The following is a 178,984-nucleotide window of genomic DNA, read 5'->3' on the forward strand; positions in this document are numbered from 1 at the left end:
CCAGACTGCCATTCATTGGTTTAATGTATATATGGCCATATTTGGCGAGCATGTTTTCGATGGCGGAATAAGAACTAAACGGCTGTGTTTCAGGTAAATACTCCGAAATTTCCTCGACTTGAAATAAACGATCATAAATATCCATTTTATTAAAAAAGCCTGGATTATACCAAGGAATTAAATATTCTTGTTCAAGTCGTGACTTTACTTCTTTTTGTTGTTTTTGCCGTTCACTTTTTCTATTTGGAAGGCGATCATAGATTACGTTTGGGAAAGGCACTTCAATTGTCTTCCACCCATTTTGTAAATAAAATAAACCTTGTATAGTACCAGAATCCCAATTGATATGCTTCTCTCCAAATACGAAAGGAAGTGCACCGACACTAGTACTTACAGATAAGAGTTTAGAAAAAATAATTGAGCGATCACCGATAGGCCGCATGGGAAATGATGTGAACCCTGACGTGAAAATGCCAACAAGGGGTCCGATTGTTAATGTTTCATCATGTATAAAAATATGAAGAGGGTGCTTGACATAAGGGAAGAAAATATCTTTAGCGAGATCTTCACTGATGGTGATTGCTTGTTTGGAGCTCGGTTGTTGCTTAAATTTAGCATCAATGGTAACTGTACCGAAATTTAATTTGTAAAGGGCAGTATTTAGATTTATATGGTTTGGCAAGAATACACAGCCTTTATAGTCTGAGGTGATATCTATCATAAATGTTTGATTCATCATTCTTTCACTTCCTTTCAGCTAATGCCCGTTGGGATAATAGGTAATCTCCATACTTAAATGGAGAAGTGTAAAGGACATCTGCTAATTGTGGATTTGTTTGTAAGACCAATTTCCTGCCAGGTTTAGAGTTAATATCAAGAATCCAGATGCCACCTTCTTGATCAATTCCGATGTCGATACCTAATTCAAATAGTGTTGAAAAGCATGATTCCATAATTGAGGGAAGAATAATTAATATTTCCTTTAATTCTTCCTGTAAAAACGACTTTTGGCTTTTTGGAATACTATCTAGCCAATGCTCATAGGAAGAGGTTGTTCCACCGGCACTTAAATTAGAAATTATGCCGTTTTCATGACCAGTTCGCATGGCTCTTGCTTGTTCTTGCCATTCACCGTTAGCATCCTTTTGCAGAAAAACGCGTAAATCAAAGGGGCGATTCTGTTCATCAACGAGTAATAAGAATGGTTGGATTAGATATTGATATCTTTTTGTCAGCCTCTCTAACCAAACCGTTGCTTTATGAATGGGAAGCGTTTGTTCAATCTGCTTAGAGCCTTTGTCTGTTTTGATAATCATTGAGTCACCTTTGATTGAGATAACATAAATACCTATACCTTGTGACCCATTTACTGGTTTTAATACGAGTGGTGACTGCTTTTTTAACTGTTTAATGAAAGATTTCGCTGAAGTGAAAGGATCTGATTGCAGTAAATAAGGAGCGAGTCTAGAATGTTTTAGGGCATCATATATTTCGAGCTTATTTGGAAGTCCTTGACCTAAGAATTGGGTCTTACCACTCTTTTTTAACCAATTTGTTATGACTTTGCATTTTTTTGAATGATCATCTTCTTGATAAAAACAACGGTCATATAACAGTTCAGGTAATGGAAAAACCGTAGACTCCCATTGTTCGGTTACTTCATTAAATAGCTCTCCATTTACTTCATTATTGTGTGGTAGGATGTTTTTCGGAATAAAACGAAAGCATTGATAGCCGTGATGTTTAGCTTGTGAAGCAATAGCTGTTATATAGGTCCTTTCACTTGTTTCGTAAAGTGTCATAATACCAAGTGTTTTCATGCTGATTTTTCCTCCTTATTGTTATGTTGAAAAAGCTAAAAAAGTACAATACTCTACAAGTGCTCTTGCAGAAGGTCTGATCTGATTGAATTCACCATCAATTTGCTTAGATGGTTTAGAGTTTGCTTCAATCATCCACAAATGCCCCTCATAATCAACGCCCATATCAATGCCGAGTTCACCATATAGGCCAAATGTTTTTTGATCAATCATCGTGCATAGCTCTATTGAAATTTTTTTCATTAATGCTAATATTTGTATTGCGGTGGTTTTATCAAATAGTGTAGTTAGCAGTGCTAGTGGTTTTCTCATTTCCCCTCCTTGGGCAAGATTAGATACAAATTGTTCTGCATTAGAGATTCGGGCTACAGCAGAGGTAACTTTCCAAATGTTTTGCCTATTTTTATGACAAAGAATGCGAAAGTCAATCGGTCTTTTGTTGAGTTGAATGAGCGGTATGCCTTCTTGGATAATATAGTTACTTGTTCTATGCTCTTTCTCGAATTGCGATATGAAGCTATCAAGATGATGGAATGGGTGGCTTGTTTTTGCCTTTTTCCCTGATGAGTAACCAACGGCGTACATATCTTTATTTTTACGTATGTGAATAATTTGTTTCCCTTGACTTCCATTTACGGGCTTTATGAAGATAGATGGATACTTTTCTATAAAATAAAGTAACTTTTCTTTCGAAAAATCTTCTGTTTCTGGTAAATAGGTACGTAAATGAGTTTCGTCGAATAAGAAATCATATACATCTTTCTTTGATAAAAATTGTTCATTAAAAAAAGGGATGGCATTTTTATATAGCAAATTTTTAAGGTTTGCAAAGCTAGGTGAGCTTTCAATCTTTCTAGAGTGAACGCGGTTATAAATAACATCAGGAAGTGGCAGTAGTTGTTTCTTCCATTCACCCTCGATATTTATATAACCATGGACTTCAGTTTCTTTAATATCTTTGGGATGACAAACATAAGCAATTCCTCCTAAAAGCTCAACAGTTTGATTGATTTCATGGCAAAATTGATGGATGGTGCGAAAATGTGGAGGAGATTGATCTCCCATTTCAAAAAAGTCAGTCATGATAGCAATAATTGGCCCGAGTGACAATACCTTGCTTTGAACAATATAATTAACAAGCATGAGGTGCCCTTCAAATGGTATATTGAAATAATCGAATACAGATTGACTAATGAACAGTTCCTTTTCATCTACTTGACGATAAATGAGGCGAATGGTTAATTGTTTTTGCCCTAATGATAAACGGATATGTTCCTCATTAGAAATTAGTAAATGTTCTGCTAATGCTGGGTTGAGCTCTAGAACCATCTTATTTTCATACGGAAGTACTCTCATTTTAATGTTTGTATATCGTGTCATCATTAATCCCCATTTGCCCGCAAGAAGCGAGTAATTATATAATAAAATCTAGGCGAATGCTGATACGCTATCTTATGAATGGCAAGATAAATTGGTGCGATTGCACAAAGAATTTGGTGAAAGAAGAAAGGTAGAGAGCGGAATGAAAGAAATTTTTACGACCCTACTAATGATGGTTGCTACTGGTGCCATCATTGGAGGAGTTACAAATTATTTAGCTATTAAAATGATATTTAAGCCTTATAGAGCGATTTATATTGGGAAATGGCGTCTTCCTTTTACACCAGGGTTGATTCCTAAACGTAGAGGTGAGATGGCCGAACAAATGGGTAAGCTTGTCATAAATCATTTGTTAACACCAGAAGGGATACAAAAGAAACTACAAAATGAGCGTTTTCAAACAATGCTGACACAATTTGCCGTGGTAGAAGTAGAAAAGAAATTGAATACAGAAAAAACGTTAGAGCATCTGTTGGAACAAATAGATATAAATGAACCTGCAAAAATGGCTGAGGATAAGATTGGTGCGTTTTTAGAGGTGAAATATGAGAATTGGATGCGTACAAATCAAGATGTAGAAATGAAAGAAATCTTGCCACAAAAACTTGTAGGTAAAGTGGAGGAACAGTTGCCTCAACTAAGCAATTGGATTGTGCAATCAGCAAAGAATTATTTCGCAAGTGAAGAAGGAAAAGAAAGTATTCAAAGGATGGCCGATGATTTTGTCCAAAAACGAAGTGGCATGATTAAAAGTATGCTACAAATGTTTTTAGGCAATGTGAAATTAGGGGAAAAACTACAACCTGAAATCGTAAAATTCTTAAATCATCCTGGAACAGATGAGCTTTTAACATCACTCCTTAGAAAAGAATGGCGAAAATTATTAGATAAAAATATTGCTGAGTTTGAAGATAAAATAGGAAGAGATAACCTCCTTCCATTCATAAAGCAGACTGTGTTTCGATTTGTTCAAGTTCATGAAATATTTCAAATGCCAATTAGTCAACTAACAGCAACAATAAGACCTTATATTATTACTGAACTTATCCCGAAAGCAACAGTAGGAATAAGTAAGTTATTAGCTGATAGAATATCTGTTTTAATGGAAAAAATGAAGCTTAATGAAATTGTAAAAGAACAGGTAGACTCATTTTCTGTTGAAAGGTTAGAGCAAATGGTGTTCTCGATTATTAATAAGGAATTAAGAATGATTACATTTCTTGGAGCCTTACTGGGTGGTCTAGTAGGTGTGTTTCAAGGTATTACTGCCATATGGATATTATAAATCCTTATATTTTATAGGTTTTTCCTCGATTTTACTTCCATTGTCTGTTATAGTGGTGGAAGTCTATGAAAAGGAAGTGTTCAATTTGGCAAATAATTTACAAGACGCAGCAATCGAATTAGAAAAAGCAATCCGTGAAAGCAATGAATATCAAAGCTTAAAGGATTCTTATGATAAGGTGAATGCAGATCCATCAGCTAAATCGATGTTTGATAACTTTAGAAATATTCAAATTCAGTTACAACAGAAGCAAATGTCTGGTCAAGAAATTACACAAGAAGAAGTGGATCAAGCGCAAAAAACAGTTGCCCTTGTACAACAACACGAACTGATTTCTAAACTTATGGCCGATGAACAAAAAATGAGTGAAGTTATCACAGACTTAAATAAAACAATCATGAAGCCTCTCGAAGATTTATACGGTGCAGCCGAGTAATTCATGAGTAATAGACTTGGTTCTATTTCATAAAAGCACAACCTTGCTTTCAATAGCAAAGTTGTGCTTTTTTTCGTGCAGGTGTAAAACCTCATGCCTTCTTAAGGATGTGACGGCTTATATACAAATACAAATGTCGCGGAATTTTGATAAAAAAAGATTAAGGAACGGCAGGAAACGTAACTATGTATAAAACGCAAAGAGAACAGACTTCTTTATCTCTATTCTTCCTGTTCTATTTTCTGTTGCGGGTACATAAAAGTGTCATAAGGACAATTTTCATCCAGAATAGGGGGCAAAAAGATGATTTATCGTCTCTTAGCTATAAATATTGATGGTACCCTTCTTCAAAGTAATGGAAGGCTGCATAAATCAACAAAGGAAGCAATCGAATACGTCCAGCAAAAGGGAATTTATGTGACGTTAGTAACAGCAAGAAGTTTTCCATCGGCTAAGAAAGTGGCTAAAGCATTAAAATTAAATTCCATCCTTGTAACATCAGCTGGAGCTTATACAGCGGATAAATTGGAACAACCAATTGAAGTAAAACGCATCAAAAAAGAAGTAACCTTTGATATTGTACGCTTATTAGAAGGATTCCCTTGTCAAATAAGACTTGTGCATGAAAAGTTTTCACTAGCAAATAAGACAAAAACAAATAATAATATCCTCGCTAAAACGGTGTTCTCAACAGGTGATCCTGTTTTTTATTCCCACCAGTTTGTTGAGTCTCTGAGTGAGAATTTGCTAGAAGATCCAGTTAAACCACCAAAAATTGAAATTTACTTTGAAAATACCAATGATCTTATACATGCCAAAAAAGCATTAGATGTCATGTATGATGAGGAAATTGCTATTACCCAACTAAATGACTCTCGTTTAGATATTGTCCCTTATGGTGTATCCAAATGGAATGGTTTACTGAGATTAAGTAAGGAACTTGGTATTGCACCGCAAGAAATTGTAGCCATTGGAGATGGCTATGATGATTTGCAGATGATTGAAGGTGCGGGTTTAGGTGTAGCGATGGGGAATGCCCCTCATGTCTTAAAAAAGCAAGCTGATTGGGTAACAAGAACAAATGATGAACATGGTGTAACATATATGGTAAAAGAGCATTTCCGCAAACAACATCCTATCCAATTTTTAAGGAAAATGAATCTCTTGAAGTAAGGTAGAAGCTCTGAAGGTGGTAGAACGGTTGCTACCTTCAAAGCTTCTTATTCGTATTCCTTAATTTAAGGGGGGGTGGTCTTTTAGCAGCATATGCCAAATATAGCTAACAAACTGATATACTAAAATACAAACGACCTGTGAATGGAGATTGACCCGTAAGGTCTTTTTTTTGTAAACTTAAAGAAGTTTGATCAAGAGAAAGTATAAAGGTGATTAACAATGAATATATCTATTTTAGGTTTGAATGATAACCGTTATATAAGACCATTGCAGTTAATTGGTAATTTATTTTTTGAAGAATGCTCTGTAAAACTTGATAAACATGAGGGTGCAGATGTAGTTATATCTTTCCACTATGAAGTAAGTGAAGAGATTAACATGAGTGTTCAGCTTACTACAAGCGAGGAAGAAGTCTATACCGCTAACTATAGAAAGAATCTTAAGGCGTTTGAGACAGAAAAGGAATTCTTTAATCAATTAAAGTATGCAGCTTCCCATGTGTATTTAACTGTTTTACAAGATTGGACAGGTATTGTGCAGAAATGGGGCATATTAACAGGGATAAGGCCAACAAAGCTTTATCATCGTCATATGATGTCTGGAAGTAGTAAGGAAGATGCTCATCAAGCTTTGAAAAAAGATTATTTGATTTCAGATGAAAAAATTAATCTAATGGAAAAAATCGTTGCACGACAATTAACGGCGATTCCTGACCTTTATGATTTAAAAAAAGAAGTCAGTATCTATATCGGCATTCCCTTTTGCCCAACAAAATGTGCTTATTGTACATTTCCTGCTTATGCAATTGGTGGTAAACAAGGTAGAGTCGATTCCTTCTTAGCTGGGCTGCATTATGAAATCAGACATATGGGAGAATGGTTAAAGGAAAATGACATCAAAGTAACAACCGTATATTATGGTGGAGGTACGCCAACAAGTATTACAGCAGAGGAAATGGACCTTCTATATGAAGAAATGTATGAGTCGTTTCCAGATGTGAGTCACATTCGGGAAATTACGGTCGAGGCAGGTAGACCGGATACGATTACTGCAGATAAGTTAAATGTATTAAAAAAATGGAATATTGATCGTATCAGTATCAATCCACAATCATATACGCAAGAAACGTTAAAAGCGATTGGGAGGCATCATACGGTTGAGGAAACAATCGATAAGTTCCACCTGGCGAGAAGTATGGGTATGAACAATATTAATATGGATTTAATCATTGGCTTACCAAATGAAGGCACAACAGAGTTTGCACACTCATTAAATGAAACAAAGCAATTACTACCCGAGTCACTGACTGTTCATACATTATCTTTTAAAAGAGCTTCTGAAATGACAAAGAACCGGCAGAAATATAAGGTTGCAGATCGTGAAGAAGCAGAAAGAATGATGAATATGGCAGAAGAGTGGACGGCTGAACATCATTATGAGCCCTACTATTTATATCGTCAAAAAAATATTTTAGGAAATTTAGAAAACGTTGGCTATGCGTTACCGAAACAAGAAAGTCTTTACAATATTATGATTATGGAAGAAATGCAAACGATTATCGGAATTGGCTGCGGGGCAGCAAGTAAGTTTATCCATCCTGAAACAGGTAAAATTACTCATTTTGCAAATCCGAAAGACCCTAAATCCTACAATGAAAGTTTTGTTGAATACACGGATAAAAAAATAGCTATGTTAAATGAGCTCTTTAATATTGAGGCAAAGTCTATATAAGCTTAATGTGAGCTGTACCTTGGTTAAAGGTGCAGCTTTTTTGTTTGTGAAAATAGACTAGATTTAATTATGGCAACTTTAATAGAGGATTTTATTAAAAAAACAAGAATGTAATAGGTACAAAAGCGCATAAACATCTATGATAATGTAAACGGTTACTAAAAGGGAGGCGATTGGTGATGAATCATTCTTCTTTGACGATGGCACAGATGATAAAAAGAGCAGAAACGTTTTTCGCAAAAAAAGAGGTTGTATCTAGAACAGCAGGTGGTATTCAAACATTTACGTATAAGGAAATGGCAGAACGAACACGAAGACTTGCTTCAAGTTTACAAAGGCTTGGTATTAAAAGAGGGGAGAAGGTAGGGACATTTGCCTGGAACCATCACCGCCATCTGGAAGCATATTTTGCGATTCCTTGTAGTGGAGCGGTGTTGCATACAATTAATATTAGACTCTCATCTCAGCATATCACCTATATTATTAATCACGCAGAAGATAAAATTCTCCTCATAGATGAAGAGTTAGTTCCATTAATTGAACAATGTAGAGACGAACTTTCCAATGTAAAAGCATTTATCATTATGAGTGACCATAAGGAACCTCCAACTACAACTTTATCTCCAGCATATAATTATGAAAGTCTACTAGAAGAGGCAGATCCCAATTATCAATATCCTGATGATCTAGATGAAAATGACCCGGCAGGGATGTGTTATACATCGGCGACCACCGGAAATCCTAAAGGCGTCATTTACTCTCACCGGGCAATTGTGCTCCATAGCTTAGCATTAGGTTTAGCGGATAGTGTTGGTGTAAGTGAAAAAGATATTGCCCTACCTATCGTCCCGATGTTTCATGTCAATGCATGGGGCTTACCTTTTGCAGGGGTGTGGTTTGGCACAAAATTGATCATGCCTGGGCCTGCATTTACGCCTAAATTAATTGCCGAACTAATAGAAGAATATAAGATTACAATTACTGCAGGTGTACCAACTATTTGGCTTGGATTATTGAAGGAATTGCAAGCGAAAAAATATGATTTAAGTTCTTTAAGAAGCATTCTGTGTGGCGGATCTGCTGCACCAAAAGGCATGATTAGAGTGTTCGAAGAAAAGTATAAGATACCGTTTCTTCATGCTTATGGAATGACAGAAACAAGTCCACTCGCAACTGTCTCCAATCTAAAAAGCTATCAAGAAAATATAGATTTTGAAGAGAAACTGGAGTTAAGAAGCAAGCAAGGATTATTGGTTCCGGGATTAGAAATGAAAGTGATTGACGAAAAAGGGATTGAAGTGGAGTGGGACGGAAAGCAGATGGGCGAGCTCTGCTTAAGAGGTCCGTGGATTGTAACCGAATATTATAATGATGAGCGGACTGCCTCGAGTTTTAAAGATGGCTGGCTTCATACGGGTGATGTTGTCACCATTGATGAAGAAGGACTTTTGAAAATTGTTGATCGCACGAAGGATTTAATAAAAAGTGGTGGAGAGTGGATTTCTTCTGTTGACATAGAAAATGCGCTCATGGCTAATGAAGCCATTTTTGAAGCTGCTGTTATTGGTATTCCGAGTGAAAAGTGGCAAGAGCGTCCATTAGCCTATGTTGTATTACATGAACAATACAAAGGGAAAGTGACTGCTGAAGAAGTGCTTCAGTCATTAAGCGCTCAATTTGCAAAATGGTGGATTCCTGATGATGTCATTTTTATTGATGAAATTCCCAAAACATCTGTAGGGAAATTTTTAAAACGTGATTTACGAGAGAAATATCAAATGGATAAAATTAATCAGTAATTATTTTCAATATGAACAGTCATTCATTTTCTAGTAAAAAAATTCAATTATATTTGGAAAATAAAAAATATTTTATTTATAATAGAGGTATCCAAACTTAAGGAGGAAAATGAATGGCGCTTGATTTTGATACAAAGACCGTTAATTATTCGATTGAGGGAAGAGTAGCGCATGTAGAAATGAACCGGCCAGAGTCATTAAATGCACTAAATGTGGAAATGATTCATGAGCTTGCTGCTGTAATGAAAGAGCTAAGTAATTTAGAAGAAATAGATATCGTTGTTCTGAAAGGGGCGGGTAGAGCATTTTCTTCAGGCGGAGACATTAAAACGATGCTGATGGATGCGAATGAAAACGATTTCCCCGTTGTGATGGATGCGATTAATGAGTTAGTTGTTACATTGTATAGTATGCCTAAAATCACCATTAGCGCAATAAAAGGTGCAGCTGCAGGGCTCGGATTAAGTTTAGCTTTAGCTACCGATTTCATTTATGCTCATAAGGATAGTAAATTAGCGATGAACTTTATTGGTATAGGGTTAATCCCGGACGGTGGTTCCCACTTTTTCCTTGAAAGTAAGTTAGGGCCCGACCAAGCAAAGCACCTCATATGGGAAGGGAAACCGATGACAGCTGAAGAAGCATGGGAGAGAGGACTTGTTCATGAAGTCGTAGGTGATGATCTTGACGAAGCAGTAAATAAAAAAGTGTACCATCTGAGTCATCTTCCAATCCTTGCGATGATTAAAACAAAAAAAATACTGACAGATAAGAATCGCCCATTATTGTTAAAATTATTAGAGCTCGAAAAAAGTGGTCAAGCACAAATGAGGAAAACATCTGATCATAAAGAAGGCATAAACGCTTTTATTGAAAAAAGGCAGCCTCGATTCACAGGGAAATAACAGGAATGAAAGACACGCATGTTTTATCAGAAACATGCGTGTCTTTATTTGATACGTGGTGTATAGTATAACCTGAGGTCTATCGGTGAAATAATATAAGCTTTCCTGCTGGAGATGAGCAACGATGTGTTTTCTCTTCTAATCCTTTTTCTTTCAGGAGGTTTTCTCCGGTCACCTTGGCTTCTTGATCATTTGCTGATTCGAATGATTCATCAAGAATTTTTTCACCAGTTGGTTCGAATGCCGTTAATTTATAAGTTTTCATCATAAAGACTCCTTGTAATGTAGTTGAATATTCCGATATTTAATTATATTTTGGCATAATTCCATCAATCTTGCAAAAAGAAACATACTTATTTAATGAATCTTTTTTAGTTTTATATCGTAAATAAATGAAAGGGAGGGACAGAATTTATATGTCTTTAAAATTAGAAAATGTTACGAAGAAGTTTGGTCAATTTACCGCAGTAGATGATATATCTATAGAAATACCTGAAAAGGAAATGTTTGGTTTTTTAGGAGCGAATGGTGCTGGAAAGACGACTACTTTTCGAATGATTTTAGGGTTAATTGATGCAACCAAAGGAAACATCACTTGGCAAGGTAAACCCATTAATTATTCAGTGAGTGGTCAGATTGGTTATTTACCTGAAGAGCGTGGGTTATATCCAAAATTACAAGTGAGAGAACAACTTGTTTACTTAGCACGGCTAAGAGGGATGGATAAACAATCTGCCTTGAAGGAGTTAGACAACTGGCTTGATCGCTTTAAAGTACCTGATTACAAAACAAAAAAAGTAGAGGAGTTATCAAAAGGGAATCAACAAAAGATACAATTTATATCTAGTATTTTACATAAACCTAAGCTATTGATTCTTGATGAGCCATTTAGTGGGCTAGATCCAGTAAATGTAGAGCTGCTAAAAGACGCAGTTGTAGACTTGAAAAATAGTGGTACATCAATCGTGTTTTCTTCCCACCGTATGGAACATGTTGAGGAGTTATGTGAGCATCTTTGTATCATGCAAAAAGGTAGGCCAGTCGTACATGGTGAATTGAAGGAAATTAAGCGTTCTTATGGAAAAAAAACATTAATCATTCATGGTGATTTTTCAATGGCTTTTTTACAAGACCATCCTGCGGTGAAGAAATTTAAAATGACGACAGAAGGGGTGCATCTGCAAATTGAAAATGAATTGGCAGCGGACGATATACTAAAGGATATTGTTGGCAAAGGATTTATTCGCAAATTTATGCTTGAAGAACCATCTTTAAATGACATCTTTATCGAAAAGGCAGGTGCTTCTTATGAGTAATTTTTGGACAATTCTATGGCATACGTATTGGACAAAAATAAAAACAAAGTCTTTTCTTATTACGACAATTATTACGGCACTTTTATTTGTGCTGTTAGCCAATATTACAACTATTATCGATGCTTTTTCAAATGAAGAAACACCGAAAGTGGCAGTGATAGATGAAACAAACAGTTCCATCCAAGCAATAGAACGTATAGAGGCATATACATCAGAGGAAGTCATATTAGAAAGTGTACAACAGTCAGAAGCTGAAGTGGACGAGAAGGTAATATCTGGGGAATTTACAGGTGCACTTTACTTAACTTCTAACGGTGAAAATCTCATTAGCGGTGAATATAAATCTTTGAGTATAGCTGATACTACTATCTCTAGCTTATTGCAAACAGCTTTGCAGCAAATAAAGACAGAATTAACTGCAGAGAGTATAAATTTATCACCAGAGCAATTGCAAACATTGTATGCACCTGTATCGTTTGAGACGACTGCACTTGAGGAAAATGCCAAGTCTCAAGAAGAATTAAGTCAGGCAAGAGGTCTTGTTTATGTGGTCTTATTTTTAATTTATTTTGCTGTCATCATGTATGCGAGTATGATTGCTAATGAAGTGGCAACTGAAAAGTCATCTAGAATCATGGAAATTCTTATATCAAGTACCCCACCTGTTCAGCAAATGTTTGCTAAGATACTCGGAATCGCTCTCTTGAGTGTGACACAAATGCTGATATTAGGTTCCATTGGTTTTATTGCATTGAGAGAAAGCATGTCTAAGCTTGAAGGTGGCTGGTTCGAAGCGTTTGGGTTTAGCAACTTATCTCTTGGTATATTGGTTTATGCAGCCATCTTTTTCTTATTAGGCTATTTTTTATATGCGACCCTAGCCGCCTTTCTTGGGTCTTTAGTTAGTCGGATTGAGGATGTTCAACAAATGATTATGCCAATGACGATGTTAGTAGTTGTGGGCTTTTTACTCTCAATGTATGGTCTATCTAACCCAGATACAACTTTTATTACTATTGCCTCTTATATTCCTTTTTTCACGCCAATGCTGATGTTCTTAAGAGTAGGAATGCTTTCATTGCCGGTATGGGAACCAATATTAGGCATGGCCGTTCTTATTGTGACAACAATTATTTTGGCGATATTCGGTGCACGAGTGTATCGCGGCGGTGTCTTAATGTATGGTCGCTCATCTTCGTATAAAGATATTAAAAAAGCGATTCAATTAACGAAGAAAGAAAAATAAGTATTTACATTCAAGCTTCTCATACTTGTGTATGGAGAAGCTTTTTTAGCAAAAAAGAATTGATAAATGTAGTAGTGAACATTAATCTGCCGGCTCTGCTAATGTTTATTTATCGGTTCGTAACAACTTTCCCCCTTTATTGAAGAAGAGGCAGTGAAATAAAACAAATTAATGACAAATGTAACTATTTGCTTTTTGCCTTTCTTGACATACTTACACTAACAAGGCGAAAGGGTGTGAGCGGATGATTGCCTCACTAAATGGGATTGTGAAACGTTATGATTCGAAACTAGTGTTGGACTACATTGATTTGGATATAAATGAGGGTCAAATTATTGGTTTACTCGGTCCTAATGGAGCGGGAAAATCAACATTAATTAGATGCCTAACAGGAATGGAGACAGTTAATCAAGGGAATGTTACGTTATTTGGGGATGGAAAAAAACCATTTCAGAATAAAAACAAAGAAAAAATTGGTTTAGTCACGCAGGAAATATCGATTTTTCCAGAATTAACAGCACAGGAGAATGCGAACTTTTTTGCCGGAATTTACGGGTTAAAAGGGGAAATGAGAAAAAGAAGGGTGGCAGAGGCCTTAGCGTTTGTTGGATTAGCAGAACATACAAAGGGAAGGGCACAAAATTTTTCTGGAGGAATGCAAAGGCGGCTGAATATTGCATGTTCCTTAGTTCATGATCCTAAGTTTTTAATTATGGATGAGCCGACGGTGGGGATAGATCCTCAATCGCGAAACCATATTTTGCAAGCTGTAAAGAAATTACAAAGAAACGGAACGACTATTCTATATACAACGCATTATATGGAAGAGGTTGAGGCGATTGCATCAGAGGTTGTGATATTAGATAAAGGGCAAATCATTACAAGAGGAACAGTTCAAGATTTGATTCGAAACATTCAGCATGAAGAGAGAATCAAGGTAGAAGTAAGTCATCCTGAAGAAGTCTCTTTGGAGAGTATTCAGGCACTGCCAGATGTAAAACAAGTCATTAAAGATGGGAATCAAATTTTGGTTGTGTCTTCTGCTAATTCAGGACACCTTGATCGTATTTTAACGATTATAAAAGAGGACTCTGGTGTTGTCGGCATTAATGTAGAAAAAGCAAATTTAGAGGATGTTTTCTTAACTTTGACTGGAAGAACCTTAAGGGATGGAGGTAGTGCATGATGCGTGTCCTAAGAACCATTCCTTATACAGTGATTCGAATGAGTAGAGACTATATTACGCTATTGCTGCTCTTAGTTGTTCCGATTATCCTTATTACCATTTTTTATTTCGTATTAGGAGACTTAAAAAATCAATACGGTGATCCTGCGTTCTATGATACAGCACAGTTAATGACACTCGTGTTTCAATTGTTTGGCGGTTCAATCGTGATTGCCCATATTCAAGATGATTTATTTTCTCCAAGACGGCAACGTTTAATGGTGGCGCCGATTAGCCGACCTTTTTATGCTCTCTCAATCTCATTATGTGGCATGTTATATTCCATTTTTCTGGGTTTTTTGTTATTTCTATTTACAGGAATAGGCTTAAAGGTGGAGTGGGGAAATGGATTTTGGGTAATGTACATCATTGGCTTATTGGCTGTACTATCAAGCCTTGTAAGTTTAATTCTTATTTTTGCAGTAAAGAACTTTAAATTAGCAGAACGGTTAAGTGAAGTATATGGAATTGGATGTATTGTGTTGGCAGGGTTGTTTTTTCCAATTCCTGATTATACGGTTATCACATTCATTAATGAATACCTTAATCCTCTATTGTTAGCTGCTAATGCAATTGGTTATGCACAAAGCAATTTATTTCCTGATGCTTATATTTATATGTTTCGGTTAGGAGTAGGAATTGTAATTACTTTTATTATTGTGTTTGTGCTCGGTAGGAGGAAGATTTAAATGACTGTTTTCCACTTTGTACTGAAGAGAAGTATTGCAAATAAAACAAGTTTGTTGATTCTATTTCTCTTCCCAGTTGTTGCGATCTTTCTGCCATCAGGAGAGTATTGGCCACATCTTCCATACGGATATCAATATTTTGGTATTTTTATTTTGTTTATTAGTTTGAAGCTCTCTGGATTAATTTTAGAAGATAGAATGAGAGGAATTGCTAAAAAGGTATCAATTGCCCCCATCAGTCATTTTAGTTATCTAGCACAAAATTTGCTAGCATATTTTTTCATTTTAATATTACAATGTCTGATTTTAGTTTATGGAGGCGTATTAATTGGGACAGAACTTTACCAGCCCTTTTGGTTACTCATTTTATTTATTACATTTAGTATGGCATCGATTGCCTTTGCACTAATGTGGATTTCATTTTTTCGTAATAAAGAAATATCTATGTTAATTTTTATGTCGATTATCAGTATAATTGCTTTAATCGGTGGCGTCTTGATTCCAATCGAGTTGTTACCTGAATTATTACAAAAAATAGCGATTATTTTGCCGACTTTTTGGCTAGCTTGGGGTATAGACTGGATTGTTTTTGGTGGCGAACTGAAGGAGTTTCTGCTTGTGAATGGAATGCTTATTTTGTATATGTTTTTATTTTTAATTACAGGAAGTGCGAAAAAATTGCATTGATAGCTGAGGAGAGGTGTGCATATGAGAGTGTACGAGCGATATTTCAGATTTGTGATATTTTGGCGAATAGTACAATTACTTATCCTAGCACATCTTTGGCTCACAAGTACTGCTGGCTTTGAGGCAATTGTTTTTATCCTGCTTTTGCTCATTGTTATGAGCATACGTATAAGATTTTCTATACCAAAATGGAGTTTTCTTATTGAAATAGTCCTCTGTATCGTTTTCATTCCATATTTTCCGTTTGCCCTATACGGTTTAGCCATCGCTATTTTCGAAGCAGCAATAGTCGGAAAGTGGTGGTTGGTTTTCCCAATGACGATTTTCATGATTGCTTACTCTGCCTTTGATATGACTTTGATCTGGTATAGTTTACTCACAGTATTAGTCGGAAGCTTCACTTATCAGTCAATGAAAGAACGTAAGCAACTAGAAAAGGCTTTAGACAAGGAAAGAAAAGAAAAGCATGAGCTTGAACAGATCAAAATGGAGCTTTTAGAAGCTTATTTTGAGGTGGAAAAGGCAGCAGAACTGAAGGAGAGAAATCGGATATCAAGAGAACTGCATGACCACCTGGGGCATGATTTAACAGGTGCCCTTCTAGCTATTCAAGCATATGAACAAGTAGAAAATAAAAATCAAGCACACACCCTTCTGGAACAGGTGAAAATCAGGCTTTCAAGGAGTACAACGAGATTAAGAAATACAGTTCATAATCTCACACCAGTTACTTATATAGGTGTTGATAGGTTGCAAAGAATCGTAGTAGATTCAGAGCCATTACTCATAGATTTTCAATATAATGGAAATGTTGAAAATGTATCTTCTCAATCTTGGGTGATGTTGGAAGCATGTCTTAAGGAAGCTATTACAAATGTAAGTAAATATAGTAATGCGACGAAAACGAAAGTTGAACTTGATATTACTGAAACACTTGTAAGGTTGAAAATCCATGATAACGGTACCAATACCCAAAAATCAGTGAACGGAAGTGGACTAAGAAGTTTACAATTAAGGGCAAGAATGTTAAAAGGAAGCTTTACAATTGATCGTCAAAATGGGTACTTGCTCGTATGTGTTTTACCTTTACAGAGAAGGGGGAAGTAGCTATGGATATATTAATTGTGGATGATGATCGTTTAATTTGTCAGAGCTTACAATTACTTCTCGATAAAGAAGAAGATATAAAAATTGTTGGTGTGGTCGAAAATGGAAGTGAAGCGATTTCTTTTTGTGAGAAAGTGCAGCTAGATGTTATTCTAATGGATATCCAAATGCCGGTGTTGAATGGAATTGAAAGTACCAAGGTTATAAAAAGAAACTGGCCACATATTAAAATAATGATGTTGACAACCTTTAAAGACGAAATGAATATTCGGCTTGCTTTAAAAGCAGGTGCTGAGGGCTACATCATAAAATCTAGTAAGATTAAAGATATGGCCAAACAGATTCGTGCAATCGGATCAAATGCGAGGGTTCTTACTCCGGAAGTACTTGATAAACTTGTGCTACAAAATAAGTCAGATGGGTTCTGGGCATTAACCGAAAGGGAGAAAGACGTAATGGAACTTGTGGTGGAAGGTTTATCGAATAAAGAAATATCGAAGCAGCTTTATTTAAGTGAAGGAACCGTACGTAATGTTCTTTCTATTGTTCTTGATAAACTTGAGCTACGCGATCGTACACAACTAGCCATTTACTATTGGCAACGGCAAAAATAGGGTGTCAACTCGAATCTTACACCGCATGTAGAGAAAAGCAGTTGATTATTATCTAAACAAAACCGGGAGATGAGTCCGGTTTTTCTTATGCGATAAAAAACGAATATTTCTTAATAGAATTTAGCAAGTTGATATAAAGGTCAAAACTACCATTATGGTGACGGAGCTGAGTCGTCTAATCCCTTCATTAAAATTGAACATTTTTAATTCTACAATCGACCAAGTAAGAACGTGCATTCGCTTTTGGTTTGCGTTAAAATAAAAGAAAAATGTAAGAGGGATAAAAAATGGAGCCTATCAAATTTATTCATGCTGCAGATTTACATTTAGACAGCCCGATGGTGGGATTAAAAGACTTACCCGACTTCATATTTGAGCGGTTAAAGGAAAGTACATTCCGTTCATTTATTAAGCTCATTGATGTTGCAATAAGTGAAAAAGTTGATTTTGTTATCTTAGCGGGAGATTTATATGATGCAAGTGATCGGAGTATAAAAGCACAAAACATCTTGCGAGAACAGATGTTACGTTTACATAAGGCTAGAATTCGTGCATTTATTGTTCATGGTAACCATGATCATCTAGGTGGAGAGTGGATTAAATTAACGATGCCAGAGAATGTATTTATTTTTGGTGAAATACCAGAAGTAACTAGATTTAAAAAAAACGATACAATTATTCATCTTTATGGCTTTAGTTACAAAGAACGACATGTCGATGAAAGAATGGTTCAGCTTTATCAGAAAGAAGAAGCGGCTGGTTATCATATCGGCATTTTACATGGCAATTTGGAAGGATTAACAGAACACGGGAACTATGCACCGTTTACGATTTCTGACTTGATAGAAAAGCAGTTTGATTATTGGGCCCTTGGTCATATACATAAAAGAGCTGAAATCAATACAGTGCCGCCAATTATTTATCCAGGGAATATACAAGGACGACATAAAAAGGAAACAGGTATAAAGGGTTGTTATTTAATAGAATTACAAGAGCATACTTGCGAGAAGCGATTTATTGAGACAAATGATGTGGTTTGGGATGAAGTGGTCCTTGATTGTAGTTCATTCAATTCTTTTGAGGTTTTATTATCAAATTGTCTCAACTTGTTAGAATCAAAAAGAAGAGAAGGAAAAGCCATTATACTTAAATTAGAATTACAACACTTAAGTATGAGTGAAATAGAAGAAAAGGCCTTTAGGTCAGGTGAATTAATAGAATTTCTCCAAGAAACTGAACGAATACAACAATCCTTCGTTTGGGTAAATGAGTTAAAAGTTAAAAAGCAGTTAGTGTGGGATGAGGAAAGTTTACGAAGTCAGTCACCTTTTTATAAAGAAATGTTAGATCTTGCAAATGAAGAAATAGTACTGAAGGCATTATCCCCATTATATAGGCATAAACAAGCAAGTCGATGGATAGATGAAATATCACAAACAGATCAAAAAGAAATTGTTGCAGATGCAAAGCAATTGTTACTTGAACTATTAGTGGAGGGGGTGAACGAATGAAGCTTAAAGGTATGGAGATCTATGGTTACGGAAAATGGGAAAATATCAAAATTAAACAGTTAAACGATTTTCATTGTTTTTACGGGCAAAATGAAGCGGGTAAATCAACACTGATGTCTTTTATTCATAGTATGTTATTTGGTTTTCCATCTAAAAAAGGAAATGAAAGAAATTATAAACCTAAGAATAGTAGTCAATATGGTGGAAAATTGATTTTCACTTTACCAGATGGTCATGAAGCAATGATTGAGAGAGTAAAGGAAAGAACACCGGATGAAGTGAACGTTGTGCTCAGTTCCGGAAGAAGCGGTGGTTCTACGTTATTAGAGGAATTGCTCCAAGGGATGGACCAACCATTATACCGAGCGATCTTCTCTTTTGACCTGTTTGATATTCAAAATGTGCAATCATTTAGTAAAGAAGATTTAGGGCATTTTTTATTTTCTTCCGCGGTTGTTGGAACAGATGGCATTTTAAAGGCAGAACAATATTTGCAGAAGCAACTCGATTTGCGTTTTAAGCCATCTGGAACAAAGCCAGTTTTAAACAGCGGTTTAAAAGAGCTAAAAAAAGCATATGAAAATCTAAAAAAAGCGGAAAAAACGAATAACCTTTATAAAGAACGAACTGAGAAAAAAGAAGAATTAATTTATAATAACGAACTACTTGAACAAGAAGTGGAACAGTTAGAAGGGATGCTAAGCTCTTTAAGGAAGTGGTTTACGGTTGAGGAAGTATATCTTCATTATTTAAGTTTACTAGATGAAGAAAGTCAATTAGACGTAGATGAATTTCCAATAGATGGGTTAAAGCAATTAGAGGCTATACAACAGAGTAAGGAAGTATTAGAAGACCAAAGAAATGAACTCATCATGAAAAGAAGTACCCTTGACGAAAAATTAATGAATGCAGGATTACAGAAGCAAATACTTGAAAATAGAGCAGAAATCGAAGCTGTTTGCGAACTGAATACTGTCAGAGAGAATCAAGTGCAGACGAAGAATGAATGGCAACTCGAAATAAAAGCTTTGGAGGAAGAATTGCAGCATATGTCAGATAAGCTGCATATGCAAATATCTGACGAAGAGATTTTATCTTTTGATACGAGTATGTTTCAAAAAGAACTTATCTCTAATGTAATGAAGAAAAAGTCGCGGTTGTCCGATAGAAAAGTACAATTGGATGAAGAGTCGGAGACTATAAGAACTGAATTAAATGGATTAGAAAATAAAATAAATGAAAGTAGAAAGAAGTTACTATCAAGAGAAGAGAGAGCAAACATTCTTAAACAAATCACTACTTTTGAGCAAAAGGAAAGTCACCATCAGAGATTAACTGAAATCAATGTCAATATACAATTGCTCACAGAGAAACATAAACAAGCAATTACTAAGGATAAGAGATCCCAAAAAATTGAATATATGAAGATAAGTTCACTTTTATTATTATTTATTTTCATTGGCATATGGGGATTCTTTGAAGCTTCATTCCTCATCCAAGCATTAGCGATTGGTGGAATCTGTATTACTTTTATTAGTTCTTTTTTTAAACAGAAGGCAGTCTACTCTGATGGAATAAAGGATGAATTAGATTTTTTAAGACAACAAAAAGTGGTATTAGAAAAACAAGAGCCCATCGCTGCTAAGGAGCAGGTAGATGAATGGAAGCAGCAAATTGAAAGGGATAAAGAGCAAGAAGCCGAAGTCGCCGAATACGCTCGGCGATTAGATTATGTCAATAGTCAGTATGAAAAAATCATTGCCGCATATGAAGTGTGGGAAGGTGAGATGAGAGAAGTTGATAGTAAGATAGATCTCATTGCCGAGCCATATAGATTAAATAAATCAACTATGAAAAATCAATTACTTGATGCCTTCTTATTGATTGAAGAGATGAAGGGCACGATTAGAAAAAGGAAGATAAAGAAAGCGAAATTGGATGACTTAAGCCAATCTATTACTAATATAGAGGAGAAACTATCTCATTATTTCTCGTTAGTGGTTATCGAACCACGCTCTTATGCTGATGGCGTGATTCAGTTAAAAGATATCATCGATAAAGAAAGAAACAAACTTGCAAACTTTGAAAAAAATAAGGAAATAAGAGAATCAATCCAATCAGATATTACGATTATAGACGAGAAAATAGCAAATAGAGAAAAGCATATTCAATCGTTACTAGAAGAAGCAGGTGTGTCTTCAATCATAGCTTTTAAAGAAAAAGGGATGGCTGCTAAAAGGAAGCAAGCCATTAAAGAAGAGCTACGAACCGAAAAATTAAAGTTAAATATGACAAACTTATCACAAGAGACATTAAATAAATATGTTGAATTAAGACCGACAGAAGAACAAATAAAAGAATACCAAATAAGCATTGATACGAAGAAAGAAAGAATAACCAAGCAACAAGAAATACTACATCATCTTTCTTATGAAATTAAACAATTAGAAGAAGGTGGAATTTATGCTGAACTATTACACAAATACAAACAATTAAAAGCAGAATGGAATGAGTTGGCAAAGGAATGGGCCGTGTATGCAACAGCAAAGAGCTTACTATCTGAAACGGTAAACACCTTTAAAGAAGAAGAATTCCCAAAAATATTAAAGAAAGCTGAGAGGTATTTTTCTGATTTAACATTAGGTCAATATAAGCGGATTTTTTATGATAGCGACAAAGACCATTTATTATTAGAGCATAAGGAAGGGATGTTTTTTGAGCCAAGATCGTTAAGTCAATCAACAGCTGAGCAACTTTATATTAGTTTGCGGTTGAGCTTGGCAGAAATTGTGTTCCATCGGTATCAGCTCCCTTTTATAATTGATGATGGATTTGTGAACTTTGATCATAAAAGACTGGAAGAAGTAATGAGAGTACTAAGAGGTAAAGAGGAGCAGATTATTTTCTTTACTTGTCATAAAGGGATGTTGCAAAGTTTTAACGGGGATGAACTGATTGATTTAAGTGAACTACAAACAGCAACAAGCTTTTAAAAATGAAGGCTTTAAGATAGATATGATATACTTTTACTTAAAGGTAAGACTTAGAGGAGGCAGGTGTAACGATGACTAAAGGAATTGTTTATTACGATACAGGAGAGCAGGTTGAATTGTTCTTACTAATAAAAAATGCTACAAAAGGTGTGGCAAGTAACGGTAAACCTTTTTTAACTTTGATTTTTCAAGATAAAAGTGGGGATATCGAAGCAAAACTTTGGGATGTTTCCGAACAGGATGAAAATAATTACGTGCCAGAAACAATTGTCAAAGTGGCGGGAGATATCTTAAATTATCGTGGACGACAACAGCTACGGATAAGACAGATTCGTACGTCAAATGAAAACGATACGGTAAAGTTAGCAGACTTTTTAGAAACTGCCCCTATTGACGCTGAAGAAATGATGGGGAAAGTCACACAATACATTTTTGAAATGAAAAACCCTAATATTCAAAGAATCACTAGACATTTATTAAAGAAATATCAAGCTGAGTTTCTAGAATATCCTGCAGCGACTAAAAATCATCATGAATTTGTCTCAGGTTTAGCTTATCATGTTGTTTCAATGTTAGATCTCGCTAAAGCGATTGCAAATCTTTACCCTACGTTGGATAAGGATTTATTATATGCAGGTATCATTCTGCATGATTTAGGTAAAGTTACAGAGCTATCTGGTCCTATATCCACAACTTATACAGTAAAAGGAAACTTACTCGGCCATATTTCCATCATGGTAAGTGAGATTGAGACGGCGGCTGAGGAGCTATCAATTCAAGGAGAAGAGGTCGTTATTTTACAGCATATTGTTCTGTCTCACCATGGTAAGGCAGAATGGGGTAGCCCGAAACCGCCTTTAATTAAAGAAGCGGAAATCATTCATTATATTGATAATTTAGATGCGAAAATGAATATGCTTGATCGATCATTATCTAGAGTCAAACCAGGTGAATACACAGAAAGAGTTTTTGCGTTAGATAATCGGGCATTTTATAAGCCGACCTTTCATGAATAACTTAGAAAAGCAAGTATGTGAAATGTAAGAATGTCACATAACTTGCTTTTTTTGCGGTTTACCAGTCGGGTGTATGTGTTCGTGATGGCTATGGAAATGAGAGTAAGGTGAGCAAAATGGTTATGAAAAATTTTTTGCATATTATGGGACGAGCAGACATATTTTCTAATAAGAGAGTAAGGAGGAGTCCAATGATACCTATATGGCTTTACTTTGTGATTGCAGGTATTTTCATTAGCGCATTTATGGCGATTAAGACAGGTAGGGATGAAAGAAAGGCGGAAACTGCTCAAATTGAGCAGGAAGGTGAAGTTTATATGCAAAGGTTAGAATCCGCTAGGGATGACAAACGAGAACAATATGAAAGGCAAGAAGGATAATAAAGGTCGAACCATAGATACGAAAGGAAATATACCCATAAATAGTCTAATGGGTTCGAGACCAAAGAAAAGACCTGGTTATGTCATATAACCAGGTCTTTTATGTTATTGTTCTTCTTTTGCTTCAGCATCATCGGCTTCTGCTTCAGGAGCTTTGAATAACTCTTTAAAATCATTATCTTTTACTTCCACACCTGAATTTTCTAATTCCCTCTGCATTGCTTCTTGAATAATTGTACTGTCGACTTTCGCTACTTTCACTTGATATTCAATTTCTTCTTTCATATCTTCATATGATTCTTTTTCTTTTTTGTCAGTTACTTGAATGATATGGAAACCATGTTGTGACTCAACAGGATCACTAATTTCATCTACTTCTAATGCATAGGCAGCTTCTTCAAATTCTGCAACCATCTGGCCAGCTCCAAACCAACCTAAATCGCCACCATTGGCAGCAGATGCTGTATCAGTTGAATATTCTTCAGCCACTTTTGCAAAGTCTTCGCCATCATCTAATTTCTTTTTCACTTCTTCAGCTGTTTCTTTATCGGCTACAAGAATATGACGCGCTTGGATTTCTGGCTTATAATTCTCATAGTATTCCTTCATTTCTTCTTCGGTAGCTTCAACATCTTTAATTGCCGCTTTTTCTTGCATTAGACCTGTTCTTAACATTTCTTTTAGGTCTTCTTCACTTTCCATACCGTATTGTGCAAGTGCTAATTGGAAGTTAGAACCTAATTGTTCTTTCATTGTATCTACTTGTTCATTAAGTTCATCCTCGGAAACCTCATAATTTTCTGAGAGGACTTTCTCATAAACGAGTTCTTGAAGAACTTGTTCACCATATTGTTCTTTCAAGGCTTGATAAAAGTCTTCTTGTGTAATATTTCCGTTTCCTGTTTCGACTACTACTTCAGAATCTCCTGAACTACAAGCGCTTAAAACTAATACACCTGTTGCAACAGAAAGGGATAAAATCCATTTTTTCATGTTGAACACTCCCACGTTTATTGTTGTATATACACAGTAAATACTATAACACAAATCATTTCCTTAACAAAAATATTTACTACAAAATTAGGTTTATTTAAGAAAATTTTGGGTATTAGACTAACCATTCTGGAGAGTCCAACATAGGATATAAAGAAATTGAAAATGATATTTCGTCCAAAGAAGTTTAGAGAAAATATAAAAAGACGAGATACGCGCCTATTCGCACGACAGAGTGTTTGAATAGTATGTGGTAACAACCTAATAAGGGAGGTGTTATCATGGGTGGAGGATTTGGATACGGCGGAGGCTTCGCTTTAATTGTTGTTCTTTTCATTCTATTAGTCATCGTAGGTGCTGCTTGGTTATAAAAAATAGCGTTATAAGACAATAAAGAAAGAACTTATAACGGACGATAGAAGGGAGGAAAATCCATGTCACACGGCGGTGGAGGATTTGGATACGGTGGAGGTTTCGCTTTACTCGTTGTCCTTTTCATTTTATTAGTAATTATTGGAGCTTCTTGGGTTTGCTAATTAATTCATACCTCAAGCTTTTCCATAGAGAGAAAAAAGCGGCGAAAATCTCGCCGCTTTTTTTACATTTATTTTAAGTAAATGCAATTTCAACAAAGGAAGAAATAAGCAGTATCGTAATTAAAACATTAATTGTTCGATATACTTTAGGTTGTTTCTCCTCTGGGATTTCCTTTTGTAAACATAAGGAAAAAGTAAGTCTGTTAATATTGTATAGAATAAATACAGCAAAAATAATAAAAATGGAGATCATCGATGATTCCCTCCCCTAGTCAATCGTAGTCTATTGTTTTACAATATCAAAAATAATCATAAAAAGATAGTATAAAAGGTTGGAAGAGTGGATTTTATCTAGTTTCCTTGATTTGTATTAATATATTGAGTCCAACCTCATTCTCTTCAATATATGAAAATTTAGGTGTGTTCATTACGATTTTTATATAGATTAAATCACGGCATGATAATCCAATATGCAAAGATAAAAGAATGATGAAAAACGCTCCATATTGTTGAAATGATAACATTAACAACAAAAGTGTTCCATTAATAAATAGTATTGGTGCGATTAAAGCACTTAGATACATCAATTTAGGTACTGGTTCATTGACTTTTAATTGTATCATGGGTACACATTTTGATCGTAATTCCAACGATTTCTTTATATTTTTATTTACCGGCATTAATGGAATATAATGAATCAATTTATGGATAGGATACAATCCAATCAGAAAGAGGGTAAAGATACTTAAACTTTCTGTATTAATCACTGTATCAGGAAACAAATAATTCATTGGTAAATATGTGATAATAAAGACTGTAAATGCCAGTATAGCAGACATGAAGTCCAACCATAATTGTCCATACTGCTTGTTAACATTTATCTCCTTTACACAGCTCATAAACAAAATAATCCCTCGCAGTTCAGCGCTCATGTTTTAAATTCAAACACTACTTTACTCTCCTCTTTAAGAAAAATCAATACCATTTTTTCGATAAAAAAATGATTGTTATATTTCAACATAAAAGTGAAGGGATGTAAGGGTTTTCATTATTTTATTTTATAATCAATGAATATATTGTATTTTATACCAAAATAAAAAAGCGGAGAAGTTTGTTTATAATTCCGCTTTTATCGTACAAAATTATACTAATTCTTTTGTATATTCTTTCTTCTTTAATAGTTTACCATCTTTTTCCTCAAATTCGTTATCAATATTTGAAAATGATTTTTCGAATATTTCCATAAAATCATCTCCGTAAATGTTGCGGATAATGGCCATCACTTCAATGATTTCTGGGAATTTTCCATATAATTCTTTTAAAGGCATCGCACCTGAAAAAACAGAATTTTTATCTGGATGATATGTTTCCATTAATTCTAGAAAAACGCTTTCACCTTTATCCGTTAATTTAATGTAAGTATTCCTTTTATCACTTTCTCTTTTTGAAAATTCAAGATATCCTCTTTCTTCAAGCTTTTTAGAAAAATTAAATGCGGTAGATACATGCATAACGCCAAACTTCGCTACATCAGAAATGGATGCGCCATTTAAATGATAAGCAATCCATAAAATATGGTGTTCATTGATATTTAAGTCATATGGTTTAATCCATTGTTGCCAATCTTTTTCAATAGATTTCCATAAAGCTTTACTCAATTGAGCAACCCTTTGACTGAAAAGCATGGCTTCCTTGATTGAGAAATTCGTTTCTGACATTTCGCTTCACCTACTTTTTTATTATTGTATATTTATTATGCCAATAAAGCAAAAATTAATAAAGATATTAATTTGCATAATTTTTAGATTTTGTTTCTTGTTTTTAGGAGTAATACTTCTGTTAGCATTTGGCATAATCTTAAAGCAAACCATTTTTATAACATAATATATTAGATTTCTTTTTTAAAATAAGAAATCCTTCTTTTTTTCTAAAATAATTAGAGAAAAAAGAAGGATTGTAAAATAGAAGGGTATTTATTCTTTGTCCATTGGATTGGCATGTTTTAATGTTTGTTCTAATTCAGCTATTGATTTTTCAATATTTGCGATTTCTTGTTGTAAGTTTTGCTGATGGGGCAGTATTTCCCTTTTCCATTGTTTAATGGAAGATGATACGTCTTCGGTTAAAGTGGATAGAGCTTCTTTCCCTTCTTCACCTACATGGACGATCTGATTCTTGATATCAGTTAGTTGTTTACCTAATTCTTTTATTTGAATAGAAGCTGATTTTGATTGTACAGTAATATATTTTCGGGTATCTTTACCAGAAGCAGGCGCAGTAAAGAGTGTAGCTGCAGCAGCTGCTACTCCGCCAACGACAAAGCCTAAAAAAAGTGATTTCGCTTTCAATCTAAACTCTCCTCTCAATTTTAATGTCTACGTATATCATACATGAATCCAGTAAAAAGAACATCTATTACCCCTTATATTCCACGCTTAGTAGCTATATTAAACATAAAAAAAACACCTGTAGTCTACTACAGGTGAGGACGTTTATAAATGAATCGCATGTTCATTTAATTTAGTCCTTTTATTAATAGATTTTGTAATTGGGAACAATACTGCCATTAAAACGGCATTTAATAATACGGTTGGTAAGACGCTTGCTGCAAATAACCCGATAAAGGCACCTGGTAGACCTACAATGATGTAAGCAGATGTTAAAAATATAAATCCAGATATCAGTGTGCCAATCGCTGTTAAGACAATAGCGACAATTGATTTAGCGCTGATATTCTTTAACAGTGACAAAAGACCATAAAAGATAAAGGCAGTTATCAGCTTATCAATAATATTAGGAATTTGTCCTCCTGGAAATCCTGTAGTCAAGGCTGAAAGAATACCACTTACAAGTCCAATAAGAACAACGCTTTTGACGTCGGTAAATAATAAAATGCCTAAAAACATCATGACTAACATCATGTCAGGCTTTACACCCATAAAAATCGGTGGAGTTATGGCATGTAGGACAACACCCATTCCTGTCAAAAGGGCAAGGGCCACAATATTTTTACTTTTCATTTTCTCATCTCTCCTCAAGCTAATCTCATTTTGAACTGTATTCTCCTACAATGCACTCATTGCTTGCAGCGAGAACTTTTATTAATTATAACATCACAAATATCATATGAACATATCTATTTTATGGTTAATATTTTTCTTTGAAGTTCTTCATAAATGATACTAAAGCTTCTACATGTTCTAATGGAACAGCGTTATAAATAGATGCTCTACATCCTCCAACAGAGCGATGTCCATTTAACCCAACAAATCCTATTTGTTTCGCCTCTTCAAGGAATTTGGTAGAAAGTTCTTCGCTTTTTAAGTTAAAAGTGACATTCATATGAGATCGGCTCTTCTCATCAGCATGACCAATGTAAAAACCATTGCTATTATCAATCATATTGTATAAGAGGGAAGACTTCTCTTCATTTCTCTTGCTTATTGCCTCTATCCCACCATTTTCTTCTACCCATTCTAAAACTAGAGAGAGAAGGTAAATCGCTAGTGTTGGAGGTGTGTTATATAAAGAGTTATTTTTTGCAAACGTTTCATAGTTTAACATAGTAGGTAGTGCTGGTTGACTTTGGATGAGTTCTTTACGAATAATAACTACTGTTACCCCAGAAGGTCCTAAATTCTTCTGTGCACCTGCATAAATAAGGTCGAATTGCTCTATTTGAAGTGGGCGGGACAAGATATCGCTTGACATATCTGCAATAAGCGGGACTTGTGTATTTGGATATTGGTGCCATTGTGTTCCAAAGATCGTATTATTACTCGTTAGATGAAGATAAGCTGCATCTTCTGACAAATTAATTTCCTCTAGCTCAGGAATGCGATGATAGCCCGTTTCCTTCGTCGAAGCAGCAACATGGGTGGAACCAACCTTTTTGGCTTCTTTTAATGCTTTATCTGACCATGAGCCAGTAAGGATATAGTTTGCAGTCTGATCTGGCTTTAACAAATTCATTGGGATCATAGAAAATTGTAAACTCGCTCCACCTTGTAGAAAAAGAACTTCATAATCATCTGGGATGGATAGGATGTTTCTTAATGAGGCAATAGCTTTGTTATGTACTTTTTCATAATCTTTACTTCTATGGCTTAACTCCATTAAAGCCATACCTGTTCCATTAAAATCTAGCCAAGCTTCTTTTGCTTTTTCTAGGACCGCAAATGGCAAAGTTGCTGGACCTGCATTAAAGTTAAATGCTCGTTTCATGCTTTTCCCTCCATCATTCACAATGTTGTACTATATCGCTGTAGCGAAATAAAGATATCATTATGTTATCAAAAAAAACACATTTGTACAGAATTAATTAAAAAGATTTTGAATTTTTTTAGAAATATTTTAAGTAAGGTTTCTTTTAGGACGATGGTTAAAGGAAAGTGAGATGGAGAGGAGAAAATATATATTTATTGGCTTTTGATTCTTGAGTGTAGATACAACTACATGGAAGGTTGATAGAAATACTTGTGAATAGGTTTTATCAGACACAGATCTTGCTGTGCCTGATAAAAGCTTTATGATAAATGACTATGTATTTGTTGTGACATCATTTGGAGATCTTCAGGCGTATATTCTGAAGTATGTGTTTTCCATACGACACCTAAACCATCACCTTGGCCATATCTAGGAATAAGGTGCATATGATAATGAAAAACCGTTTGGCCAGCAATTTCCCCATTATTATTAATCGTGTTTAATCCATCAGGCTGGAACTCTGCTTTAAGCGCACGACTAATGGCTGGAACAGCTTCAAATACGTGACGGGCTGTTTCTTCATCTAATTCAAAGATATTTTCTTTATGAACCTTTGGAATAATCAACGTATGACCTTTGGTTACTTGACTGATATCTAGAAATGCAACGACATGCTCATTTTCATACACTTTTGCTGATGGGATTTCCCCAGCTACTATTTTACAAAAGATGCAATCACTCATATTCTTTTCATCTCCCTTATGCTTGAATTGACCATATTTTATCATAAAATTAGACAAATCATAAATAAAAGAAGCAGGATTCAATAAGAATCCTGCCGAAATTGAAGGGGAATGCTTCTTGGCTTCTACTCTTGGAAATACTCTTTAACAAACACCTCATTTGACAGTTTTGTTAAATGCATTGAATAACTACCATCACAAACTACTTGTAATTGGTATCTTTAATAAACACCTCATTTAGAAATGATGATTTAAACCACTTTCGGTAAAGCGATTTAAATGTTTAAAAAAAGCTCAATGCGTTTTCATTACATTTGTGCAATAAAAACATCTCCTTTAATAGTTGCATTTGAAGCTACAATCGGTTTGAAAGATTATTGTCTGCCGTAGACACCTCATTCAAGTTCATTCATTAAGATAATGAATGTTGATTTGTATTCCCCTTCATAAAATAGAATGCCCGTAATAAGAAGAGATATGCGTCACCCAAAAAAATAGTTGTTTTCTTTACAATATGGTTTTAATTTACTTACAATAAGAATAACTTTTTACAAGGAAGGTCGATCAAATGACTTTATTAAATATTAAAGAGGTAACAGGTGGTTATACGAGAAATCCCGTATTAAAGGGTATTTCCTTTGATGTCAAACCGAATGAAATTGTAGGATTAATTGGACTGAATGGTGCAGGTAAAAGTACAACAATCAAGCATGTTATTGGTCTTATGGAGCCAAATAAAGGTGAGATAACAATTAATGGGAAAACATTCTTAAGTGACAAAGATGCGTATCGTAGACAATATACCTTTATACCAGAAACGCCTATTTTGTATGATGAATTAACCTTAGATGAACATTTAGAAATGACAGCTATGGCTTATGGACTCGAACGCGAAACCTTAAAAGAAAGAAAAGCGCAGTTACTTAAGGAATTTAGGATGGAAAAGCGCTTAAAATGGTTTCCTGCCCATTTCTCAAAAGGAATGAAACAAAAAGTAATGATTATGTGTGCTTTCCTTGTTCAACCTTCCTTATATATTGTTGATGAACCTTTTGTAGGGCTTGATCCGCTCGGAATTCAATCACTATTGAATTTAATGGAGAAAATGAAGAATACCGGCGCAGGTATCCTGATGTCCACTCACATTTTAGCAACTGCAGAAAGATATTGTGATCGCTTTGTGATCATACATGAAGGTGAAATTAGAGCGAAAGGCACATTAGAAGAGCTAAGGGTACAATTTAATATGGCCGGTGCTACATTAGATGATTTATATATCCAGTTAACAAAGGAAGAAAATTATGAATGATATACAAAGTATCTGGAAGAATCGCTTTGCGAATAGAACAAAGGAACTAAGTCGCTACTTAAAATATATTTTCAATGGCCACATCGTTATTGTAATGGTATTTCTTATTGGTACAGTGGCCTATTATTATCAAGAGTGGCTAAAAACGCTCACTTCGGATTTTCCAGTGGCAGAAATTATGGCCATTCTACTTGGTCTTATCGTTACATATAGCCCGATTTATACATTTTTAGAAGAAGCGGATCGTGTGTTTTTACTGCCATTAGAGAATAAACTAGGTATGTATTTCAAGAAAGCAATTTTAACTAGCTTTTTATTATCCTCCTACTTAATTCTAATTGGCTTGGCCGTGTTAATGCCAATGTATGCAAGTGTAAATCAAGGAGATTTCAGTTCGTTTTTTCCGTTTTTAATTATTTTGTTGTTAGTAAAGGGTGTGAATATGCTTATTCGTTGGCGAGTCCAATATGAGATGGATTATACTACCCATTTAATTGACTCATTTGTTAGATTCGTCATTAATGTTGCGTTGTTATTTTTCATATTTAGCTCAGCACATATTGGGTTCACAATCGCCACTATAGGTATTCTTTTATTACTTTATTTGTATTTTTATCAGAAAACAAAAGGAAAAGGATTAAAATGGGAATTCTTAATTCAATCTGAAGAGAGAAAAATGGCCAAGTTTTATCGAGTGGCAAATATGTTTACAGATGTACCACATTTACGTGATCAAATTAAGCGGAGAAAATGGTTGGACTGGGTGTTACAATCGGTTTCCTATCAGCAGGAAAACACCTTTCATTATTTATACTTAAGAACTTTTCTCCGAACGGGAGATTATCTAGGCATCTTTTTCCGTTTAACAGCCATCGGCGGTGTGTTAATCTATTTTATTAATAATGGAATCGCACAAATTGTTATTGCCATGCTTTTTATCTATCTAACTGGGTTTCAACTCGTACCATTGTGGAGACAACATCAAAATAAATTATGGATAGATTTATACCCAGTCGATGTTAAAATTCGAGAAAATTCATTTAAATGGTTAATTGCTCGTGTACTAATCATTCAAGCCATCATTTATGCGTTACTCATTATGATAAAAGGAAGTTTCTTTGTAGGTTTTGGTGTGCTCGTTTTAAGTGGGTTAGTAGCCGTTGGTTATGCATATCTTTATATGATGAAAACATTGCGTTCTCAATCGTAAGCTGATAGAAGTAATAATTGATAATGGAGTGTGTGATATTATGGGGAGTTATGAGGATGCTGTCTCAAGAGAAGTAAAAGATTGGCTTTATCAAATGCGGAAAAAGTCAAGGTTATGGAAAAGAACATCCAAGCATGCCCAAGATAAATTCAATGGATTAATCCCAGAAAAAGCTCATCACTTGATAACAGATGCTATCAAGCATATGGTAAAAGCTACATTATGGGGGAGTGAATATACAACTAAGAGACCTTCTCATATAGTGGTTACGTTACAGGAACAAGATGAAAAGTTAACAGAGACGTTGATTAAATACAGAAACACGGCTTCCGTTGAAGGAGCAGGAACAGGTGCTGTAGGATTTATAGGTGGGTTAGCAGATTTTCCACTGCTTCTTAGCATAAAAATGAAGTTCCTATTTGAAGCAGCAATGATATATGGTTATGATACTTCAGAATATGAAGAAAGATTATTTTTACTTCATATTTTCCAATTAGCATTTTCAAGTGATGATAAACGGAGAGAAACAATGGATATCATTGAAGATTGGGAAAATAGGAAAGCAGAGCTTGTAGATATGGACTGGCAGGTATTTCAACAAGAATACAGGGACCATATTGACTTAATTAAAATGTTACAAATGATTCCTGGGATTGGTGCTGTAGTTGGTGCCTATGCTAATTTTCATTTATTGGAACAATTAGGGGCGGTCGCTAAAAATGCTTATCGGTTAAGAAGAATCCAACAAAATAACTGAACTAATTGCCACAGATGTTACTTCTGTGGTTTTTTTGTTATAAAAACATATTTCCTGGGGAATTCCGACAAAAAAATTGGCCATGTCGAATGGTGATACACACAACTTTTTCTCCCAAACATATTTTAAAGTAATCCATTAGGGCAGATGCCTAATAAATGGATGAGGGGGGAGAATGACGAACATGGGCGTCGAATTAACAGCAATACATTGGATTTATGTAGTGTTTATCTTATTAATTATTGGATTTATGGTCGCTAGAAGAGATACAACCTTTATTTGTATAGTCGGGATATTCTTAATCGCGATCACAGCAACGAATTCGATTAATTCTTCGATCAGTGGAATTTTTAACAGTTTTATTTTTGCTATTACGGAATTACTACCTACAATATTAGTCATCTCAATTATTGTAGGTATGAGTAAAACATTAACATCAACAGGCATTAATGATGTCATGATTTCACCATTTACAAAACTGATTAAAACACCAACGTTAGCTTATTGGGTAATAGGGATTTTAATGATGGGAATTTCATGGTTCTTTTGGCCGTCCCCGGCAGTTGCTTTAATTGGTGCAGTGTTATTACCAGTTGCTTTAAGAGCAGGTCTACCTGCACTAGCAGTAGCGATGTCAATGAACTTATTTGGTCATGGTATAGCATTATCAGGAGACTTTGTTATTCAAGCTGCTCCTAAACTGACTGCAGACGCAGCAGGGTTACCAGTTGGCGATGTCATCTCAGCAAGTATTCCACTCGTTATTGTTATGGGTGTTGTGACCACCTTAACAGCGTTTTTCTTTATTAAGAGGGATATGAATTCAGGCAAACTTAATATGTCAACTGCTATGACGGAAAGTGCAGATTTACCAACTGATTTACCGCAAGCAAACCTACTTACACCAATACAAAAAAAGATTTTTGCTATTCTTATTCCCGTTTTATTTGTGATTGATGTGGTTGTAATGTTTTTATTCGACCTTCAAGGAGGGGATGCAACCGCTTTAATTGGGGGTACAGCTATTCTCATTTTACTCACGATTACATTATTTTCTCATAGACAAAAAGGCCTCGAAAAAATAACCACTTATTTAGTCGAAGGATTTCAATTCGGGTTTAAAGTATTTGGACCAGTGATTCCAATTGCTGCATTCTTTTATTTGGGAGATGCTGGGTTTCAAGCAATCATCGGAGAGCGGCTTCCTCAACATTCACATGGAATCGTCAACGATTTAGGCGTTGCACTTGCATCTGTTGTACCATTAACTGCACAAGTTGGTGCGATTACATTAACGGTAGTAGGAGCAATAACTGGCTTGGATGGATCAGGTTTTTCAGGAATATCATTGGCTGGATCTATTGGTAGTTTGTTTGGTACAGCGATTGGTGATGGTGCAGCAACATTAACTGCTTTAGGTCAAATTGCAGGAATTTGGGTAGGTGGCGGAGCGTTAATTCCATGGGCAATGATTCCCGTTGCCGCTATATGTAAAGTGGATGTATTTGAGTTAGCGAGGCGTAATTTTCTTCCTGTCGTCATTGGTTTGATTGTGACAACAATTGTAGCGATGTTTTTAATATAGTGATATAAAATTGATAGGGCTGAGGCGAAGTGAAGTAGCCTCAGCCTTTTTATAAACATTCTCGTCGCTGGCGTTTTTTTCTATTACTGTAATTGGCTGATGTTTTTTCAAGTGGGAAGCTTTTATTTATCTGTCGTTTGTATATAATAAAAACTGGTATATGCAGGATCTGATAGTAATTCTTTCTTACTACTTTGTTCTTCCAGTATTTTTTTTGCTATAGGATTTGTACTTTCCCAGTTCTTATATGAAGATTCGGAGTCCCAGGCTGTAATAATTACATAAGTATGACCTTTCATCGGAGTTAAAACCCTAGCTGCTCTAAAACCAATTGTATTTGTAAAGTTTGAAGAGAATTGCTGAAATTTGAATTCGAAAATGGGTTTTCCTTCATCAGTTAAGGGGATATATTGAATAGCAATAAATTTACTTCTATGAAGGTCTCCAGTTGAATCATGGATGTGATAAGATTTTGGTTGTTGAAACTTACTTTTTTTGCTTTCTGTTTCATGTACTAACAGGGTATTCTGACTATTTTGCATGAGAACGATATTCTCATTACTGAATTTTTCCATCAGGGGAAGTAGGAAATTTTTAGTGCCGCTTGTCATATAAAGATTCATTACTTTCACCTCGATTTTAATGATAAAAACGTCAAATTTTCGACATTTGAAGCGGGTACTGTACAATAAACACCGAAAAAAGTTATAGTTAATGTGAACATTTACTAAATAAGAATAATTCTAAGCTTATTTGTATGGAAAATACATAAGGCAAATGAAAGGTGGACTTAATTTAATGACTATAAATGATACATTCCTAAAGGCGGCTCGAGGAGAGAAGACTGATTATGTGCCTGTGTGGTATATGAGACAAGCAGGCAGATCACAGCCAGAATATCGCGCAATTAAGGAAAAATACTCTTTGTTCGAGATTACGCATCAACCTGAATTATGCGCATATGTAACAAGACTTCCTGTAGAACAGTATAACAATGATGCGGCTATTTTGTACAAGGATATCATGTCACCGCTTCCAAGTCTCGGTGTGAAAGTTGACATAAAACCTGGTGTGGGTCCAGTCATTGATGAACCAATTCGTTCGATGCAAGACGTTGAGAGGCTAGGCGAGATACATCCTGAAGAAGATGTTCCATATATTCTAGATACGATTAAGTTATTAACAAAAGAGCAATTAACTGTACCGTTAATTGGTTTTACCGGTGCACCATTCACATTAGCGAGTTATATGATTGAAGGTGGACCTTCTAAAAATTATTATAAGACAAAAGCGTTTATGTATTCAGAACCAAAAGCATGGTTTGCACTTATGGATAAATTAGGTGAAATGGCAATCACATATGTAAAAGCACAAATTAAAGCAGGTGCTAGTGCCATTCAAGTTTTTGATTCTTGGGTTGGTGCATTAAATGTAGAAGATTATCGTATTTATATTAAACCCGTCATGGAAAAAATCTTCTCTAGCTTGAAAGATGAAGGGGTACCACTTATTATGTTCGGTGTTGGCGCGAGTCATTTAGCGAATGAATGGAATGACCTTCCAATTGATGTTGTAGGCCTTGACTGGAGGTTGCCAATTAGTGAAGCAAGGTCAAGGGGTATTTCAAAGACAGTGATGGGGAATTTAGAGCCAGCCTTGTTACTTGCTCCGTGGGAAGTAATTGAGAAAAAGGTCCGTGCTATTCTTGATGAAGGCATGAGTCAACCCGGATATATTTTTAACTTAGGACATGGTGTCTTCCCAGAAGTAAATCCTGAGACATTAAAAAAACTCACATCGTTTATCCACAGTTATTCTAAGGAACAATTTGGGAAATAATAAAAGAAAAAGTAATCATTTTTAAAGAGGTGTAAGAATGAATAAAGAAAAAATTGGTTTGTTAGTAATGGCTTATGGAACACCTTATAAAGAAGAAGATATTGAACGTTACTACACACATATTAGACATGGTAGAACTCCATCGGAAGAGATGTTAGAAGATTTAAAGAGTCGCTATAAAGCGATTGGAGGAATATCGCCATTAGCAAAAATAACTGAGAATCAAGCGCTATCACTTCAAGAACATTTAAATCAGATTCAAGATCAATATGAGTTTAAAGCTTATATCGGTTTAAAGCATATAGAACCATTCGTTGAAGATGCAGTTCAACAAATGCATAATGATGGGATTACTAAAGCTGTCAGTCTTGTTCTTGCACCACATTATTCTACTTTTAGCATCAAATCTTATAATGGACGAGCAGAAGATAAAGCTCAGACGCTTGGTGGTCCAACTATTTACTCAGTTGATAGTTGGTATAAGGAACCGAAATTTATTCAATTTTGGGCAGATGGTGTGAAGAAGCAAATCGCTAAAATGTCAAGTGAAGAAAGAGATCAATATATATTAATTGTCTCTGCACATAGCTTACCAGAAAAAATTAAAGAATATGGTGATCCATATCCTGATCAACTACAAGAAACAGCTGAGTTAATTGCTAAAGAAGCTGGCGTTCGTGAATTTGCTGTCGGTTGGCAAAGCGAAGGAAATACACCTGACCCATGGTTAGGGCCTGATGTGCAGGATTTAACAAGAGATTTACATGCAAAAAAAGGCTATAAAGCATTTATTTATGCACCAGTCGGTTTTGTCGCTGATCATTTAGAAGTCTTATATGATAATGACTATGAATGTAAGGTGGTTACAGATGAAATAGGAGCTGCCTACTATCGTCCAGAAATGCCAAATAGTCATCCAGCGTTTATTGATTCTTTAGCAACAGTTGTCTTAGACAGAATGAAAAATAAGTAATGAGTTGATTGCAACCGCTTTTTTTATTTTCATAAAGGAGCGGTTTCTTTTTTAAGGATTTTTTGACAATATGAACAGTTTGGTCATAGAGAGGGGAGAAGTAAATGGCCGTTGACCGTAAACAATTAATTATTCAAGCTGCCACAAAATCATTTTCTCTTTTTGGCTATAAAGCTACAACAATGGAGCAAGTAGCCAAAATTGCTAATGTAGGAAAAGGGACTATATACACTTTTTTTAAAAATAAAGAAGAATTATTTGATGAAATTATTACGGCACTTATTAGAGAAATGAAAATAGAGGCAGAGCAGGTTTTGTCACCAGATTTATCTTTACAAGAAAATTTACATTTAGCTCTATATCGCATTTTGGAATATAGACTAGAGCATCAATTAACAATTAAGCTGTTCCAAGAGGGAAAAGAAATGGGGACCACTGCAGTTATAGAGATGACGAACAAAATGGAAAGAGAAATCATTTCTTATATAGGAGAAAAGGTAAAAACATTAGGTATTGATAAAGGAGAAATCGAGCCGTGCGACCCTGAATTGACTGCCTTTATTATGTTAAAGTTATACATATCACTCATTTTTGATTGGGAAAGACAGCATGCCCCACTTTCGAAAAGTGAAATCGCTGAGCTTATGGAAAGGTATGTGTTTAAAGGGCTTATAAAATCATGAATGTAGGATGGAATCATCATCAAATCAGCTCGCACATCAAGTGTGGGCTGGTTTTTTTGTTTCTAATAAAGTGATTTTAGATAACAGTTATTTCACTGTGCTTATTTAAAAGGTAAATCTAAGCAGCGCTAAAAAATTGTATAGAATTAGCTCACTCCAGCAAAACCAATCTTCACTCAGCGGGGTAAGAGAGTCCGGACTTAAATAAGTCATTCTGTTTGAATAACAGAAATGAAGCCGAGCAAATAGAGTTTCCAAGTCAGTCAAAATCGGAAATTGGAAATGAGAGCTGAGCAAAGGTGATTTGCGTCTCACTCAGATCAAAAACCAGAAAGAAATGCCAAGCTGAGGTTTTTTGTAACAGTATTTATTCTTTTTACACCTGGATTCAAAAGTCATTCATACTAGAAGGCTTGTTGGAGTAAAACAAAAAGAAGACTTGCTAAGGGGAGCAGGCCTTCTTCTTCCAATGGTTATATATTAAGGGATGGAAACTAGCATTCTATAAATCTGAGACACCTAAACAATGGTCACACTTATTACCGTAACATTCATGTTGCTCTTCGATGGACTTCCCGCATTCAGTACATTGCTTTTGTGGGAGATTCCTAAAGAAATCTAAAATGTTTTGAACCATGGTTGAAGCCTCCTAATCGTTAATTGAATTGTTTTGATATTTATATTGTATTATAACAGATTTATATAGTCAACAGCTGTTTCAATACAAATTAGCAAAAATGAAAAAATGGGCATTATTTAGTATAGTTAGAGATGAATCAAAAGGAGGGAAATGCAATGAAGTTAACGGTTATAGGTGCATGTGGAGGTTATCCAAAAGTGGGAGAAGCAACTGCGGGGTACTTATTAGAGCATGATGATTTTACATTATTAATTGACTGTGGAAGTGCTGTTTTATCCAAAATGCAAGAGATTAAACAACCAGAGGAGTTAGACGCAGTCATACTTTCCCACTACCACCCAGATCATCATGCTGATATAGGTGTACTTCAACATGCCCGTTTAATTCAAGGGTACTTAGGAAAAAAAACAAGTATTTTACCGATTTATGGGCATGATGAAAATGAATATGAATTCCAAAAATTAAATTATAAATATATCTCAGAAGGTGTACCTATTAAAGAGAGCCTACCATTAACAGTTGGCCCCTTTACAATTACTCTTCAACGGACTAACCACCCTGTATTATGCTTTGCGATGCGCATAAAAGTAGATAATAAAGTAATTGTATATACAGGTGATACCTCATATAAAGAAGAGTTAGAAGGGTTTGCTCATGAAGCAGATATACTTCTATGTGAGTGTAATTTTTATGGACATCAAGAAGGTAAAAATGCGGGACATATGAATAGCTATGATGCTGGTCGGTTAGCACAAATAGCTAAAGTGAAGCATCTTCTATTAACCCATTTGCCCCATTATGGTAATATAGAATCGTTAAAGGATGAAGCTTTAACAGAGTACAAAGGACCGATTAGTCTAGCCGCATTTGGCATGACTTTTGAAATTTAAAGGAGTGGTACCATGAAATTTATAGATAATCAAGGAATTACAGATCCTCGCATTAATTTAGCTATTGAAGAATATGCGTTGAAGAATTTAGATATTAATGAATCATATCTATTGTTCTACATAAATAAACCATCTATCATAATTGGTAAAAACCAAAATACGATTGAAGAAATCAATACAGAATACGTTGAAAAAAATGGACTGCATGTGGTGCGCCGTTTATCTGGTGGCGGTGCTGTATACCATGATCTTGGTAATTTAAACTTTAGTTTCATCACAAAGGATGATGGCGAAAGCTTTCATAATTTCTTAAAATTCACTGAACCAGTAATTACTGCTCTAAAAAAGTTAGGTGTAAATGCAGAATTAAGCGGTAGAAATGATTTGACAGTAGATGGGAGAAAGATTTCTGGAAATGCACAGTTCTCTACAAAAGGGAGAATGTTTAGCCATGGAACATTAATGCTCGATTCAGAAATTGAAAATGTTGTCTCTGCACTTAAAGTGAGAAAAGATAAGATTGAATCAAAAGGAATCAAATCTATTCGTAGCCGGGTAGCAAACATCTCTGAATTTTTAACTGAAAAAATTTCTATCGAAGAATTTAGACAGCTAATTTTACATCATATTTTTGAAGGTAGTGAAGTAAGTGAATATCGCCTAACAGAAAAAGACTGGGAAGAAATTCACAAAATCTCAGAACAAAGATATCAAAATTGGGAGTGGAACTATGGCAAGTCACCAAAATTTGATTATGAGCATTCTAAAAGATTCCCAGTGGGTTCTATTGACATTAGACTGAATGTAACAAAAGGACAAATTACTGAATGTAAAATTTACGGTGATTTCTTTGGTGTCGGAGATGTAACCGATATTGAAGAAAAGTTAGAAGGCATCCGCTACGAAAAAAGTGAAATTGAAAAGGCGCTAGCTGGTGTAAATATAAAACATTATTTCGGTAATATCACTATAGAAGACTTTGTAAATTTAGTTTATTAGAGCTGTATCAGTCTGTTTTTACTAAGGCATGAAAGTATTTTCACCGTTTAGGATGAAGAACTTTTATGCTTTTTATTTTATTTATAAAGAAAAAAATAGAGTAGATCTCCGTAGACTACTTGAATCCTGAAATTTCTTTTAATATAATAAATTTAGAAAATTTATATTATAAAAATGAATGACTATTCATTCAGAAAAGAGGGAGAAACTTGAATTTAACAAGTCAGCTTCACAAGATTGCCTTAGAAAATGGGGAAAAAAATGCGTATTATTTTATGGATCAAGCATGTACATACGCAAAGCTCGATGAACAAGTAACAAGGTTTGCATCAGGACTTTCGTCATTAGGTATAAAGGAAGGCGATCATATTGCCTTGCTACTTGGTAATTCGCCGCATTTTGTTATTAGTTTATATGGTGCGTTAAAGCTAGGAGCAAAGGTAATACCGATAAACCCTATCTATACGCCTGAAGAAATTGGCTATATTTTAAAAGATGGCGATGTAAAAGCGGTGATTATGCTTGAGCAATTATTACCATTAGCAGAAAAAATGCATCATTTATTAACAGATATTAAGCATTATATTGTCTGCGAAACCGGTCAAACAAGTGGACTTCCAGCTCTGGGAGATAAGTCGGTATTTCCTAAATTGAAATCGTTTTCAGAGCTTGTTTCCAATGGAGATGTAACATTTGTTGATGCAGATGTTACACCCGATGATGTCGCGATTATACTCTATACATCAGGAACAACAGGCAAACCTAAAGGAGCCATGTTAACTCATCGTAACCTGTATAGTAATGCGAGTGATGTCGCGGACTATTTGCAGATTAATGAACATGACACGGTGATTACAACCTTACCTATGTTTCACGTGTTTTGCTTAACTGTTGCTTTGAATGCACCTCTGATAAGTGGAGCAACAATCTTAATAGACCCTAAATTTAGTCCGAAAGAAATTTTCCGTTTAGCAGAAAAATACAAGCCAACTGTTTTTGCCGGCGTGCCTACAATGTATAATTTTCTTTATCAATATCCTGAAGGCAACCCTGGTGTCTTCCAATCTATGAGATTATGTATTTCTGGAGGTGCTTCACTTCCTGTTGCATTGTTAGAAAATTTTGAGAAGAAATTCAATGTGGTTATTTCTGAAGGCTATGGCTTATCAGAAGCTTCTCCGGTCACATGCTTTAACCCACTAGATCGTCCACGGAAACCGGGGTCGATTGGCACATCTATTATTCATGTTGAAAATAAAGTAGTTAATGAATTAGGAGAAGAGGTCGCTGTAGGTGAAGTAGGGGAGCTTGTTGTGAAAGGCCCTAACGTTATGAAAGGATATTACAAAATGCCTGAAGAAACATCTGCCTGTTTAAAGGAAGATTGGTTATATACAGGTGACTTAGCTAAGAGGGACGAAGAAGGATACTTCTACATTGTTGACCGTAAGAAAGATATGATAATTGTTGGTGGCTATAATGTGTATCCAAGGGAAGTAGAAGAGGTTTTTTATGACCATCCTGACATTGTAGAAGCGGCTGTTTTAGGTGTACCTGATCAGAATACAGGAGAAAAAGTTTTAGCCTATATTGTACCTAAAACTGAAAATTTAACAGAGGCACATTTATTGACTTATTGTAAAGAAAAGTTAGCCAAATACAAAATTCCTTCCTCTATAGAATTTTTAGAAGAATTGCCGAAGAATACAACAGGAAAGATACTGCGACGTGCTCTTAAGAAAAAGGTACTAGAAAATCAGGAAGCATAAGTTAAAAAACATGTTGACAAAAGATTCTAAATATTTTAGAGTAACTATATCAATTAAATAACCACTATCTAGAGAGGTGGAGGGACTGGCCCTACGAAGCCTCGGCAACAGACTTAGCATTGCAAGTACTGTGCCAATTCCAGCAAGCTAGCATTTAGCTTGAAAGATAGGAAGAGAATGAAATATTTATGAGCGTACGTTACCTCTTCCTTTTTGGAAGAGGTTTTTTTATGGCTGATTGGACCACCAAAAGCGATAAACATTCTTAGCACAATTGATAAATACATTATTATGCTTCTTTTGTAGAAGTATTAGAGGAGGTAATGGCAGTATGAGTTATAAAAAACAAATGATATTGAATGCATTTGAAATGACAAGTGCAATGCACAATTCTCATGGGCTATGGAAGCATAAAGATTCCAAACGACATCGTGCCTATAAAGATATTAATTATTGGATGGAATTAGCCAAAACACTCGAGAAGGGAAAATTCGATGCTGTCTTTTTTGCGGATGTATTAGGTGTTTATGATACGTATAAAGAAAGTAAAGAACCTTCAATTAACGATGGATTACAGTTTCCTGTTAATGATGGGGCGTTTGTCATCCCTGCTATGGCAGCAGTGACAGAGCATCTGTCATTTGCATTAACGGTGAGTACAACATATGAGCCACCTTTTGGGCAGGCAAGACGGTTTTCCACATTAGATCATTTGACAAAAGGAAGAGTGGCATGGAATATCGTTACTTCTTATCTTCCTAATGCAGCAAGAAATTTTGGTTTCAAAGATATGATCAAACACGATAAGCGTTATGAAATTGCCGATGAATATATGGATGTCGTTTATAAACTGTGGGAATCAAGCTGGGAAGATGGAGCAGTGATAGAAGATACAGCACAAGGGGTATTAATCGACCGTAAGAAAATCCATGAAATTCACCATAAAGGAGAATATTTTGATGTCGAAGGACCGCATTTAACAGAACCGTCACAACAAAGAACACCTGTTTTATATCAAGCAGGGACTTCTCCTAAAGGACGTGCTTTTGCAGCAAAACATGCAGAATGTGTATTTGTAGGTGGGCCAACACCTGAAAGAGTAAGACATTATACAGAGGATATTCGAAAACAAGCGGAAGAATATGGCAGGAATCCGGAAGATATTAAAATATTCACTTTCCTAACAGTCATCGTAGGTAAGACAACTGAAGAAGCGGAAGAGAAATTTGCTGAATACAACCAATTATGGAGTGCAGATGCAGCGAAAGCACAGTTTGGGGGCGCAAGCGGTTATAATGTTGCGGAATTTACAAAGGATGAGTTAGATAACCCATTTGAATTTAAAGCTACAGAGCATGGGCATTATAAAGCTGCTTCATTAACGAAAGATGCGAAGAAAAGACTATCGATTAAAGAAGCGATTTCAAAATTAGAAGGATTAGATAGAGACAATATAATTGTCGGCAATCCATCAGAAGTAGCAGACCAAATTCAATATCAGTTTGAAGCCTCTGGTGTCGATGGTTTTAATTTAAATCATTTAGTAACGCCAGCAGATTTGGAAGATTTTATTGAGCTTGTTATTCCGATTCTACAAGAACGTGGTTTATATAAAAAGGAATACAAAAAGGGTACGTTAAGAGAAAAGCTTTTTACTCATGGCTCGCCCCTTTTACCGAGTGGTCATCCAGGAAGTAAATATCGTAAAGGTGAAAAGATAAATAATTAAAATAAGAGGTGAAGGGTATGAGAAAAGTTTGGTTATTATTTTTTGTACTGACTTGTTGCACTGTTTTAAGTGCATGTGGGACATCAGGTTCATCCGGCGAAGAAAAGAAAGAGATGGTCTTAGGGGCGACAGTTCCTTATAGTGATATGCTTGAGCAAGGTGTAGCACCACTACTTGAGGAAAAAGGGTACAAAGTAGAAGTAAAGGAATTTAATGATTATGTTCAACCGAATATTGCTTTAGATAGTGGAGATTTGGATGGTAATTTATTTCAACATAAAGTGTACTTAGAGAATTTTAACACTGAAAAAGGGATGGATCTAGTAGATATTATTTCTGTTCCTACAGCTCCAATTGGTATTTATTCAGAAAAATTCAACTCCCTTGAAGAAGTGAAAGATGGCAGCACGATGGCCATTGCTAATGATCCTACAAACTTAGCGAGAGGATTAACAGTTGCGCGTGATGCTGGTTTAATAGAATTGAAAGATGATATAAACCCAGTCAATGCAACAGTAAATGATGTATTATCTAACCCGAAAAATTTGAAATTCCATGAAGTAGATGCAGCCCAACTGCCAAGGTCTCTTGAATCAGTTGATCTTGCTGCTGTTAATGGTAACTTTGCGGTTGCTGCAGGATTAGATTTAACAACAGCCATTTATCGGGATCAAATTCCTGAGGAAATCCAAAATAGGATTGTTGTTCGTAAAGAAGATAAAGACGCCCAAATGGCAAAGGATATCATTGAAGCCATAGAGTCGGAGGAATTTGCAAAAGTAATTGAAGAAAACTTTAAAGGTTTTCATAAGCCAGAATGGATGGGCGAATGAGTAAATCATCTTAATTTTTAAAAAATAATTGACAAATATTGATAAATATTATAGAGTAAATGATATAAAATTTAATATGATTTTTCTTATCCAGAGAGGTGGAGGGACTGGCCCTTTGAAGCCTCGGCAACAGGCAATTTATTGCACTGTGCCAATTCCAGCAAGCTGTTGCTTGAAAGATAAGGAGAGATAAAGAACGGAACTTTAACCTCTTCTTGTCAGAAGAGGTTTTTTATTTTGCATGATTTAATCACCAAGGGATGATCTCCTCTATACAAATGCTGTTTTTAAACTGATTAAACCTATTTGTTAAGTTGGAATTAAAGTTGCTGATTGGACCTCCAAAGGCAGTAGTGCAGCTAGATTTACATCAACGGGAAAAATCGGCAATGGTAGTCAACCATTGTCCACCAAAATGTTGCAATATAAAGGAGGACGAAAAAATGAAAAGAGTAGAATCAACAGTTATACCAGGTGCAGATTCTTTTTATTATGAAGGTGGGGACATTGGTATTCTCCTCATTCATGGCTTTGTTGGAACACCGCAGAGCATTGAGGACTTGGGTGCGGAACTTGCAAATAGGGGTTTTACTGTTCATGCCCCAAGGCTCACGGGACATGGAACAAAAAGCAGAGATTTAGAGTTATATGGTTCTGATGATTGGTTCAATGATGTTGTTACAGCTTATAAGCAATTAAAGGAGAAGTGCAAACAAGTCTATTGTTTAGGTCAATCTATGGGCGGTGCATTAGCGCTGTTGTTAGCTAAGAAATATGGAGAGCTGGATGGACTGATCCTAATTAATACTGCACTGACATTACCAGATTACGAGTATTTAAGATATTACGATGAGAAACACTATATTGACGAAGGTAGCCCAGATATCAAAAATCCGACTATACATGAAATTACTTACGATAATATTCCGGTAAAAGCAGTTCACTCTTTACAAAAGGTAATGAGTGACGCAGGAAAAAGTTTATCTCAAATTCATTGCCCAATATTATGCTTTAAGTCTATCCATGATCATGTTGTACCTCCAGAGAATACAGATCGTATTTTTATCGAAATTCAAACAGATCATAAATGGCTTCGAGTCCTTTACAACTCATATCATGTAGCATCCATGGATTATGATCAGACCAAAATTATTCAGGATACAACAGAATTTCTAGATACGATGAATGAAGAAAAAAAGAACACCGAGTGGGGGGGGAAAGAGGTTGGCTAAGTTTTTACAAAAAGCGATAGCAAAGAGAAAACAAACCTTAATCAACCTTATGCTTACTATAGATGAAATAAAGTTCAAGCGACATGAATTAGAACAGTTAACACTTACAGAAATAGAGGAGCTTGTAAAAAGACTAAAATAAGTCCCATAAAGGAGAATTTTATGGAAAAACACATTGATCAAGATAAAATTCATACCATTCTCACAACATTAAAGGAACTCGAATATGGTTGTGTCACCATTACTGTACACGAAGGGGATATTACCCAAATTGACATTACCGAGAAGAAACGATTTGCTCTGAAAAAGAAACAACAAAATAAAAAATGATGGAATGGAGCAAATGAAAAGGAGTGAGTTACATGCAGTCAACAATTAGTAATCAAGCACCCAATGTAGCTAAAAACCTATCAGGCTGCATGTACTTGAATCTACCTGACTTTCACTTTATTAGATGGTGTTGTCAATCTTTTAATATTAATAAAGGAATCTTCCATACGGTTGAACAATCGCTTTATGACAAAGGGTTGCATTCAATAATTGTTAGGAGACTGTTCGTCATCGCGTTTTTGGATTTTGCCTCGAATCAAATTGAAAATCGAAACAATAAAACGAGAATCAAATTTGGAAAAGGTGGTTTAAGTAAAGCACTTGATGAGTTTTTTATAAAATATGATCACTAAAGGAGAATTAAAAATGACCGCGAAAAGAATGTACCTCAATGCTTTTGATATGAACTGCGCTGGGCATCAATCACCAGGACTATGGACACATAAGGATGATCAATCTTCCACTTATAAAGACATATCATATTGGACACATTTGGCTCAAGTACTTGAAAAGGGACGTTTTGATGCCATTTTCCTGGCAGATGTGCTTGGTACATATGATGTTTATCAAAATTCTAGAGAAGCAGCGGTTAAACAAGGGGTACAGGTGCCAGTTAATGATCCTGCTTTCGTTGTTCCTATAATGGCGCAAGTAACAAAACATTTAGGGTTTGGTCTAACGGTTTCAACTAGTTTTGAACATCCATATGTATTTGCAAGGAGGATGTCCACTCTCGATCATTTAACAAAAGGAAGAATAGGTTGGAATATTGTCACATCTTATTTAAATAGTGCCGCACTAAATATAGGACTAGATCAACAAATCAGCCATGATGAACGTTATGAGATAGCTGATGAATATTTAGATGTCACATATAAACTGTGGGAACAAAGCTGGGAAGACGACGCAGTGGTTTTAGACAAGGAAAAAGGGCTCTATACAGATCCAAGTAAAGTTCACGATATTAACCATGAAGGGAAATATTTTAAGGTGCCAGGTGCACATCTATGTGAACCTTCTCTGCAAAGGACACCGGTTATTTTTCAAGCGGGTGCATCTACAAGAGGGAGAAAGTTTGCTGCTAAACATGCAGAGTTGGTCTTTATAAGTGTGCCCACAAAAGAAGCCGGTAAAGTAATAGTCGATAAAATTAGGGAAGAAGTAAGAGCGGAGGGGAGAGACCCCAGTGAAGTAAAGATTCTCTCTCTCGTCACGCCTATTATCGGTGAAACAGAGGAAGATGCTAGAGTTAAGTATGAGGACTATCAAAACCATGCTAGTTATGAAGGATCATTAGCGTTATTTGGGGGGTGGAGTGGTATCGACTTCTCAGAGTATAAAGCAAATCAACCAATCGAGTACGTTAAAAATGACGCCATTCAGTCAATCGTTGAAACATTTACGAATATAGATTCTACAAAGAGTTGGACGGTCGATGACATTGCCAAATTTGTTGGTGTTGGCGGGATGGGTCAAGTGGCTGTTGGTACAGCACACTCTGTTGCTGATCAATTAGAAGGATGGAAAGAAGAGACAGGAGTTGACGGGTTTAACGTTGCATATGCCGTCACTCCAGGTACATTCGAAGAGTTCGTTGAGCATGTCATTCCAATCCTACAAGATAGGGGGCTCGTAAGAAGAGAGTATGAAGAAGGTACTTTAAGAAAGAATTTATTTGGGTATGACCATTTGCCAGAGCATCATTTTGGTAAAAAATTTAGTAAGTTGACAGTTACAAAATAGGAGGCGTCTGAAGATGACAAATGTTGTAATCATATCGGGAAGCACATCAAACAATTCCCGTTTAAACGGATTAGAGCAAGAAGCGATTGCTTTTTTAAACAAAAAGGGCGTGCCATATGAGCAAATTACAGTAAGGGAGCTACCTGCTGAAGATTTAATTCATGCAAAATTTGATAGCCCAGCAATTATCGCAGCGAATGAAAAAGTAGAAAAATCAGATGCTGTAATTATATTAACACCAGTATTTAAAGCCTCTTATACAGGTGTACTAAAAGCTTATTTGGATTTATTACCTCAAAAAGGCTTCGTTGATAAATCTGTATTACCGCTTGTGATAGGGGGCTCATTCGGACATTTACTTATGATTGATTATGCATTGAAACCAGTTATATCCAGTTTAGGAGCAGAAACAGTCCTTCAGGGTGTATATGTTTTAGATAAAGAGATTGAAAGAACAGAAGATCATCGTTTTATTGTCGAAAATCATGTAAAGGAAAGATTAGATAAAGAATTAAATCGTCTGCATTCTTTATTGTCTATAAAGGAGTTACAACTAAAATAACTGAAAATATATTTTTTGCCGAACAACTCCTGTTTGTTCGGCTCCTTTAATTGTTTAAAAAAACTTTGAGATACAATATTTTTATAAAATTTAGAGTTGTATAATAAATAAGAGAAGATAAATTTTAGCTATTGTTTTGCCACTACTTTTATAGATTGAGGCATAGATTATATTATTATTGAATTTTTTAAAATGGAGGTTGATGATGTGACAATAATGAAATTAAGTGACGGTACAAGTATTTATTTTGAAGATGTAGGTAATGGTGAACCAGTCATTTTTATTCATGGTGTATGGATGAGTGGTCGATTCTTTGAAAAGCAGATAGAATACTTTAAGACTGATTATCGTGTGTTAATACCAGATTTACGAGGACATGGTCAATCAGAAAAAGTCCATCATGGCCATACCATTGCACAGTATGCCGAAGATATTAGACAATTTATCACAAATTTAAAACTAGAGAATGTGACCCTTGTTGGCTGGTCGATGGGGGCATTTGTCATATGGGAGTACTTAAAGTTATTTGGTGATAAACATATTAAATCGACAGTAATCGTAGATGAACTTGCCTCCGATTTTAAATGGCCTGATTTCTCAATAGGCGCCTTTGATATGGAGACTTTAACTAGTTTTATGAGAGAAGTGCAAAGAGACCAAAAAGCCTTTTTAAAAGGTTTCATTCCACTAATGTTTAAAAAAGAATTAAGTCTAAGCGAGCTAGATTGGATGCTTGAAGAAACGACAAGATTACCTGCTTCCGTTGCAAGTGCCATTCTGTTTGATCAATCAGTCGTTGATTATCGTAGCTCTCTACCCGATTACGACATTCCCACACTTCTATGCTTTGGTAAGGAAGAAAAGTTGATACCAGTAGCGGCAGGCAAGCATCTTTTAAATGCTTTACCGAATGCAAAGCTGCATATATTTGAGGAAAGTTGTCATTGCCCTTTTCTAGAGGAAACTGATGTTTTTAACAAAATCGTAGATAACTATATTAAAGGTTTATAAAGAAGGTAACTAGCTTTTCTTCATAGGGAAGGCTAGTTTTTTCCTATGTAATTTTTTAAGGTGAATGGCTTTGTTTTATATTTGAAAGGGTTTTCATGATTTAGTGGCGAATATTGTTATGAATATTTTTAAAAAAAGAAAAGGAGCTAGAGTATGGAACAAATTCAATTAGATATCAACGATTATATTGCTACAATAAAATTAAATCGTCCTGATGCGTTAAACGCATTTAATTATGAAACGTTAATTGAGTTACAACAGCAAGTAGAAAATGTTCGAGCGAACCCAGAGGTGAGAGTAGTTATTTTAACTGGGACTGGCAATCGTGCATTTAGTGTTGGTGCAGACCTAAAAGAAAGAAGAAATCTTACCGATGAGGAAGTAAGGCGAAACCTATATAAAATGGGGGACGTTTTTAATATGATTGCAGAGTTGCCTCAGCCGACGATTGCAGCTATTAATGGTTTTGCGTTTGGTGGCGGTTTAGAGCTTGCTCTATGTTGTGATTTTAGATTTGCGGCGGATGTAGCTAAGGTAGGCTTAACTGAAACAGGTCTAGCTATTATTCCTGGAGCAGGAGGGACGCAGAGGCTTCCTCGCTTAATTGGTGAAACAAAAGCAATGGAATTAATACTAACAGCGAAGAGGTTATCAGCCATAGAAGCACAGCAATACGGTATCGTAAATGAGGTATGTAATGAAGATATATTGTTAGATACAGTCATACAATTTGCGAGTAAAATGCTTAATAATGGCCCAATCGCACTTAAACAAGCAAAGTTTGCTGTTAAACAAGGAATGAATACTGACTTACATACAGGATTACATATTGAAAGAAAAGCTTATGAAGTGTTACTACCAACAAAAGACAGAGTGGAAGCATTACAAGCCTTCGCAGAGAAAAGAAAGCCGAATTTCCAAGGAAACTAACTGTTTAAAAAACCCTTTAACCACTATTTGTTCATTAGTTGTTAAAGGTTTTTTTGTGGAGATAATAACAGCTGTAAAAAAACTAAATATATTTACTTCAGTACCAGAAGGAGAACCTAGCATACACCATATAAAACAATACCTTCATTTTGTTGTAAAGCGCGCAAAAGGAATTTTGTCGCATCACTCACGGAAATGAGAGCTGGGCAAAATCATGCGTAACGCTTTAGACTCGGAATAGGAAAATAAATCTAAGAAAATAGGAAGAAGTATATGGGAAAGTCACAAATAAGATACTTGCTATCTATAAAAGGTGAGTATGTTTTAGCTTAGTAATCAAGTAGATAGTAATGTGCTTCTTGACAAAGTAGGGTAGTATTCATTCGACCAAAATATAGACCAATATTTGGTGTTGAACGAAAGAAGTGAAAAAAATGTTAAATATTTGCGAAAAAACAATTGACTATGATAATCATTATCAACTACAATTACGTTGTAACGGTCATCATCCTAATTACCTAGTCCATAAAGGGGAAGGAGGCATATTATTTTTTTGTATAACGTTGAGAATGATAATCAATTAAATTCCTATGGCTTATTGTATAAGGGTGAAGATAAGTTTTTTTATTTCAATATAATTGAGAATGATAATCAATTATATAGAGGAGGGTATATTTTTGTTAGTCAAAAAGTTTTCGGCTCTACTTTTATCAGTAATTGTATTCTTAGTCATTACTCCAGCCCTACATACGTCAGCTGCACTAACTGATGGTACATATTCTGTGTCGTACTCAGTTATTAAACCAGATAGTGGCTCAGCATCCATGGCAGATGGGTATTTTGCTAAGCCAGCAAAAGTAAAAGTAGAAGGTGGCAAAATAACGGTCCAATTAACAACAACGAGCAGCATGATTAAAGATTTCCAAGTTGAATCAAAAAATGTATCTGTGCTATCAACTAGCGGTGAAAATGAAACAGTTCAGTTTACAGTAAATAGTATTTCTCAACCTGTAAATGCAAAAATTCATGTCGTTGCAGATGCCTCTTATGATCACTGGTATTCTATTAGACTGTCTTTTGATGAAGCGAATGCAAAGTTAATTGAGGCGGCAACGAATAATCAAGAAACAGCACCTGCTTCATCTGGTGGTGAAGAAGATAATAATACCAGCGGACAGAATCAAGAACAAGAAGTTGTAGCTAATCCAGAGACTGGAGACAATGTTCAACTTTATGTTCTACTAGCTATCGGTGCAGCTTTATTTATTTTATTCACTTATCAAAAACAAATGAAAAGGGGTTAAATATGAAACGCTTATTAAGAGTAACAGTTGCACTATTTGTCCTTGCCTTAGCTGTTTTACAAAATGCCTCACCAATAATAGTAAATGCTGCGCAAGATTTAGCAAATGGGAAGTATACCATTAATTATCAAATTTTATATAATGGTCAGCCTAATGCAAGCTGGAATAGCTTTTTTGAAAATCCTGCATCATTAATAGCAAAAGATGGAGCATTAAGCATCACGATAAAAATTAATGGTGCCAACCAAGTAATGCAAAAGATACAAACAGAGTCCAATGGTACCTATCAAGATGCCCAAGTTGTAAGTGAAGACCAGGCCTCAAGAGTATATCAATTTCCTATCGATGGACTGAATCAATCAACAAATGTGAAATTATTCATGTCTTACGGAACCCATACCATTCAACTTTCTTTTGATGAAAATTCAATTACTACAGTTGAATTAGATCAACCTGAAGAACCAAATCCAGAAGAACCAAGCACGGAAGAGCCAGGAACTGAGGAGCCAGGCACAGAAGAGCCGGGAACTGAGGAGCCAGGCACAGAAGGACCGGGAACTGAAGAGCCAGGCACAGAAGGACCGGGAACTGAGGAGCCAGGCACAGAAGAGCCGGGAACTGAGGAGCCAGGCACAGAAGAACCGGGAACTGAAGAGTTAGCAGATGGTCAATATACAATCAATTATCAAGTGTTATATGATGGACAACCAGCACCTGCAAATTGGGCAGGATTTTTCCAAAGCCCAGCGACGTTAACGATTGCAAAGGGTGTTCCTTATATTTCTTTCAACTTAGGGGCAAGTCATGTAATTACTAATCTTCAATCAGAATTAAATGATGTTTTTGAAGATGTAGAAGTAGTAAGTGAGAACGCTGCAGAACAAACAAAACTAGTTAAATTCCAAATACCAGATGTGAACCAATTGACTAATTTACGTATGGTTATGTCTTATGGTAGTACTCATGATGTAGCACTTGAGTATGATGTAGACAGCATCCAACCAATTGGAAATGATCCAGGAACTGAAGAACCTGGAGGAGAGAATCCGGGAACTGAAGAACCAGGCACAGATGAACCAGGTGATAATGAGCCAGTACCAAATGATGATGTGTTAGCAGATGGTGAGTATCCATTACCATTATCTATTCTTGGTGTAGATTCTGATACGGAATCTGCATTTGCGAAATATTTTGCGGATGAAGCTTTACTAACTGTAAATGACGGTGAGTATTCCCTGCAATTTACACAAGTGACGGGGCTTGATACGTTAGGAACAATTGAATTTGATATTGCTGGTGAAAAGGTAGCTTTAGAAGAAATAAGTAGAGACGAAGAAGCTGAAGAACGTGTATTATCAGTTGATATTGAAGCAATCCAAGAAACATATGTAGCTGCTATTGAAGCCATTGGTGCACCACATCTTTATCCTGTTCGATTTGTGTTAGATGTATCGAGCTTGGATGTTGAAATTGACGATGATGGTAATGGTCAAACACCCCCTCCAATCACTCCTGGGGAAGATAAGGGTAGCGGAAGTGGAAATAACAATGATAGTCATTTGCCATTTGACCGTAATGATAATCAAGAACAACCAAAAGATAATCAAAAAAATGTAACCAATGTAAAAACAGGTGATTCATTAAATTATCTTCAAGTAGGCATTTATGCAGCATTACTTCTTTTGTCTGGATTCTATTTATTTAGAAAATACAGATTAAAAGGAATGGGTATGTAAGGAATTTAGTAATAAACTGCTGTTCGCATTTTGAACAGCAGTCCCATTTGGAGGTTTCTTATGAAAAGAATTCAACTAATATTTTACATCATGCTATTATTTTTCATTGCTGGGTGTGCAGGCGGACAGACTGCAGGTGAAGAGAAGGAAGCGAAAGATGAAGGTCAAACAGAAGAGGAAAAAGTAAGAATTGTTGCAACAACTACTGCTATAGCAGAAGTGATGAACGAACTGGAGCTGGATTTAGTCGGAATACCTACCACTTCATTTCCACTACCTGAACGATATCAAGATGTTGTCGAGGTTGGAAATCCTATGAAGCCTGATATGGAGGTCATTAAAACATTAAATGCTGATAAGGTTTTATCAGTGACTACATTAGAATATGACTTGAAGGACTCGTTTGTAAATGCAGGAATTGAAACAGAATTTCTCAACTTTCAAAGTGTAGAAAGTATGATCACAACAATCAAGGAATTAGGAGGTACATATCATCGTGAAGCTCAAGCAGAAGCTCTATCTCAAAACGTTGAAAGTAAAATTGAAGAGATACAAGAAAAAACCGCACAATATCAATCTCCAAAAGTACTAATCTTACTCGGGATTCCTGGAAGCTACTTAGTGGCAACAGAAAACTCTTATGTAGGTAATTTAGTGAAGGTTGCTGGTGGTGAGAACGCAATTACTGGCTTTAACGAAGAATATATATCAGCAAATACAGAGTATTTACATGAAGCAGATGCTGATGTCATTTTGCGATTATCACATGGGATGCCCGATGAAGTAGTTGAAATGTTTAATAGTGAGTTCAAAGACAATAATATTTGGCAACATTTTAATGCAGTTAAAAATAATCGCGTATACGATCTGAGGGAACCTTTATTTGCCACAACCGCTAATTTGAATGTAACAAACGCACTTGATGAGCTTGTAGACATACTATACGTAGATTAAAAGGAAGAAGCTTATGAATAAAAAAAATTTCTATTTTGTAATCGTGACCATTCTTTTGTTAGTAGTGACGGGCTTTTCTGTTTTAAGTGGAAGTGTATCTGTCACGATCAAAGAATTAATAATGGACCTGTTTTATGGAGGAAATGAGGAAGTAGCTGTCATTCGCGATTTACGCTATCCCCGCATTATCGTTGCAATGTTTGCTGGTGCCGCCCTATCAGTAGCGGGTGTTCTGTTTCAATCAGTGATGAGGAATCCATTAGCTGATGCAGGGGTCATTGGGATTTCTGCCGGGGCGAGCTTCTTTTCTTTGTTTGGTATGTTGTTTCTTCCGGGCTTATATATAAGTGGGCCGTTATTTGCTTTCATTGGGGGAAGTATCGCTTGTTTTCTCGTTTATTCTATGAGCTGGAAATCAGGATTAAGTCCTTTACGTATTATCTTAACGGGTATTGCTGTTAGCGCAATGTTTACAGGATTAAGAGAAGCACTCTTAATGATCTGCAGTTATTTCAATATCGCCCTCGGTCCATCTAATAGCTCTACGTTAACAATGAAAACATGGGCAGAGGTTGAAATCATTGTCATGTACGGCATTCTTGGTCTCGTGCTAGCATTCTTAGTCAGTCCATGGTGTAATCTATTGGCATTGCAAGATAAAAAGGCTAAGAATTTAGGTATGAATGTCAATGTCTCAAGAATAATGATATCAGCCATCGCTGTACTTTTAGCTGCAGTTGCAACGTCTGTTGCCGGAGTCATTGTATTTGTTGGCTTACTCGTTCCTCATATTGCTAGGCAATTAATCGGTACGGATCATAAACGATTAATCCCATTTTCTGCTATTGCAGGTGCATTATTAATTTTGACGGCTGATACACTAGGTCGTACGCTAATCGCTCCACTAGAGATACCAGCTTCGACGATTATGGCTGTCATCGGTGGGCCGTTCTTAATATTTCTATTAAGAAAGAGTGATAAAGTTTATGGAATTTAAATCCATCCAATTTTCATACGATAAGGAAAAACAAATATTAAAAGACAATACTGGGGTTTTTCCAGCAGGGAAAATCTCTACCATTATAGGGCCTAACGGGTCCGGTAAATCAACGCTATTATCATTATTAGCAAGAGATGAAAAGTTGACAGCTGGATCGATAATGATCGATGGCAAACAAATACACCACTTTAAAGCAAAGGAGTTCGCAAAGTTAGTAGGAACAGTCTACCAGCAAAATGAAGCGCCGATAGATTTAACAGTAGAGAAGCTCATTGCTTTTGGTAGATTACCATATAAGCGAGCCTTTCAAAAGTTGTCCTTAGAGGATGAGGAAGTCATCGATTGGGCAATTTCATTAACCAAGCTTGAAGACAAACGAGAGCGGCAGTTGAATCAATTATCTGGCGGTGAACGGCAAAGAGTTTGGATAGCGATGGCGTTAGCGCAGAAAACAAAAATGCTTTTCCTTGATGAGCCAACAACGTATTTGGATATGTATTATCAGTTGGAATTATTAGAGCTGATTCAATTACTTAACCGAGAATACGGTTTAACGATTGTGATGGTTCTTCATGATATTAATCAGGCAGTACGCTATTCTGATCAGCTTATTGTCATGTGTGATGGTGAAATTGTTGCATCTGGTCTGCCCCCAGAAATCGTCAACGAATCCTTAATTAAAGATATATATGGCGTAGATGTTTGTGTAGAGCATAATATTCGTACGGGACTGTATTTAGTTCCTTTAGGAACATGACAATGAAAATGCTCAAAACATTAGTTAACCTTTTGGCTATTGGTGTTTTCCTCTATGCTGGTTCACAACTTTTTCTCATTTTTTATGACTATTATGAGAACAGGCAAAACATGAATAATGTGCAAGAGATTTATCGGGCAGATGAACATGAGCCAAATACGCAAACAACGGGATTAAGAGCGCAGTTTGAACCATTAAAAGAATTAAATGAAGATATTATAGGCTGGATTACGGTTGACGATACAGCGATTGATTATCCGATATTACAGACACGGGATAATGACTACTATTTAACAAGAAATTACTTGCGAGAAGAAACTAGAGCTGGAAGTATCTTCATGGATTATCGCAATAATATCAGCGATGAGGAGGATCTTAATACGGTCATATATGGACATCGAATGAAGGATGGTACAATGTTCGCTGGTTTGAAGAAGTATTTGGATTCATCTTTCTTTAATAAGCACCAAGTCATCTATTACGATACGCTTTATCAAGGCTATGATTTGGAAGTTTTCTCTGTTTATCAAACGAAGACTGATTTTTATTATATTGATACAGATTTTTCATCTGACAAAGAATATGGCGACTTTATTCATTCGCTAAAGGAAAAGTCTGTACATGAGACAGATGTGCAAATAACAGGAAATGATAGAATTGTCACCCTTTCAACTTGTGATTACTCTTTAGATCGAACAGAAGGAAGGCTAGTTGTCCATGCGAAGTTAGTAGAAAGGGGATAAAAAGTGATGAGAAAATGGTTAGGCGCTTTTTTGCTTGGCACATCCATTAGTTTAGTAGGCTGTGGTGTACAAGATACAGAACATGCGGTCTCCTCTTCAGTAGAATCGTCATATACAATAGAAGATTTTGCTGGTAGGGAAATCGGTTTTGTTGAGGAGCCGACTAAAATAGCCGCATTAAGCAATGGTGATGTCGATATTATTTATTCATTGGGAGAGAAGGTAGTTGGCAGACCGAATGCCGATACGTGGATTAAAGAAGCCGAGGGAGAACAACAAATTGGCTCCACACATGAAGTTAATTTAGAAAGAATAGCATTACTGAAACCTGACGTAATATTAGCCAATCGAACGTTGAATGAAAAAGATGTACCTTCATTGGAATCATTAGGAGCAGAAGTAATTTTAACAGAAGCTAATTCAATTGAAGACATAATGAATCAAATTTCACTTTATGGATCGATGTTAGATAAAGAAGAAGAGGCGAAGAGTGTAAGGTCAGATCTAGAAACGACGTTAAAAGAGGTAGAACAACCATCGACTGCAGTTCGCGTTTTACTTGTTTATGGTGCGCCAGGAACATATATGGCCGCTCTACCGAATTCCTTAAGTGGGGATATCCTAACATATGCAGGCGGTGAGAATATTGCTGCAGATTATCAAGCGTTAGAGAGTTTCCCACAATATGCGCAAATCAATACGGAGAGAATTATTGAAGCAAATCCTGACTTTGTCATGTTAATGACCCACGGGAATCCCGAAGAGGTGAGGGATGGGTTTATAAAAGAAATGCAACAAAATGCAGCTTGGAACTCTATTGAAGCTGTGAAAAACGGCAGAATTGAAGTGTTACCTGCTGACCTATTTGGTACAAATCCTGGCACAAGGGTTGTGGAAGCAGTCAGTTTTCTCTCAGAGAAGTTGAAAGTGAAGTGAACCATCATTGAATGTAGTAAAAAATAGGAAAGTCGTGTTGACTTTCGTGGTCCTAATTGTCCTTACACTACTATCTATCTATGCAGGTATTTCCTTCGGAGCTATTTCCATACCGTTAGTTGAAATCCTCCAAGCTTTTCAAGGAAATGGGGTGGAAATGTATCAGACGATTATATTCGATTTACGTTTACCAAGGGTACTAGTTGCTTTACTAGTGGGCGCATGTCTTGCTGCCTCGGGGGCTTTGTTGCAAGGTGTGATGAAAAATCCATTGGCAGACCCGGGGATTATTGGTGTTTCTGCTGGTGGCGGTTTACTTGCTGTCATAACGATGCTCGTTTTTCCTGCTTACAGCTATTTATTGCCGGCAGGTGCATTTATTGGCGCATTTCTAACAACGATACTCATCTATTTACTAGCATGGGAAAAAGGCGCTTCTCCAGTGAAAATTATTCTGGCAGGTGTAGCAATGAATGCCCTTTTAGGTGCGTTAATGAATGGTGTTATGGTCATATATAGTGACCGAGTGCAAGCTGTTCTCTCGTGGTTATCTGGTGGCTTAAATGGGCGCAGTTGGTATCATCTTGAATTCATGTTGCCATATGCAGTTATTGGTCTACTGCTTTCTTTTTTTGCTATTAAGAAAGCGAATCTTATGCTTTTGGGTGACGAAACAATAAAACTACTTGGTCAAAATGTAGAGTGGGCAAGATTGCAAATGATATTACTGGCCTCTTTTTTAGCAGGAACCGCGGTCAGTGTTGGAGGGTTAATTGGTTTTGTTGGTCTAGTCGTACCTCATATGATTCGATTAATTATTGGTGAAGATTATCGCTATCTTTTACCATTTTCAATCCTAGGTGGAGCTAGTTTAGTAGCTTTTGCCGATACTGTAGCAAGAACATTGTTTGACCCAATTGAGTTACCTGTTGGGATATTGCTCGCTTGCATAGGTGCACCATTCTTTCTTTATTTATTAAGGAAGAGGAGGGTTTCTGCATGATAGATTTGCAGCAAGTCGCGTATAAGCAAGGGAATTTTCAATTAAAAGATATCCATCTGACATTTCCAACAGGGCAAATTACAGGGATTGTCGGACCGAACGGATCGGGTAAATCGACACTATTAAAATTGGTAGCGAAACTTATATCCGCTAACCGAGGAGATATTCTTATAAATCATGAGAGTATCAATAACTATACAAGAAAGAATTTAGCGAAAGAGTTAGCTATGCTCGTTCAGCTAAAGGAGGGGATGCCGGGGTTCTCAGTGCGACAAATGGTTGCGTATGGAAGAACACCTTATCAAAAAATGATGAAAAGTGAGAACGTAGAAGACAATGAAATCATTGATTGGGCAATGAAGGTAACTGGTATTACTCATATGAGCGATCGTCTTGTGCAAACATTATCGGGAGGAGAACAGCAACGTGTCCGCATTGCGATGGCACTTGCTCAAAAAACGAATATTTTGCTCTTGGATGAACCGACGACTTACTTGGATATCGGACACCAAATTGAACTGATGTCATTGCTAAAAGAACTGAATCAACAGTTTAAAATGACCATTGTCATGGTACTTCATGAGCTCCAATATGCAGCGATGTATTGTGATTCAATGGTAGTTCTGCAAGGAGGGGAAATTGTCGCAACCGGTCTCCCCAAGGAAATCCTAAATGCAGAATTACTTAAAAAAGTATATAAACTTGATGCTGATGTAATATTTGATGGTAAAGTGCCATTAATTAAACCAAATCAATTTTAAGGGGGAACCTGAGATGTATATTGTAACAAATACTGTTCACCTTCAACCAGGAAATGCTGATATGTTTGTTGAGAGATTTAATCGAGAAGGTAAGGTAGAAACGATGCCGGGCTTCGTTGGTTTAGAAGTTATGTTAACGGAAAATACGAAAGAGTATGAAGAAATAACTATTGTTACAAGATGGGAAGATCCAACAGGCTTTAAAGGATGGATGAAAAGTCGAGAATTTAAAGATGCCCATGCCCATAGAGGCGGAATCCCTGAATTTATTATTAAAAACAAAACGACTTATTATCAAGTAAAGTTACGTCGCAAGCCAAGGATAGAGACAGAAAGCTCTGTCGGGTAAATGTACTTAGTTCCTTACAAAAAGATTGTAAAGACATCCTATTTGGGGGTGTCTTTTTTTTGAATGTTGAAATAATCAAGAGAGTTAAATTTTCATTCACTGAGTATAGACAATAAGCGTTTAAAGGGGGTCAACCTGACTTAGAAATACGTGTTTCTTCATAAAATAACTTAGTGTTCTGGGGCATTATAATAAATATGAATGGTAATCTGTACATTATTTGAGCTCCTCTTTCTTCTTACTTGTCTACGACCTGGATGGTAAAAGCGTAAGTGACCGTTCCTTCCTTCCAATGAGCAATAAGGTGATAATAATAGATCCCTGCTTTTGATGGTGAGGTTATTGTCTCTTTTGTCATATCTTTTGAGGTTATCATTTCATCATCTGTCCATTGTTCAATGGTGAAAGTATGATAGGTGGGTTTACATTTAAATTCAATGTAAATATCTTCATTAGGGGAAACGATTGTTGGCTTATGGACTTTGGCCATTTCTATTTGTGATGAGTAGACAACATCTACACATATCTCACTATTGAGACTATGCCAACAATAAGAACCTTGATTAGAAGGTATTTTATCTTTACCTACTGTAATGATAGGTACTGGTGGAGTAGAGTTTCTAAAAAAACAAGAATACTTGTTAGAACCAAAATGATAAAAACTAGACTTCCAAAAACCACTTCAAATAAATCCCCCCTAATAATACTTTTTTCATTAGACGACCAAATTCGTATTTCGTTACAGCCAACGACATTTCTTTGTAACTCTTTCGTAGTTTCTAGAAATTAAAATAGAGTGAGTAGATTTAAGGAGAAAAAAACGTAAAAAAATTATGCAATTTATTGGCAATTAGTTTATTATGAGTATGTAAGGTATTTGACCCTGTACCAAAAGAATCAGTACTAGCAGCTGGTTATAGTATTAGTGGATCATACGGCAGGAGAACTTACCTTATATGTGCCATCATCTTATGAAGGGAGTGATTAAGTTCCGTTAATGGTGATGTTGCATGACTGCACGCAAGCTGTTAGTCAATTTGCGACATGTTAAAATGAATGCGCTTTCATAAGGGGTTTTCTCGTTTTATATCCTAATAAAAGTGCTTCTGCTAATAACAATACTTGTTGGAATTGGTTTGAAGAGAGAAAAAATATAAGACTACTGAAAATGAGGTTCTTTTGCTCAAGGTAACTATTCAAAAGTTTTTGTAGGGAGCTCGTTGCTGATGGGGGAGGGGGGAGTAACAATAAAAGTGGTTGGCAAGTGGATGTATAAAGGCACGTATCGAGGCATCATTTCATTGGATACAACGAGTGTACAAGAAGGTTACCACATAGCGAAACCCCAGGTGTGCCTTAAGCAATTGACAGAGGGGTGTACCATACCATAGCTTAGATTTAAAAGTAGGGATATTGGATTATGCCATGAATTAATATACAACTGTTACGGCGTCTTATATAGGACAAGCTACTATCCAACAAGATTCCTACGTAGATTATTCCAAGCAGTTATTAACTGTAGAAGATTACTACAGAAAAAGTACAACTTCGCTTAAAAGCGAACGCACGGCAGGATTCAATGCAAACGATGTAGAATTGTATGTTGGGAAAAGGGTATCCATTAGCTGATCATTTTTATTCAATAGTGGTAGTAATATACATTAAATTAATTGAAAATTTATAATAATTAATTATATATTAATTGTAGTTCCAATTTCATGGAATTCATTCTATTTTTTAGTGTCAGATAACATAAATTTTTGGAAAATAATAAAAAGTTCTTGTCTCCTTAGTATTATATGTATATAATTTAATGAACCAAAGCACCAAAGCATAAAAGCGATAAAGTAAAGGGGATGAATGAATAGTGAAAAAGAAAAATAGGTGGAAAACATTATCGACAGCTGGATTATTAAGTGCATTAATATTGGCAGGATGCGGAAACTCTGAAGAAACAACGAATGAGGCAAGTGGAGAAAGCGGTGAGAAAAGCTATCAAGTCGGTATCACGCAAATCGCTGAACATCCAAGTTTAGATGCAGCATCTGTTGGCTTTCAACAAGCATTGAAGGATGAGGGATTAGAAGTAGAATTTGATACACAAGTTGCACAAGGAGATCAAAATAATAATCAATCGATTGCGAACAACTTTGTAAGTGATCAGGTGGATTTAATCTTTGCTAACTCTACACCAAGTGCACTAGGTGCATTAAATGCTACAAAGGATATTCCGATTGTGTTTACTTCTGTAACAGATGCTGTTGGTGGCGGACTTGTTGATTCTATGGAAGCACCTGGCGGAAATATTACAGGCACATTAGATAATCACCCAGATGCCATACCGAATACAGTAGAATTCATAAACAAATATTTTGATATTGAAACAATTGGCGTTGTGTATAATTCGGGTGAAGCCAACTCTGTATCGCAAATTGAGACAGTGAAAGAAGTTATAGAAGGAACAGGATTGAAATTAGCTGAAGCAACTGTTTCAACATCAGCTGAAGTAAAACAAGCTACAGAATCATTAGTCGGTAAAGCAGATGTCCTTTATATCATTACAGATAATACAGTAGTAACAGCTCTAGAGTCAGTCGTTCAAGTGGCAACAGATAAGAAAATTCCACTTTTTGTTGGTGAATTAGATTCTGTCGCTCGTGGCGGATTTGCTGCATACGGGTTTGATTATAATGATATCGGTTATGAAGCAGGTGTGATGGCAGCAGAAATATTAAAAGGTGAGAAAGAAGCAGGCGAAATGGATGTACAATATCCACAAAATCTAAAGCTTGTTATAAATAAGGAAGCGGCTGAAGCAATGGGTGTTGAACTAAATCCTGAATGGGAAGAATCTGCGGAATTTATTGAATAATGACAGGTATCTTAATCAGCACGACAGATGAAAGGGAGAGAGCATAATGCCTTCAGCAATATTTGGCTCCATTGAAGCAGGTGCAATTTATGCATTAATGGCGTTAGGGGTATATTTATCTTTTAGAGTATTAGATTTTCCTGATTTAACTGTTGATGGTAGTTTTGTCACTGGTGGAGCAGTTGCTGCCGTTTTAATTGTAGGAGGAACGAATCCATTCTTAGCAACAATTTTAGCTTTCGTTGCCGGTTTCCTAGCTGGCAGCGTGACAGGATTACTTCACACAAAAGGAAAGATCAATCCTTTATTATCAGGGATTATCATGATGATTGCTTTGTACTCTATTAATCTACGCATTATGGGTAAGTCGAATATCCCACTATTATCAGAGGAAACCGTCATTACAAAACTAACTGATTTTTGGCAAGGATTAGGTTTAGATAACGCCTTAGCTTTCATTGGCTTTGTGCCAAAAACATGGGCAATCTTAATTCTCATGCTGATATTGGCTCTTTTTGTCAAAGTAATTATTGATTGGTTCTTGAAAACTGATATTGGTCTGGCCATTCGAGCAACAGGTAATAATGAAACGATGATTCGTAGCTTTTCAGCGAATACAGATACATTAAAAATATTAGGTCTAGGGCTATCTAACGGTTTGGTAGCTTTATCAGGTGGCTTAGTGGCACAATACAATGGTTTCAGTGATGTCGGCATGGGTATAGGCATGATTGTTATTGGGCTTGCTTCTGTTATTATCGGCGAAGCGATTTTTGGTGCAAAAACAATTGTTCGAGCAACATTAGCTGTTATCGGTGGGGCGATTCTGTATCGTATTATTGTTACATTAGCGCTACGCGTGGAGTTCTTAGAAACGGGAGATATGAAATTAATTACGGCATTGATTGTCGTCTTCGCGCTTGTACTACCGAAGATTCTTGAGAAGCAAAAAGAGAGACAACGAAAGAAAAAACGAATGCTTCAAGCAGGAATGGAATAAGTAGAAGAGAGGGGTGACGACATGCTTGAATTAAATCAGATTCATAAAATCTTCAATGAAGGCACACCAGATGAGAAGATTGCACTAACACAGATGAATCTCGATCTTCATCAAGGCGATTTTATGACGGTCATTGGTAGTAATGGGGCAGGAAAATCTACTTTAATGAACATTATCTCAGGGAAGTTAATACCGGATGTCGGTCAAATAATTATTGATAGAAAAAATGTATCGAATGTAAAGGAAAATAAACGGGCACGTCTAATAGGGCGCGTATTCCAAGACCCAATGGCAGGGACTGCACCTGCAATGACGATCGAAGAGAACTTAGCCATTGCCTACACAAGAACGAGATCACGCGGCTTGCATATAGGCGTTTCGAAGAAAAGAAAATTGTTTTTTCAAGAAAAATTAGAGATGCTTCATTTAGGTTTGGAAAACAGACTGCAAGCAAAAGTAGGTTTATTATCAGGTGGTGAGAGGCAGGCATTGTCTCTTTTGATGGCAACCTTCACAGAACCTAAAATCCTTTTATTGGATGAGCATACGGCCGCTTTAGATCCATCCCGGGCAGAATTGATTACGAATTTAACGAAAGAAATTGTTGCTAAATACCAATTAACGACATTAATGGTAACTCATAATATGCAGCAAGCGATCGATCTAGGAAATCGGTTAATTATGATGGATAAAGGCCAGATTATTTTTTCTGCGGATGAGAAGCAAAAATCGCAGCTTACGGTTGAAAAATTATTAAATGAATTTCAACAAATTCGTGGAGAAAAAATGAACAGTGACCGTGCAATACTTGCATAAATGAAGATTTTAGTGTGAGAAAGAGTCCGTTAGTGGACTCTTTTTTTTGTGGTGGGGACTTGATTTTTGTTCTATCAATAGATTGTTTATAAATACGATAGCAGGGTGATTTCTATTTAATGATTTTGTCTTGGTGAAGGAATGTTGCGGTTGATCAAATCTTGTAATGAAACTTGATCTAAGATAAAGGCAATTTCTTCACGCAATAGTGCCCATAGTGGCTGAAGCACACACCCTTGATCTTCTAATGGACAATATTCATAAGCGGTGATACTGACACAACTCATCGGTGCAAGTGGACCTTCTAGTTGACGAATGACCTCTCCTATATTAATCTCATGACTTTCTTTCTTTAACATATAGCCCCCGTAGACACCTCGTTTACTTTTTACATAACCATGGCTTTTTAAAAGAAGTAGAATTTGTTCCAAATATTGAACAGGTACTAATGTTTGAGCTGAAATGTCTTTGATGGTTATAACAGTTCCTTCATTATTCCCGAGAACAATTAATGAACGCAGCGCATATTCACCTTTACTCGATATTTTCAAAAGTTCGGCCTCCTGTTAAACATCTTATAAAAGGGTATTAGTGCTTTCAGAGAATTATAACCTAGGCTTCTACTCATTTTCTTGCATTCTAATCACGAAAGTACAAGCTTGTCATATTGTATTTTAGAAAGTTGAGAAAGTCGATCAACTATTCATAGAATTGCATGTAAAGGAGCGATTTACACCGTGACATTTCAAGAAAAAGTTCGCCAAGTTTTACAAGAAAAAGAAGTGCCTTTAGATAAGGCGATTCGTTCATTAAATATTTGTTCAAAAGAGTTGGAGCCTTATATTACACAACCGCAAGGGATGTTAGAGTATGGGAGAAACGTCATTTATCGCAATCAGCAGGTTGAGGTCATTGTTGTTTATCTTCCGCCATTTGCTAAAACGCTTGTCCACGATCATGGTTTTTCAAAAGGAGAAGTTTATGTTGTTCAGGGAAGCTTACTTAATCTCATTTATCATAAAGATTTATCGGTTAATAAAATTGAGTCATATAAGGCAGATGAGTCTTTTCATGTACAAGGGGATACCATTCATCTCATGTTTAATCCCACACCATTTGAGGTCATTAGTTTTCATGTGTATTCACCGCCATTAGCACATAATCAGACTTATCCTGCTGAAGGGAGAGAATAAGCTTGTTTATTGAAAGCTTAAAGGATGGCAGAAATGTGTGGTTGAACGGTAAAAGAATTGATATTACCGAAGATACAAATTTTAGAGGTACGTTGACGACGATTGAATCCTTGTTTTCGCAATTAACGAACCCAAAGTTACAGCCATTAATCGGTTATTTTGATGATGATTTACAGCAATGGGTGCATAAGGCTTTTTATTTGCCAAGAAATATCACTGAATTACAGGAAAGGCGCACGGCTTTTGAGGCATGGGCGAAAGATACGAACGGCATGATGAGTCGACTTTCCGATTATGCCCGTTCGCGAGTGGCAGGCTGGTATGCAAATAGAGAAGCGTATCGTGAATTAGATCCGCATTTCCCAGGAAAAATAGAGGCTTATTATCATATAGCCAAAAGAGAAAATCGTTTCATTGCCATTGTTCAAAGAGATCCGCAAATCAACCGGAGTGCTAATGAGTATTATAATACGAAAAAGTTAGGTTTATTGAGAATAACAAAAAAGACAAACGAAGGCGTATATATTAATGGGGCTAAGATGATTGGCACTTCCGCACCTTATGCCCATGATATTATTGTTTATCCCTTAGCACCTTTAGATGAGGCGAAGAAAGATTTAGCGCATATGCTGATTGTGCCCGCAAATGCTAAGGGCTTGCATATGGTTTGTCGTGAGTCTTTTGCAGAAGCGTCGCAAGTTGAACATTCCCTTAGTGCACAATACGATGAAATGGATGCGGTCCTGATTTTCGATGATGTCTTTGTTCCGTGGGAGAGAGTTTTACTGCATGATAACCCTATTGCTTTAGCTCAGTTAAAAGTTGATTCTATTTCTAATAGCTTAGCGTATCATCAAGCCATTGTGCGCTTGCAAACGAAGTTATCTTTTATGGCAGCAGTAGCAAATGCCATGGCACATGTGATTGGAGCAGATGGCTATTTACATGTACAAGAAAAGCTAGGGGAACTTATTATCCAAATTCGCACAATTGAAGGGTTAATCATTGCCGCTGAACAAAATGGAAAGTTGGAGAAAGACATTTATATTCCAGATTTTAATTATATTCAAACAGCGAGAGTACTGGGGACGAAATATTATCCCAATGCAGTTGAAATCATTCAATTAATAGGTGCTGGCGGCTTGATACAATTACCTTCGTCCATGGCCGATCTATCAGGTCAAATCAGTCAGTTGACACAACAGTATTATAAAGGGAAGAATGCTACTGCAGAAGAAAGGACGAAGCTATTTAAATTAGCTTGGGATTTAATAGGTTCACCTTTTGGTTCTCGTCATAAATTATACGAGCGCTTTTATTCTGGGGATCCGATGCTGCAAACAGCAGATATGTGGCGGAAATATGATAAAAAAGAGTGGACGAGACAGCTAGCTCCCTTTTGGAAAAACTGTTAGTAGAAGAAGCCTAAACATTGAAATAGCCACCTGATAAAAGGTGACTATTTTTAAATTACCTCACAACCTAATTCTTTAACAATAATTTCATGAATTTTCTTTTACCTACTGAAACAATCATATTATGGCTAATCGTAGTCGTTTCCATATCAGTGATGATTTTTTTACCATCTATTTTAATTGCGCCACCAGCAATCATTCTTTTAGCCTCGGATTTTGAAGGCAGTAAGCCTGTATCTACTAACAATTGCACAAAGGTGATAGAAGTTGGGCCAGTCCATGTCATTGTCGGCAGTTCTTCAGGTACTTCTCCTTTTTGGAAAATCGTAATAAATTGTTGTTCTGCTTTTTCAGCTGCCTCTTCATCATGGTACATTTGTACAATTAGCTTTGCTAATTGCATCTTTACATCACGTGGATGGAGGGTTCGCTTAACTAGCCCTTCTTCTATCTCAGTTATTTCTTCAGGTGTAAGTGGAGTAATAAGTGTAAAGTACTTCACCATGAGTTCATCCGGAATGGACATCGCTTTCCCGTACATTTCGTTTGCTGGTTCATTAATACCGATATAATTATTCTTCGATTTTGACATTTTCTCAACGCCATCTAATCCTTCAAGTAGTGGCATCAGCAGTGCAATTTGCTTAGTTTTTCCAAATTTCTCTTGAAAGTGCCTACCCATAAGGACATTAAAGTGCTGATCGGTGCCCCCTAACTCAATATCACATTCAAGCACAACAGAATCGTATCCTTGCATGACTGGGTAGAAGAATTCGTGTAAAGAAATCGGCTTCCCGAAGGCAATTCTTTCTTCAAAGTCATCACGTTCCATTAAACGGGCAATGGTAATTTTACCTGCTAATTGAATGACATCATCAAACTTAAGTTGAGAGAGCCATGTTGAATTATAATGTAATTCAACTTTTTCCATATCGAGTACTTTACCAAATTGCTCAAAATAAGTTTGGGCGTTATGCTTCACTTCTTCATCGGTTAACGGCTTTCTAGCGATGGACTTACCTGTTGGATCACCAATCTTACCAGTAAAATCCCCAATTAATAATTGAATCGTATGACCATTATCTTGGAATTGCTTTAACTTCTTTAAAACAACCGTATGACCTAAATGAACGTCAGGAGCTGAAGGGTCTAAGCCAAGTTTTATCTTTAAAGGTTTATTTAATAAAATAGATTTTGCTAACTTTTCTTCTAATTCTTCAGTGGGTATTATTTCTTGCACACCTTGTTTGTATAACTTTAATTGTCTCTGTAACTCTTTTAATTGCTGTTCTGATAATTTTTCTTTCACAATTATTCACATCCTTAAAAAATAATAAAAATCCACATCCCTGATAAAAGGGACGTGGATTTCACGCGTTACCACCCTAATTGAGAAGTATAATACTTCTCCACCTCAACATTTAACGAACGTAGCCGTTCATTGCAAGTAGCAATGAAAGTTCAAGAAGTTGTAATTCGCTTCATCCTTTATACCGACTCTCAGTCATTTGTCGGCTCTCTGTGATAGGGAGGAGGTTGCTACTAAGACTTCTATCATCACTTTTTCTTTATTAAAATTTATTGTCTTTAATGAGCCGGTAAAGGGTTGCAGCTAATTGCTTTTGATCGTCCGTTTTTAACCCTTTAACAATGGAGATTTCTCCCTCATGAAATTCGGGATAAAGCTCTTCAATGACGTCTCTACCCTTAGGTGTAATCACAACAAAAGTGTTTCGGCGATCTCTTGGGTCGGTTTCCCTTCTGCAAAATGACTTATTCTCTAATGTACGCATAATATTACTGATTGTTGCTTTTGATACACCTGCAGAAAGGGCAAGCTCTTTTGTTTCCATTTTTCCATATATCCATAAATCATAAAGAATCGAAAAGGAAGTCCAAGAGATTTTATGCTTGGCTAACACTTCTTGCTCTAGCTTATTTTTAATGCCTTGGCCAATGCGATATAGGCTAGTGACTAGGGCTATTGCATTTGGCTCTATCGTTGTTTTTTTACTTATCTTTTGAATGACCGTTGACTCTTCAGGATGCAAATAGCCATCTTCGTCTAATTGGTGAATAGGATCACCCCTCTTTTATTTTCAGAATCATTAGCTATGAAATGATTCTACAAAAAAAGAAACAGAATTGCAACCCTTAAACTTAAGGGTAATACAAAACTGTTTGATAAATAATCATATCTTCCCCAATATTGCGATACGTATGAGCTTTGTTGGCGGAGAAACGGATGGAATTACCTGGTTGAATGGTGTATTGTTGTTCATTAATTTCAAGTTGTAGTGTACCAGTAATCACCGTTACATACTCTTCAACACCTTCATTATGTTTTTCTGATAGATGTTCATAACCTGTCTCAATCTCGACAGTAAAAATTTCAAACTTTTTCCTTGGGTCAAATGGGAAGACCGGATATACGCGATATTTCCCACTATACTCCATAATGGGGCTTATATCATGGCGATTAACCACATGAATAGGAGACTGCTGTTCCTTAATTAAAGATGAGAAGGAAACTTGTAATCCTGTGGCAATCTTCCATAATGTTGTCACTGTTGGGTTGGATTCACCACGTTCTATTTGCCCAAGCATCGCTTTACTTACATTAGTTAAGTTTGCTGTAGTATCTAGACTTAAACCTCGTGCTTTACGTAGATTTTTTAAGTTAACACCGATATTTTTTTGAATATTATCCATAATTCCTCCGAAAATGATTGTTTATTATAACGTACGAATGTATAATATATTGTACAAATAACTAATCAGTTTATTTATTCAATATTATACTATTTTTTGGGATGAAGGGTAGGGAGAAATCTTGGCGGAGCTATTGTTACAAACAAGAGAAGTACCATTTCGAAAAGGGGTGCAGGCTGGTGTAAGTATTGCGATTGGTTATGCCCCCGTTGCACTTACGTTTGGCTTATTAGCAAAGACAACAGGTTTATCTTTTATAGAGACTGTACTTATGAGTATGATTGTTTTTGCAGGTGCATCACAATATATGGCACTTAGCTTAATTAGTTTAGGGACGAGTACTTTCGAAATTATTTTTACAACTTTTATTGTTAATATTCGCCATTTTCTGATGAGTACAGCGCTTAATGAAAAAGCCGAAGATGACAGACTAATGAAAAAGGCACTCTATTCATTCGGCATTACAGATGAATCTTTTTCAGTTATTGCTACAAAAGATGGCGTGCAAAAAACTGGTTTTATTTTAGGTGTGAATATCATTGGGTATATGAGCTGGGTTACCTTTACTGCTCTTGGGTTCGTCGTTGGTGCAAACTTGCCACAAGTGTTACAAGAAAGCATGACAGTTGCGCTATATGCAATGTTTATTGGTCTACTTGTCCCTTCGATGAAAGGCAGTGCTAAAGTTGTTTACCTTGCTGCTATTGCTGCCGGATTAAACACTATTTTTACCTTTACCGGTGCACTTTCAACAGGATGGTCAATTGTTATAGCAACTTTAATTTCTTCCGTTCTTGTTGAGGTTATAGAAGGAATGAAGAGGGAGGATCGGCAAAATGAGCAATGAAGTACTTTGGTTAATTATTGGCATGGGTCTTGTTACATATCTTCCAAGGGTTGCGCCATTTTTACTTTTTAAAGGAAAGGAACTGCCTATATTTGTGCAATCTGTTCTGAAAAATGTTCCTTATGCGACTCTCGGTGCTCTTATTTTTCCTGGGGTTTTGCTTATTGGAGAAAGCATCTGGTACGGCTTACTTGGTGCAGCGATTGCGTTTATTGTTGCTTATATTGGCGCGAATGTAGTCTTTGTTGTCCTTAGTGCTATTATTGTTTTGTCAGGTTACTCCTTATTCATCAGTTAGTTATTTCTTTCCTCTTTTTTGCAGTTCTAAATATGGAAAAGTATACTAAACTAAGTATGAAGGGTTGTACTTTTTTCATTGAGATTAAAGGAGGGAACAAATTGGCAAGAAAAATTGGTCTTTATGGCATTCTTGGCTACTTTTTATATGGTTTATTCTTTTATTGGTATTTATTCCATTTTGCAAATACAGATTTACCATTCGAGTATCAAGGTACAGTTGCTGATCCTGCCACTTTTTTAAATGGTAGAGAACTTGTATTAACTGAGGAATATTCAAAAATACGTAATTTACTATTTTTCTTGTCTACACCTTTTGAATGGATGTTTTACTTATCAATTCTTTTATTGGGGTTATCTGGTGCATTTAAAAAATGGGCTGAGCAATCTTCTAAATTCAAATTTGTGCAAACGTCTATTTATGTTGCTTGGTTGTCACTATTCGCTTTTATCGCTACGACACCACTCAGTTATATCAGTTATCATTTTTCAAAGCAGTACAATATTTCTACGCAAAGCTTTGCTAGCTGGATGAAAGATGAACTTATAGACTTTTGGGTGAACTTTGGCATGATGGTGCTTATCGTTTATGTATTGTATCTGCTTATTAATAAAAGCAGGAAGCGGTGGTGGCTATATGCTTGGATGTTAACCGTTCCTTTTTCATTGTTTTTAATGTTCCTTCAACCAGTGGTCATTGATCCGTTATATAATGATTTCTCTCCTTTAAAGAATAAGGAATTAGAGAGTAAAATATTGGCGCTTGCTCATGAAGCAAACATCCCAGCTGACCATGTGTTTGAAGTTGATATGGCGGAGAAAACGAATGCTTTGAACGCTTATGTTACTGGTATTGGATCAAATTCCCGGATTGTTCTCTGGGATACAACATTAAATAGATTAGATGATGACGGTATTTTATTTATTATGGCACATGAAATGGCGCACTATGTTGAGAAGCATATATATATTGGCATAGGCGGATATTTATTATTATCTTTAGTTGGATTGTATTTAACTTATCGCATAATGGAATGGGCGGTAACGAAGTATGGAGATGCATTGAAGATTCCAGCAGTAAATGATATCCGTTCATTACCATTATTTCTTATAATTATTTCCATGCTTCTGTTCATTTCTAGTCCGTTGTCCAATTTAGTTTCACGCTATCAAGAAACAAGAGCGGATCATTATGCAGTTGAATTAACAAAAGATCCAGAAGCGGGGATCGAAACTTTTCAAGAGCTTACCAAAGCTGGTCTTAGTCAAGTGAATCCACCATTACTTGTGAAGGTATTTCGCTATGGACATCCGACAATGTTGGATCGAATCATTGACTTAGAAGAATATCAAATAAAACATCGAGACGATGAATAGATAAAAAAGAGGTACCATTTTGTGCACACAGCCTTTTGCATTTGCAACGGGGGGTGTGTATATTTTGTTTTTTTAATTTTTTCCCTTCCTTACCTTGATTCCCAGTATAATTCAAAAATAAAAAATCCCCCATTGGTGGTGGAGGATAATAGGTTACGAGCCATATTCTTTTTGCAGTTGAATATATTCATTTGATAGTGTAATGAACATTTTTTTATTTTTGCAGTCTAATGCTTTATCTAATTTCACTTTTACAGCTTGCAGTTTTCTGTTTAGGATAGCGTCGCTAATGACCATGTCGACATATAAGTCTAAAACAAATGCTTCTTTCTTTCTTTTGCGTTTCATGGCGCTTGCTTTCATTAATTCGGCGTATGATTTTTCTTTCATAAAAATCACCCCAATGGCTTTTTATTAGTATATGTAAAGAATTGTATTTATTCAACTTATTTTTGAATTTTTAAAAAATTAAATATATTATTTTCAAATAAATTGTCAATTAAATAGGAAAAAAGACTGGTTATCATCTTCTCTTTCTGGTAAAATAGAGCTAATTTTAAAAATATTTAGTTTATTTTTCAAAAAAAGTAAAGGGGTGTACCGTTTTATGGCTGAGAAGGAAACGATGATTGAAGAGTATGAAATTAATACAGAAACAATGATGATTTTGCCTATTGAATATGGTAGTAAGATTTATTCTCATATTTATGAAATCGAAGGTGAAGCGGTTTCGCCTTTTAAACCGCTTGAAATTATTAAGAAAAGTTGTCGCTTTTTTGGTGCTAGCTATGAAGGTAGAAAAGAGGGGACAAGACAACTGACAGGTATTACACATAAAGCACCTATTACGATTGATCCCACTAATCTCATTTATTTTTTTCCCACAGCTTCTGCTACAAACCCCAACTGTATATGGATATCTAATGAGCATGTGCTCCATTATCGTCCGCATGAGGGAGGACAAACAGAAGTAACTTTTAGAAATAGGCGTACGCATATTATCCCTGTTTCACATAACATATTTCAAAATCAAATTCTAAGAACCGTTCTGTTAAAAGATACGTTATCGAGCAGAATTGAAGAAACGGAACGAAAATCGCTTTACTTTCTAAAAAGGAAAAAAGCTGAGAAAGTTTCAGAAAACATTAACTTCCTTCGCAGATTATGATGGATATTATTGGCTAATTTGCGATGAAGTATAACGTTTGAATAAATAAAACTCCAGTAATTCATGGACTTTATTTCGTATACGAGGGTTAAAATAATTATGCTGCTCTTCATATCCTTTATAAAGAAACATGAACATTGTAAATGCTTCATCGCGCTTAATTTCTTGTACACTCAACTTTTCTTTATTCATATAGTGCTTCACGCTTCTTAATTCCTTCTGAATTACCCTCATTGTTTCATCAACTAAATTCACATAAGGTTGCTTCAACTTAAACGGACTTGCATCAATCACTTTTAAATCCCTATTAAGTATCGTAAGCACCATTGGCAAATAAATCGCTTGTTCCATAATATTCCGGTCTCGCTCAGGAATTCTTGTCATCGTAAATACTTCTCCTTTTTTTGTTATAGAACATTTGTTCTTATTATATACTACTCTCATTAAAATATTCATGCAACTGTATCCATTTTTTGTTATTTGATTTTTAGCTTGAAAGAGAGGTATGAATTACTCACAATAAAAGTGGGTAAATAAAGGGGAATATTCCTTACGTCACGAATAAAAGTGAGAAGAACCTATAGAGGAGTGAAGAGGATGAATGCAAAAAAACGAATCAAGCCGGAGGATCAATATCAACTGAAGTCGGTAACTGATCCACAATTAAGTAAGAATGGCTATGATTGTATTTATATAGAAACGACCATGTGTGAAGAAGAAAATACATATAGCTCTCATTTGTTTTACATAAATACCAATCAACCTGCAGAAACGCAACAATTAACATACGGAAAAGGGAGAAACTTGGCACCAAGATGGTCACCAGATGGGTCACAAATCGCATTTGTTTCTAATCGTAATAATGAGGTGAATCAAATATTTATGTTATCAATGAATGGAGGCGAAGCAAAACAGCTGACAAATGAACCGAATGGTGCGACCAACCCTATATGGTCACCGGATGGTAAAAGAATCGCTTTTCAATCAACTGTAGAGAAAGAGAACCTTCCAGAAAAAAACAAGGATAAACCAGAGCCGGTTGAAATAGAAAGGATGAAATATAAGTCTGACGCCAAAGGTTTATGGTCTGGTGATTATCAACATATTGGCGTAATTGATATTGCTTCAGGAGAGCGTGAATGGCTTACAACAGGAGAGCAGGATTATTATCTCCAATGCTGGTCTCCGGACAATCAATCCATCGCATTATTAGCCGATTTGGCAACAGATAAAGATCATTCCTTCAATAATGATGTTTACATATTAGATGTTGAAAGTAAGCAGATGGAGAATATGACAAAAGGAGTTGCCAGCTTCTCTCATGTATCATGGTCCCCTGATGGCAAATGTTTAGGGCTAATTGGGTCGAAGTCGACTTATAAGAATGCTTCTTTGTCCAAGATATGGACATTAGATGTATTCTCAGGAGAATTGACTTGTTTAACAGAAGAATGGGATGTACAAGTCGGTGATTATGTTGTTGCTGACTTCCATCAGTCTGCAAATGCTTCACAGATTTTATGGGCTGAGGATAGCTCGAGCTTCTATTTTCTAGCATCTGACCATGGCAATACAGTACTGTATTTTGGCACAGTTGAAGGAGCGATGTATCCCGCATTATTAGAAGAAAGGCATCATATTTATGGTGTTTCTACAGGGGGCACGATAGATAAAGCGATAGTAGCGATTAGCACACCTACTAATCCAGGAGATTTATACTTGTTGAACGTGACTAGTGGGGAAAAAACAAGACTGACAAATATTAATCAAGCGTTCTTTGAGGAGACGGCTGTTGCTGATGCAGAGGTCCTTCAATATCAATCGATAGATGGCTGGGAATTACAAGGTTGGTTAATAAAGCCGATAAATCACGAGACAAGAGAGAAGTATCCTCTTATTGTAGAGATTCATGGTGGTCCACACACGATGTATGCCAATACATATGTCCATGAGTTTCAAGTGTTAGCCGCAGAGGGCTATGCGGTGTTATATACAAATCCACGGGGCAGTCATGGATATGGACAAGCTTTTGTAGATGCTGTTAGAGGAGATTATGGTGGCAAAGATTATGAAGATATCATGACTGCTGTCGATTATGTTCTCGAATATGATGAGGAAATTGATCGTGAGAGGTTAGGGGTAACAGGCGGTAGCTACGGTGGATTTATGACAAATTGGATTGTCGGACATACAAATCGTTTTAAGGCAGCTGTTACCCAGCGCTCCATATCTAACTGGATTAGCTTTTATGGAGTAAGTGATATCGGCTATTATTTCACTGACTGGCAAATAAAAGGCCAGTTAAATGATATAGAAAAATTATGGAAACATTCACCATTAGCATTTGTGGAACAAGTAGACACCCCACTATTAATTTTACATAGTGAAAATGATTTAAGATGCCCGATTGAACAAGCAGAGCAATTTTACATTGCATTAAAACACCATAACAAACAAGCGAAGTTTATTCGTTTTCCACAAGCTAATCATGAACTCTCTAGAAGTGGTCACCCAAACTTAAGAATGAAGAGACTTCATTATATAAAAAATTGGTTTAATCAATATATTTAAAGATGCTTACCCCGGTAGTGTGATCACTTTCGGGGTATTTGGTAATATTTCGTAAGTGAAACTTTTTTCATGCTGTATCAGTCATATATAAAGGGACGGAAATATCTTTAAAAAGATGTAAAGATAATAAAGAAATGATTTAGAAAAAAGGCTGTAACGTGTATAATTCTAGTATATCTTTTAAAAGAGTTACTGTTCTGTTTATTCCAAAAGTAACAGTATCGGGATAATCTGATATAATTTACAAAAAGAAAGAAAAGAATAATAGGATGAAAGGATACATCTAAAATGAGATCTGAAAGACATCAAGGAAAGAAGAAAAAGCGGAAATTTGGCAAAATAATAAGAAATTTATTTATCATATTCTTGCTTGTTGTTGTTGCAGTAGTAGGATATTCTTACTACCAATTTAAACAAGGTCTACAAACTTCTAAAGCAGATAATGATTCAAGTGTACCAGAGCAAGTATACGAATTTAATGGTGAAAAAGATCAATACGGTGGAACGAATATTTTACTCTTAGGTAGTGACTCAAGAGGAGAAGAAAATGCACGTGCAGATACAATTATGGTTGCACATTATCAACCTGATTCAGGCACTTATAAAATGATTTCTTTTATGCGCGATATGTATGTCGATATTCCAGGACATGGTCAAAATCGTATTAATGCTGCACTTGCTTATGGAGGTCCAGAATTATTAAGGCAAACGATTAAAGAGAACTTTAACATCGACTCGCAATATTATGCAATTCTTGATTTTGAGGGGTTTGAAAAGGTCATTGATGTGGCTTTTCCAAACGGTGTAGAAATCAATGTGGAGAAAGAGATGTCTCAGAAAATCGGTGTAACATTAAAACCTGGATTACAGAAATTGGATGGCGAACACCTATTAGGATATGTCAGATTCAGAAATGACGCGGTTGGCGATTTCGGTCGAGTTGAAAGACAACAAAACGCGATTAAAGCAGTAATGAATCAATTTACTAGTTTAAATACGATAGCTAAACTACCTAAACTAGTAGGAGTTGTTACACCTTACGTCAATACCAATATGAAAACAAGTGACATCTTATATATGGGAAAAGATGTTTTAATGAATGGAAGCCCGCAAGTAGAGTCATTAAGAATTCCAGCAGATGGCACTTACCAAAATGTTAGAATCAGTGGAATGGCTGTTTTACAGGTTGATTTAGAAGCAAACAAACAAGAGTTACAGCAATTTTTAACTAACTAAAAGAAGAATATCTATGTTTTTTCGAGCGAGAGAAGGAGAGTATGGATGGATTTAGAGAGTATCAGACAGTGGCTTACACTAGAAAATATATTAGCTCTAATTGAAGAATATCGTTCATTTGGCCCTCTTCCAGGAATTCTACTACCTTTAATAGAGGCATTTTTACCTTTTCTCCCGCTTTTTTTATTCGTGATGGCTAATGCGAATGCGTTCGGATTATGGGGCGGATTTTTTTATTCTTGGATTGGCTCAGTTGCAGGAGCTTTGCTCGTTTTTTTTATCATTAGAAAATATGGCCAAGCGCGATTCTTAAGTGTAATTAAAAACCATGATAAAGTAAAAAAATTAATGGCATGGGTTGAAAAGCATGGTTTTGCACCGTTATTTTTATTACTATGCTTCCCTTTTACACCATCTGCTATTGTAAATATTGTGGCTGGCTTATCGAGAATAAGTATTGCCCAATACGCATTGGCAGTCATAGCAGGAAAAATGGTGATGATTTTTACAATGAGTTTTGTCGGGCATGATATTGCCTCACTGATTACAAAACCGACGAGAACGGCCATCGTCATCCTCATCATTGCTATTCTTTGGTATGTAGGTAAAAGAATAGAAATTAAATTAAATACAAGTGTAGAAAAAACGAAAAAATAGATAGTTTAGAGGAAAGCCCGGCAGACGTTTGCTGGGCTTTTTGAATTTTTGAATAAGAACAGAAAAAGAATAGAGCACATGCATCTATCCTGCAACAATGTTAAGCACCAAGCAGAATTCCCTGTATTTACTTTAAACACAAAAAGGAGAAAAGTGTGAGAGATGTGCTAAAATAGGAACAAAGATTCTATAGGTCGATTCACATTGAAAGTGAAGGTGAAAATACATGACAGTAAAGATGTTAATTGGTCGGTCTCAGACAGGAAAAACCGAGAAGATGGTCAGTGAGATAAAGCAACTTATGAAAGAAAATCCTGAAGGCTCACCAATTATTTATATTGTTCCAGAACAGATGACGTTTCAATCTGAATATAAATTAGCTAGTTCTAAAGGTTTAGGAGGAATGATTAGAACACAAGTTTTTTCTATCACGAGATTAGCATGGCGAGTTCTGCAAGAGACTGGTGGAATAAGCCGTTATCATTTAAGTAGTATTGGTACAAACATGCTCATTCGCAAGATTATTGAGGAACAGAAGGATGAGCTGAAAATTTTTCAAAATGCAGCTGATAAAAATGGCTTTATCCAGCAGATGGAAAGCATGTTAACAGAGTTTAAACGCTATTGTGTGAACCCTACTGAATTACAAATGCGAATAGCGCAATTACAACAGAATGATCATGAGAAAAAAGTGTTAGCAGAGAAACTGCATGATTTAGAATTGATTTATTCGAAGTTTGAAGCCGGTATATTGGATAAATACTTAGACTCGGAAGACTATTTGCAATTACTTGCTGAAAAAGCAAATGAATCGGTTTATTTGCAAAAGGCAACAGTTTATATCGACGGTTTTCATAGTTTTACACCACAGGAATACCGCGTTATTGAAGCACTTATCCGTCATTGTCCAAATATGACAATTGCCCTAACGTTAGATCAGCCGTTTGATAACGAACCACCAGATGCCCTCCATTTATTTAGGCAAACAGGTGAGACATATCAAACAATTCTAGAGATAGCTAAGCAACAAAAACATCAAGTCGAATATGAGTTACTTTCTCAAGTTCCGACAAACAAGCATGAATCATTGAGACATTTTGAAGCCAATTTTGAAGTGCGTCCTACTATCCCATTTAGTGGGGAGGCACGGGTCATGATTGCCCATGCAATGAATCGCAGAGCAGAAATTGAGGGGATTGCCCGGAAGGTTCGTGCCCTTGTTCGTGATGAAGGGTTAAGGTATAAAGATATAACCGTACTTATGAGAAACGGTCATGAATATCATGATTTAATTACAACCGTGTTTAATGATTATGAGATTCCTTTATTTATTGATAGAAAGAAGTCCATGTTACATCATCCTGTTGTCGAATTTATTCGTTCCAGTTTAGAGGTGTTAATGAGTAACTGGCGATATGAACCTGTTTTCCGTACGATAAAAACTGAAATGATTTTTCCACTTAACTATTCGTCTTCATTATTACGTGAGAAGATGGACCGGTTAGAAAATTATGTTTTATCTTATGGCATACAAGGTAGTAAATGGACAAAGAAAGAGCGCTGGAAATATCGGAGAATTCGTGGCCTTGAGATGACAAATACAGGGCAAACAGATGCAGAAAGAGACATAGAAGAAGAAGTCAACCAATTAAGAGATATCGTAGCTGCACCACTATTGAGACTTTCAAGGCGAATGAAGAAAGCGGAAACAGGCAGGGAATACGCAGAAGCCCTTTATTTATATTTAGAAGAAACAGATATCCCAGCCAAAATAGAAAAACTGCAAATAGAGACGGAAGAAAGAGGAGAGCTTGTTAGATCTCGAGAGCATAACCAAGCATGGAATGCAGTTGTTGAGCTATTGGATGAATATGTAGAAATGCTTGGTAGTGAGCAGATGACGACAGAGCGCTTTGCGACAATATTAGATGCAGGTATTGAAGCACTACAATTTAGTATTGTACCACCTGCAATGGACCAGGTAATTGCTGCTGATATGGAAAGGTCACGAGTGGCTGATATGAAAGCTGCCTTTATTATTGGTTTAAATGAAGGGGTTCTACCAGCAAAGTTTCCAGAAGAAGGTGTATTAGCAGATGATGATCGCGAGCAGTTATTGTCACTAGGAATGAAAGTAGCTCCTTCAACGAAAACGAGATTGTTAGATGAAGAGTTTTTGGCGTATAAGGCATTTGTCACACCGTCAGATTATTTATTTGTTAGCTATCCAATGGCAAACGAAGAAGGTAAGGCACTCATTCCCTCTCCATTTATAAAGAGAATACAAGATCAATTTGTACAAATAAAAGAAGAGTATTTGATGTCAGATCCAGCAGAACTAAATGAAGAAGGACAAATAGACTATATCAGTCATATTAATACAGCATTAACGTTTTTAACATCGCAATTACAATTACAGAAACGCAATTATGCCATTTATGACATGTGGTGGGATACGTATAATATTTATTTACAGAAATCAGGCTGGCAAGATATCACAAACAAGGTTTTAGCAAGTTTACATTATGAGAATAGGACAGAACAACTAGATGAAGAGATTAGTAAAGCATTGTATGGTGAAACGATTCGTGCAAGTGTATCAAGAATGGAACTTTTTCATAGCTGTCCGTTCTCACATTATGCCCAATATGGTTTGCGTTTGAGAGAACGGCAAGTCTTTCGATTAGAAGCACCTGATATTGGTGAATTATTTCATGCCGCCCTAAAATATATAACCGAAACGGTTATGCATAAGGACTTGCAATGGTCAGATATGACAAGGGAACAATGCGAATTACTTGCAAAAGAAGCCGTTGAACTACTTGCACCTAAATTACAGCATGAAATCCTCCTAAGCTCTAATCGATACTTCTATATTAAGCGAAAACTGGAGCAAATCATTAGCCGTGCATCCTTTATTATGGGAGAACATGCAAAAGCCAGTGGATTCACACCCGTCGGTTTAGAGATGAGCTTTGGACCTTCTGGTGATTGGCCATCTCTATCTTTTCCATTGAAAAATGGCAGTATGATGGAACTAGTGGGACGCATTGATCGTGTTGATCAAGCGAAAGGTGAGAAGACAGGATCGTATTTACGCATTATTGATTATAAGTCAAGTGAGAAAGACGTGAATATTAACGAGGTATATTACGGATTATCGTTACAAATGTTAACCTATTTGGATATTGTCATTGCCCATTCAGAGGAACTCATCGGTATGAAAGCTGATCCAGCGGGTGTTCTGTATTTTCATGTTCATAATCCAATGATTAACTCAAGCAAAATGCTTGGTTTAGACGAGATAGAAAAAGAGATCTTGAAAAAGTTCAAAATGAAGGGATTATTATTAGGAGAAGAAAATGTCGTACGTTTAATGGACAAGTCTTTAACAACAGGCGATTCGCCGATTATTTCTGCTGGCTTTAATAAAGATGGGTCGCTATCAAAGCGATCCAAGGTTGCTGATAAAGCGGAATTTAATTACTTGCGACAATTCGTGAGAAGTAAATATATTAAAACGGGTAACCAAATGACTGGTGGTCAAGTGGAGATATCACCATATAAATTGAAAGAACGGACGCCATGTACATTTTGTTCTTTTAAATCCATCTGTCAATTTGATGAGTCATTAGAAACGAATACATTTAGATTATTAGATGAAAAACCGAGAGATGAAGTGCTAACTCGAATAAGAGAGGAGGCAGAAAAGGATGCCTAAATCTATCATTCCACCAAAGCCTGAGAATCTTACTTGGACAGATGATCAATGGAAAGCGATCCATGCGACAAATCAAGATATTCTCGTAGCGGCAGCAGCAGGATCGGGGAAAACCGCTGTACTAGTTGAAAGAATCATTACCAAAATATTAAACACTGACAATCCCATGAATGTCGATGAGCTCCTTGTTGTCACATTTACTAATGCTTCAGCAGCAGAAATGCGTCATAGAATAGGAGAAGCGCTAGAGAAGGCAATTCAAGCGGACCCACATTCCTATCATTTACGTAAACAATTAACTTTGCTCAATAAAGCATCCATCTCAACGTTGCATTCTTTCTGCTTAGAGGTAATAAAGAAATATTATTATTTAATCAATATAGACCCAGGATTTAGAATTGCAGATGAAACAGAGGCTCAATTATTACGAGATGAAGTTTTAGATGATTTATTTGAAGAAGCTTATGGTAAAGAAGATAACGAAGCATTTTACCACTTAGTGGATACGTTCACAAACGATCGCAGTGATGTGGCGCTTCAAGATATGATTAGACAAATCTATGATTTTGCTCGAGCAAATCCGTCAATGGATGATTATTTGGACAAGATGATTGAGATGTACAATGTGACTCCTACTGTAAATATGGGCGATATTCCATTTGTCGGTTATCTCCTCTCGGATGTTCGCCTGCAATTACAAGGTGTGAGAAGTTTATTAACCCACGCACTTGAGTTAACAAAGCAACCTGGGGGACCAGCGCCAAGAGCGGACAACTTTGTAGCAGATATCCAACTAGTCGATATCTTAATACAGGCGGCTGAGCAATCTTGGGAGACATTGTATGAGGCAATGCAGTCTTATAAATTTAAAACTTTAAAGGCTTGTAAAGGGGAAGAGTTTGAGCCAGAACTAATAGAAGAGTCGAAAAAAGTGCGAGATCAAGCGAAGGATGTCTTGAAGAAACTGAAAGAAGAGCTTTTTAGCAGGAAAGCAGAATCTTTTCTAAGAGATATGTTAGAAATGAAGCCACATATTGCAGGATTAGCACAATTAGTAAAAGCATTTGCAGAGAGGTTTGCAGCAGTTAAAACAGAAAAAGGATTAGTAGACTTCGCTGATTTAGAGCATTATTGTTTGGATATTCTTGGGGTTGTTGATCAATCTAATCAATTCATTCCTACAGACGCTGCCCTTGCCTATAAAAAACAATTTAAAGAAGTGCTTGTCGATGAATACCAAGATACGAATATGGTACAAGAGGCAATTCTTCAACTAGTCACAAATGATAATGAGTTAAACGGAAACCTCTTTATGGTTGGAGATGTAAAACAATCGATTTATCGTTTCCGATTAGCAGAACCGAACTTATTTTTAAACAAATATAATCGGTTCACGACTGACGGTGAATCAACTGGTTTACGCATTGATCTGGCGCGGAATTTTCGCAGTAGAAAAGAAGTCCTACATGGCACCAATTTTATCTTTAAGCAAATTATGGGAGAAAATGTAGGGGAGATTGTTTATGATGAAGCAGCTGAACTTGTTCCTGGAGCTGCTTATCCTGAAGAAGTGAAGCACCCCATTGAGTTATCGATGATTGATCTTGAAGATGAAGATCATACGGAACAACCTGATTCGTTTGAGGAGGAAGAGCTCGCGCAATCACAATTAGAAGCAAGACTCATAGCAAAGAAAATTAGAGAATTAATGGCTAGCCATAAACAAGTGTATAATGCAAAGCTTAAGCAAGAGCAACCGATGAAGTATCGAGATGTTGTGATTTTATTGCGTTCAATGACATGGGCACCACAAATGATAGAGGAATTAAAACAGCAAGGTATTCCTGTTTATGCTGATCTTTCACAAGGCTATTTTGATGCTACCGAAGTTTCCATTATGATGTCACTCTTAAAAGTGATAGATAATCCATATCAAGATATTCCATTAGCTGCTGTATTACGTTCGCCAATTGTTGGTCTAACAGAGAATCAATTAGCGACCATAAGAGTTCCTCATCAAACTGGTGCTTATTATGAAGCGGTTCAACAATTTTGTTCTGAAGTTCAAACAGGAGCTAAGGTTGCCATTTATGACAAGCTAAAGCCGTTTTTATTGCAGTTAGAAAATTGGCGACAAAAAGCCAGACAAGGTGCTTTATCTGATTTGATTTGGCAATTATATAGAGAAACACGATTTTATGATTTTGCAGGTGGGATGCCTGGTGGAAAACAACGCCAAGCTAATTTGCGCGCCTTATATGATCGGGCAAGACAATATGAAGCTACATCATTTAGAGGATTGTTTAGATTTTTGCGCTTTATTGAAAGAATGAGAGAAAGAGGAGACGATTTAGGGGCTGCCCGTGCCTTAGGAGAACAGGAAGATGTAGTACGTATCATGACTATTCATAAAAGTAAAGGGTTAGAGTTTCCTTTTGTCTTTATGCCAGGGCTAGCACGAAACTTTAATACGATGGATTTGAAGAAGTCTTTCTTGCTAGATAAGGATCTGGGGTTAGCATATAAATATGTGAATGCAAATAAACGGATTTCTCTTGCTTCGTTACCGCAGCTTGCCTTCAAACGTAAGAAAAAAATGGAGATGCTTGCTGAAGAAATGCGAGTGCTTTATGTTGCTTTGACAAGAGCGAAGGAAAAGCTTTTCTTGATTGCTTCACCGAAAAATATGGCTAAGAAGTTGAAGGATTGGCAAAGGGTGTCGAGGAAGTCAGACTGGCTACTTGATGATTTTACTCGTGCTCAAAGTACAAGCTATTTAGACTGGATCGCACCTGCTATCATCCGACATCAAGATAGCGCAACTTTAGATACTAGTTTGAGTCCGGTAGTAGCAGCAATTCATAACCATCCATCTAGTTGGGAAGTTCAAATTGTTGCAAAAGAAGAAGCGAAGGCGGTTATTGATGAAAATCAAAATGAATCTGACCTTCTCTTAGAAAAAGTACAGCAGGGAGAAAGAGTCGATAAAAAATCTCGTTATTATGAAACGATTAAGCATCGTCTGGAATGGTCATATCCTTATCAATCAGCAATGAAATCAAGATCGAAACAGTCAGTTTCTGAAATAAAAAGGCAAAAAGAAATCTTTTCTCAAGAGGAAAGTGGGCAAGAATTAGTTAAAGGGTTTAAAAAGCCAATTTTAAATCGACCGTTATTCATGCAAGAAAAGTCCATTACACCTGCTGAAAGAGGAACGGCCTTGCATACAGTGATGCAACACTTAGACTTACATGATCCAACAGATGAAAAGCATATAACGGAAAAAGTAGAACATCTAGTGAGAAAAGAGCTGTTAACAGCTGAGCAAGCTACGGTCATTGACCCAGCTTTGATTGTTGACTTCCTTGAAAGTGAGCTAGCTGAGCGTATGAGAAAAGCAATAACTTTGCAAAGAGAAGTACCGTTTAACCTTGCTTTGCCAGCTAGTGAAGTTTACTCCCATTGGGATCAAGCAGAAGATACGGTATTAGTACAAGGAATAATTGACTGTTTGTTTGAGGATCATAAGGGCCTTGTTATCGTGGATTACAAATCAGATCGCATTACCGATCGTTTTAGAGGCGGAATTGATGAGGCAGCGCCAATTTTAATTGATAGATACCGAGTTCAAATTGATTTATACACGAAAGCGGTCGAACAGATAACAAAAAGGAAAGTCGCACAAAAGTACCTTTATTTCTTTGATGGCGGTTATTTTTTGGAAATATAAAAAGAGGGCAGTTGCCCTCTTTTTAGTGTATTCTTATAAGTTGCCTACAGTTGGCTGATCCAATAGGTTTGCATCTAATACATTACTTGCACTGAGCCCGTTGTTTGTCATTATAAATCCACCAGTGTTCAAAGTTCCAGAGCCAGTAGTGGATTTAGAGTTACTTTTTGGTGATATATAAAGTGAATCGCCGAATTGAACAATACCACCTGAAACATTGATTATCTGGACAGGGCCGATAATTGCCGGCATAATAAACACCCTTTATTCTTCGTTTTTCACAAATTGTCTAAAATGTTTCACACGAGATTCCATACTAATATCTTTCGTATTGCCAATATGAAGGACTGAGCTTGATGAAACGCCTAAAATATCTATATTCTTAACTTTAATAATGGGTTTATGTTGAATATAGTGAGTTTGGATATTTTCAGTTATTTTCGGAATAATTAATTCTTCTCTATAGAGGTCATAAGCGTTGTAATTACCTTCTTTACCATAAAAGATTTCAGCGTCTCGCTGCAGTGCCAATGCCTTGGAATAACCTTGGATATAAGAAGTATCGCCGATTTCGAAAATGGAGGAGAAGCCAAATGTGTCCACCTTAATCTGGTCTACAACTGATGTTCTTTTAAACATGTAATTACTCCGGTGTTAGTGGTACAAAGGGACCGATAATTAGTGATTCAGGTGGTGTATCAAAGGTAGAGGCAAGCTGTATCGTTTCCGCATCACCGACAAGAAATATGGATGAACTTGACACACCAATTATCCGCACATCTCCCACGCATAACTCGCGGTTATATACTTGGAAATTCATTCTTTTTTCATCTCCTTCATATTCTCCGGTAAATGACTAAGGAAGGCATAGACACCATTTCGTATTTCCGTTTTTAATGCTTCAATCACTTTTGTTTTCTCTTCCTGGCTGTCTAGATTACGATTAGACTGCTGTTTCAAATAGTAGTCTACACGACTAGAAAGCTGCTTTTTAATATCCTCTTTAATAAATTCTACATAGGAGCTATCCTTTGGCATTTTTAAGTTTGCTTCTGCTTCTTCAACAATTTGTGGGAGCTCCCCTTCTATAAAAGTTAATAGTGCCGTTTCTATTTCCATATTTCTTTTAAACAAATTTTTGGGAGAATAAGGTGTTTGTAATTCTTTTTGATCGACAGAGAAATCATCAATATCTTGCAAATCTGATGGATTTAAGCCAATGTTTAATGTCCCTTCCAATGTCTCTACTTTTAACTGGTCAAATTTATATTCGATCCGGTCGATATGAATAGGCTGACGATCATTTTGTGCCATTTCTTCCTTCATTTTTTTCATTGAAGATTCAAGCTTTTGAATTCGCTGTTCTTGCATTTGTACATAAGCTTGTAATTGTTGAAAATACGTGTAAAGATCTTGACTCATCCTAAAATCGCCGCCTTTCCAATCTTATTATGGTTTCGATGGAGCAGTTAAGGGAACGAGTGGTGTCCCTACTGTTGTTCCTGGGGCAATTGGCGTTTCTTCATATTCTGGTGCAGGTTCGGTAAACCCTCCCGTATTATACAAGTGGGAGGATGGTTTAATAATACCTGCACTGCCAATTTGAAATACGGAAGAGTTTGAGACCCCGCCGATTTTAATTAGCTGAATAGAAATAGATTGTTGAATATAATAATTATTCATCGCTCATCACCTTAAAGTTATGCATTAAAGTAGTTACCTTGGTCAACGCTATCGTTATCATATGTGTTGGTTGTGCTATTGTAGTTAACAACATCTAATCCATCCCCTGTATTAAAAGAACCGGCTCCAGAAAACGTTTTGGCATTAGAGAGGGGCATTACCTTATAAATATCACCAATGTTAAAGACGGAACTACTTCCTATAGAAATTACTTGAACAGCTCCAACAATTGCTGGCATATAAACACCCTTTGCATACACAGAAGTTTTGAAAACGGGCGAATGCCCTAATTATCTATTTATCATTATCCTATGTGTCTAGTGTAATAGTGTGAAGAAACTTTATGATTAAGGGTGAAAAATATAGATGTCAGACTGTTGAAATGCTAAAATAATTATAATCAGAAAATTTTAATTATTTTAGCGAGGAGTGATTTACCGTGAAGGTACCATTAATATTAACTGAATTTCTAGATCGTGCGGTAAGGTTATATGGAGATAAAGAAGCAATATATGGTGATACGCTCACACTTACATATAATCAATTGAATAAAAGGGTGAATCAATTATCACATGGGCTAGAAAGCATTGGTGTACAAAAGGGAGACCGTGTCGCTTATTTAGCGCCAAATACTGTGGAAATGCTTGAAGGGTTTTATGGTGTATATCAATTAAATGCAATTATGGTTCCACTTAATATCCGCCTGCAGCCAAATGATTACGTTTTCATATTAAATCATAGTGAATCAAAAGTACTTTTCGTTGATCAAGAACTGTATAGATTGATACAACCAATTAAAGATCAGTTAGTAACAGTAGAAACGATTATTGTTCATGATATGGATGGTGATACAACTGAAATTGGTTATGACAATTGGTTAGCATCTTTTCCTGAAGAAAGTTTTTGTAGAGAAGAAATAGACGAAGAGGATGTATGTTCTTTGTTATATACGAGTGGAACAACAGGAGACCCAAAAGGTGTGATGCTTACTCATCGTAACAACTACTTACATGCATTAAGTACGATGCATCATTTGCGGGTGAGTGATCAAGATACACTTATTCATGTACTGCCGATGTTTCATGTTAACGGCTGGGGTTCGCCATTTTATTATACAGCGAATGGGGCAAAACAACTTTGTCTGCGTAAAACGACACCAGAAGTCATCTTTCAAGCAATGGAGAAATATAAAGTGTCTATCGTTCATATGGCACCGACTGTATTGAATAGCTTAATGCAATACTATGATCAGTATCAAACGAAGTTCTCACATCCTATTCGCGTAGTGATTGCAGGTTCTGCCCCGCCACCTGCTTTTGTTTCTAAAGTGGAAGCTGAGATGGGCTGGGACTTTATCCAGGTATATGGGATGACCGAATCTTCACCACTAAGCACGATATCACAAATCAGATCTCATATCCAAATGAATGAAAAAGAAACATATAGAATGAAGGCAAAAGCCGGTTATCAAATGATTGGTTCTCAAGTGAAAGTTGTGGATGAATATGGTGCAGAAGTTGCAAGTAATAGCAAAGATATTGGCGAAGTGGTTGTGCGTAGTCACGGGGTAATGAAAGGTTACTGGAAAAATGAAAAAGCAACGGCAGAAACGATTCGTGATGGCTGGCTACATACTGGTGATATGGGGACAGTTGATCAATATGGCAACATAGACATTGTGGATCGTAAGAAAGATATTATTATTTCCGGTGGTGAAAATATTTCTTCAATAGAAATTGAAGGTGTATTATACGAACATCCTGCCATTTTGGAAGCAGCTGTTATTGCCGTACCACATGAGAAATGGGGAGAAACCCCACATGCCTTTATTGTTTTAAAGGAAGGGATGGACGGGGTGAACGAAAAAGATATTATTGCTTTTACTCGTGAAAATATGGCTCATTTTAAAGCGATAACTAGCGTAACATTTACAAACGAACTACCAAAAACAGCTTCAGGAAAAATCCAAAAAATTCATTTACGTAACGATTATTGGGCTACAAGTGGGAAAGACGGTAGATATGTTAATTGAAAAATTTGTTTGAAGCGAGAGCGCATGTTTTTTGGATTTATTTGATAATGAGAAGTATGGGCATATCTTTTAAGGTAAAGATATGCTTTTTTTCATGTTCGGTAATGTACGTTAAGAAACTGCAAAAAAATAGTAAGAGAAAATGATTAAATTGATAGTAGATAATATGCTATATTAAGGTAGTGTGTTGATGAATATTGGAATTAAAGGAAGAAATAGGTTAACTGTTTTCAGGTGGCTCTACTTTTATTCTCTCATCAGATTCTATATAGAAATAAGTGACCAGTTAACAAATTAAAGACCGGCAGTCGGAATAGACTGGGAAAAAGAGAAGGAGGTAAAAGGAACGACTTAGTTCAATTGTAAAAACAATTTCTTAGGAGGAAGTTATGCAATCGCTTAACGAAAACAGAAGAATTCATTCCATCGATGCAATGAGGGGATTCGCTTTATTTGGTATTTTAATAGTCAATTTTTTATCTTTCCATTCACCATATACGCATATAGATCCGTTTAATTATTGGGATAAAGCAGGGGATAGTACGGTTTTTCCTATTATTGATGTATTTTTTCAAGCGAGTTTTTATCCGTTATTTTCTTTATTATTTGGCTATGGTGTCATGATTCTAAAAGAAAGGGCAGAGTTAAAAGGCGTTCATAGTCCATTATTACTCGCAAGAAGATTTCTATTTTTATTTATCATCGGATTATGTCACGCATTATTCATTTGGCATGGAGATATTTTAGTTACTTATGCTATCGCAGGATTTGCTCTTATTTTATTCATAGAACTGTCAGGGAAACTGTTAATCTTACTTGGTCTACTCATTTATATCATTCCAAATCTACTCTTAGTTGGGATATTACTTCTTACGTTATTCATAGAACCAGATCTTTCGGCGATGATGACGACATCTGTTGCTGACATTGTTCAGGTGTATCAATCAGGCACATGGCTAGAAATCGTACGTCAGAATATAGATGACTGGTTAATGAATAATAATTTGGCCACAATGCCCATTTTAATGATTAGTATTTTACCATTGTTTTTAATTGGAGCAGGGCTACGAAAGCTTCAAGTGGTTGAAAAACTTGAACAAAGACGGATGACAGCGATTGTTCTCATGATTGTATTTCTTACTACTGGATACCTTATTAAACTATTACCATATTTCATTAGTACTAATTTAGCAATGCAATATATACAAGATATCTTTGGGGGCCCATTGGTAGCGGTTGGGTATAGCCTACTCATCCTTGTGCTCGTTAATAGCAAGATAGGGATAATCACAAAACCTTTACAAACAATCGGGCGCTTGTCTATGACGAATTATTTAATGCAATCCATTGTGGCTACATGTTTATTTTATAGTTATGGGTTTGGATTGTATGGCAATGTATCATTGCTGACAGGAACAATGATTGCCATTATATTATACGTATGTCAAATTCTATTCAGCATAATATGGATGAAATATTTTGTATATGGCCCATTTGAATGGTGCTGGAGATGGTTCACTTATTGGCAAAAGCCGTCTACATTTAAAAGAATTCAAAAGTAAGAGTCATCTATTATTCACAATCATTTGCTAACATTTCAGTTAATTTACGCTATACTTATTTAAAAAGGGGTGTAGAGTGTGAAGTACATAACATATGAATACAATAATAAACAAGCTTACGGCGTACTTGTGAAAGAAGAAAAAATGGTCTTACCTTTGCAGGAGGCTGCACAAAACAAAGGGGTACCTTTGCCAGAAGATTTAGTGGATGCCATCGGACATGAAAAATGGAGCGACACATTCATACAGGAATTAATAAGCGATGAAAGTGAATCTACCCTGTTGATAGCCTTAGAAGACATTCAATTAAAAGCACCAATTCCAAGGCCGAAAAAGAATGTTTTCTGTGTAGGGAAAAACTATGCAGAACATGCAATTGAAATGGGAAGTTCAGCAGATATTCCTAAAGAAATGATTGTCTTTACGAAGTCACCTACAACAGTAGCTGCTCCAGACGAAGAAATCCCTCATTATCAACAACTAACAGAAATGTTAGATTATGAAGGAGAAGTAGGAGTAATTATCGGTAAAAAAGGCAAAGAGATAGAAGAAGCGGAAGCGTTAGATTATGTGTTTGGTTATACGATTATTAATGATATAACAGCAAGAGATATACAATCTAAACATAAGCAATACTTTTTAGGGAAAAGCTTGGATCAATCATGTCCGATAGGTCCGTGGATTGTAGGGAAAGAAGAGTTAACAAATCCTAATGATTTGCGTATTACGACTAAGGTCAATGGAGAAGTAAGACAAGATTCTCATACTTCAAAATTTATCTTTCCTATCGAGAAGATTATTCACATCCTTTCAAAAGGGATGACGCTAGAACCAGGAGATATTATTGCCACAGGTACACCTGCTGGCGTTGGTAATGGCTTTAAACCACCACGTTTTCTAAAGCCAGGTGATCATATTGAAATCACAGTTGAAGGTGTAGGGCAGTTATCTAATACAATAATGAGTATTAATTAATCATTATTGTAAAGATTGATAGTAATCTTTAGGCTTTATCTATTTGATTATGGTATGATGTAAACGAATTATTCTCTAAGGATAAGAGAATAAGAAATTTAAGGGGGTTCTAATGTGACACATGCACATTTAACAACATGGATCGTTGCCTTTATTCTATTCTTTGTTGCCTTATCATTGCAGAAAAATGGCAAAGATAAAGTGGTACATATGATTCTAAGATTATTTTACTTATTAATCATTGCCACAGGTGTAGGTATGCTTTTCTCAATTAGTAATATTGATATTATGTATGTATTGAAAGCGCTTGTTGGCCTATGGATTATCTCTATGTGGGAAATGATCTTAATTCGTAATAAAAAGGGCAAAAGAACAACCATTTTATGGGTACAATTAATTGTCGCTTTTTTACTTGTCCTTTATTTAGGCTTAAGTTTGCCATTAGGATTCAAACCATTTATGTAGGTGAAAAGACTCTATTGAAAGCTGCTAAAATTAGCAGCTTTTTTCTTTTTTTCGTGTCATTATATCACCTTTTATGGTATTTTTAGTCTGATAGTACTATATTAACTTTCTTGTTTTGGGCATTTAATACTATATGAAACGAAGTTGCGCTACCTGACACAGTCCCTATTATTAAAGGGTATGGTCAACATTGTACGGATGAGAACCTCCATGATTGATCATGAAGTAAAAGATGAGGGCGGTTATTCAATTAAATGAGAATAAACCGATAAAAGAATTGTGAGTGTTAGAGGAAAGACCTTTTTATTATCGTCAAAGATAAAGTCCTTATAATTTAAATCGAGGTTGGATTATAAAGTATCAAACGTTGACGAATGAAAGGTGGACATACACTCGCAGGAGGATACGAAATGGCAGCTATACTATCAGGAATTGACAAAATGGACAAATGTAGCTTGAAAATCAGGTGCCATCGTTTATTTCAGTAACAAAGGAGGAGCCGATGATGGTCGATTCGTTTATTCAATTACCTGTCAATGATCGTAAACGAACAAAACAATTAATGATAGAGTGCCAAAATTTAAAGCAGTGCTATCATGTTTTGTTCCAAAATAACACAGAATCTATCTTTACTATTGATGCTGAGGATCGTTTTACAAGTGTCAATTCAGCTTTAGAGGAAAATTCGGGCTATACAGCAAAGGAACTAATTGGTCTGCCATTTACTCGTTTATTTGATCATCGCCAACTTCCGATTATCAAAGCTTTTTTTGACCGTGCAAGAATGGGGGAAACACAGCAGTTCCAAACAGATATCATTGGGAAACTTGGTAAGAAAGACTTTTATGATATTAAACTCATCCCAGTTATTCGAGATGAAAAGGTAAGTTGTATATATGGAATTGCTAAAAATGTTACAGAACTAAAGAAGATCGAAAATAAATTAACCGAATTATCGTACTATGATCATTTAACTGGACTCCCAAATAAACATAGATTTACTGAACAATTAATCTCGTCAATGAAAAGGGCGAAAAAAAATCAGCAATCTTTTGCTTTACTATCTATTGATATCGATCGTTTTAAAATGATTAACGAAAGTGTTGGATATTTAATAGGCGATCAGATCATTCAGCAACTGGCTTATCGTGTCAATCAGACCTTACCAACCGATAGCTTTTTAGGGAGCTTTGGTGGGGACCGCTTCTTATGCTTATTACCTGAGAATTTACAGACAGAAGAAATAATGAGGCTCACACAGACTTTACTTGAGACCATCGACCGTCCCATTATTATTCAACAGCAAGAGATTCATGTCACAGCAAGTTTCGGCATTAGTTTATATCCAAATGATGGGATAGATTCCGAGCAACTGATGAAAAATGCTGATATCGCGATGCATCTTTCCAAACAGAAAGGTGGTAATCAATTAACCTTTTTTTCTGAAGAAATGAATGAAGAAGTGTTAAAACGATTCGAGATGGAAGGTTATTTAAGAAAAGCATTAAAAAATAAACAGTTCACACTTCATTACCAGCCCCTCGTTTGTTTAGAAAGTGGAGAGCTTTTTGGTAGTGAAGCTTTGATTAGATGGTACCATCCTAAAATTGGAAATATCTCTCCGGCACAATTTATACCTTTAGCAGAGGAAACAGGACTCATTAACGATATTGGTCGATGGGTATTAAATGAGGCATGTAAGCAGAATAAATTATGGCATGATCAAGGTTTTACACATTTACAAATATCGGTTAATGTAGCTGCATGTCAATTTCAACAAAAGCATTTTTTAAAGGTTGTTAAAGATGCCCTGCAACAATCGGGCCTTCCACCAAAGTATTTAATTTTAGAATTAACAGAAAGTACGATGCTGAAAAATAAAAAACATAGTATTGCAGTTATGAAAGAGTTGCAAAGAATGGGCATTCAAGTATCGATTGATGATTTTGGTACAGGATATTCCTCATTAAGTTATTTGAAGGATTTGCCAATTGATACATTGAAGATTGATCGTTCTTTTATACATAATTTACGTATGAATACATCTGATGCTGCGATTGTGAAAGCAATCATTACGATGGGGAAAGGGTTGCAGTTAAAAGTGTTAGCAGAGGGTGTAGAAACAGAAGAGCAAATGAAAGTGCTGAAGAAACTGGATTGCCACTTTGCTCAAGGGTATTTTTTTCAAAAGCCATTAGTAAACCAAGAATTTGAAAAAGGGTTGCAGCAGCAATGATCATAACATTGGAAATGAGACTGTAGACGAGCTTGTAGTGAGTGTCTACAGTCTTTTTTTCTTTTTTTTGTATGCTCATTTTATCCGGAAGAAGAGATTTTTTCAATGACCATTCTTTTTCCACTATTTAAAGTAAATTCGAAACGGTCTGTCTCTTTTTCATAATAAAAGAAATGATGCTGTACGCTACAAATATGCTCTTGATTATCAAAAATCATAAAATTAACACCGCTTTTTCTTGTTTCATCACCGAAAAATGTCAACTGATTATAGCAGTAAATACAATCAAAAATGGAGAAATCAATGCTGTTTAAACTAGTGATGAATTGTACAAAGGCATCGTCATTTACTTCTTCTAATAATGATTCTAATGAGAAAACGAGATGCTTTTTAATTCTTATCTGATCTTGATCTTTTAAATGGAGCAGATCACTGCCGCAATGGATTTGGCCATTGAGTGATAATACACCTTTTCGCCACCGTTTCAGTCTAAATACCTCAATTTCTTGTTGGCGATACTCTTCTAATGAAGATGCTTCATCCGTTTCCTGGTCAAAAAATACCCACTGATTATTAATAAATTCAACATTCCCCTCCATATAGGCTCTTGATTGTTGTTCTATTAAATTGAGTCGTTGTTGTCTGTTCATCATAAACCTCCAGGTAAAAGTCTTTCACTCTATTTTTTGGCAATTTCCTAATGTTTTATAACCTTTATCTAGGACAATTAACCATTTATTTTAGCTCGCATAGAATAAATCCATGCATGATGTTCCGGGCAATTCCACTCGTTTGACATCATTAATTATCCGCTTAAATATTTGCTGCATCTATGATGCTCGTAGAAAGGGTGAAGAAGCCATGTGTGGAATCACGGGCTGGGTTGACTTCAATACAAATATGCAAAATGAACGTCCGACACTAGAAAAAATGACGAATACTTTATCTAAAAGGGGTCCTGATGATACGAATATTTTTGCTTCTGGGCCAGCCGGGTTTGGTCATAAGCGATTAGTCGTTGTTGATCCAGTTGGCGGAAAGCAACCAATGACTATTGATAAGAATCAAAATCGCTATACAATTTGTTACAATGGCGAACTTTATAATACAGAAGATTTAAGAAAAGATCTCCTTATAAAAGGATATTCGTTTAAGGGTCATTCTGATACAGAGGTGCTACTAACTTCTTACATTGAATGGGGAAAAAATTGCCTTCAATATTTAAATGGGATATTCGCCTTTGCGATTTGGGATGAAAACGGTCAAGAACTTTTTATTGGTAGAGATCGATTAGGGGTTAAGCCGCTTTTTTATAGAGAGACAGTAAAGGGGTTACTGTTCGGTTCAGAAATAAAGGCGATTTTAGCACATCCAGAAGTAAAAACAGAAGTAGATAGAGAGGGATTAGCAGAAGTATTCGGTCTTGGACCTTCAAGATCCCCAGGATCAGGTGTTTTTCGCGGGGTGAAAGAGCTACGACCAGCTCATGCATTAACACTATCACAACAAGGGTTAAAGATTTGGCGATATTGGAATGTGGAAAGCAAAAAACATGAAGACTCTTTAGATGAGACAGCTGAAAAAGTACGTAATCTTGTTACAGATGCAGTAACAAGACAACTCGTATCGGATGTTCCTTTATGTACGCTCTTATCTGGTGGATTGGATTCAAGTGCGATCACAGCCATTGCAGCCACAGCATATCAAAAAGAGGGAAAACCACCATTAAAAACCTATAGTATTGATTACGAAGGCAATGATCAATTCTTTAAGGCAAACGATTTTCAACCAAATGCGGATGGTTTTTATATTAAGAAAATGTCAGACACTTTCCATACCATTCACCAGAATTGCATTATTTCACAGGAGGAGCTTGCCGCTCATTTAGTTGAAGCAGTTCATGTAAGAGATTTACCAGGTATGGCAGATATCGATTCTTCTCTACTTTGGTTCTGTCGTGAAATTAAAAAAGAGCATGTGGTTAGTTTGTCGGGAGAATGTGCGGATGAGATTTTTGGAGGCTATCCATGGTTTCATCGTTCGGATGATCTCAGTCGAACTGGATACCCTTGGATGCGATCAATCGATGAAAGACAGCGCCTCCTGAAAGAAGATTGGAGAAAGAAATTAAACTTAAAAGATTACAGTATGGATAAATTTAATCAAGCGATTGCTGAAACCCCACTTTTAGAAGGAGAAACACCGGAAGAAGCAAGAAGACGGCAATTATTCTATATAAACATGCTTAGCTTTATGACAACGTTATTAGATCGTAAAGATAGAATGAGTATGGGAGCTAGTTTAGAAGTTCGTGTTCCTTTCGCAGATCATCGCCTAGTAGAATATGTATGGAATATTCCATGGGATATGAAAATGCATGGTAATCGAGAAAAAGGAATACTAAGAAAGGCGTTGGAAGGGGTATTACCAAACGAGGTATTATATCGTAAAAAAAGTCCTTATCCGAAAACACATAACCCTGCTTATATTAGCATTGTGACAAAAATGTTGAACGACGTATTAGAAGAATCATCCTCCGTTCTTTTTGAATTATTCGATGAAAAGAATTTACGAGAAATCGTAGCAACTGAAGGCTCTGCTTTTCAAGTTCCATGGTTTGGACAATTAATGACTGGACCGCAGCTTCTCGCTCACTTAGCACAAATCCATTATTGGTTTAAAGATTATAATATTAATATTGTTGATTAAAAAAAGAGGTGTTCCCTTTTTAATTATTATGGGAGCACCTCTTTTTTTCTACGATAAAAATAGAAATCTCACTCCAATTAATTAGTACGATATAAAAGAAATGTTACGATTTTAAATATTTTGTTCACTTCTGTTTGACGAAGTAACAACAAACCGCTAATCTATAATGGTTAACGTTTTTGTAAAATAGAGACAAACTATCATTAAGGAGGAGAAAGATGAAAAAGGTCATCACCCTCATCTTAATTCCGCTATTACTAGTGTCATTAGTGCCAAGTGTATTAGCAGAAGAAAAACGAAGCTTACAGGATGAACTTATTTATTATGTTATGATTGATCGTTTTAGCAATGTAGATAGTAAGAATGATTACCATGTGGATGTGAAGGACCTTGAAGCGTTCCATGGTGGTGATTTTGTTGGTATTATTGAAAGACTTGATCATATTGAAGATTTAGGTATGACGACGATTACCTTGAACCCGATATTTGCAAACGCCGATAAAGGTTATCATGGATATTGGGTGGAAGACTTCTATGAAACAGAAGAACATTTCGGAACGTTGGAAGAATTTAAACGACTAGTGGAAGAAGCACACAAAAGAGATATCAATGTCATGATTGATTTCCCACTAAATTATGTTGCAGCTACACACCCATGGGTAAACGACCCTACTAAATCAGATTGGTTGAAGGAATCTGAGGAGATCTCAACACCAGATATGTTCACGAAAGATTGGTTAGCTGGGTTGCCCCAAATCAATTATGAGAATGAAGAAGCAGCACAATATATCATCGAAGCGGCTAAATGGTGGATAACAGAAACAGGTGTAGATGGTTATCGTTTAGAAGGCATCCAGTTAACAGATAAAGATTTTCTTCAAAGCTTTGTAGACAGTGTAAAAGAAACCGATAATGAGTTTTTTGTTTTAGGTGAAGTATGGTCCACAGACCCACAAGAAATTGCTAAATATGAAATGACCGGTATAGATAGCTTAACAGACTATGCTTCAACATCTAATATAAGGGAAGCATTTGTAAAACCGGATGTGTCAATGACTGATACTATTGGTGACATCGAAAATAACATTGATACATATGAAGAACCAAATATGGTTACAAGACTAATTGATAGTAAAGATATGATTCGTTTTACAAATCAGCCAGTCGCATTAAATGAACATCCAGGACCAAGGTGGAGAACAGCGTTAACGTATTTGTTTACAACCCCTGGGATTCCAATGTTATATTATGGTAGTGAAATTGCGTTAATTGGGAATGAAACCCCCGATAACCGCAGACAAATGGATTTTCGTACGGATCCTGAGTTAATTGAGTACATCGGACAGCTAACAAAAGCAAGAGAAAAATTACCTTCTATTGCAAAAGGAGATTTTACTCTTTTACATGAAAGTGAAGGTTTTACGGTTTTTAAGAGACAATTTAAAGAAGAAACATCAATAGTAGCCATCAATAATACAAGTGGTACGAAAGATTTAGTATTAACAGGAGAAGAGATAGAGAATGATAAAGAGTTGCGAGGATTATTAGCTGGTGGGTTAGTAAGAAGCAATGATCAAAATGAATATCATCTCGTACTAGACCGAGAAGAAGCTGAAATTTATGTTCTTACCGAAAAGCAAGGGTTTAACTTTGTTTATGGAGCAACATTGTTATCAGTGTTACTTGCCTTCTTTGCCTTTTTATTCTTGGCTAGAAGAAGAGGTAGAAATCGGACAGGAGAATAGAGAACAAAAGATGCCGAAACAGTCTCGGCATCTTTTTTTGATAGTAAATGTAATTTGATTGGTTAGGTGCATTTCAAGGTTATATTACACTACATAATAGTGGGGCAGAGAGAAAAAGATATGTAGCATTCTTTTTTAGTCTTGTCCCCCTCTTACTTTCCCTATCCATTAACAATTTTCCCGCCGTTAATATGCAACATTTGTCCACTCATATAACTAGAATCGTCGCTTGCTAAGAAGACATAAGCCGGAGCGAGTTCAAAGGGCTGTCCCGCTCTTTTCATTGGAACATTTTTTCCAAATGATGCAACTTCTTCAGCAGAGAAAGTGGACGGAATCAATGGTGTCCATATAGGACCAGGGGCAACACCATTCACTCTAATCTCTTTGGACGCTAACTGCAAGGAAAGTGACCTAGTAAAAGAGACAATGGCCCCTTTAGTTGAGGAATAGTCAACTAATAGTTCATTACCTGCATAAGCGGTGACCGAAGCGGTATTAATGATCGAGCTGCCAGCTCCTAGATGTGGTAGTGTGGCTTTTGTTAAATAAAACATAGCATAAATATTTGTTTGGAAAGTTTTTTCAAGTTGTTGACCACTAATGTCCTCGATATTTTTTTGTGGATGCTGTTCACCAGCGTTATTAACAAGAATATCTATTTTCCCAAATTTATTTAACGCTTGCTTTACGACTTCCTGACAAAAAGGTTCTGATGAAAGGTCTCCGCTAATTAAAAGGCATGTCTTCCCAGCTTGTTCGACTAATGTTTTGGTTTCTTTTGCATCTTCATGCTCATTTAAATAAGGAACAATAACGTCTGCACCTTCCTTAGCGAAGTAAATAGCTGTAGATTTACCTATACCGCTATCTCCGCCAGTAATAATAGCTACTTTACCTTCTAGTTTTCCAGCAGGTTTATAATCTTCATTCACATAGATCGGCTTAGGAATCATTTCCTCTTCCGTTCCTGGTTGATGATTTTGATGTTGTGCCATAAAGCTTTTTGGCAATTGTTTATTATCCATCCTAATCCCTCCTTGCTGTTGTTTTCCCTTTTTATTATGTTGAAAACCTTACATTGTTATGAGGACAAACTTAAGTACAAAAAAGAGGCAGTGGAATCACTGCCTCTGTGCTGGTATGTAATTATCGATAATTAGAAAATTGAACATCGATTGTTAAATCAGCTTCTCTTACTAGTGAGATGATTTGTTGAAGATCATCTCTATTTTTCCCTGTGACGCGGATTTGATCATCTTGCATTTGACTCTTAACTTTAACACCACTATTTTTAATTAATGTATTGATTTTCTTCGCGTTATCTTTGTCAATCCCTTGAACTAAGCTTGCTCTTTGTCTAACTGTGCCACTTGAAGCAGGCTCAATTTTGCCATAATCTAAATTCTTAATCGGGATCCCTCGTTTAATCATCTTACTAATTAGCACATCTTTCAGTTGCTCTAGTTTGTATTCGTCATCAGAAATAAGGACGAGCTCTTCTTTTTCTAAAGTAACCTTACTTTTGCTTCCTTTAAAATCATAGCGTGTCTGTATTTCTTTCATTGCAATTTGAATTGCGTTAGTGACTTCAGCAAAATCTACTTTTGATACGATATCAAATGAACTTTCTTTAGCCATAAAATAATTGTCCTCCTCATGAAAAGAGTTTCACTTTATGTTCTTATTATAGTAGAATATAGCAATGCGAACAACTTTAGGAGGATTTAAATGGCTTTAATAGATGAGATCGGCAAAATTACAGAGTTATTAGTTTCCAGAGAAGCGGCTTTTGGTTATTTCTTAACAGATGGAGAAGAGGACGTTCTGCTTCATAAGAATGAGGTCAAAGAAGAAATTACAGAAGGACAAAAAATTTCTGTCTTTATTTATGTAGATTCTGAAGGTAGAAAAACAGCAACAATGACATTACCTGAGATTACCGTTGGAGTATATGGCTGGGCGAAAGTAGTAGATGTTAATCCTGAGCTCGGGGTATTTATAGATATTGGTATTAGTAAAGATATGTTACTGGGAAAAGAGGATTTACCTGTACACGAACGAGTATGGCCTACTGTTGATGATACGGTATATGTTACATTAAGGGTTAATCGAAACGGTAGAATATATGTGAAGCTTGCGACAGATCAAGTGATAGCTAGTATTTCACATAAGGCTGGAAGGGAAGAACTTAATAAAGATATCCACGGATTTATTTATCGTACAGCCAAAGTTGGAAGCTGGATTTACACAGCAGATGGCCTAAAAGGCTTCATCCATGAAACGGAAAGACGTCAAGAGCCAAGACTTGGGGAAAAAGTGAACGGTAGAATCATTGATGTCAAACAAGATGGTTCGATTAATGTCTCCCTCAGTCCAAGAAAACAAGAAGCGTTACTTGATGATAGTGAAATCATTCTTAATTACTTGCAATCACGTAATGGAGCTATGCCATACAGTGACAAAAGCGCACCAGAGGATATAAAGGATAGATTTCAACTAAGCAAAGCTTCTTTTAAACGTGCACTTGGTCGATTGATGAAGGATGGTAAGGTGTATCAAAAAGAAGGTTGGACTTATATAAAAGAGAATGAGTCAAAATAAATGAAAGCGGGAAGGTGTGAGAGCCATCCCGCTTTTTTTGTATGATTTCATAATAATCTTATGAAATCGGGCAAAGACTGAAGTTGTATTAGTTGATAGTAAAGGTAGAACTAAGATTTGGTCTTGGTAGAAGTCGTTGCTAAAAAAGAGCGAGAAGGAAATATATGCGATGTAAAAGAGAGAAACAAAGAAATGAGTAAATAGAAAAATCGAGAACTAATAGTTTGAGGGAAGAAAGAATGAGTAGGGCAAATGAAGAAATCGCGACTAAAAGTTGAAGGAAGAAAGAAATAAGTAGGGGAAATAGAGAAATCGCGACTAAAAGTTGAAGGAAGAAAGAGATGAGTCGGGCAAATGGAGAAAACGCGACTAAAAGTTGAAGGAAGAAAGAGATGAGTAGGGGAAATAGAGAAATCACGACTAAAAGTTGAAGGAAGAAAGAAATAAGTCGGGCAAATAGAGAAAATGCGACTAATAGTTGAGGGGAGAAAGAAATGAGTCGGGCAAAAAGGGAAATCGCGACTAATAGTTGAGGGGAGAAAGAAATGAGTCGGGCAAATGGAGAAAACGCGACTAATAGTTGAAGAAACAAAGAAATGAGTAGCGTAAATAGGAAAAACGCGATTAAAAAGACGCCCACCGCTATACCCACGAAAATAGTATATCCTAACAACATGGTTAAGGATATGCACAAAAAATAATCTTTGAAAAATATCCATTGAGCCCAATCTCAAGACAAAGTTTTGTAAACTGTATAAGTCCTAAAATACTTGAGGTATCTTAGGACTTCACTTTTATCATTTGAAAACTTTTTTTCAATCAAAGATGGTCTGTTTTCTTTGAAAAGCTTTTTCGACCTTCTTGCTTATTTTTTGTTTCTTCCATGTTTTTTTCATGGTTAAATGCGTTGTTATCTTTTGCTTTTTTGTCATTATCAGTTGTATGAGACATAAAATAAACTCCCTTCCATTCTTCATCTGTACACATTTAGTGTTTGAAAGAATGGAAAGAAGTATGTATAAGTGCGTTAACCTTTAAGTTTATTTAAAAAGAAAATTGCAATTGTGCCGGCACCAGCATGGGATCCGACTGCTGAACCAATTGGAGAAATATAAAAGTGTTCAACACCAAATTCTTTTTGAATCATCTCTTTCACTTCTAGGGCAGTGGCTTCATCATCACCATGACTAATAGCCACCATTTGTCTATCCAAGGCAACGCCTCTTTCCCTCATGATATCAATGATCCGTTTAAAGAGCTTTTTACGACCGCGATGTTTTTCAATTGGTACAAGTTTTCCATCTTCAACATTCAATAGTGGTTTAATATTGAGTAGCCCACCTAAAAAGGCAGATGCTTTAGAAACTCTACCGCCCTTTGCTAAATACTCTAAGTCATTAACCGTAAATAAATGTTCCATATGTTCGCAATTGAATGTTGCATTGCTAACAATTTCATCTTTGGTAAGTTGCTCTTTTGCATCTTTTGCAGCATTCAGTACAACTAATCCATAACCTAAGGAAGCACATTTACTATCTATGATGGTTAAGTTAAAGTCTGGGTAGGTTTCTTTTACTTGATCTAACACCATAACTGCAGTGGAATATGTTCCAGAAAGTGCGGAAGAAAAGGCTATATAGATACCATCTTCCATGTTTTTCGCCATATTCGTAAAGATCTCTTCAAATAAAAGGGGAGAAGCTTGGGAGGTCTTAGGTACCTTACCTTCTCTTATGGCTTCATAAATATTCTTGGAATCGATCGTCAACAGGTCATCGTATTCCTTTCCATTTAAATGAACCTTCAATGGAATAAGTGTGACATCGTTTTCTTCAAAAAAACTTAACGGTAAGTCACATGCGCTGTCAGCGAGAATTTTAACTGACATTATTTCACCTGCTTTCAACTTATAGATGATACTAGTTTATAGAAACTTAGGAAAAAAAACAATGGAATGCATTGAAAAACCTAAACTTGGGTAAAGAAAAGATAGAGAGATGATTAAGGAGGTCAATATGAATTGGATTGAAACAAGAAAAATCATCATTATTGTTGTGGGGGCTATATTAAATGCGATAGCGATGAACTTTTTCCTCATACCCGCAAATGTATATGCGAGCGGCTTTACTGGAGTAGCTCAACTTCTTTCGAGTATATTAAATGGTGCAGTTTCTACTGGCATACTTTTATTTATTTTAAATGTACCAATAGCTATCTTTGCATGGAAACGTGTGGGTAAACTTTTTACCTTATATAGCCTTTTAAGTGTTGTGATTACAACTGTTTCTATGGAGATTATCCCTGTCATCAGTGTATCAAAAGATATTTTGTTAAATGCTGTGTTTGGGGGAGTCATTGCAGCCGTCGGTGTCGGTATCACATTGAAATGGGGCGCTTCAACAGGCGGTATGGATATTATAGCTATGTATCTCTCGAAGGCTAAGGATCGACCAGTTGGTACATACTTTTTTTCATTAAATGCTGTTATTATTATTACAGCTGGCTTCCTTTTTGGATGGGAAAAAGCACTTTATACATTAGTGACATTATATGCATCCACACGGGTTATTGATGCAATTCATACAAGACATGAAAAGCTTACAGCGATGATTATTACTAATAAGCAAGATGAAATGAAGAAGGCCATTCATAATAAATTGGTTAGAGGAATTACAATGATTCCTGCAAGAGGAGCATTTTCCAATGAACATCGGGAAATGCTAATGATTGTAGTATCAAGATATGAATTATTTGACTTACAAAGAACCATTCAAGAAGTAGATCCTAACGCATTCACTAATATTGTAAATACTGCCGATGTCTATGGTGTTTTTAGAAGAGATTAATGAAAGGGGGCAGTTATGCTACATTTACTGCTTAGTGCCATACTTGCGACGAATTTTCTTCCACAGCAGTCTGAAATGGAAGCAAACAACCATATGGATATTCAATTTGAAGTTCAAGCGGTTTCGGAAGAAAAATTGGTCCTTACTTTTACTGTTCATAATCAAACAAATGAATTGGTCGAATTGCAATTTAATTCTTCCCAAAAGTATGATTATGAGGTGGTGGATGAACATGGAAAAGTAATATATAGGTATTCGGATGGAAAAGCCTTTTTACAAATGATTCAAACAGAGAACCTTTCTGCGGGAGAAAAAAAGGAATGGAAGTCTACTTGGGATTATCAAACCGCAAATGAAAATACCTTAAACCCAGGCAGTTATAAGGTTGAGGCGAAATTTTTAGGACAGGTAATAAAGCCAGAAGGAATGGAAATAAACCAAACTTCACAAACCACATTTATGTATGGTAAAGATCAACTCTTTAACAATATTACAGTTGAGGGCAAAGATGGTATCTATCATATTAAGGGGCATTATAAGGGGCAGTTGCCGGTTATGTATTCTGTAGAAGATGGCCATTTTTTGCTTATAAAAGAACAGCCTGTTCAAGTGAATAAAGATGGTGATTTTAATATTGCTGTGAAAGTGAAGGAAGAAGATTTACCAAAAAACGGTTCTTTAATCGCTTACCTTTCTGAAAAGGGAAGTAAAGGAACTCCGATTATACTGCAAAGTTTTTAAGATGGAAAAAGAGCTAACTCGAGAAAAGTTAGCTCTTTTTCCTTCGAAATTTTATATTCCACCGAGGGAAGAGTCATTTACATTCTTTAACTTTTCAGCTTCTGCCTCCGAGTATGTTGAATGGTAGGGTATACGTGCATCATGCTGAGTGACACTATCGGCACCTTGCTTAATAAAGCGCTTCGATTTATTACGTTTGCCCATTTATAATCTCCCCTTAATGAAGAATATTGAAGTAGCTAATTGCTACGACATCCTTTATTTTGTACCATTTTTACTTTTTTTAGTAAGGGTAGATTTTGGTTAGTGTGTTTTTAAATTCAAATAATCATTTAAGAAGATACCAATCCCATCTTCTTCATTTGTTAAGGTCACTTCATTAGCCGCTGTTTTAACAGCGTCAATACCATTACCCATAGCCACACCAATACCAGCAAAATCAAGCATTTCTAAATCATTATCTTCATCACCGAAAGCAATCACTCGCTCTTTAGGAATATTTAAATAATCACAAGCTTGTTGAATGCCAATTGCCTTGTTTAAACCAGCCTTAACGATTTCGATAATATGGAAAGGTTCGCCCCAGCTCCGTTGATGAATAACTTCAGCATGCACATCATTCAAATGGCGCTGAATTTGTGTTATTTGCTCTTGATCTGTATGAATGAGCATACTTGTTGGGGAAGCAGGCAGGAAGTTTCTTAAATCCCCTGTAGTGACTTTAGGGTTACCGAGATTAAACATATTCATCAGTTTTTCATCATGATAATGATAATATACATCATCAAGCACTTCCGCAATAATATTATTGAACTTAAAATCTTGACTAGCATCAATAATGTCTCTTGTCACTTTCATATCAAGAGGCGTATGGCGTATTCCCCATTTTGGATTTGTTGGATGATGAATAAAGGCACCGTTGAAATTAACGATAGGTGTGGTCATTTGCATTTCCTTATAATACATTTCACTTGAACGATAAGGCCTTCCTGTAGCAATCATCACCTCATGTCCGGCTTCACGGGCTTTAAATAGGACTTCTTTTGTTTTTTGTGAGATGGTTTTATTATCTTTTAATAAAGTGCCATCTAAATCAAGAACGATTAAATGTTTTTGTGTCATAATATCTCCTTCAGTTTTTTATAGGAAAAAATCATTCATCTAATAAGCATTAAAGTATGGTAAGGCGCAAATAAATGTTAAACTTGAAAGGCAGTTAATATTTTCAAGTAGTACTTATAATCTAAGTTTACACTATATTACCAATGTATACGGTCATTTGTAAAAGAAATAACCTCTTTTATAAGATGTTTACATTTTCTTATAGTTTTTAACATAGGAGGAGACATAGTGGTTATTATTGATCATCAAGAATTAAAAGGTATTCCCGCTTTGCATATCGTGAAAGATGAGTTTAAATCTGAATCGTTGCCCCTCATTTTCTTCATTCATGGTTTTACTAGTGCGAAAGAGCATAACCTACATTATGCCTACCTTCTTGCTGAAAAAGGATTTCGTGTTATATTACCAGAAGTGAATGAACATGGTGAAAGAGGTCATGGATTGCCAGAGCCTGAATTGCAATTAAAATTTTGGGATATGATTATTCAAACAATTAAAGAATTACCTGAGATAAAAGAAGAGTTAGTAGCTAAAGGGTTAGTTGATGAGAATCGTATTGGTGTGGCAGGTACTTCGATGGGCGGAATTATTACACTTGGTGCCTTAACACAATATAAATGGTTGAAGGTGGCAGTTAGTTTAATGGGCATGCCATATTATGAGAAGTTTGCTGGTATGCAAATTGAAACAATGCGGAAAAAAGTAAAGGATTTCCCATTATCAGACACTCAAGTAGAGGCTGTTCTAGATGAAATTACAAAGTATGATTTAAGTAAACAAGAGGAAGTTTTATCAGGGCGTCCGTTGCTATTTTGGCACGGTAAAAAAGATACGACTGTTCCATTTGCGCCAACTTATGACTTTTTTCAAACGATACAACCTTTATACAAGGACCATCCAGACAGGTTGAATTTCATTGTTGATGAAAATGCAGGACATAAGGTAAGCAGAGAAGGATTATTAGCAACAGTTGAATGGTTTCAACGATATTTATAAGAAAAAGTGATAGTTAAAACAGCTATTCCTTTTTCATTGATGACTTTTTTGTTATGATAGCTATAACATATGATATGAGGAGTTGTGTTCGATGGACAAAGATTTAAAAGAAAGCATTATGGGCGCACTTGAACTTGTTGTTGACCCTGAATTAGGAGTAGATATCGTTAATTTAGGACTCGTCTATGATGTTACTATGGATGATGAAGGAAATACGGAAGTTGAAATGACTTTAACTTCCATGGGTTGTCCTTTAGCTGGCACAATTGTTGATCAAGTGAAAACAGCGCTTGCTGATATCCCTGAAGTAAAAAGCACGGAAGTCAATATTGTATGGAGTCCGCCATGGACAAAAGATAAAATGTCTAGATATGCAAAGATTGCATTAGGCGTTCGTGATTAATTAAGGTGTAAGAAAAAACAGCAAAGCATTGCTTGCTGTTTTTTTGTATGAAAAAATATTGAAATAAAATAGCGCTCCTTTGCCTTAGGTACAGGGATAAAGCTTAAAGTAGAGAAGCGAACGATATTTAGTACTCTAATTGGCATATGCCAATAGAAGATTTCATGTTATATTGGAATAAAATCATTTTACATTTTATTTATAGAAAAAGTTATCGACGTGATCGATAAGACGGAGTTGATTTACATGAAACAAACTCATATTAAGGATTCACTCAATCGGCCATTACGAGATTTACGTATATCAGTAATTGACCGTTGCAATTTTAGATGCCAATATTGTATGCCAGCAGAAATTTTCGGACCAGATTTTGTTTTTCTACCTAAGAATGAATTGTTATCTTACGAAGAAATTGAAAGATTAGCACGGATTTTTGTTGGTTTAGGTGTAGAAAAAATTAGGTTAACGGGTGGAGAACCCTTACTACGGAGAGAATTGCCTTTATTAGTGGAGAAACTATCTCAAATTGAAGGCTTAGAGGATATCGGCTTAACAACTAATGGCGTATTATTACCTAAATTTGCTACTCAATTAAAAGCCGCTGGGTTAAAACGGGTGAATATTAGCTTAGATAGTCTGAAAGATGAATTGTTCGGTGAAATTAATGGACGCAATGTTGGGACAGGTCCGGTGATAAAGGGAATACACGCAGCAAAAGAAGCGGGACTCGGTGTCAAAATTAATATGGTTGTGAAAAAAGGCTTAAATGATGAAGAAGTCCTACCAATGGCGAAGTTTTGTAAAGAAAATTCACTACAGTTAAGATATATTGAGTATATGGATGTTGGTGATACAAACGGTTGGAAAATGGATGATGTGGTGACAAAGAAAGAAATTTTCCAGCAATTAAATGAACATTATGATCTTGAGCCTGTTGATCCTGACTACTTTGGGGAAGTTGCTAAAAGGTATCGATACACTGGTACAGATATAGATGTAGGATTTATTACCTCAGTATCTGAATCTTTTTGTTCTAGTTGTACCCGCTCAAGATTATCTGCTAATGGGCAGTTATATACATGTTTATTTAATGGTGAAGGACATGATATTAAATCATTTATTCGGTCAAATGTCTCTGATGATGATATTGTCGGATATGTTACTGACATATGGAACCATCGGAATGATCGTTACTCTGATGTCAGAACAGACGAAACGAGAAAAAATCGCAAAAAACTTGAAATGTCTTATATTGGCGGATAAAGATTATTTAGGGGATGGAAAAAGATGCTAGAAAAGAGGAAGCCGATTCAGGTTGCTGAAGCAGTTGAAAAAGTAATGAGATATAAACAAAGCGGCGCCGTTGAATTTGTCTCAATTAAGGAAAGTCATGGTAGATATTTAGGAAAAGATTTAACGGCAACAAGTGATGTACCACATTTTAATCGCTCCCCATATGATGGCTTTGCAGTTAGGTCTATAGATACGAAAGAAGCTTCTTTACAAAATGAGGTCGTTTTTGAAGTAGTTGATCATATTGGAGCAGGCTACGTATCATCAAAGAAAATAGGACCAATGCAAGCAGTACGTATTATGACGGGGGCAAAAATCCCTGATTCATGTGATTGCGTCGTTATGCTTGAGGTAGCGAGATCGTTTGAAGATGGGGACCAATCGTATATGTCTATTAAGCGTAGCTTCAACGCTGGTGACAATGTTTCTTTTCAAGGGGAAGATGCAAAGAAAGGCGAGGTACTCGTTGAAAAGGGGACGAAAATCAATCCTGGTATCCAAGCCATTCTAGCGACATTTGGCTATGCTGAAGTACCTGTAGCTAAAGGTCCGGTTATTGGGTTATTTGCAACTGGAACGGAATTATTAGAAGTGGAAGAAGAACTAGAGGATGGAAAAATAAGAAATAGTAATAGTACGATGCTCATAGCGCAAATCGAGCGCGTTGGTGCTGATGTGAAATATTATGGTAAACTACCAGATGAATTTGATACATGTTACGAAGCAATTGCGACTGCAATTGATGATGTAGACATTCTTATCACAACAGGTGGTGTATCTGTAGGAGACTTTGATTATCTCCCTGCGATATACGAGAAGCTACAGGCGGAAGTTCTGTTTAATAAAGTCGCAATGAGACCTGGTAGTGTTACGACAGTAGCACAGATAAATGGAAAATTATTATTTGGCCTCTCTGGGAATCCTTCTGCTTGTTATGTTGGCTTCGAATTATTTGCAAGACCAATCATTCGTTATATGTTAGGTTGCCGCTCCCCTCATTTAAGAAAAGAAACAGCAATCTTACAGCAGGATTTTCCAAAAGCAAATCCATTTACAAGATTCGTTAGAGCCGATGTGTATGTCACAAATGGATCATTGATGGTGCGACCTAGCGGTGTTGATAAATCAAATATTGTCATGAGTTTAGCAAGAGCAAATGCATTTATGGCATTGCCAGGTGGTACGAGAGGCTATGGTGTTGGAGATATTGTTGAAGTTTTCATGCTTGAAGATTTTGTGGGTAGCAATTGGCCGTGGTAACACCTAAAATTATGCAAGTGGTTGGTTATCAAAATAGTGGTAAGACGACATTCGTCACTCAACTTGTACAAGCACTAGCAGAAAAAGACTTGAATGTTGCAACGATTAAACATCATGGCCACGGTGAACCTGATGTAGTATCAAATAAAGATAGTAGTAGACATATCGTATCAGGAGCAACTGCCACCATTGTCGAAGGTGAAGGCATGCTATTAATGCAAGCAAAAAAGCTTAATTGGACACTTGAAGAGCAGATTCAAGTACTAACTTATATGAATCCAGATGTTATTATTATTGAAGGACATAAAAAAGCAAACTATCCTAAAGTACTATTACTGAGGGATGAAAACGATCAAAACCTTATTGAGCAACTGTCAAACATCAAATATATAGTGACAAAAGATGATAGCAATGAAGTGGTTATAAAGGAAATAGTGAATAAACTTATACGGTAGTTAATTACATGATATTAGTACATAAGATACTCCCCTAAAGGTAGACAGGTTTTAAATAAACCTGCTTTACTGCTAGGGGAGTATTTTATTATGCATTCAATTGTATAGAAGAATGGGGATGAACGAAAGAAGGTTAAGGTTAAAAAGAACAGTAAAAAGATTTTTTTAATAAATTAATCATTTTTGGTTTAATTGGCTTATCTTCGGGTAGGGGTTTAAATAAAAGTCCGAAAAATGTGTTAAATCTAAATTTTTATTTAATTTGTTAAAAAAACTTACAAAAACCTGTTGCATTTCTTTTCAGAAATTTCTATAATAGTAGTTAAATATTTAATAAATATAAATAAAAATTTATAAATATACAAAATTAAAGGGTGACATGATGAAAGCTTCAATTATTGGTACTACAGGATATGGTGGGGCAGAACTATTGAGAATATTAAAAAACCACCCCGAATTTGAAATCTCTTCTATACATTCCACTAGAGATAATTTAGCCATTTCTGATGAATATCCACATTTAATCGGAATCATGAACAATCAATTACAAAAGATAGAGCCAGAGAAAATTAGTGAAAGTGCAGATATTGTGTTTTTAGCAACCCCCTCTGGTGTATCGGGTGAATTAGCGGCACAATTTGTGAATAAAAATATTAAAATAGTAGATTTATCAGGAGATTTAAGATTACCCGCATCAGAATATAAACAATGGTATAAGAAAGACCCTACTTCTGATGAGGTGATTAATCAGGCGGTATATGGATTAACTGAGTGGAATCGAGACCAAGTGAAAACTTCTGACCTGATTTCGAACCCTGGTTGTTATCCGACTGCTACATTATTAGGTTTAGCTCCTGTAGTTATTGAGCAATTAATAGAAAAAGATCAAATTATCGTAGATGCAAAATCAGGCATCTCAGGTGCGGGTCGTTCTCTATCAAGGACGTCGAGTTTCGCCGAGGCGAATGAGAACTTCTCGGCATATAAAGTGAATCAACATCAACATACACCTGAAATTGAACAACAATTAAAGGTTTGGAATAAGGAAATGGAAGCAATCACATTTACTACACAGTTACTACCAATCACCAGAGGTATAATGGCTACAAGTTATGTGAAACTGAAAGAAAGTTACTCGACTAAACAGTTAGTGGAATTATACGAGCATACTTACCAGCAAAGTCCGTTTGTACGTGTTCGTCCAGTCGGTAATTATCCATCAGTAAAAGAGGTAGCCGGTTCTAATTATTGTGATATTGGTTTACATGTTGATGAGCGCACAGGCCGAATGACAATTATCTCTGTAATTGATAATTTAATGAAAGGGGCAGCTGGTCAGGCTGTGCAAAATGCAAATTTAATGTTTGGAATGGAAGAAACGACAGGGCTGGAAATGTCCCCGTTATACCCATAAGGAGGAACGACAAACAATGGAAGCAACTAAAAACAGCCTTATTACATATATACAAGATGGCTCTATTACAACACCAAAAGGTTTTAAGGCTGATGGTATTTATGCAGGGCTTAGTAAAGGGAAAAAGGATCTTGGAATGATTGTTAGTGAACAACCAGCGAGTAGTGCAGGTGTTTATACAACAAGTTCCTTTAAAGCAGCTCCTTTATTAGTAACCCAAGAAAGTATTGCCGCTAAAGGTAAGCTTCAAGCGATTGTCGTAAATAGTGCTTGTGCAAATGCTTGTACAGGAAAGCAAGGGCTTGAAGACGCTTATAAGATGAGAAAGCTGACTGCAGAGCAATTAAATTTGACTGAGCACTTAGTCGGAGTTGCATCTACTGGAGTCATTGGCGAATTTTTAGATATGGAAAAAATCGACCAAGGGATAAAATCCATCCAACCACAAGCAACAAAAGAACATGCTAATAGTTTTGCTACAGCAATTTTAACAACTGATTTAATTGATAAGCAGACTTGCTACTCAGCTGAAATAGCAGGTGGGACGATTCATATGGCAGGTGCAGCAAAAGGGTCAGGAATGATCCACCCTAATATGGCAACAATGCTTGGTTTTGTGACAACGGATGCGCAGGTAAGTCCCAGTGATCTACAGATGGCACTTAAAGAAATCACAAACGAGACATTTAACCAGATTACAGTAGATGGAGATACATCTACAAATGATATGGTCCTTGTTATGGCAAATGGGATGAGCGAAACGGGAATATTGAGTCCAGCTCATAAAGATTGGCCCATTTTCATAGCGTTGTTAAAACAAACATGTGAAGAGTTGGCAAAATCAATTGCTAGAGACGGCGAAGGTGCTACCAAACTTGTTGAAGTAATAGTCAAGGGTGCCATTACAAACGAAGAGGCACAAAAAGCGGCTAAACAAATTGTTGGTTCTAATTTAGTGAAGACAGCTATTCACGGAGCAGACGCTAATTGGGGACGAATAATTGGTGCGCTAGGGCAAAGTCAAGTACAGGTTGATCCGAATAATGTAGATATTTCTATAGGCCCCATTCAAATGTTAAAAGAGAGTACTCCCGTTTCCTTTTCTGAAGAAGAAGCGAAGGCATATTTACTTGGTGAAATGGTGGAAATTCACGTTGATCTACATATTGGCGAATGCTTAGCAAAAGCTTGGGGATGCGATTTATCGTATGATTACGTGAAAATAAATGCAAGTTATCGTTCCTAAGGAGGAATAGACAATGAAGCGTATTGTAATAAAATGTGGGGGAAGCGTGATGGATCAGCTATCACCTGTGTTCTTTGAAAGTTTACATCATTTACAGAAGAATGGTTACCAACTTATTTTTGTTCACGGTGGTGGTCCTGAAATAAACAAAATGCTGCAAATACACAAGGTAGAATCACAATTTATCAATGGTTTAAGAAAAACAACGCCAGAGACTATGAAGATTGTTGAAATGGTGTTATCAGGTGTAGCCAATAGGAAGTTAGCAACATTGCTTGATAGTAATGGTTTTAAAGCAGTTGGTTTGAATGGAAGTGATCACGGTTTCCTACAAGCTGATTTTATTAATGAAACAGAGCTTGGGTTAGTAGGAGAAATTACCAAAGTGAAAGCGGAGTTATTAGAAGTAATTCTTAATAAAGGCTATATACCTGTTGTAACACCTATTGCTACAACAGAAAGTGGCAAGAAGTTAAACATCAATGCAGATTTTGCTGCTGCATCTGTAGCAAAAGCAATTGAAGCGGAAATGTGTATATTCGTCACCGATGTTGAAGGTGTATTAATTGATAAACAACTCGTAGAGCATTTAGATACAGAAGAAATAAAACAGCATATTGACAGTGGTGAGATATCGGGCGGGATGATACCAAAGGTAAACTCTGCAGTGGCGGTGTTAGAACAAGGCCTTGCTAGTGTAATGATTGCTTCTGGGAAGCACAACTTTTTTAATGGAGAAGCTTGGATAGGGACAAAAATGACAAAAAAACAAGTAGAGGTGGTACAATAATGAATCATTTATTCCCCACATATGCTCGCTGGGAAGTAGAACCAGCAGATGCAAAAGGCACAAAACTAATAGATAAAAACGGGAAAGAATATTTAGATTTCACCTCCGGAATTGGTGTCACTAACTTAGGTCATCGTCCCGATTCAGTCCAAGCAGCGATCACAAAGCAATTAAATAAGTTTTGGCATGTATCCAATCTATTTACACAAGAACAACAAGCAGTGGCAGCAGAAAAGTTAGCTCATGCATCTGGTTTAGCTTATACATTCTTTGCAAATAGCGGAGCAGAGGCAAATGAAGGGGCAATTAAATTAGCCAAAAAAGCTACAGGTAAAGATAAAATCATAACTTTTAATAAATCTTTTCACGGTCGAACAATTGCTACGATGGGTGCAACAGGTCAGGATAAAGTAAAACAAGGGTTTGGGAGTATGCTGCCAACATTTTCGTATGCTACTTTTAATGATATCGAGTCGGTGAAATCATTAATAGATAATGAAACAGCGGCCGTGATGGTGGAAGTGGTTCAAGGTGAGGGTGGTATTCATCTTGCAGATTCAGCCTTTTTAGAAGAATTGCAACAATTATGTCATGAATACCAAGCATTGCTAATTATTGATGAAATTCAAACAGGCATTGGTAGAACAGGTAAACCATTTGCCTTTCAACATTATGACCTACAACCAGACATAATTACCTGTGCAAAAGGGCTTGGAAGTGGGCTACCAATCGGTGCTATCATAGGCAAAGAAAATTTAAAGGAATACTTTGGTCCAGGTAGTCATGGTTCCACATTTGGAGGAAATCCATTAAGTATTGCCTCAGCAATCGCTACAATGGAGATAGTCTTCAATGAGGATTTTTTGTCAGAAGTGAATGAAAAAGCAGAATATTTACTTGAACAGTTGAAGAAATCGCTATACAATATAGAAGAAGTAACTGCTATTCGTTCATTAGGATTAATGATTGGTATAGAGATGAATACAAATACGGCATCTTTATTGCAATTCTTAAGAAATGATGGCTTGCTTACGTTATCGGCGGGTGAAAATGTCTTGAGATTATTACCACCGTTAACAGTAACAGTAGAAGAGATCAATCAAGCAGTCGCCATACTAAAAAAGAATATAGTTCCAGTTCAGACAGCCTGAAATATGGCTGCATTTTTAAAACTAAAAATGCATAAAAATTAATTTTGTTTAATGAATATACAGAAGTTCACGAGGTGTTAAAGATGGAAGGGTATCTACATTTAAAAAGCGGTCATTGTTATAAAGGGGAATGGCTAAATACGCCACCACAAAATGAGGTTGCAGGAGAAATTGTTTTCTTTACAGGAATGACAGGTTATCAAGAAGTGCTAACAGATCCATCCTATAAAGATCAGATTATCGTTTTCACTTATCCTTTAATTGGGAATTATGGCGTGAATGAATCAGACTTTGAGAGTAAGAAGCCACATGTAGCTGGAGTGATTGTTTATGAGGGGACTAATGAACCTTCACATTATCAATCTTCCTATACACTGAAGGAGTATTTGCATAAATGGAATATTCCTGTGCTAGGGCATATGGATACAAGGTCAATTGTGAAAAAAATTCGGGCAGTTGGTTCCATGCCAGCAACTATGTCAACTCATTCTGTAAAAGAAACAACATGGAGTAAACAAGAGGATCATAAGGTTGAATTGGTTTCTAATCCTCAGATGCACACATATGGTGAAGGTGATAAGCATGTTGTTCTTTATGATTTTGGCTATAAGAAATCAATACTTAATAGCTTATTACAGCAAAATTGTAAAGTGACCACTGTGCCATTTTCGACAACATTCAATGAAGTTGCTAAGTTAAATCCTGATGGTATCCTACTGTCCAATGGTCCTGGAGATCCGAAAACGCTTCAAAATGTCTTACCTGAACTTAAAAAAGTAATTACCAGCTACCCTACTTTAGGGATTTGTTTAGGACATCAGTTAGCAGCACTTGCACTTGGGGGTAACACAACAAAGTTATCTTTTGGACACAGAGGGGCGAATCATCCTATTAGTGATCTGAAAACAGGACGTGTCATGATGTCTTCACAAAACCATAGCTATGTTGTTGATACCGTAAGTTTAGAAACAACTGGGTTTAAAACAAGGTTCATTAATTTGCATGATCAATCTGTTGAGGGTCTTACTCATGAAATTTATCCGATTGAGACGGTACAATTTCACCCTGAAGCTAATCCTGGACCAACAGATACGCATTATTTATTTTTAGAATTTATTCAAACGATTGAAGAGAAGAAAGGGAGCGTTATCGCATATGCCTAAAGACAACAGTATCCAATCTATCCTGGTCATCGGATCGGGACCAATCGTGATTGGGCAAGCAGCAGAATTTGACTACGCAGGCACGCAAGCATGCGCGGCGCTTAAAGAAGAAGGCTATAAGGTAATATTAGTAAATAATAACCCTGCAACAATTATGTCAGATCACGCATTTGCAGATAAGATTTACTTTGAACCATTAACAGTAAATAGTATTGAAAAAATCATTCAAAAAGAAAAACCAGATGGCTTATTAGGAACTTTAGGTGGTCAAACAGGTCTAAATTTAACCTTTCAACTAAGTGAAGCAGGCGTATTAGATAAATATGAGGTGAAACTTTTAGGTAGCAGTATCGAAGCAATAAAAAAAGGTGAAGACCGGGAAGCATTTCGCCAATTAATGAATGACCTAAATGAACCAGTTCCAGAAAGTGAAATCGTTCATCATGTGGAAGAAGCGGTTGCGTTTGCTGAAAAGATTGGTTTTCCTATCATTATCCGACCTGCTTATACCCTAGGTGGAACAGGTGGCGGTATTGCAACAGATATGAATGAATTAAAGCATTTCGTTAAGAGTGGCCTAAAAGAAAGTACGATTACGCAAGTGCTAGTAGAGAGAAGTATTGCTGGGTTTAAAGAGGTAGAATATGAAGTGATGCGCGACAGCAACAATACTTGTATCACCATTTGTAATATGGAGAACATTGATCCAGTAGGTGTACATACAGGAGATAGTATTGTTGTTGCCCCGAGTCAGACATTAAGCGATGTAGAGTACCAAATGCTTCGTAGTGCTTCTGTCAAAATTATTTCTGAGTTAGGCATCATTGGTGGATGCAATATTCAATTTGCTCTAGACCCAGAAAGTAAAAATTACTACCTGATTGAGGTGAATCCTCGTGTTAGTCGATCTTCTGCTCTTGCTTCTAAAGCAACTGGATATCCGATTGCAAGAATGGCAGCAAAGTTGGCTGTAGGCTATCATCTTTCTGAAATTATTAACCCAGTTACTGGTGATACTTTTGCTAGTTTTGAACCGGCACTAGACTATTGCATTGTCAAATTTCCAAAATGGGCGTTTGATAAGTTCTCTGATGCTGATCGCAAATTAGGCACGCAAATGAAAGCAACAGGAGAAGTAATGGGGATTGATAGAAACTTGGAGAGAGCGCTGATCAAAGCGGTTCATTCCCTTGAAGGAAAAGGACTTGATCTTCACTATCCTCGGATCAAAAAAGATACAAAAGAGACGTTACTGAAGGAGTTAGCTGGCCAAACAGATGAAAGATTCTTCATTATATTAGAGTTAATGAGACGTGGGGTAAGCGCTGAAAAGATAAAAAACATCACTAAAATTGATTATTTTTATCTGTCAGCTTTCCAACGTTTAATCTCATTAGAAAAAGAGATTACACAAGCTTCACTCGAAAATATTGAGCCAGAAATGATGCAACTGATCAAAGAAAAGGGCTTTGGTGATGCCTACCTTGCTTCAGTGTGGCAGGTCGATGAAAAAGCTGTTCGTCATAAAAGAAAAGAAATGGGGATAATCCCATCTTATAAAATGGTTGATACATGTGCCGCCGAATTCGCTGCGTCTTCCAATTATTTTTACTCTAGCTATTTTGGAGAAAATGAACAAATACCGAGCGATAAAAGAAAAGTTTTAATCATTGGTAGTGGTCCGATACGAATTGGCCAGGGAATTGAATTTGATTATTGTTCTGTACAAAGTGTCTTTGCTTTAAAAGATGAAGGTATTGAAACGATTATGATTAATAATAATCCAGAAACAGTCAGTACAGATTTTACGACAGCAGATCGTCTTTATTTTGAACCATTAATCATTGAAGACGTGATGAATGTAATTGAAGCGGAACAAGTGAATGAAGTCATTGTTCAAGTAGGGGGACAAACAGCGCTTAACTTAGCTAATCAGCTAGAGGATTACGGGGTAAAATTACTCGGTACTGATTCGAAAACTATTGATACCCTTGAAGATAGAGAATTATTTTATCAATTATTAGATGAACTTGAAATCCCACATATTCAAGGATACGTGGCAGAAAATGAAGTTGAACTCGAACAATATGTAAACCAAATCGGCTATCCTGTATTGATTAGACCATCTTATGTAATCGGTGGGATGGGAATGGAAACCATTTATAATGATGAAGCGTTTCAAGTTTATAAAAAGAAGGATATTCCATTTCCTGTACTTGTAGATCAATTTTTACAGGCGAAAGAGGCGGAGCTTGACTTAGCCGCAGACGGAGAGCATGTTCTCATCCCGGCAGTTATGGAGCATATTGAAAGGACCGGGGTTCATTCTGGTGATAGTATGTCAGTCTTACCGCCACAAAGCTTATCGAAAGAAGTACAAAATCTTATGATTAAGTATGGACAATTGATGGTTAAAAAGCTTGGATATAAAGGTTTAATGAACATCCAATATATTATTGATGATAACAAAGTTTACTTACTTGAAGTAAACCCGAGGGCAAGTCGAACGGTGCCAATTGTAAGTAAAGTGACTGCTATTCCATTGGTTCAAGAGGCAACGAAAGTATTATTAGGAAAGCAATTTTTCGAAAAAGACCAACTTCCAGAAGATACGAAGCAAACATTTGTTACTGTCAAATATCCGGTTTTCTCTAACTATGCACTAAAAGGTCTTGATGCTAAAGTAGGACCAGAAATGAAGTCAACTGGGGAAGGAATTGCGTTAGCAGCGACTTTACCACAAGCTTTAAAGAAAGTGTTCCAATTACATGGAGATAAAGAACGGTCCGTTTTGTATAGTGGTGAATTAACAGATGGAATTAGGACATTGGCAAAAGAGTCAAATACCAAATTGCTAGATGCTCAAGGTGCCGAATTAGATGAAACAACTGTTGCACTTTACAATCCGTTCACTGGTGATGAAAACCAACGTATGCGGGAATGGGCGGTTAAAAACAGACTACACACTTTTAGTGAATTAGAGTCGCTTGAGGCCTATTTACTTGCTTTAACAGAAAAGGATTGGCAAGCAGTAGCAATTGAGGATTGGCAAAAAGACAATGTAAAGGAAGTGACGATATCATGATTACAACATCGACTGTATGTGGTAAAAAGTTAGATATACAAGGACAGGATATGCTAACATTAGCTGATTATTCTTCTGAAGAAATCATTGGTCTTGTCGAAAAGGCATATGAAATGAAGCAAACGGATCATCAAGCCGAAGAGCCATTGAAGGGCAAAATATTGGGAATGATTTTTGAAAAGTCATCTACACGTACAAGGGTTTCCTTTGAAGCGGGTATGTTACAACTTGGCGGTCATGCCCTATATTTAAATAGTAATGATATGCAAATCGGTAGAGGAGAAACGATTGCAGATACAGCAAAAGTATTATCTAATTATGTTGATGGTATTATGATTCGTACATTTTCTCATGATATTATAGAAGAACTTGCAACACATGCTACTATTCCAGTGATTAATGGGTTAACGGACCAATATCATCCTTGTCAAGCACTAGCAGACTTGTTAACGATTAAAGAAGTAAAAGGACAATTAGCAGGTATCAGTTGTGTTTATGTAGGAGATGGCAATAATGTAGCTCACTCATTAATGATTGCAGCAGCAAAAGTTGGCATGCATATGACGATTGCATGTCCGAAAGGCTACGAACCAGATGAAAAAGTGGTTGCTTTAGCACAAGGATTTGCTGAAGTGACAGGTAGTAAAATTCTCGTCGAAAACGATGTGAAAAAGGCGGTTGATGGCGCTGATGTCATCTATACAGACGTCTGGACGAGTATGGGTCAAGAAGAAGAAAATGAAATGCGTTTACAAGTCTTTCATGATTATCAAGTGAACGAGTCACTAGTAGCCTGTGCAAAAGAAGATTATTTATTCCTTCACTGTTTGCCCGCACACCGTGGGGAAGAAGTCTCGGCGTCTGTTATTGACGGTGATCACTCCGCTGTTTTCCAACAAGCAGGCAATCGCCTTCACGCACAAAAAGCCTTATTAACTGAATTACTATAAGTTTCCTGAAGCATGAATTATTCTGTTCCTAGAATGGTTCGTGCTTTTTATCATTAGAGGAGAATTTAGGCAGTTTGAGGTGAGCAAAAAGGTATAGCTCTTCCATTGAGAGGAAAAATGGGCAAAGATAGCTGCGGAGTAAGAGTGATTTAAAAAGTACACCCAACAATAAAAGCGCCAAAGCTAGGCTTGCAATCTGATTTGAGTAAAACACAATACCTACAATTTCCTTTATGATTCCTCCTTCTCGCGGAAATAATAAAAGTGTAAGTTTGAAGGAGGTGCTCATTTTGGGACAAAATCGACAATTTAGAGCAGGGCAGAAAGCGCCGAATAATGGTAAATATATTGAAATTGGAGAAACTGGCAGTAATGTGAATAACCCACAAGTGGTAAGTCTTCGTGCGGGTGATCGATTTCCTGAAAACTCAAACTATAATCGATTATGGACTTATCAAAGAAAACCATAATAATGAAACCGATCAGATGCCATCCCAAAATGTGGATGGCTTTACATATGGTAGGAAATAATTTTATAATAAAACAAAGGTCAAAAAAGGTCAGGAGTGTGACTTGCGATTGGATATTAATCAAATGACAACCTCTTTGCAAGAAGGTTTAATGACTGCCAAAAGGATGGCGACAAATAAAGGTCACCAAGAGGTGGATACGGTGCACCTATTCCTTTCCTTCTTGCAGGAGGATCATCTTTTTACAAATATTTTAAGACGAAGTGATTTTACAATTGAAAATGTGAAACAATCATTGCAACATTTATTAGAAAGAAAACCCAGGGTTAGTGGAAGTGGTGCGGATTTAAATTCTTTTTATCTTACTAATGATTTAAGAAAAACCTTGTCAAAAGCAGAAGAATTAAGATTGCAATGGCGGGACAATTATATATCCATTGAACATGTTTTATGGGCAGTGATTGTGGCAAAGACGAATGTTACAGACCTCTTTTTAATGAAAAAGAAGGATATCAAACAAGCAATTGAAGAGATCAGGGGGAATCAAAAGGTGACATCACAAAACCCAGAAGGTACTTATGAAGTACTTCATAAATATGGTAGAGATTTAGTGGAAGAAGTGAAAACAGGGAAATTAGATCCTGTCATTGGCAGAGATCAAGAAATACGTAATGTAATTCGCATACTTTCAAGGAAAACGAAAAATAATCCTGTCCTCATCGGGGAGCCAGGTGTTGGTAAAACAGCAATTGTTGAGGGATTAGCACAGAGAATTGTTAGAAAAGATGTACCAGAGGGACTGAAAGATAAGACGATTTTCTCATTAGATATGAGTGCGTTAATTGCTGGTGCTAAATTTAGAGGTGAATTTGAGGAACGCTTAAAAGCAGTGTTAGCAGAGATTAAAAAGAGTGATGGTCGTATTCTTCTGTTTATAGATGAGATACATACAATCGTTGGAGCTGGTAAAACAGAAGGTGCGATGGACGCTGGTAATATGTTGAAGCCGATGCTTGCCCGAGGTGAGCTACATTGTATTGGCGCAACAACATTGGATGAACATAGAAAGTATATTGAAAAAGATCCGGCATTAGAGAGAAGGTTTCAACAAGTATTAGTAAAAGAACCTGATGTAGAAGACTCTATCTCTATTTTAAGAGGTTTAAAAGAGAGATTTGAAATTCATCATGGGGTTAATATTCATGACAGGGCTATTGTTGCAGCAGCTACTTTATCTGATCGTTATATTACAGATCGTTTTTTACCAGATAAAGCGATTGATTTAATTGATGAGGCATGTGCAATGATCCGGACAGAGATTGACTCTATGCCTACGGAGCTTGACGAAGTAACAAGAAAGGTAATGCTGCTTGAAATTGAAGAGGCCGCTCTGCTAAAAGAGTCTGATGAAATCAGTCAAGGTAGGTTAGAGAAACTAAGAGAAGAACTTACTAACTTTAAGGAACAAGCGAAAGAAATGAGAGCGAAATGGTTAACAGAAAAGGCTGCGATACAATCGATACAATCAAAACGAGAGCAGTTAGAAATTTTGAAAAGAGAGCTAGAGGAAGCTGAGAATAAGTATGACCTTAATAAGGCAGCAGAGTTAAGACATGGGAAAATCCCTGCATGTGAAAAAGAGTTACAACAATTAGAAGAAGAGGCGAATAATAAAGAAAATGATAACCGTTTATTACGTGAAGAGGTAACCGAAGAAGAAATTTCTGATATTGTATCGAGATGGACTGGTATACCTGTCTCTAAATTAGTTGAAAGTGAACGGGAGAAGTTATTGCGATTAGAGTCGATTCTACAAAAAAGGGTCATCGGTCAAAATGATGCCGTCACACTTGTCTCAGATGCGGTCTTAAGAGCAAGAGCAGGTATAAAAGACCCGAAACGGCCGATTGGTTCTTTTATTTTCTTAGGTCCTACAGGAGTTGGAAAAACAGAGTTGGCAAAGGCTTTAGCGGAATCTTTATTTGATAGTGAGGAACATATCATTAGAATTGATATGTCAGAGTATATGGAAAAACATGCGGTATCAAGACTAGTTGGTGCACCACCAGGGTATGTTGGGTATGAAGAAGGTGGACAATTAACAGAAGCGGTTCGCAGGAATCCGTATGCCGTCCTATTACTAGACGAAATAGAGAAAGCACATCCTGAAGTGTTCAATATTCTTTTACAAATGTTGGATGACGGAAGGGTTACTGATTCTCAAGGTAGAACAGTTGATTTTAAGAATACCGTCATCATAATGACATCAAATATAGGATCTCATATTTTGCTTGAACGCGATGAAGCGAAAGAGAAGGGTAATATAATAGAAGAAACTCGGAATAAAGTATTAGAAATGTTACGATCGCATTTCCGGCCAGAGTTTTTAAATAGAGTAGATGAGGTTATTTTATTTCATCCTTTAGGTAAAGAAGAGATGAAAGGAATTGTTGAAAAACTAATCCATGAACTACAACAAAGGTTAACTCATCAACAAATTAACTTAACGATAGATGATAAGGCAAAGGCTTTTATTGCAGAAACGGCTTTTGATCCCATATACGGTGCAAGACCATTGAAGCGTTACATGCAAAGAGAAATTGAAACAGTATTAGCAAAAGAAATGATTGCGGGAAATATCCAAGCGAAATCACATGTAGCTATCACTAGTGACAGTACAAAACTCATCATAAAACAATCATGAACCAGTAGAAAATAGCATAAACTGGATATATTAACGAAAGTAAAAAAACAAAAGTCATCCATATTGGATGACTTTTGTTGCCATTCTTAATGTAGTCCTTCCTTCTCTTCTGGTGCTGCAGGAATGACAGCAGCAAGAATGTAAAGAAGAATACTTACTGCAACCGAAAGGACGGTTGCTGTTTGTAAATCATAACTTACACCATTCATGTTGCTTACTACATAAGTAACCATATTCATAAGTAAGAATGTCCAAATGAACGTCCAAATGTATTGCATTTTTACTCACCTCATACGTATGTCAGTCTATTTAATAGTATCATACAATGGTTGGATTATAAACGTGATTCACTGATTTTTTTTCATAGGATTATGTCTAAAATGTGAATAACAGTTGGAATCAAGCGTTTGAACTAATTCATTAAAAGCTAGGCAAATATCCTATTCAAATTACCTGTACAATCATACATTAGTATGAACAACAGTAAAGGGGTTAATAAAATGGATAGCCGAAACTTTCAACTGCATACAGAATGGAATATGATTCATTACCCAGAAAAGCCAAGTGGTTTCGGTATTCTTATCATTGGGGATGAACGCCATTTTGTTGATGAGAAACAAAGCTTCTGGACACAAAATGAAGGGAAATCATCTCTCATATCAGCATTAAGAAGAGATGGTTATACTATCTTTTATTCGAATCTATATGGGCGAAATTGGGGAAGTCGTAAAGCCATTGAAATGGCAAAAAGATTGTATGCCCATACGATTAGACATGAAATTATTAATGAAAGAATCCATATTATTGCTGAAGGTATGGGCGCACTTGTCGCTGGTGCATTAATGAATGAAATGAATGAGAATATACGGTCGATTACGTTTATCAATCCCATCTTTTCATTAAAAACACATTTGGAACAAGAAAAAGAACATAAATTTTTCTATAAAAAATTAAAGAAAGAAGTTGAGGCTGCACTTGTGAGTAATATTAAAGAGATAGATGAATCCATCGCAATAAATGAAGAACAATTCCTTCAAGTAGACCTCCCAGTAAAAATCATTCATATCCTCTCAAGTAGTCGTGCATATAAACAATCTCATCATTTAAAAGACTTATCAGTGAAATGGTCAGAAAACAATCAACAAGTCTCAATCAATTATTTATTACCAGAGAAAAGGCATAGTTTAAGCTACCATATTATTCGATTTCTCAACGAAAATGAGACGATATTATAAGTCTGAGGAAAAAATCCCTCAGCCAATTTTTTTGTTATGTAAAACTTGCTAGTTTGTTATAAGTCATATTTGAGTGAGAGATTTCGATGATATATAAAGATAATTCCGCATAGTATACAATAAAACAGACGACTGGAGGCTGGGGTATGAAGCAAGCAGTTGTAATTGATGGTTATAGTTTTGTAGGTTTTGCTACGTGTAAAGGGCTGTTAGAAGAAGGGACAGAGGTTTTACTGCTCAATTCATTGAAGGCAGATGATGCTTTAGAAAAACAATTATCCGTTGGGAGAAATGCGAACTTAACTGAAGTGGATATAGATAGTTTAAACACTTTGCTCGAAGATGAGGCCACTGTTTTTATTGATGGTTACAGTTTATATATTAAAGATATAAATATGGAGAGGTTTTTAGTTCCTATCTTAGATAAAATTTCTTTTGAAAAGCGAAAATGTGTGATTACTTTGCCCATTCAATGGTTGTATACAGGTCATTCAAAAAAATGGGTGCAAAAGACCTTTTCTCATGCTCATATCTATTACTTACCAACAGTATATGGACCGTTTCAACCGGAAGAAATGCTTTTTCAACAAAAGCTAATGCATAATAACCACAATAAAAGTGTCAGTGAAAAGGAATGGCGAGCTGATGCTGTTTATATTGACGAAGCCATCACCTGTTTATTGCATGATTTTTTATCAAACAATAAGAGTGGAGAAAAAATAATTAGCAGTGGAATTGAAAACCATTGGCAGCAATGTGTAGATTATTTACAAATTAATCTTGGAAGTCATACTGTAAAAGAAGATAACAGTTTAAGAGACGAACCTCAAACAATTCATATTAATAACCATCTATCGGTGGAAAAAGCGCTTAGTCAACAGAAAAGACATGTGGATATTCTCCCATAAATATAAAAGTACTTTCATCGGAAAAACCTTTTCAATCACTAGGATAAAAGGTTAGAATGATGTTAGTTGGTCTTTTCGAAAGAAAAAATCAACTAACATAAAGGGGCGAAAGATATAGAAATGAAGAGAGCTTTAATTAAGTGGGGGAGTTTGGTTCTATGCCTTCTTCTATTATCGTCATGTGGACAGGTATTTTCTGGGGGTCAGCTGCAAAAGGCTGGCTTATTAGTGCCGGATACCATTAATGATCAAGTGTGGGGTACGAAAGGGTATAAAGGCCTACTCAAGATACAGTCTACTTATGATATTGATGTGTATTATAAAGAAGGAATGAACTCACAACTCGTTGTCGAAAGAGCGGTAAAGGAATTTTCAAAAAAAGGGGTCAATTTAATTTTTGGACATGGAAATGAATATGCAGAGTACTTTAATCAAATATCAGCACAATATCCAGACATTCAGTTTATAAGCTTTAACGGGGACGCACAAAATGAAAATACGACAAGTTTAAATTTTGAAGGATATGCAATGGGCTTTTTCGGAGGTATGGTGGCTGGTGAGATGACATCTACTAATATTGTTGGTATTATTGCGGCATTTGAATGGCAGCCAGAAGTAAAAGGTTTTATTGATGGTGTGAACTTTCAAAATGATGAAGCAAATGTTAAAATACATTATGTTGAAAATTGGGATGATGCCCATAAGGCTGCGGGGTTAATGGACAAGTTGGTCATAGAAAAAGCAGATGTCGTTTATCCAGCAGGTGATGGATATAATGTCCCTGTCATTGAAAAAGTAAAAGAGCATGGTTTATATGCCATTGGTTATGTTTCTGACCAATCCCATTTAGGAAAATCAGCAGTATTAACAAGTACAATTCAACATGTTGACCATTTGTATGAAATAGTAGCAGAACAATTTCATAATGGAGAACTGCAGTCTGGGAACCTTTCTTTTGACTTTCAAGATGATGTCATTTCATTAGGTGCGTATAGTCCAGAATTATCTCCAACCTTTATTCAACAATTAAATGCAGCAGTAAAAAAATATAAAGAAACAGGTAATTTACCGAAAGAACCATCATAGGAGGATCACAGAATGTCAAATGATAAAACAATGGAATTTATGCAAATCGCGATGAAATATCTACCTGAAGCAAAAGCGGAACTAGAAAAGTCAGGTGTAAATTTATCAATGGAAATGATTCAACCGTTTATGACGATGTTTACACAAGTGATGAATGAAGCTTATGAATTAGGGAAAGCAGATGCACAAAAAGAGCATGAATAAGAAAAAAGCTAGCGGTGGTCTTGCCCCTGTCAAGTAGACAACATAAAAAGCTAAGCAGTGAGCGCGTGTCGATATTCAATCGGCGCGCGTTTCTTTAGTTTCTTTTGTCTTCGTTTGTAATTGTAATGGTAAATGTAATCCTCAAGAGCTTGCTCTAGTTCTTCTTCTCCCTTACACTTACTTATATACAGCTTCTCGGTTTTGAGGTGTGAAAAGAATGATTCTATACAGGCATTGTCCAGGCAGTTTCCTTTGCGAGAGTGGCTGCCTTTGATGCCATAATCCTTTAATCGGTTGCCGTATATTTTTGACGTGTACTGGAAGCCTTGATCCGAATGGAGAACGGCTCCAGCCACGTCTTTTTTCTTTGTCCATTTCTCTACCGTTTTTAACACAAGTTCCAAATCATTTCTTTGGGCTAGCTCCCAACTTACTATTTCGTTATTAAAGAGATCCTGTATGACCGATAAATAATAATATTCTTCGCCAACAGACACAAATGTGATATCCGTTACCATTTTTTGATTAGGTCCTACCGCCTTGAACTTCCTTTTCAGACGGTTAGGAAAGAGGTTAGAAGGACTATGACCATGTCGTTTTCTCTTTTTTCGGATGACTGATTGTATGTTCATTGCCGTCATCAATCGGTAGACCTTTTTGTGATTAATTAAATACCCGTTTTCATTTAATTCGTCTGTAATACGGGGTCGTCCATATTCGGGATGCATAAAATGTATGCCCAAAATGTGCTCTCGAATCTTTTGTTCATCCCTAACTTTTGCTTCGCGTTTATGATTGTTTTTTCTCCATTTGTAGTAGCTAGCCGGTTTGATATAGGCAATCTCCAACAGCCAGGAGACCGGATAGGTAACCCTTAACTCATCCACCAATTCATATTTCATTCGTCTGGGGTTTTCTCCTCCTTTACCAGATTTGGATACTGCTTTTTTAGAAATTCAACTTGTGCTTTCAAATAATCCCTTTCCTCTTCAACCGACTTAAATTTAGTCCTAGGCCTGCCTTTTAAAGGATTAGAAACTCCTTTACGCTCATCAAACGGGGCTCCTTCTTTCCATTTCTTAACCCACACTTTAAGCTGGCTGCAGTGACGGATTCCCAGTTCCTCTGCCAATGCTTTATAACTTTTAGACCCATTCACATATTTCATGACGGCATTATGTTTAAACTCTTCCGAATAACTATTAAAAGTTTGTCCTTTCTTTGCCATAGAAAAATCCCCTCCAAGGTAGCATTCTTTCCTTCATGGTAACATGAAGGTTTTTTTGAATGTCTACTTAAAGGGGACATTAACACGGCGTGGGATCGCCGTTAGCTTTTTTTATTCATAAAGACTTCAACGATTGGAGCAGCATGTTTTAAAAGTGGTTTTAATTCCTCTGCAGAATCCATTAATTGAGACATATTGACCATTAATTCCCCTAAATCTAATTGTTCGATTGTATTCAAAATAGAAGGTGATTTTTCCTCCTCCTGCTGATGTTTTCTTCCGAGAATCCAATCTTCACTTTGACGAGCATCTCTATTACCAAACATAAATTGATTAAAAAACGGTTCTTCACTCATATAAGCAATCCTCCTTTTGATCTTCTATTGTATAGGTTATTCCTTATAATATATGGGTGAATAAAAGAAAAGGTTGGACGAAAATAATAATTATGAAGAAAAATATTGAAACTATACCTGCTTATTTGATAAAATTAGTACCAAGTACTAATAATTGATATTAAATTTTATTTCTCGTAAACAAAAAGGTTGAATTTCTTATAACGACAAAGTGGAAAAGAAAAAGGGAGTGGGAAAGATGAATGCTGGAATTGTTGGCTTAGGTAGATACTTGCCCGAAAAAATAGTAACGAATGCTGATTTAGAAAAAATAATGGATACTTCAGATGAATGGATCCGCACGAGAACAGGTATCGAACAAAGGCGGATTGCCGATGACGATACAGATACTTCTGATATGGCATTCGCTGCTGCAAAAAAAGCATTACAGGATGCAGACTTGTCTCCTGAAGATATCGATTTAATTATTGTCTCAACTGTCACACCAGATCAGCCATTTCCAAGTGTTGCTTGTTTATTGCAGGAAAAGTTAGGGGCAAAGAAAGCAGCAGCTATGGATGTAAGTGCAGCTTGTGCTGGTTTTATGTACGGTGTGATTACAGCGAAACAATTTATTGAAACGAAAACGTATCAGAATGTACTAGTGGTAGGCGTTGAAAAGCTGTCTAAAGTAACCGATTGGTCTGATCGTAATACAGCTGTCCTTTTTGGAGATGGTGCGGGTGCTGCTGTCATTGCCCCTGTATCTGAAGGAAGAGGCATTTTATCATTTGAACTAGGAGCAGATGGGAGTGGAGCGAAGCATCTCTATCAAGATAAGTACATTGTGATGAATGGTAGAGAAGTTTATAAGTTTGCTGTTAGACAAATGGGTGAAAGTTGTATTAATGTATTAGAAAAAGCAGGTTTAACAAAAGAGGATGTAGATTTTCTTATCCCTCATCAAGCAAATATTCGTATCATGGAAGCTTCTAGACAACGTTTAGAGTTACCAATTGAAAAAATGTCAAAAACAATTGATAAATATGGTAATACATCAGCATCTTCTATACCAATTGCTATGATTGAGGAGATAGAAGCTGGGAAAATTAAAGATGATGATATTATCGTAATGGTCGGATTTGGTGGCGGATTAACATGGGGAGCCATCGCTTTAAAATGGGGAAAATAAGTATAAATATAATAGGTTTTATTGATATAAAAGGAGTGACATAATAGTGGAAAAAAAACGTGTCGTTGTAACAGGACTTGGAGCAGTAACACCGGTTGGAAATAATGTAGAACAGTCGTGGAGTAATATTAAAGCTGGAAAATCTGGAGTAGGACCGCTAACAAGATTAAATGCTGATGAATATCCTGCTAAAGTAGCTGCGGAAGTGAAGGATTTTGATATTCATGAGTATTTAGAGAAGAAAGATGCAAGAAAGATGGATCGCTTTACTCATTATGCAGTGGCTTCTTCCATCATGGCAGTGAAAGATGCTAATTTGACGATAAATGATGAAAACGCGCATCGTGTTGGCGTTTGGGTAGGATCAGGAATCGGTGGAATGGAAACATTCGAGAATCAATTTGAAACCTTTTTAAACAGAGGCTACCGCCGAGTGAGTCCATTCTTTGTACCAATGATGATACCGGATATGGCTGCAGGGCAAGTATCAATCACATTAGGTGCAAAGGGAGTGAATTCTTGTACAGTAACCGCTTGTGCAACTGGAACGAATTCAATCGGTGATGCTTTTAAAGTCATTCAGCGTGGTGATGCTGATGTCATGGTAACAGGAGGAGCAGAAGCACCAATTACGAGAATGTCTGTTGCAGGATTCTGTGCTAACACAGCGCTATCTACCAATCCAGATCCAGCTACAGCAAGTCGTCCATTTGATAAAGATAGAGATGGATTTGTTATCGGAGAAGGTGCAGGTATTCTCATTCTTGAAGAATTAGAACATGCACTAGCTCGCGGTGCCAATATTTATGCTGAAATTGTTGGGTATGGTTCTACTGGAGATGCCTATCATATTACCGCACCTGCACCAGAGGGGGAAGGCGGTGCGCGTGCAATGAAAATGGCACTTGACGATGCGGGACTCACTCCTGAACAAATCGATTATATTAATGCTCATGGTACGAGCACAGATTATAACGATAAATATGAAACTGTTGCAGTGAAAAGTGTTTTTGGTGAACATGCTTATCATTTAGCCATTAGTTCAACCAAATCTATGACAGGTCACCTTCTAGGTGCTGCCGGAGGCGTTGAGGCGATTTTCTCTATCTTAGCGTTAAGAGATAGTACGTTGCCACCAACGATTAATTACAATACAAAAGATCCAGATTGTGACTTAGATTATGTACCTAATGTATCAAGAGAAAAAACTATTGGAGCTGTTATGAGTAACTCATTAGGCTTTGGTGGTCATAACGCAACAATCGTCTTCAAAAAATATCAATAATAAAATGAAACACGGATAAGTTCTGCTTTGTTACATGGCGGAATTTGTCCGTGTTTTTTATATTTTTATGGTTTTCTTTTGAACCGATTATTTGTCTCTTCCATAAAATAAACAACAACATTTGATGGGAGAGAAACATATGCCGGTAATTAGAACAGATGAATGGTTAAATCAGCATTTTACTGATCCAGAAAAGTTAATTGAACCATTGTTAGATTCATTCCATGAAAACGAGCCACAAAGGTTATACCAATTCTTATCCTCCTTTGGCATGTATTCACCAAATAGAAGGAATAAAGAACAATTCAAACAGTTAAAAGAAAATAGAACATGGGAAAAGGTTGAATTGTTATTAAATAAGTATAGAAAAAACTGGAAAGGGCCAGATGTCCCAATTTACTTATTTCCAATTGCACAAGGCGGATTATTCTTTAGAACATCTTATGTGAAGTCTGGCTTGTCATTCCCTGACAAGATGTTTTTATTTCTCGCTCCATTAGAAGATGAGAAAGAGTTAGAAGCATTATTTGTTCATGAATACCATCATATCTGCAGAATGAAGAGATTAAAAAAAGAAATGGCTGAGTATACACTATTGGATAGCATAGTATTAGAAGGATTAGCAGAATGGGCAGTGGAGAAGAGTTGTGGAAAATCGTATCGTTCAAAGTGGTGCACAGAACATGATAGAGAAAGAATACGATACTATTGGCATAAATATGTAAAAAACAATATAGACATAAAGAGAGACAATGAATTACATGACCAAATTCTATTCGGTGAGGGGAAATATCCAAAAATGCTTGGCTATTCCATTGGCTATGAAATTGTCTCAATGTATGACAATGAAAAGAAAATCAAGCTTAAAGAAAGCATGGTTATTCCTTCGAAGTTATTTTTGCCTCAGTGGGAAAAAGAATAGAGTAGGTGAGAAAACATGTAAAGGAAATAAGGAAATTGTCAAAGTAAGTAAAATAGTATATTTTCCTTATATTAACATACAAGTAACAGGATGTAAGAACTATTTCATGACCACTCCATACTATTTATAATATTATCAAAAGATAGATTTTTGAAAAAATTCCTTGTATTCGTAATCTATTTGTAATAATATACAGATAATTAATCCTAGTACTAAATATTTTACAATACTGTAAGATATTACGATTGAGGTGTTGAAATGGTAGGAAAAGAAGATAGTCCTAGCTTGGACACAATTTTACAAGTAAAAGAATTAAAAGCAGGTTTTGATATAGACGGAAAGGTCTATCACGCAGTAGATAATGTATCTTTTGACGTAAAGAAAAAACAAATTCTTGGTGTCGTGGGAGAATCAGGCTGTGGAAAGAGTGTCATGTCTATGTCCATTATGCAGTTATTACCGAAGGAAACAGGAAAAGTCACTGGTGGTGAAATTGTTTTTGAAGGTAAGAATATTGAGAATTACTCCATTAATCAAATGAATACCATCCGAGGTAATGATATCTCAATGATTTTCCAAGAACCAATGACGGCACTTAACCCTGTATTCACAATTGGTTTTCAATTACAGGAGATTCTCTTTAATCATCAGAAGATTTCGAAAAAGGATGCGCGAGAAAAAAGCATCCATCTTTTAAGACAAGTAGGCATATCAAGGCCAGAGAATATCGTTGATGAATATCCCCATCAACTTTCAGGGGGAATGAGGCAACGGGTAATGATTGCTATTGCGATTGCCTGCCAACCAAAGTTACTTATAGCTGATGAGCCAACGACTGCATTAGATGTGACAGTACAAGCCCAAATACTAGATTTATTAAGGGAAATTCAATCAATCAATAATATGGCAATAATTCTCATTACCCATGATCTTGGGGTCGTTGCTGAAATGTGTGACGATGTAATTGTTATGTATGCTGGGAAAATTGTTGAAAGAACAAATGTAGATGCACTTTTTCATAACCCTAAACACCCTTATACACAGTTATTATTACAATCGATCCCTAAATTGGATGAAGAAGAGAAAGAATTAGGGTCGATTGACGGCTTAGTACCATCCCTTAAAGATATGCCAGAAGTTGGTTGTAGATTTGCTGATCGTTGTCCAAAAAGAATGCCTGAATGTACTGAAATCACACCTTTATTAGGTTTTGTTGAAAATGGACATGAGGCTGCTTGTCTTTTATATGAGAACAGCTATCAGACTAATGGGAGGAATACATATGTCAAATAACACAGCTGAGAAGCGAGAAGTGTTATTAGAAGTAGAAGATTTAAAAACATATTTCCCGATTAAAGCAGGTTTTTTTCAAAGAACGGTAGGACATGTCAAAGCTGTAGACGGAGTTAGTTTTCAAATACATAATGGCGAAACATTTGGACTTGTTGGAGAATCGGGTTGCGGCAAATCAACGACAGGTCGAACGCTTTTAAAACTTATGAATCCAACAGATGGAAAAATTATTTTTGATGGACAAGATATTTCAAGTTTGAAAGGAAAAACTTTAAGAGCAATTCGCAAAGATTTTCAAATGGTTTTCCAAGATCCATACGCCTCACTTAATCCAATGCAAATGGTTGGGGACATCGTCTCAGAACCGCTCGTTAATTTTAGAGGGAAATCAGTGAAAGAATTAAAAGAAGAAGTCATGGATCTCCTTAATAAGGTCGGACTTCCGTCAGATGCTTATTATAAATATGCTCATGAATTCTCTGGTGGTCAAAGGCAAAGGATTGGTATTGCGCGAGCATTAGCACTACGTCCAAAGCTAATTATTGCGGATGAACCTGTATCAGCACTTGATGTATCTGTACAGTCCCAAGTATTGAATCTCTTAAAGGAACTGCAAAATGAATTTCAATTAACATTTTTATTTATTGCACATGATTTGAGTGTTGTTAAGCATATGAGTGATCGAATTGCTGTGATGTATTTAGGTGGAATTGTTGAAGTAACTGATAAGAATAGTATTTTTGCAGAACCACTTCACCCATACACACAAGCTTTGATTTCGGCCATACCTGAGCCGGATCCGAGAAAGAAGAAACAGAGAATTATCTTAGAAGGTGATGTACCAAGTCCGGCCAATCCTCCAACGGGTTGCCCGTTTCATCCACGCTGTTCACATGCCATGAAAGAGTGCATGGAAGTGAAACCGACTTTAAAGGAGGTGAAGGCTGGTCATAACGTAGCTTGTCATTTATATAACTAAAAAATCATTTAGGGGGAGAACAATGAAAAAGAAATCTTTTTGGTTAATTTCGTTATTACTCGTATTCTCTATGTTTCTAGCAGCTTGTAATAGCGGGAACGAAACGAGTGGGAATGAAAAAGATGGAGATAAAGAAGAAGCCAACACTGGTGAACCGGTTGAGGGTGGGAAAGTCACGTTAGCGGTAACAACTGCGCCTGAAGGGGTATTTGAAGCGGCTTACTACCGTAGTGTAGTTGATGCACAAATTTTAGAATTTACCGGGGATGAAATTTATCAAGTAAATGATGACCTTGAGTATGAACCAGATCTTGCTTCATGGGAAATTAGTGAGGATAAGTTAACATACACTTTCAAATTTAAAGAAGGTGTAAAATGGCATAATGGTGAAGAATTGACAGTAGAAGACTGGCAATTCGCATTAGAAACAATGGCTGATCCAGATTATGATGGCGAGCGTTTTAATTATGTAGAAGGCATTAAAGGCGCAAAAGCGAAAAAAGATGGGAAAGCAGACTCAATTGAAGGCATTAAAGTGATTGATGACTATACAATCGCAATTACATTTGAAGAAATGAAGCTAAACAACCTTGAGAATTTATGGTCCCATCCAATGCCTAAGAAGCATTTTGAAGGTATAGCTGTAGCTGATTTAGGTGAATCAGAGCAAGTAAGAACAAATCCAGTAGGCCTTGGACCATTTAAAGTAAAAAGTGTGAAACCAGGTGAGTACGTAGAGTTAGAGAAATTCGCAGATTACTATAAAGGCGAACCTAAACTAGATAATATAGTAGTAAAGGTAATTGACGCTTCTGTAGCTAATGGAGCACTCCAAAATGGTGAAGTTGATATTATGGAGGTAATTCCTAACCAAGTGGAAGAGCTTGAGAAGATGGATCATATTTCTGTTGAAGAGACAACAGGAGTTGGTTACTCGTATATTGGTTTAAGATTCGGACATCGTGACCAAGAAGCACGTACGAATAAAGATGATATTGATAAGTTCAAAAACAAAGATCTTCGCCACGCCCTTTTATATGCAATCGACCGTCAAGCAATGATTGATGCATTCTTGGCTGGTAAAGGTAAAGTCTTTAATACGGTTATTCCATCTACTTTCTGGATAGCAGCAGACGAATCTGAGTTAAATCAATATGAGTATAATCCAGAAAAAGCAAAAGAATTATTAGAAGGAGCCGGCTATAAAGATGTAGATGGAGATGGGTTCGTGGAAGATCCAGATGGAGAACCTTTCTCAATTTCTTTTGGGCATTATGCAGGAAATGCTACATTTGAAGGCCGTTCTCAAGCGATTATTCAATCTTGGAATGATATCGGTGTAAAAACAGAGTTAGCGACAGGGTCATTAATCGAATTTAACCTATATAACGATATGAAAACAGAAGATGATGAAGCATTAGAAGCATTCTTTGGCTCATGGAGCACTGGTTCTGACCCAGATCCATCAGGGTTATGGGCGAATAATGCGGAATGGAATTTTGGTCGTTGGGTAAATGAGGAAAACGATAAATTACTGAACGATGCATTGAGCGAAAAAGCGTTTGATAAAGACTATCGTAAAGAAGTTTATGTAGAGTGGCAAAAACTATTCAATGAAGAAATACCAGCTATTCCATTATGGGAAAACTTAGATTTATACGGTATTAATAAACGCTTACAAGGTGTTCATATTAATGCGGTTGGATTCCAAACTAATACTCATGAATGGTATGTTACAGAATAAGCGTCACGCGAACTTTTAATTGATAAGGAGAATGGAACATGCTGCAATATTCACTTCGCAGAATATTAGGTATGATACCGTTGTTATTCCTTACTTCCATTGTGGTTTTTTCCCTGGCGAAGTTTATGCCAGGGGACCCTTTTGGGGGTGAAATTGACCCATCGAATACAAATCCAGAATATATTGAAGAGATGAGAGAAAAACTGGGATACAATGATCCCATTCCTATTCAATATATCAGATGGGTGACAAATTTCGTACAAGGAGACTTCGGACACTCGACAGCACATAAAATACCTGTGTTTGATTTAATTGTAGACCGTTTACCAAATACGATATTTTTGGCAATCGTATCACTTATAATTACATATATTTTTGCTTTTGCTATGGGGATGTATTCCGGTAGAAAGCCATATACATGGGGAGATAATCTAATTGCAGGTTACAATTATGTAGGTCTTGCTATTCCATCCTTTGTTGCAGGAATAATAGCTATTTACTTTTTCTCTTTTCAACTAGGTTGGTTTCCGTTTGCGGGATCTGTTGAAGTAGGGCTACAACCTGGTACTTGGGATTATTATGTTAGTAGAATGCATCATGTGCTCCTACCAGCTTTAATTCTTGGTCTTATGGGGACAGCTTCCTATACGCAGTTTTTACGAAATGATGTCATCGAAAACAGCCGTAAAGATTTTGTACGTACTGCTAGAGCAAAGGGCACAAGTGAATCTGCTATTTATAATAAACATATTTTACGAAACTCAATGATACCATTAATCACTTTTTTAGGTTTTGATATTGCTACATTAATAGGTGGTGCGGTTATCACTGAAACAATTTTTACTTATCCAGGTATAGGTTTATTGTTTTTGGAATCAGTGGATAGAAGAGATTATGCTGTGTTAATGACGATTACCATGCTGCTTTCATTTTTAACTTTATTAGGTAACCTAATTGCGGATTTACTTTATGGCATTGTTGATCCGAGAATTAGATTAGGATAGGAGGCAAATATGGTTAAAGCATCTTTAAATACAGACGGTCAAGTTTTAATGGAAAACAAACAAAAGCAGTTCTCTCCTTGGAAATTAGCGAGAAAAAAATTTCTCAAGAATAAAATTGCAATGACTAGCTTAATTGTTTTCGTCTCATTTGTACTGATTGCGGTTTTTGGCCCACTATTTACTACACAGGATATTACACGAATCAATTTTATGTCGATGAACTTGCCACCTTCTGCGGAGCATTGGTTCGGAACAGATACAAATGGTAGAGATATATTTACACGTATGGTATATGGAGCGAGAACATCACTGTTAATTGGTTTATCATGTATGACATTTATTATTGTTATCGGAACAATAGTCGGAGCAATTGCTGGATACAATGGCGGAAAAATTGATCAAATATTTATGAGAATAACAGACTTTGTACTAAACTTTCCATTTCTAGTCTTTGTTATTGTTCTTAATACCATTTTAGTTGGGAAAGTCTCTGGCGTTTGGACGTTGATATTAGTTATCAGTTTATTAAGCTGGGGTGGCGTTGCTCGGATTGTTCGCAGTCGTTTTTTATCAGAAAAAGAAAATGAATATGTTTTAGCAGCGAAATCAATTGGAACAAGACCTATCAAGATTATTGGGAAGCATATATTACCTAATGTAGCTTCGACAATCATTGTTCAAGCAACCTTAATGTTGGCAGTTACAATTGTGGCTGAAGCAGGTTTAAGCTTTTTAGGGTCTGGTGTACCAGCTAATATACCAAGTTGGGGTAATATGTTATTTGAAGCACGTGATTCTGATGTATTAAGGAATAAAACTTGGATTTGGGTACCGCCCGCTGCAGCTATTACAATCACCATACTAGCAATAAATTTCATTGGAGAAGGCATAAAAGACGCTCTTAACCCTAAATCTAGAAGGTAAAGGCCTAGCCGGTAAGTCTGAAAAAGAATGCAATTGACCTTTAAGGTAAATGTATTCTTTTTTTTTTTTTTTTGGAGAAATCGGTTATTTGATTTGTAATGAGTGGAAGATTTAGTTATTTACTATTTATTCTAAATTATATTAATATTTATTTTAGTGAATAATAAATGAATATTATAACATTTACTTCCATAATAAATACGCTATATATATCAAGTATATTTCAATATAAAGTACAAATTGCTTTCTAATCAAAGGTAAAAAAAGAATAATAATGGATTAGATTGTAAAAGAAAGGAATAAAAACTGAGTTGTTTGCCCATACTTATTGACAAATAATCATGCGAGTGGGGGTTAGGAAATGTTATATCTTCATGATGTTTGGGTGAACTGGTTTGAAGGGGAAGAGAATGGTTACAATGTTTGTCAATTTCATGAATGGCGAAAAGATGATGCAGTTGAATTATTGGATCAAGTACCATTACTAAGGATCACACCAGCACTATTTCATTATATTGAAAATGATTTATCTGAATTACCACAACAGCTATTGAATGACGTGTATCAAAAAGCGTATTTAAGAAAAAATCATGAAAGAGTGCAATTGGATTATTGTTTTGTCATTACTGATGGGATAAGCATTATGGCCGTTGATACAATAGGGTATCATATTCCAATTCGAAAGAGTAGATTGATACCAAGACAAGAACAACTTACATATGAAATGATTTCTAATCACGATGAAATGGAATATACTTTTGAACAAAAGCCGAGTCTAAAAAGTTTTCACATTCTTTCTCCAGATCCAGAATTAATGAAAGGCCTGACAAGGAAGGAAAGGCAGCTCAAACAATTAATGTTTATGGCACTAGATCAACTTCATAGTTCAGAAAATGAAGCGGAAATTCGCTATTGGTTTACAGAATGGATGCCTGAAGAGTATAAAAGTATTCAATCAATGGGTTTCCATGATGCATGGATGAATTTATATGAAGACAGTAAGATAGGTTGGTCTAAGAAACATGAAAGATTTTGTGAGAATATCATTAAAGGACAACCTTTTTTTGAAAAGTTATGGGAAATGGAAAATGGTTCAAAGGTAAATTAAATCAAAAAGAGACGCTCAATTTAATTTGAACGTCCCTTTTTTTATTTCCTTTTTCTTCCTAATCCCATAGCGTTTTCCATCTTTTTAACCATTTTACCTGCAACTTTATTGGCATTTTCTGCTCCTGCATCTAATATCTCATCTAATTCTGCTGATTCCATGAGATGATGATATTTATCTTGAATAGGTTTTAAGTGGCTAATAATTACTGTAGCTAAATCCCCTTTGAAATCACCGTACCCTTTTCCTTCATATTTATTCACAATATTTTCAATTGATTCACCTGAGAATATCGAGTAAATCGTTAATAAATTTGAAACGCCAGGTTTATTCTCTTTGTCAAAAGCAACGATGCCATCAGAATCTGTTACAGCGCTTTTAATTTTCTTCTCAATTTGTTTCGGTTCATCCAAAATAGAGATAAATCCTTTTTTATTAGGGTCAGATTTACTCATTTTTTTCGTTGGATCTTGAAGTGACATGATTCGTGCGCCCACTTTTGGAATGCTTACTTCTGGAATCGTAAAGATGTCATTGTATTTTTTGTTGAATCTTTCTGCTAAGTCTCTTGTTAATTCTAAATGCTGTTTCTGATCTTCTCCAACCGGGACAATATCTGTACCATATAATAGGATATCTCCAGCCATTAGTGGTGGGTAGGTTAATAAGCCTGCTGAGACAGCTTCTTTACCAGCAGATTTATCTTTAAACTGCGTCATTCTTTCTAACTCACCGATATAAGAAATACATTGTAACATCCATGCGGCTTGTGCATGTGCAGGTACTTCGGATTGAACGAATAGAGTTGCCTTATTAGGATCTAAGCCTACCGCAACATAAAGTGCTGCTAGGCTACGGATATTGTTTCTTAGTTGTAAGCGATCCTGTGGAACAGTGATAGCATGTTGATCGACGATACAAAAGTAGCAATCATATTCATTTTGCAGCTCAACAAACTGTCTTAATGCCCCGATATAGTTACCAATTGTTATTGTTCCACTGGGTTGAATACCAGAAAAGAGTGTTTTTTTCATCATAATCCTCCTATTTGCTATGAGAAATGCATATAAAAAGACCACTCATCCCTAAAAAATCTAGGGACGAATGGTCCGCGGTGCCACCCTAATTATTCACATATGTGAATCTCTTAAAGACAGATAACGTTAGTCTAACGTGAATCGATATATTCATGCTCAAAAAGTCCATTCGATTTAATAGGTTGCTTATTCTCACCTACCATAAGCTCTCTTAAAACCATCTTAAATGTACTACTCTTTTCTCACAGCAATTTGTATTATTTATTTGTAATCATAATATAATATATGTAGAAGTAAATCAAGTGAGCGTTATAACAGCAAAAAAAATTTTTATTTGTTATATACCAATAAAACTTATGAAAACCCTTACATGACAATAATAATACATGTTTCGACATTTTTTTGAAAAAATATAGATAATTTAGATTATTTAAAACGGGCTTGAAATAAACTTTTAAAGAAACTATAATAAAACCTACCAAACGACATCTTTACAAACATATTACATTTTGTTCGGTTACAGGTAGATGGAATGATGAAAAGGTGAGTTTATCGTAGTCTAATAGATACAAATTTTAATATTCAAGCTGAATTATCTGAATAGAGGGAATTTGTTCTATCAAAATAAACTTACTTTCCTTAGTATGCATAAAGGAATCAACTCTTTTTTTATAATAAAAATTGTTTGATTTTTTCATCAATCTACTCTATGTGAACAACTGTTATTTCTGTGAAGAATCGTTTGAATTAAAAATAGGGGGTTTCACCGTGAAAAAAAGATGGTCAATCTTTTTAAGTATGCTACTTTTAGCTAGCATGGTTCTAGCAGCTTGCGCTGGCGGAGGCGATGACAATGCAGATGGTGGCGATGGAGGTAGTGATGTACCTCAAGAATTAAAAGTAAATATTAATACTGAACCACCTTCATTAAATCCAGGTTTGGCTGAAGATTCTACTTCTGGTACTGTTCTTCGTAACGTATTAGAAGGATTAACTCGAATTGGTCAAGACGATAAACCAGCAGCCGCTATGGCAGAAGATTGGGAAATCTCAGAAGACCAAAAAACATACACATTTAATATCCGTGAAGATGCACAATGGTCAAATGGAGATCCTGTAACTGCAGAAGATTTCGAATATGCATGGAAATGGGCATTAGACCCAGCTAATCAATCAACATATGCATATCAACTATATTATGTTGAAGGTGCAGAAGCTGCTAACACAGGAGAAGGTAGCTTAGATGATGTTGGCGTTAAAGCTGTAGATGAAAAAACTTTAGAAGTTACATTAGCAAACCCAACACCTTACTTTCTTGAACTAACAGCTTTCTATACTTATTTACCAGTAAATAGTAAAATCGCAAAAGAAAATCCAGACTGGGCAACAGATGCTGGTGAAAATTATACGACAAACGGACCTTTCCACTTAGCTGAATGGTCTCATAGTGACCAAATCACTCTTGAAAAGAGCGACACTTATTGGGATAAAGACACTGTAAAATTAGATAAAATTGAAATGTACATGATTAATGATCCAAATACTGAATTATCTATGTTTGATAATGGTGAATTGGATTGGGCAGGTTCTCCGACAGGAGCTCTTCCAACAGATGCAATGCAAGCACTTAAAGATGATGGTAGATTAGAAACACAAGCAATTGCCGGTGTTTATAACTACAAATTCAATACTACTATTGAACCATTAGATAATGAAAATATTAGAAAAGCTTTAACTCACGCAATTAATCGTGATTCAATTATTAATAACATTTCACAAGGGGAACAACTTCCAGCTATGGCAATCGTTCCACCTACGATGTTCCCAGAAAATGAAGAAGGGTACTTCCCTGATAATGATGTTGAAACTGCTAAAGAATTCTTAAATAAAGGTCTTGAAGAATTAGGATTAAGCGATGCATCAGAATTACCAGAAATCAAGCTTTCTTATAACACATCTGAAGCACATCAAAAGATTGCTCAAGCCATTCAAGATATGTGGAGTGAAAATCTTGGAATTAATGTAACTCTAGATAATGCTGAGTGGAATGTTTTCCTTGATAGTGTAAATAGTGGAGACTTCCAAATTGCTCGTATGGGTTGGTTAGGTGACTTCAATGACGCTATGAACTTCTTGGAAATGTACAAAGATGCTGACGGTGGAAATAACAACACTGGTTGGGAAGATCCTGAATTCCAAAAATTACTTGAACAATCACAAACTGAAACAGATGCTGAAAAGCGTCAACAATTATTAAAGGATGCAGAGGCAATCTTTATGGAAGCAATGCCGGTTGCACCAATTTATTTCTATACAAATAACTGGGTTAAAGATGATAACCTAAATGATGTTTTTGTATCTGGATTAGGCGATGTTCAATTTAAGTGGGCTCACTTTGAATAATTTGATCTTTTAAATGTAAGGTATATGGGATGAAACTTCCTATATACCTTCGTTCTTGTAATAGGTATTATCCTTCTAATGGTAAAAATGTATTATATTATCTATTATGAGCTTTGCAGTTGTAGACATACTGACCTCAGTAAAATCAATTGGAGGTGTTGGACAATGACGAAATATATAGGAAAACGTCTGTTATATATGATAATTTCATTATGGCTAATTGTAACGGCAACATTTTTCCTTATGCGCATTGCACCTGGAAACCCGTTTGCTTCAGAAAAGAAACTACCACCAGAAATTGAAGCGAATTTACAAGCACATTATGGCTTAGATCAGCCATGGTATCAACAATATTTTGATTATCTAATCAATGTAGTAACGTGGGATTTTGGCCCATCTTTTAAATACAAAAGTCAAACAGTTAATGATTTGATCACAGAAGGATTCCCTGTATCTTTTGTATTAGGCTTTCAAGCAATACTAATTGCCGTTGCCTTAGGTGTTTTATTTGGTGTAATCGCTGCTTTAAGGCAAAATAAATGGCAAGATTATTCAACAATGGCTGTTGCTGTTTTAGGAATATCCGTGCCATCATTCATTATGGCAACATTTTTACAATATTTCTTAGCAATAAAACTGCAAATATTCCCGGTAGCTCGTTGGGAATCATTTATGCATACCATTTTGCCAGCTCTTGCACTTGCAGCAGGACCGATGGCTTATATCGCAAGACTCACACGATCTAGTATGATTGAGGTATTAGCAAATGATTATATTAAAACTGCTAAAGCAAAAGGCTTGAGCGGTGGAGTAATTACAGTTAAGCACGCAATGAGAAATGCTCTTCTTCCGGTAGTTACTTATTTAGGACCATTAACTGCTGGTGTTTTAACAGGTAGCTTTGTTATCGAGAAGATTTTCGGTATTCCAGGGTTAGGTTTCCACTTCGTAACAAGTATTACAAATCGTGATTATACAGTAATAATGGGTGTGACAGTGTTTTATAGTATTCTTTTACTATTAGCTATTCTCCTAGTGGATATTGCGTATGGAATCATCGACCCAAGGATTAAACTAGCTGGGAAGAAAGGAGAATAATAAATCATGCAAAGTGCGAATGATAAATTCAAAGTTGTCGGCACACAATTAGATGATGCCGAAAAGATTTCGAAGCCAAGTCTTTCATTTTGGAAAGATGTCTTCATTAGATTCCGAAAAAATAAGCTTGCTATGTTTGGTATAGTCCTACTTATTATTCTCATCTTCATGGCAATCTTTGGACCATATATGACAGAATATGACTATAAGTCAAATGATTTAACAAATAAAAATCAGCCACCTTCTGCTGAGCATTGGTTCGGTACCGATGATCTTGGACGAGATATGTTTGCTCGTACGTGGGAAGGTGCTAGAATTTCGATCTTTATCGGTGTTGCAGCTGCGTTAATCGATTTATTTATTGGTGTTGCCTGGGGCGGAATCGCCGGATACAAAGGTGGTAGAACCGATGAAATAATGATGCGTGGTGCCGATGTTTTATCAGGCATTCCTTACTTGTTATTAGTTATCTTGTTAATGGTTGTGCTTGGCCAAAGTTTAAGTACGATGATTATTGCTATGACAATAACCGGATGGATTAATATGTCCCGGATTGTTCGAGGGCAAGTACTTAGCTTGAAGAATCAAGAATTTGTTCTTGCTTCTAAAACTTTAGGTGCAAATACAACAAGAATTATGGGTAAACATTTAATTCCAAACTCAATGGGTCCAATTTTAGTTACAATGACATTAACAATTCCTTCTGCGATCTTTACAGAAGCTTATCTTGGATTCCTAGGATTAGGTTTAACACCGCCTCTAGCGAGTTGGGGTACAATGGCCAATGATGGTTTACCAGCGTTAAGATATTACCCATGGCGATTATTCTTCCCTGCGATCTTTATTTGTTTAACCATTTTTGCATTCAATGTAGTCGGTGATGGTCTACGTGACGCACTCGACCCAAGAAGCCGTAAATAAGGAGTGAGAACATGGAAAAAATTCTCGAAGTAAAAGATCTAAAAGTCTCATTCCAAACTTATGGAGGGACGGTACAAGCTGTTCGTGGTGTTAGCTTTGACCTTCATAAAGGTGAGACATTAGCTATTGTTGGTGAATCAGGTTCAGGTAAAAGTGTTACTTCACAAACACTAATGAAACTAATTCCAATGCCTCCAGGACAAATTACTGGTGGAGAAATTCTTTTCTATGGTGATGATATTGTACCTAAATCAGAAAAAGAAATGGAAAACATACGCGGTAAAGATATAAGTATGATTTTCCAGGATCCAATGACTTCATTAAACCCAACAATGAAAGTTGGTAATCAAATCATGGAAGGTTTGATTAAGCACCAAGGATTATCTAAAGCAGATGCTAAAAAACGTGCAATAAAGTTATTAGAACTAGTTGGTATTCCGATGCCTGATAAACGAGTAAATCAATATCCGCATGAATTCTCAGGTGGTATGAGACAGCGTGCAATGATAGCTATAGCCTTGGCTACAAACCCTAAATTACTGATTGCTGATGAACCTACAACCGCTCTTGATGTAACTATTCAAGCTCAAATTTTAGAGTTAATGAAAGAGTTACAAGCGAAAATGGACACATCTATTATCTTTATCACTCATGATCTAGGCGTTGTTGCCAATGTGGCAGATCGTGTAGCTGTTATGTATGCTGGTCAAATCGTTGAAATAGGCACAGTAGATGAAATCTTTTATGATCCGAAGCACCCTTATACTTGGGGACTACTTGCTTCTATGCCAAGTGTTGATAATGATACAAAAGATGAATTAGCTGCCATTCCTGGTACGCCACCAGACTTAACAAATCCGCCAATTGGTGATGCATTTGCTGCAAGGAACAAATATGCATTAGCCATTGATTACGAGGAAGAACCACCAATGTTTCAAATTTCTGAAACACATTTTGCGAAAACTTGGTTGTTACACCCTGATGCACCTCATGTTGAACCACCTGCAGCGGTGAAGTTGCGTCAACGTCAAATGTCCTCCAATTTTGATAAACCAGTAATTGTGAAGGAGGGTATTTAAGTTATGGCAGAGAAATTAGTTGAAATAAAAAATCTAAAACAACATTTTAATGTTGGTAAATCGAATATGGTTAAAGCGGTTGATGGCATTACTTTTGATATTTACAAAGGTGAAACCCTTGGTCTAGTTGGTGAGTCAGGTTGTGGGAAATCAACGACCGGTAGAACAATTATACGCTTGTATAATGCCACTGATGGACAAGTTTTATTTAATGGTGAAAATGTTCATGGTAAAAAGTCAACCAATCAACTAAAAGCATTTAACCGTAAAATGCAGATGATTTTCCAAGACCCTTATGCATCCTTAAATCCTCGTATGACGGTTGCGGATATCATTGCTGAAGGTATTGATATTCATGGGCTTGCAAAGTCGAAAAAAGAGCGTATGGAACGCGTCTATGAGTTACTTGAAACAGTAGGCTTAAATAAAGAGCATGCTAACCGTTATCCACATGAGTTCTCTGGTGGACAAAGACAGCGTATCGGTATAGCTAGAGCGCTAGCTGTTGAACCTGAATTCATTATTGCTGATGAACCGATTTCTGCTCTTGACGTATCTATTCAGGCACAAGTTGTTAACTTAATGAAAAAACTTCAGCGTGAAAAAGGGTTAACTTACTTATTCATTGCTCATGATTTGTCAATGGTTAAGTATATTAGTGATAGAATTGGTGTGATGTACTTTGGTAAGCTAGTTGAACTTGCCACAGCGGAAGAGTTGTATAGCAATCCTATGCACCCTTATACACAATCATTATTATCTGCTATTCCATTACCTGATCCAGAGTCAGAAAGAACACGTCAGCGAAAAGCATACGACCCAGCTGTTCATCAATATAGTGCTGATGAGAAGGTTGAAATGCGTGAAGTTCGTCCTGGTCACTTTGTTTTCTGTTCTGAAAAAGAATTTGCACAATACCAAAAAGATCATAAAAGTTAACTTAAAAGCGATCTCTTATTGAGGTCGTTTTTAAGTTGATTAAATCTGCTTAAGACCTGCCTCCAACCTAAAAAAATATTTTCGGAACAAATATTCAGTTAGGAAAAATATGAATATTAGGAATATGTTTAGTGCTTTCAATCACTAAAATGTATGAATATAGTATACAATAGTTTGTATGAAATTACTATCGCAAAAATTAAAATATTTCTCATTTTATTTTCTTTTGCATTGGGTTTAACTTCTAGTAGAATAGGAGATAAGAAAAAGAAAATATATGGATGAGGAGGGAAAAATAGTGAGGGCGATTAAAGTTGCTTTTTTCTTACTTTTATTAAGTGTAGTGCCACAATTAGACCATGCGAATGCTGAACAACAAAGTTATCAGCTTCATGCACAGAAAGAATATGCTGGATTTTTAATGGAATTACCAGAACAAATGAAACGGTTTACATATGATTCAGGCTACGACTTTACCTACCCAGATGCTATTAGAGGTATTTATGTTACTGGTCCATCGGCAGGAGGAGCAAATTTTGAACGGTTATCAAATTTTGTTGATAAGACAGAATTAAATGCGATGGTTATTGATATTAAAGATGATTGGGGAAATCTTACATACCAGCCGGAAGATGATAGTAAATATAAGGATATTGTCGAACCTTATATAAAAAATACGAAAGAGATGTTAACGACATTAGAAGAAAAAGAGATTTACCCTATTGCGAGGGTCGTTGTTTTTAAGGATTCAACACTAGCCAAGTTAAAGCCTGAATGGTCGTATAAAGAAGGAAATAAAGTATGGACAAACGGAAGAGGAGAAGCCTTTGTTAATCCGTTTATGGAAGAAGTGTGGCAATATAATGTAGATATTGCTATAGAAGCAGCTAAAATGGGATTCCAGGAAATTCAATTTGATTATGTTCGTTTCCCTGAAGGATTTGAGCATATGGCTGATTCATTGAAGTATGGTAAAGGAAAGTATACGAACGGTAAAGATGATGTGCAGCTGAGAGTAGATGCTGTTACAGACTTCGTTAAGTTTGCGAAAGAACAGTTAGAGCCTTATGGTGTCAAAGTATCTGTTGATATTTTTGGTTATACGGCTACTTTACCAGAGGCACCTGGGATTGGACAGAACTTCTCAAAAATCTCAGAACATGTGGATGTCATATCTTCAATGATCTATCCGAGCCACTGGGGGCCATACTTTGGGATTCAAAAACCAGATTTAGAACCTTACAAGCTTATTAAAGAGTACGCAAAGGTAGAGAATGCCAAACGGGAGGAACTAGCTTCTCCGCCTATTTCTAGACCTTGGCTACAGGATTTTACTGCATCTTATTTAGGTACCGGTAATTACAAGCCTTATGGTAAGCAAGAAATAGAGGATCAAATTAGGGCTTTGAATGAGGAAGGAATTGACGAATTCTTATTGTGGAATGCCGGCAATCATTATACTGAAAATGTTGATTATACCCCATTAAATTAAAAAATAAGCAGCTGATAGTATGTTTATCAGCTGCTTATTATTTGACACTTATTGTGTATGCGTTATCATAGTATATAGGATGAGGATTATTTCTTCTTTCCGCCCACGTTTTTCCATCCGGTTTGCATAAATGCAGATTGGTCTACGAATTCGGATTTTTTCTTGCCGCCAAATAATTTTATTCCCAAGCTGTTTATTAGTACACCTAAGAGGGAAGTTAAACTGAGTATGAGCAATGAAACGATAATCAAGTCTGAAAAGTAACCAATCATTGATAAACCTCCAATTTTCTTTTCGGAAAATTCAAGTTATTCTGATGATGTTCTATTTCTAATAATAAAGCATTTATTAAAGAATGAAAAGAATGAAAATCACAAATACTTTGATAGAGCGTTACAACTTAGTTTATTTATACGTGAATGATGACTTATTTATACGATTTTCTTATACAAGAAGAGAAAGCTGGAAGTTTATCACGACTGGAAATATTTAAATAATAAAGGGGTTTGGTCCATGCATTGGTATGAAAAATTGAATCAGTATTTTCCTGTAGAAGAGATGAAGTCAAAAGAGCATATGGAAACACTTTTGAAAGAGCGACCTGATATTTATCATAAAGATGAGGGTCCAATGCATGTGTTAATGTATGTTGAACTTGAAACTTTTGTCTTTATCGACTACCTGTTTGTGTCCAAAGATTCAAGAGGACAAGGTTTAGGACATAAATTAATTGATCAATTAAAGGAAAAAGGCAAACCGATTATTTTAGAAGTTGAACCTGTTGATTATGAAGATACTGATACGGAGAAACGCTTGAAATTTTATAAAAGAGAAGGCTTTGAGCACGCTCAATCTATAGGTTACCGTCGTCGATCTCTTGCAACAAATGAAGTGAATGCAATGGAAATTTTATTCTGGGCACCTAATAATGAAACGGAAGAAATGATTTTCGATGCTATGATTAAAACATATGAATTGATTCATACTTACAAGGATACTCAATTCTATGGAGCATCATATCAACCAGTAGATGAAGTCCTTACTTTTTCTGAGAATGACAATAATAATGATCTTTTGAAAGATATTTAATCCAAAGAAATCCCGAACAACCTCAATGTTCGGGATTTCTTTTTAGGTAAAGAATGGCTCAAGATCATTTTCTTATAAAGTTTTTTTTCATTTAAAGTCGATTATTGAGAAAGTAAATGTTTATTCTTAAAAAAAAGGGGTAAATGTCTATCATAGTTATATAGGTTAAATAGTAACAGATTTCATTATTCTATAATTGAACAGTTTGTGAACAAATAAAAAAATCAATATTTCATGAAACCTTTTTTAAATGAAAACGTCTTATATTATAGATTCACTAAGGCAGAAGTTAATTGTTTAATTGGCATTTAAGTGTATGAAGAATAGAAAAATATATATCATCTGTTCCACAGATGGTGTATAATGAAGTGGAACAGCTTATTTAAATTAATTATAAATTACAACAATAGTTACAGCCTAGTGGATTATTCTCAATGAGAAAGTAAGCCTGTTCATTGAAAACGGAAACAAGTGTAACAATCAGTAAGAATAGCATAATTAAACAATTACGGCGAATAAAATATACTTTAAATTTCTAAGGAGTGTGAAATTGTAAAATGGTCACATTATACACTTCACCAAGTTGTACATCATGTAGAAAAGCAAAAGCATGGTTAGAGGCAAACGATATTGCATACAAAGAAAGAAATATTTTCTCAGAACCTTTAGCAATTGATGAAATTAAAGAAATCCTTCGTATGACAGAAGATGGAACAGATGAGATTATTTCAACACGTTCTAAAACATTCCAAAAATTGGATGTTAATCTTGAAACGATGCCTTTACAGGATTTATTTGAATTGATAAGAGATAATCCTGGATTATTAAGAAGACCGATTATCTTAGATGAGAAAAGATTACAAGTAGGTTATAATGAAGATGAAATTCGACGCTTCCTTCCTAGGAAGGTTCGTACGTATCATCTACGTGAGGCTCAAAAGTTGGTTAACTAAAACCAATCGTACTCACTTAACTTCACATTTAATCCTAAGTATGCTTAAATGAAAACGAACAAATCCTTTTATATGATTTGTTCGTTTTTTAGTTTCTTTCAAATAATTTTTGGATAAGTTTAGAAAAAAGCATTGCGCATCCATCTCCAGAGATACAGTAAAGATAGCCGAACCAAATTCTTAGTCTATACACTAGATATTTCTGATACATAATAGAAGAACCACATTTCTGCCCCATGATATTCGTACTAATCATTTTACTGTTATTCATACTCGATTATTTCCAAAGGCCATTACAGTGTTTTATCACAAATCAATAGCGAAAAAAAGCTTTTCATCAGCCTAAGCTTGTTTCTTGTAGGGGACAGGTTTTTTTGATAAAATACAAACACAATAAATATATATTGTATTAACGAATATAGGCATTCATTCGTTTTTTGCCAATTGTATTTTTGGGCATTCCCTTTACAGCATATTTATCATAAAATATAACAAAAGGTAAAACATAATAGGTATATCTGTTGTTACACATTATTTTCTCATTATTCTTGCTAGAATGATCACTAAAAGAATAATTTTCTTGAAATAGGGTAAATGGTAGTAAAGTAGTACAAATTAGGGGTTATAATCCCTTCACAAAAAGCAAGAAGGGAGAGTTGCTAAGTGGAAATCGAGAGAATTAATGAAAACACGGTGAAGTTTTATATCTCATATATTGATATTGAGGAAAGAGGCTTTGATCGTGATGAAATATGGTACAACCGAGAGAGAAGTGAAGAACTTTTTTGGGATATGATGGATGAGGTTCACACAGAAGAAGATTTTGTGATGGAAGGTCCATTGTGGATTCAAGTTCAAGCACTCGATAAAGGATTAGAAATCTTAGTAACGAAGGCGCAGTTATCTAAAGACGGACAAAAGTTAGAGCTCCCTGTTTCTGATGAAAAAATGAAGGATTTTGCTGTAGATGAAAGAGTAGAAGCAATGCTTGATCAATTACAGGAAAATGAAGAAGAGGAAGCGGAAGAAAAATTAGATTTCGTTATTGCCTTTAGAGACTTTGAGGATATCATTTCATTATCCAAGAGAGTGGAACTAGGAAATGTTCATACGCAACTGCGTTCATACAAGAATAACTATTATTTAATCGTCGAATTTCCCGAGGAACAATTCGAAGAGGATGAAATTGATAATATTCTAAGTATACTACTTGAATATGGGCATGAAACAGATACAACCATTCACGTGATTTCTGAATATGGAAAGGTAATTATCGCTGAAAATGCTTTAATTGAACTAAAAAAATACTTTTAATAAAAAAGCCGATTTGGTCTTGCCCCTGTCAAGTAGACAACATAAAAAGCTAAGCAGTGAGCGCGTGTCGATATTCAATCGGCGCGCGTTTCTTTAGTTTCTTTTGTCTTCGTTTGTAATTGTAATGGTAAATGTAATCCTCAAGAGCTTGCTCTAGTTCTTCTTCTCCCTTACACTTACTTATATACAGCTTCTCGGTTTTGAGGTGTGAAAAGAATGATTCTATACAGGCATTGTCCAGGCAGTTTCCTTTGCGAGAGTGGCTGCCTTTGATGCCATAATCCTTTAATCGGTTGCCGTATATTTTTGACGTGTACTGGAAGCCTTGATCCGAATGGAGAACGGCTCCAGCCACGTCTTTTTTCTTTGTCCATTTCTCTACCGTTTTTAACACAAGTTCCAAATCATTTCTTTGGGCTAGCTCCCAACTTACTATTTCGTTATTAAAGAGATCCTGTATGACCGATAAATAATAATATTCTTCGCCAACAGACACAAATGTGATATCCGTTACCATTTTTTGATTAGGTCCTACCGCCTTGAACTTCCTTTTCAGACGGTTAGGAAAGAGGTTAGAAGGACTATGACCATGTCGTTTTCTCTTTTTTCGGATGACTGATTGTATGTTCATTGCCGTCATCAATCGGTAGACCTTTTTGTGATTAATTAAATACCCGTTTTCATTTAATTCGTCTGTAATACGGGGTCGTCCATATTCGGGATGCATAAAATGTATGCCCAAAATGTGCTCTCGAATCTTTTGTTCATCCCTAACTTTTGCTTCGCGTTTATGATTGTTTTTTCTCCATTTGTAGTAGCTAGCCGGTTTGATATAGGCAATCTCCAACAGCCAGGAGACCGGATAGGTAACCCTTAACTCATCCACCAATTCATATTTCATTCGTCTGGGGTTTTCTCCTCCTTTACCAGATTTGGATACTGCTTTTTTAGAAATTCAACTTGTGCTTTCAAATAATCCCTTTCCTCTTCAACCGACTTAAATTTAGTCCTAGGCCTGCCTTTTAAAGGATTAGAAACTCCTTTACGCTCATCAAACGGGGCTCCTTCTTTCCATTTCTTAACCCACACTTTAAGCTGGCTGCAGTGACGGATTCCCAGTTCCTCTGCCAATGCTTTATAACTTTTAGACCCATTCACATATTTCATGACGGCATTATGTTTAAACTCTTCCGAATAACTATTAAAAGTTTGTCCTTTCTTTGCCATAGAAAAATCCCCTCCAAGGTAGCATTCTTTCCTTCATGGTAACATGAAGGTTTTTTTGAATGTCTACTTAAAGGGGACATTAACAATTTCTTTAAGAAGTCGGTCTTTTCTTTTTATGCAGGAATAAAGAATGATAGGGGAGAAGATAGAATGTATAGAAAGGATGTGAACCTACATGTTAAAGGCAATAACGAATGATGGCAAACTTATTAATGCCCAAGATGTTCAATACGGTAAATATAAGGAAGAGTCTTTTTACTGTCCAGAGTGTAAGGATGTTGTCATTTTAAAGAATGGCATCTTTAAAAAGTCTCACTTTGCTCATAAACCGCATAGTCAATGCTTTGAATCATATGAAAAAGAGTCAGAAGTCCACTTAAAAGGTAAATTATTGTTATACGATATATTAAGAAAATACTATAAAAATGTTGAGGTTGAAAAATATTTCGCTAACATCCATCAAAGGGCGGATCTCAGCTTTGAACATAACGGACTTGTTTATGCCATTGAGTTTCAATGTTCAATAATTCCTACAAAAATAGTTTATAAGCGTACAAATGGCTATATAAAGTCAGGAATAAAACCACTGTGGATATTATCCCACCAACAGCTCCATACTATAGGAAATCATTTATTTTCTTTAACCGCTTTTCATTACTCTTTTCTTCAGCAAACTTCCGCTAATAAATTTATTATCCCTATTTTAAACGTTGATACAGAAAATTTGTATATACTCTCTCATCTCCTACCAATTTCTACGAAAAAGTCTTTTGCCCATCTAGATCTAAAGCCACTTCGCTCGAATAATTTGTACGAATTATTGAATCTAAGAATTAATAGAATGAGAATGGGCTTTTCTTCTTGGTTGCAAGAAAGGGAGAATATAAAAAGGTATGGAAGCTTTAAATATAGCTCATTTTCTAAACGATTTAAAGATGAAATCTACCGTTGCGGGCTTCATATGGGAAATCTACCAGATTTTTGTGGTCTTCCTGTAAGGGGGAGTGCTAAGCTGAGTACTTCGCCAATTCAGTGGCAAACATATATTTTTATAGATATATTACGCCATGAAAAGTTATTTTCTATAGAAGATGCATATGATTCCATGCAATGCCGCTTGGAGAGAAAAGATATTCGTATACGTGTGGAGGTACCCATAGATCTTAAAGAAGTAATCGATGCTTATTTACATCTTTTATACACTATAAAAATAATTGAGAAAATCGACTGTACCAAATTTCAAATCAGGTCTTCTGATATGAAAAATAAGAAAATAAGTAAGGCAGAAGGGGAAATAATTATGAAAATGGCATTAAGTTGATATTGAAGTATTTTAAATCAATTGGTGAAACATAATACTGAACAATTACTTTCATTTGATGTAAGATAGTAACAGATAGTAATTTTTAACATAATGAATGTAGGAGGAAAACAATATGGCTAACGATTCTACAGTTAAGAAACTACCAACAAGAAACGAGGTACCAGTTGAAGAAACTTGGCGTCTTGAAGATATTTTTTCAAGTGACGATGAATGGAATAAAGAATTTAATGAAGTAAAAGAGTTATCTAAAGAAGCAGGCAAGTTTAAAGGGATGTTGCATGAAGGTGCAGAGGTTCTTTATGATGTTTTACAATATCAAGATCACTTACTTTCTCGTATTGTGAAGCTCTTTACATATGCAAGAATGAGATATGATCAAGATACAACAAATGCAACGTATCAAAGTTTAGATGATAAAATCAAAGGGCTGTATTCAGTGGTTGCTAGTGAACTTGCTTTCATAGTGCCAGAAATTCTTGCCATTGATGAAGATCAATTAGCACAGTATATAGCCGAGAAAGAAGAATTAAAAATGTATGAACATGCACTTGAAGAAATCAATCTTCAACGTCCTCATGTACTTACAGCGGAAAAAGAAGCCTTACTTGCACAAGCATCAGAAGTAATGGATGCATCAAGTAATACTTTTGGAATGTTAAATAATGCTGATTTAACATTCCCATCGATTAAAAACGAAGAGGGAGAAGAGGTTGAAGTGACACACGGTCGATTTATCAACTTCCTAGAGAGTGATGATCAGCGTGTACGTCGAGATGCTTTTCGTGCGATGTATACAACCTATGGACAGTTTCGTAATACATTCGCTAGTACGTTAAGTGGAAATGTGAAAAGAAATAATTTCAATGCAAAGGTACGAAACTATCAATCAGCTCGACATGCCGCTTTATCAGCGAATAATATACCAGAATCTGTTTATGATCAATTAGTAAGCACGATTAATGATCATCTTCATTTGCTTCATCGATATGTGAAACTAAGGAAAAAAGTTTTGCAATTAGATGAATTGCACATGTATGATCTCTACACACCTTTAGTAAAGGATGTAAAAATGGCGATTACTTATGATGAAGCCAAAAAGCTAATGATTGAAGGCTTAGCTCCTTTAGGTGAGGAATATCGCAGTATTTTGGAAGAGGGTCTACAGAATCGCTGGGTGGATGTTTGGGAGAATAAAGGGAAGAGAAGTGGTGCCTATTCTTCTGGTGCTTATGGTACGAATCCTTATATCCTCCTTAATTGGCAAGATAATATCAATAACCTCTTCACATTAACACATGAATTTGGTCATTCTGTTCATAGTTATTACACACGTAAGTCGCAACCATATGCTTATGGTGATTATTCCATTTTTGTGGCTGAAGTAGCATCAACTTGTAATGAGGCGTTATTAAATGATCATTTATTAAAAACGATTGATGATGATAAAAAACGTTTATTCTTACTCAATCATTTCTTAGAAGGGTTTAGAGGAACAGTATTCCGTCAAACGATGTTTGCAGAATTTGAGCATGAGATTCACCAAATGGCTCAAAATAATGAAGCTTTAACAGCAGATGCACTTACTGAAAAGTATTATGAACTGAACAAGAAATACTTTGGTGGTGAGGATATCATTATTGATGAGGAAATTGGATTAGAATGGTCAAGAATCCCTCACTTCTATTACGATTATTATGTATACCAATATGCTACCGGTTATAGTGCTGCAACGGCTTTAAGTGAGCAAATTTTAACAGAAGGAAAACCGGCAGTTGATCGCTTTATTGGTTTCCTTAAAGCAGGTAGTTCTGATTACCCGATAGAAGTGCTTAAAAAAGCGGGTGTGGATATGACAAGTTCAGAACCGATTAAGGCAGCATGTAAAGTGTTTGAAGAAAAGTTAAATGAGATGGAACAATTGTTAACGATTTAATATTTTTATCTAGCAGCCTTTATCAAATGATTTAGGCTGCTAACTTTAAAGTAAACAAAAAGTAATGAAAAAAGACAAGATGTTTTCTAATAATAATGGCAGTTCACTATGAGTAGTAGAGAATTTGACAATAATGTGAAATGGTACACAAACTATTGCGAGCTTAAAAAAGCCATGGTATATTTGTATTGTGAAGTTAATCACAAACAAACAATTTACCCCTTTGTTTGATCGTGAAAAATTTCTCCCATCCCCTTTGTTAAATATATTTACATGAAAAACCCTACGCCTCATGAGAGAGTGTAGGGTTTTTTACTATGTGGATTGAAGGTTGATTGACTTATGTTTTTAAGAAAAATAAATATGACATACCATCCATAAACTGATTCTCCACTTGATTGGGTCTTACAAACCATTTTGACTAAGAAACAGGCATTGCAATTAATGATAAACAGCATTAGATAGAAGTTTCGTTTCACTTACAAGAGAAGCCAATGGTGTGAACAATAGAAGAGAAAACTAATTTTGTCATGTTAGGCGATTAACAGGGAGTGTGAGCATGAATAGGGGAGACGCTTCATACTGTAATGGTGAGGTTTTTCCTTTTAGTCCGCCCTTTACCACGGCATAAAAAAGACTGATGATAAGTATCATCAGTCTAGTGATTTCCAAAAAGATCCGTGCTTTGCAGGTACTTGCTCGACCACTTGCTTCAGTTGAAGTTTTTTCATTTCTTTATTTACTTCTTGCTCCGTCATATTATAAACGACTGCTATTTCTGAAGTTGCGACAAGTTTATAATGTTTAATAAACAGCTCTATGTCAGGTAATGGAGAAGGTTCGAGTCTATATGGAACCATTTCCTTTAGTATTTGCTCATACACATCAAAGCTGTACTGCCCTGTAACTTTTATGCCTTCATCTTCAATGTTTTCATTGAAGAACACCATCGTTGGAATTTCTTCTACATCCATCTCAGCTGTAATCTTTACATCACATTGAAATGCTTTTGCAGCACTTTCTGAATGTATATCGGTTACAAATTCAACTACGTCTAAGCCAATTTGGCTGGCGCATTCTTTTAATACATCAAAGTCTGATACGTTTTTCTTTTCGAGAAACAACTTCTCTTGAAGTTTTCTCAAAAAACGAATGCCGGCTTTTCTGCCCTGTAGTTCGGCTGCCTTAATGGCAATGGAGGCTAACTGAGGGGATAATACCGGATTTTCGTACCAAACAGAGCCGTCACATGACATCCCTGATCGACTAGCGGTTTTCTCCCATTGTTCAACTAATTGGTCGTAGTTTTGTCTTTTGCCTCTATTTAAAGCATTGAGCTTCCCACTTATTACATGCTTGAGAGAAAAATACCGACCATATTCTACAGACAGTTTTTTAATTATCGGCTCTAAACTCCAACATTCTGGGCATAGCGGATCAATAAACATATAGATTTCTAACGGCTTATTTTCACTACCATGACAATGTGGTGAGACAGATTTACTTTCAAATTCTTCATGATTCATTTGTCATCACCCTCTAATTCATCTTTTTCAGGTGTATTTACCATATGTTGTGCTGTGAGAGTCAGTCTCTCGAGAAATCCTTCTTTCAAGCGTGTATCCAATTCGACTTCATTCATTGCATCCTCCATACAAGAGAGCCATGCCTTCGCACGTGTCATTGTGATGGCAAAAGGTAGGTGCCGTGCTCTCAGCATCGGGTGACCGTGTTCTGAGGTATATAATGGCGGGCCGCCTAAAAATTGTGTCAGAAACTGCTTTTGTTTTCTAATTGTTTCAGTTAGATCGTCAGGAAAGATTGGGACGAGCTCAGGATGTTGTCCAACCCGTTTATAAAATGCTTCAACAAGTAGGTGAAGTTTTTCCTCACCTAACGCGTCGAACGGAGTATTGATATTCTCGACCATTGTGATAGAACCCCTTTAAACAAAAGTATGTTAATAAAAGCGATGATTATTTCATCAGCTAGACATAATTCCTTCATGTTTTGATATTATTTTATCAATGTAACGGCTATATCTCAAACAAATAGCTTTGTGCCACGAATTAATATTCAGTATGCAGGTATTTTCAGTTCTATTATATGGGGCAGATCTCTTGGAAAACAAGTACGGAGGATGATTCTCGAGGTTGGATTTCTAAAACAAAAAAGTAGTGACCCAAAAATGAAGTCACTACGATACTTAGACAAATTGTTTTTGGTTTAGTAAATTCTCTGTCACCTTTTGAACATAGTTTTGTGTTTCTTTAAAGGGTGGAATGCCATTATACTTATCAACATTACCAGGACCAGCATTATATGCTGCTAAAGCAAGTTCGGTATTATTCCCATAACGATCAAGCATTTGTCTTAAATATTTTGTTCCTGCCATAACATTTTGGGTGGCATCAAATCTATCATTCACACCAAGCCACTTAGCTGTTTCGGGCATTAATTGCATCAAACCACTTGCACCTGCTGAACTAACTGCATTCGGATTAAAGTTGGACTCTTGTTGAATAACAGCAGTAATTAATTCAGTTGGTACGTTATAGGCGGATGCAGCTTGATGAATGATATTTTGAATTGATTGATCACTATTCTCTCCTTTAAACTTCGTAAGCTGTACAGGAGGAAGAGAAACAGGAGAAGAGGTGAGCATTGGTTCGGCTATCGTTTGAACTGCTCCTATCTCCTGTGAGAAATCAGCAGAAGAATCATTCATTCTTGCTGTAATTGAATTTGATAATAATTGTGAAAAATCAGTTGTATTGCTGTTTTGCGTTGTATTTGGAAGAAAGGTTTGTAAGCTTTGCATTTGCATTAATAGTTTAAGCTGATCAATATTCATTATGACTCTCCTCATATGTCCTTGTTAATCATCTATTCTTCTTTTCTGAACTTCCCGAAATAATCTTTTCACTTTGTTCTCTGTTTTTCTTATCGGTATATTCATCTCTTTTAATAGTTTTTTAAAGGAATTTAAGCCATTTTCCCTATTCAAAACCTCATATTCTAATTCAAAGTCCACCTTATTTAAATATTCACTATTATCTAGGACGATTAAACCGTCCGCATTATTTTTTTCTGCACGGCTTGTTAATAAAGAACCAAATAACTTAAACGTCTCCTCAGGGAAATGGAGGTCACTTTTAAGTGAAGCTAAATATTGCTTATCAATGTACCCTTGTTTGATGATATGCTTTGCTTCTTCCGGTTGAAGATCATGGTTATTTTCTAATAAGCCATCTGGGTGAGGTTGCTTTAATGTGAGTTCGAATTGATTATTTTTTTCTCTAATTCGAAGCGCACATCCTTCGTTTTTTAAAAAGAAAGTTGGCGTATCAAAATAATAGTTGATTTGAGTGAAGAAATCTTTGTCTTCTATATGAAGATGCTTTCTTAATTGAGCAAATTCCTGTTCTGTAAGCATATTTTTAAATTCAATTTCTATATTTTGTGACATGATTAATCCTTCCTATTCTCTCGACTACATGTATAATCAAATGAGAGATACATGATTTCTTAATACTTATCATTATTATGGCGCTGTATCGCATAATCTGCAATGTTCTTTGAGATTTTTTCCCCTTCTATGGTAAAATGTAAGAGTTTGGAGGTAGATGAAATGAATAAAAAAGTAGAAGTACAAAGTGCGTTATGGAATGATGAAGGAAAGGAATTATTATTAGAAATTGACTCTACTTTATCTGTGAATGATTTCGAGCCAAGAGAACAGATGCTAGTAGATTCCGACCATTTATCATTTATATACATAACAGAAAAAAATGATGATTATACATATATCATGTTACATGAATCATTATGGCAACAATTAAAGCAAGCATTGGTTTTTAATGGTGAAGTGTATTTGCATGATGGAAAAGAAAAGCTTAAATTACCTTTATTTCAAGAGGAATTACAATATCTTATTGAAAATATACGGGGTAACAGTAATTATGGAGATGAAATGGTTGAGAAAGTCGAGGCTATGTTTGAGTAACTTCTCTACTAATGAAGAGTAAATCATGTACCTAAGTTTCTTTCGTCGCTTTATTGCAAAAATTTCTAACTAAATCAAGTTAGAGAAATGAACTTACATAAGGGTGGTGCATGTATGAAGCATTGGGATCAATTTTTAGGGCCATATAAACAAGCTGTAGAAGAGTTAAAAGTGAAACTAAAAGGGATGAGAAGTCAGTTTGATTTCGTCCCAGAGCACTCTCCTATAGAATTTGTGACCGGCAGGGTAAAACCTATAGCTAGTATATTAGATAAAGCCAACCAAAAAGGAATTCCACTTAATAGGTTGGATGTAGAAATGCAAGACATAGCAGGTATGAGAATGATGTGTCAATTTGTTGATGATATAATGAAGGTAGTAGAATTGTTACGTATGAGAAATGACTTTGAAGTGGTGGAAGAAAGAGATTATATTTCTCATGAAAAAGCAAGTGGGTACCGCTCTTATCATGTAGTTATCGCTTACCCTGTACAAACTATCCATGGGGAGAAAAAGATATTAGCGGAAATTCAAATTAGAACGTTAGCGATGAATTTTTGGGCCACGGTTGAGCATTCATTAAATTATAAATATAAAGGCCAATTTCCATCTGATATTCAAATGAGATTACAAAGAGCAGCTGAAGCAGCATTTAGATTAGATGAAGAAATGTCATCGATTCGAGGAGAAATTCAAGATGCACAAGCATTTTTTTCACAAAATAAAGAAAAGCAGCAAAAGAATAAGTCATAGAATGAAAAATAAGAGGAGCTACTAAACAATGAGATTTGCGATTACGTCTAAAGGTGATACGAAATCGAATACATTGATGCATAAGATGAGATCGTACTTACTTGATTTTGATCTAGTATATGATGAAGAACAACCAGATATAGTCATTTCTGTTGGTGGCGATGGAACTTTGTTGTACGCATTTCACAGATATAGCAGCCGCCTTGATAAAACAGCATTCGTTGGTGTTCATACGGGCCACTTAGGATTTTATGCTGATTGGGTACCTGATGAAATTGAAAAGCTTGTAATCGCAATAGCAAAAACTCCTTTCCAAGTGGTGGAATACCCTCTTCTTGAAGTCATTGTCCGCTATTTGAATGGGGGCAAAGAAACAAGGTATTTGGCTTTGAACGAGTCTACAGTTAAAGCTGTGAATGGTACATTTGTGATGGATGTAGAGATTCGAGGTCAGCATTTTGAAAGATTTAGAGGAGACGGTTTATGTTTATCCACGCCTTCAGGGAGTACGGCTTATAATAAGGCGTTAGGTGGTGCGATATTACATCCGTCATTACCTGCTATTCAATTAGCTGAAATGGCATCGATTAATAATAAAGTGTTTAGAACAGTCGGTTCACCTTTAGTTTTACCAGCACACCATGCTTGCCTTTTAAAGCCTGTGAATGAACCGGATTTTAAGATTACAATCGATCATTTATCGCTTTTGCATAAAGATGTAAAATCAATTCAATACCGTGTAGCCGATGAAAAAATTCGCTTTGCTAGATTCAGACCATTTCCATTTTGGAAAAGAGTACATGATTCATTTGTTGCTGATTAACTGAGTGACTTTGGGTAAAATGGATGCTAGTTGAATGGAAATCCGAACAAGTTATTCTAATTCTGTCAAAGGGTTTGAATATGTTCGGATTTTTCTTTCCTGTAAATGCAAAATGTATAAGTTCAGTAATCCACAAGCAAAAATAGAAAAAGTCACTATGACCAAGCATCCAAGCGTTTGACAAAAGAGAATGGCAATATAATAAAATTGTTCGCACACTTAACTCTGATATTTTCTAAAGGAGCATGATATTGAAGCTTTGAGTTGCTGTCCACAGCAATATTCCTAAGGTAGGCTGGAAAAATAAGCTTCATTTCACTCGTATCCCAATGCTTCTTAAAGAACTGTCTTTGTTTGCATTTACTTCGTTTATAAGGAGATAAAAGAATGTTTACTTTACAATGGCAAATTGATTCACTTGATACACCAGTTAATATCAAATCATTCCTATCACAGCAAAATATTTCTAAAACCGCTTTGACAGATATAAAGTTTGCTGGAGGTTTTATAAAAGTGAATGGAGTAGAACAAAATGTGCGGTATATGATTAATAACGGCGATGTATTAGAGGTTGGCTTTCCACTTGAGAAAAGAAGTGAAGGTTTGCAACCTGAAAATATTCCTCTCTCCATTCTTTACGAAGACGATGCAGTATTAATCGTTGTGAAGCCAGCAGGTATGAGCACTATTCCATCGCGAGAACATCCAGGTGGGAGTTTAGCGAATGCCTTATTAGGTTATTATATCAACCAAGGAATAGAGTCCACTATTCATATTGTTACAAGACTGGACAGAGAGACGTCAGGTTTAGTATTAATTGCCAAGCACCGTCATGTTCATCATCTTTTAAGTCGTCAGCAGCAAAATAATGGTGTTCAAAGAAAATATAAAGCTTTTGTTTGTGGGTTAATGGCAACAAAGGAAGGGTGGATTGAGGAGCCAATTGGCAGAAAACCTGATAGCATTATCGAAAGAATGGTTAGCCCGAATGGTAAACATGCAGCGACGTATTTTAAACAACTATCTCAGCAAAAAGAAAGACAATTCACTGAATTAGAATTGTCTTTAAAAACGGGCAGAACCCATCAAATACGAGTGCACCTATCTCATATCGGCTTTCCTTTAGTAGGAGATAATTTATATGGGGGTTCGACCAAATTGCTGCAACGTCAAGCCTTGCATTGTTTTTCCCTATCTTTTACCCATCCTATATCGATGGAAGTCCTTAACTTTTCAATTCCTTATCCTGAAGATATGCAAGCATTACTAAGTTAATCAAAGCGAGCAAATTTACCCTCCTGGAAGGGAAGCGAAGAGGAAACAGATACAGTCTGTAATTCAGGGTATTTAAGAGCCGTTAATTTATTGCCAAAAACTGCGCCAGTATCAATATTATATGTTTGATTGATTTTGCGCACTTCTCTCACAGGTGTATGGCCGTAAACAATTAATGTTTGTCCAGCATAATTTTGTGCCCAATCTCTTCTAATAGGAGATCCATCAGGATGGTTCTCTCCTGTAATATCACCATAAAGAGCAAATGTTTTTGCTTTTTTATCTTTTTTACCAATCCACTCTTCCTTCATTCCTGCATGTACTAATAATAGTCTTCCTTCGTCTAGTAAATAATAAAGAGGAGATTGTTCGTATAACTCGATAAACTTACGAAGTATATCTTTTCTTTCTTGTTTATTTAAGCTTTGTAATTCTTCTACTGTCGTTTCTAAACCGTGAGTAGTCTTTACAGGATTTCCTAGTGCATAGCGGTATAATTTATTGCAGTGATTGCCAGGAACATAATAAGCTCGATTCTTTTTTATTAATTGATATACGGTTTGAATGACTTTTAATGATTGTGGACCACGATCAGTTAAATCACCGATAAATGCGAGCTGCCTATCGTGTTTTAAAGGAATGCCTGAATGCCAGTCATAGCCTAGCTGAACGGTTAGATCCTTAAACTCTTTATAACAACCATGAATATCCCCAATTATATCTAGTTTCATTTACAGTCCCTCACTTTTAAAGTAGTTTGAATCGTTTAGATATGAAAGTTATAGAATTCTTATCGTTTGCATTTTTATTTTTCATATGTTTAGATTTTATTTCGACTAATTTTATTAAAAAGGAGTGATATAGAATGGAACATGGAAATTCAGTCGCCTCACTTGTAATTGTTATCGTGATAGCTTTCTTAGTACCGATTATACTACATCGTCTAAAAATCAACTTTATCCCAGTTGTAGTAGCAGAAATTCTAGCAGGATTAATTATTGGGAAAAGTGGATTTAATATAGTACAAGAGGATATGTGGCTTGAAACATTATCGACATTAGGTTTTATCTTCTTAATGTTTCTAAGTGGGCTTGAAATAGATTTTTCCGCATTTTCATCGAAAAAGAAAAAGCACCGATTGGAAAATGGCAAACCTGAACCAAATGCATTTCTCACTGCGAGCATCATTTTCGCCGGTATTTTTATCGTGTCATTAGTTTTATCATATGTATTTGTTTTAGTAGGCTTTATCGATAATGTGTTTCTAATGACGTTAATTATATCAACGATCTCACTTGGCGTTGTTGTTCCTACCTTAAAAGAAGGAAACATCATGAATACTAATATCGGGCAAATCATCTTGCTTGTAGCGGTCATTGCCGATTTAGCAACGATGATTCTACTCGCCGTATTTGTTTCAGTAAATGATGGCGGAGAAGGGAATACATGGTTATTATTACTACTATTTGTTGTTGGCGTGATCTTATACTTTGTAGGAAGAAGATATAAAAATAATAACTTCATACAGTCGCTATCAACTGGAACAATTCAAATTGGCACGAGGGCTGTTTTTGCACTCATTATTTTCTTAGTAGCTGTTTCAGAATCTGTTGGAGCAGAGAATATCTTAGGAGCATTTTTAGCAGGTGTACTTGTCTCATTATTGGCACCAAACCAAGAACTTGTTCATAAATTAGATTCGTTTGGATACGGCTTTTTAATACCAATTTTCTTTGTAATGGTAGGTGTTGATTTAGATATTTGGTCACTTTTCGCTGAGCCAATGTTATTAGTGTTTATTCCATTATTATTATTGGCATTGCTCATATCTAAATTAATCCCGGTTTTTTATATGAAGAAATGGTATGATATGAAAACTGTTGTCGCGTCAGGATTTATTTTAACTTCGACGCTTTCTTTAGTCATTGCAGCTGCGACCATTGGTCAAAGAATGGGTATGATCTCTGAAGAAATGGGGGGGATGCTAATATTGGTAGCTGTTATCAGTAGCATCTTTACACCTATTGTCTTTAAGAAATTATTTCCAAAAGAAACGGTCAAAGAGAAGAAGATTAAAGTATCCTTCATTGGTGCGAACCAGATTACAATGCCGTTATCCAATGAATTAGCTTCAGATATGTATGAAACGAGTGTTTATCATACAGCTCAGCAAAAAGAGGAACCATTTATTACACCAGCCTTCGAGTTGAATGAACTTCCTGCTTTTTCAATGGAAGCAATAAAAGAAACAGAAATATTGCAAGCTGATGTTGTTGTGATTACAACTGGAGATGAGGATATTAACCTTGAACTGGCAGAAGCACTGAATGAATCAGGAATTGATCGTGTCATTTGTCGTTTAGAAAACCCCATTCTTGAAGATAAGGCAATAGCTGCTGGTATTGAATCATTTTCAAGTATGTTGTCAACGAAAACTTTATTACGAGCGTTGATCGCTTCTCCGAGTGTAGTGGAGATATTTGAAAATCAAGAAACGACCTTATATGACGTGAAATTACGAAATTCTAAATTTGATGGAATGACAATCAGACGATTTCCTTTTGCCGGTGATGTTATATTTGTTCGTATCTTAAGGGGGCAAGAAACAATTATTCCCCACGGTGATACAGAGCTTTTATTAAACGATCGCTTAATCGTCACCGGTTCTCGGGAATATGTGGAAGAATTGAAGTGGGAATTAGAGCTTCACTAATTATTTCTAGGTACGAATAGATTCTATGACAGAGTCTATTCGTATTTTTTTTGTATAACCTCATGCGTCACATTCCTATTGAAAGTTGAATGTTTTTCATGTAATATTAGTACTAGGTACTAATAACATGTATAAATTATAGGGGGATTATAAAATGACGATCTCATTAAAAGGGAAAACTTACGTTGTAATGGGCGTAGCGAATAAACGTAGTATTGCCTGGGGAATAGCAAGGTCACTACATACAGCAGGTGCAAACCTCATTTTTACATATGCTGGTGAAAGATTAGAGAAAAGTGTCCGAGATTTAGTAAGTACCCTTGATGGTGCGGAGAACTCACTTGTATTACCTTGTGATGTGACGAATGATGAAGATGTAGAGAGTTGTTTTAGACAAATAAAAGAAGCAGTTGGAGAAATTAATGGTATTGCACACTGTATCGCATTTGCCAATAAAGAAGAGCTTCAAGGAGAGTATATGAATACATCTAGGGATGGCTTCTTGTTAGCGCATAATATTAGTTCGTATTCTTTAACAGCTGTTGCTAAAGCAGCAAGACCATTAATGGCTGAAGGCGGTAGCATTGTTACCATGACTTACCTTGGTGGTGAAAGAGCAATTAAAAACTATAATGTCATGGGTGTAGCAAAAGCTTCACTTGATGCAAGTGTTAAATATTTAGCAGTTGACTTAGGAAAAGAGAATATTCGCGTAAATTCTATCTCTGCTGGTCCTATTCGTACTTTGTCAGCTAAAGGTATTGGTGAATTCAATTCAATCTTAAAAGAAATCGAAGAGAATGCGCCATTACAAAGAACAACAACGCCTGAAGAAGTAGGAGATACAGCTGTGTTCTTGTTTAGCGACATGTCAAGAGGTATTACGGGAGAAAATATTCACGTCGATTCTGGTTATCACATTCGCTAATTCAGTACAATTGTTAATAAATGAATGGCTAGCATTCATTTAAAATTGCACAATTTATTTCATGCGCACACAACTCGTTAACTATAAGACAAGTTGTGTGCGCATTTTCTATTTCCATAGCACGGTGTGTTGGAGTGGAAACGAGACGCGAAATGTCCAGCTAATAATATACATGAAAAAAAGAATCATGGTAATGTGTGTGTATCTTCGGTTTGCACATATTTTGCAAACGCTCTTAGCTCGGCTTACATCTTTGATTTTGTATTTCAGTACCATGCCAATCCTATTTGCGGGGCACTCAAGTGAGATTTCGCATTTGAGTGCCGTGCAAATCGCATTAGCGGGGCACTCAAGAGAGGTTTTGCATGTGAGTGCTGTGCAGATCCCATTAGCGGGGCACTCGAGTGAGGTTTCGCATGTGAGTGCCGTGGAAATCCCATTAGCGAGGCACTCAAGAGAGGTTTCATATTTGAGCGCCGTGCAAATCCCATTAGTGAGGCACTCAAGAGAGAATGCGCATGTGAGTGCCGTGGAAATCTTATTAGCGAGGCACTCGAGTGAGATTTCGCATGTGAGTGCCGTGCAAATCTTATTAGCGAGGCACTCGAGTGAAATTTCGTATTTGAGTGCTGCGCAAATCCCATTAGCGAGGCACTCGAGTGAGATTTCGCATGTGAGTGCCGTGGAAATCCCAATAGCGATGCACTCAAGAGAGTTTTCGCATGTGAGTGCCGTGGAAATCCCATTAGCGGGGCACTCAAGAGAGGTTTCGTATTTGAGTGCTGTGCAAATTGCATTAGCGAGGCACTCAAGAGAGATTTCGCATGTGAGTGCCGTGCCAACCCCATTAGCGAGTCACTCGTGTGAGGTTACGCATGTGAGTGCTGTACCAATCCCATTAGTTGGGCACTCAAGTGAGATTTCGCATGTGAGTGCTGTGCCAATCCCAATAGCGAGGCACTCAAGAGAGGTTTCGCATCTGAGTGCTGTGCCAATCCCATTAGCGAGGCACTCAAGAGAGGTTTCGCATCTGAGTGCTGTGCAAATCCTATTAGCGAGGCACTCGAGTGAGATTTCGTATTTGAAAGCTATGCCAATCTCATCAGCGAGGCACTCAAGAGAGATTTTGCATTTGAGTGTCGTGCAAAACTCAGCTCTCATCATGCCATTTACATTGTGAAAGGCTTCACGCTTAGTTTCTTAATTCTATTATTCTTAATCTAACTTATGACACACTTCTTCACCATTATCTACTGATCTTTTGGAAAACCTGAAAAAACGTTAGTAACATGTACTGATAATTGAAGAGTAGTCTGAAATATTTGATTACTGTTCCATAAGATCTTTTTTCATTATTTTTTTGATCGATAAAGAAACTTTAAATAAGGTGATATAAGACAATCAGGGATATGAATATAAATTTATTGTAATAGGACTCTATATGAAAACATTTCGTAGATTGAAGTCTTCTGGCGAATTATTTCCTTTCCGTTAGTTAAAATGAACGCCCATTTTTATTTCACATATAATATGTTGGCGCTTCGAATTTATTGAAGAGGGACAGGTGAAAGACATGGATACGCAAAATAAAAAAAAGAAGCCTTTATTATATGTACAACAATCTAATCTTCCTTCTCCTTCGACATCAATGCAGTCAACTTATTCCAGTAAAAATGAAGTTGAGGAAGAAGAAAAAGAGGTTATCACAAATTCTTCAATAGATGAACAAGGTGAGGTGGAGAAAAAAGAAGAACATGTACAGCAAGTTTTAGAAGAATACGAGGAAAGTCAGTCAGAAAGTGAGCAAGGGTTTAACCGTGTGAAAAGTTTTAAGGATATGAATGTCCAGGAAAGGATTGATTATCTCCTTCATTTTCCTAAGCAATTACCTCCTGTACCTTGCTTATTTATAAGTGATGATAAGCATATTAGGGGATTTATTGAGTTAAAACAAGGCAATGAGTTAATGATTAAAACATTAAGCGGCAGTATGCAAACCATTCATATTCATAGTATAAAATCGATAAAAATGGTCGGTTTTAGGTGAGTAGACTGTATATAAAAAGCCAGTCGAGTAAACGACTGGCTTATATACAATTAGTCTTCGAAATATTCAACACAATTATCTACTGGTAAATAAATATCTTGAATACATTGAACTGCACAGAAGCAATCCAAATCTACAGTGATACAGTTTTCACTAGAACGGAAACCATCTACTTTACAAATTTTAGATAAATCAATGCAGCAACCTTCTGTAATATCAGCTGTTTCATAGCAACCAGGACTTGTTTCAGTAACTGGTTCTAAAACTCTTAGCGTAGCACATGAATTATCGAATATCTCTTCTACTCTAAAGAAAATTGACGTACAAGAGCAATCATCAACATTTGTTAAAAATGCGTGGAATGGTGAACCATCAGCTGTACTTAACGTAAATACGCGCGTGTTAGGGCGTCTCACTCTCTTCTTTTTACCTCTCTTTGGAGAGATCGCACCGATTGGTTCTAAAAAACAATTAGAGCCACAATTACAATCTTCATCTTCACGAATTTGATCTTGGATATCTCTTATCGCACGTACGACTTCAGCTACACAGCTGCCGTATTTATTATCCTTTTTGTTACAACCCATATTCTTTTCCTCCTTATTCATTCTTTGATCTACATTAATAACATATTGAAGAAACAGGCTATGGGTTACGGACAAACGCCTTATTTTTTGAAAAAATAGGCATATTTTTTAAAGGAAGGGTGGAGATATGAATGGATCTTACCTTTTTTGAATTTCTTTTACTCTCATTTGCTTCTTTCCGTCTAACAAGACTAATTGTTTATGATCAAATCACTGAATTTATAAGAAGACCATTTATGTTAGAAGTTGATGAAGAGGATGAACATGGGAAAATAGAAACATATATCATTCCAAAAAATAAAGGTATAACTGGATTTTTTGGTAAGCTTCTTAGTTGTTATTGGTGCACTGGGATATGGAGTGCGGTGATTATATACTTAATGTATGCATATTTCCCTACAATAGGTGTGTTGTTAGTGGTGATTTTGTCAATTAGTGCATTGGCGGCAATTATTGAAGGGATCATTCAAAAAATGATTATTCAATAAAAATTGGGCTATTGGATTATACGAGCTCTTCCTCACTTGAATATGTTAAAGGTAAAAGGCATATATGATGAAGGAGGGCATTTGAAGTTGAACAAAAAAATATATACAAATAAAGAAGCTTTTAAAAAGAGAATTGCAGAATCAGGGGGAAGTAAAAAATCCTCCGGTTGTGGTTGTGGAAAGAAAAAGAAGAAAAGCAATTAATATAAAAAGACGAGCCATTAATAAAAGGTTCGTCTTTTGTTTTTTTTGGATAAGAAATTAACTTTTAGAGAAAATAAAAAAATAATGAAAAAGGTAAGGAAGGGACAAGAATGCCAAAATACTTGCTACTATTTATAAGTTTATTTTTAATTGCTGGATGTAGTAAACATGATTCTAATGAAGCACCGTTATCACTTGTTAAAGCAACAAACCCTACTCCGTCATTAATACATAGTGAATCACGGTCAACTGATGAAGATATGCTGCAAAGTATAGAAAAAGATATCGAAAAACAGAAAGAATTATATGATGCAGCAATTGTAAAGAATGATGATACCGTTTTAGTTGCTTACAAAGTAAGACATTTACAAAGATTTCACATGAAAAAAATTGAGAAAAATGTTACAGGGAAATTAGAAGACAAATATCCTGATGTTAAATTTATTGTTTCAAGTGATTTTAAGATTTTTCTTGAAGTAGTCGAATTACATGAACAAATGAAGAATCCCAATTTTAGTGCAAAAGAAGCCGAAAAAAAGTTCGAGAAAATAGTTAAGTTGAAAAAAGAATTAACATAGGAAGGTGAATAAGGATGTGTGCTAAACCAAAAAAAACGCCTGACCAAGAGCAATATGATCAATTAGAAAAAAAATATGAAACGAAGCGCCCAGTCTTGAAAAATTGTCTTCGGGCATTTTGGGTTGGAGGATTATTCTGCATAGTAGGACAAGCGATTTCATATTTTTATATCTATTTCTTTAATTTCACAGAGCAAACAGCAAGTAATCCTACTGTAGCTACTATGATATTTATTGCGATGCTTTTAACTGGATTTGGTGTTTATGACAGACTTGGACAATTCGCAGGAGCAGGTAGTGCAGTGCCAGTAACTGGTTTTGGAAATGCGGTTATTTCAGCGGCAATTGAACATCGCACGGAAGGGTTTGTCCTCGGTGTCGGTTCTAATATGTTTAAGCTAGCAGGTTCGGTTCTATTATTTGGAGTATTCTCAGCTTTTGTGGTTGCATTAATCAAAACTATTCTAATATATATGGGGGTAATTTAATGCTAAAGGGGAAGCAATCATGGGTTTTTAGTCAACGCCCAGCTATTATTGCAACCGGTGTGACTGGAGGGCCGTTTGAGGCAAATGGTCATTTAGCTGATGACTTTGATCTTCTCCATGAAGATTTATGGATGGGAGAAGATTCATATGAAAAAGCACATCGTGTGCTAATGGAAGGTGCTAGTCGAACGGCATTAAGAAAAGCAGAAATGGAAAAAAAAGATGTGCAATTCTTCCTAGGTGGTGACTTAATTAATCAGATCACCCCGACAAGTCTCAGCGCAAGATCATTAGAAATACCTTACTTCGGTTTGTTTGGTGCATGTTCCACATCAATGGAAGGATTAGCGCTTGGTTCATTTATGATTAATTATGGTGGGGCAAATGCAGTTATAACAGGAGCAGCAAGTCATAATGCTGCTGTTGAAAAACAATTTCGCTACCCTACAGAGTATGGAGGGCAAAAGCCACCAACTGCACAATGGACAGTAACAGGTGCTGGTGCAGCACTTCTCGTTCAAAATAATGGAGGAAATGATCCGGTTACGACAGCTGCAACAATCGGTAAGGTTGTTGACATGGGGGTGACTGATCCATTTAATATGGGTGGGGCAATGGCTCCTGCAGCAGCAGATACCATTTATAATCATTTTCAAGACATGCAAATAGAACCCTCTTATTATGACTTAATTGTTACTGGAGACTTAGGAAAAATTGGTCGTGTAACTGCATTGGAATTATTAAAGAATAAGGGGCTTATTATTCCAGAAGAACAGTTCCAAGATTGTGGCATACTCATTTATAAAGAAGATCAGCCCGTGCAATCAGGTGGAAGCGGTGCAGGTTGTTCTGCATCCGTTTTATATGGTCACCTCTTAAATAGAATGAAAAGAGGAGAGCTAAAAAAGATCTTAATGGTCGCTACAGGAGCCTTATTATCGCCACTTACAGTACAACAAAATGAATCAATTCCATGTATTGCACATGCAGTGGCGATTGAAATGCCATAAAGTTAGGAGGATGAATATATGCTACCAATGTTTTTTTGGGCTTTTGTTGTTGGAGGCTTATTTTGTGTGATTGGTCAAATTTGTTTTGATGTATTTAAACTGACACCAGGTCATACTTTAAGTGCGCTTGTCGTGTTAGGAGCGATATTGGATGGGGTAGGACTTTACGAGCCATTATTGGATTTTGCTGGTGCTGGTGCATCTGTACCCATAACGAGTTTCGGTAACTCACTTGTGCACGGAGCTTTACAAGAAGCAGAGCAACATGGATTAATTGGCGTACTAACAGGGATGTTTGAAGTTACGAGCTCAGGTATTTCATCCGCCATCCTGTTTGCTTTTATTGGCGCCCTTATTTTCAAACCAAAAGGATAAGCCTGATTTCAATGAATTAAGGGCCAAGCGGGTACATGCCCAAACATTCTCACATAACCATACATAATGTATAAGGACAAATACATTAGTGAGGTGAATTTATATGGGCTTTGGAGGCTATGGCGGCAATTGTGGTTGTGGCGGTTATGGCGGCGGCTACGGTTACGGCGGTGGCGGTGGCGGTGGCTATGCTGGAGGTACTTTCGTTTTAATCGTTGTCCTCTTCATTTTATTAGTCATTGTCGGTGCTAGTTTCTGCTAATTGTCTTTTATTCTTTGGAGAGATGTGTAATAATAGCATCTCTTCTTTTTTATAGTTATAAATTTTCTGAAAGAAATTTTTATCACGTTTTTAATTGGGCGACATAAGATAAATGGAGTTCAAGAAGGAGCGTGAGGTAGCGGATGGATAATCATTTTTTTAAGAATATCGAGAAAAAAACAGGCGTGAATATGAAGGATGTATTTGAATTAGCGGGCTCGTTACAAAATGCGAATTTTAAAGATGAAGACACGGTTCGTGGCGTCATTCGCAGGGTGTCGCAAATCGCCAACAAACCAGTATCTCAAGAAATGGAAGACAAAATTGTCGATTCTATTGTAAAAGAAGGTAAGTCTTTAGACTTTAATACAATAAACAAAATGATTAATAAAAAATAATGAGAGTCTAACAAGAATTTTTTATCGAACGATTGATTGCCTGCGTGAGATGATACACACGCAGGTTTTTTATTTACTATATATTTTATTTTTGATATGGGGAAGAAAGCGTGATGGATAGGCTTTTTTTCCTTTTCTATGTTGCAAAAGTGATAAATGTAACTGTTCCTTGGCTCTAGTCATTGCTACATATAATAGTCTTCGTTCTTCTTCTAAACTCTGCTCTGTTCCTGTACGATATTCTTCAAGGGCATAATCGTGGGGAAGGCTGCCATCGACTACACTTAAAATATAGACAAAGGGATACTCTAACCCTTTGGCTTTATGAATAGTACTAAAGGTTACAGCGTTCTCAATCGTTTTACTTATTTGCTTCATTTCTTTGATTTTTGCACGCATATGATCCGCATACTCAATGAACTCAAGTAAAGTAGTAAACTTCTTAGCAATTAATTTTAGTTCTTTTAAATCCTCTGAACCTTTATCCATTTTGTTTCCTTCATTACCACGCTTCTTAATGAAATCTTGTATTTGTAGCTCTTTTTCGATTTTTTCAAGTGCTAATAAAGGTGATAGTTGTTTAATTGCTTTAATCGTAGTTACCGTTTTCTTTGCTTTGCTTTGTTGAAACGCATATTTGCTCTGTACCATAGATAAACATTCAAGTAAGCTGCAATCATGTAAGATACTATTCGCTTTCATATCTTGCAAGTGTGATTGTGTTAAAAAAAGAGCCGGTAAGATATCCTTAAGAGCCTGCGCATCTTCCTCATTAATCGCAAGTCTTAAAAAACTAAGCAGTGTCCGGATAATAAAGCGATCATAAAATGATTCGGCATCTTGTTCTATTTTAAATGGAATATTAGACCTGGTAAATCGTTCAAATAGTGCACGACTTGTTGAATGCGTTCGATAAAGGATGGCAAAATCATTAGGTTGGTGCCCTTGTCTTATTCTCTCTTGAATATCTGTCAAAATCATTAAAGCTTCTTCTTCTTCATCGTAAGGGTAGAAGAGTGTAGGGTATGCTTCGTTTTTAAATTGTGCGACCATGTTTTTTGCTTTTCTTCTTTTGTTTTTTTTGATAACTTGACTCGCAAATGCAGTGATTTCGTGACTAGAGCGATAATTTTGTTGTAATGTAATTTGAAAACTGTCATCAAACATCTGTTCAAACTCGGTTAAATACGATGGATCACTACCTCTAAAAGCATATATAGATTGATCATCATCACCTACTGCACAAATATGCTCACTTTCAGGTACTAGCATTCTAAGTAATTCAAATTGAACTTTATTTACATCTTGGAATTCATCAATTAAGATATATTTAAATCGCTTTTGATACTGTGCTAAAATTTGCGGATTTTTTTTAAATAGCTCATAACAGCTACTGAGCATATCATCAAAATCAAAGGTATTCAATCGCTGTTTCTCTTCTTCATAGGCTTGATACATTTGTAGTACCTTTTCCTCCCATGAATCATTCGCCCTTACATCCGTAGGGGATTGCAGCGAGTTTTTCCAAAAGCTAATTAACTGTAAGGCCATATCAAAAGGGAAATCCTTTTCATCAATATGTAGGGCCCTTGCTGATTGTTTGATCATTTGTTCCTTCTGCCAGTTCTTTAAAAGGTAACGGTGGTCCCATTTTTGATTATTATGATCATGAAAAGAAAGAATACGATAGAAAATGCTATGGAAAGTTCCGCAAACCATTTGATTAATATGCTTTGCTGTAACGTATGGATAAGTTTTTATCCGTTGTTTCATTTCGTTAGCTGCCTTAGCTGTAAATGTAACGAGTAGAACAGAACGGGGATCAACTTGATATTCATTGAATAAATAAGCCGTTTTCCCTGTTAAAACGCGTGTTTTTCCACTTCCTGCTCCTGCGAGAACAAGTAACGGACCATGACAATACGTAACAGCTCTTTTTTGATCATGATCAAAAGAAATCCCGTGCTCTTCAAGTGAACGAAGATACCCCTCTGTAGGACTAGCTTGAGAAGCTGTATTTTCTGCAAATGGTGGAATATTTTTAATACGTACAGGGGTTTTAAAAGGCTTTTCCACTTCTTCGAGAATTGATCGACCTTGAGGTAAACGAAAGCCATTGACTTCTTTTTCTTTCGTTTTCTCTGTTGCTTTCGGAATGACTTCGTCCACATAAGCGCACTCTTTTTCATTGTTATGATAAAATTTTGGTTCATCCTGAATACCTAAATAAAATAAAACGTTTTCACCACAATGGGTACAATAAAGGTTCCCTCGTTTTCCTTCTTCATGTATAAATGGATAGTCTGATCGTTTCAGTGTATGTAATTGAATTAGTTCTTGCATTAATCGTGCACTTTTCATCATTTAGCCTCATAACTTAAAAAATTTACTGCATAAAATTAATCATAACAAAGATTTTAGCGCTAAAAAAGAATAAATATGTTTGTTATCAATTGAAAAGGGTTAGTAGTAAAGTAAAGGGGGCAGTGTAATGATTTATCCAATCTCAACCGTTCAAACGGCATACCAACAATATGTAGAGCGAATGTTTATGAATCGAAATCGCTCAATGACTTATAGAAATATTGAAAGGGTAGATCCATCCCGTGGTCAAACAGAAACCAATCATTTATATAAGGACAATAGAAAAAACCATTTATCCTCTTCGCTGAAAGATAGAGAAACAAATGGTAAACAGGGAATAAAAGGCAAATACATTGATTATTACGCATAATATTTCAATAGGTCTGGATATGTAACCCGTCTTCTTTTTCCCAGTCAGCATATAGAATTTCCTTCACATTCTCATAACCTTTCTTTTTTAATTTTTCATCTAGAAATTTGACATCCCAACCGAGAATGTTTAGGTTTTCATGAACAATCTCACCATCTAAAATGATATTAATTGGCACCTTAATCTTCGGATATTTTAATTGCAAGTCCTCAATGGTTGGCGTTGTATATTCAGGCTTTTTCAAGGCGGTAATTGTACCATTTGTCTCTAAGAATGCATATTCGCATTGTCTTAAAGAGAAAATATCTTTTGCCCTCAGTAATTCTTGCAGCTGGTTGAGGTCCAAATGATTCTTTTTCAATTGCCCATATTCAATTTTTCCTTTACGAATCACAATGGAAGGACCGCCTTCTAATAATTTTCTTGTTCTTCTGAACTTCTGTGTGATTTTTTCTGTAGTAAGAATCAAAATGGTCCAAAGAAGAACAGAGAAAAGCATTTGACTTATCCCTGTATTCTCATCATAAAGTGCATTTCCTACTAGTTCTCCTAATACGATGGCAGAAATAAAGTCAAAAGGAGTGATTTGGGATATTTGCGACTTTCCAAGAATCTTGGTCATAATGAAAAGGGCAATAAATCCAACAACGAGAACGAAAGTAATATGTATATATTCATGCATGGGAAACACACCTCTTAAACAAATTTACTGTGACCTTGTTATTGTGTGCTCTTCCCCATTTTTTATGATTAAAAAGACGATCGGATTTTTATTAAATTCTAGCTTCTACATTGTTAATGAAGACAAAAAAGAGATGCGGAATGCACCTCTTTTTTTGCATTTAAATTTGTTTCTTCATTGTTCGGTGAGGTATTCCTGCATCAAGAAATTCTTCAGAGATGACCTCGTAACCTATTCGTTCATAAAAGGGAATCGCATGTGTTTGTGCGTGAAGTTTTAAAGCAGGTACACCTTTTTCTATAGCAAAAGATTCGATCGCATGCATTATTTCTTTGCCGGCTCCTGTTTTTCTTGCATTTTCTTTTACACAAATGCGTTCTACTTTACCATAGCCATCTACAATTCTGAAACGCCCAGCACCACTAGGTTCATTATCTTTATAAAGTACAAAGTGTGTAGCTTCGTCTTCATATTGATCGATTTCTTCTTCTAATGGAACTTTTTGTTCGTCTACAAATACTTCTTTTCTTACTTGATAAGCTTCTTGTAGCTCTTGTTCGTTTTCTACTATTTTAACGTTCATGTTGTTCATTAACCCTTTCCGAGGCGGAATGTTTCATGTACACTCCAAGATCCGTTTTCTAATTGATATAATAAGTGGAATCGATCAACCGTTTCTTCGTGTTCTACATCAAGCATTTTCAGTGAACCATAAACATCAGAATGTTCATCATCGGAAAGTTTTTGTCCAATTGTAATATGAGGGACAAAAGCATATTCTGATTTTTCTCCAACTGTTTGTTCATTGATTTTTTCATGTAGTCGTTCGAGTTCATCTGTTGGGTTAATCTTTAAGTAAATAACGTTATTAACAGGTTGAAATGAACTCACCTTTTTAACGTTCATGTGAAAAGGTTGTTGAACTTTTGCAATTGCATTCAAAGCATCAGTTGTTTGTTTTACTTCTTCTTCTGTAGCTTCAAATGATTTTAATGTTACATGTGGAGGAATCAATGCGTAGTGAGGGTCATATCTTTTCCGATAAGAGTTCGCCAAGTCTTGAATTTTTTTTGACGGAAAAATAACGATTCCATATTTCATAGTTCTACCTCCAAAATAAAATATTTTAAAGAACTTGTCTTATTTTACTATTATAACAAATTTTCAAAAATCATCATATACTAACGAATGTATATAGAAGAAAAAGACAGTTTGACTAAGAAGTAGCCAAACTGCTGTTTCATTAAAGCATTTGCTTGAGAGCACGTTTTAAATCTGGTTGCCAATATGTCCATGTATGATCGCCATCAAATTCATCATAAAAATAAGGGAAGCCTTTATCCTTTATTAATTGTGAAAGTTCCCGATTGGGTGTAAGGAAATCTTCTTCCTTACCGTCAGTTGTTTTGACTGTTGTCTCACCCGTACCAATCACATGATATATATTTAACAGATGTGTATCTTTAAAGGATTTGACTTCTTCCATTACTTTTTCATTCGCTAATGGCGATTGTAAAATGACTGTCCCAAAAGTATTAGGGTATTGTAGAGCAGTTAAAAGAGATACAGTCGCCCCTAAGGAGTCGCCGATCAATGCTCGTCCCATTCCCATTTGGTACGTTGGATATTTTTCGTCAAGGTAAGGTACAAGCTCGTGAGCCAAGAATCTGATATAAGCAGCATTTTGTTCACCATCTGGATGATATTTACGACGGCGGTCTTGTACATTTTTATAAGGAATACCAATGATAATTGTATTTTCCATTTCTTTTGCATCAAGCAACTCATCCGCTGTTCTGCCGATTCGTCCTAATTGAAAATAGTCTTTGCCATCTTGAGCAATTAAAATATTATATTTATATAGCGGTGAATAATTGCCCGGTAAGTATACAAGTATTTCTAAATCTTCCCCTAGTACCTCACTTTTAAAAGTAAAGTCCGTGATTGTCCCTTTTGCTGTATTCATAAAGTAGAACTCCTTTGTTAAAATAATAATCCTATATGGGGTTATATTATCACACAGTGTATGAAACTTCATATAGTAAGTCTTCATTTCCTTAATGAAGAAAGATTCACTCAATTAAGTATGTATGTTTATTTTCCACTTCTATTATATGTAAAGAGCTCTATAATTATAAAACTTCATGAAATTAAGCAAATACCAGTGAAATCAATTGACAGAAATACGCGTAAATAGTATATTTATAAATGTCTTAAATATATTATACATAAACGATTCCGTAGCTCAGCTGGGAGAGCGCTACCTTGACAGGGTAGAGGTCGCTGGTTCGAACCCAGTCGGAA

181 protein-coding genes, 2 riboswitches and 2 other annotated features (1 of these 185 cut by a window edge) are annotated in these 178,984 nt (G+C 36.0%); of the genes, 127 read left to right on the forward strand and 54 right to left on the reverse strand.

Annotated features, from left to right (window positions below; all coding sequences use genetic code 11):
- The 3 genes in view from MHI57_RS23260 to MHI57_RS23270 are tightly spaced (at most 21 nt apart) and all read right to left on the reverse strand, a layout consistent with a single transcriptional unit that may run on beyond the window.
- On the reverse strand, positions 1-736 hold the 5' portion of the coding sequence (locus MHI57_RS23260; protein WP_095373491.1) for a YheC/YheD family endospore coat-associated protein. Its footprint begins 635 nt before the window's first position; only the first 736 of its 1,371 coding nucleotides appear in the window; it begins with the start codon at positions 734-736; its stop codon lies off the left edge, out of view.
- 7 nt (positions 737-743) lie between these two features.
- A complete protein-coding gene (locus MHI57_RS23265; RefSeq protein WP_095369932.1) occupies positions 744-1,820 on the reverse strand; it encodes a YheC/YheD family endospore coat-associated protein in 1,077 nt (358 codons plus the stop codon).
- Between the two features lie 21 nt (positions 1,821-1,841).
- Entirely contained in the window at positions 1,842-3,200 is a 1,359-nt protein-coding gene (locus MHI57_RS23270) for a YheC/YheD family endospore coat-associated protein (protein WP_340978358.1), read from the reverse strand.
- A gap of 142 nt (positions 3,201-3,342) precedes the next feature.
- Between MHI57_RS23270 and MHI57_RS23275 the strand changes: the two genes are divergently transcribed.
- The 6 genes from MHI57_RS23275 to MHI57_RS23300 all read left to right on the forward strand — a co-directional run bounded on the left by MHI57_RS23275 (position 3,343) and on the right by MHI57_RS23300 (position 10,532).
- Entirely contained in the window at positions 3,343-4,485 is a 1,143-nt protein-coding gene (locus tag MHI57_RS23275; protein ID WP_340978360.1) for a DUF445 domain-containing protein, read from the forward strand.
- A gap of 85 nt (positions 4,486-4,570) precedes the next feature.
- On the forward strand, positions 4,571-4,921 hold the full coding sequence (locus MHI57_RS23280; protein WP_095369928.1) for a YlbF family regulator: 351 nt from the start codon (positions 4,571-4,573) through the stop codon (positions 4,919-4,921).
- Between the two features lie 303 nt (positions 4,922-5,224).
- The gene (locus MHI57_RS23285) at positions 5,225-6,094 is read left to right on the forward strand and encodes a Cof-type HAD-IIB family hydrolase (protein WP_095369927.1); all 870 of its coding nucleotides are present in this window, start codon (positions 5,225-5,227) and stop codon (positions 6,092-6,094) included.
- Positions 6,095-6,316: 222 nt separating this feature from the next.
- A complete protein-coding gene (locus MHI57_RS23290; protein ID WP_307318330.1) occupies positions 6,317-7,828 on the forward strand; it encodes a coproporphyrinogen III oxidase in 1,512 nt (503 codons plus the stop codon).
- Positions 7,829-8,007: 179 nt separating this feature from the next.
- Entirely contained in the window at positions 8,008-9,627 is a 1,620-nt protein-coding gene (locus MHI57_RS23295; RefSeq protein ID WP_307318331.1) for a long-chain fatty acid--CoA ligase, read from the forward strand.
- Between the two features lie 113 nt (positions 9,628-9,740).
- A complete protein-coding gene (locus MHI57_RS23300; RefSeq protein ID WP_095369925.1) occupies positions 9,741-10,532 on the forward strand; it encodes an enoyl-CoA hydratase in 792 nt (263 codons plus the stop codon).
- Positions 10,533-10,611: 79 nt separating this feature from the next.
- On the opposite strand, the gene MHI57_RS23305 is transcribed toward MHI57_RS23300, so the two are convergent.
- Positions 10,612-10,797: a YhzD family protein gene (locus MHI57_RS23305; RefSeq protein ID WP_095369924.1), complete on the reverse strand. Its 186-nt coding sequence runs from the start codon at positions 10,795-10,797 to the stop codon at positions 10,612-10,614.
- A 151-nt stretch (positions 10,798-10,948) separates the two neighbouring features.
- Between MHI57_RS23305 and MHI57_RS23310 the strand changes: the two genes are divergently transcribed.
- From MHI57_RS23310 to MHI57_RS23360, 11 genes are all read left to right on the forward strand, one after another.
- A complete protein-coding gene (locus MHI57_RS23310; protein ID WP_307318332.1) occupies positions 10,949-11,848 on the forward strand; it encodes an ABC transporter ATP-binding protein in 900 nt (299 codons plus the stop codon).
- The gene (locus MHI57_RS23315) at positions 11,841-13,094 is read left to right on the forward strand and encodes an ABC transporter permease (RefSeq protein ID WP_095369923.1); all 1,254 of its coding nucleotides are present in this window, start codon (positions 11,841-11,843) and stop codon (positions 13,092-13,094) included. The genes MHI57_RS23310 and MHI57_RS23315 overlap by 8 nt, the downstream gene beginning before the upstream one ends.
- A 244-nt stretch (positions 13,095-13,338) precedes the next feature.
- Positions 13,339-14,280, forward strand: coding sequence for an ABC transporter ATP-binding protein (locus tag MHI57_RS23320; RefSeq protein ID WP_322909133.1), 942 nt, complete (start codon positions 13,339-13,341; stop codon positions 14,278-14,280).
- The gene (locus MHI57_RS23325) at positions 14,280-15,008 is read left to right on the forward strand and encodes an ABC transporter permease (protein ID WP_095373490.1); all 729 of its coding nucleotides are present in this window, start codon (positions 14,280-14,282) and stop codon (positions 15,006-15,008) included. The genes MHI57_RS23320 and MHI57_RS23325 overlap by 1 nt, the downstream gene beginning before the upstream one ends.
- On the forward strand, positions 15,009-15,695 hold the full coding sequence (locus tag MHI57_RS23330; RefSeq protein ID WP_340978367.1) for an ABC transporter permease: 687 nt from the start codon (positions 15,009-15,011) through the stop codon (positions 15,693-15,695). It begins immediately after the preceding gene.
- Positions 15,696-15,716: 21 nt separating this feature from the next.
- Positions 15,717-16,802, forward strand: a complete 1,086-nt coding sequence (locus MHI57_RS23335) for a sensor histidine kinase (protein WP_095369920.1) — start codon at positions 15,717-15,719, stop codon at positions 16,800-16,802.
- A 2-nt stretch (positions 16,803-16,804) separates the two neighbouring features.
- Positions 16,805-17,416, forward strand: coding sequence for a response regulator transcription factor (locus tag MHI57_RS23340; RefSeq protein WP_095369919.1), 612 nt, complete (start codon positions 16,805-16,807; stop codon positions 17,414-17,416).
- A 287-nt stretch (positions 17,417-17,703) separates the two neighbouring features.
- Positions 17,704-18,927 carry a metallophosphoesterase family protein gene (locus MHI57_RS23345; RefSeq protein WP_340978369.1) on the forward strand — a complete coding sequence of 408 codons (1,224 nt, stop codon included), beginning with the start codon at positions 17,704-17,706 and terminating at the stop codon, positions 18,925-18,927.
- Positions 18,924-21,920 (forward strand): ATP-binding protein, encoded by a 2,997-nt coding sequence (locus tag MHI57_RS23350; protein ID WP_340978370.1) that lies wholly within the window; start codon positions 18,924-18,926, stop codon positions 21,918-21,920. Before MHI57_RS23345 ends, MHI57_RS23350 begins: the two co-directional genes overlap by 4 nt.
- 71 nt (positions 21,921-21,991) lie before the next feature.
- Positions 21,992-22,936, forward strand: a complete 945-nt coding sequence (yhaM, locus tag MHI57_RS23355) for a 3'-5' exoribonuclease YhaM (RefSeq protein ID WP_095369916.1) — start codon at positions 21,992-21,994, stop codon at positions 22,934-22,936.
- A gap of 191 nt (positions 22,937-23,127) precedes the next feature.
- Positions 23,128-23,316: a sporulation YhaL family protein gene (locus MHI57_RS23360; RefSeq protein ID WP_095369915.1), complete on the forward strand. Its 189-nt coding sequence runs from the start codon at positions 23,128-23,130 to the stop codon at positions 23,314-23,316.
- 105 nt (positions 23,317-23,421) lie between these two features.
- Here the strand turns inward: MHI57_RS23360 and MHI57_RS23365 are convergent, their stop codons facing one another.
- A complete protein-coding gene (locus tag MHI57_RS23365) occupies positions 23,422-24,309 on the reverse strand; it encodes a peptidylprolyl isomerase (RefSeq protein WP_095369914.1) in 888 nt (295 codons plus the stop codon).
- Positions 24,310-24,590: 281 nt separating this feature from the next.
- On the opposite strand from MHI57_RS23365, the gene MHI57_RS23370 reads away from it, so the two are divergent.
- Both MHI57_RS23370 and MHI57_RS23375 read left to right on the forward strand, forming a co-directional pair.
- The gene (locus MHI57_RS23370) at positions 24,591-24,680 is read left to right on the forward strand and encodes a YjcZ family sporulation protein (RefSeq protein WP_095369913.1); all 90 of its coding nucleotides are present in this window, start codon (positions 24,591-24,593) and stop codon (positions 24,678-24,680) included.
- Between the two features lie 63 nt (positions 24,681-24,743).
- Positions 24,744-24,845 carry a YjcZ family sporulation protein gene (locus tag MHI57_RS23375; RefSeq protein WP_095369912.1) on the forward strand — a complete coding sequence of 34 codons (102 nt, stop codon included), beginning with the start codon at positions 24,744-24,746 and terminating at the stop codon, positions 24,843-24,845.
- A gap of 73 nt (positions 24,846-24,918) precedes the next feature.
- Here the strand turns inward: MHI57_RS23375 and MHI57_RS23380 are convergent, their stop codons facing one another.
- The 7 genes from MHI57_RS23380 to MHI57_RS23410 all read right to left on the reverse strand — a co-directional run bounded on the left by MHI57_RS23380 (position 24,919) and on the right by MHI57_RS23410 (position 29,794).
- The gene (locus tag MHI57_RS23380) at positions 24,919-25,098 is read right to left on the reverse strand and encodes a hypothetical protein (RefSeq protein WP_095369911.1); all 180 of its coding nucleotides are present in this window, start codon (positions 25,096-25,098) and stop codon (positions 24,919-24,921) included.
- Between the two features lie 94 nt (positions 25,099-25,192).
- Complete coding sequence (locus tag MHI57_RS23385; RefSeq protein ID WP_180316987.1) at positions 25,193-25,744, reverse strand: DUF3267 domain-containing protein; 552 nt, start codon at positions 25,742-25,744, stop codon at positions 25,193-25,195.
- 243 nt (positions 25,745-25,987) lie between these two features.
- A complete protein-coding gene (locus tag MHI57_RS23390; protein ID WP_224937656.1) occupies positions 25,988-26,563 on the reverse strand; it encodes an HTH-type transcriptional regulator Hpr in 576 nt (191 codons plus the stop codon).
- Positions 26,564-26,818: 255 nt separating this feature from the next.
- Complete coding sequence (locus tag MHI57_RS23395; protein WP_340978372.1) at positions 26,819-27,193, reverse strand: YtxH domain-containing protein; 375 nt, start codon at positions 27,191-27,193, stop codon at positions 26,819-26,821.
- 144 nt (positions 27,194-27,337) lie between these two features.
- On the reverse strand, positions 27,338-27,865 hold the full coding sequence (locus MHI57_RS23400) for a tryptophan transporter (RefSeq protein ID WP_340978374.1): 528 nt from the start codon (positions 27,863-27,865) through the stop codon (positions 27,338-27,340).
- A gap of 127 nt (positions 27,866-27,992) precedes the next feature.
- Positions 27,993-29,069, reverse strand: coding sequence for a 3-phosphoserine/phosphohydroxythreonine transaminase (serC, locus tag MHI57_RS23405; RefSeq protein WP_340978376.1), 1,077 nt, complete (start codon positions 29,067-29,069; stop codon positions 27,993-27,995).
- Positions 29,070-29,371: 302 nt separating this feature from the next.
- A complete protein-coding gene (locus tag MHI57_RS23410) occupies positions 29,372-29,794 on the reverse strand; it encodes an HIT family protein (protein WP_095373489.1) in 423 nt (140 codons plus the stop codon).
- A 568-nt stretch (positions 29,795-30,362) separates the two neighbouring features.
- Here MHI57_RS23410 and MHI57_RS23415 point away from each other — a divergent pair.
- From MHI57_RS23415 to MHI57_RS23430, 4 genes are all read left to right on the forward strand, one after another.
- On the forward strand, positions 30,363-31,103 hold the full coding sequence (locus MHI57_RS23415; RefSeq protein WP_095369905.1) for an ABC transporter ATP-binding protein: 741 nt from the start codon (positions 30,363-30,365) through the stop codon (positions 31,101-31,103).
- Positions 31,096-32,313: an ABC transporter permease gene (locus tag MHI57_RS23420; RefSeq protein WP_095369904.1), complete on the forward strand. Its 1,218-nt coding sequence runs from the start codon at positions 31,096-31,098 to the stop codon at positions 32,311-32,313. Before MHI57_RS23415 ends, MHI57_RS23420 begins: the two co-directional genes overlap by 8 nt.
- A gap of 40 nt (positions 32,314-32,353) precedes the next feature.
- Positions 32,354-33,070 carry an EcsC family protein gene (locus MHI57_RS23425; RefSeq protein WP_095369903.1) on the forward strand — a complete coding sequence of 239 codons (717 nt, stop codon included), beginning with the start codon at positions 32,354-32,356 and terminating at the stop codon, positions 33,068-33,070.
- A 184-nt stretch (positions 33,071-33,254) separates the two neighbouring features.
- A complete protein-coding gene (locus MHI57_RS23430; protein ID WP_095373488.1) occupies positions 33,255-34,655 on the forward strand; it encodes a hypothetical protein in 1,401 nt (466 codons plus the stop codon).
- Between the two features lie 122 nt (positions 34,656-34,777).
- Here MHI57_RS23430 and MHI57_RS23435 read toward each other — a convergent pair whose 3' ends face one another.
- Positions 34,778-35,278 carry an antibiotic biosynthesis monooxygenase family protein gene (locus MHI57_RS23435; protein WP_340978379.1) on the reverse strand — a complete coding sequence of 167 codons (501 nt, stop codon included), beginning with the start codon at positions 35,276-35,278 and terminating at the stop codon, positions 34,778-34,780.
- A 175-nt stretch (positions 35,279-35,453) separates the two neighbouring features.
- On the opposite strand from MHI57_RS23435, the gene hemE reads away from it, so the two are divergent.
- From hemE to MHI57_RS23450, 3 genes are all read left to right on the forward strand, one after another.
- Positions 35,454-36,494, forward strand: coding sequence for a uroporphyrinogen decarboxylase (gene hemE / locus MHI57_RS23440; protein WP_340978381.1), 1,041 nt, complete (start codon positions 35,454-35,456; stop codon positions 36,492-36,494).
- A 37-nt stretch (positions 36,495-36,531) separates the two neighbouring features.
- Positions 36,532-37,467 carry a ferrochelatase gene (gene hemH, locus MHI57_RS23445; protein WP_095369900.1) on the forward strand — a complete coding sequence of 312 codons (936 nt, stop codon included), beginning with the start codon at positions 36,532-36,534 and terminating at the stop codon, positions 37,465-37,467.
- 104 nt (positions 37,468-37,571) lie between these two features.
- Positions 37,572-38,150: a TetR/AcrR family transcriptional regulator gene (locus tag MHI57_RS23450; protein WP_095369899.1), complete on the forward strand. Its 579-nt coding sequence runs from the start codon at positions 37,572-37,574 to the stop codon at positions 38,148-38,150.
- A 502-nt stretch (positions 38,151-38,652) separates the two neighbouring features.
- On the opposite strand, the gene yhfH is transcribed toward MHI57_RS23450, so the two are convergent.
- Complete coding sequence (gene yhfH, locus MHI57_RS23455) at positions 38,653-38,787, reverse strand: protein YhfH (protein WP_095369898.1); 135 nt, start codon at positions 38,785-38,787, stop codon at positions 38,653-38,655.
- Between the two features lie 158 nt (positions 38,788-38,945).
- On the opposite strand from yhfH, the gene MHI57_RS23460 reads away from it, so the two are divergent.
- The 23 genes from MHI57_RS23460 (at position 38,946) to isdG (ending at position 60,361) form a co-directional block, all read left to right on the forward strand.
- The gene (locus MHI57_RS23460) at positions 38,946-39,680 is read left to right on the forward strand and encodes an MBL fold metallo-hydrolase (RefSeq protein WP_340978383.1); all 735 of its coding nucleotides are present in this window, start codon (positions 38,946-38,948) and stop codon (positions 39,678-39,680) included.
- A 12-nt stretch (positions 39,681-39,692) separates the two neighbouring features.
- Complete coding sequence (locus tag MHI57_RS23465) at positions 39,693-40,679, forward strand: lipoate--protein ligase (RefSeq protein ID WP_095369897.1); 987 nt, start codon at positions 39,693-39,695, stop codon at positions 40,677-40,679.
- 209 nt (positions 40,680-40,888) lie between these two features.
- Positions 40,889-42,448 carry a fatty acid--CoA ligase family protein gene (locus MHI57_RS23470; protein WP_340978385.1) on the forward strand — a complete coding sequence of 520 codons (1,560 nt, stop codon included), beginning with the start codon at positions 40,889-40,891 and terminating at the stop codon, positions 42,446-42,448.
- A gap of 61 nt (positions 42,449-42,509) precedes the next feature.
- Positions 42,510-42,621, forward strand: a riboswitch (SAM riboswitch).
- A gap of 158 nt (positions 42,622-42,779) precedes the next feature.
- The gene (locus MHI57_RS23475) at positions 42,780-44,177 is read left to right on the forward strand and encodes an LLM class flavin-dependent oxidoreductase (RefSeq protein WP_340978386.1); all 1,398 of its coding nucleotides are present in this window, start codon (positions 42,780-42,782) and stop codon (positions 44,175-44,177) included.
- Between the two features lie 17 nt (positions 44,178-44,194).
- Positions 44,195-45,010 carry a MetQ/NlpA family ABC transporter substrate-binding protein gene (locus MHI57_RS23480; protein ID WP_095369894.1) on the forward strand — a complete coding sequence of 272 codons (816 nt, stop codon included), beginning with the start codon at positions 44,195-44,197 and terminating at the stop codon, positions 45,008-45,010.
- Between the two features lie 83 nt (positions 45,011-45,093).
- Positions 45,094-45,196: riboswitch (SAM riboswitch) on the forward strand.
- A 257-nt stretch (positions 45,197-45,453) separates the two neighbouring features.
- Positions 45,454-46,242 (forward strand): alpha/beta hydrolase, encoded by a 789-nt coding sequence (locus tag MHI57_RS23485; RefSeq protein ID WP_340978388.1) that lies wholly within the window; start codon positions 45,454-45,456, stop codon positions 46,240-46,242.
- Entirely contained in the window at positions 46,235-46,384 is a 150-nt protein-coding gene (locus MHI57_RS23490) for a hypothetical protein (RefSeq protein ID WP_157733748.1), read from the forward strand. Before MHI57_RS23485 ends, MHI57_RS23490 begins: the two co-directional genes overlap by 8 nt.
- 20 nt (positions 46,385-46,404) lie before the next feature.
- The gene (locus MHI57_RS23495) at positions 46,405-46,572 is read left to right on the forward strand and encodes a YezD family protein (RefSeq protein ID WP_095369892.1); all 168 of its coding nucleotides are present in this window, start codon (positions 46,405-46,407) and stop codon (positions 46,570-46,572) included.
- 32 nt (positions 46,573-46,604) lie between these two features.
- Positions 46,605-46,925, forward strand: a complete 321-nt coding sequence (locus MHI57_RS23500; protein WP_095369891.1) for a hypothetical protein — start codon at positions 46,605-46,607, stop codon at positions 46,923-46,925.
- Between the two features lie 13 nt (positions 46,926-46,938).
- Positions 46,939-48,315, forward strand: coding sequence for an LLM class flavin-dependent oxidoreductase (locus MHI57_RS23505; protein WP_340978392.1), 1,377 nt, complete (start codon positions 46,939-46,941; stop codon positions 48,313-48,315).
- A gap of 13 nt (positions 48,316-48,328) precedes the next feature.
- Positions 48,329-48,877, forward strand: a complete 549-nt coding sequence (gene ssuE / locus MHI57_RS23510; protein ID WP_322909139.1) for an NADPH-dependent FMN reductase — start codon at positions 48,329-48,331, stop codon at positions 48,875-48,877.
- 207 nt (positions 48,878-49,084) lie between these two features.
- On the forward strand, positions 49,085-49,888 hold the full coding sequence (locus MHI57_RS23515; protein ID WP_328198705.1) for an alpha/beta fold hydrolase: 804 nt from the start codon (positions 49,085-49,087) through the stop codon (positions 49,886-49,888).
- A gap of 153 nt (positions 49,889-50,041) precedes the next feature.
- Complete coding sequence (locus MHI57_RS23520) at positions 50,042-50,818, forward strand: enoyl-CoA hydratase-related protein (protein WP_307318708.1); 777 nt, start codon at positions 50,042-50,044, stop codon at positions 50,816-50,818.
- Between the two features lie 677 nt (positions 50,819-51,495).
- Positions 51,496-52,122, forward strand: coding sequence for an NEAT domain-containing protein (locus tag MHI57_RS23525; RefSeq protein ID WP_157733747.1), 627 nt, complete (start codon positions 51,496-51,498; stop codon positions 52,120-52,122).
- A gap of 2 nt (positions 52,123-52,124) precedes the next feature.
- A complete protein-coding gene (locus MHI57_RS23530; protein WP_340978398.1) occupies positions 52,125-53,858 on the forward strand; it encodes an NEAT domain-containing protein in 1,734 nt (577 codons plus the stop codon).
- 60 nt (positions 53,859-53,918) lie between these two features.
- The gene (isdE, locus tag MHI57_RS23535) at positions 53,919-54,812 is read left to right on the forward strand and encodes a heme ABC transporter substrate-binding protein IsdE (protein ID WP_095369884.1); all 894 of its coding nucleotides are present in this window, start codon (positions 53,919-53,921) and stop codon (positions 54,810-54,812) included.
- A 13-nt stretch (positions 54,813-54,825) separates the two neighbouring features.
- Positions 54,826-55,809 (forward strand): FecCD family ABC transporter permease, encoded by a 984-nt coding sequence (locus MHI57_RS23540; protein WP_095369883.1) that lies wholly within the window; start codon positions 54,826-54,828, stop codon positions 55,807-55,809.
- Positions 55,799-56,569, forward strand: coding sequence for an ABC transporter ATP-binding protein (locus MHI57_RS23545; protein ID WP_095369882.1), 771 nt, complete (start codon positions 55,799-55,801; stop codon positions 56,567-56,569). Before MHI57_RS23540 ends, MHI57_RS23545 begins: the two co-directional genes overlap by 11 nt.
- Positions 56,570-56,571: 2 nt before the next feature.
- Positions 56,572-57,312 carry a class B sortase gene (srtB, locus tag MHI57_RS23550; protein WP_233435273.1) on the forward strand — a complete coding sequence of 247 codons (741 nt, stop codon included), beginning with the start codon at positions 56,572-56,574 and terminating at the stop codon, positions 57,310-57,312.
- A gap of 6 nt (positions 57,313-57,318) precedes the next feature.
- A complete protein-coding gene (locus MHI57_RS23555) occupies positions 57,319-58,248 on the forward strand; it encodes an ABC transporter substrate-binding protein (RefSeq protein WP_095369880.1) in 930 nt (309 codons plus the stop codon).
- A gap of 37 nt (positions 58,249-58,285) precedes the next feature.
- On the forward strand, positions 58,286-59,251 hold the full coding sequence (locus tag MHI57_RS23560) for a FecCD family ABC transporter permease (RefSeq protein WP_322909144.1): 966 nt from the start codon (positions 58,286-58,288) through the stop codon (positions 59,249-59,251).
- Positions 59,248-60,012, forward strand: coding sequence for an ABC transporter ATP-binding protein (locus tag MHI57_RS23565; RefSeq protein WP_095369878.1), 765 nt, complete (start codon positions 59,248-59,250; stop codon positions 60,010-60,012). Before MHI57_RS23560 ends, MHI57_RS23565 begins: the two co-directional genes overlap by 4 nt.
- A 13-nt stretch (positions 60,013-60,025) precedes the next feature.
- Positions 60,026-60,361 (forward strand): heme oxygenase, encoded by a 336-nt coding sequence (gene isdG / locus MHI57_RS23570; protein ID WP_095369877.1) that lies wholly within the window; start codon positions 60,026-60,028, stop codon positions 60,359-60,361.
- Between the two features lie 238 nt (positions 60,362-60,599).
- Here the strand turns inward: isdG and MHI57_RS23575 are convergent, their stop codons facing one another.
- Positions 60,600-60,851 carry a hypothetical protein gene (locus tag MHI57_RS23575; RefSeq protein WP_340978402.1) on the reverse strand — a complete coding sequence of 84 codons (252 nt, stop codon included), beginning with the start codon at positions 60,849-60,851 and terminating at the stop codon, positions 60,600-60,602.
- A gap of 1,374 nt (positions 60,852-62,225) precedes the next feature.
- On the opposite strand from MHI57_RS23575, the gene MHI57_RS23580 reads away from it, so the two are divergent.
- Genes MHI57_RS23580 through MHI57_RS23590 form a run of 3 tightly spaced genes read left to right on the forward strand, consistent with a single transcriptional unit; the run spans position 62,226 to position 65,049 of the window.
- Complete coding sequence (locus MHI57_RS23580) at positions 62,226-63,233, forward strand: ABC transporter substrate-binding protein (protein WP_095369874.1); 1,008 nt, start codon at positions 62,226-62,228, stop codon at positions 63,231-63,233.
- Positions 63,234-63,279: 46 nt separating this feature from the next.
- Complete coding sequence (locus MHI57_RS23585) at positions 63,280-64,233, forward strand: ABC transporter permease (RefSeq protein WP_095369873.1); 954 nt, start codon at positions 63,280-63,282, stop codon at positions 64,231-64,233.
- Positions 64,234-64,254: 21 nt separating this feature from the next.
- Positions 64,255-65,049, forward strand: a complete 795-nt coding sequence (locus MHI57_RS23590) for an ABC transporter ATP-binding protein (protein WP_095369872.1) — start codon at positions 64,255-64,257, stop codon at positions 65,047-65,049.
- A gap of 116 nt (positions 65,050-65,165) precedes the next feature.
- Here the strand turns inward: MHI57_RS23590 and MHI57_RS23595 are convergent, their stop codons facing one another.
- Complete coding sequence (locus MHI57_RS23595; protein ID WP_307317969.1) at positions 65,166-65,600, reverse strand: RrF2 family transcriptional regulator; 435 nt, start codon at positions 65,598-65,600, stop codon at positions 65,166-65,168.
- A 186-nt stretch (positions 65,601-65,786) separates the two neighbouring features.
- On the opposite strand from MHI57_RS23595, the gene MHI57_RS23600 reads away from it, so the two are divergent.
- The gene (locus tag MHI57_RS23600) at positions 65,787-66,242 is read left to right on the forward strand and encodes a cysteine dioxygenase (protein ID WP_157733746.1); all 456 of its coding nucleotides are present in this window, start codon (positions 65,787-65,789) and stop codon (positions 66,240-66,242) included.
- Between the two features lie 2 nt (positions 66,243-66,244).
- The gene (locus MHI57_RS23605) at positions 66,245-67,657 is read left to right on the forward strand and encodes a 4-hydroxyphenylacetate 3-hydroxylase family protein (RefSeq protein ID WP_340978404.1); all 1,413 of its coding nucleotides are present in this window, start codon (positions 66,245-66,247) and stop codon (positions 67,655-67,657) included.
- A gap of 67 nt (positions 67,658-67,724) precedes the next feature.
- On the opposite strand, the gene tyrS is transcribed toward MHI57_RS23605, so the two are convergent.
- The 3 genes from tyrS to MHI57_RS23620 all read right to left on the reverse strand — a co-directional run bounded on the left by tyrS (position 67,725) and on the right by MHI57_RS23620 (position 70,369).
- Entirely contained in the window at positions 67,725-68,972 is a 1,248-nt protein-coding gene (tyrS, locus tag MHI57_RS23610) for a tyrosine--tRNA ligase (RefSeq protein ID WP_322909669.1), read from the reverse strand.
- Between the two features lie 39 nt (positions 68,973-69,011).
- Positions 69,012-69,224 (reverse strand) — a binding site (T-box leader).
- A gap of 4 nt (positions 69,225-69,228) precedes the next feature.
- Positions 69,229-69,708, reverse strand: a complete 480-nt coding sequence (locus MHI57_RS23615) for a MarR family winged helix-turn-helix transcriptional regulator (RefSeq protein ID WP_340978405.1) — start codon at positions 69,706-69,708, stop codon at positions 69,229-69,231.
- A gap of 109 nt (positions 69,709-69,817) precedes the next feature.
- Positions 69,818-70,369 carry a helix-turn-helix domain-containing protein gene (locus tag MHI57_RS23620; RefSeq protein WP_095369866.1) on the reverse strand — a complete coding sequence of 184 codons (552 nt, stop codon included), beginning with the start codon at positions 70,367-70,369 and terminating at the stop codon, positions 69,818-69,820.
- A gap of 121 nt (positions 70,370-70,490) precedes the next feature.
- On the opposite strand from MHI57_RS23620, the gene MHI57_RS23625 reads away from it, so the two are divergent.
- From MHI57_RS23625 to MHI57_RS23635, 3 genes are all read left to right on the forward strand, one after another.
- Positions 70,491-71,216, forward strand: a complete 726-nt coding sequence (locus MHI57_RS23625; RefSeq protein ID WP_095369865.1) for an AzlC family ABC transporter permease — start codon at positions 70,491-70,493, stop codon at positions 71,214-71,216.
- Positions 71,206-71,514 carry an AzlD domain-containing protein gene (locus MHI57_RS23630; RefSeq protein WP_095369864.1) on the forward strand — a complete coding sequence of 103 codons (309 nt, stop codon included), beginning with the start codon at positions 71,206-71,208 and terminating at the stop codon, positions 71,512-71,514. Before MHI57_RS23625 ends, MHI57_RS23630 begins: the two co-directional genes overlap by 11 nt.
- 101 nt (positions 71,515-71,615) lie before the next feature.
- Complete coding sequence (locus MHI57_RS23635; protein ID WP_095369863.1) at positions 71,616-72,890, forward strand: M48 family metallopeptidase; 1,275 nt, start codon at positions 71,616-71,618, stop codon at positions 72,888-72,890.
- A gap of 153 nt (positions 72,891-73,043) precedes the next feature.
- Here MHI57_RS23635 and MHI57_RS23640 read toward each other — a convergent pair whose 3' ends face one another.
- Positions 73,044-73,280, reverse strand: coding sequence for an IDEAL domain-containing protein (locus MHI57_RS23640; RefSeq protein ID WP_095369862.1), 237 nt, complete (start codon positions 73,278-73,280; stop codon positions 73,044-73,046).
- A 217-nt stretch (positions 73,281-73,497) separates the two neighbouring features.
- Between MHI57_RS23640 and MHI57_RS23645 the strand changes: the two genes are divergently transcribed.
- Positions 73,498-74,058 (forward strand): competence protein ComK, encoded by a 561-nt coding sequence (locus MHI57_RS23645; protein WP_095369861.1) that lies wholly within the window; start codon positions 73,498-73,500, stop codon positions 74,056-74,058.
- 6 nt (positions 74,059-74,064) lie between these two features.
- Here the strand turns inward: MHI57_RS23645 and MHI57_RS23650 are convergent, their stop codons facing one another.
- Positions 74,065-74,442, reverse strand: coding sequence for a hypothetical protein (locus MHI57_RS23650; RefSeq protein ID WP_095369860.1), 378 nt, complete (start codon positions 74,440-74,442; stop codon positions 74,065-74,067).
- A 213-nt stretch (positions 74,443-74,655) separates the two neighbouring features.
- On the opposite strand from MHI57_RS23650, the gene MHI57_RS23655 reads away from it, so the two are divergent.
- From MHI57_RS23655 to addA, 5 genes are all read left to right on the forward strand, one after another.
- Positions 74,656-76,629, forward strand: coding sequence for a S9 family peptidase (locus MHI57_RS23655; protein ID WP_340978408.1), 1,974 nt, complete (start codon positions 74,656-74,658; stop codon positions 76,627-76,629).
- 288 nt (positions 76,630-76,917) lie between these two features.
- Positions 76,918-77,865 (forward strand): LCP family protein, encoded by a 948-nt coding sequence (locus MHI57_RS23660; protein WP_095369858.1) that lies wholly within the window; start codon positions 76,918-76,920, stop codon positions 77,863-77,865.
- 45 nt (positions 77,866-77,910) lie between these two features.
- A complete protein-coding gene (locus tag MHI57_RS23665; RefSeq protein ID WP_095369857.1) occupies positions 77,911-78,522 on the forward strand; it encodes a TVP38/TMEM64 family protein in 612 nt (203 codons plus the stop codon).
- Positions 78,523-78,748: 226 nt separating this feature from the next.
- Positions 78,749-82,243, forward strand: coding sequence for a helicase-exonuclease AddAB subunit AddB (gene addB / locus MHI57_RS23670; RefSeq protein ID WP_340978411.1), 3,495 nt, complete (start codon positions 78,749-78,751; stop codon positions 82,241-82,243).
- Complete coding sequence (addA, locus tag MHI57_RS23675) at positions 82,236-85,973, forward strand: helicase-exonuclease AddAB subunit AddA (RefSeq protein WP_340978413.1); 3,738 nt, start codon at positions 82,236-82,238, stop codon at positions 85,971-85,973. The genes addB and addA overlap by 8 nt, the downstream gene beginning before the upstream one ends.
- Before the next feature lie 33 nt (positions 85,974-86,006).
- On the opposite strand, the gene MHI57_RS23680 is transcribed toward addA, so the two are convergent.
- Genes MHI57_RS23680 through MHI57_RS23705 form a run of 6 tightly spaced genes read right to left on the reverse strand, consistent with a single transcriptional unit; the run spans position 86,007 to position 87,895 of the window.
- Positions 86,007-86,225, reverse strand: coding sequence for a spore germination protein (locus tag MHI57_RS23680; RefSeq protein WP_095369854.1), 219 nt, complete (start codon positions 86,223-86,225; stop codon positions 86,007-86,009).
- 12 nt (positions 86,226-86,237) lie between these two features.
- Positions 86,238-86,612, reverse strand: coding sequence for a spore germination protein GerPE (locus MHI57_RS23685; RefSeq protein WP_340978415.1), 375 nt, complete (start codon positions 86,610-86,612; stop codon positions 86,238-86,240).
- 4 nt (positions 86,613-86,616) lie between these two features.
- On the reverse strand, positions 86,617-86,793 hold the full coding sequence (locus MHI57_RS23690; protein WP_095369852.1) for a spore gernimation protein GerPD: 177 nt from the start codon (positions 86,791-86,793) through the stop codon (positions 86,617-86,619).
- Positions 86,790-87,395, reverse strand: a complete 606-nt coding sequence (gene gerPC / locus MHI57_RS23695) for a spore germination protein GerPC (RefSeq protein WP_322909149.1) — start codon at positions 87,393-87,395, stop codon at positions 86,790-86,792. The genes MHI57_RS23690 and gerPC overlap by 4 nt, the downstream gene beginning before the upstream one ends.
- A 27-nt stretch (positions 87,396-87,422) precedes the next feature.
- On the reverse strand, positions 87,423-87,656 hold the full coding sequence (locus MHI57_RS23700; RefSeq protein ID WP_095369850.1) for a spore germination protein GerPB: 234 nt from the start codon (positions 87,654-87,656) through the stop codon (positions 87,423-87,425).
- A gap of 17 nt (positions 87,657-87,673) precedes the next feature.
- A complete protein-coding gene (locus MHI57_RS23705; protein ID WP_095369849.1) occupies positions 87,674-87,895 on the reverse strand; it encodes a spore germination protein in 222 nt (73 codons plus the stop codon).
- Positions 87,896-88,095: 200 nt separating this feature from the next.
- On the opposite strand from MHI57_RS23705, the gene MHI57_RS23710 reads away from it, so the two are divergent.
- The 5 genes from MHI57_RS23710 to MHI57_RS23730 all read left to right on the forward strand — a co-directional run bounded on the left by MHI57_RS23710 (position 88,096) and on the right by MHI57_RS23730 (position 94,926).
- A complete protein-coding gene (locus tag MHI57_RS23710) occupies positions 88,096-89,688 on the forward strand; it encodes a long-chain-fatty-acid--CoA ligase (RefSeq protein WP_340978421.1) in 1,593 nt (530 codons plus the stop codon).
- A gap of 389 nt (positions 89,689-90,077) precedes the next feature.
- On the forward strand, positions 90,078-91,250 hold the full coding sequence (locus MHI57_RS23715; RefSeq protein WP_328198728.1) for a DUF418 domain-containing protein: 1,173 nt from the start codon (positions 90,078-90,080) through the stop codon (positions 91,248-91,250).
- Positions 91,251-91,328: 78 nt separating this feature from the next.
- Positions 91,329-92,225 carry a fumarylacetoacetate hydrolase family protein gene (locus tag MHI57_RS23720; protein WP_233435271.1) on the forward strand — a complete coding sequence of 299 codons (897 nt, stop codon included), beginning with the start codon at positions 91,329-91,331 and terminating at the stop codon, positions 92,223-92,225.
- 114 nt (positions 92,226-92,339) lie between these two features.
- On the forward strand, positions 92,340-92,690 hold the full coding sequence (locus MHI57_RS23725; RefSeq protein ID WP_322909152.1) for a YisL family protein: 351 nt from the start codon (positions 92,340-92,342) through the stop codon (positions 92,688-92,690).
- A 505-nt stretch (positions 92,691-93,195) separates the two neighbouring features.
- Entirely contained in the window at positions 93,196-94,926 is a 1,731-nt protein-coding gene (locus tag MHI57_RS23730) for a putative bifunctional diguanylate cyclase/phosphodiesterase (protein ID WP_340978425.1), read from the forward strand.
- A gap of 80 nt (positions 94,927-95,006) precedes the next feature.
- Here the strand turns inward: MHI57_RS23730 and MHI57_RS23735 are convergent, their stop codons facing one another.
- Positions 95,007-95,576 (reverse strand): DUF2777 domain-containing protein, encoded by a 570-nt coding sequence (locus tag MHI57_RS23735; RefSeq protein WP_095369844.1) that lies wholly within the window; start codon positions 95,574-95,576, stop codon positions 95,007-95,009.
- Between the two features lie 211 nt (positions 95,577-95,787).
- On the opposite strand from MHI57_RS23735, the gene asnB reads away from it, so the two are divergent.
- Entirely contained in the window at positions 95,788-97,635 is a 1,848-nt protein-coding gene (gene asnB, locus MHI57_RS23740) for an asparagine synthase (glutamine-hydrolyzing) (protein WP_340978693.1), read from the forward strand.
- A gap of 218 nt (positions 97,636-97,853) precedes the next feature.
- Positions 97,854-99,380: an alpha-amylase family glycosyl hydrolase gene (locus MHI57_RS23745; protein ID WP_340978427.1), complete on the forward strand. Its 1,527-nt coding sequence runs from the start codon at positions 97,854-97,856 to the stop codon at positions 99,378-99,380.
- Positions 99,381-99,541: 161 nt separating this feature from the next.
- Here the strand turns inward: MHI57_RS23745 and MHI57_RS23750 are convergent, their stop codons facing one another.
- Together MHI57_RS23750 and MHI57_RS23755 are read right to left on the reverse strand one after the other, a co-directional pair.
- Positions 99,542-100,408 carry an SDR family oxidoreductase gene (locus tag MHI57_RS23750; RefSeq protein ID WP_281202608.1) on the reverse strand — a complete coding sequence of 289 codons (867 nt, stop codon included), beginning with the start codon at positions 100,406-100,408 and terminating at the stop codon, positions 99,542-99,544.
- Between the two features lie 121 nt (positions 100,409-100,529).
- Positions 100,530-101,021, reverse strand: a complete 492-nt coding sequence (locus MHI57_RS23755) for a YajQ family cyclic di-GMP-binding protein (RefSeq protein ID WP_095369840.1) — start codon at positions 101,019-101,021, stop codon at positions 100,530-100,532.
- Between the two features lie 90 nt (positions 101,022-101,111).
- On the opposite strand from MHI57_RS23755, the gene MHI57_RS23760 reads away from it, so the two are divergent.
- A complete protein-coding gene (locus MHI57_RS23760; RefSeq protein WP_322909157.1) occupies positions 101,112-101,984 on the forward strand; it encodes a CvfB family protein in 873 nt (290 codons plus the stop codon).
- Positions 101,985-102,123: 139 nt separating this feature from the next.
- Here the strand turns inward: MHI57_RS23760 and MHI57_RS23765 are convergent, their stop codons facing one another.
- The 3 genes from MHI57_RS23765 to MHI57_RS23775 all read right to left on the reverse strand — a co-directional run bounded on the left by MHI57_RS23765 (position 102,124) and on the right by MHI57_RS23775 (position 103,872).
- The gene (locus tag MHI57_RS23765) at positions 102,124-102,624 is read right to left on the reverse strand and encodes a hypothetical protein (RefSeq protein WP_340978429.1); all 501 of its coding nucleotides are present in this window, start codon (positions 102,622-102,624) and stop codon (positions 102,124-102,126) included.
- Between the two features lie 179 nt (positions 102,625-102,803).
- Entirely contained in the window at positions 102,804-102,935 is a 132-nt protein-coding gene (locus MHI57_RS23770; protein ID WP_095369838.1) for a DUF3941 domain-containing protein, read from the reverse strand.
- Between the two features lie 76 nt (positions 102,936-103,011).
- Positions 103,012-103,872, reverse strand: a complete 861-nt coding sequence (locus tag MHI57_RS23775) for a DegV family protein (protein WP_340978431.1) — start codon at positions 103,870-103,872, stop codon at positions 103,012-103,014.
- A 127-nt stretch (positions 103,873-103,999) separates the two neighbouring features.
- Here MHI57_RS23775 and MHI57_RS23780 point away from each other — a divergent pair, with 127 nt between their 5' ends.
- Both MHI57_RS23780 and MHI57_RS23785 read left to right on the forward strand, forming a co-directional pair.
- Entirely contained in the window at positions 104,000-104,830 is an 831-nt protein-coding gene (locus MHI57_RS23780) for a YitT family protein (RefSeq protein WP_095369836.1), read from the forward strand.
- 15 nt (positions 104,831-104,845) lie between these two features.
- On the forward strand, positions 104,846-105,571 hold the full coding sequence (locus MHI57_RS23785) for a BsuPI-related putative proteinase inhibitor (protein ID WP_307317924.1): 726 nt from the start codon (positions 104,846-104,848) through the stop codon (positions 105,569-105,571).
- A gap of 51 nt (positions 105,572-105,622) precedes the next feature.
- On the opposite strand, the gene MHI57_RS23790 is transcribed toward MHI57_RS23785, so the two are convergent.
- The gene (locus MHI57_RS23790) at positions 105,623-105,775 is read right to left on the reverse strand and encodes a hypothetical protein (protein ID WP_191814850.1); all 153 of its coding nucleotides are present in this window, start codon (positions 105,773-105,775) and stop codon (positions 105,623-105,625) included.
- Positions 105,776-105,874: 99 nt separating this feature from the next.
- Positions 105,875-106,693 (reverse strand): Cof-type HAD-IIB family hydrolase, encoded by an 819-nt coding sequence (locus tag MHI57_RS23795; RefSeq protein WP_095369834.1) that lies wholly within the window; start codon positions 106,691-106,693, stop codon positions 105,875-105,877.
- Between the two features lie 228 nt (positions 106,694-106,921).
- Here MHI57_RS23795 and MHI57_RS23800 point away from each other — a divergent pair, with 228 nt between their 5' ends.
- From MHI57_RS23800 to clpB, 14 genes are all read left to right on the forward strand, one after another.
- Positions 106,922-107,689, forward strand: a complete 768-nt coding sequence (locus MHI57_RS23800; RefSeq protein ID WP_095369833.1) for a prolyl oligopeptidase family serine peptidase — start codon at positions 106,922-106,924, stop codon at positions 107,687-107,689.
- 91 nt (positions 107,690-107,780) lie between these two features.
- The gene (locus MHI57_RS23805; protein ID WP_095369832.1) at positions 107,781-108,092 is read left to right on the forward strand and encodes a metal-sulfur cluster assembly factor; all 312 of its coding nucleotides are present in this window, start codon (positions 107,781-107,783) and stop codon (positions 108,090-108,092) included.
- A 246-nt stretch (positions 108,093-108,338) separates the two neighbouring features.
- The gene (moaA, locus tag MHI57_RS23810) at positions 108,339-109,355 is read left to right on the forward strand and encodes a GTP 3',8-cyclase MoaA (RefSeq protein ID WP_328198732.1); all 1,017 of its coding nucleotides are present in this window, start codon (positions 108,339-108,341) and stop codon (positions 109,353-109,355) included.
- Between the two features lie 24 nt (positions 109,356-109,379).
- Positions 109,380-110,645: a molybdopterin molybdotransferase MoeA gene (locus tag MHI57_RS23815; protein WP_307317918.1), complete on the forward strand. Its 1,266-nt coding sequence runs from the start codon at positions 109,380-109,382 to the stop codon at positions 110,643-110,645.
- Positions 110,639-111,100, forward strand: coding sequence for a molybdopterin-guanine dinucleotide biosynthesis protein B (gene mobB, locus MHI57_RS23820; protein ID WP_095369829.1), 462 nt, complete (start codon positions 110,639-110,641; stop codon positions 111,098-111,100). The genes MHI57_RS23815 and mobB overlap by 7 nt, the downstream gene beginning before the upstream one ends.
- A gap of 382 nt (positions 111,101-111,482) precedes the next feature.
- On the forward strand, positions 111,483-112,514 hold the full coding sequence (gene argC / locus MHI57_RS23825) for an N-acetyl-gamma-glutamyl-phosphate reductase (RefSeq protein ID WP_095369828.1): 1,032 nt from the start codon (positions 111,483-111,485) through the stop codon (positions 112,512-112,514).
- A gap of 16 nt (positions 112,515-112,530) precedes the next feature.
- Positions 112,531-113,760, forward strand: a complete 1,230-nt coding sequence (argJ, locus tag MHI57_RS23830) for a bifunctional ornithine acetyltransferase/N-acetylglutamate synthase (protein ID WP_340978441.1) — start codon at positions 112,531-112,533, stop codon at positions 113,758-113,760.
- A 13-nt stretch (positions 113,761-113,773) separates the two neighbouring features.
- Positions 113,774-114,550 carry an acetylglutamate kinase gene (gene argB / locus MHI57_RS23835; protein WP_340978443.1) on the forward strand — a complete coding sequence of 259 codons (777 nt, stop codon included), beginning with the start codon at positions 113,774-113,776 and terminating at the stop codon, positions 114,548-114,550.
- On the forward strand, positions 114,550-115,701 hold the full coding sequence (locus MHI57_RS23840) for an acetylornithine transaminase (RefSeq protein WP_095369825.1): 1,152 nt from the start codon (positions 114,550-114,552) through the stop codon (positions 115,699-115,701). The genes argB and MHI57_RS23840 overlap by 1 nt, the downstream gene beginning before the upstream one ends.
- 83 nt (positions 115,702-115,784) lie before the next feature.
- Positions 115,785-116,864, forward strand: a complete 1,080-nt coding sequence (locus MHI57_RS23845; RefSeq protein WP_328198735.1) for a carbamoyl phosphate synthase small subunit — start codon at positions 115,785-115,787, stop codon at positions 116,862-116,864.
- Positions 116,857-119,949 carry a carbamoyl phosphate synthase large subunit gene (locus MHI57_RS23850; RefSeq protein ID WP_340978447.1) on the forward strand — a complete coding sequence of 1,031 codons (3,093 nt, stop codon included), beginning with the start codon at positions 116,857-116,859 and terminating at the stop codon, positions 119,947-119,949. Before MHI57_RS23845 ends, MHI57_RS23850 begins: the two co-directional genes overlap by 8 nt.
- Complete coding sequence (argF, locus tag MHI57_RS23855; protein WP_095369822.1) at positions 119,946-120,899, forward strand: ornithine carbamoyltransferase; 954 nt, start codon at positions 119,946-119,948, stop codon at positions 120,897-120,899. The genes MHI57_RS23850 and argF overlap by 4 nt, the downstream gene beginning before the upstream one ends.
- Before the next feature lie 290 nt (positions 120,900-121,189).
- Positions 121,190-121,369, forward strand: a complete 180-nt coding sequence (locus MHI57_RS23860) for a YjzC family protein (RefSeq protein ID WP_340978448.1) — start codon at positions 121,190-121,192, stop codon at positions 121,367-121,369.
- Positions 121,370-121,478: 109 nt separating this feature from the next.
- Entirely contained in the window at positions 121,479-124,073 is a 2,595-nt protein-coding gene (clpB, locus tag MHI57_RS23865) for an ATP-dependent chaperone ClpB (RefSeq protein ID WP_340978450.1), read from the forward strand.
- 86 nt (positions 124,074-124,159) lie between these two features.
- On the opposite strand, the gene MHI57_RS23870 is transcribed toward clpB, so the two are convergent.
- Positions 124,160-124,351, reverse strand: coding sequence for a YjzD family protein (locus MHI57_RS23870; protein WP_224937731.1), 192 nt, complete (start codon positions 124,349-124,351; stop codon positions 124,160-124,162).
- Between the two features lie 222 nt (positions 124,352-124,573).
- Here MHI57_RS23870 and MHI57_RS23875 point away from each other — a divergent pair, with 222 nt between their 5' ends.
- The 4 genes from MHI57_RS23875 (at position 124,574) to MHI57_RS23890 (ending at position 127,506) form a co-directional block, all read left to right on the forward strand.
- Positions 124,574-125,308: a hydrolase gene (locus MHI57_RS23875; RefSeq protein ID WP_307317891.1), complete on the forward strand. Its 735-nt coding sequence runs from the start codon at positions 124,574-124,576 to the stop codon at positions 125,306-125,308.
- Positions 125,309-125,454: 146 nt separating this feature from the next.
- Positions 125,455-126,216, forward strand: a complete 762-nt coding sequence (locus MHI57_RS23880) for a hypothetical protein (RefSeq protein ID WP_095369817.1) — start codon at positions 125,455-125,457, stop codon at positions 126,214-126,216.
- 120 nt (positions 126,217-126,336) lie between these two features.
- Positions 126,337-127,302, forward strand: a complete 966-nt coding sequence (locus MHI57_RS23885) for a BMP family ABC transporter substrate-binding protein (protein WP_095369816.1) — start codon at positions 126,337-126,339, stop codon at positions 127,300-127,302.
- A gap of 12 nt (positions 127,303-127,314) precedes the next feature.
- Entirely contained in the window at positions 127,315-127,506 is a 192-nt protein-coding gene (locus MHI57_RS23890) for a ComZ family protein (RefSeq protein WP_191814887.1), read from the forward strand.
- Positions 127,507-127,556: 50 nt separating this feature from the next.
- On the opposite strand, the gene MHI57_RS23895 is transcribed toward MHI57_RS23890, so the two are convergent.
- From MHI57_RS23895 to MHI57_RS23900, 3 genes are all read right to left on the reverse strand, one after another.
- Positions 127,557-128,408, reverse strand: a complete 852-nt coding sequence (locus MHI57_RS23895) for an IS3 family transposase (RefSeq protein WP_328200406.1) — start codon at positions 128,406-128,408, stop codon at positions 127,557-127,559.
- A complete protein-coding gene (locus MHI57_RS25110) occupies positions 128,405-128,734 on the reverse strand; it encodes a transposase (protein WP_251161713.1) in 330 nt (109 codons plus the stop codon). The genes MHI57_RS23895 and MHI57_RS25110 overlap by 4 nt, the downstream gene beginning before the upstream one ends.
- 101 nt (positions 128,735-128,835) lie before the next feature.
- Positions 128,836-129,090, reverse strand: coding sequence for a hypothetical protein (locus tag MHI57_RS23900; RefSeq protein WP_095369814.1), 255 nt, complete (start codon positions 129,088-129,090; stop codon positions 128,836-128,838).
- Positions 129,091-129,328: 238 nt separating this feature from the next.
- Between MHI57_RS23900 and MHI57_RS23905 the strand changes: the two genes are divergently transcribed.
- From MHI57_RS23905 to MHI57_RS23945, 9 genes are all read left to right on the forward strand, one after another.
- Positions 129,329-130,261 (forward strand): beta-ketoacyl-ACP synthase III, encoded by a 933-nt coding sequence (locus tag MHI57_RS23905; RefSeq protein ID WP_095369813.1) that lies wholly within the window; start codon positions 129,329-129,331, stop codon positions 130,259-130,261.
- A gap of 46 nt (positions 130,262-130,307) precedes the next feature.
- The gene (gene fabF, locus MHI57_RS23910) at positions 130,308-131,546 is read left to right on the forward strand and encodes a beta-ketoacyl-ACP synthase II (RefSeq protein ID WP_095369812.1); all 1,239 of its coding nucleotides are present in this window, start codon (positions 130,308-130,310) and stop codon (positions 131,544-131,546) included.
- Between the two features lie 139 nt (positions 131,547-131,685).
- Entirely contained in the window at positions 131,686-132,468 is a 783-nt protein-coding gene (locus tag MHI57_RS23915; protein WP_191814889.1) for a DUF2268 domain-containing protein, read from the forward strand.
- A 258-nt stretch (positions 132,469-132,726) separates the two neighbouring features.
- Positions 132,727-133,761, forward strand: a complete 1,035-nt coding sequence (locus tag MHI57_RS23920) for an ABC transporter ATP-binding protein (RefSeq protein WP_191814890.1) — start codon at positions 132,727-132,729, stop codon at positions 133,759-133,761.
- Positions 133,751-134,740 (forward strand): ABC transporter ATP-binding protein, encoded by a 990-nt coding sequence (locus MHI57_RS23925; RefSeq protein ID WP_095369809.1) that lies wholly within the window; start codon positions 133,751-133,753, stop codon positions 134,738-134,740. Before MHI57_RS23920 ends, MHI57_RS23925 begins: the two co-directional genes overlap by 11 nt.
- A gap of 22 nt (positions 134,741-134,762) precedes the next feature.
- Positions 134,763-136,484: an oligopeptide ABC transporter substrate-binding protein gene (gene opp4A / locus MHI57_RS23930; RefSeq protein ID WP_340978457.1), complete on the forward strand. Its 1,722-nt coding sequence runs from the start codon at positions 134,763-134,765 to the stop codon at positions 136,482-136,484.
- A 38-nt stretch (positions 136,485-136,522) separates the two neighbouring features.
- On the forward strand, positions 136,523-137,488 hold the full coding sequence (opp4B, locus tag MHI57_RS23935; RefSeq protein ID WP_340978459.1) for an oligopeptide ABC transporter permease: 966 nt from the start codon (positions 136,523-136,525) through the stop codon (positions 137,486-137,488).
- A gap of 9 nt (positions 137,489-137,497) precedes the next feature.
- Entirely contained in the window at positions 137,498-138,412 is a 915-nt protein-coding gene (gene opp4C / locus MHI57_RS23940) for an oligopeptide ABC transporter permease (protein ID WP_445293116.1), read from the forward strand.
- Positions 138,413-138,773: 361 nt separating this feature from the next.
- On the forward strand, positions 138,774-139,520 hold the full coding sequence (locus MHI57_RS23945; protein WP_340978460.1) for a YjbA family protein: 747 nt from the start codon (positions 138,774-138,776) through the stop codon (positions 139,518-139,520).
- Between the two features lie 41 nt (positions 139,521-139,561).
- Here MHI57_RS23945 and trpS read toward each other — a convergent pair whose 3' ends face one another.
- On the reverse strand, positions 139,562-140,554 hold the full coding sequence (gene trpS, locus MHI57_RS23950; protein WP_095369804.1) for a tryptophan--tRNA ligase: 993 nt from the start codon (positions 140,552-140,554) through the stop codon (positions 139,562-139,564).
- 59 nt (positions 140,555-140,613) lie between these two features.
- Positions 140,614-140,812, reverse strand: a binding site (T-box leader).
- A gap of 513 nt (positions 140,813-141,325) precedes the next feature.
- Here trpS and MHI57_RS23955 point away from each other — a divergent pair.
- The 6 genes from MHI57_RS23955 to MHI57_RS23980 all read left to right on the forward strand — a co-directional run bounded on the left by MHI57_RS23955 (position 141,326) and on the right by MHI57_RS23980 (position 148,489).
- The gene (locus MHI57_RS23955; protein WP_340978463.1) at positions 141,326-142,960 is read left to right on the forward strand and encodes a peptide ABC transporter substrate-binding protein; all 1,635 of its coding nucleotides are present in this window, start codon (positions 141,326-141,328) and stop codon (positions 142,958-142,960) included.
- 165 nt (positions 142,961-143,125) lie between these two features.
- On the forward strand, positions 143,126-144,058 hold the full coding sequence (locus MHI57_RS23960; RefSeq protein ID WP_095369802.1) for an ABC transporter permease: 933 nt from the start codon (positions 143,126-143,128) through the stop codon (positions 144,056-144,058).
- Positions 144,059-144,064: 6 nt separating this feature from the next.
- Positions 144,065-144,979, forward strand: a complete 915-nt coding sequence (locus MHI57_RS23965) for an ABC transporter permease (protein WP_095369801.1) — start codon at positions 144,065-144,067, stop codon at positions 144,977-144,979.
- A gap of 11 nt (positions 144,980-144,990) precedes the next feature.
- Complete coding sequence (locus MHI57_RS23970; RefSeq protein WP_095369800.1) at positions 144,991-146,058, forward strand: ABC transporter ATP-binding protein; 1,068 nt, start codon at positions 144,991-144,993, stop codon at positions 146,056-146,058.
- Positions 146,059-146,061: 3 nt separating this feature from the next.
- Positions 146,062-146,997 (forward strand): ABC transporter ATP-binding protein, encoded by a 936-nt coding sequence (locus tag MHI57_RS23975; protein ID WP_095369799.1) that lies wholly within the window; start codon positions 146,062-146,064, stop codon positions 146,995-146,997.
- Between the two features lie 277 nt (positions 146,998-147,274).
- Positions 147,275-148,489, forward strand: a complete 1,215-nt coding sequence (locus tag MHI57_RS23980; protein ID WP_445293210.1) for a putative glycoside hydrolase — start codon at positions 147,275-147,277, stop codon at positions 148,487-148,489.
- Positions 148,490-148,575: 86 nt separating this feature from the next.
- Here the strand turns inward: MHI57_RS23980 and MHI57_RS23985 are convergent, their stop codons facing one another.
- On the reverse strand, positions 148,576-148,761 hold the full coding sequence (locus MHI57_RS23985) for a hypothetical protein (protein WP_095369797.1): 186 nt from the start codon (positions 148,759-148,761) through the stop codon (positions 148,576-148,578).
- Positions 148,762-149,002: 241 nt separating this feature from the next.
- Here MHI57_RS23985 and MHI57_RS23990 point away from each other — a divergent pair, with 241 nt between their 5' ends.
- The 3 genes from MHI57_RS23990 (at position 149,003) to mecA (ending at position 151,845) form a co-directional block, all read left to right on the forward strand.
- Positions 149,003-149,578, forward strand: coding sequence for a GNAT family N-acetyltransferase (locus tag MHI57_RS23990; RefSeq protein ID WP_095369796.1), 576 nt, complete (start codon positions 149,003-149,005; stop codon positions 149,576-149,578).
- A gap of 557 nt (positions 149,579-150,135) precedes the next feature.
- Complete coding sequence (gene spxA / locus MHI57_RS23995; RefSeq protein WP_095369795.1) at positions 150,136-150,531, forward strand: transcriptional regulator SpxA; 396 nt, start codon at positions 150,136-150,138, stop codon at positions 150,529-150,531.
- Between the two features lie 663 nt (positions 150,532-151,194).
- Positions 151,195-151,845 carry an adaptor protein MecA gene (gene mecA, locus MHI57_RS24000; RefSeq protein WP_095369794.1) on the forward strand — a complete coding sequence of 217 codons (651 nt, stop codon included), beginning with the start codon at positions 151,195-151,197 and terminating at the stop codon, positions 151,843-151,845.
- 49 nt (positions 151,846-151,894) lie between these two features.
- On the opposite strand, the gene MHI57_RS24005 is transcribed toward mecA, so the two are convergent.
- Positions 151,895-152,746: an IS3 family transposase gene (locus tag MHI57_RS24005; RefSeq protein WP_328200406.1), complete on the reverse strand. Its 852-nt coding sequence runs from the start codon at positions 152,744-152,746 to the stop codon at positions 151,895-151,897.
- On the reverse strand, positions 152,743-153,072 hold the full coding sequence (locus MHI57_RS25115; protein ID WP_251161713.1) for a transposase: 330 nt from the start codon (positions 153,070-153,072) through the stop codon (positions 152,743-152,745). The genes MHI57_RS24005 and MHI57_RS25115 overlap by 4 nt, the downstream gene beginning before the upstream one ends.
- 175 nt (positions 153,073-153,247) lie before the next feature.
- Here MHI57_RS25115 and MHI57_RS24010 point away from each other — a divergent pair, with 175 nt between their 5' ends.
- Together MHI57_RS24010 and pepF are read left to right on the forward strand one after the other, a co-directional pair.
- A complete protein-coding gene (locus MHI57_RS24010; RefSeq protein WP_340978474.1) occupies positions 153,248-154,393 on the forward strand; it encodes a competence protein CoiA in 1,146 nt (381 codons plus the stop codon).
- Positions 154,394-154,508: 115 nt separating this feature from the next.
- Positions 154,509-156,329 (forward strand): oligoendopeptidase F, encoded by a 1,821-nt coding sequence (gene pepF, locus MHI57_RS24015; RefSeq protein ID WP_340978477.1) that lies wholly within the window; start codon positions 154,509-154,511, stop codon positions 156,327-156,329.
- 653 nt (positions 156,330-156,982) lie between these two features.
- On the opposite strand, the gene MHI57_RS24020 is transcribed toward pepF, so the two are convergent.
- The 4 genes from MHI57_RS24020 to MHI57_RS24035 all read right to left on the reverse strand — a co-directional run bounded on the left by MHI57_RS24020 (position 156,983) and on the right by MHI57_RS24035 (position 159,798).
- A complete protein-coding gene (locus MHI57_RS24020) occupies positions 156,983-157,855 on the reverse strand; it encodes a ClpXP adapter SpxH family protein (protein WP_095369791.1) in 873 nt (290 codons plus the stop codon).
- Positions 157,852-158,259 carry a globin domain-containing protein gene (locus tag MHI57_RS24025; protein ID WP_095369790.1) on the reverse strand — a complete coding sequence of 136 codons (408 nt, stop codon included), beginning with the start codon at positions 158,257-158,259 and terminating at the stop codon, positions 157,852-157,854. The genes MHI57_RS24020 and MHI57_RS24025 overlap by 4 nt, the downstream gene beginning before the upstream one ends.
- 276 nt (positions 158,260-158,535) lie before the next feature.
- A complete protein-coding gene (locus MHI57_RS24030; protein WP_340978482.1) occupies positions 158,536-159,183 on the reverse strand; it encodes a lytic transglycosylase domain-containing protein in 648 nt (215 codons plus the stop codon).
- A 24-nt stretch (positions 159,184-159,207) separates the two neighbouring features.
- Complete coding sequence (locus MHI57_RS24035) at positions 159,208-159,798, reverse strand: CYTH domain-containing protein (RefSeq protein WP_340978484.1); 591 nt, start codon at positions 159,796-159,798, stop codon at positions 159,208-159,210.
- Positions 159,799-159,960: 162 nt separating this feature from the next.
- Between MHI57_RS24035 and MHI57_RS24040 the strand changes: the two genes are divergently transcribed.
- From MHI57_RS24040 to MHI57_RS24055, 4 genes are all read left to right on the forward strand, one after another.
- The gene (locus MHI57_RS24040) at positions 159,961-160,335 is read left to right on the forward strand and encodes a UPF0738 family protein (RefSeq protein WP_095369787.1); all 375 of its coding nucleotides are present in this window, start codon (positions 159,961-159,963) and stop codon (positions 160,333-160,335) included.
- A gap of 114 nt (positions 160,336-160,449) precedes the next feature.
- Complete coding sequence (locus MHI57_RS24045; RefSeq protein ID WP_095369786.1) at positions 160,450-161,088, forward strand: GTP pyrophosphokinase; 639 nt, start codon at positions 160,450-160,452, stop codon at positions 161,086-161,088.
- 28 nt (positions 161,089-161,116) lie between these two features.
- Positions 161,117-161,911: an NAD kinase gene (locus tag MHI57_RS24050; RefSeq protein ID WP_095369785.1), complete on the forward strand. Its 795-nt coding sequence runs from the start codon at positions 161,117-161,119 to the stop codon at positions 161,909-161,911.
- A gap of 387 nt (positions 161,912-162,298) precedes the next feature.
- Positions 162,299-163,186 carry an RluA family pseudouridine synthase gene (locus MHI57_RS24055; RefSeq protein WP_340978489.1) on the forward strand — a complete coding sequence of 296 codons (888 nt, stop codon included), beginning with the start codon at positions 162,299-162,301 and terminating at the stop codon, positions 163,184-163,186.
- Here MHI57_RS24055 and prpE read toward each other — a convergent pair.
- Complete coding sequence (gene prpE, locus MHI57_RS24060; protein ID WP_095369783.1) at positions 163,183-163,917, reverse strand: bis(5'-nucleosyl)-tetraphosphatase PrpE; 735 nt, start codon at positions 163,915-163,917, stop codon at positions 163,183-163,185. The genes MHI57_RS24055 and prpE overlap by 4 nt on opposite strands.
- Positions 163,918-164,051: 134 nt before the next feature.
- Between prpE and MHI57_RS24065 the strand changes: the two genes are divergently transcribed.
- From MHI57_RS24065 to MHI57_RS24080, 4 genes are all read left to right on the forward strand, one after another.
- Entirely contained in the window at positions 164,052-165,899 is a 1,848-nt protein-coding gene (locus tag MHI57_RS24065; RefSeq protein WP_340978491.1) for a monovalent cation:proton antiporter family protein, read from the forward strand.
- Between the two features lie 154 nt (positions 165,900-166,053).
- Complete coding sequence (gene fabI / locus MHI57_RS24070; RefSeq protein WP_095369781.1) at positions 166,054-166,827, forward strand: enoyl-ACP reductase FabI; 774 nt, start codon at positions 166,054-166,056, stop codon at positions 166,825-166,827.
- A 316-nt stretch (positions 166,828-167,143) separates the two neighbouring features.
- Positions 167,144-168,007, forward strand: a complete 864-nt coding sequence (locus tag MHI57_RS24075; RefSeq protein ID WP_340978493.1) for a hypothetical protein — start codon at positions 167,144-167,146, stop codon at positions 168,005-168,007.
- A gap of 393 nt (positions 168,008-168,400) precedes the next feature.
- Complete coding sequence (locus MHI57_RS24080) at positions 168,401-168,874, forward strand: CotO family spore coat protein (protein WP_095369779.1); 474 nt, start codon at positions 168,401-168,403, stop codon at positions 168,872-168,874.
- Positions 168,875-168,924: 50 nt separating this feature from the next.
- Here MHI57_RS24080 and MHI57_RS24085 read toward each other — a convergent pair whose 3' ends face one another.
- Complete coding sequence (locus tag MHI57_RS24085) at positions 168,925-169,461, reverse strand: CotY/CotZ family spore coat protein (RefSeq protein ID WP_095369778.1); 537 nt, start codon at positions 169,459-169,461, stop codon at positions 168,925-168,927.
- A 131-nt stretch (positions 169,462-169,592) separates the two neighbouring features.
- On the opposite strand from MHI57_RS24085, the gene MHI57_RS24090 reads away from it, so the two are divergent.
- The 7 genes from MHI57_RS24090 (at position 169,593) to MHI57_RS24120 (ending at position 173,264) form a co-directional block, all read left to right on the forward strand.
- On the forward strand, positions 169,593-169,949 hold the full coding sequence (locus tag MHI57_RS24090; protein ID WP_095369777.1) for a DUF1360 domain-containing protein: 357 nt from the start codon (positions 169,593-169,595) through the stop codon (positions 169,947-169,949).
- A 314-nt stretch (positions 169,950-170,263) separates the two neighbouring features.
- Positions 170,264-170,731: a YhcN/YlaJ family sporulation lipoprotein gene (locus MHI57_RS24095; RefSeq protein ID WP_307317835.1), complete on the forward strand. Its 468-nt coding sequence runs from the start codon at positions 170,264-170,266 to the stop codon at positions 170,729-170,731.
- A 14-nt stretch (positions 170,732-170,745) separates the two neighbouring features.
- On the forward strand, positions 170,746-171,219 hold the full coding sequence (spoVAC, locus tag MHI57_RS24100) for a stage V sporulation protein AC (RefSeq protein ID WP_095369776.1): 474 nt from the start codon (positions 170,746-170,748) through the stop codon (positions 171,217-171,219).
- Entirely contained in the window at positions 171,219-172,229 is a 1,011-nt protein-coding gene (spoVAD, locus tag MHI57_RS24105; protein ID WP_340978499.1) for a stage V sporulation protein AD, read from the forward strand. Before spoVAC ends, spoVAD begins: the two co-directional genes overlap by 1 nt.
- Positions 172,230-172,247: 18 nt before the next feature.
- Positions 172,248-172,604 carry a stage V sporulation protein AE gene (spoVAE, locus tag MHI57_RS24110; RefSeq protein WP_095369774.1) on the forward strand — a complete coding sequence of 119 codons (357 nt, stop codon included), beginning with the start codon at positions 172,248-172,250 and terminating at the stop codon, positions 172,602-172,604.
- 103 nt (positions 172,605-172,707) lie between these two features.
- Positions 172,708-172,866: a YjcZ family sporulation protein gene (locus MHI57_RS24115; RefSeq protein ID WP_340978502.1), complete on the forward strand. Its 159-nt coding sequence runs from the start codon at positions 172,708-172,710 to the stop codon at positions 172,864-172,866.
- Positions 172,867-173,009: 143 nt separating this feature from the next.
- Positions 173,010-173,264 (forward strand): stage VI sporulation protein F, encoded by a 255-nt coding sequence (locus MHI57_RS24120; protein ID WP_095369772.1) that lies wholly within the window; start codon positions 173,010-173,012, stop codon positions 173,262-173,264.
- Positions 173,265-173,333: 69 nt separating this feature from the next.
- Here MHI57_RS24120 and MHI57_RS24125 read toward each other — a convergent pair whose 3' ends face one another.
- A complete protein-coding gene (locus MHI57_RS24125; RefSeq protein WP_328197172.1) occupies positions 173,334-175,625 on the reverse strand; it encodes an ATP-dependent helicase in 2,292 nt (763 codons plus the stop codon).
- A 130-nt stretch (positions 175,626-175,755) separates the two neighbouring features.
- Here MHI57_RS24125 and MHI57_RS24130 point away from each other — a divergent pair, with 130 nt between their 5' ends.
- On the forward strand, positions 175,756-175,998 hold the full coding sequence (locus MHI57_RS24130; protein ID WP_307314783.1) for a hypothetical protein: 243 nt from the start codon (positions 175,756-175,758) through the stop codon (positions 175,996-175,998).
- Between the two features lie 4 nt (positions 175,999-176,002).
- Here the strand turns inward: MHI57_RS24130 and MHI57_RS24135 are convergent, their stop codons facing one another.
- From MHI57_RS24135 to MHI57_RS24150, 4 genes are all read right to left on the reverse strand, one after another.
- Positions 176,003-176,680: a DUF421 domain-containing protein gene (locus MHI57_RS24135; protein WP_095369769.1), complete on the reverse strand. Its 678-nt coding sequence runs from the start codon at positions 176,678-176,680 to the stop codon at positions 176,003-176,005.
- 160 nt (positions 176,681-176,840) lie between these two features.
- The gene (locus MHI57_RS24140; protein ID WP_340978698.1) at positions 176,841-177,263 is read right to left on the reverse strand and encodes a GNAT family N-acetyltransferase; all 423 of its coding nucleotides are present in this window, start codon (positions 177,261-177,263) and stop codon (positions 176,841-176,843) included.
- Positions 177,264-177,271: 8 nt separating this feature from the next.
- Entirely contained in the window at positions 177,272-177,781 is a 510-nt protein-coding gene (locus MHI57_RS24145; protein ID WP_095369768.1) for a YjcG family protein, read from the reverse strand.
- 142 nt (positions 177,782-177,923) lie between these two features.
- The gene (locus MHI57_RS24150; protein WP_095369767.1) at positions 177,924-178,646 is read right to left on the reverse strand and encodes an alpha/beta hydrolase; all 723 of its coding nucleotides are present in this window, start codon (positions 178,644-178,646) and stop codon (positions 177,924-177,926) included.
- Positions 178,647-178,984 lie beyond the last annotated feature (338 nt).

It is taken from the genome of Cytobacillus sp. FSL K6-0129 (assembly GCF_038007625.1).
Taxonomy (GTDB): Bacteria; Bacillota; Bacilli; order Bacillales; family Cytobacillaceae; genus Cytobacillus; species Cytobacillus kochii.

Coding starts and splice junctions, on each gene's coding strand:
- MHI57_RS23730 (WP_340978425.1), top strand. CDS start 93,196: ATGGTCGATTCGTTTATTCAATTACCTGTCAATGATCGTAAACGAACA.
- MHI57_RS24025 (WP_095369790.1), bottom strand. CDS start 158,259: ATGGTCGAGAATATCAATACTCCGTTCGACGCGTTAGGTGAGGAAAAA.
- MHI57_RS23360 (WP_095369915.1), top strand. CDS start 23,128: ATGATACCTATATGGCTTTACTTTGTGATTGCAGGTATTTTCATTAGC.
- argB (WP_340978443.1), top strand. CDS start 113,774: ATGAAGCGTATTGTAATAAAATGTGGGGGAAGCGTGATGGATCAGCTA.
- MHI57_RS23450 (WP_095369899.1), top strand. CDS start 37,572: ATGGCCGTTGACCGTAAACAATTAATTATTCAAGCTGCCACAAAATCA.
- serC (WP_340978376.1), bottom strand. CDS start 29,069: ATGAAACGAGCATTTAACTTTAATGCAGGTCCAGCAACTTTGCCATTT.
- isdG (WP_095369877.1), top strand. CDS start 60,026: ATGTATATTGTAACAAATACTGTTCACCTTCAACCAGGAAATGCTGAT.
- MHI57_RS23975 (WP_095369799.1), top strand. CDS start 146,062: ATGGCAGAGAAATTAGTTGAAATAAAAAATCTAAAACAACATTTTAAT.
- MHI57_RS23340 (WP_095369919.1), top strand. CDS start 16,805: ATGGATATATTAATTGTGGATGATGATCGTTTAATTTGTCAGAGCTTA.
- addB (WP_340978411.1), top strand. CDS start 78,749: ATGACAGTAAAGATGTTAATTGGTCGGTCTCAGACAGGAAAAACCGAG.
- MHI57_RS23375 (WP_095369912.1), top strand. CDS start 24,744: ATGTCACACGGCGGTGGAGGATTTGGATACGGTGGAGGTTTCGCTTTA.
- MHI57_RS23545 (WP_095369882.1), top strand. CDS start 55,799: ATGGAATTTAAATCCATCCAATTTTCATACGATAAGGAAAAACAAATA.
- MHI57_RS23420 (WP_095369904.1), top strand. CDS start 31,096: ATGAATGATATACAAAGTATCTGGAAGAATCGCTTTGCGAATAGAACA.
- MHI57_RS23850 (WP_340978447.1), top strand. CDS start 116,857: ATGCCTAAAGACAACAGTATCCAATCTATCCTGGTCATCGGATCGGGA.
- MHI57_RS23465 (WP_095369897.1), top strand. CDS start 39,693: ATGAAATTTATAGATAATCAAGGAATTACAGATCCTCGCATTAATTTA.
- MHI57_RS23785 (WP_307317924.1), top strand. CDS start 104,846: ATGCTACATTTACTGCTTAGTGCCATACTTGCGACGAATTTTCTTCCA.
- MHI57_RS23555 (WP_095369880.1), top strand. CDS start 57,319: ATGAGAAAATGGTTAGGCGCTTTTTTGCTTGGCACATCCATTAGTTTA.
- MHI57_RS24090 (WP_095369777.1), top strand. CDS start 169,593: ATGGATCTTACCTTTTTTGAATTTCTTTTACTCTCATTTGCTTCTTTC.
- MHI57_RS23290 (WP_307318330.1), top strand. CDS start 6,317: ATGAATATATCTATTTTAGGTTTGAATGATAACCGTTATATAAGACCA.
- MHI57_RS23770 (WP_095369838.1), bottom strand. CDS start 102,935: ATGTCTCATACAACTGATAATGACAAAAAAGCAAAAGATAACAACGCA.
- argF (WP_095369822.1), top strand. CDS start 119,946: ATGATTACAACATCGACTGTATGTGGTAAAAAGTTAGATATACAAGGA.
- MHI57_RS23700 (WP_095369850.1), bottom strand. CDS start 87,656: ATGAATAATTATTATATTCAACAATCTATTTCTATTCAGCTAATTAAA.
- MHI57_RS23680 (WP_095369854.1), bottom strand. CDS start 86,225: ATGCCGGCAATTATCGGCCCTGTCCAGATAATCAATGTTTCAGGTGGT.
- MHI57_RS24010 (WP_340978474.1), top strand. CDS start 153,248: ATGTTAAAGGCAATAACGAATGATGGCAAACTTATTAATGCCCAAGAT.
- MHI57_RS23505 (WP_340978392.1), top strand. CDS start 46,939: ATGACCGCGAAAAGAATGTACCTCAATGCTTTTGATATGAACTGCGCT.
- MHI57_RS24035 (WP_340978484.1), bottom strand. CDS start 159,798: ATGTCACAAAATATAGAAATTGAATTTAAAAATATGCTTACAGAACAG.
- gerPC (WP_322909149.1), bottom strand. CDS start 87,395: ATGAGTCAAGATCTTTACACGTATTTTCAACAATTACAAGCTTATGTA.
- MHI57_RS23310 (WP_307318332.1), top strand. CDS start 10,949: ATGTCTTTAAAATTAGAAAATGTTACGAAGAAGTTTGGTCAATTTACC.
- MHI57_RS23640 (WP_095369862.1), bottom strand. CDS start 73,280: ATGAAAGAAAAATCATACGCCGAATTAATGAAAGCAAGCGCCATGAAA.
- MHI57_RS23325 (WP_095373490.1), top strand. CDS start 14,280: ATGCGTGTCCTAAGAACCATTCCTTATACAGTGATTCGAATGAGTAGA.
- MHI57_RS23350 (WP_340978370.1), top strand. CDS start 18,924: ATGAAGCTTAAAGGTATGGAGATCTATGGTTACGGAAAATGGGAAAAT.
- MHI57_RS23345 (WP_340978369.1), top strand. CDS start 17,704: ATGGAGCCTATCAAATTTATTCATGCTGCAGATTTACATTTAGACAGC.
- MHI57_RS23780 (WP_095369836.1), top strand. CDS start 104,000: ATGAATTGGATTGAAACAAGAAAAATCATCATTATTGTTGTGGGGGCT.
- MHI57_RS23890 (WP_191814887.1), top strand. CDS start 127,315: ATGTCAAATGATAAAACAATGGAATTTATGCAAATCGCGATGAAATAT.
- MHI57_RS23430 (WP_095373488.1), top strand. CDS start 33,255: ATGGGCGTCGAATTAACAGCAATACATTGGATTTATGTAGTGTTTATC.
- MHI57_RS23790 (WP_191814850.1), bottom strand. CDS start 105,775: ATGGGCAAACGTAATAAATCGAAGCGCTTTATTAAGCAAGGTGCCGAT.
- asnB (WP_340978693.1), top strand. CDS start 95,788: ATGTGTGGAATCACGGGCTGGGTTGACTTCAATACAAATATGCAAAAT.
- MHI57_RS24115 (WP_340978502.1), top strand. CDS start 172,708: ATGGGCTTTGGAGGCTATGGCGGCAATTGTGGTTGTGGCGGTTATGGC.
- MHI57_RS23425 (WP_095369903.1), top strand. CDS start 32,354: ATGGGGAGTTATGAGGATGCTGTCTCAAGAGAAGTAAAAGATTGGCTT.
- MHI57_RS23500 (WP_095369891.1), top strand. CDS start 46,605: ATGCAGTCAACAATTAGTAATCAAGCACCCAATGTAGCTAAAAACCTA.
- MHI57_RS23520 (WP_307318708.1), top strand. CDS start 50,042: ATGGAACAAATTCAATTAGATATCAACGATTATATTGCTACAATAAAA.
- MHI57_RS23275 (WP_340978360.1), top strand. CDS start 3,343: ATGAAAGAAATTTTTACGACCCTACTAATGATGGTTGCTACTGGTGCC.
- MHI57_RS23685 (WP_340978415.1), bottom strand. CDS start 86,612: ATGTTTAAAAGAACATCAGTTGTAGACCAGATTAAGGTGGACACATTT.
- MHI57_RS23905 (WP_095369813.1), top strand. CDS start 129,329: ATGAATGCTGGAATTGTTGGCTTAGGTAGATACTTGCCCGAAAAAATA.
- MHI57_RS23295 (WP_307318331.1), top strand. CDS start 8,008: ATGAATCATTCTTCTTTGACGATGGCACAGATGATAAAAAGAGCAGAA.
- yhfH (WP_095369898.1), bottom strand. CDS start 38,787: ATGGTTCAAAACATTTTAGATTTCTTTAGGAATCTCCCACAAAAGCAA.
- ssuE (WP_322909139.1), top strand. CDS start 48,329: ATGACAAATGTTGTAATCATATCGGGAAGCACATCAAACAATTCCCGT.
- MHI57_RS23365 (WP_095369914.1), bottom strand. CDS start 24,309: ATGAAAAAATGGATTTTATCCCTTTCTGTTGCAACAGGTGTATTAGTT.
- MHI57_RS24040 (WP_095369787.1), top strand. CDS start 159,961: ATGAATAAAAAAGTAGAAGTACAAAGTGCGTTATGGAATGATGAAGGA.
- MHI57_RS25115 (WP_251161713.1), bottom strand. CDS start 153,072: ATGGCAAAGAAAGGACAAACTTTTAATAGTTATTCGGAAGAGTTTAAA.
- MHI57_RS23475 (WP_340978386.1), top strand. CDS start 42,780: ATGAGTTATAAAAAACAAATGATATTGAATGCATTTGAAATGACAAGT.
- MHI57_RS23875 (WP_307317891.1), top strand. CDS start 124,574: ATGGATAGCCGAAACTTTCAACTGCATACAGAATGGAATATGATTCAT.
- MHI57_RS24120 (WP_095369772.1), top strand. CDS start 173,010: ATGGATAATCATTTTTTTAAGAATATCGAGAAAAAAACAGGCGTGAAT.
- MHI57_RS23735 (WP_095369844.1), bottom strand. CDS start 95,576: ATGAACAGACAACAACGACTCAATTTAATAGAACAACAATCAAGAGCC.
- MHI57_RS23390 (WP_224937656.1), bottom strand. CDS start 26,563: ATGTCAGAAACGAATTTCTCAATCAAGGAAGCCATGCTTTTCAGTCAA.
- MHI57_RS23915 (WP_191814889.1), top strand. CDS start 131,686: ATGCCGGTAATTAGAACAGATGAATGGTTAAATCAGCATTTTACTGAT.
- MHI57_RS23845 (WP_328198735.1), top strand. CDS start 115,785: ATGGAAGGGTATCTACATTTAAAAAGCGGTCATTGTTATAAAGGGGAA.
- MHI57_RS23745 (WP_340978427.1), top strand. CDS start 97,854: ATGAAAAAGGTCATCACCCTCATCTTAATTCCGCTATTACTAGTGTCA.
- MHI57_RS23970 (WP_095369800.1), top strand. CDS start 144,991: ATGGAAAAAATTCTCGAAGTAAAAGATCTAAAAGTCTCATTCCAAACT.
- MHI57_RS23895 (WP_328200406.1), bottom strand. CDS start 128,408: ATGAAATATGAATTGGTGGATGAGTTAAGGGTTACCTATCCGGTCTCC.
- MHI57_RS23665 (WP_095369857.1), top strand. CDS start 77,911: ATGGATTTAGAGAGTATCAGACAGTGGCTTACACTAGAAAATATATTA.
- MHI57_RS24125 (WP_328197172.1), bottom strand. CDS start 175,625: ATGAAAAGTGCACGATTAATGCAAGAACTAATTCAATTACATACACTG.
- MHI57_RS24055 (WP_340978489.1), top strand. CDS start 162,299: ATGTTTACTTTACAATGGCAAATTGATTCACTTGATACACCAGTTAAT.
- MHI57_RS23460 (WP_340978383.1), top strand. CDS start 38,946: ATGAAGTTAACGGTTATAGGTGCATGTGGAGGTTATCCAAAAGTGGGA.
- MHI57_RS23750 (WP_281202608.1), bottom strand. CDS start 100,408: ATGGATAATAAACAATTGCCAAAAAGCTTTATGGCACAACATCAAAAT.
- MHI57_RS23370 (WP_095369913.1), top strand. CDS start 24,591: ATGGGTGGAGGATTTGGATACGGCGGAGGCTTCGCTTTAATTGTTGTT.
- MHI57_RS23330 (WP_340978367.1), top strand. CDS start 15,009: ATGACTGTTTTCCACTTTGTACTGAAGAGAAGTATTGCAAATAAAACA.
- addA (WP_340978413.1), top strand. CDS start 82,236: ATGCCTAAATCTATCATTCCACCAAAGCCTGAGAATCTTACTTGGACA.
- spoVAD (WP_340978499.1), top strand. CDS start 171,219: ATGCTAAAGGGGAAGCAATCATGGGTTTTTAGTCAACGCCCAGCTATT.
- MHI57_RS23885 (WP_095369816.1), top strand. CDS start 126,337: ATGAAGAGAGCTTTAATTAAGTGGGGGAGTTTGGTTCTATGCCTTCTT.
- MHI57_RS23690 (WP_095369852.1), bottom strand. CDS start 86,793: ATGAATTTCCAAGTATATAACCGCGAGTTATGCGTGGGAGATGTGCGG.
- MHI57_RS24030 (WP_340978482.1), bottom strand. CDS start 159,183: ATGAATATTGATCAGCTTAAACTATTAATGCAAATGCAAAGCTTACAA.
- MHI57_RS24085 (WP_095369778.1), bottom strand. CDS start 169,461: ATGGGTTGTAACAAAAAGGATAATAAATACGGCAGCTGTGTAGCTGAA.
- MHI57_RS24135 (WP_095369769.1), bottom strand. CDS start 176,680: ATGCATGAATATATACATATTACTTTCGTTCTCGTTGTTGGATTTATT.
- spoVAC (WP_095369776.1), top strand. CDS start 170,746: ATGTGTGCTAAACCAAAAAAAACGCCTGACCAAGAGCAATATGATCAA.
- MHI57_RS24080 (WP_095369779.1), top strand. CDS start 168,401: ATGGATACGCAAAATAAAAAAAAGAAGCCTTTATTATATGTACAACAA.
- MHI57_RS23715 (WP_328198728.1), top strand. CDS start 90,078: ATGCAATCGCTTAACGAAAACAGAAGAATTCATTCCATCGATGCAATG.
- MHI57_RS23960 (WP_095369802.1), top strand. CDS start 143,126: ATGACGAAATATATAGGAAAACGTCTGTTATATATGATAATTTCATTA.
- MHI57_RS23495 (WP_095369892.1), top strand. CDS start 46,405: ATGGAAAAACACATTGATCAAGATAAAATTCATACCATTCTCACAACA.
- MHI57_RS23650 (WP_095369860.1), bottom strand. CDS start 74,442: ATGACAAGAATTCCTGAGCGAGACCGGAATATTATGGAACAAGCGATT.
- MHI57_RS23755 (WP_095369840.1), bottom strand. CDS start 101,021: ATGGCTAAAGAAAGTTCATTTGATATCGTATCAAAAGTAGATTTTGCT.
- MHI57_RS23900 (WP_095369814.1), bottom strand. CDS start 129,090: ATGAGTGAAGAACCGTTTTTTAATCAATTTATGTTTGGTAATAGAGAT.
- moaA (WP_328198732.1), top strand. CDS start 108,339: ATGAAACAAACTCATATTAAGGATTCACTCAATCGGCCATTACGAGAT.
- MHI57_RS24095 (WP_307317835.1), top strand. CDS start 170,264: ATGCCAAAATACTTGCTACTATTTATAAGTTTATTTTTAATTGCTGGA.
- MHI57_RS23760 (WP_322909157.1), top strand. CDS start 101,112: ATGGCTTTAATAGATGAGATCGGCAAAATTACAGAGTTATTAGTTTCC.
- MHI57_RS23385 (WP_180316987.1), bottom strand. CDS start 25,744: ATGAGCTGTGTAAAGGAGATAAATGTTAACAAGCAGTATGGACAATTA.
- MHI57_RS23285 (WP_095369927.1), top strand. CDS start 5,225: ATGATTTATCGTCTCTTAGCTATAAATATTGATGGTACCCTTCTTCAA.
- MHI57_RS23945 (WP_340978460.1), top strand. CDS start 138,774: ATGTTATATCTTCATGATGTTTGGGTGAACTGGTTTGAAGGGGAAGAG.
- fabI (WP_095369781.1), top strand. CDS start 166,054: ATGACGATCTCATTAAAAGGGAAAACTTACGTTGTAATGGGCGTAGCG.
- MHI57_RS23400 (WP_340978374.1), bottom strand. CDS start 27,865: ATGAAAAGTAAAAATATTGTGGCCCTTGCCCTTTTGACAGGAATGGGT.
- opp4A (WP_340978457.1), top strand. CDS start 134,763: ATGAAAAAGAAATCTTTTTGGTTAATTTCGTTATTACTCGTATTCTCT.
- MHI57_RS23335 (WP_095369920.1), top strand. CDS start 15,717: ATGAGAGTGTACGAGCGATATTTCAGATTTGTGATATTTTGGCGAATA.
- MHI57_RS23965 (WP_095369801.1), top strand. CDS start 144,065: ATGCAAAGTGCGAATGATAAATTCAAAGTTGTCGGCACACAATTAGAT.
- hemH (WP_095369900.1), top strand. CDS start 36,532: ATGAATAAAGAAAAAATTGGTTTGTTAGTAATGGCTTATGGAACACCT.
- MHI57_RS24005 (WP_328200406.1), bottom strand. CDS start 152,746: ATGAAATATGAATTGGTGGATGAGTTAAGGGTTACCTATCCGGTCTCC.
- MHI57_RS23840 (WP_095369825.1), top strand. CDS start 114,550: ATGAATCATTTATTCCCCACATATGCTCGCTGGGAAGTAGAACCAGCA.
- opp4B (WP_340978459.1), top strand. CDS start 136,523: ATGCTGCAATATTCACTTCGCAGAATATTAGGTATGATACCGTTGTTA.
- MHI57_RS24050 (WP_095369785.1), top strand. CDS start 161,117: ATGAGATTTGCGATTACGTCTAAAGGTGATACGAAATCGAATACATTG.
- MHI57_RS23435 (WP_340978379.1), bottom strand. CDS start 35,278: ATGAATCTTTATATGACAAGCGGCACTAAAAATTTCCTACTTCCCCTG.
- argJ (WP_340978441.1), top strand. CDS start 112,531: ATGGAAGCAACTAAAAACAGCCTTATTACATATATACAAGATGGCTCT.
- MHI57_RS23775 (WP_340978431.1), bottom strand. CDS start 103,872: ATGTCAGTTAAAATTCTCGCTGACAGCGCATGTGACTTACCGTTAAGT.
- MHI57_RS24140 (WP_340978698.1), bottom strand. CDS start 177,263: ATGAACGTTAAAATAGTAGAAAACGAACAAGAGCTACAAGAAGCTTAT.
- MHI57_RS24150 (WP_095369767.1), bottom strand. CDS start 178,646: ATGAATACAGCAAAAGGGACAATCACGGACTTTACTTTTAAAAGTGAG.
- spxA (WP_095369795.1), top strand. CDS start 150,136: ATGGTCACATTATACACTTCACCAAGTTGTACATCATGTAGAAAAGCA.
- MHI57_RS23540 (WP_095369883.1), top strand. CDS start 54,826: ATGAATAAAAAAAATTTCTATTTTGTAATCGTGACCATTCTTTTGTTA.
- MHI57_RS23485 (WP_340978388.1), top strand. CDS start 45,454: ATGAAAAGAGTAGAATCAACAGTTATACCAGGTGCAGATTCTTTTTAT.
- MHI57_RS23305 (WP_095369924.1), bottom strand. CDS start 10,797: ATGAAAACTTATAAATTAACGGCATTCGAACCAACTGGTGAAAAAATT.
- trpS (WP_095369804.1), bottom strand. CDS start 140,554: ATGAAAAAAACACTCTTTTCTGGTATTCAACCCAGTGGAACAATAACA.
- srtB (WP_233435273.1), top strand. CDS start 56,572: ATGAAAATGCTCAAAACATTAGTTAACCTTTTGGCTATTGGTGTTTTC.
- argC (WP_095369828.1), top strand. CDS start 111,483: ATGAAAGCTTCAATTATTGGTACTACAGGATATGGTGGGGCAGAACTA.
- MHI57_RS24065 (WP_340978491.1), top strand. CDS start 164,052: ATGGAACATGGAAATTCAGTCGCCTCACTTGTAATTGTTATCGTGATA.
- MHI57_RS23980 (WP_445293210.1), top strand. CDS start 147,275: ATGGATGAGGAGGGAAAAATAGTGAGGGCGATTAAAGTTGCTTTTTTC.
- isdE (WP_095369884.1), top strand. CDS start 53,919: ATGAAAAGAATTCAACTAATATTTTACATCATGCTATTATTTTTCATT.
- MHI57_RS23320 (WP_322909133.1), top strand. CDS start 13,339: ATGATTGCCTCACTAAATGGGATTGTGAAACGTTATGATTCGAAACTA.
- MHI57_RS23870 (WP_224937731.1), bottom strand. CDS start 124,351: ATGCAATACATTTGGACGTTCATTTGGACATTCTTACTTATGAATATG.
- MHI57_RS23880 (WP_095369817.1), top strand. CDS start 125,455: ATGAAGCAAGCAGTTGTAATTGATGGTTATAGTTTTGTAGGTTTTGCT.
- MHI57_RS23270 (WP_340978358.1), bottom strand. CDS start 3,200: ATGACACGATATACAAACATTAAAATGAGAGTACTTCCGTATGAAAAT.
- MHI57_RS23985 (WP_095369797.1), bottom strand. CDS start 148,761: ATGATTGGTTACTTTTCAGACTTGATTATCGTTTCATTGCTCATACTC.
- MHI57_RS24130 (WP_307314783.1), top strand. CDS start 175,756: ATGATTTATCCAATCTCAACCGTTCAAACGGCATACCAACAATATGTA.
- MHI57_RS23795 (WP_095369834.1), bottom strand. CDS start 106,693: ATGACACAAAAACATTTAATCGTTCTTGATTTAGATGGCACTTTATTA.
- MHI57_RS23805 (WP_095369832.1), top strand. CDS start 107,781: ATGGACAAAGATTTAAAAGAAAGCATTATGGGCGCACTTGAACTTGTT.
- opp4C (WP_445293116.1), top strand. CDS start 137,498: ATGGTTAAAGCATCTTTAAATACAGACGGTCAAGTTTTAATGGAAAAC.
- MHI57_RS23415 (WP_095369905.1), top strand. CDS start 30,363: ATGACTTTATTAAATATTAAAGAGGTAACAGGTGGTTATACGAGAAAT.
- MHI57_RS23575 (WP_340978402.1), bottom strand. CDS start 60,851: ATGGCCAAAGTCCATAAGCCAACAATCGTTTCCCCTAATGAAGATATT.
- MHI57_RS23660 (WP_095369858.1), top strand. CDS start 76,918: ATGAGATCTGAAAGACATCAAGGAAAGAAGAAAAAGCGGAAATTTGGC.
- MHI57_RS23410 (WP_095373489.1), bottom strand. CDS start 29,794: ATGAGTGATTGCATCTTTTGTAAAATAGTAGCTGGGGAAATCCCATCA.
- MHI57_RS23815 (WP_307317918.1), top strand. CDS start 109,380: ATGCTAGAAAAGAGGAAGCCGATTCAGGTTGCTGAAGCAGTTGAAAAA.
- MHI57_RS23300 (WP_095369925.1), top strand. CDS start 9,741: ATGGCGCTTGATTTTGATACAAAGACCGTTAATTATTCGATTGAGGGA.
- MHI57_RS23265 (WP_095369932.1), bottom strand. CDS start 1,820: ATGAAAACACTTGGTATTATGACACTTTACGAAACAAGTGAAAGGACC.
- MHI57_RS23655 (WP_340978408.1), top strand. CDS start 74,656: ATGAATGCAAAAAAACGAATCAAGCCGGAGGATCAATATCAACTGAAG.
- MHI57_RS23530 (WP_340978398.1), top strand. CDS start 52,125: ATGAAACGCTTATTAAGAGTAACAGTTGCACTATTTGTCCTTGCCTTA.
- pepF (WP_340978477.1), top strand. CDS start 154,509: ATGGCTAACGATTCTACAGTTAAGAAACTACCAACAAGAAACGAGGTA.
- MHI57_RS23480 (WP_095369894.1), top strand. CDS start 44,195: ATGAGAAAAGTTTGGTTATTATTTTTTGTACTGACTTGTTGCACTGTT.
- MHI57_RS23925 (WP_095369809.1), top strand. CDS start 133,751: ATGTCAAATAACACAGCTGAGAAGCGAGAAGTGTTATTAGAAGTAGAA.
- MHI57_RS24020 (WP_095369791.1), bottom strand. CDS start 157,855: ATGAATCATGAAGAATTTGAAAGTAAATCTGTCTCACCACATTGTCAT.
- prpE (WP_095369783.1), bottom strand. CDS start 163,917: ATGAAACTAGATATAATTGGGGATATTCATGGTTGTTATAAAGAGTTT.
- MHI57_RS23315 (WP_095369923.1), top strand. CDS start 11,841: ATGAGTAATTTTTGGACAATTCTATGGCATACGTATTGGACAAAAATA.
- MHI57_RS23920 (WP_191814890.1), top strand. CDS start 132,727: ATGGTAGGAAAAGAAGATAGTCCTAGCTTGGACACAATTTTACAAGTA.
- MHI57_RS25110 (WP_251161713.1), bottom strand. CDS start 128,734: ATGGCAAAGAAAGGACAAACTTTTAATAGTTATTCGGAAGAGTTTAAA.
- MHI57_RS23645 (WP_095369861.1), top strand. CDS start 73,498: ATGGCTGAGAAGGAAACGATGATTGAAGAGTATGAAATTAATACAGAA.
- spoVAE (WP_095369774.1), top strand. CDS start 172,248: ATGCTACCAATGTTTTTTTGGGCTTTTGTTGTTGGAGGCTTATTTTGT.
- hemE (WP_340978381.1), top strand. CDS start 35,454: ATGACTATAAATGATACATTCCTAAAGGCGGCTCGAGGAGAGAAGACT.
- yhaM (WP_095369916.1), top strand. CDS start 21,992: ATGACTAAAGGAATTGTTTATTACGATACAGGAGAGCAGGTTGAATTG.
- MHI57_RS23620 (WP_095369866.1), bottom strand. CDS start 70,369: ATGGATAATATTCAAAAAAATATCGGTGTTAACTTAAAAAATCTACGT.
- MHI57_RS23585 (WP_095369873.1), top strand. CDS start 63,280: ATGCCTTCAGCAATATTTGGCTCCATTGAAGCAGGTGCAATTTATGCA.
- MHI57_RS23990 (WP_095369796.1), top strand. CDS start 149,003: ATGCATTGGTATGAAAAATTGAATCAGTATTTTCCTGTAGAAGAGATG.
- MHI57_RS23380 (WP_095369911.1), bottom strand. CDS start 25,098: ATGATCTCCATTTTTATTATTTTTGCTGTATTTATTCTATACAATATT.
- MHI57_RS23705 (WP_095369849.1), bottom strand. CDS start 87,895: ATGCCAGCAATTGTTGGAGCTGTTCAAGTAATTTCTATAGGAAGTAGT.
- MHI57_RS23590 (WP_095369872.1), top strand. CDS start 64,255: ATGCTTGAATTAAATCAGATTCATAAAATCTTCAATGAAGGCACACCA.
- MHI57_RS24045 (WP_095369786.1), top strand. CDS start 160,450: ATGAAGCATTGGGATCAATTTTTAGGGCCATATAAACAAGCTGTAGAA.
- MHI57_RS24145 (WP_095369768.1), bottom strand. CDS start 177,781: ATGAAATATGGAATCGTTATTTTTCCGTCAAAAAAAATTCAAGACTTG.
- MHI57_RS23565 (WP_095369878.1), top strand. CDS start 59,248: ATGATAGATTTGCAGCAAGTCGCGTATAAGCAAGGGAATTTTCAATTA.
- MHI57_RS23630 (WP_095369864.1), top strand. CDS start 71,206: ATGAGCAATGAAGTACTTTGGTTAATTATTGGCATGGGTCTTGTTACA.